Source organism: Nostoc sp. (assembly GCF_036917935.1).
GTDB lineage: Bacteria > Cyanobacteriota > Cyanobacteriia > Cyanobacteriales > Nostocaceae > Nostoc.
Genome location: NZ_JBALEL010000068.1, coordinates 57672 through 288357, shown reverse-complemented (window position 1 = coordinate 288357; position 230686 = coordinate 57672). Strand labels below are relative to the sequence as shown.

Annotated in this window: 207 protein-coding genes, 3 tRNA genes and 3 pseudogenes (2 of these 213 only partly in view); 100 read left to right on the top strand and 113 right to left on the bottom strand. The window is 41.9% G+C overall.

What is annotated here, in order from left to right:
• The 4 genes from gpmI to V7K62_RS30900 form a co-directional block, all read right to left on the bottom strand.
• Nucleotides 1-1381, bottom strand: partial view of a 2,3-bisphosphoglycerate-independent phosphoglycerate mutase gene (gene gpmI / locus V7K62_RS30915; RefSeq protein WP_334870956.1) — the 5' portion only. Its footprint begins 218 nt before the window's first position; 1381 of the gene's 1599 nt are visible here — the first part of the coding sequence; its start codon is at nt 1379-1381; the stop codon falls past the left edge of the window.
• 222 nt (nt 1382-1603) lie between these two features.
• Entirely contained in the window at nt 1604-3289 is a 1686-nt protein-coding gene (locus V7K62_RS30910) for an ABC-F family ATP-binding cassette domain-containing protein (protein WP_334870954.1), read from the bottom strand.
• A 155-nt stretch (nt 3290-3444) separates the two neighbouring features.
• Nucleotides 3445-4257 (bottom strand): Rpn family recombination-promoting nuclease/putative transposase, encoded by an 813-nt coding sequence (locus V7K62_RS30905; RefSeq protein ID WP_334870953.1) that lies wholly within the window; start codon nt 4255-4257, stop codon nt 3445-3447.
• 34 nt (nt 4258-4291) lie between these two features.
• On the bottom strand, nt 4292-4789 hold the full coding sequence (locus V7K62_RS30900) for a hypothetical protein (RefSeq protein ID WP_334870951.1): 498 nt from the start codon (nt 4787-4789) through the stop codon (nt 4292-4294).
• A gap of 25 nt (nt 4790-4814) precedes the next feature.
• Here V7K62_RS30900 and V7K62_RS30895 point away from each other — a divergent pair, with 25 nt between their 5' ends.
• From V7K62_RS30895 to V7K62_RS30880, 4 genes are all read left to right on the top strand, one after another.
• Nucleotides 4815-5030 (top strand): hypothetical protein, encoded by a 216-nt coding sequence (locus tag V7K62_RS30895; RefSeq protein ID WP_334870950.1) that lies wholly within the window; start codon nt 4815-4817, stop codon nt 5028-5030.
• Between the two features lie 115 nt (nt 5031-5145).
• The gene (locus V7K62_RS30890) at nt 5146-6270 is read left to right on the top strand and encodes a hypothetical protein (RefSeq protein ID WP_334870948.1); all 1125 of its coding nucleotides are present in this window, start codon (nt 5146-5148) and stop codon (nt 6268-6270) included.
• Nucleotides 6271-6321: 51 nt separating this feature from the next.
• Nucleotides 6322-7170 carry a hypothetical protein gene (locus V7K62_RS30885; protein WP_334870946.1) on the top strand — a complete coding sequence of 283 codons (849 nt, stop codon included), beginning with the start codon at nt 6322-6324 and terminating at the stop codon, nt 7168-7170.
• 172 nt (nt 7171-7342) lie between these two features.
• Nucleotides 7343-8005, top strand: a complete 663-nt coding sequence (locus V7K62_RS30880) for a type I restriction enzyme HsdR N-terminal domain-containing protein (RefSeq protein ID WP_334870944.1) — start codon at nt 7343-7345, stop codon at nt 8003-8005.
• A 153-nt stretch (nt 8006-8158) separates the two neighbouring features.
• Here the strand turns inward: V7K62_RS30880 and V7K62_RS30875 are convergent, their stop codons facing one another.
• The gene (locus V7K62_RS30875; protein ID WP_292838068.1) at nt 8159-8521 is read right to left on the bottom strand and encodes a helix-turn-helix domain-containing protein; all 363 of its coding nucleotides are present in this window, start codon (nt 8519-8521) and stop codon (nt 8159-8161) included.
• 240 nt (nt 8522-8761) lie between these two features.
• Between V7K62_RS30875 and V7K62_RS30870 the strand changes: the two genes are divergently transcribed.
• Complete coding sequence (locus V7K62_RS30870) at nt 8762-9208, top strand: hypothetical protein (RefSeq protein ID WP_334870942.1); 447 nt, start codon at nt 8762-8764, stop codon at nt 9206-9208.
• A 9-nt stretch (nt 9209-9217) separates the two neighbouring features.
• On the opposite strand, the gene prfA is transcribed toward V7K62_RS30870, so the two are convergent.
• The 32 genes from prfA to rplC all read right to left on the bottom strand — a co-directional run bounded on the left by prfA (nt 9218) and on the right by rplC (nt 27820).
• Nucleotides 9218-10315, bottom strand: coding sequence for a peptide chain release factor 1 (gene prfA / locus V7K62_RS30865; RefSeq protein WP_334870941.1), 1098 nt, complete (start codon nt 10313-10315; stop codon nt 9218-9220).
• 104 nt (nt 10316-10419) lie between these two features.
• Nucleotides 10420-10662, bottom strand: coding sequence for a 50S ribosomal protein L31 (gene rpmE / locus V7K62_RS30860; protein ID WP_094349107.1), 243 nt, complete (start codon nt 10660-10662; stop codon nt 10420-10422).
• A 193-nt stretch (nt 10663-10855) separates the two neighbouring features.
• Nucleotides 10856-11272, bottom strand: coding sequence for a 30S ribosomal protein S9 (rpsI, locus tag V7K62_RS30855; RefSeq protein ID WP_012410698.1), 417 nt, complete (start codon nt 11270-11272; stop codon nt 10856-10858).
• Nucleotides 11272-11733 (bottom strand): 50S ribosomal protein L13, encoded by a 462-nt coding sequence (gene rplM, locus V7K62_RS30850; protein WP_334870938.1) that lies wholly within the window; start codon nt 11731-11733, stop codon nt 11272-11274. The genes rpsI and rplM overlap by 1 nt, the downstream gene beginning before the upstream one ends.
• Before the next feature lie 116 nt (nt 11734-11849).
• The gene (gene truA / locus V7K62_RS30845) at nt 11850-12698 is read right to left on the bottom strand and encodes a tRNA pseudouridine(38-40) synthase TruA (protein ID WP_334870936.1); all 849 of its coding nucleotides are present in this window, start codon (nt 12696-12698) and stop codon (nt 11850-11852) included.
• A 118-nt stretch (nt 12699-12816) separates the two neighbouring features.
• The gene (gene rplQ, locus V7K62_RS30840; RefSeq protein ID WP_229547639.1) at nt 12817-13167 is read right to left on the bottom strand and encodes a 50S ribosomal protein L17; all 351 of its coding nucleotides are present in this window, start codon (nt 13165-13167) and stop codon (nt 12817-12819) included.
• 32 nt (nt 13168-13199) lie between these two features.
• A complete protein-coding gene (locus V7K62_RS30835; protein WP_292759699.1) occupies nt 13200-14147 on the bottom strand; it encodes a DNA-directed RNA polymerase subunit alpha in 948 nt (315 codons plus the stop codon).
• Nucleotides 14148-14457: 310 nt separating this feature from the next.
• The gene (rpsK, locus tag V7K62_RS30830) at nt 14458-14853 is read right to left on the bottom strand and encodes a 30S ribosomal protein S11 (protein WP_012410703.1); all 396 of its coding nucleotides are present in this window, start codon (nt 14851-14853) and stop codon (nt 14458-14460) included.
• A 54-nt stretch (nt 14854-14907) separates the two neighbouring features.
• Nucleotides 14908-15288, bottom strand: coding sequence for a 30S ribosomal protein S13 (gene rpsM, locus V7K62_RS30825; protein WP_069070762.1), 381 nt, complete (start codon nt 15286-15288; stop codon nt 14908-14910).
• Between the two features lie 115 nt (nt 15289-15403).
• The gene (rpmJ, locus tag V7K62_RS30820) at nt 15404-15517 is read right to left on the bottom strand and encodes a 50S ribosomal protein L36 (RefSeq protein WP_015129703.1); all 114 of its coding nucleotides are present in this window, start codon (nt 15515-15517) and stop codon (nt 15404-15406) included.
• Nucleotides 15518-15634: 117 nt separating this feature from the next.
• A complete protein-coding gene (gene infA / locus V7K62_RS30815) occupies nt 15635-15937 on the bottom strand; it encodes a translation initiation factor IF-1 (protein ID WP_442937355.1) in 303 nt (100 codons plus the stop codon).
• Nucleotides 15938-16162 (bottom strand): translation initiation factor IF-1, encoded by a 225-nt coding sequence (gene infA, locus V7K62_RS30810; protein ID WP_006276978.1) that lies wholly within the window; start codon nt 16160-16162, stop codon nt 15938-15940.
• A 215-nt stretch (nt 16163-16377) separates the two neighbouring features.
• A complete protein-coding gene (locus tag V7K62_RS30805) occupies nt 16378-16932 on the bottom strand; it encodes an adenylate kinase (protein WP_334870933.1) in 555 nt (184 codons plus the stop codon).
• Between the two features lie 2 nt (nt 16933-16934).
• Nucleotides 16935-18245: a preprotein translocase subunit SecY gene (gene secY / locus V7K62_RS30800; protein WP_334870931.1), complete on the bottom strand. Its 1311-nt coding sequence runs from the start codon at nt 18243-18245 to the stop codon at nt 16935-16937.
• A 74-nt stretch (nt 18246-18319) separates the two neighbouring features.
• Nucleotides 18320-18763 carry a 50S ribosomal protein L15 gene (rplO, locus tag V7K62_RS30795; RefSeq protein WP_334870929.1) on the bottom strand — a complete coding sequence of 148 codons (444 nt, stop codon included), beginning with the start codon at nt 18761-18763 and terminating at the stop codon, nt 18320-18322.
• A 151-nt stretch (nt 18764-18914) separates the two neighbouring features.
• Nucleotides 18915-19442, bottom strand: coding sequence for a 30S ribosomal protein S5 (gene rpsE, locus V7K62_RS30790; RefSeq protein ID WP_229547634.1), 528 nt, complete (start codon nt 19440-19442; stop codon nt 18915-18917).
• Between the two features lie 106 nt (nt 19443-19548).
• Nucleotides 19549-19911 carry a 50S ribosomal protein L18 gene (rplR, locus tag V7K62_RS30785; protein WP_094349098.1) on the bottom strand — a complete coding sequence of 121 codons (363 nt, stop codon included), beginning with the start codon at nt 19909-19911 and terminating at the stop codon, nt 19549-19551.
• 2 nt (nt 19912-19913) lie between these two features.
• A complete protein-coding gene (rplF, locus tag V7K62_RS30780) occupies nt 19914-20462 on the bottom strand; it encodes a 50S ribosomal protein L6 (RefSeq protein WP_334870928.1) in 549 nt (182 codons plus the stop codon).
• 100 nt (nt 20463-20562) lie between these two features.
• Nucleotides 20563-20964: a 30S ribosomal protein S8 gene (rpsH, locus tag V7K62_RS30775; protein ID WP_012410712.1), complete on the bottom strand. Its 402-nt coding sequence runs from the start codon at nt 20962-20964 to the stop codon at nt 20563-20565.
• 20 nt (nt 20965-20984) lie between these two features.
• A complete protein-coding gene (gene rplE, locus V7K62_RS30770) occupies nt 20985-21533 on the bottom strand; it encodes a 50S ribosomal protein L5 (RefSeq protein WP_334803093.1) in 549 nt (182 codons plus the stop codon).
• 105 nt (nt 21534-21638) lie between these two features.
• Nucleotides 21639-21992, bottom strand: a complete 354-nt coding sequence (rplX, locus tag V7K62_RS30765) for a 50S ribosomal protein L24 (RefSeq protein ID WP_069070771.1) — start codon at nt 21990-21992, stop codon at nt 21639-21641.
• On the bottom strand, nt 21992-22360 hold the full coding sequence (gene rplN / locus V7K62_RS30760) for a 50S ribosomal protein L14 (RefSeq protein WP_069070772.1): 369 nt from the start codon (nt 22358-22360) through the stop codon (nt 21992-21994). Before rplN ends, rplX begins: the two co-directional genes overlap by 1 nt.
• A gap of 46 nt (nt 22361-22406) precedes the next feature.
• Nucleotides 22407-22655: a 30S ribosomal protein S17 gene (gene rpsQ / locus V7K62_RS30755; protein ID WP_100901244.1), complete on the bottom strand. Its 249-nt coding sequence runs from the start codon at nt 22653-22655 to the stop codon at nt 22407-22409.
• Nucleotides 22656-22661: 6 nt separating this feature from the next.
• Nucleotides 22662-22889 carry a 50S ribosomal protein L29 gene (rpmC, locus tag V7K62_RS30750; protein WP_179068334.1) on the bottom strand — a complete coding sequence of 76 codons (228 nt, stop codon included), beginning with the start codon at nt 22887-22889 and terminating at the stop codon, nt 22662-22664.
• 3 nt (nt 22890-22892) lie between these two features.
• Complete coding sequence (gene rplP / locus V7K62_RS30745) at nt 22893-23318, bottom strand: 50S ribosomal protein L16 (RefSeq protein WP_334870925.1); 426 nt, start codon at nt 23316-23318, stop codon at nt 22893-22895.
• Nucleotides 23319-23434: 116 nt separating this feature from the next.
• Nucleotides 23435-24214 (bottom strand): 30S ribosomal protein S3, encoded by a 780-nt coding sequence (gene rpsC / locus V7K62_RS30740; protein WP_334870923.1) that lies wholly within the window; start codon nt 24212-24214, stop codon nt 23435-23437.
• Nucleotides 24215-24268: 54 nt separating this feature from the next.
• On the bottom strand, nt 24269-24625 hold the full coding sequence (gene rplV / locus V7K62_RS30735; RefSeq protein WP_292725310.1) for a 50S ribosomal protein L22: 357 nt from the start codon (nt 24623-24625) through the stop codon (nt 24269-24271).
• 81 nt (nt 24626-24706) lie between these two features.
• On the bottom strand, nt 24707-24985 hold the full coding sequence (rpsS, locus tag V7K62_RS30730) for a 30S ribosomal protein S19 (RefSeq protein ID WP_012410721.1): 279 nt from the start codon (nt 24983-24985) through the stop codon (nt 24707-24709).
• 143 nt (nt 24986-25128) lie between these two features.
• Nucleotides 25129-25992: a 50S ribosomal protein L2 gene (gene rplB / locus V7K62_RS30725; protein WP_069070778.1), complete on the bottom strand. Its 864-nt coding sequence runs from the start codon at nt 25990-25992 to the stop codon at nt 25129-25131.
• Nucleotides 25993-26146: 154 nt separating this feature from the next.
• Nucleotides 26147-26461 carry a 50S ribosomal protein L23 gene (locus V7K62_RS30720; RefSeq protein ID WP_094349089.1) on the bottom strand — a complete coding sequence of 105 codons (315 nt, stop codon included), beginning with the start codon at nt 26459-26461 and terminating at the stop codon, nt 26147-26149.
• Complete coding sequence (gene rplD, locus V7K62_RS30715) at nt 26454-27092, bottom strand: 50S ribosomal protein L4 (RefSeq protein ID WP_334870920.1); 639 nt, start codon at nt 27090-27092, stop codon at nt 26454-26456. The genes V7K62_RS30720 and rplD overlap by 8 nt, the downstream gene beginning before the upstream one ends.
• Before the next feature lie 89 nt (nt 27093-27181).
• The gene (gene rplC / locus V7K62_RS30710; protein ID WP_334870918.1) at nt 27182-27820 is read right to left on the bottom strand and encodes a 50S ribosomal protein L3; all 639 of its coding nucleotides are present in this window, start codon (nt 27818-27820) and stop codon (nt 27182-27184) included.
• A 920-nt stretch (nt 27821-28740) separates the two neighbouring features.
• Here rplC and V7K62_RS30705 point away from each other — a divergent pair.
• Nucleotides 28741-29217, top strand: a complete 477-nt coding sequence (locus tag V7K62_RS30705) for an NAD(P)H-quinone oxidoreductase subunit N (RefSeq protein WP_334870916.1) — start codon at nt 28741-28743, stop codon at nt 29215-29217.
• A 101-nt stretch (nt 29218-29318) separates the two neighbouring features.
• On the opposite strand, the gene V7K62_RS30700 is transcribed toward V7K62_RS30705, so the two are convergent.
• Both V7K62_RS30700 and V7K62_RS30695 read right to left on the bottom strand, forming a co-directional pair.
• Nucleotides 29319-32591 carry an efflux RND transporter permease subunit gene (locus V7K62_RS30700; protein ID WP_334870913.1) on the bottom strand — a complete coding sequence of 1091 codons (3273 nt, stop codon included), beginning with the start codon at nt 32589-32591 and terminating at the stop codon, nt 29319-29321.
• Nucleotides 32592-32666: 75 nt separating this feature from the next.
• Nucleotides 32667-34115 carry an efflux RND transporter periplasmic adaptor subunit gene (locus V7K62_RS30695; RefSeq protein ID WP_334870911.1) on the bottom strand — a complete coding sequence of 483 codons (1449 nt, stop codon included), beginning with the start codon at nt 34113-34115 and terminating at the stop codon, nt 32667-32669.
• Nucleotides 34116-34641: 526 nt separating this feature from the next.
• Between V7K62_RS30695 and V7K62_RS30690 the strand changes: the two genes are divergently transcribed.
• From V7K62_RS30690 to V7K62_RS30680, 3 genes are all read left to right on the top strand, one after another.
• Complete coding sequence (locus V7K62_RS30690; protein ID WP_334870910.1) at nt 34642-35181, top strand: phycobiliprotein lyase; 540 nt, start codon at nt 34642-34644, stop codon at nt 35179-35181.
• Nucleotides 35182-35445: 264 nt separating this feature from the next.
• A complete protein-coding gene (locus V7K62_RS30685; protein ID WP_179068324.1) occupies nt 35446-35763 on the top strand; it encodes an RNA recognition motif domain-containing protein in 318 nt (105 codons plus the stop codon).
• Between the two features lie 662 nt (nt 35764-36425).
• The gene (locus V7K62_RS30680; RefSeq protein ID WP_334870908.1) at nt 36426-37118 is read left to right on the top strand and encodes a PEP-CTERM sorting domain-containing protein; all 693 of its coding nucleotides are present in this window, start codon (nt 36426-36428) and stop codon (nt 37116-37118) included.
• 330 nt (nt 37119-37448) lie between these two features.
• Here the strand turns inward: V7K62_RS30680 and V7K62_RS30675 are convergent, their stop codons facing one another.
• The 6 genes from V7K62_RS30675 to V7K62_RS30650 all read right to left on the bottom strand — a co-directional run bounded on the left by V7K62_RS30675 (nt 37449) and on the right by V7K62_RS30650 (nt 42853).
• Complete coding sequence (locus V7K62_RS30675; RefSeq protein ID WP_334870906.1) at nt 37449-37628, bottom strand: hypothetical protein; 180 nt, start codon at nt 37626-37628, stop codon at nt 37449-37451.
• A gap of 328 nt (nt 37629-37956) precedes the next feature.
• Nucleotides 37957-38715, bottom strand: a complete 759-nt coding sequence (locus tag V7K62_RS30670; protein WP_334870904.1) for a YebC/PmpR family DNA-binding transcriptional regulator — start codon at nt 38713-38715, stop codon at nt 37957-37959.
• A gap of 426 nt (nt 38716-39141) precedes the next feature.
• On the bottom strand, nt 39142-40713 hold the full coding sequence (locus V7K62_RS30665; protein WP_334870902.1) for a metallophosphoesterase: 1572 nt from the start codon (nt 40711-40713) through the stop codon (nt 39142-39144).
• Between the two features lie 135 nt (nt 40714-40848).
• Complete coding sequence (locus V7K62_RS30660) at nt 40849-41274, bottom strand: type II toxin-antitoxin system VapC family toxin (protein ID WP_334870900.1); 426 nt, start codon at nt 41272-41274, stop codon at nt 40849-40851.
• A gap of 7 nt (nt 41275-41281) precedes the next feature.
• On the bottom strand, nt 41282-41497 hold the full coding sequence (locus V7K62_RS30655) for a hypothetical protein (protein ID WP_334870898.1): 216 nt from the start codon (nt 41495-41497) through the stop codon (nt 41282-41284).
• 126 nt (nt 41498-41623) lie between these two features.
• The gene (locus V7K62_RS30650) at nt 41624-42853 is read right to left on the bottom strand and encodes a damage-control phosphatase ARMT1 family protein (protein ID WP_442937358.1); all 1230 of its coding nucleotides are present in this window, start codon (nt 42851-42853) and stop codon (nt 41624-41626) included.
• A gap of 411 nt (nt 42854-43264) precedes the next feature.
• On the opposite strand from V7K62_RS30650, the gene V7K62_RS30645 reads away from it, so the two are divergent.
• On the top strand, nt 43265-43843 hold the full coding sequence (locus tag V7K62_RS30645; protein WP_334870894.1) for a DUF4360 domain-containing protein: 579 nt from the start codon (nt 43265-43267) through the stop codon (nt 43841-43843).
• A 256-nt stretch (nt 43844-44099) separates the two neighbouring features.
• Entirely contained in the window at nt 44100-44384 is a 285-nt protein-coding gene (locus V7K62_RS30640) for a DUF427 domain-containing protein (RefSeq protein ID WP_334870892.1), read from the top strand.
• Between the two features lie 133 nt (nt 44385-44517).
• On the opposite strand, the gene V7K62_RS30635 is transcribed toward V7K62_RS30640, so the two are convergent.
• The 11 genes from V7K62_RS30635 to alr form a co-directional block, all read right to left on the bottom strand.
• On the bottom strand, nt 44518-45447 hold the full coding sequence (locus tag V7K62_RS30635; RefSeq protein WP_334870890.1) for a PEP-CTERM sorting domain-containing protein: 930 nt from the start codon (nt 45445-45447) through the stop codon (nt 44518-44520).
• Nucleotides 45448-45671: 224 nt separating this feature from the next.
• Nucleotides 45672-46241, bottom strand: coding sequence for a Uma2 family endonuclease (locus V7K62_RS30630; RefSeq protein WP_334870888.1), 570 nt, complete (start codon nt 46239-46241; stop codon nt 45672-45674).
• Nucleotides 46242-46963: 722 nt separating this feature from the next.
• A complete protein-coding gene (locus V7K62_RS30625; RefSeq protein ID WP_334870886.1) occupies nt 46964-49762 on the bottom strand; it encodes an NACHT domain-containing protein in 2799 nt (932 codons plus the stop codon).
• A gap of 105 nt (nt 49763-49867) precedes the next feature.
• Entirely contained in the window at nt 49868-50314 is a 447-nt protein-coding gene (locus V7K62_RS30620; protein ID WP_334870884.1) for a hypothetical protein, read from the bottom strand.
• Nucleotides 50315-51038: 724 nt separating this feature from the next.
• Nucleotides 51039-54083 (bottom strand): hybrid sensor histidine kinase/response regulator, encoded by a 3045-nt coding sequence (locus V7K62_RS30615; RefSeq protein ID WP_334870882.1) that lies wholly within the window; start codon nt 54081-54083, stop codon nt 51039-51041.
• Between the two features lie 127 nt (nt 54084-54210).
• On the bottom strand, nt 54211-57039 hold the full coding sequence (locus V7K62_RS30610) for a methyl-accepting chemotaxis protein (protein ID WP_334870880.1): 2829 nt from the start codon (nt 57037-57039) through the stop codon (nt 54211-54213).
• Nucleotides 57040-57100: 61 nt separating this feature from the next.
• The gene (locus V7K62_RS30605) at nt 57101-57598 is read right to left on the bottom strand and encodes a chemotaxis protein CheW (protein ID WP_334870878.1); all 498 of its coding nucleotides are present in this window, start codon (nt 57596-57598) and stop codon (nt 57101-57103) included.
• A gap of 4 nt (nt 57599-57602) precedes the next feature.
• Nucleotides 57603-57980: a response regulator transcription factor gene (locus V7K62_RS30600; protein ID WP_012411883.1), complete on the bottom strand. Its 378-nt coding sequence runs from the start codon at nt 57978-57980 to the stop codon at nt 57603-57605.
• Between the two features lie 62 nt (nt 57981-58042).
• Nucleotides 58043-59110: a response regulator gene (locus V7K62_RS30595; protein WP_334870876.1), complete on the bottom strand. Its 1068-nt coding sequence runs from the start codon at nt 59108-59110 to the stop codon at nt 58043-58045.
• 838 nt (nt 59111-59948) lie between these two features.
• A tRNA-Leu gene (locus V7K62_RS30590) sits at nt 59949-60030 on the bottom strand.
• Nucleotides 60031-60143: 113 nt separating this feature from the next.
• Nucleotides 60144-61331: an alanine racemase gene (alr, locus tag V7K62_RS30585; RefSeq protein WP_334870874.1), complete on the bottom strand. Its 1188-nt coding sequence runs from the start codon at nt 61329-61331 to the stop codon at nt 60144-60146.
• 405 nt (nt 61332-61736) lie between these two features.
• On the opposite strand from alr, the gene V7K62_RS30580 reads away from it, so the two are divergent.
• The 15 genes and pseudogenes from V7K62_RS30580 to V7K62_RS30510 all read left to right on the top strand — a co-directional run bounded on the left by V7K62_RS30580 (nt 61737) and on the right by V7K62_RS30510 (nt 73661).
• A complete protein-coding gene (locus V7K62_RS30580; protein WP_094349059.1) occupies nt 61737-62234 on the top strand; it encodes an HNH endonuclease in 498 nt (165 codons plus the stop codon).
• Between the two features lie 660 nt (nt 62235-62894).
• Nucleotides 62895-64178 carry a DHH family phosphoesterase gene (locus tag V7K62_RS30575; protein WP_334870872.1) on the top strand — a complete coding sequence of 428 codons (1284 nt, stop codon included), beginning with the start codon at nt 62895-62897 and terminating at the stop codon, nt 64176-64178.
• Between the two features lie 175 nt (nt 64179-64353).
• Nucleotides 64354-64845, top strand: a pseudogene (locus tag V7K62_RS30570) (DUF29 domain-containing protein).
• A gap of 105 nt (nt 64846-64950) precedes the next feature.
• Entirely contained in the window at nt 64951-65361 is a 411-nt protein-coding gene (locus tag V7K62_RS30565; protein WP_334870870.1) for a RusA family crossover junction endodeoxyribonuclease, read from the top strand.
• Nucleotides 65358-66413: a hypothetical protein gene (locus V7K62_RS30560; protein ID WP_334870868.1), complete on the top strand. Its 1056-nt coding sequence runs from the start codon at nt 65358-65360 to the stop codon at nt 66411-66413. Before V7K62_RS30565 ends, V7K62_RS30560 begins: the two co-directional genes overlap by 4 nt.
• Nucleotides 66410-66670: a ParE family toxin-like protein gene (locus tag V7K62_RS30555; protein ID WP_334870866.1), complete on the top strand. Its 261-nt coding sequence runs from the start codon at nt 66410-66412 to the stop codon at nt 66668-66670. Before V7K62_RS30560 ends, V7K62_RS30555 begins: the two co-directional genes overlap by 4 nt.
• Nucleotides 66671-66707: 37 nt before the next feature.
• Nucleotides 66708-66974, top strand: a complete 267-nt coding sequence (locus V7K62_RS30550) for a hypothetical protein (protein ID WP_334870864.1) — start codon at nt 66708-66710, stop codon at nt 66972-66974.
• Nucleotides 66975-67074: 100 nt separating this feature from the next.
• Nucleotides 67075-67356: a type II toxin-antitoxin system VapC family toxin gene (locus V7K62_RS30545; RefSeq protein WP_334871147.1), complete on the top strand. Its 282-nt coding sequence runs from the start codon at nt 67075-67077 to the stop codon at nt 67354-67356.
• 145 nt (nt 67357-67501) lie between these two features.
• Entirely contained in the window at nt 67502-67996 is a 495-nt protein-coding gene (gene sixA, locus V7K62_RS30540; protein ID WP_334870862.1) for a phosphohistidine phosphatase SixA, read from the top strand.
• Between the two features lie 108 nt (nt 67997-68104).
• A complete protein-coding gene (locus V7K62_RS30535; RefSeq protein WP_334870860.1) occupies nt 68105-69241 on the top strand; it encodes a citrate synthase in 1137 nt (378 codons plus the stop codon).
• Nucleotides 69242-69706: 465 nt separating this feature from the next.
• A complete protein-coding gene (nuoH, locus tag V7K62_RS30530) occupies nt 69707-70825 on the top strand; it encodes an NADH-quinone oxidoreductase subunit NuoH (RefSeq protein ID WP_334870858.1) in 1119 nt (372 codons plus the stop codon).
• Nucleotides 70826-70974: 149 nt separating this feature from the next.
• Nucleotides 70975-71559, top strand: a complete 585-nt coding sequence (gene ndhI / locus V7K62_RS30525; protein WP_292794924.1) for an NAD(P)H-quinone oxidoreductase subunit I — start codon at nt 70975-70977, stop codon at nt 71557-71559.
• 195 nt (nt 71560-71754) lie between these two features.
• The gene (locus V7K62_RS30520; protein WP_334870856.1) at nt 71755-72369 is read left to right on the top strand and encodes an NADH-quinone oxidoreductase subunit J; all 615 of its coding nucleotides are present in this window, start codon (nt 71755-71757) and stop codon (nt 72367-72369) included.
• A gap of 59 nt (nt 72370-72428) precedes the next feature.
• On the top strand, nt 72429-72734 hold the full coding sequence (gene nuoK / locus V7K62_RS30515; protein WP_006199065.1) for an NADH-quinone oxidoreductase subunit NuoK: 306 nt from the start codon (nt 72429-72431) through the stop codon (nt 72732-72734).
• A gap of 6 nt (nt 72735-72740) precedes the next feature.
• Nucleotides 72741-73661, top strand: a complete 921-nt coding sequence (locus V7K62_RS30510; RefSeq protein ID WP_334870854.1) for an NAD(+) kinase — start codon at nt 72741-72743, stop codon at nt 73659-73661.
• 292 nt (nt 73662-73953) lie between these two features.
• On the opposite strand, the gene V7K62_RS30505 is transcribed toward V7K62_RS30510, so the two are convergent.
• Entirely contained in the window at nt 73954-75723 is a 1770-nt protein-coding gene (locus V7K62_RS30505) for a pentapeptide repeat-containing protein (protein WP_334870852.1), read from the bottom strand.
• A 512-nt stretch (nt 75724-76235) separates the two neighbouring features.
• Here V7K62_RS30505 and V7K62_RS30500 point away from each other — a divergent pair.
• On the top strand, nt 76236-79265 hold the full coding sequence (locus V7K62_RS30500) for a zinc-dependent metalloprotease (protein ID WP_334870850.1): 3030 nt from the start codon (nt 76236-76238) through the stop codon (nt 79263-79265).
• 123 nt (nt 79266-79388) lie between these two features.
• Here V7K62_RS30500 and V7K62_RS30495 read toward each other — a convergent pair whose 3' ends face one another.
• Entirely contained in the window at nt 79389-80123 is a 735-nt protein-coding gene (locus V7K62_RS30495; RefSeq protein WP_334870848.1) for a DUF1995 family protein, read from the bottom strand.
• 391 nt (nt 80124-80514) lie between these two features.
• Between V7K62_RS30495 and V7K62_RS30490 the strand changes: the two genes are divergently transcribed.
• Complete coding sequence (locus V7K62_RS30490; RefSeq protein ID WP_334870846.1) at nt 80515-81357, top strand: DUF2382 domain-containing protein; 843 nt, start codon at nt 80515-80517, stop codon at nt 81355-81357.
• 398 nt (nt 81358-81755) lie between these two features.
• Complete coding sequence (locus V7K62_RS30485; protein ID WP_334870844.1) at nt 81756-82670, top strand: DUF2382 domain-containing protein; 915 nt, start codon at nt 81756-81758, stop codon at nt 82668-82670.
• A gap of 24 nt (nt 82671-82694) precedes the next feature.
• Here the strand turns inward: V7K62_RS30485 and V7K62_RS30480 are convergent, their stop codons facing one another.
• Nucleotides 82695-82841 carry a hypothetical protein gene (locus tag V7K62_RS30480; protein ID WP_334870842.1) on the bottom strand — a complete coding sequence of 49 codons (147 nt, stop codon included), beginning with the start codon at nt 82839-82841 and terminating at the stop codon, nt 82695-82697.
• Nucleotides 82842-82912: 71 nt separating this feature from the next.
• On the opposite strand from V7K62_RS30480, the gene V7K62_RS30475 reads away from it, so the two are divergent.
• Together V7K62_RS30475 and V7K62_RS30470 are read left to right on the top strand one after the other, a co-directional pair.
• Nucleotides 82913-83809 (top strand): YsnF/AvaK domain-containing protein, encoded by an 897-nt coding sequence (locus V7K62_RS30475; protein ID WP_334870840.1) that lies wholly within the window; start codon nt 82913-82915, stop codon nt 83807-83809.
• 323 nt (nt 83810-84132) lie between these two features.
• On the top strand, nt 84133-85050 hold the full coding sequence (locus V7K62_RS30470; protein WP_334870838.1) for an ion channel: 918 nt from the start codon (nt 84133-84135) through the stop codon (nt 85048-85050).
• Between the two features lie 20 nt (nt 85051-85070).
• Here the strand turns inward: V7K62_RS30470 and V7K62_RS30465 are convergent, their stop codons facing one another.
• The gene (locus tag V7K62_RS30465; RefSeq protein ID WP_334870836.1) at nt 85071-85265 is read right to left on the bottom strand and encodes a hypothetical protein; all 195 of its coding nucleotides are present in this window, start codon (nt 85263-85265) and stop codon (nt 85071-85073) included.
• 241 nt (nt 85266-85506) lie between these two features.
• Between V7K62_RS30465 and V7K62_RS30460 the strand changes: the two genes are divergently transcribed.
• A complete protein-coding gene (locus V7K62_RS30460; RefSeq protein ID WP_334870834.1) occupies nt 85507-87204 on the top strand; it encodes an alpha/beta hydrolase in 1698 nt (565 codons plus the stop codon).
• Between the two features lie 1177 nt (nt 87205-88381).
• Nucleotides 88382-89203: an SDR family NAD(P)-dependent oxidoreductase gene (locus V7K62_RS30455; RefSeq protein ID WP_334870832.1), complete on the top strand. Its 822-nt coding sequence runs from the start codon at nt 88382-88384 to the stop codon at nt 89201-89203.
• Between the two features lie 38 nt (nt 89204-89241).
• Here V7K62_RS30455 and V7K62_RS30450 read toward each other — a convergent pair whose 3' ends face one another.
• Nucleotides 89242-90480: a ScyD/ScyE family protein gene (locus V7K62_RS30450; protein ID WP_334870830.1), complete on the bottom strand. Its 1239-nt coding sequence runs from the start codon at nt 90478-90480 to the stop codon at nt 89242-89244.
• A 637-nt stretch (nt 90481-91117) separates the two neighbouring features.
• On the opposite strand from V7K62_RS30450, the gene V7K62_RS30445 reads away from it, so the two are divergent.
• Nucleotides 91118-92605 (top strand): glycosyl hydrolase family 57, encoded by a 1488-nt coding sequence (locus tag V7K62_RS30445; protein ID WP_334870828.1) that lies wholly within the window; start codon nt 91118-91120, stop codon nt 92603-92605.
• A 66-nt stretch (nt 92606-92671) separates the two neighbouring features.
• On the opposite strand, the gene V7K62_RS30440 is transcribed toward V7K62_RS30445, so the two are convergent.
• Nucleotides 92672-93748 carry a pentapeptide repeat-containing protein gene (locus tag V7K62_RS30440; protein ID WP_334870826.1) on the bottom strand — a complete coding sequence of 359 codons (1077 nt, stop codon included), beginning with the start codon at nt 93746-93748 and terminating at the stop codon, nt 92672-92674.
• Nucleotides 93749-94138: 390 nt separating this feature from the next.
• Nucleotides 94139-95497, bottom strand: a complete 1359-nt coding sequence (locus V7K62_RS30435; protein ID WP_334870824.1) for a sensor histidine kinase — start codon at nt 95495-95497, stop codon at nt 94139-94141.
• 240 nt (nt 95498-95737) lie between these two features.
• Here V7K62_RS30435 and V7K62_RS30430 point away from each other — a divergent pair, with 240 nt between their 5' ends.
• Together V7K62_RS30430 and V7K62_RS30425 are read left to right on the top strand one after the other, a co-directional pair.
• On the top strand, nt 95738-95929 hold the full coding sequence (locus V7K62_RS30430; protein ID WP_334870822.1) for a hypothetical protein: 192 nt from the start codon (nt 95738-95740) through the stop codon (nt 95927-95929).
• A 108-nt stretch (nt 95930-96037) separates the two neighbouring features.
• Entirely contained in the window at nt 96038-97189 is a 1152-nt protein-coding gene (locus V7K62_RS30425) for an S-layer homology domain-containing protein (protein ID WP_334870820.1), read from the top strand.
• Nucleotides 97190-97407: 218 nt separating this feature from the next.
• Here V7K62_RS30425 and V7K62_RS30420 read toward each other — a convergent pair whose 3' ends face one another.
• On the bottom strand, nt 97408-97845 hold the full coding sequence (locus V7K62_RS30420) for a CAAD domain-containing protein (RefSeq protein ID WP_334870818.1): 438 nt from the start codon (nt 97843-97845) through the stop codon (nt 97408-97410).
• Nucleotides 97846-99146: 1301 nt separating this feature from the next.
• On the opposite strand from V7K62_RS30420, the gene V7K62_RS30415 reads away from it, so the two are divergent.
• On the top strand, nt 99147-100820 hold the full coding sequence (locus tag V7K62_RS30415) for a sensor histidine kinase (protein ID WP_334870816.1): 1674 nt from the start codon (nt 99147-99149) through the stop codon (nt 100818-100820).
• 88 nt (nt 100821-100908) lie between these two features.
• On the opposite strand, the gene V7K62_RS30410 is transcribed toward V7K62_RS30415, so the two are convergent.
• From V7K62_RS30410 to V7K62_RS30400, 3 genes are read right to left on the bottom strand one after another with little or no spacing between them, the layout of a single operon-like run.
• Nucleotides 100909-101610, bottom strand: coding sequence for a carbonic anhydrase (locus V7K62_RS30410; protein WP_334871145.1), 702 nt, complete (start codon nt 101608-101610; stop codon nt 100909-100911).
• 28 nt (nt 101611-101638) lie between these two features.
• Nucleotides 101639-101950, bottom strand: coding sequence for a P-II family nitrogen regulator (locus tag V7K62_RS30405; protein ID WP_334870814.1), 312 nt, complete (start codon nt 101948-101950; stop codon nt 101639-101641).
• Between the two features lie 4 nt (nt 101951-101954).
• Complete coding sequence (locus tag V7K62_RS30400) at nt 101955-102923, bottom strand: sodium-dependent bicarbonate transport family permease (protein ID WP_334786312.1); 969 nt, start codon at nt 102921-102923, stop codon at nt 101955-101957.
• A gap of 702 nt (nt 102924-103625) precedes the next feature.
• Here V7K62_RS30400 and pcrA point away from each other — a divergent pair.
• The gene (pcrA, locus tag V7K62_RS30395; protein ID WP_334871143.1) at nt 103626-105950 is read left to right on the top strand and encodes a DNA helicase PcrA; all 2325 of its coding nucleotides are present in this window, start codon (nt 103626-103628) and stop codon (nt 105948-105950) included.
• 59 nt (nt 105951-106009) lie between these two features.
• Nucleotides 106010-106270 carry a hypothetical protein gene (locus V7K62_RS30390; protein ID WP_334870812.1) on the top strand — a complete coding sequence of 87 codons (261 nt, stop codon included), beginning with the start codon at nt 106010-106012 and terminating at the stop codon, nt 106268-106270.
• Between the two features lie 104 nt (nt 106271-106374).
• On the opposite strand, the gene V7K62_RS30385 is transcribed toward V7K62_RS30390, so the two are convergent.
• The 4 genes from V7K62_RS30385 to V7K62_RS30370 all read right to left on the bottom strand — a co-directional run bounded on the left by V7K62_RS30385 (nt 106375) and on the right by V7K62_RS30370 (nt 109586).
• Nucleotides 106375-106668 carry an antibiotic biosynthesis monooxygenase family protein gene (locus tag V7K62_RS30385; RefSeq protein WP_334870810.1) on the bottom strand — a complete coding sequence of 98 codons (294 nt, stop codon included), beginning with the start codon at nt 106666-106668 and terminating at the stop codon, nt 106375-106377.
• Nucleotides 106669-106759: 91 nt separating this feature from the next.
• A complete protein-coding gene (locus V7K62_RS30380) occupies nt 106760-107410 on the bottom strand; it encodes a retron system putative HNH endonuclease (RefSeq protein WP_334870808.1) in 651 nt (216 codons plus the stop codon).
• Nucleotides 107407-108663 carry an AAA family ATPase gene (locus V7K62_RS30375; protein ID WP_334870806.1) on the bottom strand — a complete coding sequence of 419 codons (1257 nt, stop codon included), beginning with the start codon at nt 108661-108663 and terminating at the stop codon, nt 107407-107409. The genes V7K62_RS30380 and V7K62_RS30375 overlap by 4 nt, the downstream gene beginning before the upstream one ends.
• Before the next feature lie 5 nt (nt 108664-108668).
• Nucleotides 108669-109586, bottom strand: a complete 918-nt coding sequence (locus tag V7K62_RS30370) for a metallophosphoesterase family protein (protein WP_334870804.1) — start codon at nt 109584-109586, stop codon at nt 108669-108671.
• Nucleotides 109587-109721: 135 nt separating this feature from the next.
• Between V7K62_RS30370 and V7K62_RS30365 the strand changes: the two genes are divergently transcribed.
• The gene (locus V7K62_RS30365) at nt 109722-110588 is read left to right on the top strand and encodes a hypothetical protein (RefSeq protein WP_334870802.1); all 867 of its coding nucleotides are present in this window, start codon (nt 109722-109724) and stop codon (nt 110586-110588) included.
• Between the two features lie 219 nt (nt 110589-110807).
• The gene (locus tag V7K62_RS30360; RefSeq protein WP_334870800.1) at nt 110808-111638 is read left to right on the top strand and encodes an ATP-grasp domain-containing protein; all 831 of its coding nucleotides are present in this window, start codon (nt 110808-110810) and stop codon (nt 111636-111638) included.
• A 613-nt stretch (nt 111639-112251) separates the two neighbouring features.
• Here the strand turns inward: V7K62_RS30360 and V7K62_RS30355 are convergent.
• On the bottom strand, nt 112252-114267 hold the full coding sequence (locus tag V7K62_RS30355) for a GAF domain-containing sensor histidine kinase (protein WP_334870798.1): 2016 nt from the start codon (nt 114265-114267) through the stop codon (nt 112252-112254).
• Between the two features lie 94 nt (nt 114268-114361).
• Here V7K62_RS30355 and cobN point away from each other — a divergent pair, with 94 nt between their 5' ends.
• Both cobN and V7K62_RS30345 read left to right on the top strand, forming a co-directional pair.
• Nucleotides 114362-118294, top strand: coding sequence for a cobaltochelatase subunit CobN (gene cobN, locus V7K62_RS30350; protein ID WP_334870796.1), 3933 nt, complete (start codon nt 114362-114364; stop codon nt 118292-118294).
• A 9-nt stretch (nt 118295-118303) separates the two neighbouring features.
• A complete protein-coding gene (locus tag V7K62_RS30345) occupies nt 118304-119443 on the top strand; it encodes a peptidoglycan-binding domain-containing protein (RefSeq protein WP_334870794.1) in 1140 nt (379 codons plus the stop codon).
• Nucleotides 119444-119575: 132 nt separating this feature from the next.
• Here V7K62_RS30345 and V7K62_RS30340 read toward each other — a convergent pair whose 3' ends face one another.
• The 4 genes from V7K62_RS30340 to lipA all read right to left on the bottom strand — a co-directional run bounded on the left by V7K62_RS30340 (nt 119576) and on the right by lipA (nt 124291).
• Nucleotides 119576-120031 carry a Fur family transcriptional regulator gene (locus V7K62_RS30340; protein WP_012407750.1) on the bottom strand — a complete coding sequence of 152 codons (456 nt, stop codon included), beginning with the start codon at nt 120029-120031 and terminating at the stop codon, nt 119576-119578.
• 419 nt (nt 120032-120450) lie between these two features.
• Nucleotides 120451-121701 carry an RNA polymerase sigma factor SigC gene (sigC, locus tag V7K62_RS30335; protein ID WP_334870792.1) on the bottom strand — a complete coding sequence of 417 codons (1251 nt, stop codon included), beginning with the start codon at nt 121699-121701 and terminating at the stop codon, nt 120451-120453.
• Between the two features lie 716 nt (nt 121702-122417).
• Nucleotides 122418-123347: an NAD(P)H-dependent glycerol-3-phosphate dehydrogenase gene (locus tag V7K62_RS30330; protein WP_334870790.1), complete on the bottom strand. Its 930-nt coding sequence runs from the start codon at nt 123345-123347 to the stop codon at nt 122418-122420.
• A gap of 65 nt (nt 123348-123412) precedes the next feature.
• Nucleotides 123413-124291 carry a lipoyl synthase gene (gene lipA, locus V7K62_RS30325; protein WP_334870788.1) on the bottom strand — a complete coding sequence of 293 codons (879 nt, stop codon included), beginning with the start codon at nt 124289-124291 and terminating at the stop codon, nt 123413-123415.
• A 137-nt stretch (nt 124292-124428) separates the two neighbouring features.
• Here lipA and V7K62_RS30320 point away from each other — a divergent pair.
• From V7K62_RS30320 to V7K62_RS30305, 4 genes are all read left to right on the top strand, one after another.
• Nucleotides 124429-124502 (top strand) — tRNA-Pro (locus tag V7K62_RS30320).
• 178 nt (nt 124503-124680) lie between these two features.
• Nucleotides 124681-126099, top strand: coding sequence for an ATP-binding protein (locus V7K62_RS30315; protein WP_334870786.1), 1419 nt, complete (start codon nt 124681-124683; stop codon nt 126097-126099).
• A gap of 10 nt (nt 126100-126109) precedes the next feature.
• The gene (locus V7K62_RS30310; protein WP_334870784.1) at nt 126110-126328 is read left to right on the top strand and encodes a hypothetical protein; all 219 of its coding nucleotides are present in this window, start codon (nt 126110-126112) and stop codon (nt 126326-126328) included.
• Nucleotides 126329-126504: 176 nt separating this feature from the next.
• Nucleotides 126505-126819, top strand: a complete 315-nt coding sequence (locus V7K62_RS30305) for a YkvA family protein (RefSeq protein ID WP_334870782.1) — start codon at nt 126505-126507, stop codon at nt 126817-126819.
• 97 nt (nt 126820-126916) lie between these two features.
• Here V7K62_RS30305 and V7K62_RS30300 read toward each other — a convergent pair whose 3' ends face one another.
• Nucleotides 126917-127294 carry a GxxExxY protein gene (locus tag V7K62_RS30300; RefSeq protein WP_334870780.1) on the bottom strand — a complete coding sequence of 126 codons (378 nt, stop codon included), beginning with the start codon at nt 127292-127294 and terminating at the stop codon, nt 126917-126919.
• 41 nt (nt 127295-127335) lie between these two features.
• Nucleotides 127336-130542, bottom strand: coding sequence for a glycoside hydrolase family 15 protein (locus tag V7K62_RS30295; protein ID WP_334870778.1), 3207 nt, complete (start codon nt 130540-130542; stop codon nt 127336-127338).
• 652 nt (nt 130543-131194) lie between these two features.
• Here V7K62_RS30295 and V7K62_RS30290 point away from each other — a divergent pair.
• The 6 genes from V7K62_RS30290 to V7K62_RS30265 all read left to right on the top strand — a co-directional run bounded on the left by V7K62_RS30290 (nt 131195) and on the right by V7K62_RS30265 (nt 145077).
• Nucleotides 131195-132880 carry a hypothetical protein gene (locus V7K62_RS30290; RefSeq protein WP_334870776.1) on the top strand — a complete coding sequence of 562 codons (1686 nt, stop codon included), beginning with the start codon at nt 131195-131197 and terminating at the stop codon, nt 132878-132880.
• 26 nt (nt 132881-132906) lie between these two features.
• Complete coding sequence (locus V7K62_RS30285) at nt 132907-134220, top strand: hypothetical protein (protein ID WP_334870775.1); 1314 nt, start codon at nt 132907-132909, stop codon at nt 134218-134220.
• Entirely contained in the window at nt 134213-139867 is a 5655-nt protein-coding gene (locus V7K62_RS30280) for a DEAD/DEAH box helicase (protein WP_334870773.1), read from the top strand. Before V7K62_RS30285 ends, V7K62_RS30280 begins: the two co-directional genes overlap by 8 nt.
• A gap of 1100 nt (nt 139868-140967) precedes the next feature.
• Nucleotides 140968-142089, top strand: coding sequence for a glycosyltransferase (locus V7K62_RS30275; RefSeq protein WP_334870771.1), 1122 nt, complete (start codon nt 140968-140970; stop codon nt 142087-142089).
• Between the two features lie 436 nt (nt 142090-142525).
• The gene (gene mgtE / locus V7K62_RS30270) at nt 142526-143878 is read left to right on the top strand and encodes a magnesium transporter (protein ID WP_334870769.1); all 1353 of its coding nucleotides are present in this window, start codon (nt 142526-142528) and stop codon (nt 143876-143878) included.
• Nucleotides 143879-144036: 158 nt separating this feature from the next.
• Complete coding sequence (locus tag V7K62_RS30265; RefSeq protein ID WP_334870767.1) at nt 144037-145077, top strand: aspartate carbamoyltransferase catalytic subunit; 1041 nt, start codon at nt 144037-144039, stop codon at nt 145075-145077.
• 139 nt (nt 145078-145216) lie between these two features.
• Here the strand turns inward: V7K62_RS30265 and V7K62_RS30260 are convergent, their stop codons facing one another.
• Both V7K62_RS30260 and V7K62_RS31700 read right to left on the bottom strand, forming a co-directional pair.
• Nucleotides 145217-145921: a mobilization protein gene (locus tag V7K62_RS30260; protein ID WP_334870765.1), complete on the bottom strand. Its 705-nt coding sequence runs from the start codon at nt 145919-145921 to the stop codon at nt 145217-145219.
• 107 nt (nt 145922-146028) lie between these two features.
• Nucleotides 146029-146252: pseudogene (locus V7K62_RS31700) on the bottom strand (type II toxin-antitoxin system VapC family toxin); the annotation flags it as partial.
• Nucleotides 146253-146678: 426 nt separating this feature from the next.
• Between V7K62_RS31700 and V7K62_RS30255 the strand changes: the two are divergent.
• Nucleotides 146679-147119, top strand: a complete 441-nt coding sequence (locus V7K62_RS30255; RefSeq protein WP_334870763.1) for a pentapeptide repeat-containing protein — start codon at nt 146679-146681, stop codon at nt 147117-147119.
• Between the two features lie 146 nt (nt 147120-147265).
• Here V7K62_RS30255 and V7K62_RS30250 read toward each other — a convergent pair whose 3' ends face one another.
• The 8 genes from V7K62_RS30250 to V7K62_RS30215 all read right to left on the bottom strand — a co-directional run bounded on the left by V7K62_RS30250 (nt 147266) and on the right by V7K62_RS30215 (nt 155728).
• Complete coding sequence (locus tag V7K62_RS30250; RefSeq protein ID WP_334870761.1) at nt 147266-148606, bottom strand: TldD/PmbA family protein; 1341 nt, start codon at nt 148604-148606, stop codon at nt 147266-147268.
• Between the two features lie 79 nt (nt 148607-148685).
• Nucleotides 148686-149045: a four helix bundle protein gene (locus V7K62_RS30245; RefSeq protein ID WP_334870759.1), complete on the bottom strand. Its 360-nt coding sequence runs from the start codon at nt 149043-149045 to the stop codon at nt 148686-148688.
• A gap of 33 nt (nt 149046-149078) precedes the next feature.
• On the bottom strand, nt 149079-150551 hold the full coding sequence (locus V7K62_RS30240) for a TldD/PmbA family protein (protein ID WP_334870757.1): 1473 nt from the start codon (nt 150549-150551) through the stop codon (nt 149079-149081).
• Between the two features lie 305 nt (nt 150552-150856).
• Nucleotides 150857-151681 (bottom strand): glycosyltransferase family 2 protein, encoded by an 825-nt coding sequence (locus V7K62_RS30235; RefSeq protein WP_334870755.1) that lies wholly within the window; start codon nt 151679-151681, stop codon nt 150857-150859.
• A 45-nt stretch (nt 151682-151726) separates the two neighbouring features.
• Nucleotides 151727-153031: an NAD(P)/FAD-dependent oxidoreductase gene (locus V7K62_RS30230; protein ID WP_334870753.1), complete on the bottom strand. Its 1305-nt coding sequence runs from the start codon at nt 153029-153031 to the stop codon at nt 151727-151729.
• A 90-nt stretch (nt 153032-153121) separates the two neighbouring features.
• Nucleotides 153122-153478, bottom strand: coding sequence for an EamA family transporter (locus V7K62_RS30225; RefSeq protein ID WP_334870751.1), 357 nt, complete (start codon nt 153476-153478; stop codon nt 153122-153124).
• A gap of 32 nt (nt 153479-153510) precedes the next feature.
• On the bottom strand, nt 153511-153900 hold the full coding sequence (locus V7K62_RS30220) for a DMT family transporter (protein ID WP_334870749.1): 390 nt from the start codon (nt 153898-153900) through the stop codon (nt 153511-153513).
• A 1609-nt stretch (nt 153901-155509) separates the two neighbouring features.
• Nucleotides 155510-155728: a hypothetical protein gene (locus tag V7K62_RS30215; RefSeq protein WP_104907227.1), complete on the bottom strand. Its 219-nt coding sequence runs from the start codon at nt 155726-155728 to the stop codon at nt 155510-155512.
• Nucleotides 155729-156249: 521 nt separating this feature from the next.
• On the opposite strand from V7K62_RS30215, the gene V7K62_RS30210 reads away from it, so the two are divergent.
• The 4 genes from V7K62_RS30210 to V7K62_RS30195 all read left to right on the top strand — a co-directional run bounded on the left by V7K62_RS30210 (nt 156250) and on the right by V7K62_RS30195 (nt 159830).
• Complete coding sequence (locus V7K62_RS30210; RefSeq protein ID WP_334870746.1) at nt 156250-158409, top strand: Tex family protein; 2160 nt, start codon at nt 156250-156252, stop codon at nt 158407-158409.
• A 13-nt stretch (nt 158410-158422) separates the two neighbouring features.
• Complete coding sequence (locus tag V7K62_RS30205) at nt 158423-158764, top strand: 2Fe-2S iron-sulfur cluster-binding protein (protein WP_334870744.1); 342 nt, start codon at nt 158423-158425, stop codon at nt 158762-158764.
• A gap of 347 nt (nt 158765-159111) precedes the next feature.
• On the top strand, nt 159112-159513 hold the full coding sequence (locus tag V7K62_RS30200) for a phage holin family protein (protein ID WP_334870742.1): 402 nt from the start codon (nt 159112-159114) through the stop codon (nt 159511-159513).
• Nucleotides 159514-159638: 125 nt separating this feature from the next.
• Nucleotides 159639-159830, top strand: coding sequence for a YqaE/Pmp3 family membrane protein (locus tag V7K62_RS30195; RefSeq protein WP_334870740.1), 192 nt, complete (start codon nt 159639-159641; stop codon nt 159828-159830).
• 331 nt (nt 159831-160161) lie between these two features.
• Here V7K62_RS30195 and V7K62_RS30190 read toward each other — a convergent pair whose 3' ends face one another.
• Nucleotides 160162-160983: a histidine kinase gene (locus tag V7K62_RS30190; RefSeq protein WP_334870738.1), complete on the bottom strand. Its 822-nt coding sequence runs from the start codon at nt 160981-160983 to the stop codon at nt 160162-160164.
• A gap of 191 nt (nt 160984-161174) precedes the next feature.
• Between V7K62_RS30190 and V7K62_RS30185 the strand changes: the two genes are divergently transcribed.
• The 3 genes from V7K62_RS30185 to V7K62_RS30175 all read left to right on the top strand — a co-directional run bounded on the left by V7K62_RS30185 (nt 161175) and on the right by V7K62_RS30175 (nt 162950).
• A complete protein-coding gene (locus V7K62_RS30185) occupies nt 161175-161399 on the top strand; it encodes a hypothetical protein (protein WP_334870737.1) in 225 nt (74 codons plus the stop codon).
• Nucleotides 161400-161454: 55 nt separating this feature from the next.
• A complete protein-coding gene (gene petJ, locus V7K62_RS30180) occupies nt 161455-161790 on the top strand; it encodes a cytochrome c6 PetJ (protein WP_334870735.1) in 336 nt (111 codons plus the stop codon).
• Between the two features lie 140 nt (nt 161791-161930).
• Nucleotides 161931-162950 carry an aldo/keto reductase gene (locus tag V7K62_RS30175; protein WP_334870733.1) on the top strand — a complete coding sequence of 340 codons (1020 nt, stop codon included), beginning with the start codon at nt 161931-161933 and terminating at the stop codon, nt 162948-162950.
• A gap of 274 nt (nt 162951-163224) precedes the next feature.
• Here the strand turns inward: V7K62_RS30175 and V7K62_RS30170 are convergent, their stop codons facing one another.
• Nucleotides 163225-163698, bottom strand: a complete 474-nt coding sequence (locus V7K62_RS30170; protein WP_334870729.1) for a DUF4385 domain-containing protein — start codon at nt 163696-163698, stop codon at nt 163225-163227.
• Between the two features lie 76 nt (nt 163699-163774).
• On the opposite strand from V7K62_RS30170, the gene V7K62_RS30165 reads away from it, so the two are divergent.
• Both V7K62_RS30165 and V7K62_RS30160 read left to right on the top strand, forming a co-directional pair.
• Nucleotides 163775-164242, top strand: a complete 468-nt coding sequence (locus tag V7K62_RS30165) for a VOC family protein (protein WP_334870727.1) — start codon at nt 163775-163777, stop codon at nt 164240-164242.
• Between the two features lie 28 nt (nt 164243-164270).
• Complete coding sequence (locus V7K62_RS30160; protein WP_442937354.1) at nt 164271-164567, top strand: hypothetical protein; 297 nt, start codon at nt 164271-164273, stop codon at nt 164565-164567.
• Between the two features lie 65 nt (nt 164568-164632).
• Here V7K62_RS30160 and V7K62_RS30155 read toward each other — a convergent pair whose 3' ends face one another.
• Together V7K62_RS30155 and V7K62_RS30150 are read right to left on the bottom strand one after the other, a co-directional pair.
• Nucleotides 164633-165322: a Uma2 family endonuclease gene (locus V7K62_RS30155; protein WP_334870725.1), complete on the bottom strand. Its 690-nt coding sequence runs from the start codon at nt 165320-165322 to the stop codon at nt 164633-164635.
• A 244-nt stretch (nt 165323-165566) separates the two neighbouring features.
• Nucleotides 165567-166349 (bottom strand): class I SAM-dependent methyltransferase, encoded by a 783-nt coding sequence (locus V7K62_RS30150; protein ID WP_334870723.1) that lies wholly within the window; start codon nt 166347-166349, stop codon nt 165567-165569.
• A gap of 6 nt (nt 166350-166355) precedes the next feature.
• Between V7K62_RS30150 and V7K62_RS30145 the strand changes: the two genes are divergently transcribed.
• Together V7K62_RS30145 and V7K62_RS30140 are read left to right on the top strand one after the other, a co-directional pair.
• On the top strand, nt 166356-167174 hold the full coding sequence (locus V7K62_RS30145; protein ID WP_334870721.1) for a class I SAM-dependent methyltransferase: 819 nt from the start codon (nt 166356-166358) through the stop codon (nt 167172-167174).
• A gap of 205 nt (nt 167175-167379) precedes the next feature.
• Nucleotides 167380-169644: a cation:proton antiporter domain-containing protein gene (locus tag V7K62_RS30140; protein ID WP_334870719.1), complete on the top strand. Its 2265-nt coding sequence runs from the start codon at nt 167380-167382 to the stop codon at nt 169642-169644.
• 134 nt (nt 169645-169778) lie between these two features.
• On the opposite strand, the gene V7K62_RS30135 is transcribed toward V7K62_RS30140, so the two are convergent.
• From V7K62_RS30135 to V7K62_RS30110, 6 genes are all read right to left on the bottom strand, one after another.
• A complete protein-coding gene (locus V7K62_RS30135) occupies nt 169779-171191 on the bottom strand; it encodes a TolC family protein (RefSeq protein WP_334870717.1) in 1413 nt (470 codons plus the stop codon).
• A 117-nt stretch (nt 171192-171308) separates the two neighbouring features.
• Entirely contained in the window at nt 171309-171980 is a 672-nt protein-coding gene (locus tag V7K62_RS30130) for an ABC transporter ATP-binding protein (protein ID WP_334870712.1), read from the bottom strand.
• Between the two features lie 30 nt (nt 171981-172010).
• Nucleotides 172011-173282 (bottom strand): ABC transporter permease, encoded by a 1272-nt coding sequence (locus tag V7K62_RS30125; protein WP_334871139.1) that lies wholly within the window; start codon nt 173280-173282, stop codon nt 172011-172013.
• A gap of 175 nt (nt 173283-173457) precedes the next feature.
• Nucleotides 173458-175044 (bottom strand): efflux RND transporter periplasmic adaptor subunit, encoded by a 1587-nt coding sequence (locus V7K62_RS30120; RefSeq protein ID WP_334870710.1) that lies wholly within the window; start codon nt 175042-175044, stop codon nt 173458-173460.
• 101 nt (nt 175045-175145) lie between these two features.
• Complete coding sequence (locus V7K62_RS30115; protein WP_334870708.1) at nt 175146-175757, bottom strand: hypothetical protein; 612 nt, start codon at nt 175755-175757, stop codon at nt 175146-175148.
• Between the two features lie 320 nt (nt 175758-176077).
• Nucleotides 176078-176737 carry a TetR/AcrR family transcriptional regulator gene (locus tag V7K62_RS30110; RefSeq protein WP_334870706.1) on the bottom strand — a complete coding sequence of 220 codons (660 nt, stop codon included), beginning with the start codon at nt 176735-176737 and terminating at the stop codon, nt 176078-176080.
• Between the two features lie 145 nt (nt 176738-176882).
• Between V7K62_RS30110 and V7K62_RS30105 the strand changes: the two genes are divergently transcribed.
• Entirely contained in the window at nt 176883-177770 is an 888-nt protein-coding gene (locus tag V7K62_RS30105; RefSeq protein ID WP_334870704.1) for a tetratricopeptide repeat protein, read from the top strand.
• 247 nt (nt 177771-178017) lie between these two features.
• Here the strand turns inward: V7K62_RS30105 and V7K62_RS30100 are convergent, their stop codons facing one another.
• Nucleotides 178018-178422, bottom strand: a complete 405-nt coding sequence (locus V7K62_RS30100) for a response regulator (RefSeq protein ID WP_118165237.1) — start codon at nt 178420-178422, stop codon at nt 178018-178020.
• 284 nt (nt 178423-178706) lie between these two features.
• Between V7K62_RS30100 and gyrA the strand changes: the two genes are divergently transcribed.
• Both gyrA and V7K62_RS30090 read left to right on the top strand, forming a co-directional pair.
• Nucleotides 178707-181220, top strand: coding sequence for a DNA gyrase subunit A (gene gyrA / locus V7K62_RS30095; protein ID WP_334870700.1), 2514 nt, complete (start codon nt 178707-178709; stop codon nt 181218-181220).
• Nucleotides 181221-181766: 546 nt separating this feature from the next.
• Nucleotides 181767-181952, top strand: coding sequence for a chlorophyll a/b-binding protein (locus tag V7K62_RS30090; protein WP_094332805.1), 186 nt, complete (start codon nt 181767-181769; stop codon nt 181950-181952).
• 134 nt (nt 181953-182086) lie between these two features.
• Here the strand turns inward: V7K62_RS30090 and rpoD are convergent, their stop codons facing one another.
• From rpoD to gyrB, 3 genes are all read right to left on the bottom strand, one after another.
• Nucleotides 182087-183256: an RNA polymerase sigma factor RpoD gene (gene rpoD, locus V7K62_RS30085; protein ID WP_323200882.1), complete on the bottom strand. Its 1170-nt coding sequence runs from the start codon at nt 183254-183256 to the stop codon at nt 182087-182089.
• A 1549-nt stretch (nt 183257-184805) separates the two neighbouring features.
• Entirely contained in the window at nt 184806-185042 is a 237-nt protein-coding gene (locus V7K62_RS30080; RefSeq protein ID WP_334870695.1) for a hypothetical protein, read from the bottom strand.
• Nucleotides 185043-185338: 296 nt separating this feature from the next.
• Nucleotides 185339-187276 carry a DNA topoisomerase (ATP-hydrolyzing) subunit B gene (gene gyrB / locus V7K62_RS30075; RefSeq protein ID WP_334870693.1) on the bottom strand — a complete coding sequence of 646 codons (1938 nt, stop codon included), beginning with the start codon at nt 187274-187276 and terminating at the stop codon, nt 185339-185341.
• A 261-nt stretch (nt 187277-187537) separates the two neighbouring features.
• On the opposite strand from gyrB, the gene miaA reads away from it, so the two are divergent.
• A complete protein-coding gene (gene miaA / locus V7K62_RS30070) occupies nt 187538-188443 on the top strand; it encodes a tRNA (adenosine(37)-N6)-dimethylallyltransferase MiaA (protein ID WP_334870691.1) in 906 nt (301 codons plus the stop codon).
• Nucleotides 188444-188499: 56 nt separating this feature from the next.
• Here miaA and V7K62_RS30065 read toward each other — a convergent pair whose 3' ends face one another.
• The 3 genes from V7K62_RS30065 to V7K62_RS30055 all read right to left on the bottom strand — a co-directional run bounded on the left by V7K62_RS30065 (nt 188500) and on the right by V7K62_RS30055 (nt 190539).
• Entirely contained in the window at nt 188500-189225 is a 726-nt protein-coding gene (locus V7K62_RS30065; RefSeq protein ID WP_334870689.1) for a Uma2 family endonuclease, read from the bottom strand.
• A 180-nt stretch (nt 189226-189405) separates the two neighbouring features.
• A complete protein-coding gene (locus V7K62_RS30060; protein WP_334870687.1) occupies nt 189406-189612 on the bottom strand; it encodes a hypothetical protein in 207 nt (68 codons plus the stop codon).
• 447 nt (nt 189613-190059) lie between these two features.
• Nucleotides 190060-190539 carry a competence protein CoiA family protein gene (locus V7K62_RS30055; RefSeq protein ID WP_334870685.1) on the bottom strand — a complete coding sequence of 160 codons (480 nt, stop codon included), beginning with the start codon at nt 190537-190539 and terminating at the stop codon, nt 190060-190062.
• A gap of 146 nt (nt 190540-190685) precedes the next feature.
• On the opposite strand from V7K62_RS30055, the gene glcD reads away from it, so the two are divergent.
• The 14 genes from glcD (at nt 190686) to V7K62_RS29985 (ending at nt 204488) form a co-directional block, all read left to right on the top strand.
• Nucleotides 190686-192158 (top strand): glycolate oxidase subunit GlcD, encoded by a 1473-nt coding sequence (gene glcD / locus V7K62_RS30050; protein WP_334870683.1) that lies wholly within the window; start codon nt 190686-190688, stop codon nt 192156-192158.
• A 249-nt stretch (nt 192159-192407) separates the two neighbouring features.
• Nucleotides 192408-193646, top strand: coding sequence for a glycoside hydrolase family 10 protein (locus V7K62_RS30045; RefSeq protein WP_334870681.1), 1239 nt, complete (start codon nt 192408-192410; stop codon nt 193644-193646).
• Nucleotides 193646-194209 (top strand): hypothetical protein, encoded by a 564-nt coding sequence (locus V7K62_RS30040; protein ID WP_334870679.1) that lies wholly within the window; start codon nt 193646-193648, stop codon nt 194207-194209. Before V7K62_RS30045 ends, V7K62_RS30040 begins: the two co-directional genes overlap by 1 nt.
• A 326-nt stretch (nt 194210-194535) precedes the next feature.
• Nucleotides 194536-196785: a sensor histidine kinase gene (locus V7K62_RS30035; RefSeq protein ID WP_334870677.1), complete on the top strand. Its 2250-nt coding sequence runs from the start codon at nt 194536-194538 to the stop codon at nt 196783-196785.
• A gap of 62 nt (nt 196786-196847) precedes the next feature.
• A tRNA-Lys gene (locus V7K62_RS30030) sits at nt 196848-196919 on the top strand.
• Nucleotides 196920-197081: 162 nt separating this feature from the next.
• Complete coding sequence (locus V7K62_RS30025) at nt 197082-197246, top strand: hypothetical protein (protein WP_334870675.1); 165 nt, start codon at nt 197082-197084, stop codon at nt 197244-197246.
• A 2-nt stretch (nt 197247-197248) separates the two neighbouring features.
• Nucleotides 197249-197887 carry a Uma2 family endonuclease gene (locus tag V7K62_RS30020; RefSeq protein ID WP_334870673.1) on the top strand — a complete coding sequence of 213 codons (639 nt, stop codon included), beginning with the start codon at nt 197249-197251 and terminating at the stop codon, nt 197885-197887.
• Between the two features lie 443 nt (nt 197888-198330).
• Nucleotides 198331-198837 carry a hypothetical protein gene (locus V7K62_RS30015; protein WP_334870671.1) on the top strand — a complete coding sequence of 169 codons (507 nt, stop codon included), beginning with the start codon at nt 198331-198333 and terminating at the stop codon, nt 198835-198837.
• Between the two features lie 228 nt (nt 198838-199065).
• Nucleotides 199066-199389, top strand: coding sequence for a DUF6464 family protein (locus tag V7K62_RS30010; protein WP_334870669.1), 324 nt, complete (start codon nt 199066-199068; stop codon nt 199387-199389).
• A gap of 322 nt (nt 199390-199711) precedes the next feature.
• Nucleotides 199712-200986 (top strand): ABC transporter substrate-binding protein, encoded by a 1275-nt coding sequence (locus tag V7K62_RS30005; RefSeq protein WP_334870667.1) that lies wholly within the window; start codon nt 199712-199714, stop codon nt 200984-200986.
• Nucleotides 200987-200993: 7 nt separating this feature from the next.
• Entirely contained in the window at nt 200994-201944 is a 951-nt protein-coding gene (locus V7K62_RS30000) for a branched-chain amino acid ABC transporter permease (protein ID WP_334870665.1), read from the top strand.
• 14 nt (nt 201945-201958) lie between these two features.
• A complete protein-coding gene (locus V7K62_RS29995; protein WP_334870662.1) occupies nt 201959-202561 on the top strand; it encodes a Uma2 family endonuclease in 603 nt (200 codons plus the stop codon).
• 53 nt (nt 202562-202614) lie between these two features.
• On the top strand, nt 202615-203538 hold the full coding sequence (locus V7K62_RS29990) for a branched-chain amino acid ABC transporter permease (RefSeq protein ID WP_334870660.1): 924 nt from the start codon (nt 202615-202617) through the stop codon (nt 203536-203538).
• Nucleotides 203539-203675: 137 nt separating this feature from the next.
• Nucleotides 203676-204488, top strand: a complete 813-nt coding sequence (locus V7K62_RS29985) for an ABC transporter ATP-binding protein (protein ID WP_334870658.1) — start codon at nt 203676-203678, stop codon at nt 204486-204488.
• A 2-nt stretch (nt 204489-204490) separates the two neighbouring features.
• Here V7K62_RS29985 and V7K62_RS29980 read toward each other — a convergent pair whose 3' ends face one another.
• Complete coding sequence (locus tag V7K62_RS29980) at nt 204491-205330, bottom strand: Rpn family recombination-promoting nuclease/putative transposase (RefSeq protein WP_334870657.1); 840 nt, start codon at nt 205328-205330, stop codon at nt 204491-204493.
• A 175-nt stretch (nt 205331-205505) separates the two neighbouring features.
• Here V7K62_RS29980 and V7K62_RS29975 point away from each other — a divergent pair, with 175 nt between their 5' ends.
• From V7K62_RS29975 to V7K62_RS29940, 8 genes and pseudogenes are all read left to right on the top strand, one after another.
• Complete coding sequence (locus V7K62_RS29975; protein ID WP_334870655.1) at nt 205506-206237, top strand: ABC transporter ATP-binding protein; 732 nt, start codon at nt 205506-205508, stop codon at nt 206235-206237.
• 33 nt (nt 206238-206270) lie between these two features.
• Complete coding sequence (locus V7K62_RS29970) at nt 206271-206834, top strand: Uma2 family endonuclease (RefSeq protein ID WP_334870653.1); 564 nt, start codon at nt 206271-206273, stop codon at nt 206832-206834.
• 170 nt (nt 206835-207004) lie between these two features.
• Complete coding sequence (locus tag V7K62_RS29965; RefSeq protein WP_334870651.1) at nt 207005-208144, top strand: endonuclease NucS domain-containing protein; 1140 nt, start codon at nt 207005-207007, stop codon at nt 208142-208144.
• A 244-nt stretch (nt 208145-208388) separates the two neighbouring features.
• Entirely contained in the window at nt 208389-209036 is a 648-nt protein-coding gene (locus tag V7K62_RS29960) for a histidine phosphatase family protein (protein ID WP_334870649.1), read from the top strand.
• An 84-nt stretch (nt 209037-209120) separates the two neighbouring features.
• Complete coding sequence (locus tag V7K62_RS29955; protein ID WP_334870647.1) at nt 209121-210146, top strand: glucokinase; 1026 nt, start codon at nt 209121-209123, stop codon at nt 210144-210146.
• A gap of 45 nt (nt 210147-210191) precedes the next feature.
• Nucleotides 210192-210794 (top strand): hypothetical protein, encoded by a 603-nt coding sequence (locus V7K62_RS29950; protein ID WP_334870645.1) that lies wholly within the window; start codon nt 210192-210194, stop codon nt 210792-210794.
• 889 nt (nt 210795-211683) lie between these two features.
• A pseudogene (locus V7K62_RS29945) lies at nt 211684-212063 on the top strand (fasciclin domain-containing protein).
• Nucleotides 212064-213116: 1053 nt separating this feature from the next.
• Complete coding sequence (locus V7K62_RS29940) at nt 213117-213365, top strand: DUF1816 domain-containing protein (protein ID WP_334870643.1); 249 nt, start codon at nt 213117-213119, stop codon at nt 213363-213365.
• Here V7K62_RS29940 and V7K62_RS29935 read toward each other — a convergent pair.
• Entirely contained in the window at nt 213329-213691 is a 363-nt protein-coding gene (locus V7K62_RS29935; protein ID WP_334870641.1) for a DUF3775 domain-containing protein, read from the bottom strand. The genes V7K62_RS29940 and V7K62_RS29935 overlap by 37 nt on opposite strands.
• Before the next feature lie 419 nt (nt 213692-214110).
• Between V7K62_RS29935 and V7K62_RS29930 the strand changes: the two genes are divergently transcribed.
• From V7K62_RS29930 to V7K62_RS29910, 5 genes are all read left to right on the top strand, one after another.
• Nucleotides 214111-216423, top strand: coding sequence for an NACHT domain-containing protein (locus V7K62_RS29930; RefSeq protein ID WP_334871137.1), 2313 nt, complete (start codon nt 214111-214113; stop codon nt 216421-216423).
• Nucleotides 216424-216673: 250 nt separating this feature from the next.
• Nucleotides 216674-217129, top strand: coding sequence for a response regulator (locus V7K62_RS29925; RefSeq protein ID WP_334870639.1), 456 nt, complete (start codon nt 216674-216676; stop codon nt 217127-217129).
• Nucleotides 217130-217965: 836 nt separating this feature from the next.
• Nucleotides 217966-219438: an efflux RND transporter periplasmic adaptor subunit gene (locus V7K62_RS29920; RefSeq protein ID WP_334870637.1), complete on the top strand. Its 1473-nt coding sequence runs from the start codon at nt 217966-217968 to the stop codon at nt 219436-219438.
• A 17-nt stretch (nt 219439-219455) separates the two neighbouring features.
• Complete coding sequence (locus V7K62_RS29915; protein WP_334870636.1) at nt 219456-220673, top strand: ABC transporter permease; 1218 nt, start codon at nt 219456-219458, stop codon at nt 220671-220673.
• An 895-nt stretch (nt 220674-221568) separates the two neighbouring features.
• Nucleotides 221569-222333: an ABC transporter ATP-binding protein gene (locus tag V7K62_RS29910; RefSeq protein ID WP_334870634.1), complete on the top strand. Its 765-nt coding sequence runs from the start codon at nt 221569-221571 to the stop codon at nt 222331-222333.
• Between the two features lie 64 nt (nt 222334-222397).
• Here V7K62_RS29910 and V7K62_RS29905 read toward each other — a convergent pair whose 3' ends face one another.
• Entirely contained in the window at nt 222398-222928 is a 531-nt protein-coding gene (locus V7K62_RS29905) for an orange carotenoid protein N-terminal domain-containing protein (protein WP_334870632.1), read from the bottom strand.
• Nucleotides 222929-223151: 223 nt separating this feature from the next.
• Between V7K62_RS29905 and V7K62_RS29900 the strand changes: the two genes are divergently transcribed.
• Nucleotides 223152-223526: a hypothetical protein gene (locus tag V7K62_RS29900; protein ID WP_334870630.1), complete on the top strand. Its 375-nt coding sequence runs from the start codon at nt 223152-223154 to the stop codon at nt 223524-223526.
• Nucleotides 223527-223644: 118 nt separating this feature from the next.
• Here the strand turns inward: V7K62_RS29900 and V7K62_RS29895 are convergent, their stop codons facing one another.
• Nucleotides 223645-224280 (bottom strand): HAD-IA family hydrolase, encoded by a 636-nt coding sequence (locus V7K62_RS29895; RefSeq protein WP_334870628.1) that lies wholly within the window; start codon nt 224278-224280, stop codon nt 223645-223647.
• Entirely contained in the window at nt 224255-225229 is a 975-nt protein-coding gene (gene queG / locus V7K62_RS29890) for a tRNA epoxyqueuosine(34) reductase QueG (protein ID WP_334870626.1), read from the bottom strand. Before queG ends, V7K62_RS29895 begins: the two co-directional genes overlap by 26 nt.
• Before the next feature lie 486 nt (nt 225230-225715).
• Between queG and V7K62_RS29885 the strand changes: the two genes are divergently transcribed.
• Nucleotides 225716-226147 carry a ketosteroid isomerase family protein gene (locus V7K62_RS29885; RefSeq protein ID WP_334870624.1) on the top strand — a complete coding sequence of 144 codons (432 nt, stop codon included), beginning with the start codon at nt 225716-225718 and terminating at the stop codon, nt 226145-226147.
• 44 nt (nt 226148-226191) lie between these two features.
• On the opposite strand, the gene V7K62_RS29880 is transcribed toward V7K62_RS29885, so the two are convergent.
• The 3 genes from V7K62_RS29880 to V7K62_RS29870 all read right to left on the bottom strand — a co-directional run bounded on the left by V7K62_RS29880 (nt 226192) and on the right by V7K62_RS29870 (nt 229178).
• Nucleotides 226192-226617 (bottom strand): ATP-binding protein, encoded by a 426-nt coding sequence (locus V7K62_RS29880; RefSeq protein ID WP_334870622.1) that lies wholly within the window; start codon nt 226615-226617, stop codon nt 226192-226194.
• A gap of 3 nt (nt 226618-226620) precedes the next feature.
• Entirely contained in the window at nt 226621-228294 is a 1674-nt protein-coding gene (locus V7K62_RS29875) for a SpoIIE family protein phosphatase (RefSeq protein ID WP_334870620.1), read from the bottom strand.
• A 164-nt stretch (nt 228295-228458) separates the two neighbouring features.
• Complete coding sequence (locus V7K62_RS29870; protein WP_334870618.1) at nt 228459-229178, bottom strand: response regulator transcription factor; 720 nt, start codon at nt 229176-229178, stop codon at nt 228459-228461.
• Between the two features lie 456 nt (nt 229179-229634).
• Here V7K62_RS29870 and V7K62_RS29865 point away from each other — a divergent pair, with 456 nt between their 5' ends.
• Nucleotides 229635-230390 carry a WecB/TagA/CpsF family glycosyltransferase gene (locus V7K62_RS29865; RefSeq protein WP_334870616.1) on the top strand — a complete coding sequence of 252 codons (756 nt, stop codon included), beginning with the start codon at nt 229635-229637 and terminating at the stop codon, nt 230388-230390.
• 174 nt (nt 230391-230564) lie between these two features.
• Nucleotides 230565-230686, top strand: the 5' portion of a protein-coding gene (gene ftsE / locus V7K62_RS29860) for a cell division ATP-binding protein FtsE (RefSeq protein WP_334870614.1). 625 nt of this gene lie beyond the right edge of the window; 122 of the gene's 747 nt are visible here — the first part of the coding sequence; the start codon lies at nt 230565-230567; the stop codon falls past the right edge of the window.

Here is a 230686-nt window from a genome sequence, read left to right as displayed (position 1 = left end):
GATTAGTGGTGTGGGCTGTCCAGGGATTACCCCCTTCATCTAGCATATACTCAGCGTTGCCGTGATCCGCAGTAATAATTGTTGTACCGCCGGCTTTGATCGCGCTGTCTAATAAGCGTCCCAAACAGCGATCAACTGTTTCAACTGCTGTAATGGTAGCGTCGATTTGACCAGTATGCCCTACCATGTCTGGGTTAGCATAGTTAATCACAACTAAGGAATACGTACCCTTTTGAATCGCTGCGATCGCAACATCTGTAACTGCTGCTGCTGACATCGCTGGGGCGTGATCGTAAGTCGCTACCATCGGGCTGCTTACTAATTCCCGATCTTCTCCAGCAAAAGGTTCCTCCAGTCCCCCATTAAAGAAATAGGTGACGTGGGCGTATTTTTCTGTTTCGGCGGTGCGGAACTGATTCAGGCTATGATTAGCTATGACTTCTCCCAGAATATTACTGAGATTCTGAGGCTCAAAGGCTACAGCCACGGGTAAGTCTGAATCATACTGCGTAAAGGTGACAAAAGACAGTGGTGTGATTTGCTGTCTTTCAAAACCGTTAAATTTAGGACTTACCAAAGCTTGAGTCAGTTGTCTGGAGCGATCGGGACGGAAGTTGAAAAATATCACCCCATCCCCTGGTTCTATTGCACCTGGAGCAATTCGGATGGGGTTGACAAATTCATCTTTTACCCCTTCGGCGTAAGATGCTTGCAAGATTTCCACAGCCCTGCGATTATCAACCAGACCATCTTGGGTCATCACGTCGTAGGCGCGTTTTACTCGATCCCAACGGTGATCGCGATCCATTGCGTAGTAGCGACCGCTGAGGGTGACTATGCGCCCAATTCCTACGCGGTCTATATAATTTTCCAGCAATGTGATTGCTCTTACACCGTCAGTTGGGGCGGTGTCACGACCATCGGTGATGGCGTGAATACAAACTTCTGGAATTCGCTGGTCTTTGGCTAAGTCAAGTAGTCCGAATAGATGGGTGATATGCGAATGCACCCCTCCCTCAGAACAAAGGCCTACTAGATGCAGCTTGCTATTCCGAGAGCGAACTTCCTGGCAAATTTTGACGAGTGCTAGGTTGGAGGCAATAGAACCGTCTTCGACCGCATCAGAGATGCGTACCAGTTCTTGCGGTACAACTCGCCCAGCACCAATGTTCAAATGACCAACTTCCGAGTTGCCCATTTGACCCTCTGGCAACCCTACGGCTTTTCCTGATGTGTGGATGAGGGTATGCGGATAAGCTGCCCATAAACTGTCCACGATGGGAGTTTTAGCAGCAGTAATGGCGTTTCCTCGCGTTTGGTCGCAGTAGCCCCATCCGTCTAAAATGACTAGCACCACAGGAGCAACAGGTGCTTTGGTCATAGTAAAATTGCCCTTTACTTTTTGTAATACCCGAATGATACCACTGCTAATCCACGCCGCAAGTGAATTTTTGCTTATGAACTTCTTTTATTAAGGACTTGCAGTTTTTTGAAAGATTTTTTAAATTTTAGTAATTTTTCTGTGATGTTTTGGAACGCTAAATAACGAGTGATTACTTAGTAGTAGCGTTTTAGCACTACTACTAAGGCGTTATTCAATCCTTTATTTCCTTTTCGTGGAAGCTTTTGCAGCTTTTTTAGCCGCTTTTTGGGCTTCTATTGCAGCTAACTTTGCTTGTTCTTTTTCTTCGGCAATTTTCTGGAGATAGTAATGATAATCTCCTAAGTAAACGCGGAATTCACCATCACGAATTTCGACGATTTTGTTAGCTACTTCAGAAATAAAATAGCGATCGTGGGAAACTACAATTGCCGTACCATCATAATTTTTGAGCGCTTCTTCCAGCATTTCTTTCGCTGGAATATCTAGGTGGTTTGTCGGCTCGTCTAAAATTAGTAAGTTCGCAGGACGTAAGAGCATTTTTGCCAACGCCAGACGAGCTTTTTCTCCTCCACTTAATGCCCCAACTGCCTTAAATACTGTGTCACCAGTAAATAAGAAACGTCCTAGAAGTGTGCGAACTTCTTGATTATCCCAATCTGGAACTTCATCATGGATTGTTTCCATGACAGTTTTCTTCAAATCCAAAGCTTCAGCTTGATTTTGCTCAAAGTAACCGGGAATAACGTTGTGATCGCCTAATTGAACGCTACCTTCTGTGGGTGGTTCCATACCCATAATTACGCGCAGAAGGGTAGATTTTCCAGCACCATTGGGGCCAAGAAATGCGATGCGATCGCCCCTTTCAATTAGGAGATTTGCTGCTAAAAACAGGATTTTTTCACCATAAAGATGAGTTAAATCTTTAATTTCTACTACCTCGCGTCCACTGCGGGGTGCAGGGGGAAAACGGAAGTGTAGAGTTCTCATACCACCAACGGGTGCTTCAATGCGCTCGATTTTGTCGAGTTGCTTTTCCCGGCTTTTCGCCTGGGTACTGCGGGTAGCACTGGCGCGAAATCTATCAACAAATGTTTGCTGTTTCTCTAATTCTTTCTGCTGGCGTTCGTAAGCACTCAGCTGTGCTGATTGACTTTCAGCTTTCTGTTCCAAATATGCCGAGTAGTTACCAAGGTAGCTAGCGGAAACGCCGCGTTCAGTTTCCACAATTTGAGTGCAGAGGCGGTCAAGGAACTCCCGGTCATGAGAGACTATTACCATCGGCGTAACCAGCCCTCTGAGATAATTTTCCAACCATTCAATGGTTTCTAAATCTAGGTGGTTAGTCGGTTCATCCAGCAGTAACAAGTCGGGTTTTTGCAGAAGGATTTTACCTAAACTCATCCGCATTTGCCAACCACCACTGAAGGCGCTGACGAGGCGATCGCCATCTTCTAGCCCAAACCCCATTTCTGGTAAGATTTTCCCGATGCGTGCATCTAAATTGTAGCCATCCAAGGCTTCAAATTTGCGCTGGAAGCGATCCAATTTGTCGATCAGTCGATCCAGTTCCTCTGGGGTAGCCGCTTCCATCTCTTGTGGTATGTGCGCTAGAGATAACTGTACTTCGTTGGCTTCTTTGAAGACAGTCCAAAATTCTTCTCTAACGGTGCGGGTGGGGTCTACTTCAAACTCTTGGTTAAGGTAAGCTATATGTAAGCTATTAGGACGAATGATTTCGCCGGCGGTGGGTTCAATTTCCCCAGAGATGATTTTGAGTTGGGTGGATTTTCCAGCACCATTGACACCGACTAAGCCAATGCGATCGCCTGGTTTAACTTCCCAGTTGATATCTTTGAGAACTTCGCCTGTGGGATAAATTTTACTTATATGTTCTAGTCGCAGCATTAAGTTTCTCTCACGTAGGGACTGGGTGGTTGAGGACGAAGTACTAACACCGCTTCTAATATTAACAAAAATTAACTATAAATTCGTCGTGAGAAAGTTTGGAAGCCGCAAACCAAATTTGGCTGGAGCCACGGATAAAATTTACCACATCTATCTCAAGGATGACTTTGTGCTACTTGTCTGACTTCTTCGACACTCAAATCTAACGCTTTCGCTACTTGTTCTACAGTCAAACCTGCTGCCAACATTGCTGGTACTGCTTTTAGTTTACCTTTAAGTTCACCTTGTTCAACACCTTCCTGAAAGGCTTCCTGATAAAATCTGGTTTGCTTTAACTCGCTTAAGCCAAACATTTCCTCCATCTCCTCCCTACTCATTGCAGGAAACTTGTAAGCCAAAATAGTCTCTATAAATTGTAATAATTGCTGCTGTTTTGATGGTGAGTTTATCTCTGACTTGGTTCTATCTATCAACACCCTAGCTTGTGCGTAGTTTACCGCCGTAGGCATCGCTATGTCGTCGGTTGCAATTACTAATTTAGCAGTTGCAATGCCAATTGGAAGCGATGCACCTTCACCTAATTCATCCAAATAAATGCGCCTGACGCGCCCACTTGTGAAAAACTCACAGTAATGTTTGATATTGCCTGTATCTACATTCCTGTTTGGGTATAAAATCACAGCACCCCAGTCATTTTGTGGTTTATTCTGACGGAGGTATAAACATATTTCTGCAATTAACCGTGAATAAATTTCCCCATCGGCTTGAAATTGCACTTCAACAAAATAAATTTGGCTATCACTTCCTTGTGTAGGCAGGAATACACCATCGATTCTGAAGGCTGTTTGTTTGATTTCAACTGATGAAAATTGATAAAGGCTAGCTTCTTCTGGAGGATTACCAATAAGTTCAAAGAAAATATCAGGTAATTCTTGAAACAGGCGATAAAAGATGATGTCTGTTTTCACATTTTTATATCACTTGAAGATTTTGATTTGTTGTTCATGTGTTACTTTGTTCTTCAGAACCATCTCGCACTTTCAGCAATTGCTCTTTTGCCATCCCTAATATACGTGAAAGTGGCGCTAATAAACTATCATCAAATGCTTCTCCAGCATAAATATTATTCAGTTCAGTGGGAGATAATTTAAAGGTATCGCAGAATTTAGCAAACTCCTGGTTACTTAAGTCAAGCTCTTTTTGCCTATCATGAAGTAAAACTGCGATCGCTCTAGTTCCATACTTCGGACGTTCACTATTTATTATATATTTACCCATTAAATAATTGACTTTATTCGTATCGCCGCCCATTTTTTTAATTAAATCAGTACAAGCCATTTTTAGTGCTTTCTTTAAAACTTCTTGCTCATTTAAAAACTTAATAATTTCACTGGCATATTCTGGTTTAAAAAAACCTACCAAATCACCTTGATGATAAACTGGTATATAAGGATTATTTGTTTCAACTTGCCAATCTAAAGGCTCATTACGTAGCGACATAGCTGCACTCCTAAATATTTTCAGATTGCACCATTTTAAAACCATTTATTCGTTAACTGCCAGTAAAATTACCCTAGCTTTGGCGATTAGAAATCTCAGCTATACAGACAAAACCAACCTCCGTGGGTTTCAACTTCCTGGAGTACGCGCAAACGGACTTAGTTTGTGTAGCTGTTATGTATTTCTACCAGAACCTCGAACTCAACCAAAATTAGCGATCGCCTTGTTCATCACCAAGTGACTAAAGGGTTCCCAGAGGGGCGTTTGGTGGTGTTATGAGGCTTTTGTTAGATATTCAACCATAATGGGCATACTGTAAATATCAAGTAAGTAAGCATCGAAACAGGGTAAACAGTATGTTGACGACAACGTGGCAAGAAGAGATTGCATCCTTGAAACAAAACTTGAGTAAGGAAATAAATAAAATTTCAGGTCATTCTGAGATTAATATACGTAATCATGTTTCTAATCATATTTGCATCAATAACCTGAAATCCAAGCTAGAACGATTAGATGAAATAGAAAAAATTCTTAGTATAGATAAATATAAAATTGCTTTTATAGGTACTATTGGGCAAGGAAAGACCACAGCTATTTGTCATATTTTTAACTTAATAAGCGACTTCAATGTTTCTAAAACTATTGCTAATAAGTCTCGAAATGTAACCGAAACCAAAGAGTTACTATCAACAGGAGCAGGTAAAACTACTATATGTGAAGTAATTATCAAAGCTGCGGAAAAAACTTCTATAGAGATAGAACCTTATGCAGTTGACGAGATGGAGAATCTGATTTTTGAATTTTGCGAATCTATTGCCAATAAAGATAATCCTAATCTAGCTCAGAATACAATTATTTCTAAAGAAATTGAAAGGGCTATTAGAAATATTACAGAAATGAAGTTACGCTTTAAAACAATTTCTGATGGTGATAAAAAGAAAACTGAAATAATTGATCAAGGTAAAGAAGAATTTGATAAATTAGGATTAGATGAATTTAAGAAACTTGCTTTGAATAATGCAAAGCTTGAATCTAGGACTACGAATAAGATTGAATTTGATAATCAAAAAAATGAGCAAGAATGGATAAAAAATACCTTTGCAGCCATAAATAATGTCGAATTAAAGGAGTTTGCTATTCCGAGAAAAATACATCTTTATGTGAGCTATGATGTTTTATCTGGCTCAAACTTGTCTCAGTTCGATTCAGTTGTGGATACTAAAGGACTTGATGAAAATCCAATTCGTAAAGACTTGCATAAATATATTGAAAATCAGGATACTATCTGCCTCTTTGTAACTCCCTTTAAAGATGCTCCTGAAGCTAATATTAGGAAATTAATAGGTTATCATCTTACATCTAAATCCAAAGATTTTCATCATAGATTTGTAACTTTGGTATTGCCTCACAAAAATGAGCCTGAAAGAGTACATGAATGTGATGGAGATCGGGATACAGGAATTCAAATCAGAAAAGAATAGATTCAAGCTACATTCAGGAGTTTAAATTTAGATTTTTTTCTAGATAACATTTTGTTCTACGATGCTTTGAGGTACTACCGTGATGATATAGTCAAATTAAATGAAATATATGATGAAGAAGATATACAGGCAGATAAAAATGAATTTATCGAAGCTATAGCAGGTGTAGTAGAACGTAGACAAAATATTTTATTAGAAGAAATCAAGGATATCAAAGAAAGCTTTAGAAAAATAAAAAATGGTGATGCTTTGACAGTATCAGAAATCAAGGCAATTGAAAATGCCATTCATAAGATAAAGGATTTAAAATATTTGAATAGAAGAGTACCTAGTTTAGTTTATAAAGATTTTATTGATAAATATATTGAATATTATCGTACTGTTTATCGGGCATGGAACACTAAACACGCTATTCATAGAAACTTCGGTTACTATGAGCCAAGGAATATAGATATATATTATGATATGAGGGTTATTGCTGAGGGAATAAATGAAGATGAAATGTTGAAAAAGTTTACCAAACAAGCAAAACAGGAATTAGAAAATATCCTTAATGAGCTTACCTCTGCAAATGAATCTTTAAAAACACTAATCCCAGAGTTAGTGATACAATTTAACTCATTTTATGACAATTTTATAAGTGAAGTAGGTGTAGAAATTCAATATGAAGCTATAAAAAAACTATCACCTCAAAGTGAAGATTCTGAATTCTGGACGGCTCTAATTAATGAAAAGGGTAGGGAAAGACCTCAAGGTGAAAAATATGTAGATAATGTATATCAGACCTTAAAGCACGAACTTGAAACTGAGCAAAGCTTAAATATATTTTTAGAGATTAAAGCAGGACAGTATTGGGCAGAATTAGTTACTAAAATATTAAGCTTTTTTGGAGAAAAATAGACAGAAAGCAATTTTAGATTGCATGATAAATCCAAAGGAACGCAATAAAATTGCGTTCCTAAAACTAGTCCAATTTTTAACTAAATTAATCCTAATTATGACTATCTTAAGTGAATAAATATCCAGAAAACTAAATATATACAAGAGAAACTATGCAGAATATACAAAGTGTTTGATTAGAAGCAGGGAAATTGTTATTGATGGACGACCAGAAGAAAAAATTAGGCAATTTTTTCTCTACTTTTTGCTAAATCAAAGTGGATTATTTCCAAATGAAATTGATATAAAAGTTGAATCTGATAGTCATGATATAGAATTATATAAAACTGTTGAAAATGAATATTTTAAACCATATTCTCCTCCTCTAATGATTGTGGAAGTGAAGCGAGAAGAAGAAAACTTGCGTAATCATGAGAAGCAGATTGAAAGATACCTAAAAAAATCTTGTTCAGAAATTGGTATTTTATATAATTATCATCAAATTATTGCTTATATAAAAAAAGACGCAGTATTTACGAGTAATAATCTCAATAGTCTTGAAGATATACCACCTTTAATCTTGCAAAGTTCTAATAAATTAGATAAAAATCTACTAGAATTTGAAAAAGCTGTAAATGGAAGTTTTGATAGCTTTATTTATCTTGTTAATAAGTATGGAAAATATAAACTTAATAGAATAGTTTTCAGACTTAAAGGTGAGCAGTTACCCATAGTAGGATCTTTCTTCCAATTTCAAGACAACAAGCTCTACTACCATATATATGTTCAAGATGCTAAAAAACAGCAAAACTGTGATTTACAAGATTTTGAAAAGCTAGTTTCTATTACTTATTGACAGAAATTATCCTTCCCAGTCTTGACGAGTATCGCACAGAAAATTGTCTGCGTAGGCGCAGCCCGCCGCAGGCATCGCATCGCATCATCAAATAAATAGGAGCAATGCTCTGGAAAAATTCGTAATAGTAAGTTAGTTTTTCGTAGCCCCAAATCAACTGGCCTTCGCCTCATCCCCAGATGCTTCAGCCACAGCCGCCAATCTATCTGCCGCAGCTTGCACAATTTGAGCCACTTGTCCCAGAGGCATGTGCTGGATTTGTCTCAGAATCAAACTCAAATCTGAGGTTTCTGGAATTGGCTTGCCATCTATGCAGCTGATTAACTCTTCCATTGTGTAGCCTGCTTTCGATGCGATTTGAGCCAAATTTTCTGTATCTGGCACCTTCACACCTTTTTCCCACATCTGAACAGCAGTAGCAGATACTCCCAAAAGCTTACCAAACGCTCGCTGACTCATTGAACCGCGAGCTAGTTTAATGATTTCAATCAGTTTTTGTTTGCTTTCGATCTTCACTGCTTATATAGCTAGCCAACTTTATTTACAAGTTTACTTTCAATAATACAAGTTTACTTTTATATTGACAGCCTTGTGTTTTAGTACTAAACTATATCTCTGGTTGCAGATCGGCAACTCCAGGCATCAAGCTAGTAGACTAACCCATCTATCTTTAACCAACCCAAAAAACTTAGTTTGTTACGGCGCTTGTGCTAGTAACCAGACTTTGCTGCGAAGAAATAATATCGAAGGTGCATCATGTTTCGCAAGCCACGCAAAATTAATCAATATCGCCGCAAAGGTAAAAACCTTATAGCCACTAATAAAATTAAACCAGAACAGTGGAACATATCTGAGGCAGAAACCAAAGAAGCTTTAAAAGTTAAAGGCTACGATGTTAAGCAAATCAAAAAAATCCACCTTCTGAAGCATCAAGTGTGTATTTCCTACTGGGATGCAAAAGGCAATATATGTAGCAGCTTTTTTAGCTACCGAATTTTTGCGCGTTGGCAAAAGGAAGTAGAGAAGTTAATTTATACCTGCCAAACTCTGAAGGAATGGGCGAAGCTAAATTACGTTATGAAGTACGAATTTGCCTATTACCATTATCCCAGTGAAATAGAAGATGCACTCGACACGATATTAGAAAACCACCTGTGTGTGTTAAAAGCAACAGGACAACAAGTGGTTTTACAGAATATTTAACCGCAAAAATTAGTTAGCGGCAGCAGTCGCTAACTCCGCGAGACGTTCCTGTTGGTCTAGAGATATACAAGATTGGATCAGCGTCTCTAAATCACCTTCCAAAACAGGGTTAAGAGAATAATTTTGACCTAAGCGATGATCGGTAGCGCGGTTATCTTTATAATTGTAAGTGCGAATTTTTTCCGATCGCGATCCTGTGCCAACCTGCGATCGCCGCATGGAAGTTACAACCTCTTGTTGTTCGCGTAACTTCATCTCATACAACTTCGCCCGCAGAATTTGCATCGCCCGTTCTTTATTTTGCAACTGGCTGCGTTCTTCTGTACAGAAAATGCGTATTCCCGTCGGTTTGTGCATCAAGTCGGCGGCTGTTTCCACCTTGTTGACGTTTTGCCCACCAGCACCGCCAGAACGGGCTGTAGTCATTTCAATATCTTTCGGGTCAATGTGAATTTCCACATCATCCACCTCTGGCATAATCGCCACCGTAGCTGTGGAAGTATGAACCCGTCCCCCAGATTCAGTTGCCGGCACGCGCTGCACACGATGCACTCCAGCTTCAAACTTTAACTGGCTGTAAACGTCATTACCTTTAATTTCGAGAATGACCTCTTTCCAGCCACCCATTTCTCCTCGAGATTCGCTCACTAGAGAAACTTTCCAACCTTGAGTCTGGGCATAGCGGGTGTACATCTGCATCAAATCGCCAGCCCAAATACTTGCTTCATCGCCACCTGTACCAGCGCGAATTTCCAACATGATATTCTTTTCATCATTGGGGTCGCGTGGTAGCAGTAAGACTTTCAAGCGAGTCTCTAAATATTCTATTTTTTGCTCAAGTTCCTTGACTTCCAGTGCTGCCATTTCTTGCAACTCTGGGTCACTCGCAGATTCCTTATAAACCTGACGCGCTCCGGTCAAGTCTTCTTGGGCTGTTTTCCAAATTTCGTATGTATCAACTACCTCTTCCAAAGAAGAACGAGACTTAGCAATTTCTTGATACTCATCAGGGTTGCTAGCGGTATCGGGGTCGCCAAGACGACGTGTTAATTCATTAAAGGTTTGTTCAACGGATTTGAGTTTATCCAGTAAGTATGATTCAGCCATGACGAGTGCGATCGCTCCTTAAAAAAATAACAAATTGGCTCGAGCATATAAATGAAAATCGACCCAGCTGATGCAGGGCCGTCGTTAACAGCAGAGCCAACTCGCTACTTTTTGTTTTGATCGTCGTCAGATGTTTGAGTGCTGCTCATACCGTACTTGCGGAGGAAGCGCTCTACTCGACCCTCAGTGTCAATAATCTTCTGAGTGCCAGTGTAAAAGGGGTGATTTCCAGACCAAACATCTACGTGCAATTCTGGCTTGGTAGAGCCAATGGTCATAACAACTTGACCGTTGCAGTAAACTTTAGCGTCTGGATACCACTTGGGGTGAATATCAGCTTTAGCCATTGTTCTTTTTGTGATGAATCTATATAAATTATAACTTTCAGGTTTCAATTGGGGCTAGGGATTAGGGACTGGGGACTAGGGATTGGGGACTGGGGATTGGGGACTGGGAAAGATGTAAATAAACAACGGACTTTTCCCAATACTCAATTCTCAATACCTAATCTCCAATACCCAGTACGCAGTACCCAATCGCTTAACGCTTAGAGTACTGAGGTGCTTTCCGAGCTTTATGTAAACCATATTTCTTCCGCTCTTTTGCTCTCGGATCGCGAGTCAAATAACCTTCGGTTTTCAAAGGTGGGCGGTTGTCTGGGTCGAGTTGGCACAAAGCACGAGCAACTCCCAAACGGACAGAATCAGCCTGTCCGGTCAAGCCGCCGCCTTCTGCTTTCACCAAAATGTCATATTCGTTTTCTAGTCCCAGAGTTTCCAGGGGTGCTTTGATCACTCCTAGGTAGTTGGGGTTAAATTGGAAATACAAGTTTCCATCTTTACCGTTCACAGTCAGTTGACCGGTGCCTGGAACCAAGCGTACTCTTGCTACTGCGTTCTTACGACGGCCAGTACCCCAGTATACGGCGCGACCGCTATTAGCATCTGCTACTACCATTAATTTTCTTCTCCAGGAATTGTACTAACTTGTAGTTCTTTGGGTTTTTGAGCATCATGAGGATGCGTAGGCCCAGCGTAAACTTTCAGCTTGGTGAACAACTGCTTACCGAGGCTATTTTTCGGTAGCATACCTTTAACAGCTTGTTCTAAAATTCGCTCTGGTATGCGGTCTTGCAGTTTAGCGAAAGTTTCGGTTTTCATCCCACCAGGGCGACCAGAATGGCGGCGGTAAAGCTTTTGAGTGCGCTTTTTGCCTGTGACTGCTACTTTCTCGGCATTGATAATGATTACGAAGTCACCTGTATCTAGGTGGGGTGTATATTCGGGTTTCTTTTTGCCTCTCAATACCTGGGCGACTTCGCTGGCGAGGCGACCGAGGCGTTTATCGGTGGCATCTACTATGTACCACTCACGCTCAAGGGTTGCTTGAGAAGGAAGGTATGTTTTACTCGTTGTCATTTGTCTATTTGTCCTTTGTCATTTTTAATTTGTCATTAGTCATTTGTCCTTTATCATTTGTTATTTGTCCTTTGTCAGTTGTCCTTTGTCATTCACTAATGACTAATGACCAATGACTAAGAACCAATGACTAATGACTCTTGACTAGTGACGAACTTTGGCAAGGTGTCGTACCAAATCTCTTTTGGAAAGGGAAAATCGGGATAGCCGACTCGCAACAAGCACAAGCCTTGAGGCGGTGCGGCGTATTTCACTTCTTCCCGGCGTTCTTCTTTCCAGAGTTCGGTGAAGCTAGAAAGTGTTCGTTGTCCAGAACCTACTTGTACCAGCATCCCTACCAACAGCCGTACCATGCCATACAAAAATCCATCTGCCTGTATTTCAATATGGATAAATGGCCCACTGCGACGACACTCTGCTGCTTGCACCTCTACCCAGGAATGCGATCGCTCTGAGCCTGCACGGTGAAAAGCAGCTAAGTGATGCTTTCCCAACAGAGGTTTCAAGGCAGCTTGGATTAAAGATTCATCCAGGGGTGCATAATAATAATGCCAACTGAAGGGTCTTACAAACAAGTTAAGCCGATCTTCAGTATATATTGTGTAGCGATACCGTCGATAGGCTGCACTAAAGCGAGCGTGCCAACGGTTATCGACACTAGCTGAAGCCCTGATTAATATATCTGGCGGCAGATAGCTGTTGAGGATTGTTGCCCACTTGTGAGGCGGAATTAAACCTGTAGCTTCAAAATGGGCTACTTGAGCAGCAGCGTGAACTCCTGAATCGGTTCGCCCAGCCCCATGTAATGTTACATGATGACCAAGAATAGTCGCGATCGCAATTTCGATCTCTTCTTGGACAGTCCGTTGGTTTTTTTGCCGTTGCCAGCCATGAAAATGAGTGCCCAGGTATTGGATTACCAAGGCTACTCGATGAGTTTGTGTAGGCTGGTGGCTTTCTAACATACAGATTTTGTCCTACCCTACGGGAAGCCGCCAAAGGGCGTCTATGTCATTTGTCTTTTGTCAGTTGCCCTTTGTTATTCACTAATGACCAATGACTAATGACCAATGACTAAATGACTTAAACCAATTCAATTATTGCCATTTTGGCATTATCACCCCGACGCGGTACGGTACGCATAATGCGGGTATAACCGCCCTGGCGATCGCCATATCGAGTCGGAGCTTGCTCAAATAGAGCGTGAACCAGTTGTTTGTCGAAGATATAGCCAAGGGCTTCCCGACGTGCTGACAAGGAGCCATTTTTGGCTAAGGTAATCATTTTTTCCACTTCACTTCGTAGAACTTTCGCTCTAATTAAAGTGGTGGTGATCTTACCATGACGGATCAGCTCGGTGGCGAGCGATCGCAGTAAAGCACGGCGTTGATCGGCTGGTTTACTGAGTTTTTTGACGCGACAACGGTGACGCATAATTATGCACTATGAATTATGAACGGTTTTTCTTAAGGGTGTTTAGAGCCTCTTTCCATTGGCAGGGTGATGCCCAAGCGTCGCTGCAAAGCTTCCACGACTTCTTCTGCTGACTTCTGCCCAAAGTTCTTAATTTCTAAGAGGTCTTCTTGGGTATAATCCAACAAATCTGCCACAGAGTTAACTTGTGCCCGTTTGAGACAGTTATATGCCCGCACAGAAAGTTGTAACTCTTCGATGGGTATCTGGGCAGTTGGGTCGTCTGGAATATCCGAACCTGTGTCTGTTGGTTCTAGGGAGATATCTTTCAACGGGTTGAATAAATCTACCAAGATCGCAGCGGCCGAAGATAGTGCTTCTTGCGGGGAAATACTGCCATTTGTCCAAACTTCCAACAATAGTCGGTCTTTTGGAATCAAGCCTTCCCCACGAGATTCTTCAACACTGTAGTTGACTTTTCGCACCGGCATAAATATCGAGTCGATTTGAAGAAAATCCAACGATGTGGCTTCCTCACGTCCTCGCTCTACAGTGCGATAGCCTTTGCCTTTCTCGATCCGAAATTCCATTTCCAGCTTTCCACCCTCAGCGATGGTGGCTACATACTGGGTCGGATCGATGACTTCTACTTCACTGGGCAAATCAAAATGCGCCGCAGTGATTGTTGCTGGGCCGCTAACGAGTAATCTCCCAATCTGGGGCTGCGAAGAATAGTTTTTCAGGATAACTTCCTTCATTTTCATGAGGATTTCCAGCACATCTTCCCGCACGCCCGGAACTGTGGCGAACTCATGTGAAACGCCTGCAATCCGCACTGCTGTAACTGCTGTACCTTCTAGGTTAGATAGTAAAACCCGCCGCAGTGCATTGCCAACAGTTGTTCCTTGACCGCGTTCTAGAGGTTCCAATACAAATTTACTGTAATGGTTCCGACTTTCCTCGGTATTCGACTCTACACATTCAATTTGAAACTGCGCCACGGATGAGCCTCCCTTTTTCTAAGGTGCTGCTAGCAGACAAATCAATTGCCTCCCGAATTGAATTTATGTCCTGTAGATTATAGGTATATCAAACTACTAGTATAAAATTACGGTATAGTTTGACACTCCCATTGAGCTTGCAGGCGCTAATAATATTTTGGGTAGCCCGAAGCTTAACAGCTTTCCCAAGGGGAAAATCTGACGCGCTTCTGGTTGCCCAAGCTTTGACTCAATGACAGTTTGCACGTTAGACGCTCAAGTGGTCATTGGTGGTTGTAACTTTTCGCCCTCGCTGCCCAAGTCTTAGTGTTTAAACTCGACGGCGCTTGGGTGGACGACAACCATTGTGAGGAATCGGGGTAATATCCCGAATCAGTGTAATTTCCAGTCCTGCTCCTTGAAGTGCCCGGATAGCGGTTTCTCTACCTGCTCCTGGCCCACTGACCATTACCTCAATTTGGCGCATTCCTTGATCAATAGCTCGACGGGCTGCACTTTCAGCAGCGGTTTGCGCTGCAAAGGGAGTTCCCTTTTTTGCTCCCTTAAAACCGCTAGAACCAGCACTGGCCCAGGAGATGACATCTCCATTTTGATCGGTAATGGTGACAATGCTATTGTTGAAAGTAGACTGGATGTAGGCCATCCCACTAGGCACATTCCGTTTCTGCTTCTTGCTCCCGGATTTTTTAGTTGGTTGTCTCGCCATACTTGTTTAGTTGATTTAAGGTAAAACTTGCTCGGATTAGCAAGCGTTGCAAAATTATTTCCCTGGAGCCTTCTTCTTCCCAGCCACTGTCTGCCTTCTGCCTCGACGGGTTCTGGCATTGGTGCGAGTTCTTTGGCCTCTGACTGGTAAGCCCATCCGATGACGACGGCCTCTGTAGGTACCAATGTCAACTAAGCGCTTGATGTTCAAAGACTCCAAGCGCCGCAAGTCGCCTTCAACTTGATAGTTGCTTTCTATTTCCCCTCGTAGGGCTGTTACATCGGCATCACTTAAGTCCTTAACGCGGGTGTCTGGGTTCACACCAGTTGCCGCTATAATTTCTTGAGAGCGTGATAACCCAATTCCGTAGATGTAAGTCAGACCGATCTCGACGCGCTTATCGCGTGGAAGGTCTACTCCGGCAATACGTGCCACAATGAACTCTCCCTATTGTTCTCGCAATTACTGTTGGTTGGAAAAACGTGATTAATCGCGTCTTTTCGTTTTAATGATCATCTGCGTGTTACAACTGGCTCTGTTGGTAAGAGCGTTAGCCTTGACGTTGTTTGTGCTTGGGGTTTACGCAGATCACCATGACGCGACCACGACGTTTGATCACGTTGCACTTTTCACAAATTTTCTTGACTGAGGCTCTAACTTTCATGCCTTTTATTCTTTGACTCCAAATATAAAATTATAGCATTTCTAGAGAAATTAATCAACTTAATTGACTATGAAACAGTCAAAAAAATGGTTTTATGGTAAGATTCTCTACATATAGTTACTTCTTAGGCAAGCGATAGGTAATTCTGCCTTTTGTCAAGTCGTAAGGAGTTAACTCCAGCTTGACGCGATCGCCAGGCAAAATCTTGGTATATTGACGGTTCACGGCAAGATATGCCAAGACGGAATCCCCATTGTCTAATTGAACTCGGAACTTCTGAGCATTTTTTAAGATTGAGCCATCATCCCGTTTAACTAGAAAGCTGTCACGAGGTAATAACTCTGTAACGCTGCCTTCCATTTGAATCGCTTCTGGCTTAATCAATAATTTACTTACCTCCGATGAAGATTTTAGTTGCATTTACTTCTTACGCAAGCGATAGGTGATTCTGCCTTTAGTCAAGTCGTAAGGAGTTAACTCCACCTTGACGCGATCGCCGGGCAAAATCTTGATATAATTTCGGCGAATCTTACCGGAAATGTGTGCCAGCACATTAAAGCCATTGTCCAAGTCAACGCGAAACATCGCATTGGGCAAGGACTCTGTAACCGTGCCTTCCATTTCAATCAAATCTTGTTTAGACAATTTGTTTTTTCCTCAACTCAACAATTTCGTGTTCAGTTGCAGCACTTTATCTGCAAAGAAACACATTTTAAGAAATATATCAACAGTTTATTAATATATCTTAGCTAAAATCGCTCTGCTTCTTGGTAGGGGGGAGTGGTGAGTGATAAGTGTTGAATTCCCGACTCCCATTCGGCTACGCTCACGGCAAGCCTACTACCTACTCCCCCTACTTTTCAGGAAACGATTACCTTTTGCAGTTCGCCAGTGACATCTTCTTGGGACTGATTGCCATTTACTGTTAAAAGTTTTTGGCGATCGCCATAATAATCAATTAAAGGTGCAGTTTCAGCGCGGTATACTTCTAAACGACGACGAATTACCTCTTCGGCATCATCTTTTCGTCCTCTAGCTAGCAAACGTGCGATTACAATTTCATCTGGTGCATCTAAATTGATTACCCTTTCGCCACTCTGATGTATTGCTTCCAGTAACTTCTCCAGAAAAGCTGCTTGGGTCACTTTCCGGGGAAATCCATCAAGAATCCAACCATTTTTGGCATCTGATTGACTGAGGCGCTCCTGTACCAAGTCCTGCACTAGCTGGTCGGGTACTAACTCGCCGCTATCAACATAACTTTGAGCCTTGATTCCTAAAGGAGTTTGCTCTTTCATGGCTTGTCTTAATATTTCACCAGTAGAAATATGGGGAATATTCAAGTGTTCAGCCAAGGTTTGAGCTTGTGTTCCTTTACCCGCTCCAGGTGGCCCCAAGAAGATTAGTCGCGTCACTATTATTTCACCATTCCTTCATAGCGCTGAGAGATGACATAAGTTTGGACCTGTTTGGCTGTCTCAATTGCCACACCAACTAAAATTAACAACGAGGTCGCACCTATCCCCCGGAAAGTTTTCACATTCAAAGCGCTTTCCACGGCGGTGGGAATAATAGCAACGAAGCCCAAAAATATCGCACCCAAAAAAGTGAGTCGGTTGGATACGCGTTCGATATACTCGCTAGTTGCCTTACCGGGACGAATTCCAGGAATACTAGAACCCATTTTCTTCAAGTTTTGCGCTACATCTACTGGGTTGAGAATCAACGAAGAATAGAAGTAGCTGAAGAAAATGATGGAAATCATGTAGACCAAGGCATAGACCCAGGAGCTAGAACCGCTTGGACTCAAATAAGTGTTAACTATATTCGCCAACTCGGTATTTTTAGTAAAATTGGCGATCAGCAGTGGCAAACTAAGGATGGCAGCAGCAAAAATAATTGGCATCACGCCGCCTTGATTTAGCCGCAGGGGCAGATAGCTACGCTGCTCTGCCAAAACTCGCCGACCGACTTGGCGACGAGCTGAAATAATTGGGATGCGGCGCATTCCTTCCTGCACAATCACAATACCAACAATTGTCGCTAGGAAAACTAAGATCAGCACGATTACCCGACCCACCGCTTCCCGACCGCCGACTTGTACCAAGTCGATGGTATCGCCTAAAGCTTTTGGTAATGACGCGACAATGTTGACAAAAATCAACAATGATGCTCCGTTACCAATACCACGTTCGGTAATCAGTTCTGATGTCCACATGACAAACATGGAACCAGCTGTCAGAGCGATCGCAGTTTCAGCTACAAATATGGGCCCTGGCTTTAAGGCAAATTGCTGGAGAAATAATGCCGAAAAAGCTGTACTTTGCAGAATCGCCCAACATACAGTGACATAGCGGGTAATTTGCGATATTTTCCGCCGCCCCGCTTCGCCTTCATTTTTCTGTAAATTTTCTAAAGATGGAATCGCCGCGGTGAGTAATTGGATGATAATAGACGCATTAATGAAGGGCAAAATCCCTAAAGCAAAGACTCCCAAAGTCGAAAGTCCTCGCCCGGAAAATATATCCAATAAGCCGAATATGGAATTACTGCCTGATATGGCTTCGGCAAATCTCGGTCTATCAATCCCTGGCACGGGTAAGAAGATACCCAGGCGAACCAAAATTAAAATACCGACGGTGACAAGCAGCCTACCTCTGAGGCCAGCTGCCTGTGCCATCTGCATAAAAGTTTCTTGAGCCGTTGGGGCTTTATCTCGACTGATCATAGAGTGCTACCTTTATAGTGAACCAAGCACTGGCAGCGAGTTGACTTGCATTTAAGTGCGCTGTTCCGGCTCACTCATAAGACTTCACAACTACCACCAGCTGCCTCAATTTTGCTACGAGCTGAACCTGTGAAAGCTGCCGCTTGTACCTTGAGCGGAGTGCTCAATTCCCCGTTACCTAAAATTTTCAATGGCCCTTTGACAGCAGTCAGAATACCTGCGGCTTTCAATGAGGCCAAAGTTACTTCCGTATTAGCGGGAAGGGAGGCTAGCTTCTCTACATTAATCGTAGTGTAAATCTTCTGATTAACAATCGGAAAGCCCTTCAGCTTAGGTAAGCGGCGGTACAATGGCTGTTGACCACCTTCAAAACCTGGTCGGGTACCACTACCAGAACGAGATTTTTGACCCCGCATACCTAGACCAGCACTGGCACCTTGACCGGCAGAAATACCTCTAGCTACACGCTTCTTGCGTTTCTTTGAGCCTTTTTGCGGCTTAACATCATGGAGTCTCATAAGTTATCAAGTTCTCATTTGTCGTTTGTCATTTGTCGTCTCTTACAAAGTTCCAATCGGAGGAAACCTCCGCTCGGACTTTGCGCTTTGTCATTTTTCATTTGTCCTTTGTTATTCACTAATGACTAATGAGCAATGACTAATGACTAAATTAGATGTAGAGATTTTGAATAGGAATACCGCGATCTTCAGCGACCTCAGCAAGGGTACGCAGTGTAGATAAGGCGTTAACTGCGGCTCTAGCATTATTGAGCGGATTGTTGGAGCCTAGTTGCTTGGCTAAGACGTTACGAACTCCTGCCAATTCCAACACAGTTCGCACGGCACCACCAGCAATTACCCCAGTACCAGGTGAGGCTGGACGCATAATCACTTTTGCACCGCCACCGACACCATCAATAGGATGGGGGATGGAGTTGGATTTGGTGATTGGGACATCAATGAGGTGTTTTTTGCCGTCGGCTACGCCTTTTTTGACGGCGCCAATTACATCTGAGGCTTTGCCTACTCCGACACCAACTTGACCGCGTTCGTTACCAACGACAACGATCGCTCGGAAACTGAGTTTTTTACCACCTTTGACCACTTTACTTACGCGTCGGATTTGGATAACTCGCTCTTGCCAAGTGGTTTCTTCTTTTTTGGCACGCTTTGTTCTACTTTTACGCTCTGTTGCCATAATTTATGCTCTTTTAACGTCATTTGTCAGTTGTCATTTGTCAGTTGTCATTTGTCTTTTGTCATTTGTCCAATAACTAATGACCAATGACTAATGACTAATGACTTTAGAAATCTAAACCAGCTTCGCGTGCTGCATCAGCTAGTGCTTTGACACGACCATGATATAAGTTACCACCGCGATCAAAGACTACTTTGGTGATGCCTTTTTCTAGCGATCGCACTGCGATCAACTTCCCAACTTGCACCGATGCGTCGCGGTTTGCACATGACGCTAAACTAGATTTCAACTCTGGTTCTACAGTCGATGCTGCCACGATGGTTTGATGCTGAGTATCATCAATTAACTGGGCATAAATATGCTCATTAGAACGAAATACCGCTAAACGCGGACGTTCTGGGGAGCCAATAACTTTGCCACGAACACGCCGATGACGACGGTTTTTTGATTCTCTACGAGTAAGTTTCATTTCTACTTCTTACCACCCTTACCAGTCTTACCAGCTTTCCGTCTGACCACTTCACCGGCATAGCGAATGCCTTTACCTTTATAAGGTTCTGGTGGACGAACTGCACGAATTTTTGCGGCTGTGTTACCGACGATTTCTTTGTCATAGCCGCTGACAATGACGTTAGTGGTACCTTCTACAGCAAACTGAATTCCATCTGGCGGAACAATTTGCACCGGATGGCTATAACCCATATTTAAAAGTAGGTTACGCCCTTGAAGTTGTGCCCTGTAACCAACACCTTGAATTTCCAAACGGCGCTGAAAACCTTGGGAAACTCCCTCGACCATGTTGGCAACTAAAGTCCGGCTCAAGCCGTGTAGCTGCTTTGAGGTACGAGTTTCATCCCGACGATTTACCTGTAATATTTCTCCCTCTTGAGAGACTGATACATTAGCTGTGAGAGTGCGAGAAAGTTCTCCTTTCGGGCCTTTCACCACAATCTTCGTACCATCGATCGCCACTTGAACTTTGGCGGGAATAGTAATTGGACGTTTACCAATACGAGACATGACTTTTTGTCCTTTGTTATTTGTCCTTTGCCTTTTGTCCTTTGTCTTTTGTCCTTTGTCTTTTTCTAATGACTAATGACAAATGACTAATGACCAATGACTACCAAACGTAACAAAGCACTTCGCCACCCAAGTTCTGACGCCGCGCTTCGCGGTCAGTCATAATACCACTGGATGTAGAAATAATGGCAATGCCAATGCCGCCTAGTACCCTTGGTAATTCTTTTCGATTGGAGTAAACACGCAAGCCAGGCTTACTCACTCGCTTTAAGGCGGTGATCAGAGGCTGACGGTTTTTACCCTTGTATTTCAGGGAAATCACTAGGTTGTGTTTTACCCCTTCTTCTGCTTCTTCTATTTCAGCAATAAAGCCTTCCTCCCGTAGTACTTTGGCAATACTCCGGGTCATTTTTGTAGCTGGCACTTGTGTAGTTTGATGCCGCGCCAGGTTGGCATTGCGGATGCGCGTCAGCATATCTGCAATTGTGTCGTTAGCCGCCATCGTTCCCTCTATAGATGAACTTATTGATCGCGAAAGGGCATTCCTAATTCTTTAAGTAAGGCGCGTCCCTCTTCGTCGTTTTTTGCTGTGGTGATGATGGAAATATCCATCCCACGTACTTGATCAACACTGTCGTATTCGACTTCTGGAAAAATTAGCTGTTCTCTTACACCCAGAGTGTAGTTACCGCGTCCGTCAAAGCTTTTAGGGCTAACGCCGCGAAAATCTCTAATTCTGGGTAATGACAGGCTAACTAGTCGGTCGAAAAAGGCATACATCCGTTCGGCTCTGAGAGTAACCATGATCCCCACAGGCATCCCTTGACGAATCTTAAAGCCAGCGATCGCCTTTTTCGCCCGTGTCACCACTGGTTTTTGACCTGTTACCAAGGCAATTTCGTTGATCGATGCCTCTAGTGACTTCGCATTTTGAGCTGCTTCACCCAAACCTCGGTTAATCGTAACCTTTACCAACTTCGGTACTTGATGAACGTTGGTATATTGAAACTGATTGATCAGTTTGGGGACGATTGTCTCTTGATATAAGGTTTTGAGTCTTGTTGTCGGCATAGTTTTTTTTGTCCTGATATCCCTGGGCTTGGTCAGGGAAGCTTTAATTTTTGATTTTAGATTTTGGATTAAATTTAAAATCTAAAATCTCAAGTTGGCTGATTCTTATTTATCCAGAATCTCGCCAGTTTTCTTGAGTTTTCTCACCTTTTTGCCTTCTGACGTAAAGGTGTAACCAACACGACTGGCAACGTTTTGCTTGGTGGAATAAAGCATGACGTTGGAGCTATGAATTGGGAATTCTTGGGTAATAATTCGCCCTGATTCCCCTTCTTGCTGGGGTTTGACATGTTTGGTTTTAATGTTGACACCTTTGACGATAACTTTACTCAGTTGGGGAAGTGCCTGAGTGATTTCGCCAACTTTTCCTTTATCTTTGCCAGCAATCACTTGTACGGTGTCGCCAGTTTTGACGTGCATTTTGTGGAATACTTTGGGCGTACCCTGTTTGGTTGCCATTAAAGCACCTCCGGAGCCAGAGAAACAATTTTGGTAAAGTTTTTATCGCGCAGTTCCCGAGCAACTGGGCCAAAAACCCGTGTGCCTCTGGGATTACCGTCTTTGTTGATGATCACAGCGGCGTTATCATCAAAGCGAATACTCATACCGCTGTCACGACTTACAGCTTTACGAGTCCTGACAATTACTGCTTCCACAACATCAGACTTTTTTACAGCCATATTGGGTGTAGCATCTTTGACAACTGCGATAATTTTATCGCCGATAAAACCATAACGACGGTTGCCTCCGCCTAAGATGCGGATGCACATTAGTTTGCGGGCGCCGCTATTATCTGCGACATTCAGGTAAGTTTGGGGTTGAATCACAATTATTCTCCCTTGTAATGTTGTTAGTTTCTAACAACGATGAGGTTTAAGTAGGCTTGACGTTCAGGACTTCTGTGATTTTCCAGCGCTTGGTTTTACTCAGGGGTCTAGTTTCCTGAATGCGAACGCGATCGCCTACTTTACACTTATTTTCTTCGTCGTGAACTTTATATCGTTGGGTGTTAACCACAATCTTGCCGTACTTGGGGTGAGGAGCGCGGTTTTCTATGGCCACTACCACAGTTTTTTGCATTTTATCGCTCACTACCAAGCCAACTCGTTCTTTAACTGCCATAATCTCCTACTTTTTTTCTTTAGCCGATTGACTTGCTGCCCGTTTGCGTTCTGTTTCTAGCGTCAGCAATTGGGCTAGGCGATGGCGCAATTGTCGGAACTGATGGGGCTTTTCTAGTTGTCTGGTGGCTTTTTGCAAGCGCAACTGAAATAGTTGTCTTTTGATCGCGACAATTTCATCAGAGAGTTTTTCGTCACTTAATTCTCTAGCTTCTGAAATCTTGGGAAGAGGCATAAGTTACTCCTGCTCCTGTGGTTGAGAGCGCACAATAAACTTAGTTTTGATGGGCAGTTTAAATGAAGCCAAGCGCATCGCTTCACGGGCGATTTCTTCAGTAACTCCGCCGATTTCAAACAAAATTCGCCCTGGTTTGACTACCGCTACCCAATACTCTGGATTACCTTTACCGGAACCCATCCGGGTTTCAGCAGGACGCATGGTTACAGGTTTATCAGGGAAAATCCGAATCCAGATTTGTCCACCCCGACGAATATAACGGGTCATTGCCCGACGAGAAGCCTCGATTTGACGCGAGGTAATCCAAGCAGGTTCTTGCGCTTGGAGTGCAAAATCACCGAAGTTGAGGGTACTACCACGGGTGGCTAGTCCTTCCATCCGTCCGCGCTGTTGCTTGCGGAATTTAGTTCTTCTAGGGCTTAACATGGTTTGTTACTTGTCATTTGTCATTTGTCCTACCCTACGGGAAGCCGCCAAAGGGCCTCTATGTCATTTGTCATCTGCCATTTACTAATAACTAATGACTAATGACTAATGACGATTTATCCTTCATTTGAGCGGTCTTCAAATTGCTGGCGACGACGTTGTTGTTGACGGCGACGGGGTTCACGATCGCGATCGCCACGATCGCGGGGATCGCGAGTTGCTGGTGGTAACGGAGTTTCTTCCTGTCCAGGAATAATTTCTCCTTTAAATACCCATACTTTGATACCCAAAATGCCGTAAACAGTTTTTGCCGTGCAATAAGAGTAGTCAATGTCCGCCCGTAAGGTATGTAAAGGTACTCTACCTTCACGAGTCCACTCTGTCCGGGCAATTTCTGCACCGTTGAGCCGACCGCTGACTTGGATTTTAATACCTTGAACACCAGCGCGTTGGGCACGCTGAATCGATTGCCGCACTACCCGCCGAAAGGAAACCCGACGTTCTAATTGTTGAGCAATGTATTCGGCAATGAGGTAAGCATCAGCATCAACTCGTTGCACTTCAACTACGTTGATGCGAATTTGACGATTACTGCCCAACAGCCCTTGGAGTCCGGTACGTAAGGATTCGATACCTTGTCCACCACGACCCACTACCACGCCAGGTCTAGCTGTACGTACTTCTAAGTCGATTTGGTCGGCTTTGCGCTCAATCCGTACTTCAGAAATTCCGGCGTTGTTTTGAGCCTGTCTACCTAGTTTTTGTTCTATGTATTGACGGAGTTTGTAGTCTTCTTGTAGAAGTTCTGGATAGCGGTCAGGAACAGCAAACCAACGGGATTGATGTTCATGTGTAATACCCAGGCGAAAACCAACTGGATGAATCTTCTGTCCCACGAATGCTTCCTCTAAAATTTCTTACTTTACGCAATTTCTTCGTGTAAAAAAAGCTTATTTTTCTGGGGCGGCGGCAACGGCCACAGTAATATGACACGTCGGCTTGCGAATTTGGTAAGCTCGACCTTGCGCCCTTGGTTGGAACCGCTTCAACGGCGGCCCTTGATCGGCATAAGCCTGAGTAATCACTAGTTGAGTCCGATCTAACCCAGCGTTGTGTTCGGCATTGGCAGCAGCGCTTCTGAGAACCTTCAAGATCGGATCAGTGGCGCGATAGGGCATGAATTCCAGGATGATTAACGCTTCTCGGTACGATCGCCCCCGAATTTGATCGAGTACGCGACGCACTTTGTAAGCCGAGATGCGGATAAAACGAGCGATCGCTTTTACTTCAGTAGTATCATTAGCCATAATTTTCTCCAATTTTGTCATTTGTCACTGGTCATTTGTCACTTGTCTTTAGCTAATGACTAATGACGTAATGACTAATAACTACCTACCTGCTTTTTTGTCACTTTTTCCATGACCCCTGTAGGTGCGTGTCGGGGCAAATTCACCCAACTTGTGTCCTACCATCTGTTCATTTACAAAAACTGGAACGTGTTGGCGTCCATTGTGAACAGCTATAGTGTGACCTACCATTAGGGGCAAAATTGTCGAAGCTCGTGACCAAGTTTTAATAACTTCTTTTCTGTTGTTGTCGTTGAGCTTTTCAATTTTCTTTAGGAGATGATCCGCAACGAAGGGACCTTTTTTTAGAGAACGACCCATAGTTCAATTTTGGAATTAGGATTTAGGAATTAGGATTTAGAATTTCGGATTTTGGATAATTAGGTGTCTGAATCAAGTTTCACAAATTTTCAATGTTTACAAGTAGACCCCAATCTAAAATCCAAAATCTAAAATCTAAAATTCTATGATTCACGACCACCGCGACCGCGTTTAGAAGACTTACGACGACGACGCACAATCAACTTGCTGCTAAGTTTCTTGCGATTGCGTGTCTTCGCACCCAATGTGGGTTTACCCCAAGGTGTAACAGGCCCCGATCTACCGATAGGCGCTCTACCTTCACCACCACCATGTGGGTGATCCACTGGGTTCATGACGCTACCTCTAACCTTAGGACGGCGACCTTTCCACCGATTTCGTCCGGCTTTACCTGCACTCAGGTTTCTCGCATCGGTGTTGCCGACTTGCCCAATGGTGGCGTAGCACTCACGTCGAATCAAGCGGACTTCTCCTGAAGGCAACTTCAGGGTTACGTAATTACCTTCTTTTGCCACAACTTGGGCGCTAGCACCAGCAGCACGTACAATTTGACCACCTTTACCAGGAGTGAATTCTACGTTGTGAACACTAGTACCCAAGGGAATCTTTGAGAGCGGTAAGGCATTACCATCTTCAAAGGGAGCTTCAGGGCCAGAAATAATTATTGTTCCAACTTTCAACCCGTTGGGGTGAAGGATGTACCGTTTTTCGCCATCTTGGTAATACAAAAGGGCAATTCGGGCATTGCGGTTAGGATCATATTCAATCGCTGCGACTTTAGCAGGAATATTATGTTTATCCCTTTTAAAATCGATGATCCGGTAAAGCTGTTTGTGCCCGCCACCCCGGCGACGACTAGTAATCCGCCCGTGATTATTCCGACCTTTGGCGCGATGCTTCGAGGTTGTTAAGGATTTCTCTGGCTCGGTTTTGGTAATTTCCGCAAAGTCAGAGATTGTAACTTGGCGAGTGCTGGGGGTATAAGGGCGATAAGAACGAGTACCCATATTTTTAAGTGCTGAGTGCTGTTAGCGATAGCGGGGTGTTTAGCCCGTGCTGATGAGCCAGTGCGTTGCGGAGGTTCCCTCCGTTGTAGCAACTGGCGTTGCTGAGTTTTAAGTTTTGAGTTCAGTAACTCTTAACTCCTAACTCACAACTTTTTTAGACTTCTGGGAAGAGAACTTGTCTAATCTTGTCTTCATCCCCAGGTGCGACGGTGACAATGGCTCGCTTATATTGGGGCTTATAACCAATAAATTTACCAACACGCCGCTTTTTACGCGGTGGTAGGATGGTGTTGACTTTTACAACCTTGACCTGAAATAAGTCTTCGATCGCAGCCTTGATTTCTGGCTTAGATGCCTTTGGAATTACTTCAAAGGTGTACTTATTCTGCTCCATCAAGATGGTCGCTTTCTCGGTGACAATTGGGCGACGCACTAAGTCGGCAAGATCGCGGGGGTCAAAGCTAGGCACTGTAGACCTCCTGAATTTTTTCTAGAGCTGATGCCGTAACTACAATCTTGTCAGCGTGCAGTAAATCAAAAACATTTAGCTGGTCGGCTGCAATTAGTTTTAAATTTTCAATGTTGCGGGCTGACAAATAAATGTTATCTGTATCCGCAATCTCAGACAAAATTAACAGTGACTTGCTTTCTGGCACTACTCCCCAACGGGCAAGCGCTGCCACTAATTCTTTGGTCTTCGGGCGAGATAGCTCGGTGCTAAATTCTTCTACTACGATCAAATCCTCAATGCGACCTACAAATGCTGTCCGCAGTGCTAAACGTCGCTCTTTGCGGTTCAATTTGAGGTTGAAGTCTCTGGGCTTTGGCCCAAAGATCACACCACCACCACGCCATAGTGGTGAACGAATAGACCCGGCACGAGCGCGACCAGTACCTTTTTGTCTCCAAGGTTTACGACCGCCACCTCTGACTTCAGCACGAGTTTTTGTACTGGCATTTCCTTGACGAGCATTGGTCAATTGCCGTACTAAGGCACGATGCACAATATGAGACGCTGTTTCATCCTTGGCAACGCGCAACTCGAAGGTCGTCTCACCGACCTGTTCTCCTTGCCAATTTTTAACTACGCTTTCAACCATCTTTGTTATCTGTCCTTTGTCCTTGGTCATTTGTCATTGGTCTTTTGCCATTTGTCCTTAGCCAATGACTACTGACTAATGACTTTTAACTAATGACTACCCACTATTGTTGCAGGCACAACACTTACTAATGCACCCGGTTTACCAGGAATGGCTCCCTTAATTAGCAATAAGTTGCGTTCTGGGTCAACTCGCACTATGGTCAGCTTGCGGATTGTGATGCGTTTGCCACCTAAACGCCCTGCCATCCGCTTACCTGGATAGACACGACCTGGTGTTGTACCAGCACCAATGGAACCGGGCGCTTTGTGGTTTTTAGAACCGTGTGACATGGGACCACGAGCAAAGTTGTTGCGCTTTTGGTTTCCCGCAAAGCCGCGACCGATGCTTGTGCCGACGACATCGACAATTTGACCTGCGCTAAAAATATCTGCTTTAATCTGTTGACCTAAAGCATAATCACTAGAGCTATCGGTGTGATATTCATTTAAGTGACGCAATGCTGGGGCAGATGATTTAGCCAAATGACCTAGCAGTGGTCTGTTTAGTGCCTTTGGTTTGACTTCGCCATAACCAACTTGAATGGCAAAGTAACCGTCGGTTTGTTTCGTTTTAACTTGTGTAACAGTGCATGGCCCTGCTTGAATGACAGTCACAGGAATAGCTACTCCTGCTTCGTCAAATATTTGGGTCATGCCCAGCTTGGTGCCGAGAATACCTACAGACACAGTAACTGGTTCTCCTTTCTACTTGCTGACCTTGGAATTGGACTCTAGAGGACACGCTTTGTACGCATCAGTTTAGGCTGGATTAGCCTGCGAAATTTGGAATGGCTTATTAAAATAAACCGCTCCAAATGCTTTCGGACACAACAAACCGTGTCCGTACTGCTTGGTGAATCTGTTTAGCTTCACTCACTAGATCACCAGAACAGCCACAAGTCCCTTCCCATTGGGAAGGAGTAACTTCTGGAATCAATGCAAGGCGCTACAGCTTAAAGCTGTGTGCAGCAATGCTTTCGTCCAAGCAATTGCTCTGGCACTTTCTGGAGGCAGCGCTGTCGGCGGGTTTTCCGATTTGTACACGCCCATTCAGACGGGTTCCCGGAGATTGGCTACTGCCCTGTTGCAGTTGGACTTAAGCGGTTTTTACCGCCCAGTATCCGTTAACTGAGACTGACGTAATGCCATGAAACCAACATTGCTGCTCAGTTTTTACTTCCTTAAACACCTTAAACTATTGTTTAAGATTTTGCCTGCTTTTTCAGAGGCATAGGAGTAAACTTACCCTGGAGCCTACATAAGCTCCAATGTTGACCTGAAAGCTTTCTTAGTTTACCAGTCTATGATCAATCTGAGTTAGATTATCCAATTTGGATTAAGTCATCAGCTTTTGATGCTAACACTACCTCAGAATGACAGTAAAAAGTCAACCTAATTTGCGTGTTTGGTCACAATCTAATAATATAAATTATTTATTTATGTTTGTCCAGTAGTTTATAGAGGTATTTTTGGGGAATGGGGACTGGGGAAAGCAGGGCGAGAAGAATTATAGCCAATGCCCAATGCCCAATGCCCAAAAAAATGCTTTTAATCTATCGGTTCAGGGTAAATAATAGAGATATCTAAGTGGGATAAGACGAAAATCTATGGCACTAATTACCACTGGCAACGGTTTAATCCGCGATCTGGAAAAATTTGGCGCTCTTGGAGTGTATGTACCTCTGGAAGGAGGTTATGAAGGTCGATATCAGCGCCGACTACGGGCAGCTGGCTATACCACCCTCCACATTACCGCTAAAGGACTGGGTGACGTAGCTGCATATCTCACAAGAATTCATGGAGTCAGACCTCCTCATCTTGGTAAAAAAAGCACTGGTAGCGGTGCAGCAGTAGGTCATGTGTACTATCTACCCCCAATTCTCAATTCTCATCTAGAACAGCTACCACCAAAGTCAAAGGGGCTGGTCTTGTGGATTATTGAAGGGCATATTCTTTCCAATGAGGAAGTTGAGTATTTAACGAATTTGCCTCAGTTAGAACCACGAGTGAAAGTAGTTATTGAGAGGGGTGGCGATCGCTCTTTCCGTTGGACTTCTCTAGAAAAAACTCTGTTAGCTAGCTAACAGTGATAAAAGTGAGGAGTTAAAAGTTTCAAACTCCTCACTCCTTACTCTCCATATATTGGCAATCAACGGTATTGCGCTATGTGCAACTTAAATGCTCATTAGCTGATAAGTTTTTTCGTAAATCCACGCAACCGGATTAACACTGGCTTTGCCCAATTTCCACCTAGCAAATCGTGCAGCAGAATATAAAAACAGGGGATGATAAATAGTGTCAGCATTGTTGCGATCGCCATCCCAAAGAAAACTACAATCCCTAATGGCTGCAAAAACTCAGAACCTTCGCCAATGCCCAATGCCAAAGGAAACAGTCCCAAGATAGTAGTGACTGTGGTCATGATAATTGGGCGCAAGCGTTGAGGAGCAGCTTTCATGATCGCAATTTGGCGACTACAACCAACTTCTTCCCGAATTTGGTTTGCCAGTTCTACCATGAGAATTCCCGCGTTCACCACAATTCCCACCAGCAGCACGACACCAACAATTACAGTTGCGCCAATTGCCGTTTGGGTAATGTAAAGTCCAAAAATTCCCCCAGCTAACGCCAGTGGTACGGTGAACATAATTACCAATGGGTCAATTAGCGAATTGTATTGCACCGCCATGACTACAAAGATTAAGAACGATGCCAATGCCCCCAAAGTTTTTAAAGCATCCTGAAGTTGCTGATTAGTTTCTTGAGCAGAACTAGGCACAATTGAAACGCCATCACGTAAGTCTACATCCTTGAGTACCTCGTTTACTTCTGCGATCGCTTCACCAAGACTAGCTCCCTCGCTAAGATTACCTGCGACAATAAAAGCTTGGCGCTGATTAATCCGTTGCACTTCACCAGGCGCTTGACCTTCTTGAATGTTCGCCACATCTGAAAGGCGGATTAGTTGATTGTTTTCTGTAAATAGCGGTAATTGCTCTAACTGGGAAGGACGCTGAATCGCTTCTTTATTTAGCTGCACCCGCACATCAACTAAACGATTACCGCGTTGAATTTGCGTGGGAACTGAACCTTCAATTGCTGTTTGAACTGTTGCACCAATTTGCCCGGCGGTCAACCCTAAAGCTGAAACCCGTTCCCAGTCGGGGCGAATTTGGATTTCCGGTTGCCGGGGGTCGGCATCTGGTCGAAATGTCGCTAATTTTGCCCTTTCTTGTAATGCTTGCAGCACTTGTGCCCCTGCTTGCGTTAAGTTTTCTTCATTCTCACCTTGCAGAATCACGTCAACTTCTGACCCTTGTACTGGAGAATTACTCAAGATTAAACCCCGCACCTGACCAGGATTGAGGCGCAGCAGAATTCCTGCTAAGTTGAGTTTATTAAATTCCTGAGTTACTTTTTTGACGAAAGCTTCGACATCTGTGCCTGGTTTGAGATTGATGGTGCTGCTGGCACGTAAAGGATTTTCTGTAGTATTGCTGCCAAATAAAGAACCACCCACAGTTGTGAAAGCAGACTCCGTTTCTGGTTGTTTGAGCAAAATGTCATCGACAATTTGCATAACTTTTTCAGAAGTTGCTAAAGGTGTACCGGGCGGAAACTGCGCTCTCAAGTTAGCTTGACCAGTACTGATCCGGGGTAAAATTTCTTGGGGAATTTGACCAAACATAAAGAAGCTACTGCCGCCTAAAATTAGCAAAGCAGCAGTTACTACAAAAAGCCGATAGCGTAAAACCTTAGTTAAGAAGTTACCGTATCCCCGCGTCGCGTCTTCAAATCGGTGATTAAACTGTCTAAGCAGCCAAAATTCACTGATCCGACTAGACCAGCGAATTCCCAAAAGTCGAGAAGACAGCATCGGTACTACTGTGATGGCGACGACAAGGGATGCTGCAACTGCGAAGCTAATTGTCAAAATCAGTTCATTAAATAGCAGTGCAATAAAGCCGCCAATTAAAAGGAATGGCACTACAGAAACTAAGTTGGCACCTGTAGCAGCAATTAAAGCAGATTCTACTTCTTGGGAAGCTGCGATCGCACTGTCAATAAAGAATTTGGAATTTCTCCCCGAATCCCCTTCTTGCATCTCTCTCTGATTGGGAGTCATCCCCGCTTTTTCAGAAATATTTTCTAAAATCACAACCGATGTATCAATTGCTTGACCGACTCCTAATGTCAACCCTGCTAAACTGAATACATTCAAAGTCAAGCCAAATATTTTCATTAGAGCGATCGCTGCCAGAGTACACAGCGGAATCGTCAAACTGATAATAAATGTTTGCCTGAATGATCCCAAAAATAACAACACTGCTGCTGCTGCTAACAATGCCCCAGAAATCCCCGAAAAGATGACATCATTTAAAGAATTGCGGATGAAGACAGATTCATCTGTAGTGGGACTCAAAGTCATGTCTGCTGGAATTAAACCCGATTGCCGTAATTGTTCAATTCGCCGCTTCACAGCATCTACAACTGTGATTGTGTTGGCCTCAGGCTGCTTTTGGACTGAAAATTTCACAGCAGGCTGACGGTTGAGGTAAACAAATACTCGTTGGTCTTCTGTATCGTCAATTACCTCTGCAAAGTCTCGCAAGTAGACGCGGCGAGAAGGTGCAGGGGTCGTAGTGATAGTAGTAGCAGTGGTAGTGGGAGAAGAAGAGGAAACTTCCAAAGAAAGGTTTTCAATTTCCTTGGCATTTTGGAAACGTCCGACAGTCCGAGTCAATGGCTCGGAATTTTGCCCCAGAATCCGACCTCCAGAAGTATCTTGGTTACGGGCTGTTAATTCATTTAAGACATCATTTAACCCGACACCCAAAGCTTGCAATCGGTTTAAGTCAACAAGCACCCGTACTTCTTCCTCAGCACCACCAGATACATCAACTGAGGCGACTCCTGGCACGACACTGAGTTCACGGTTTAACTCTTCATCAGCAAATACGCGTAAATCTTTACCTGGCAACGAAGCAGAGGTCAGCGCCAATTCATAAACTGGCAATTGAGAGGGATCGACTTTAAATAAGCGCGGCTCCTCTATCGTATCCGGCAGTTGTCCTCGACCTCGGTTAAAAGCAGCAGTAGCATCGTTTAGGGCTTGGTCAATATCGCCCCCTGGTTGGAAGTATAAATCGAGGCTTACCTGTCCCTCACGAGTGCGGGAAAAAACTTGTACTACATTCTCGGTTGCCGATAAAGCTTCTTCTAAGGGTCTAGTGATTTCATCTACTGCTACTTCTGGTGAAATACCAGGGGCTTCTAGCCGAACCCCAATTCGGGGATAGGTAATAGAAGGTAGGAGATCGACTTGGATCGTTGTGAGAAAAAATACCCCGATGACAATTACTGCCACGGTGAGCATGAGTGTGCCAATGTGTTGACGAATAGCGATCGCACTAAGGCTAAATCCGCCATTGCCATTGTTATTGTTTGCCTGTTGCATGATACTAAGTGATAAGTGCTAAGTGCTGACTACTGAGTACTTTTTTCATTCGTATGGTGGTTATTGCTCACCCTACTATTGCTTTTCTGAAAGAATTGAAAGACCTACAGTGTCACCTTCTTTTAACGGCTTACCACTACGAACAACATAGCGCTCTCCCGCTTGTAAACCGGATAAAATTTCCACTCTCCCATCAGCCCTTTTTCCTAAGGTGACAGCACGTGTCGCTACTTTCGTCTTACCATCTGTGTCTTTCACCACAAATAGCGTCCCCGATGGGTTTTCTTGCTCTTTTCCTCTTCCCTTTGCTGCCCCTGCTTGTTTTTGAATAGCTGTTTGCGGCACTACTACCCGCTGTTGAGTCTGATTTTCAAAGTTGACTCGCGCCAGTAGTCCGCTGCCAATCTTGCCTTGATTGTTGGGAATCACTACTTCTACAGGTATCAAGCGAGCTGTGGCATCGGCAGCTGGGGAAATGCGCCTAACTCTACCAATTAATGCTTCTTTAGGGAAGGCATCTAAGCGGACTTGTACAGACTGTCCAACCTGAATTTGTGACAGTTCTAATTCGGAAATTGCAAGGGCGACTTTGACACGGTTAAAGTCGCCAATTTTCAAGACTTCGCTACCTGCTTGCAAAAGGTTGCCTGGTTCTGTCACCTTTTCTGTGACTACGCCAGTGATGGGGGATGTGAGTCGAGCGTAAGACCTGCGCTCTTTGGTTTGAGCAACCAAAGCCTGTTGAGCAAGTACTCTACCTTGAGCAGCTGCGACGGCTTGCTGTTCTGTACGAACCTGTTCTTGGGCTGCCCGCAGTGACTGAGCAGCTGTTTTTGCCTGGGTACGTGCTTGCTGGGCAGTTTGTTCAGCGATCGCTCCGGCTTTGAATAGATTTTGTTGCCGTTGTGAGTCTGCTTGAGCTTGTACTACTTCTAGCCGCGCCCGTTCTACGTCTGCACGGGCATTGCTTACCTGATTTGTTGCCCTAGCTACTTCTGATTTGAGGGCTGCTAGCTCTGCTTCTGTTTGCTTTAATTCGGTCGAAAGTATGGCATCATCTAACCGCCCGACGTTTTGCCCAAGCTTCACCGTATCGCCCACATCTAAGTTCAAAGCCAACAACCGCGCTTCTATCTGTGATCGCACTGATACAATCCGAAAGGGTGTTGTATTACCTATATATTCTGGTTGTTTTTGTAGCAAGTCAGTTCGAGCGATCGCTACATCTACAGCCGTTGCATTAACACGTTGCCCACTACCATGACTCTGAGATTGTGCATCAGCCGGTTCTTCCTTGGGTAGCCCTCCACAATTCGCTGTCAGCAGTCCTATGCCCAGCAAACAGGGAATCAATAATATGGATGCAAAAGGGGAAGAGACTTTTGTGTCAACGCTACTTTTTGTGTCTGCAACAGCCACATCAGTCTTCACAACTGAATCTAACTGGGTATTAATTACCTGGTTAGCGGCTGCGAAAGGTGAGATTTTCGCCTGCTTGTGCGGCTTATTTCTGTCCAAAATCATTTATTTTTCTCCTATTTGGGGAGCTTTTGGGGTTAAACAGCCGTGCATTACCAAGTAATTTTGAGACGTTGTGACTAGTGAAATGCGGCGAGAGTCAATTAGCTATACTTCTTGCAGAATTTTGTATCAAAAATTACTTTTTATTCCGAAAAATTCCCACCACTTTAACTGATTACATTGAGTCGGCAGCTTTTTAGCTGACGATGCAATTCTTAACTCAGTATAAATATTTTTAAATTTCTTGCAATCTGCCCTTAGTAGAAGACTTGCGTTTACTGAAAATACGGGAATTTTACGCCTCTACTTCTAAAATGGGCAGTATTAAATCACTATATTTAGGCTGACATAGCCAGATTTACGATAGCAAAATGCCTAGTAATTTTTACGCTTGATCCAATATATTAAGAATAGTAAACATAAATTGCTTTTTTTGACGCTGTAACATCTCGACTAAGCACTTGCATAGACAGCAAAGAAAAGGGCGATATATATTACAGCCACCAATATTAGGTCAGGAAAGTTACAAGTGACATCATTGCTAAAAATTGCACAAACCGCTGACGAATCCGAGATTTCCGAATTTTTCCAGGAATCAGCGGGTAAGTGGCGATCGCAACGACGCTACTATACTCTCCCAGAGGGAGAAACTAAGGAGATGGAGAGTATGGTTACGATCAATTTTCTAGAGCAGGATTGTGATGAATTGCAAAAGCTAGCTCAGATGCACAATTTGTCTGATACAGGTAGTTTGATCTGTGGTGCAGCAGTTACATGGGAAAGTACCGATGTGCTGAAGGCAAGGAAAGAGTCGCAAGGTTCAACATTATTTGGGGCTGTGGGAAACATTTTGTATCGCGATCGCGGTTTTGCCATATCCAAACCAGTCACCGCCCACTATTACTTCTCCAACCCTAAAACACTGTGTTTGCGAACTGAGTACAACGGTTCAATGTTTGAAGAAGAGTTAAAACTAATTGGCAGCAAATACCGCACCAGACAAACAATTATCTCCCGTGCTGGTGAGCAGTTGATGATTGGTCAATATTTAGAAAAGAGAGTGGATTAGTTTATCGGGTGGGTGCGGTTCACTATCGCCTCACCCATTTTGGGATTAGCTAGCACCTAGCTACCATCTGCAAATATAACTTTTTATAACAGTTTTTCAAACTTTTACCCAGAAAGTTAGTTGCTATGTCATCATGGAAAGTGAAATGAGAATTAATTCGGCGACAGTGTTTGTTTTTAGTATTGACAGGCTTTTCCCTTTTGGTATTACAGACTTCTCTCCGAAATCTAAATCTCTACAAACTTATGATTTTGGAGACATTTAATGTCAATTTACGTAGGTAACCTCTCCTATGATGTTACACAAGATGCGCTGAGTGCTGTATTTGCAGAATATGGTACTGTAAAGCGTGTTCAACTACCCACTGACCGTGAAACAGGTCGTTTACGCGGATTTGCTTTCGTGGAAATGAATTCAGAAGATGAAGAAACAAAAGCCATTGAAGCCCTTGATGGTGCTGAATGGCTTGGTCGTGACCTTAAAGTGAATAAGGCCAAGCCCAGAGAAGACAGAGGTGGTGGTTCTTTCGGTGGTGGTAATCGTGGTGGTGGCGGCGGCTATAACCGTAACAACCGCTACTAAGCTAAATAGACGAAAGCAACCTAATTTAATCTAGAAAAGGCTCAGGCAGCAATGCTTGAGCCTTTTCTATGCAAAACTTTGATTCTAAATAATTTCGGGCAGTTACTTATCATACCGCACATATCATTCTCTAACCAGAGTGCCCTGATGAAAGATCATTTTCCATCGATCATTGTTCAATTTCCAGATGCAACTTAGCAGCAAATGAACAGGCTGTTCGCCAGATATATGCCTGACTATACGATAATTTACTAAAACTAACGATCGCTCTCAACTACTTCTATTTTGCGATCGCCTCATAGACGATCCTTCGGCAACTTAATGCTGAATATTTGTCTTCTAAATCTGAAGACATCTCTGGGTAATGGATAGGAGCAAGTTGAGAGGGACAAACATTGAAAAAACCTCGCTGCTGACTTTGAGGAAAGGTTACGAAAGTTCAACAGACTTTATTATGCCGGATATATAAGGATCTGAGTCGCATTGCCAGCAAGCATTCAAAAATCTAATCAGTATTATTACGCAGAAAAACTTCGCTTTATAACGTAAAAAAAAGTACTAATTTTATACATTTTGACTGCTATTTTACGGTGTCTTTACCCAAACATTGAGAACTAAAACTTATATTTGAGAGGTCTAGAAACACTCATACATCGGTGAACATGAAAAATATTAGCAAACTAGCTGTTGTAACTATTGGATCTGTAGCTCTATCTTTGGGTATTGTGGGAAATGCACAAGAAGCTCATGCTACAGGCTTAATTAATGGTGGTTTTGAACAGCTTGTTGTCTCTAGTGACCGATCATGGGACTCGATCGACGAATCTCTTATTGCTGGGTGGGAGACTACAGCTACAGATAATAAAATTGAAATTCAAACTCCTAGACTGTTCCATACTGGAGCATTAGGCACAGATCAATATGCTGAACTCAATGCTAATCAAGTATCTAGCTTATATCAAGATGTAGAGACTACAGCTGGTTCAACTATGTTTTGGCGATTTTTCCATGAAGGTCGTGAAGGTATAGATACAATGCGCTTGTCTATTATTGACCTTGCGACTAATTCCACTCTCTTCAGCCAACTATATAGTACTGGCAACACAGCTTGGGTAGAGTATCAGGGCGCAACTGTTGCGACTGGTGGTACAACACGCTGGCAGTTTGACTCAGTATCTGCTGCTGGTGGTAATCCCTCAATAGGAAACTTTTTGGATGAAGTTTACTTTGCAGAAAAACCGCCAGAAGGTTTCCAAACAGTTCCTGAACCTGCTTCTGTACTTGGTCTTTTAGCAATAGGTGCATTCGGTATTGTTTCCACCCGGAAGCGTAAACAGTTAAATCTTGGGAATTAACGACTGTTTGTAACAAGGTTTTTGAGTTCTACTGACTTTCTTTATGCTCATTAATCCAAGTGAAAGGTCTACAAAAAGTTCCTTTCGTGGCACTTGAACACTACTTGGCATAAGAGGTATGGTAGAACCATTTTTTTTAGTATTATATTTTGATTTAATATCAAATCTTAACTTTGATTTTTATACGATCGCACCCTTGAGCAAGTTAATTAAAAAAACCCGCTGATTGGTAAGGATTCCAGCGGGGTTAAATAATACAATTATTTTTTCAGAGAAACCAACACTAAACTTTATTACAGAGCTACTAGAAACTTTTGCTAGTAATAGTAACTATTTATAAGCTTTATGAGTTAGGTTTTTAGCATGATGTCTGTGATGTCTACTGTGATGAACTTTACCAGCTTTTACGCCAGCATGATGGATAGTATTAGCTTGAGCTTGAGATGCAAAAACGGTTACAGGGGCAGCAAAGACTAGAGCCAAAAGTAAAGCTTTAGCGAACTTATTCACTTGAGAATCCTCATCAGGTAATCAACAATCTAACTATCCAATAGGCGTATGTCATAAGTTTGTAATTGATATGAATCTTTCATGTCTATTTTTACATCCGTAAACTATATAGCAATCCTGAATCAAACGCGCAGAAACAAGATCCCCAACTTCTTTAAAAAGTCGGGGATCTGCGGTTTGCAATTCCCACAAATCAAATAGGATTGCTATAGGACTTACAGGGAATACTTGGCTAAAAAATATTTCCTGGCATTTCCAGAGTAAATGTACCATTTTTTACATTATCTCAATAATTGCTATTTGGCTATGATGTCTGTATTAATTTTGATTAAGAAATGCTGAGAGTCATCAATTCTTCTGCTATGTCAAAGTTCGCTGTGACATTTTGCACATCATCCAAGCCTTCTAGAGTATCAATTAACTTGAAAAGCGATCGCGCCTGATCCAGATCGGTAACTTCTACACTATTACTCGGAATCCAGCGCAATTCGGCATCAATTACCTTAATGCCTTGCTCTTTGAGTGTTTGGCTAAGGGTTTCTAAATTTGCAATATCAGTAAATACCTCAGCCATCTCATCTTCAGTCATTTCATAAGACTGGGCACCGCCAGCGAGGGATGCTTCTAAAAGCTGTTCTTCGTCAAGCACACCCTGCACGACACAAACGCCTTTTTGGTGAAACATCCAGCTAACGCAACCTGTTTCACCAAGATTGCCACCATTTTTACTAAAAGCTACACGCAAGTCAGCAGCAGTGCGATTGCGATTATCTGTGAGGGCTTCGATTAAAATCGCTACACCACCAGGGCCGTAACCTTCGTAGCGAATCGCTTCAAAGGTAGCATTATCCCCGCCAAAAGTGCCTGCACCTTTAGCGATCGCTCGTTCAATATTATCATTGGGGATACTCGCGGCCTTTGCCTTGTCAATTGCCGTGCGAAGTTGAAAATTCAGCGCCGGATCTGGGACGCCACTTCTAGCCGCAACGATAATCGCCCGCGATAACTGAGTAAAAGTTTTTCCCTTTTTTGCATCTACTATTGCCTTCTGGCGCTTAATATTTGCCCATTTACTATGTCCTGCCATAATTTGAAATTATCAAAACTCTATTCAAGATTAGGATATACCTAGTTTTTGCTCCGATGCAAAGGTGCATTTGGTAAAAGGGAGTGGGGAGTGGGGGAGATCAGGGAGAAGAACCAATGCCCCATACCCAATGCCCAATTTAATGAATATTATGCATGATTTTTTTCCCCTCTTCGCCATGCAAAGCGAAAAATCAAGAAAGTGTCAGACTACTTTAGGAGCTTGCTGCTTGTACTATTGGTGGGCATACTAGCTTTAGTTGGATGTCAAAGTATCTTACCTGGTATTAAGGAAGATAAAGTAATTCATTTAACTCTTTGGCAAGGTGTAAATCCGCCGCCAAATCGGGATGTGCTGTGGTGTAAGTTCAATTACTTGAAAAGCGCTGTCAGGTGCGAAGTTCACCGCCGTAGCATCGCATCCCGTTTAAATCACAAAAGGTTCAAGTTCACTGTTATACCACTCTTCTTTAACCCGTTCAGTAATCAGCGGTCTGATGATAAACTTGGGCGGGCGACCATCCAGAACATCAATCCGCACGCATGAGTAAGGCAATCGGTTCTGGAAATTGTAGTCATGACGACCCACAAAAAGCATTGAATCTGCAACTTTCCGAATGGGTTTACCTGCAATCTCAGCAAAAGTCTCCATCAATTCAGTTCCCTCTCGCCGTTGATAACGGGGACGATGACCGCTACCACCAGAGATAATACAGTTAATGTGCGAGTCTGCAAATCCGGTATCAGTTGTGCAAAGATGCTCCAAACAGTGAGCGTGACCATTTAAAATCAAATCGACTATGGGACGTTCTTTAATTAGAGAACCAAGAGTTTCTGCCACTTGTTCAAACACCCAGCGCAAGCGATGGCGAACCGCCAAGGTTTGTGCCTGATTCCACTTGGTAGCTTCTGTGACGTAGGGGGGATGGTGGAAAAAGATTACACGTCCCCGCACTTCAGAGGTGTTCCAAGATTCGATTAGTCTGCTTCGCAACCATTCAAGTTGTTCAAAGTCGATCGCAGGCATTTTCTCAGATGCTAGTTGTTTTTCAATGTCAATTTTGATCTCGTTGATTTGATCTAGTTTGGCATTAAGGTCATCGAGTTGTTCCGCTTCGGTGGGTTTATCTGGGTTAAGTCCATCGCATATTTTTAAAATCTGCAATTCTTCTCGATCTATCTCATCGCGACGCTTTTGCAATTCCCGACGGTAAATTTCTCCCTCTTGAGTTGCAGGTAAGGGTGATGGTGTATTAAACGTGTTAGAATCCAGTGCGAAAAAGTCAATCCCGCCGTAACGAAAGGTGTAATAGCGATTGGGTAAGCGGGTAAAGTGTCCAGGTTCATAACGCAAACAGCGCCCTGTATCGGTCTTAGCAGTGTAGTGCCGATCTAAATGACGTTCTAACTCTTGTGGGGAAGCGATCGCCTGAGTGTAGTCCATAAATGCCCGTGCATAAGCATTACCTTGATATGATCCATGCCAGCCAATCTCAATATCTTTGTAGCGGAACAGGCGGCGTAGTGACGATGTTGTGCCAGTAACTAAACGGTACATCAATGGCACATCGTAATAATCATGATTACCAAGTACTGGCAAGAACGGCAAATTAAACACCATACGGTCATAGGGAATGTCTTTCGGGTTGTCGCCACCGACAAGAAATTCCCGGTAAGGTTCAATAAAGTTTGTTGAATAATATTCTTGGGAACCAACCACATAGATTACATCACCGGTGTGCAAGACAAAACTGCAATCATCCCGGTGAGGAAGCATCAATTCGGCAACTTTTCGTTGAGGGTGGGTTCGATAATGGGATTGGGTACCGGAATCACCGATAACCATAAACGAAAATTCTGGATTATCTTTCCTGCCATCATCTATAACCATGCAGGTTTGGTCAATTCTCCGTTGCACAAAACTTGGATGCATCCACCGCACCCGTTCCTTCATCTTGTGAATTTTTACAGGAATCGGTGGATCGGAAATCAATTTCATGGCTGATAACTCTTGAATGCCTAACGCACATACCGATTGTAACGAAATAATAAGGATTGGGGAGTGAAGAAGGGAATAGGGTAAAGGTTACAGATTATTCCCTGTCACCTCTCCCCTAATCCCAATCCCCAATCCTTAAGGCAAATTTTCTCGCAATAATGCTCGAAAACCTGCTTGTTGAAAATGCTCATCAGCAGTCAGTGCTTCGGTGATTCCGCTATATTCCATCACAATAAAAGATACGCAATCGATAAATCCCCATTCTTTCTCTGTTCGTTCCCGATATAGCTCGAAAGCACGTTCGTAGAGTTCCTGGGAAAGGGGGACAATTTCTACTTTGGAGTCTGCTGCTAGAGAATTTAATAATATAATTGCCGCCTGACGATAAGGTTGTTGGGATAAGGCATTGCCAATTTCCAACATCACCGCCTGTGTTGTCACCAAACGAGTTTCTGCTGCTTGTAACATTTTAGCCAGATATAAGGCTCGGTCATGCAAGCGATCGCTCGGTGCAGATAAGGCTATAACAAATGATGTATCAAGAAAGACTTCAGAATGCATGTAAAGTTTACTTACTGTACAAATATTTATCTATATTGGTAGACCAGTCAGGCGGCCCTTCCAGATTGAGCGATCGCGCCGTTTGCAGAAATGATACCGTTTCATGTTCACTTGGCGGTAAAATTTCAATACTGATTCGCACGCGGGTATTGATTGGCAATGCGATCGCTTCAGATGGATAGAACACTTTGCCATTAAACACAGCTGTGATTTTTTCTACCATTTTCCTCAAAAATTGCTTCTAGTCTATCCTAAGCTGGTTGTGGTGATACGGGTAGGGTAGACAACGCTATAAGTAGTGAAGATACGTATACTTGTCTTACAAATTATCTCGATTTTTCAAAATTGTCTAAACCACCAACTGAATTACACCCCACTGTCCATTTGTCAACCAAGAAGAATCAGATTTTGCGACTTCCTCAATAACTTCTGGTTTTAAACCGACTGCTACTTCTGACTTCAGGGTGCGTAGAGCTACCATTGGCACGGGTAAGTAGCAGACTATATCTGCAATGTTGGTGGTAAGTTCCCAGTGGCCATCGCCTAATAATCGGCGATAATTTGCATCTCCTTTGACTACAACCAAACTGGCATTAGCTAACTCATTTTTAAGGGAATTGGGTATTTCCCAAAAGGCTAAAGGCGATGTCCAAAAGTAATCTTCAGATAGTACCAAACACCCTGATGCAATATTTTCTTGCAATCTTTTAGCAAAGGATGTAACTTGTTGATTTCCAGTAGCGGCTAAAAACTTTGTTGTGTAATGTACATCCTTAATCATGGCATCAGATACAAAAGTTGGATGTGGTTTTAAGTGTAGATAAACCTGATTAACCAGTCGGCTAGTTAATAGAAAATCTACTAAACATAAATCACAAACAAGTTCAAAACCAGCATTATCTAAAATAAAATCAATTCGTCCTCCCTGAGAACTGGTTAACAATTCTGTAACTTGGGAGGAATCATTTACTAAGATGTGAGCTAATTGGGTTTGAATATCAAAACGACTCCGGTCACTATCGAATGCTGACCATAAACTCAAGTCTACTCGATTTCCCCATAAAGCAAAATATAACAATGCTATTAAAGCCGTTTGGTCTGATTCTTCCCCTAGTTGGGAATTATCTAACCAATTGTTAGCCTGACTACACAGCAGAATAATCGAATCCAGAGATGCTTCCAAACCTTGAGACTTTTGTAACTCAAATGGATCGACATCTTGCCATATACCAGGGCGAAAATAATTGGTAATTTCCAGAATTAACCGAAAAAAATAAGTTTCGGCAAAAAACCAGGGAACATCTACCCAACGTTGATCTTTGTAGAATTCTAAATATGTATTCCAGGCGGAAAAATCTACACCAGTATCATTTAAAAGAGGTCGCACATATCCTGTTGGTAATTCTGTAGCCAACGTCTCTAAGCTGGTATTAATCTCAGATGAGAAATTATTTTCTGTGATAACTCGGCGAGCGATCGCAGGCATTCGTTGAGTAACTGTAAACTCAGTAAAAGAACCGACTTCTGACCCCAAAAGAGACGGTGGTATGGGTAATTTGGGGATGTGGGATATATTCACCACAAACTTTTTTTCTCCTCATATTTTTAGTTATTCTAACGCCGTGTGCGACTTTGTTTCAAACCTAATCAACTCAAAAGCGGGATAAATTGACCAATAGCTGCAAACAAGGTATTTCCGAAAATCAGAAAATCTCTTTAGGAAGCTGGAATTAGATTTGTCTATTTTCAAATACTTATCAGACTGGGCTTTCACCTCAACTTGACATGAATGATCCCCGCGACGCAGTGGCTTTTAAAGGGAGAAGATTGGGTTGACTCACCAGTTACACTCCAATTTTTGTAACGATTTGAATACTTTCAGTACAACTTATAAAAATGACCGATACTCAGCCATGATTCCTAGTAGAATTTCAGAGTAAATAACTAGGTAAATACTAGTTAATTAATTCGTGAGGAAAAAATAAAAAATATGAAGTTTATAAAAGCATTTTTTGCTGCGGTTGCATTAATTACCGCTTCAGTTGGGCCTGCCTTTGCTGATACTACCAGTGTTCAAATTACAGGTGCAATCTATGGTGGTAACGGTTGCCCTGATAACTCAGCCTCGGTTTTTGTTAGCCCTGATGGTCAAGAGCTAACCATTCTATTTGACAAGTTTATAGCCCTAGCTAACAGCCAAGCAGAAAGCCGTAAAAGCTGTAATTTGAGCATTGGTATCCAATTACCTCAAGGCTTTCAAGTTTCCCTTTACGATGCTGATTATCGGGGCTATGTTGCTGCCGCAACCACTGGGACGTTACGAGCAGAGTACTTTTTCGCTGGGAGTCGCGGCCCGGTTTTTACTCGGAGTTTGATGGGCGGAACTGACTATTTCGTTCGAGATAGCTTGGCGACCGTAGCTAATGTTTGGTCAGCCTGTGGCGATAGTGTAAATATGCGGGTGAATGCTTCGATGCGTGCCACTGGTGCCGGGATGGCCACCGTTGACTCCTTTGATCTTGCTAACCGTGGCTTAATTTATCACCTCAGATATCGCCGCTGCGTTTAACTAATTACTAATTCGCGATTTTCAGATGTTTTACTACACCAATTAGTAGAATGCTAAATAAACAACGCTGTAGAAGCACATCAACACTGTACTTCTACAGCGTGATTTAAATAGATTCGGCTTTTATTTAATACCCATTATCAAAAAGACAATCTTTACGATAGAAGTTTATGCTTTTAATTTTCAAGATAAATTTACTACAAATAAGCTAATAGTGTCAAAATGTTATGTGTATAGTTTATTTACAAAGTCATTTATGCCAAAAGCAATTTGGAATGGAGCAGTTTTAGCCGAGAGTGATAATACTGTACTTGTGGAAGGCAACCATTATTTCCCTATTGACACCATTCACAAACAGTACTTTACTGAAAGTAACACCCACACTACTTGTCCTTGGAAAGGTGTCGCCAGTTACTACAGTATCGACGTTGATGGGCAAATCAATAAAGATGCCGCTTGGTACTATCCCAGCGCTAAGGAGAAAGCTAAGAACATTGAAGGCTATGTCGCCTTCTGGAAGGGTGTAAAAGTCGAGGCTTAATAAAGGTTCCTAGAAGTATTTTAGTTTCAGGTAATTGATATTACGTTCGACTAATTGCTCATTAAATAATTAGCCCGCCTGCGCGGGCTAATTATTTAAACTATTTTATTTACGAATTTATTTGAATAAGTAATTATACCTTTGCCTTGCGAAATGCTACTTGCTTTCTCTTCGCCAGCCAAGCCAGACTACCAGCAAGTATAGTACCAGCGATCGCACTTGGTTCGGGTACTGTTGTCAGTAAAAGGGTACCAGATGTAATAGTAATGTTGCCTCCTGCTCCTGAATCATTGCTACCAGCGTTAATTTGTCCAGAATTGCCCTTGACGACGCTGATAGGAGTCGTTACCTGACTACCACTTATTAGGACAATGCTATCGGCTGTAACAGTTATACTGCCTGCTGCTTCTGAATTATTCATACCATCGTTAATATCCAGCCTACCAGTAGAGATAGTTAAAGTGCCGCTAGAGCTAGTTAAATTGCCGCCAATGGTGGTACTACTGAGAGCCGTTACATTACTATCATTGATTCCCGTTAGTTCACCATTGATCGCCAAACGCTCGCTGCTGATAGTGCTATTGATAAGTGTTAGGTTACTATCTATATTCACATTGTCGCCGCTGATGGTGCTATTGATAAACGTTACGTTACTAGAATTGTAAGCATTGATATTACCAGCGATCGCTAGCCCAGAAAATGTAACATTCGCACCGCTAATATCAAACACAGGGAATTGATTATTGCCACTGATGGTAAGTAAGTTAGCACCTGGCCCATTGATAGTAAGATTTTTAGCGTAGGCGTAGCCCGCCGCAGGCATCGCAAGTGCCCCACTGGTCAAGGTAATTGTACTAGGATTATTTCCCAATAAGAACTCTACCACGTCATTGTTACTTGCAATGTTGATAGTATCTCGCAATGAGCCAACGCCACTATCATTGAGATTGTTAACCGTCAACGTCGCAGCTTGGGCTGATTCCACTTGCATTATCACCCAACCCAAAGCGACGGCTATGGAAATAGCTTCAGCAACAGCCTTTTTTCTATTGTTTTTTGCCACCTAAAACTCCTCGGATTAATTTGTCAAAATTAAAAAGTTCTGAGATATTAGTCTTATATTATGTCGGATTGATTACTTATTAAACCCGCAGAACCCCAAAGACCCAAAACTCTCCTTTGTCTCCCCTCCTCGCTTGCTCTTAGGGGTTGGGGGTGGGGTTCTTTATTATGGGTAATTTGGCAAACACGATCTGACATTTTCTAACTGAATATTAATTATCTTTATCAACTAACTTTTGTTGGTTTTAGCCATGTAAAAACCTGCGTAACTGTTAAATTAAGTTGCAAAAATTCAGGTACAGGCAATACTTCATCTCCAGTCATCTCTATAGGTTGCTGTCCTGGCAAAAATACTAATACTAAGCGTTCATCTGGATCGATCAACCACCCTAATCGAGTACCATGTTTTAGACAGTGAAGAATATTTATAATTACCTTGGTTGTATTCTGTTCTGGTGAAAGAATTTCAATTGTCCAATCAGGATAAATTCCAAAGGTATTTTCAATTTCCCCATTAGCATCAAAAGGAATCCGTTCCCAAGCAAATACACTCACGTCTGGGAGAATCGAACGTCCGCCAAAAGTACAGCGTAATTCTGGAAAAGCCAAGGCAATTTCTTGTTCTTCAGCAACTTGGCTAATTGCGTTACAAAGTTTTAGTTGTAGGCGGGAATGTTTGCCTTGTGGCATTGGTTTCTGGTAGATACGACCATCGATAAATTCACTAGCAGGTTCTGTTTCTGGCAGTTTGAGGAACTCTGCTAAGGAGATTGATTTGTGCAGCGTACTTGTCATAGCTGTGCAAATGCCATATTTGATTGGAATCTTAGCATTTTCTGCCCTGGGATTTTAGGGAGTGAGCCTAAACTCCAGTGATGTTGCTTACCTGAAAATAGCTGTAAGCTGTGGTTAAGACTTGTATTGATAAATTTTGCTTAAGTTGTAGTAACGATCGCATAAGCTTTGCCAGAGATAAGCATTTTGAACCAAACAAGTTGTGTTGTTAACGAACGGACAAGTTTTCCTTACCAACGGATAAGCTGCATGGCGAATTGAAGAAATTGAAGTTCCTCTAAGCTACAAATGAGTATTCATTTATAAGTAATGCTTAATTTATTAGCTTAAATTTTAAGTATTTATTATGAATGCGACAGCATTTGTTATAAATGAGTAGACAATTGCTGTAAATGAGTAGACATTTATAAGTAATGCTTAATTTATTAGCTTAAATTTTAAGCATTTGTTATGAATTAGTAGACAATTGCTACAAATGAGTAGACATTTATAAGTAATGCTTAATTTATTAGCTTAAATTTTAAGCATTTGTTATGAATGAGACAGCGATCGCTACAAATGAGTAGCCGATCGCAGCAAATGAGTATCCATTTATAATAAATGCTTAAGCTGTTGTTGCTAACAGACAAACATTGGTAACGTCCGCGTCTGTCTTTGTAACAAATGGGCAAGCTGCCGTTACCATGAGAACTTCATTTGTAACCTCGCTGGTGCAAAAGTAGTTAAATTATTCTTGTGAAGAGGATTTTCTTTAAGTTTCGCATTACACGAGTAGCAAGATTACGCTGATGCCAAGCTTGATAGAAATCGGGATAAGGCATATTCTGGGCGCATTTCCAGACTAAATCGTAGTACTGATAATTCAATTGCCAATAACCACTTAAAGTTTTGACTACTGCAAAGCGATGGTTATTGTCTTGTATGATTTTCTCTAAACTTGATGCTGCCTGCCTACGGGTATTGTCATCCACAGTTGTTGATTGCAACAGTTGCACTAAGGCAGCGATCGCAATTTCATTGCCAGTGCCGATTTCACCTAAGCTTGATGCTGCCTGCCTACGGGTATTGTCATCCACAGTTGTTGATTGCAGCAGTTGCACCAAGGCGGCGATCGCAATTTCATTGCCTGGGTAGATTTTCCCTAAGCTATCTGCTGCCTGCCTACGGGTGAAGTCATCCACAGTCGCAGTTTCATTGCCAATGCCGATTTGCCTTAAGCTTGATGCTGCCTGCCAACGGGTGAAGTCATCCACAGTTGTTGATTGCAACAGTTCCACCAAGGCAGCGATCGCAGTTTCATTACCAGTGCCGATTTGCCCTAAGCTATCTGCTGCCTGCCTACGGGTATTGTCATCCACAGTTGTTGATTGCAACAGTTCCACCAAGGCAGCGATCACAGTTTCATTGCCAGTGCCGATTTGCCCTAAGCTAGATGCTGCCTGCCAACGGGTGAAGTCATCTACAGATGTTGATTGCAGCGGTTGTACTAAGGTAGCGATTGCAATTTTATTGCCTGGGTCGATTTTCCCTAAGCTAGATGCTGCCTGCATACGGGTGAAGTCATCCACATTAGTTGATTGCACCAGTTGCACCAAGGTTGTGATCGCAATTTCATTGCCTGGGTTGATTTTCCCTAAGCTTTCTGCCGCCTCCCTATAGGTGTTGTCATACGCATCTTTTGATTGCAGTAGTTGCACCAAGGTAGCGATCGCAATTTCATTGTCTGGGTCGATTTTCTCTAAGCTAGATGCTGCCTGCCTATGGGTGTCGTCATACACACCTTTTGATTGCAGCAGTTGCACCAAGGTAGCGATCGCAATTTCATTGCCTGTGCCAATTTCCCCTAAGCTAGATGCTGCCTGTGAACGGGTGTAGTTATCCACATTAGTTGATTGCAGCAGTTGCACCAAGGCCGCGATCGCTTTTTTACGGTCTGTCTGTTGCAGTATTGACTTAACTTCGTCTGTAAATCTATAGGAGAGTTGTTGTATCCACTCTTGTTGTATGGTATCAAAATAACCAAAGCCCCACTTAACAATTTGCTTAACTATTTCATCTGCTTTAGAACAATCATTAAACTCAGCAATTCCCACAGATGCTAAAGAATAAGCGTGATATTCATAAAATCCTTTATCTGAAGCGTGATATTCATAAAATCCTACATCTTTCCTATTCCACTGACTACATCCATCTTTAAAATTAACTAAAGCATCAATAAACTCTTGCTTTTGCTGTTTGAGGTTTTCTTCTTCTCGCCCTAACCAAAGTAATATTGTTTGCTTCCATTGCGGTTCAAAGATGCGATAAGTTCCTTGACTGGGATTGTTGGGAAAATGGTTGAGAAAGAAATGCCAGTCATCAATTGCTTTAGCCGCAAAGTACTCTTGAAACGAGGCATGAAAGAAAGCGTAAACAGGTTTTCTATTTGCATCTATCCCTACACAGTTTAGCCAGCCGCGATTTAGTGCCAATTTCAAAAGCGAATTGTCATCATCAACATCACCCAAAAACTGACTAACAAAATCCTGCCGTAAGCGAAAACGGGTTGCTTCTGTGTCTATTGCTGCTTTAGCCAATTCCCCCAATTTGATATTGAGTTGCTGACGCTGGTGAGAGTTTGTAGCAAATTCCTCTTTTTTCCACTTGTAGAAGTCATCAACAAATTGCTGATAGAGTCCGGCTTGAGTATCCGGTAATTTGCCATCTCCTGATTGCCAATTCAAGCACAGCAGCGTCAACCGCAGAGGATTTTTCACTAAATCCTGAATCCGTTCTTTACCTGATTCTTTCAACGCAGTACATAACTGCTTCCCAGTTTCGGGAATAGCAGTGAACCATTTGTCAATAAATCTCTCTACCTGTTGTGGATAAGAAAAATCTAAACTGCGATAAGTATCAAAATCATCAAGTGCATTAATGCTACCATCCCACAGATTAACCCGACAGGTCAGCACAATTCGCGCTTGAGAAATAAACCCTGCTTCACGGAATTGTCGGGCAATTTCTGTTAGAGGATTAGATGCGGACATTTCATCTAACCCATCTAGCAGCAACCACACATTATTTTGATTAAATAAAGCAACAAAATCATCCTTAAGTTGCTTAGTGGCTTCAGCTTTACCTGTTTTCTCAGCCACCTGAGTTAACCAACTCTCTAACAGATAAGATTTTAGTTCCTTCTCTCGCAAATCTGCTAAAGATACCCAAATCACAATGGACTGGTGAATCTCACGAGATACCCAATCAGCAATCTGCTGTAACAGTGTTGTCTTTCCTGCTCCTGGTTCGCCAATAATTGCGATTCGCTTACCTTGACTTTTAGGCGTGTTCTTCTGTTTGAGAAGTTGTTCAAGAAAAGCATCATGCTCAAATGTTTTGGTGATTTCTGTCTCCTTGTACAGTTCTGAACCCTGTTCTGGAGAAATATCACCTTGAGGCTTGGATGGTTTTTTGCGCTCAACTAATCCCAGTGGTACGTAAACATCATCAACTTGCAGGGTGACTCCCTCAGTTGATGTCAAAGGATTTGTAGTCAGCGATCGCCGTTCTATCAATATTTCACGACAGACTTCACGCCAGCGATCGGGAGTTAACTTTGTCCCATCCTCCCCTTGAGACGGCTGTAGTCAGTTAAACGTGACTGGGCCGCTAAATTGATTGCCTTGGAAGAGATTCTTAATCTCATCTGCTAACTTTGCATTGTTGACAACTGACGGGTGCGAGTTGATTTGTTCTAATAATTTTACTAATTTTTGAATTTCCTTAGCATTCTCAGACTGGTCATTGTTGACTGCTGCTTCCACTTCCACAACAGCTTGAGCAATTTCTGGGTCTGCGTCTGCTGCTGCTTTCAGTTCCAGCACAGCTTGACCATAATCTAATCGCTGCGGTTCATTTCCCTCAACAGCACTGGTGAGTAATGGTGATTTATTCTTCTGGCGGAGTAATCCGATTAACTTACCACCTAGTGTCCATGTAGCATCACCAATGTTTTCGCCGATTTTCTCCTGTGCTTTAGTCCAAAGTGTAGTTGCGATCGCAGTAGCAACAGCCGTCAGCGTTACAGTTACCATAAATTCACTATAGATAAGTGTAAGTAAGTAGGTGAGAATAAATCAAAGTAAATTAAGTAATGTAAAAAATCTTGAGATGAGTTCGTAGTGTACCCCTTTGGGGAAGCAAGCTACGCGTAGCGTCTCGTAGAGAGGGCTACCCTGCGGGAACGCTTCGCGAACAGCCCTCAAATTAGGACTAAAGTCCTTACTACAAACCTTGAATTATTCACGCTGCTCTACTTATGTCAGTAATTACTTCAAGCGTGACAAATACCATTTCGCAAAAGCTTGGTGATTATTGCCAAGATAACTCAGTATATCACGCAATTAATTAGCAATTATCCAGCTTGCTTCTTAGAGGATGTTTTAAAAGTTCTCTGGTGGGTAGCAAAACGTTTTAGATCCCCCTAAATCCCCCGATAAATTGGGGGACTTTGATTCCGGTTCCCCACTTTTTAAGGGGGGTTAGGGGGGATCTAGAAGTGCCTAAAATTACAGCCGAACACTTTTAAAACATCCTCTTAGTTGTAAGGAAGTAGCAAATAGCAAAAATTGTTAATCCACCCGATTGTGGAGAGTGCGATCGCTGAATTCATACTACTCCTCTGTGCGCGGACTAACGAAAAAGTCAAATTTTTAACCCACGGAGGTGGGTTTTGTTTGTGTAGCCGCGACTTCTAGTCGCCAAGGCACTAACGCACCCTACGAAAATATCTGAAACCCGATTATGAGTTATCAATTTTTAATTAGACGCTACCTTTTCGGCTACAGGATGAATTATTTCCTCCAGGGTTTGGAGTAACTCTTGCTCGTTATAAGGTTTAGAAAAGTAAGCTCGCGCCCCCAATTGCATAGCCAATTGTCGATGTTTAATGCTGCTGCGAGAAGTCAGCATCGCAACTGGAATATTTTTTGTATCAACATCTGAATTTACCTTACCTAAAAAGCCATAACCATCAAGGCGAGGCATTTCAATATCACAAATTACTGCCTCAACCCTCAATCCACTATGGAGTTTTTCTAAGGCATCTTGACCATCTTTAGCTTGCTCTACTTGATACCCTCCTTTTTCAAGAGTCAGGGCTAAGAAGCGGCGAACATTAATCGAGTCATCTACGATTAAAATTGTGCCTTTTTGTTTAATAGATGCGGCTGATATTTTCTCTTCATCAAATATAAGGAACGGTGTTTTTAACCTTGCCGATGGTAATTGAGTACCTCTCGGTGTCTTCCGATTAGTAGCAATCCAATACAGTAACTCATTAACATTAACTAGTGGCACTACTCGACCGTCACCGAGAATTGTACAGTTGCTGAAGCCTTCAGGTAAAGGTATATTTCCCTCGACTTGACGGATAGCAACTTCTTGTTCACCCCAACAACGGTCTATTTGGATTGCTACCGGCTGATTATTACCTTTGACTACTAATACACTGTTAGTATTAATAGCTGCCGGAATTTCCAACTCTGGGCTATCGTAGCGTAGGCAATTAAACTCTAAATAACGAGTTAAGCGAATCAGTGGCAGCATAGTTCCTTGCCAATTTAAAACTTCGCTACCAGCCATTTGGAAAACTCGCTCGTCTTGGAGTAAAGATATTTCTGAAATCACATCTGTGGGAAATGCTAATAGAATCTTGTTGATTTCTACTAGCAGAACTCGCGCAACAGAAAGTGTAAACGGTACTGAGAGGGTGAAGGTAGTACCAACTCCTGGTTCCGTATCAACTTTGACATCTCCTCGAATTAGTTTGAGGTTGTTGCGAACCACATCCATACCGACACCGCGACCAGATAATGCTGTCACTTGCTCGGAGGTGGTAAAACCTGGTTCAAAAATTAGTGATAACAGTTCTTCATCACTAGCATTAGCAAGTAGAGAAGCATCCAATCCCATAGCTAGGGCGCGGGTGCGAATTTTTTCCAGAGAAATGCCCCAACCATCATCACGGATAGTAATGAGTGTGCGATTACTGCGGTGAGTAGCTGTAATTTCAATTAATCCTTGTTCTGGTTTACCCAGAAGGCGGCGAGTGGTAGAGTCTTCGATACCGTGATCGAAGGCATTCCTTAACAGGTGCATTAAAGGTTCGTTTAAAGCTTCTAAAATGCTGCGTTCAATTAAAGTGTTGCCACCTTCAATTTTTAACTGGACATTTTTTCCATACTCCACATTTAAATCGCGTAAAGCTCTGGGAAAACGTTCGATTAAATCGGACAGCGGCCGCATTCGGATGTGATTTAGCTTTGTCTGTAACTGTTTCGATGTTTTGTTTAGTTTCCGAGCAATATGGTCTGTATCATCTACACTAAGTTGCACATCAGTTGTGACTTCCTGTACCTGAACAATGGTTTCCATCACTTCCTGCGATCGCAGGTTTAATTCGTTATAGCGATCCATTTCTAAGGCATCAAATTCCCTGTCTGTACCTTGTATTTGGTGGCCATTTTCAGCTTGTAGCCGCCCCCCATTAGACATGGTAGCTTGAGTGGAAATTTTGTCGTAGACTATACGTAATTCCTGGTTTTCTCGGTCGAGAACTTGGACTCGTTGGTTGAGGTTACGAACGAGTTTGCGTAATCTTTCTAGTTGGGAGTTTAACCCATTACGTTGAACAATCAGTTCGCCAAATAAATCATTAATTTGCTCTAGTTGTTTGCTAGGAACTCGGACGCTATTTTCATGAATTTCCCGATCTTTAGCAACTGCAACCGGCTCTCCTTTGCTTTCGCCAAATCTAGCATCTGGAGGATTATCTTCTCTATTAAATATAGTATTTTGCTCTGTGACATTGACAGCATTTACATCATCGGCAAATTCTGCATCCACAAATGTAAATTTGGCTGCAATACCTGCGGTGGGCTGTGCCAACGCTTCATCTTTAGTCCAAGTTTCTGGAGTTATCTCTGCTTGCCAAACAGCTGTTGAGACTATTGCTGTGTCGAGGGTATCTGTGGGCAGAAGCTGTGGTATTACTTCTGCTGGTAATAGTGGCTGGGATTGCGTATAACTACCCAAGTCAATTTCTGTAGGCAAGTTATCTAGCTGATTTGTCAGCACCAAAGCTTGCGATCGCCGCCATGCTTGCAATGCTAACTGGGCAATTTCGGGAATGCGTTCGCTGCTAACAGTTTCCAAGTGCTGCGTTACTGACTCACAAAGCTTGGTAAAAGCTGGCAACTGGAGCATTTCCCCCAAACCGCCCAATTCAGCAGCCATGATCACAACTTCTTCATGCAATCCGGGCTGTTCGCTATTTGCCAATATAGATTCTAGACGCTGCAAACACTCTTCTACTTCTGTTGCAAATAGCAAGGGAATAACGTCTTGTCCATCCTCTGGGGATAGCATGGTTGAGGCATCTTCTGGGGTGGGGTCGCCCAAGCGATCGTGCAACTCATCAAAAATTGGGTAACAAAAGGTTGCTAACCACTGATCTTCGACAACATTTCCTTCTGCCAGCAATTCTACAATCTGACGCAGCCAGTCAACTCCAGATAGCAATAAACTTTGCAACTGAGTATCAATTTCTAGAGAATTTTTTTTAGTTTTTAAAACTTTAAAAGAATCTTCCAAACGGTGAGATAAATCACTTAGCGATCTAAATCCCATCATCCCCGCGCCACCTTTAATAGAATGAGTGGCCCGGAGTGCAGCATTGATTTTATCCAAATCGATGCGGTTAGTAGTATCGATTTCTAACAATACCCCTTCTAAGGTATTTAAGTAATCTGTTGCTTCTTCCAGAAACTGCATCTGGATTTCTAGTTCTTTATCTTGTAGCATGGTTTTTGTTAATAGTCATTTGTCATTTGTCATTTGTGAGCCAACTGCGGTCTTGGGGTTTCCCCAAGTGAAGCACGTGGCGTCATTTGTCAGTAGTAAGTGGTAAAAAACAACTGACAGATGACCACTAACTAACTTTGAAAGTCTCCACAGTCTCTTGCAACTGCTGAGAAATCTCTACAGTTTGTTGCAGAGATTCAGAAACTTGGCGAGAAGAATCGCTGGTGCGTTGTGATACAGCAGCAATATCTTTCATCAATTGGCTAACACTTTGCGATGTTTCTACCTGAGATGCAGTTGCAGTGGAAATTGACTGCACTAAGAAGTCAATTTGACGCGATACATCCAAAATTTCGCTTAGACTTTGTTTAGCCTCCTCGACAATGCGGGTACCTTCCACCACTTGGGTAGTGCCTATTTCCATTGCTTGCACTACTTCACTGGTTTCTCGTTGGATATTTTCAACAATTTGTTCAATTTCTTGGGTTGCTGCGGCACTCCGAACTGCTAGTTCACCGACTTCTTCAGCCACGACGGCAAAACCTTGTCCTTCTTCACCTGCACGCGCTGCTTCAATGCCGGCGTTAATGGCAAGCAAGTTGGTTTGGATGGCGATTTGATTAATCAAGGACACCACGCGAGAAATTTGTTGCGAAGACTCTCCCAAACGTTTCACTTTTTTAGCAGTTTCACCAACGGTTTCCCGCAAAGACAGGATATTTTGTACAGTCAAATCCATCGCGTGTCCACTCTTAGTGGCGGTGTGAGCAGCATGGTTGGCAACGAAGGCAGCTTTTTCAGCACTTTCGGCTACGGCTTGCATAGATTGAGTCATTTGGTCAACAGCATCGAGGGTGCGGTTGATTTCAGCAGCTTGTGTGAGTGCTTCCTCAGCTAGGTGGCGGATGGCTCCTTCGTTAGAGCCGATGGCAGTATTCACCTGGGTAGCAGTTTGTTTAACTTGGGTAACAATATCCCGGAGGCTTTCCACAATGGAGTTGAAAAAGTCGGCAACAGTGCCTATTTCCCCAGCAGTCACGTCTGCACGCACTGTTAAGTCGCCTCTGGCTGCACCTTCTATATCGTTGAGCAGTTCTAAAAGTTGCTGTTGCAGTGTTTCTTTTTCTTGCCGTTCTTCATCTGACCCGGTTACAACAACATTTCTGGCTTGTTCTACCTGTTCTAATAACTTGGCTTGTTCTAAGGCATAGCCGACTTGAGTTGCTATCTGTTGAAACAAGTCAATTTCCGGCTGTTGCCAAACACGAGGAGTTTCGCAATGATGAGCAATTAAGAAGCCTAAAAGTTGTTCTTGGGCAAGAATCGGTACAAGCAAGTTACCTTTGACAGCAAATTTTTCCAAAAGTTGGATGTAACTGTCGGCATTTTTCAGGCTTTGGTCTTGATGAATATTGGCGACTGCTTGCACCTCTCCATCGTGATAAGTTTCTAGATAACGTTCCCGAAAATAGGGGTCGTCAATTTGCACTCCTAGCATTTCCGGCCAATTACCAGTTACCGATTCAGCAACGACAACGCCATCCAAAGTATCTGGATTCAGACTATAAATGATTACCCGGTCTGTTTTTAGCGCTCGGTGAACTTCCTTCACTGCTGCGTGATAAATATCTTCAGTTTTAAGAATTCTCCGAATCCGTAGGGTAATATCTGCTAGTAATTTTGCCCCTTGAACGTCGAGTTCTTGTTCTTTAACTAAGACCTGCAATTGTTCAGCCATAAGGTTGATATTTGCACTCAATAACCCTAATTCGTCTTCTCTTTCAATTTCCAGACGGGTATTGAATTTACCTTGACCTAGCTTCGCTAATGCCGCAGTCGCATTAAGAATTGGCTGTGTAGTCAGTTTAGCTAACCGAGATGCGATCGCACCGACAATAAATGCTGTCAGTGCTGTACCGATGGCTATAGTCCACAACAATTGTCTTTGCGGTTCAAATACAGTTGCTGTGTCTGTAGATAAAAGTACCTGCCAGTTTAAATCAGGTAAGCCATCTAGCGTACTAGCTGGTACGTAGCTGACTAGTTCTTGTTTTTTGTGAGTTTTGGGAACTTCTATAAAACTATTTACCTTATTGGCTGTAAGCAGTTTCGGTAAATTAGAATACTCTGCCTTGGCCTCTTTCCCCAATAATTCCTTGTGTGGACTCAAGAAAACTGTTCCCGAAGCATCGAGCAAATGGTATTCTTGTCCATTCGCTACGTAGTTTTTGATCACTTCCTCTAAAGATTTTACGGGCATACGTGCTTCTACCACGCCAATAGTTTGCCCCGTCCTTGTCTCTTTCACAGGTGCAGCTAGATAAATACTCACTACACCAGTATTTTTTGCTGCTTCCGGTTTGCTGATTACAGGGGTATCTTTTTGCAAAGCGTCTTGAAAATAGGTACGGTCTTTTTGATTTTCCAGGGGTTCGCCTGTGGACTGCACAATCAAGTTACCTTGGCGATCAAAAACGGCAATACTGTCATAAGCTTTGTAGGCTTCGACAACACGATCTAGAACTGCTTGCTTTTCTTGAGTACTGATATTGACACCAGCTTGGGAACTTGTCAAAAATAGCAAGCTTGATATTACCTGAATATCTCCGTAGCGTCCCAGCATAAAACGGTTAACTTTATCACTTAAGCCAGCGGCTTCGGCTTGTTGAGATTGGGTAATTTGCTTAGTAATAGATTTGTTGGCAAAACCAAAAGCGATCGCGCCTATTCCCAATACTGGTATTGTACCGATTGCGATCGCTAAAATAGTCGCTTTCTTAACCAATCCCAGCCTTGTAAAATAGGCAATACCCTGATTCCAAGAAGAATTATTAGCAGTTTCAGTAGTCCGTTTACTTGGTAGCTTTACTACAGTCCCAATAGCTTTTTGGGACGAAATCAATGATGCTCGATTTTGAGCGCCATTACCTTGATTCGTGTTGGTTTTATTAAACATAAAATTACTTCTCCTAAGTATGTGAATAAGAACACTAAAAATCTTTTTTTAGTAGTACACCCTAATCACTGCGGAGAATAGAAGACTGCACAATCGCCTGTGCATCTAATACTAGTAATATTTCTTCTAGTTGCACAACGCACCCACATAAATAAGGAACTAAACTGGATGCCACTTGTCCTATAGGAGAATGAATATCATCAACTATAAACTTAGTTGTACCTTTTATTTCTTGCACAACTAAGCCCAACACCAATGATTCCACTCGGATAACGATTACATTGTACTGTCGCAGTCGATAATCTAGAGATTCTAAATTGAGCATTCTTGGCAAATCAACTACCCAAATTATCCGACTCCGCCAATTCATCAATCCTAATATGCAGGACGGCATATTGGGCATTGACGTAATAGATTCAACAGGCACAATAATTGCTTCTTGTGTATGTCTCATTGATAAAACAGCAGTAGTTTGTTGATTTAGATGAAACTTCAGATAACCATCTACTAAGTTATTTGGGGTTGGTTTTGGAGAAAGAGTAATGTTTGTACTAGTCATTGATTCAAATTACCACTGATTTAATAGTACGTAGGAGATGTTCGCGGGTGTAAGGTTTAGTTATGTAAGCATCTGCACCTTGTCGCATCGCCCACAAACGGTCAATTTCTTGATTTTTAGAACTACAAATTACAATCGGCACTTTTGCAGTAATCGGATTTCTTCTCAGAGAACGACACAATTCAAATCCACTCATTTCTGGCATGACTACATCAGTAACGATCGCATCTGGTTTTTCTAACACAGCTTTTTCTAAACCCTCTTTTGCACCACTTGCTTTAATTACGTTATAACCACTTTCTTTGAGATAATGGCTCATTAATTCCAATTCACTGGGAGAATCTTCTACAATCAAAATTGTGCCAAGTAAAGTCAGGCTCACTATTAAATCTCCTAATAAAATAAATTAAACATATTTTCTTATTTTTATTTACCTTGTTGAAATCAACCAAGATGCTTAAAAACCATTTTTAGCAATTCTGATTGTGTAAAAGGCTTGGTCAAATATCCTGATGATCTGACCATTTTAGCCTTTGCCCTGTCGATAAATCCTGTTCTACCAGTCACCATAATGATTGGTGTATTTTTAAAAGTTGAATGTTTACGTAATAACGAACATAGCTCGTAGCCATCTAAGCTTGGCATTTCAACATCTAGCAAAATCAGATCGGGCTTACTCCGCAGAATTTGCATTAAAGCTTTTACCGGATCATTGATCATCACAACTGAAAATGTGTTTTCATCCAAAAAGTGTTTAATGGAATTCAAAACCGTTTGGCTATCATCAATGCAGGCAATTGTATATAGTTTTTTGCCAACGGGTGGCTGACTAATTTTATTATTCTCAGGAATATCAAAATTGATTGGTATCGGCAATTTTTGCCCAAGTTTTATTTGCAGTTGTGCCTGAACTTGAGACGGTTGTGTTGTAGACAAAACTTGGGAACCCCCACCAGCCGGAATTGATGACTGGATATTTTGCCGATTTCGTAACTGCTTTTGACAGTGTTCAACAAGTAACCGTAAATCCAGACGACAGAACTTTGGTAGTTCATCCAAAGAGCTTTCTGGACTGAATTCATAACTACCTTCTTTTAAACACAGAAATGATTCCATTACTTCTTTTGCCAATTCGTCTATCAGGCTTCCTGCTTGCACAGAGGTAATATAGTCCTGATTTACTAACCAACAAATAGCTTGGTAATCCGCATTTGGTATTGATTGATGTTCATTCTTCGTCTCAAACATCAGCCGCATCTGCACACGAGTGGCGCTGTTGAGAGCAGGAATTTGCTGACTCAAACGCCGCAGGTGACTGTCAAGGCGCTCAAATAGTTTATCTGAATAGGAGGCATAAGTAAGTTTACCGTCCTCTAGATAGATTGACCAAGAAACTATCCCGGTAAATACGCTTAAGCAACCTGTAGCACGCCGACTAGTTAATTGTGCCAACAGAGATAGCGGATGTAGTTTCTGGAACAACCTGTAGCTACCTATAGGAGTTGTGCTCATTTTCCTTTTACTTCAGCTAAATTCGATACGTGTAAGCTAAATTCGTGCAGAGTTATTCCACGATTAAAATCAAGTAAAAAGCATCAAACTTTTGTATTTTAAAATACATTAGTTTACATCTAGCTTTGTGGTGAAACTCAACGAGAGTAGCGTTATTTTCAGATGAGCAAATCTTAGTAAATTCGCAAATTGTGATTAATTTACTTAGTGTTACTGAGATTTTTAAACATCTTTCGAGAAATAAGACATAAAAATGTCAAGACTAGATGAAGCCACTTTCCATTGAGTAACCCCAATCTGACCACAGGAATAATACTGATTTTGTTGACGGTAATATCTTTTAACTTATGTATTTACACTTAAGCAAAGTCTAGTTTTTAAACAAGTAAGAACTCTCTAAAGCCACTTTGTATCGAGTAACTTCAACTTGACCACAGCAATAATACTGATTTATTAACAATAATAAATTTATTTTTTAATATTCACACTTAAAAACGTAGATTAAACACAATGGAAAACTTATCTTTTGTAGCGCCCCGAAAGCACTCGAATGGTGCTTTCGGGATTTAACAACCTACGATTTTCGTAGGTTGTTAAATCCACTAGGACTTATGCACTTGACACATTGAGCATCGGAGAACAGACTTTTTAAGCTAAAAGTCTTGCCCTGCCTCATTCCCCGGCTCTGCCCATCACAAACAACTTTTCAAATATCCTCTTATATTTGAAGCTATGCTGACTAAACATATTTTTAGGCAATATTTAAATAGGCTGGTAACTATCCTTGAAGTTTTAACTCAAGTACCAGCCTAGATAAGGCAGTTTAATTGATTAAAAGTGCGGATAAAAGGACTTGAACCTTCACTCCTTTCGGAACTAGAACCTAAATCTAGCGCGTCTGCCAATTTCGCCATATCCGCATCAGTTTATAATCATACCATAAGAAATTATTTTTGGGAATAGGGAATAGGGGAACCAGGGCAGGAGAAGAATAACGATGCCCAATGCCCCATTCCCCATTCCCCATGCCCTATTACATGACTGCAACACGAGGCAGACGATGCTTGAATCCACAGAGAATTTCCCAGGAAATAGTGTTTAATTGTTCTGCCCAATCGTCGGCTGAAATTTGTTCTTTTCCCTGTTCCCCTAGTAAGGTGACTACTTCTCCTTCTTGGATATTGGGTATGGCACTCACATCCAGCATCAACTGATCCATTGTAATTGTCCCGATTTGCGACACCCTCTGACCGCGAATTAACGCTTGCATTTTGTTGGAAAGACTGCGAGGAACACCGTCAGCATAGCCAATTCCCACGACGGCGAGGCGAAGTTCACGTGGGGCAATAAATTGATGGCCGTAACTAACAGCTGTTCCTGCGGCAATTGTTTTGACTTGGGTAACTCGTGCCTTAAGTTGCAAAACGGGCTTGAGATCGATCGCATTTTGTAAATGCGGTGCTGGATACAGTCCGTAAACAGCTAAACCTACACGCACCATATCGTAGTGCAATGTCGGATTTGTGAGTGCAGCAGCTGAGTTTGCCAAGTGCAAACAGGGTACTTGAATTCCCATTGCTTTGATTTGAGCGATCGCTGACTCAAATCGTTTATGCTGTTCTTCCATTGCCGTTGTATCAGGACTATCTGCTGTTGCCAGATGAGAATAAATACTAGCAATGTCAAGATGTGGTAAGCGCTGTACTAATTGCACAAATTCACCAGCTTGCTGCCAATTAGTTCCCAATCTGGACATCCCCGTATCTAATTTGATGTGTACGGGCACTGGAGAACCATGATTCATCGATTCTAGGGTGTCAGAAAATACTAAAGCTTGTTTAGGACTACAGAGTGTGGGCTGAAGTTTCCAATGTGCGATCGCATGAATCTGCTCTAGTGTATGAGTTGCCCCTAAAATCAAAATGGGCGCTTGAATCCCGCCTTCTCGCAATTGAATAGCTTCTGGAACTGTAGCCACTCCCAGCCAACTAGCTCCCGATTGGATGGCAATTTGAGCGACTGTTACTGCTCCATGTCCATAGGCATCAGCTTTTACTACTGCCATCAACTGGGTACGCGGCGATAAAAACTGCACCAATTGCTGTACGTTGTACGACAACGCCCCTAAATCAATTTCTACCCAAGCTCGTTGCGAAAACCACGCGTAGGTGTCGCACTGCTGATTAGGAACTACACCGGGGATTTGTTTGCGACTTAACATTTGTACTGACTCCTATCCCGCCACGGTTAAACTTTCAAGTTATCTATCTATACACGCTCCTAAAAGCGAGATCAGATTAAATAGGAAGTTTAACCTTCAGATTGGAATTGATACAAGATGTTGCGGCGCTAAAGTAAAAGTTAAGAGTTATGAATTAGAAGTAAATCTTACGGCTCAACTTTTCATTCCGTTCTTCTCTACGAGACGCTGCGTGATTGCGTTAGCCTACGTAAGCTTCTTTGCCTCATGTCGCAACTTTTACTTACTCACTTCTAATTCCTCACTCCTAACTCTTTACTCATAACTTAATTTCCAAATTATCCCGAAAGTATAATTTCTTCTCATCTCCCTTGCAGGGTGTATTTGTGTTAATATATTGTAAAACTCATACCCTGAGCGCAAATAATGGGGAAGGTTTTAGTCTTAAACGCCTCTTACGAACCTCTCAATATAACGAGTTGGCGTCGTGCTGTAGTTCTTTTAATCAAGGGCAAAGCAGAACGCGTGGAACACAACGGTAAATTTCTGTACACGGATTTCCCGTTGCCGACCGTGATCCGGTTGCGTCATTATGTACGCGTTCCTTATAAAGAAATTCCTCTGACTCGCCGAAATATATTGCACCGTGATGGTCATGCCTGTCAATACTGTGGTTACACAGGGGATGAGTTGACACTAGACCATGTAATACCGCGATCGCGCGGCGGAGGCGATACTTGGGAGAATATTGTTACCGCTTGTGTCCGTTGCAATGTCAAAAAAGGCAGTCGGACTCCCCACGAAGCTCACATGCCTTTGCGTCATCCCCCCCGCCAACCTTATAGCAGTCTCTATTTCGAGGTCAGCAAACATCTTAAGAGTGGACTCCACACAGAGTGGCAAAAGTATGTTATAGGTCTTTGAGCAAAAAATCAGAGGAGCAAAGGAGAAAGAAGAAATACCCTCTTTCTTTGGGACATAGCCAATAACTTTAGTTATGGAGTATTGAAAAATTGGCGGTTATATGGCTTGCAACGAAAGCGCAATGCGTCAACGCTCAAGCCTTTAAATTTCTTGTATGTATATAGAGTTTCCCCTTTGCTCTTTATTCCCCCTGTTTTTGCCCTTTTCCATTGGACTTTACGCTAAATTTTCCGAATTTTCAAAGGGGATACGAAACACGCGTTGTTCATCAAAAATAATTGTTAATTGCTCAATAGTCACAATAATGAGAATATTAAGCATAAGAATATTTCAAATATCAAGGACTATTCCTAAAGTATAAGATAGAAAGTATACCCTAAGTCAGATAAAAAATCCCCCTGATTAAATTTACGAAACAAAAAAACTCCTAAAACATATTTATGCTGCCAGATACAGCCCGATATAAATTTCCTTGCTGTATGCCCTTTAGTGGAAGTTAGTTGATTGTTAAGCGCTGTTACTGACAAGAAATATACTTAGATGTATAGTGCAATCTCTGGAAATTTTTGCGAAGATCAGAATAATGTGGCTAAATTCAGTGAATTGCTGATCGTAGTATTTCTGAATTAAAGGAGCCTCACACTTTAAAAAAAGTTCCCTATGTACTTGAATTCGCCCGTTACTCAGTTTGAGAGTTTGTCATTGACCACAGAGCCAAACCCAGAGGAACCTGAAATCGAGAAAGCGCCAGTGGAAGTTGCATTTAAAAGCCCGTCATTACCGCCATCGGTAGGTGATGGGGCTATATATCTCAGTCACCGTGGTAATTCTCTGGCGCAACAAAAGTCAGAAGAACTGCAAAAAACCCTTCTGGCACACAGACACGATCGCCAACTGGTAATTCTGCAAGATTTTCCTGACCCTGATGCCCTTTCCTGCGCCTGGGCTTACCAGTTAATTGCCCAGCAATATGATATCAAATGTGAAATCATTTATGCTGGCGCATTGAGCCATCAAGAAAATATTGCCTTGGTAAGGCTGACTAATTTACCTATCCAACGCTGGACAACGCAAACCTTGAAAACTAAAGATTTGTCATCTTATCAAGGTTTTGTATTAATTGATAACCAGGGAACCACTTCACAACTACTGTCAGGGGTGCAGCACGCTGGAATTCCCCTAGTGGTACTCATCGACCATCACAGTATACAAGGTGATCTCCACTCAGAGTTTGAGGATATCCGTCCTTATGTAAGAGCGACGGCAACAATTTTTACTCAATACCTCCAAACGGGATTATTGGCATTAGATAGCAGCATAAATCAACACGTCAAATGTGCTACTGCCTTGATGCACGGCTTGCGATCGGATACAAATCGGCTCATGCAAGCGCAAGAAGAAGATTTTATGGCAGCGGCGTATTTAAGCCGATTTTATGACGCCCAACTGCTGAATGCTATTTTACAGGCGAACCGTTCCAAGCGGGTAATGGATGTGATCGAGCGATCGCTAAAAAATCGCATCGTCCAAAATAACTTTTCCATTGCCGGTGTTGGTTACTTACGCTACGAAGACCGCGATGCCATCCCCCAAGCGGCTGATTTTCTCGTCACCGAAGAAAACGTTCACACCGCCGTAGTTTACGGCATTGTTCACGATGAAGACGAAGAACTGGAAATAGTCATTGGTTCCCTGAGAACTAGCAAACTGACCCTTGACCCCGATGAATTTATCAAAGAAGCCTTTGGACAAGATAGTGCAGGGCGCTTTTTCGGCGGTGGAAGGACAAGCGCAGGTGGCTTTGAAATCCCGATGGGCTTCTTATCTGGCAGTAACGAAAATTCCGCTTATGCGAAAATGAAATGGGAAGTATTCGACGCTCAAATTAAGCAAAAACTGCTGAGGTTGGTTAATCCTAGAGATAATCCGATTCAGTCGGAGTAGAGGGAACTTAAGGAGATGCGGAGAACTCCTAACTAATGCAGCAGTCAAAGTGTTTGTTCAGATAGCATCCCTTCCCGATTTTTGATAAAAGTCGGGAATTTGGGTTTTATGACGAATGCTGAACTAAATCAAAGTTAACTTGCGCCTACCTATTTATTTGTGAAGAAGGAGCGCCATGAAGTCTATAAAACTCCAAATCTTACAAACTCTGTATGAGCAAGATTATTGTGCTTGGGTAGAGCAGATAGCAGAGCTTTTGCGATGTCTACGACGGGCTACGCCTACGCACCACTGGGACACGCTGGATTTAGAACACTTAATTGAGGAAGTGGTGGACTTGGGTAAGAGTCAATAACGGGCGTTGCAAAGTGCGTTGCGGTTAGTCTTATCGCATTTGTGGAAGTGGGAGTATCAACCAGAACATCGTAGTCACAGTTGGCAAGTGACCATTACCAGTGAGCGACTGAATATAGATGAATTGCTGCAAGAAAGTCCTAGCTTGCGGCGTTTTTTAAATGATGCCGAGTGGATAAATACTACCTATCAGCGATCGCGGCGAGAGGCAATGGTGGAAACAAGTTTATCAGAGGATGACTTTGCGATCGCTTGTCCGTTTTCTGTAGATGAGATTTTAGACTTAGACTTTTATCCTAACGTTGAGGAATAGCTATGCATAAATTTTGTATAAGTGTAGATATGCCCAATATGATGAGGAGCCATCTGTGAAAATTGCTGTAAGTTTGTTAACTAATTATCAAGATATGCACTTGGAATGCGAATAATACTTTTTGAATTTATCATTCCCAGACGCCCTGTTTCGTTACAGACAAAGAAAAGAGAAAATCTTCAGGCATGGAAGAATTTTGTGCGCGTTGAAGCCCAAAAGGTTTGGAAAGATAGCAGTCCCATTACAAAAGGCGATCTACAGTTAACGCTAGTTTATCTTTGTGATGAGTATCCGGCTGACATCGATAACATTATCAAGCCAATTCAGGATGCACTTGTAGACTTAGTTTTTGAAGATGATAGTTTAGTATCAGATGTAGATAGTCATCGTCGGTTTCTGTCTGATCCAATTGAAATTAAAAGTCTACCTTCCTTATTACAGCGTGCTGTTATTATAGGTAAAGAGTGTGTTTATGTAAAAGTGAGTGAATCTCAACCACTGGAAAAATACTTATGATTAATAATACTAAAACTCTATATAATCAAAAGGTAAAATCTCTGTCAGAGAAGTACGAAAGTCAAGGATTTCGTGTTTTAACTGAACCCAAAACAGATGAATTACCATTCGATTTGGGTAACTACCAGCCAGATATGATTGCTATTAAAGATGGCTCAGGTTTGGTAATTGAAATAAAAACCAGCCTCAGCCGAGTGTCAGTTGATCGTTTACAGGCTTTAGCAGAGGAAGTGAGTAAACATCCAGGCTGGCGTTTTTTATTGATCACGCTCGAAGACATAAAAGCTCAGTCATTACCTGGAACACCCGAACAGCTCCCTTCATGGCAAGAGCTAACGGATCGCTTTCTCCAAGCGCATAAGCTTATTGAAAATGATGAAATTGAGCCTGCTTTTCTTTTTATGTGGAGTATTTTTGAGGGGGCTTTAAGAAAGAGAGCAATCGATGTGTCAATTCCTATTGAACGTTTCCCAGCCATAGGATTACTAAGACATCTGTACTCCTTGGGAGAGTTATCAATCTCTCAATTTGACCTTGCTCAAGCTTGTTTTGAAGTTTGGAATCGTCTTACTCACGGATATATTGAAAACCTAAATTTGCCAGTTGTACATAATTTTGACAATTTGGTTCGTGAATTATTAGCAAAATGGACACTCGAACTCGCTATTAGTCAACTTTCATCAGAGGATATAGCTGCTTTTCGTGCCTGGTTTGGGGAATTCGATGCAGCATCCTTGGATAAACAACAAGAATTAATGACAGATTTAAATAATAAGAAAAGCCTTCTTTTCGCACTAGAATTAAATGGATATTTAAGAAATGAGAAACTAAAGAAGGAATTAAACGTAAACGACGAACAGGTTATAAACGTCGAATCCGCTGTTAGTCTACTTTCACCAGAGGATCTCGCCGCATTTCGTACCTGGTTTGCAGAATTCGATGCAGCAGCTTGGGATAAACAGATTGAAAAAGATGTGGCTCAAGGTCGGTTAGATGGATTGGCACAGAAAGCACTCAAACATCTGCGAGAAGGGCGTTGTACTGATCTGTGAAACATCGAGCAACCCCAGATTTTTGGTATTACTATCGCCAGTTGCCAATTGATATCCAAGAGCTTGCTAATCGATGTTACGAGTTTCTTCGGGAAGATCCCAAATATCCATCATTGCATTTCAAAAAAGTCGGTCAGTTTTGGTCAGTGCGTATTGGTATATATTATCGGGCGCTTGCTGTAAAAGAAGATGATAATTTTGTATGGTTTTGGATTGGATCACATCCAGAGTATGACAGATTGCTAAGTGGTAAATAGCGTTATAACAGTAGTTCTGCTTTAAAAGAGGCATAAAATGACACAGAAAGAATTGTTAAATGAGTTTTTATCCCTTCCTGCTGAAGCACAGCATCAAGTAATCGACTTTATTGCTTTTTTGCGACAAAGATATCCAGTAATTGAACCTGCCTTCCAGTCACCAGATTTTGACTTGATAAATGATAGCTTTATTGGGATGTGGAGCGTAGGCGTAGCCCGTCGTAGACATCGCCAAGATTTAGCTGATAGCACTGCTTGGGTGCGTGGTGTTCGAGAAAATGAGTGGTCAAAGTCACATGACTAACTCAACCATCGTTGATACTGATATTCTAATTGATACAGGTCGCGGTGTTCTTGAAGCGGTAAAGTGTTTGCAAAATCTGAAAGCGAGTTCTGGCTAGGCAATTAGCATAATCACACAAATGGAACTAATGGTTGGTTGTGCTAACAAAACAGAGCTACAAACACTAGAAAATTTCCTCAAGCATTTTTACATCATTAAGATTGACCCGGCTGTGTCTGACACAGCAGTTGATTTATTGCGGTCTTATCGCCTCAGTCATGGCTTACTCATTGCCGATAGTCTCATTGCAGCTACAGCAATAGTGGAGAATTACCCGTTTATCACAAAAAACCAACGGGATTACAGATTTATTCAAGGTTTAAACCTATTGCCATATCCATAACACTTACTTAGAATGTCTAACGCCGCACTGTACCGGACAGATGGCAGATCAACGAATACGTAATAATGATTAAGATTAGGATAGGTTAAGTCACACCACACGTAACTCCTAAGTCAGCACAGGCTACGCTAATAAAATTAAAAATATGGAACTATATTTAATTCGTCATGGCATCGCCGAAGAACAGGGATTAGGCATCAAGGATGAGGAACGCAGCCTAACCAAAGAAGGAAGGCAAAAAACTGAGAAAGTTGCCCAAAAACTTGTTAAATTAGGTTTAAACTTTGATTTGATTCTCACCAGCCCCTTAGTGCGTGCCCGCCAAACGGCTGAAATCCTGATAGCAGAAAAACTAAGCTCCCAATTAGAAGAATCTAGTTACCTCGCGCCCGATGGTGAAATTTCTAGTTGGCTCAAAGACTGGTTAGAACCAAGAAATTATTCCCAAAATACCCAACTGGCGCTGGTTGGACATGAACCTGGTTTGAGCAATTGGGCAGAAGTTCTCTTATGGGGAGAAGTCAAAGCAAGCTTAGTCTTGAAAAAAGCAGGTATGATTGGGATAAAACTACCAGAAACAGGTTCTCCTTTGGGTCGTAGTCAGATGTTTTGGTTGACACCACCCAAGTACCTGCTATAACAGTTTTTCAACATTTTCGATTGTTGTTAGAACGGCTACTGTTATGGCGACAATAAATTTCTGGTAAGTTAGCTTGATCAGATATTTCACAAAGCGAATGGTGGTGCCATGATGGTGTGCGAATACAAGCCTGGTTTAGAAGGCATTCCCGCCGCCCAATCAAGTATCAGCTATGTTGATGGGCAAAAGGGAATATTAGAATATCGTGGCATTCGGATTGAGGAATTAGCAGAAAAAAGTACATTCTTGGAAACTGCTTATCTCTTAATCTGGGGTAAACTGCCAAGCAAGGAAGAACTGGAAACATTTGAGCATGAAGTTCGTTACCACCGGCGGATAAAATACCGGATTCGGGACATGATGAAATGCTTTCCAGAAAGCGGCCACCCAATGGATGCCTTGCAAGCTTCTGCTGCTGCTTTAGGCTTGTTTTATTCGCTCCGCGATTTACATAATCCTGTCTACATTCGAGATTCGGTGGTGCGCCTGATAGCAACCATTCCCACAATGGTGGCGGCGTTCCAACTGATGCGAAAAGGCAATGATCCGGTGCGTCCCCGTGATGACTTAGACTATTCCGCCAACTTTCTATACATGCTCGATGAGCGAGAACCCGATCCTCTGATGGCGCGGATTTTTGATATCTGCTTGATACTTCAGGTCGAGCATACAATGAATGCTTCTACTTTCAGTGCCAGGGTGACAGCTTCCACCTTAACCGATCCTTATGCTGTGGTTGCTAGTGCCGTGGGAACTTTGGGTGGGCCTCTGCATGGTGGAGCCAATGAAGAAGTAATTCAGATGTTGGAAAAAATTGGCTCTGTAGAAAACGTCCGTCCCTACATAGAGGACTGTCTGCAAAGTAAATCTAAGATTATGGGCTTTGGACATCGTGTGTATAAAGTTAAAGACCCACGAGCCACAATTTTACAAGGACTAGCAGAGCAACTGTTTGAGAAGTTTGGCCATGACAAGTTCTATGATATTGCTCAAGAAATGGAACGAGTGGTAGAGGAAAAACTCGGTAGCAAAGGGATTTATCCCAATATTGACTTTTATTCCGGTTTGGTGTATAGAAAGATGGGCATTCCTACAGACTTGTTTACGCCAATATTTGCGATCGCTCGCGTTGCCGGTTGGTTAGCCCACTGGAAAGAACAACTAGCAGAAAACCGGATTTTCCGTCCTACCCAGGTTTACAACGGTCTGCACGAAGTTACTTATACCCCCATTGACCAACGGTAAATGGGCATTGGGCAATTCAATTTTGGATTTTGGTGAAGCAGCGCAGTCTTGGGGAGCCAGTGCGTTGGGCGGCTCCGGCGACTTGTACCCCTGCGGGGAAGCAAGCTACGCGCAGCGTCTCCCCTTCTCCCAAAGGGAGAGGCTAGCGCCAAGGGAGAAGGGATTGACAATTTTGGATTAAATTTCAATTCTTTAATCCAAAATCTAAAATCTAAAATCTAAAATTCTTACTCACCCTAGTCCCTGCGTCTCCTCAATAGCCAATCTCAATGCCAACCATAAGTAGAAGTTCTCATCTCGCTTCAGGGTGCTCAAACCATCCAACGATATACTAGGCATGGGAATTAGCGACAAATCTTCAATCAAGCGTCATCTGGGCAAAAATTAAAAATGGGTGAGTTTACAGGTATTAATTCAACTAATAGTTGTAACTCACCATGACTCGATGTCTTAAAGAGCGGAAACATGAATTCAGGAATTGACCTCCAAGGAACTTTTATTGAATCCCTCCGGGATTTAGGTATACCAGCAGGAACAGCCAAAGCGATTTGGATGCCGCTGCCAATGATACTGATGCTGATTGGGGCAACAGTGGGGGTATTAGTTGCTACTTGGCTAGAACGGAAAATTTCCGCCTCCGCACAGCAGCGAATTGGGCCAGAATACCAGGGGCCTTTTGGGTTGCTGGTGCCTGTAGCGGATGGTCTGAAGCTGGTATTTAAAGAAGATATAGTACCAGCCAAGTCTGACCCTTGGCTGTTTACTCTGGGGCCGATTATTGTGGTAATTCCGGTGTTTCTGTCGTTCCTGATTGTGCCTTTTGGACAGAATATCGTAATTAGCAATGTGGGCATGGGCGTATTCTTGTGGATTGCCTTGTCAAGCATTCAACCCATTGGTTTATTGATGGCTGGCTATGCATCTAATAACAAATACTCCCTCTTAGGGGGCCTGCGGGCAGCAGCGCAATCTATTAGCTATGAAATTCCTTTGGCGCTGGCGGTGTTAGCGATCGCTATGATGTCTAACAGCCTCAGCACCGTTGATATTGTCAATCAACAGTCTGGCTACGGCATTTTGGGCTGGAACATTTGGCGACAACCAATCGGTTTCCTGATCTTTTGGATCGCCGCCCTAGCTGAATGCGAACGATTACCCTTTGACTTACCCGAAGCGGAAGAAGAAATCGTCGCAGGCTATCAGACTGAATACTCAGGGATGAAATTCGGTCTGTTCTACCTGGGTTCCTACGTTAACTTGATCCTTTCTTCCTTACTAGTAGCAATTCTCTACCTGGGCGGTTGGGACTTTCCTATTCCCCTCAACCTCATCGCTGGTTGGGTGGGAGTCAGTGAATTAAATCCCGTGTTCCAGATAGTAACTGCGGCTTTGGGTATCATTATGACCGTGTTCAAAGCCTATTTACTAGTGTTTGTCGCCATCCTGTTGCGCTGGACAGTGCCACGGGTACGGATTGACCAACTGTTAGATTTAGGATGGAAGTTTTTGTTGCCAGTTGGTTTGGTTAATCTGCTATTAACCGCCGCCCTGAAACTAGCCTTTCCCTTCGCCTTCGGCGGGTAAAGCAATTTTAGATTTTAGATTTTAGATTTTGGTGAGGCAGCGCGGTCTTGGGGGTTTCCCCCATGAGTGACTGCCGAACCCGGAGGGATTAAGTCTGAAATCTAAAATCCAAAATTGAAAATTGAAAATTGAAAAGAGAGAGACACAAAATGCTAAAGTTCCTAAAACAAGTTGGTGATTACGCCAAAGAAACGGTACAAGCTGCGCGTTACATTGGTCAGGGGCTTTCTGTAACCTTCGATCACATGCGGCGGCGTCCAATTACCGTACAGTACCCTTACGAGAAACTGATTCTTGGCGAACGGTTTCGCGGTAGAATTCACTTTGAATTTGATAAGTGCATCGCCTGCGAAGTTTGTGTTCGCGTTTGTCCGATTAACCTGCCTGTAGTAGATTGGGAATACGACAAAGCCAGCAAAAAGAAAAAACTCAACCACTACAGTATTGACTTTGGAGTTTGTATCTTTTGCGGTAACTGTGTGGAATTTTGCCCAACTAACTGTCTATCCATGACAGAAGAATATGAGCTTGCCACTTACGATCGCCATGAATTGAACTATGACAGTGTGGCGCTGGGTCGTCTGCCCTATAAGGTAACAGATGATCCAATGGTTACACCACTGCGCGAATTAGTTTACCTACCCAAGGGCGTCCTCGAACCACATGGACTGCCCGCAGATGCGCCACGTGCAGGTGCGCGTCCAGAAGACCTGGTAGAACAAACAGAAAAATAAATGTCAACCAATTTTAAATTTTGGATTTTGGATTTTGGATTGAAAGAAAAATCCAAAATTGGCAATCTAAAATCCAAAATTGATCGACCAATGACCAACGACCATGCAAATTTGTGATTTGTGATTTTGGATTAAAACAAAAATCTAAAATCTAAAATCTAAAATCCAAAATTGATTGACTAAGGACAAAAAACAGTGAATCTAGCAGAAGGAGTACAGTTAGTATCACTTGGCATACTGAGCGTGATGATGATTGGGGCAGCCATTGGTGTGGTGCTGTTCTCTAACATCGTCTATTCTGCCTTTATGTTGGGGGGCGTGTTCATCAGCATAGCGGGAATCTACCTGTTGCTAAATGCTGATTTTGTTGCAGCTGCACAAATACTAATTTACGTTGGGGCGGTTAACGTGTTGATTTTGTTTGCCATTATGTTGGTGAACAAACGAGAGGATTTTGTCTCATTACCCAACTCTTGGGTGCGGAAAGTACTAACAGGTATAGTTAGTGTAGGATTGTTTGGTCTTTTAAGTACAATGGTACTGGCTACTCCTTGGGCCTACTCAACTGCTCCTGTGGTGGGTGGTGAAAGTTCTATAGTTTTGATTGGAGAGCATTTCTTCACTGACTTTTTACTACCTTTTGAACTGGCTTCCATTTTGCTGCTAATAGCGATGGTAGGAGCAATTATTTTGGCACGTCGCGAGTATTTGCCAGACCCACTGACGCCATCCGATCTGCGGCAAACTGTTTTGACTTTGCAAGAACGCCCCAGAGAACTAGTATCAACAACCAGCGAAACAAAAGAGTAATATTTGCGACCTGATTCGTAGATAAATAGCCAGTTTTTGCAGTAGGGATATTCAGATTCATGCAACTCCAGTACTTTTTATTACTAGCAGCAGCTTTATTTTGTATCGGCATCTACGGTTTAATTACCAGCCGCAACGCTGTGCGGGTGCTGATGTCAATTGAGTTATTGCTCAATGCTGTTAATCTGAATTTAATGGCATTTTCCAACTTCCTCGACTCAACATTAATTAAGGGTCAGGTTTTCACAGTATTTGTGATTACCGTGGCCGCAGCCGAGGCGGCGGTGGGTTTAGCGATCGTGCTGGCCATTTATCGCAACCGCGATACCGTCGATATGGAGCAGTTTAATCTCCTGAAGTGGTAATTGTGCGTGCAACTCAAGCAGGTAATCATTGCTTATAAAGCGCGGGATGCCCGGAGTAAAGAATGGGCAGAAATCTGTGCGAAACAACTAGAAAGTCGCCAGTGCCAAGTGTTGATGGGGCCTAGCGGGCCGAAAGACAACCCCTATCCAGTCTTTTTGGCTTCGGCGGGTCAACCAATCGATCTCGCTTTGGTACTCGGTGGCGATGGTACTGTTTTAACTGGTGCCAGACATTTAGCCCCAGCTGGTATCCCAATTCTGGGAGTGAATGTAGGAGGCCATCTGGGGTTTTTAACTGAGTCAGTGGAAGAGTTTCAGGATACAGAGAAAGTTTGGGATCGGCTGTTTGAGGATCGTTATGCTATCCAACGACGGATGATGTTGCAAGCTGCGGTGTATGAAGGTCATGGATCTAATTTGGAACCAGTGAGCGAACATTACCTGGCTTTGAATGAATTCTGTGTCAAACCCGCCTCCGCTGACCGAATGATCACCTCAATTCTAGAAATGGAAATTGACGGTGAAGTAGTCGATCAATACGTTGGGGATGGGTTGATTATTTCTACTCCCACAGGTTCTACTGGTTACACTGTTTCTGCTAATGGGCCAATTATGCATGATGGTATGGAGGCGCTTACCATCACTCCCATTTGTGCAATGAGCCTTTCTAGTCGCCCCCTCGTTTTACCCCCTGGTTCTGTGGTGAGTATTTGGCCTTTGGGGGATTACGATTTGAGTACCAAGCTGTGGACAGATGGGGTTTTGGGAACTTCAATTTGGCCCGGACACCGCGTTGATGTGCGGATGGCAGAGTGTCGGGCTAAATTTATTATTTTGCGCGAGAACAATTCCTACTATCAGACGCTACGGGAGAAGTTGCTGTGGGCAGGTACAAGGGTTCACTACAGCAATAATCACCGTAATTAATTAAGTATTTTAGAGTGCATTTACCGCAGATTGCGATGTCTACGACGGGCTGTTCGCCTACGCAACGAAAACACCGCAGGCATCGCAACTAAAATTATCCCAGCCCCTAGATTCATCTGGGGGCTTTTTAGTAGGGGGGAGAATATACATAATGTATTGGCTAGAGTTTAGTTATTAAAATTTGGGGTTGATGGGTGTGGGAAGAATGACGTAGACGCGCAGAGGATATGAAGGAAGAGGAAAGGCGATCGCATCAAGCTTGGGTTTTACCTTTCCCCTTGTCCCCTTTATCTCAATTCAGTCCCAGTTCTTCCTTCAACGCCTCCGGTATATTAACTGCTGTCTCTAATCCCCGCACACCTTCCCACTGCTGCTTTTTACCCCAGATCATCTCTTCTAGATTGGCGTCGCTAAGGTCTGCACCACCCAGAATGGCGTAACTTAGGTTGCTATGGCTGAGATCCGCACCGTTGAGGATAGCACCACTGAGATTACTGCCACTGAGGTTAGCACTGTTAAGGTTGGCATAGCTAAAGTCTGTGCCAAACAGGATCGCGTCAGTCAGGTCAGCACCACTGAGGTCAGCGTCGTTGAGAATCACGCCGCTGAGGTCGGCTTCGTTGAGAATCACCCGACTCAGGTCTACGCCACTGAGGTCGGCACCTAAGAACATTGCACCGTTAAGTCTGGCATTGTTAAGTTTGGCACCGTTAAGTTTGGCATAGCTGAGGTCTGCGGCAACAAGGATAGCATCGCTGAGGTTGGTACTGAAAAGAATTGTGTCACTGAGGTTAGTACCGTTGAGGATGGCGTGACTCAAATCAGCACCACTGAGGTCGGCGCGGCAAAGGTCGGCATGGCTAAGGCTGACCCGACTGAGGTTGGCTTCACTCAGATTCGCACCGAAAAGGATGGCATTACTTAAGTCAGCATGGCTGAGGTTGGTGCTGCTAAGGTCGGCGCGGTTGAGGTCAGCGCGGCTGAGGTCGGCGCGGCTAAGGTTGGTATTGCTAAGATCGGCGCGGTTGAGGTCGGCGTGGCTAAGGTTGGCACAGCTAAGGTTAGCACCGCTGAGGTTGGTGCTACTGAGGTCGGCACCGCTGAGGTTAACACCTGTGAGGTTGGCACCGCTGAGGTTGGCATCGCCGAGGTTGGCACCACTAAGGTTGGCACCGCTGAAGTTTACGCCAGTTAAGTTGGCATCTCCGAGATAAGCAAGGCTGAGGTCAGCACCGCTAAAATCTGCCCCGGTAAGGTTGGCATCGCCCAGGTAAGCACCCCGAAAGTTGCCGCCTTTGAGGAATTCCCCAACTATACTGCTAAAGTTGCCAATTTCTAGGGCATCGCTATAGTTGATGATCCGCAGCAGTTGGGATGTGAAAAAATTGTCTGTGTCCGGTTGGGCAGATGGATAGAAGGTGATTTTTTGTTTGAGTTCATCTTGCTCTTGAGCGTAGCGGTGTAACTCTAATAGTAAAATCAGTACGTTCAGCCCTGTATATATGTCTACCTGTCTCAACCCAAGAGCAATATTTTGTGCCGCTAGCTTTAACCTTGTTTTTTGAGGCAGGTTATCATCTGGTGTCCCATCGATAAATTCTCCCTGACACCAGCGACGATAAAAATCTTCTAGCCGCCAGAAAAGCAATTCTGGGCGAATTTTTTTAGCAGTCACAACCAATTCCATTAGTTGGTTGACTATTTCAGGTTTCAGGGCACCATTACCCAATAAATCATAAATCTCTTCATGCATCTGGCGATCGCATACTTTAAAGCAAAACCCAGAGGGTAAAGTGCCCAATGTGCGATCGTCTATCTGACAAGTCAAACCGCTCTTTGGTATTGTCCATTTTTCTAAGCTTTTTTGCAGTCTTGGAGAGTATAAATATTCCGGCAAATTATCTTGAGCAAATTTAACGCTTTTGTCTGGTTCTTTAATACTTTTTCTTAGAGGTAAAACTGCTTCAGTTTCTAGCGATGTGGTCTTTGGCATCTCTTGCAACCTTGTACCCCTGACATAATTTCTCAGCAGCTGCCAGACTTGAGATAAATATGTTGACATTTTTGTGTCCGTTGTTACATTTAAATTACTGTTTTTGATAATCCTGAATTAAAAATTTTTCTATGGTAGTTTGCTTTTTATTCCCAACAATCAATAGTATAAATAAATACTATATTAAAAAAATCATCAGTTGGCGATGTCTACGGTGGGCTACTTCTGGTGAATTTGCCAACGGCGTTCCTGGATGGCGGCTTAAGGCTCACCTCTAGTAGCCTTAAGCTTCTTCTCATGATGTAAATAAAGTGTTAGTTTAAAAATTCTTTCAAAAATCAAGTAATTTCCATGCTTTGACTAATTTGTTATACTTTTTTTCCAAGAAATTTACTAGTCTGATGTAAAAATAATATTTACCATTTTTTGGAGACACAATTGTTAGGAAAAATCCTACACTAAAACAGCCCAACAAAGCTGAAAAATGGTAAATAAAATTTCAGTCAAAAGTTTGCGGGCAAGCTGTATAGCTTTGCAAAAGTTAAAAATTAACTAGGGATAGTTATCAGGGAATGAATGCGATGAACAGATTGACCTTTTATATGATTTTGTTACATAGTTTGTTTTTAGGAATAGCAACGGCTAGCGCTAAGTCACCGTTTGTTAACAGAGTTGATACAGAGTTGTCAGCCAACCATAAGGTTGTAGAAGGCGTAGTTACAGCTAGAAGTGGAGAGAAATCCAATAGTCAGTTAACGACAGAAACTTCTGCAACTAAAATATCAGCCTTATCGCTAAATAATATCAATATTCCTCAGAAACAGAAGCTACCATCAGGCCAAGTTTGGGTAGTTAATCAAAATAAACATGCACAGCCTCAACCGTTCATTTGGATAGTAAAAAACCTGAAAAAAGCAGGTCAGCAACCATTTTTGCAAGTTGCCAAACCCCCAGAAAAACCCAATGCAAAGCCTAGTCCGACTGCGAAACCAGCAACAAAGGATGATTTAGAGCCATTTAACGAAGTAATCAAAGACACCCAAAAGTCAGGGGGATTATTCACCCTTTATCGCAATAAAGAAAAGAATAAGATTTATCTAGAAATTAAGCCAGAGCAACTTAATAAAAATTACCTAGCTACGGCAACCCTGGAATCGGGCATTGGCGAACAGGGTATTTACAGTGGTATGCCTCTGCAAGATTTTTTGTTTTATTTCCAACGGGTGGATGATAAACTACACTTTGTCATCCGTAATGTGAATTTTCGCACTCGTGAGGGAGATCCCCAGGTGCGATCGCTGAGGCGATCGTTTAGTGACTCTGTTCTCTACAGCATTTCCATTAAAAGCATTCATCCAGAACGCAAAACTCTTCTGATTGACTTGGGAGATTTGTTACTCACAGACTTAGCTGGATTATCTGTAAGTTTAGGAGTCCCAGGAAGCACAGACCAGTCCTATTTTGGTACTGCTAAAGCCTTTCCCCAAAACTTAGAAGTCGAGTCAGTTTTGAATTTCTCTGGTAGCGTTGACCACGACAGTGAAATGGCAAGCTTTGCGTCGCTAGCTGACAACCGTGGCTTTACCCTGCGCGTCCACTACAGTTTCTCCCAACTACCCGATCAAGATTATCGACCGCGCTTTGCTGACGATCGCATCGGCTATTTCATCACCGCCTACCAAGATTTATCCAAAGATGACGATCGCGGCGATTCTTTTGTCCGCTACATAAATCGCTGGCATTTAGAAAAACAAGACCCGAAAGCAGTCATTTCTCGTCCTAAAAAACCGATTGTCTTCTGGATTGATAACGCTGTGCCATTAGAGTACCGCGATGCGATGAAAGAAGGTGCCCTAATGTGGAACAAAGCCTTTCTCAAAGCCGGATTCAAGGATGCAATTGAAGTTCGCCAAATGCCAGATGATGCCACCTGGGACCCGGCAGATATTCGTTACAACACGATTCGCTGGATTAACACAGTAGATGGATACTTTGCAATGGGGCCATCCCGTGTTAACCCATTGACAGGGGAAATTTTGGATGCAGACATTCTCGTAGATGCTAGCTTTGTGCGGGCACTCAAGAATGATTATCGCAAAATCGTCCAACCCAGCCAAACCGAAAACCGGACTACTTTATCAGCTTTGATGCAAAATCGTCTACTTTGCGCCAATGGTTTAGATGCGAAAAACAATGGTGTGCCCCAGAAGATGCAAGGGCAACAGGGGTTGTTGAGTCGTTTATCAAAAATGGCAGGCGAGTACGATTTATGCTATGGGATGGAAGCTGCTAACCAGTTTGCCTTTGGTTCACTGGCGATGTCACTGTTGCCTGATAGTATGGCCACTCCAGACCAGGTAAAAGAATATATCAATCAATATTTACGTTTAATCATCGCTCACGAAGTTGGACATACTCTTGGTTTACGTCATAACTTCCGTGGTAGTACACTGCTAGCACCAGAGGAGATGAATAATACAGAAATTACCAAAACTAAAGGTCTGACAACTTCTGTAATGGACTATATTCCCCCAAATATTGCCCCTCAAGGTACAAAACAAGGAGATTATTTTCCTAGTATGGTGGGGCCTTATGATGAATGGGCAATTAAGTACGGCTACACAACAATTAAGACATCAACTCCTCTAGCAGAAAAGCCAATTTTGGAAGAAATTGCTGCACAATCCTACAAGCCAGAATTGAGTTATTCTACAGATGAAGATGTGTATGACCTTGACCCAACTGCTGATGCTTGGGATAACAGCGGCAATGTGCTGCTTTATTCTCAGTGGCAATTGAATAATTCGCGAGTGATGTGGGAACGTCTCGATAAGCGTTACCCAATAGCTGGCGATAGTTACAGCGATGTGAGCGAACGTTTTAGCACAGTATTGGGTAACTTTTTCCAGCAAATATATTACACCACAAAATATATTGGGGGACAGTCTTTTTATCGCATTCACCCTAGCGAACTCCCTTCCGAGAACCCTTCTGGAGTCCGCCAACACCGTTTACCATTTGAACCAGTACCAGTTGAAGAACAACGCCAAGCTTTAGAAACGCTGCAAAAATATGTATTTGCAGAAGATGCCCTAAGTTTTTCACCAGAATTACTGAATAAATTAGCACCTTCCCGTTGGCGACATTGGGGTAGTTCTCCGCAAGTTGGTCGTTTGGATTTTCCAATTCATGACTTGGTGCTACTCATGCAGAGTTCTGTGTTGCGAGATTTACTCTCAGGCGATCGCCTCTCTCGCCTCAAGGATATTGAACTCAAAACTCCTGAAGGAAAATCACTGACTCTTCCTGAACTATTTGACACTTTGCAATCAGGTATTTGGACGGAAGTCATCAAACCAAAAGCTAAACCGATGAAGATTGGCAGTTTGCGGCGAGGCTTGCAGCGGGAATACCTGGACATTTTGACCAGTATGGTATTGCGGAAAGAACATGTTCCAGAAGATGCTCGGACTCTAGCTTGGTATAAACTCAAACAGCTTGATGAGAAACTTAAGGGTGTTAATTCCGAGGATGAATACACCAAAGCGCACTTATTAGAAACGCGCGATCGCATCGAGAAAGTCTTAAACGCCCCATTGCAAACGAATTAAAAAGTTCTTGTCCCACGGCTTGGCAATGTTGCACAATGTACAAGGTTTTCTGGATTAAAATGTATAAAAAACTTAAAATGAGGCAGCAGATGAGAATTTTCCTGCTGCTACCTCTGCTTTCTCCTAACTACTCAACGCCTTTAAGAAGCGTTGCAAACTCTTAAACACACTGGGCTTTCTCGCAGGTGTCGCGTCTGTTGTTGTTTGCGGTTGTCCTTTTAAAACAATCAGATCCAACTCATCACCCGCTGGTTTTGTGGGTAATTCGGCAATTCTTTGATATTCGCCGCTGGTTTCCAGCCAAACTTCCCACTGTCCTGGGTAGCAGCGACGAATGGCACTTTGATCGTCTATTGGGCGCAGGTAATAGGCAGATTCAATAGTATTGGTGAAACGCTCACGAGTTTTTCTTGCTGCATAACCAATGCCCACAACCCCAGAATCTTCTAAACGGGGATTTAACAAAACTAAAGGGCGATCGCCTATTACTTCACACAGCTTTTCCAACTGCGGCACTTCTACCGATGTAGGGGCAATGAATAAGAAAATTTCATCCTCTGGCTGAATTTTTGTCTGCAAGGAAGCAGCCCTACCCGTACCAATATCCAAAATTTGAAATGGTGCATCTGCCCAATTACGACGGGCTAGGGCCGCAGCCCCAGCGTCAGCAAAGAAAATCTTCAAACGGGAATCATAATCTGTAAACACGGGCAAAAATTGTTCTGCCACCGGCATAAACTTTAGTTCTGGGAACAGGAACTCAACTTGCAAGCGAGTACAGCCATCTGCAAGGGCATTTTGGACGGCTACACGAGATTGGGCGATCGCATCTTCTAGACTATTTGGAAGTTCACTCATAATCTGCATGGTTTTGTAGTGTCTACTCCCATTGTTTCAGTATTGGCTCTTAATTAGGACTTACGCAGACGAGATCGCTCAATCCCCTTAAAACTAGGGCTGTTTCATTCGATCTCTGAGGAATTTTGTCAACAACATGGGTAAGAAATTTGCTATATCGCCATTATGCGATCGCCTCGACCAGTTGAAAAAAATATTTTATCCCAGTATGGTGTCTTGTTTTTTATAACTTTAGTTATATCTCTATTGATTATTAATCGTGTTCAGCTTGAGTATTCTCCTATATAAATCCTCAAATATCTCTATTGAACTCAGTCGCCAGCAGGAGGATAGTTAACGCAATATTTTTTACAGTAGTAAATAAACATTGTAAGCAACTTAGGAACAGCGTATGCCTATTCACAAACTTGAACATTTTGACCAAAATTATCGAGAAACCTTTGGCGGAGACGACGTTAAAGCGCTGGATGTTTATACTGAGGGAGGAGATAGAGTTGGCTCAGTTGCTGATGTTTTAGTTGATGACGATGGTCATTTTCGTTATTTAATTATTGATATAAGTTTAGATTTTGTTAGCAAGAAAATATTACTACCAATTGGTCTTTCCCGGATTAATTATCCAGAAAGACGCATCTATGTTGATGGTTTAAGCAGACAGCAATTAGAAAATTTACCCGATCACACAGAAGATGCGATCGTTGATCGTGATTACGAAGAAAATGTACGTAGTGTATTTCGTTCTCCAACCAGCGATCTGACTTATGATCGCGATACATACAATTACCAAAAAGATCCAGATTTATATGGGTTGAATGAGCAATCTCATCAAACTTTTAAACTCTATGAAGAACGATTAATTGCCAACAAACACCGCATCAAAACCGGAGAAGTAACGGTTGGTAAGCATATTGAAACAGAAACTGTACACGTTACAGTACCTATTCAAAAAGAACGAGTTCTGATTGAGCGAGTTACACCAACAGAAGCAGGAAAGGTTGTAGATCCCAATGAACTTAAGTTTCAAGAAGGGGAAGTAGTACGCATAGAAGTGTACGAAGAAACGCCTGAGATACATAAAGAAGCATTTGTGCGTGAAGAAGTTCGGGTCAAGAAAGTAGTAGAACGGGACACTGTGGAAGCACAAGACACCATTCGGCGAGAAGAATTAGATGTTGATACTACGGGTAATTTACATCTGCAAGAAGATGGTATCACCACAGATGAAGCTATTTAATTAGCTGGCTGATAAATTTGTTTAGTAGATTATCTGAAATAATCATCCAGGCAAAGTTAATTTTTATCTCTGCCTGTGTTTTTTTATTCAACAACCAGATTCCCGACTTATTAGACAAGTCCGGAATCTGGTTGTTGAATAAATTTACATCTTGACAAACCATGTAAAGATACAAAATTTGGCGAATCCCATACACCAAGGCTAGACATATTTTTACAAAATCAAGTCAGATGCTGCCAATTTAGCCTCTCTAGTTAGCCATATTGCTCAAAAATATCTATAACTTTCGATTATTTCACTCTGGAAATAATTCCTTCGGCAGAAGGATGTACAAAAATAAATAAATGTCTAGTTTAGTTATTAAGAGATGACAAAAAAATATTTGAGGTTAATAGATAATGGTTCTTTACAAATTAGAAGATTTTGAGCCTAACTATCAAGAGAGTTTTGATGGCCATGACATTAAGGGGTTGGGTGTCTATACACAGGGAACTGATGAAAAAATTGGTACTATCAGCGATGTTTTAGTTGATGAGGAAGGTCATTTTCGCTATCTAGTCGTTGACTTAGGCTTCTGGATTTTTGGTAAAAAAGTATTACTACCACTGGGTCGTGCCCGTATTGACTATAACATTGATCGTGTATATACAATTGGCTTGACTAGAGAGCAAGCTGAAGATTTGCCTGAGTTCAATGAACGTCAAACCCTGGATTACGACTATGAAGAACGGGTGCGTGGGGTATATCGCCAACCCACAGACTACAACCCTCCTGTAGAAGCTTCAATGCCATTAGTAGATCCTTTGGCATCATTAGACCCTTTAGGAGCACCTGTAGCACCAGCACCATTGGGTACAACTCCCACTTACGCCCGTGATAGCTACACTTACGAAAATGAGCCTTCTTTATTCGGGTTAAATGAGCAAGATCATCAAACTCTGAGATTGTATGAAGAACGGCTGATTGCCAGTAAACGACGCCAAAAAACTGGAGAAGTAACAATTGGCAAGCGTGTTGAGACTGATACTGCACGCGTTGCAGTGCCAGTAGAAAGAGAAAGAGTTGTGATTGAACGTGTAACTCCAGCAGATGCGGGTAAGGCTGTTTCTGGGCGCGAAGCAGACTTCCGTGAAGGTGAAGTTGCTCGCATAGAAATCCATGAAGAAACTGCTGATGTTCGCAAAGAAGCATTTTTGCGTGAAGAAGTAAGAGTTAGAAAAGTGGTCGAACAAGACACAGTTGAAACTCAAGAAACCGTGCGTCGTGAAGAGTTAGATGTGAATTCTAGTAATCTTCCGATTGAAGAACGCTAACTAAACATAGTTATTAGCTAGTAACTAATGACTAATAATTAATTCTACACAGTGCAGGTGAGGCTGTTGAATTAGCTTTACCTGTGCTTGTAATAGCTGATACCACTTGGGATTTTTGATTGCAAATATTGCTCTGGATATGAGTTGGATAAATGCAGCGATCGCCAACATTTTCTCAATGGTATCCAGATGATTAATACATTTAATTTAGCTAAGTAGAAAGCAGTTAGTAAATTTTGCAGATGAATAGCCAACAGATGGCAAAAAATATTGTCCAGGCAAACGGTAACTCTCGCACTAGCTCGTCTCTGGCAGATTTAAGAAAGAAGGTGAACAACTTTGCTGTGTTTGATAAGCAAGGTCAGCTAGTAGGAGTAGTTTATGATTTAATTGTGGATGCTAATCGTCGGCTAAACTTAGTTATATCTAACCAGGCAAATCAACAAACTATAGAATATGGTCAGCAGTTAGCTGATAAACATCCTTCTTTATTTAGGTTGCAGAGCCAGAGAATAAAACAAATAGACAAGCCGACTAAATCTGTTTTCATAGACTTAAACAAATCAGAAATTGAGTATATGCCTGAATATTTAGAAGCAGAAACACCAGGCGATAGCAACTCAACTGAGCAACTAGCTAATAATCAAATTACAAATAACCCAGTTGAGCCAGTAAATTTAGAACAGGTTCCTGAAGAACAGATTATTCGTCTACTAGAAGAACGACTAGTTGTTGAAAGCAGTAAGCGTAAAGTTGGTGAGGTAATTGTTCGCAAAGTAATCGAAACCCGGATGGTGCAAGTTCCTGTCCGGCGTGAAAAGCTGATTGTGGAACAAATTAGCCCAGAACACAAACAACTCGCAGAAATTGATTTAGGACAAGGGGAAATTACTGGCGTTGACTTGTCTGAAGTAGAAAGACTTGAAGTTACACATTTTGACAACGGTTTAACGGTAAGCGGCGAATTTAGCTCGCCTAAAATTGCTAATTTATTGTTGAATGCGATCGCACTAGAGCGAAATCACGGCTGTAAGCAGGTGCGTGTTACCATTGCTGTTGAAGATGAGTCACACCAGAAAAAATACCAGGAGTGGTTTGACCGCTGCTCTAAAGGTCAATCACTAAAACCAGAAAAATAAGTTTCTAGCAGATAAATAAGTAGGGTGGGCATTGCACACCCTATTTTTTTGCTTATTTACAGCAGTTTTCATTTATTTGAACCCTATCTGTGGTATAGGCACAGCATTGCACATTGGTGTCAACTTCAGCTGAAATCTTCTGACTGGATAAGTTTTTCCCTCACCCCCAGCCCCTCTGCCAATTTTGGGAGAGGGGCTGGGGGTGAGGGGATGAGGGCAATATCTTAAGTTATAGTTGACACCAATGAGCATTGCACTGCCCTTACTAGTCTATTTACTTAATTTACAATACTAAGCAGTTGCCGTTCTTTTGGCTGCTTGCAATGAAATTTCGACTGAAGAGACTTTCACCCAAGAAACGACAGCAGCGTCTGATCCCACCTATTCAGATTCATGTTCAAGATGGAAAATTTGAGATTATAGGTATGGGTGTATGGCATTCCTACTGGCGCGATCCCTATCATCTGCTGCTAACGATTCCCTGGATTGGCTTTCTGCTCCTGATTTGTACTGTCTATCTAACTATTAATGCTCTATTTGCACTAGCTTACTTGATAGGAGGAGATTGTATTGCCAACGCCCAACCTGGCTCTTTTTTAGATGTATTTTTCTTTAGCGTGCAAACCCTAGCATCTATCGGCTATGGGGCAATGTATCCTAAAACAACTTACGCCAACATTATTGTCACTATTGAAGCGATGATCGGTTTGGTGGGAATTGCTGTGATGACAGGGCTAGCGTTTGCTCGATTCTCTCGACCTACAGCCCGTGTACTGTTTAGCCGTGTTGCTGTCATTACAGCTCATAATGCGATGCCGACTCTGATATTTCGCAGCGCTAATAAGCGTCGCAATACGATTCTGGAGGCGCAGATGCGAGTCTACTTGATGCGCGACGAAGTAACCCTAGAAGGACAGTTCATCCGTCGGTTCCACGATCTCAAACTACTGAGGAACCAAACACCTAGCTTCACCTTAAGCTGGTCAGTGATGCATGTCATTGATGAGTTTAGTCCTTTATATGGGATGACACCAGAATCGTTAACCCAGACAAATACTATGCTAATTGTCTCTTTGAGTGGCATTGATGAAACGGTTGCCCAGGTCGTCCATGCGCGTCATCACTATAGTGCTAATGAGATTTTGTGGAACAATCAATTTGTTGATATCTTTCACCACACACCCGATGGACATCGCTACATTGATTACAACCGCTTCCACGATGTTTTACCTTTAGATTAAAGGGGTTAAATTCCTGAAAGTTACTCGGAAGGCTCATTGAGTGGTGGTTGCAAGGGTTTAATGACCACTCGACCATTTTCAACTACAGTGCAACTTTTAACCATACTCTTGCTGTGGTTAACTGGCACATCCTGACACTGGTTTTGGTGGGAGATATTTTGCTCTTGTTGTTGGTTGAGGACGACAACATAACAGGCGCAGGAGGCAAAGGACATATAACTTAATTTTGATCTCTATATCTATTATCGCGCTACTGATGCTGTTTGGCTGAAAAATTTGCTACCCATGTATTTTGATCATTCAAACTCCCGTCAAATTTCTGGTAAGTACTTGCTTTCTTGTGCTTGTAGCCTGTTTGAATATATCTAAACCAATTAAACAGGAAAGCGGTTGATCCCGCCCCGCTTTCCTGACTACCCAAACAAGTTTAGCCGGGCTAGATAGTGGGTTTTTCTAATGAAAAAATTTTTGAGATATCTGGGTTTAGGTTTGCTATCTACGTTCTTGACTGCTACTCCCGGATTGGGGGCTGAACGCATTAGCTTTTTTTATCCTCCCTTCGGCGAATTTTCCTTATCGGTGGACTCGCTGGAAACCTTTGCGAAAGATGGCAAAATCGATCAAGATTTTTCATTTTATGCTAGTCGTGCGACTCCTGAACAACTCGCTCAACTGCGGGATCTACTCCAGCAGCGGTTTAATGTCACTCCTACACTACTATCTCAAGTGACCTACTCACCTATAGGCGAGCAGATGGTGCAACAACTAGGAAAATTACTTCTCACTGAGTCTCGAAAGAATGGTTTTTATGCCATACGTGCCTCTTTGATTTTGGCTGCTGCCGATCGAGAGGGTTTAACGGTTGTGAATTTGCTGCGGAAATTTCCTAGCAATACTATACGGGTAAATTTCACAGAGGGGTTAAGGATAGTCGATGACTTGTCGCAATTGATCAAAAAAAAGGATGAAGTTTTTGCCTCTCTTCAAAAAGAAGCGATCGCTCAAGCAGCCACTTCAAACATTGATTTCTCCCAAAAACCAGATTTGCGATCGCCAGGAAAATTCAGCTGGCAGAAAAAAACCTTCGACCTAAATGACATTTCTCGCTCACGCCGTTTACCTGTGGATATCTATCTGCCAAAAGCAGATCCACAAAGCACTGGAGAATTACTCTCGCCTCCCTTTCCCCTGATTGTAATTTCTCATGGCATCGCCTCAGACCGCTCTACCTTTGTCTACCTGGCTGAACATCTAGCATCATACGGTTTTGCTGTTGCTGTACTAGAACACCCTGGTAGTAATGCCCAACGCTTTCAGCAATACTTTGCAGGTTTGGCAGCGCCGCCAGATGCAGCAGAATTTATCAATCGACCTTTGGATATTAAATATCTACTCGATGAACTCCAGCGTCTCGAAAAGTCTGATCCCACTCTCCAGGGAAAACTCAATTTTCAGCAAGTTGGGGCGATCGGTCAGTCTTTTGGCGGTTATACTGTTTTGACTTTAGCAGGAGCCAAGATTAACTTTGAGCAACTGCGTCAAGACTGTGATCCCAATAATTCATCCTTTAATTTGTCGCTCTTTTTGCAGTGTCAAGCAAGTGAGTTACCCCCAAAGGATTACGAACTCAAAGACGATCGCATCAAGGTGATCATTGCGATTAATCCGATTGACAGCTCAGTTTTGGGTCAGGGGGGAATCAGTCAAATTAAAATTCCCATCATGCTGGTAGCAGGTAGTCAAGATATTTTCGCCCCACCCGTGTTTGAGCAAATTCGCCCCTTTACCTGGCTTTCTGACTCCAATAAGTACCTGGCTTTGATCGAAAACGCCACCCACTTTTCAGCGATCGCCGAACCTACTCCTCAAAACGATGTCTTACCTGTGCCACCTGCCTTGCTGGGCCCCGATCGCGCTCCTGTTTATTCCTATCTCAACGCCCTCAGCGTCGCTTTTTTAGAAACCCATCTCCTCAACCGCCCTGAATACCGTTCTTATTTGCAGCCTTCCTATGCCACATTTATCAGCAAAGAGCCACTTAATCTCAGTCTTTTACAGTCGTTGTCGGTAGCTCAGTTCAATCAAGTTTGGAGTGGGTCAACTCCCCAGTCAAGCAAACCATCAAATCCTCAACCTATCCCTACCCCCCGTTAGTTTGAGAAAATAGAATAAATAATTTCCACCAATATCCATCCCAATACTGCGTAGGTTTTGCCTAAAAAATAGAAATCTGTAGGTTGGGTTGCGTTCCTCAACCCAACATTTTGCTCTGTTGTTGGGTTGAGCAATAGCAAAACCCAACCTAATTGATAAGCTAAACCACATCTAGTTTGCATATCTAAAATTTATATAACTCTTGTGGGGTGGGCATCTTGCCCGCTCTAATTATGCAAGTTAAATGTGGAACAGCTTATCCATCCTTGCTCGGAGTAAGTCAATTTAAGCGTGGAGTTACTACTTACGTAAATACACTGAGTGCAGCTTTCGGCAGAATCATCAATTAGAAATCATATTGATTTATAGTTCAGATCCCCGACTTCTTAGAGAAGTCGGGGATCTTATTGTTCGCGAACGATTGAAGTTTGCTATAGACAAAGCAAGTCTCAAGCATTACTTTGATGAACTCAAAGCTAAACCTAAATAAACTCCTATTTGTCCTAAAGTTTTGGCAGATAATTCCAGACAACGATCTAATCCTCTTTGATTATTTTCAATAAATAAAAGCCATCAACCTTTATTTTCAAAAAACAGTAAATGTACTGTTGCAATTTTGTGAGTTGTTAGAAATTCTAAGTATTGCAACCATAAGCCAAAACGCTATATGTCTTTTTTGTTTCTAAGCTATGAATTAGATATCACAATTTCCTAAAACAGGGCTATTTGTCAGGAAAGTGAGATATTTATACTGAGGGATTCATAAAAACTTATTTAATAAAATATTTTGTATATATATACTTGTCATTAACAAGTATTAAGAAATACTTATTAAAGAATATTGCAATACCTTGATTTAATTGCTAACGTGTGTATGACAACGATGCTGATGAACGCTCGGATCTAGGAGAAATAAAATCTATGAGCTATACCCATTCAGCCAAGTGTGTTAGGCTTTGACGGGTTAAAAACGAGAAATTTCTGCCTCATATAGACAACTATGAGGGATTGCAGATTAACCAAGAAATATCTCGTTGCTAAAGGCTTAGTTTCAGTTTGATTTCAATTGCGATTGATTATTTGTCTTACCTTGTGCAGACAAGCGAGTAGCTCTTAATTGTATGTATCGGCAATAACGAAGAGTTTAGTAAGACTTAAATTTTGGAGGATAAAACCAATGGAGATTCAAGGTAAAGTAGCCCTAATTACAGGGGCTTCGCGTGGGATTGGACGAGCGATCGCCCTCGAATTAGCGCAACAAGGCATCAAGCGGATGATATTGGTAGCACGCGATCGCCGCAAGTTAGTGGAGGTAGCCAAGGAAATCGAAGCTATGGGTACAGAAGCTGTGATCGTGGCTTTAGATTTGACTCAAACAATTGAAGTAAATATCGCTGTTGCCCAACTATGGCGCAATTACGGACAGATTCATCTGCTGGTTAATTGTGCGGGAGTTGCATACCAAAGTTCATTTTTGCAATCTAAAATGCCCCAAGTTCAAGAAGAACTCTCTGTGAACTTGTTAGGAATGTACAACCTCACTAGTCTGATCGCTCGACGTATGGCCAGCCAAAGACAAGGGACAATTGTCAATGTATCGAGCCTGATGGGGAAAGTTGCAGCACCAACGATGGCGACATACTCAGCAACCAAGTTTGCCATCTTAGGATTTACCCAAGCCTTACGCCAAGAATTAGCTGAACACAATATTCGCGTCATTGCATTATTGCCTTCCCTGACAGACACAGACATGGTGCGCGACTTAAAATTATTTCGCTGGGTGATCCCCATGACTCCCCAGCAAGTGGCTAAAGCACTCGTCACCGGAATGCAGAATGATTCATCAGAAATTTTAGTCGGATGGCAAAGTCATTTAGCCGTGTTGTGTCAACGCCTCGCCCCTTGGTTGTTAGAGCTAATTTTACGAATAGCAACACCGCCAGCACCAAGCAGACAACGGCTGATTGAAAAACTTATCCCTTCGCGTAGCGTCTCGTAGAGAAGGGGGGACGCCGAGAGCGATCGGTGACTCAACACTCAGCATTCCTGAACAAACTTGTCCGAAATCTTCAGTCGTTTGGCTTTACCCTTGTGCAACAAAGTAACGCTCACAGTGCCAAGAAATGCTAATAAGCTGAAAGTAGAAGTAGACTCAGGAACAGACTTGGAATTCTCAATTTTGATAACTTGTCCAAGTCCAGGGCGATCGCCTCGGTTTGTCACGTAGATAGCACCATCAGCACCAATAGTCAAAGCAGTAGGAGACTCTAATCCATTGCCACTAAGAATAGTTGTGCGAGTCCCATCCCTCGCTATTTTAATTACAGAACCATCTAAATTACCTTTCCAGAGTGACTGATTAGCGTACTGCAAAGCATATAAATTACCCTCAGTATCAAAAGCCAAGTCAGTAAGTTGGGTAAAGCCATCGGTATAAACTGTTGGTTGACCATCAGCACCAACTCGATAGATTTTTGCTTCACCTTCTGGAAAGGGAAAACCAGTTAATTGGCTAATATAATAAGCGCCATCTGGGCCTTTGGCGATATTTGTGGGTACTGCTTGGATTTCAAATGGCGATGACGATGCACCAGAGGGAAAAACTGGATTAGTTAATGTCTGCCGAGGAATTGTAGCGATCGCCTTTAAATTACTTCCATCAGTACCTACGCTGAGTAACTCATTAGCACCAGTATCAACTGCAACAATATTATTTCCATCTAAAAGAAGAGAGAAAGGATTGCTAATTAGATCGCCTCGATCGGGATTATTTGCAAGTTCATAATTAGCTAAATCAGCAACACTAGTCCAGGAATTTGTATTGAAATTAGCAGTGATGATTTTTCCTAAGTCAGTGTTACCTAATGTGGCGCGAAATGTGGGATCAGAAGCATACCCAATTGCAATATAAGGTTTGCCACTGGCATCAAATTTTATATCATGAGGCCCAGCAGTATCAGTACCATCTGGTAATGCTAAAGAAGGAAGTCCTGTAAGTACACGTTCTTGCGTACCATTTCTAATTTTTGTCACTGCACCAGTTGTGCCATAACATAAAGATTGACCTTCGGCACTCGGTGAAGGAACACAAGCTCCATCTCCGCCTGTTCCTGCTTCTGTGACGTAGAGACTTCCATCAGGAGCAAAAGTTAGACCCCGTGGACTATTAAGACCATCGGCAATTACCGAAAATGATGCCGCCTCTGCTGCTTTCATTCCCGAAAAAGCAGCAATACAAACACTCAAAAATGTAATTCCAAATTGCTTTAGTTTCATTAGACCTGTCCTAAAATTAAATTTGCGTAAAGCATAGAAAAGAAAATTTTATCTTGATAAATACTAATATTTACTGTGTATAGTTTCTGTGGATTTTACAGGATGTCTGAAAAGTTTTTTTGTATACATCTAAGCCTTGGAGATCCCCCTAAATCCCCCTTCAAAAGGGGGACTTTAAGACTCTTATTCCCCCCTTTTTTAAGGGGAGCCAGCGCGGTCTTGGGGTCTCCCCAAGTGGAGCGACTGGCGTGGGTTAGGGGGGATCAAGAAATATTTGATACTTCTCAGACATCCTCTTACAGCTTATTTAAAAGAGGGAAACAGATTCAAACCCAGAAACCTAGATGAAATGTAAATTTATTAATTTCGAGTTGTATCATACCATTTCCAAAAATCTTTGCAACATAATAAATTGGCTGTAGGGGCGTACAGATGTACGGCTATAGCAACAAAATTAAATAGGATTGCTGTATATTTTCCAACATTTTTTATATAAGTGTGATATCCCAACTGTTGAACTACAGAGATATTGCGGGAGTACAAGGCGATCGCAGTTTGCATCAATACATAAAGTTGCAGATCATAAATTGCTGTGCGATCGCATAATTAGACATACCTTGTTTCGGAGCAACCAGAAATGCTTTCCTTCCCCACAACTCTGACTCCTTTGCCCGAAATCATTGATGGCTTGCCGAATATTTCTGGTTGGGAAACAGAGGTTCTCTCTGTAGTTAACCACGATCAACCAGTATTTTTACCAACAACGAATCTGCGCTTAGAAGACGTAAATGCTGTGTTTGCGATCGCCTTACACATGCACCAGCCAACTATACCTGCTGGAAATGGCGGCACACTGATCAGCAATCTGCAATATATGTTTGAACATCCCCATGAAGGGGATAACCACAATGCAGATCCTTTTGCCCATTGTTACAGCCGTATGGGTGACTTGATCCCCGAATTGGTAAATCAAGGTTGCAATCCGCGTGTGATGTTGGATTACTCTGGTAATCTTCTGTGGGGACTGCGGCAAATGGGACGCGGTGATGTTCTGGATAATCTCAAACGGATCACTTGCGATCGCACCTACCAACCTTATGTAGAATGGCTGGGTACAATGTGGGGTCATGCAGTTATTCCTTCCACACCCATAGCAGATATTAAATTACATATCGTTGCATGGCAACATCACTTTGCGGCAATTTTTGGCTGGGAAGCACTAGCGCGAGTTAAAGGATTTTCGCCCCCAGAAATGCACCTACCAAATCACCCTGATGCTCTCTTTGAATTTGTGAAAGCGCTGAAAGAATGTGGATATCGCTGGCTACTTGTTCAAGAACATTCTGTAGAAACTCTTACGGGTCAATCTCTCACTCATAAACATTTACCACATCGTCTAATTGCCCGTAATTCTCAAGGCGAAACCATTAGCATTACAGCTTTAATTAAAACCCAAGGTTCGGATACTAAATTAGTTGCTCAAATGCAGCCTTATTACGAAGCTAAAACATTATCCAAACAACAAATTGGGAGTGTATTTGTACCACCAATAGTTAGCCAAATTGGTGATGGTGAAAATGGCGGCGTGATGATGAATGAATTTCCTAGCGCTTTTAAACAAGCTTGGTGGGATATGGTCAATAATGGCGGAGGAAAATCAGGTGTTGTTGGGGTGTGTGGTACAGAATATTTAGAATTAATCGAAGCTGCTGGATGCAAATCTGAAGATTATCCAACTTGTCAACCAGTGGGACAACATCAAATTTGGGAGCGAGTTTCACCAGAAAATAATCAACCGGAAGCTGTAGAGAATGCTATTCAAGAATTAAAGCAAATAAACTCTAATTTTCATCTGGATGGAGCCTCATGGACAAATCATATCAGTTGGGTAAAAGGATATGAAAATGTATTGTCTCCGATGTATCAATTAAGTAGTTTATTCCATCAGAAGTTTGATCCATTGCTGCAAACTGACTCAGCAGAAGCGATCACGAAACAGTCTCAATACCGTAACATTCTTCTACATAACCTTTTGCTGCAAACCAGTTGTTTTCGTTATTGGGGACAAGGTGCTTGGACTGATCACGCACGGGAAATTTACCAACGTGGCGAAAACTTAGTGTAAGCAAATTCTTTACCGTAGACTATTTTCACAATATGACGATGCCATTTTGGCTTGGAATTAATTATCCTACCAAGCCTTAATCATTTCTATTAGTATGTTAAAAAAAGGATTATTTATAATTTGTTTAATCATCTCTATACTACCTGCTTGTAGGGTATTCATAAGCTTTTCCCTCATTCCCGGCGGGACAGAACTTATCAAAAAATTATGTTGTTCTTCTTCTGTAGCCCCAGGATTTTTCTGCTTTAAATCTCTAAGTAATTGCTGAATTTTTCCTACTGCTATTTTTATTTGCAAAAGCTGAGTAAACTCTTCTGATTTAAAATCCCTATTACTGGGTATGCGACTTTGATTGTTACTCCTCAAGTAAACATATTGACAATCAATATTATCTACTATTGTGCCGCTATTAATATTCCAGTTTTCTAAACAAGCACCTGTAAACACAGCTTCAGCGAAGTTTGTTCTTAGTGCTTGAGTTGCACTAAGATTAGCCTTATTCAGATTTGCTTTATAGAATATAGCTTGGTTGAGTTTTGCACCATAGAATATAGCTTGACTGAGGTTTGCATAACTTAATGTAGCTTCACTAAGGTTTGTAAAACTTAACTCAGATTCACTAAGGTTTGCATTACAGAGTATGCTTTCCTGGAGATTTGCACTCCAGAAGTTAGCATAAGTTAGTGTAGCTCTAGTAAGGTCAGCTTCTTGGAGATTAGCAAACCTGAAGCTAGCATTCCACAAATCAGCTTCTTGGAGATTAGCCCTCGTAAGGTTAGCATTATCCAGGCGGGCCATCCTTAAGTTAGCTTGCGTGAGATTAGCTCTACTAAGGTTAGCTGAGTTTATGAAACTAGGAAAAATAAAGTTTGTTTGCGTGAAAAAACTAGCAAAACAAAGTATAGCCTGAGTAAGGTCAGCTCTTTCGAGATTAGCTCTTGAGAGTCTTACTCCTGTGAGATTAGCTCCTCTAAGATTTGATCCACTGAGATCAAATCTCCTAAGATCCTCTGGAATCCCTGGCGGAACCCTCGTAATACAAGCCCCTTCGAGATCAGGTAATTCATGTGGGTTTTGTTGTCTCCACTGATTCCACCTGTTCGCACCTTCCCATAGCCTTCTCAAGTGTTCGGGATTCGTCATTTAAATTCCTTTTATACCTTTTATCTGTATAGAATATTCACTCCAAATAATGCTTAAAACAGTGCGATATGAAACAAATTTATGTTTTTTAATATGTACATATCAAACTAGTACATCAAAAGATGTTTATGAAAGTATTCAACATTATCCGATTCCACCTAACCCTCCTTAAATAAGAGTAAGCAGTTCTTATTATGAAGATAATTTTAGGAAAACATTGAACCGATCGCTGTATCAATAAAAGTTTTTCAGATATTCTCTAAATGCTACGATTATGTCTTGATTAACCAGAAGTGATCACACCGTGATTTTTTGTTATGGATATTTGTACACGTAAATAAATTATCTGCGTTCATCTGCAATTGCTGCGGCTTGATTTAAGAAATATTGCTACACCAGAGGTAACAATATTTCAAATTTTGTACCTATATCAATCTGTGAATGAAAATTCAGTTTCCCGCCATGTCTCACAGTAATAATTCGATAACTTACTGCTAAACCAGTATTTTTACCATTCTTTGTTTCCAGAGAAAAAGACTCCATAATTTGCTGTTTTAATTCTTCAGACATTCCAGAGCCATTGTCAGCAATGCGAATTAAAACCCAGCGAGAATCTGGTGCATCTGGGTTGCTTGCTTCTTGTGATATAACTTCTGTGGTAATCTCAATTCGGGGTTTTTGAACAGTCTTTGTCTCTTCTAAATGTAACTGCTGTCGCACTGCTTCATTGAGTAAAGTATCCACAACTTCACTTAAGATATTCATCAAAACCTGGTTTAGCTGCCCCATAAAGCAATATACTGGGGGCAATTGACCGTAGTATTTGACGATTTCAATTTCTCCCTGAAGACGGCTATTAATTAATAAAATAATACTATCTATACAGGCGTGTAAATCTACTGGTTTTGGATAAAGTTCATCGATATGACAGAAGTTTTGCAAGCTAGTAACGAGTTTTTTTAATCTTTCTGCTCCCGTGCGAATACTCGCAAGCGATCGCGACAAATCTTGTTCTAGAAAATCAAATTCAATATCTTCTTTAATTTGATTAATTGCCTGAGAAACTGATGGTAACTCTTGATTGTAAGCCGCTATTAATTTGAGTAAATCTTGACTGTAGTTTGAAACATAAATTATGTTACCCCAAATAAAACCCACTGGGTCTAAAATTTCGTGGGCTACGCCGTCTACTAAACGCCCCAAATTTGCCATTTTATCATTTTGAATCATTTGGGCTTGACTGCGTTCATAGCGGATCAGATTGTCGATTCCCCGAATTTGCCAAGAAATAATATTCAATTCTTGGACATCTAACAATCTATAAGCACCAGATTCGGTTTGTACTACAATTGGTTCTGCTAATAATTCTGGCGATCGCTTTAAGCTAAGTTGCATTGTTGTTAAAATCGATGTTGTATCAGCAACCAGCAACATCGGTGTCCGCGCATAGCTGTAGAGAACAGCTAATGGTTGCTGAACAAATAACTCTTGTCCGAATGGGCGAATCAAAAATTCCAGCAGTCGCCGCCGCGAAATCATCCCAATAAACTGTCCCTGTTCTACTAAAATTACTCCTGGTAGCAGCGGATATTTTTCCAAAAAACTAGCCACTTCCATACCGGTGTGGTTGATTTCCACCGAGAAGTTATACATTGGTAGTTCTTGGAGAGTTGAATCTAAACTAAGATCGCGATCGCTACCAAGAGACAAAAATGGCGGTGAGATTTGGCAACTGAATTCTTCTGGCACTAGACACCCTGATTTTTTCAAAGACAGGTAAAGAATAAGTTAATATTTTACATTCTGCCACCCTCAAAATCCGGTTTTAGTTTAGGTATCTAATAAAATTAGTGGTCTGTCAAGCTGAAAATCTTTCTCAGGCGACTGGAAGTAATTGGCGGGCAATTTATAATCTGGGTGGAGAATATTCAGAAAGCGATCGCAAGCTACACTAAAAACAACCTTTACAAAGAGTGCAAAGGTAGCGTTATGACCTCTGTAACCAATCCACCCAACGCCCTCACTTCTTTCCCCGATCATACTCAGCTTCCTGACTCTGATGGCACGTTTGTGTTCGCGGAGCGTGCCGAACAGGAATCCCAAAGAGCAGAGCAGGAATCCCAAAGAGCCGATCGCCTAGCTGCCCAATTGCGATCGCTCGGTATTGAACCAGAAACCTAATATTTTCTCTAAATTACGAATTATTAATTAAACAAGGGCTGGTGTAAAAGAGTCATCTGTGGCTTAATTTGTTTAGACACAAATTTTACTGCTATCAGGGTAATCACGATGACAAATAGACCTCCTTCCGAACCGGAGTCATCCCAAAGAACTGCCCTTGGCTTTGATGAATTTATAGCCATTCTGGTTGCCTTCACCACTATCGGAGCGATTCTTTTTTGGTCATTGTCCCGCAGGGATTCTAGCTGGAATTTAAACGGGCTGCTGTCGCCTTCCTCCACTCCATCTTCTAGTATTCAACCAAATCAAGTATTGCCCTCTCCTGCTGCCAAGCTAGAACCTTATGCAGTCCCCAACAACGTTTTACCTGATTCTTCACCTGAGGCTGTTGTTGAACCCACGACACGTTCATTTCCCACTAATAGCGCAACTCCTTACCGCGCAATGTTGCCATCGGTTCTGGTAATCCCTACTCAATCTCCACAAGCACAAACACCTGTATCCTCTCCAACAGAAGTTGAATCATCAATTAAATCATCAGCGTTGCCTTTAGTAACTCCGGCAAGACCAAAATCAATCATTCCGCCGCCCATTGCATTTAACGATGTGCCAGATAACTTTTGGGGTCGGCGTTTTATAGATGTTCTTTCTGCCCGTGGGATTCTCAAAGGGTTTCCTGATTATTCTTTTAGACCAAATCAGCCTGTAAACCGCGCCGAATTTGCTGCCATAGTACAACAAGCCTTTGACCAAGAACCGTCTAAGACTGCGATCGCATTTCAAGATGTACCAACAAAATTCTGGGCAACTCCAGCAATTGACCAAGCCATCACTGCCGGATTTCTCAAAGGCTACCCGAAAAAAACCTTCAAACCACAACAAAATATTTCACGAGTGCAAGTTTTAGTAGCCCTTGTCAGTGGCTTGAATTTGAAAGCACCCACTTCCCCCAATCAGATTATCAGTGTCTATAAAGATGCTAAGGACATTCCACCTTATGCTATTGGCAAAATCGCCGCTGCTACAACCAATGGTCTAGTAGTTAACTATCCAAATCCCCAAGTCCTTGATCCCAACAAAGTAGCTAGTCGGGCGGAAGTGGCGGCGATGATTCATCAAGCTTTAGTAAAACGGGGCAAATTGGAGGCAATTACATCTCCTAATATAGTGCGAACGCCCAAAATATCTCCAGGAGTTTCGCAGACTCCAAAAGCGAACCCAAAGGGTAAATTGCCCACCGGCAGTTCGCCTCAACAATAATTCGTAATTCCTAATTAAACCAAGGGTCAGAAGGAGCGAGTTCTATACGAAGTGTTAGTGAACTTCGTAGGGAATTTTGAGAGAAGTCTGAACGCCGTAATTTGACGTTCAGATTTAGGTGATTTGGAATTAGAGCGTACTTCTACACAGGAGCAAGCTACGCGTACCGTCTGTCTGCGACACGCTGTTCGCGTTCGTAGAGAAGCGATAATTAGATATTAAGCTTCTGGAATTTGTTTACCGACAACTTGTGATTTAAGAGTGGTGATTTCACTAGTTAACTCTTTCCTGGTTGAGGCTTTGAGTAAATAGCGGTAAACAAACCAGGCAGAGTAACCAATACCGATCAACTCAAAAGTAGGTGCTACTAAGGGGATATCATTCAAAGCATCTAATATTGCCAAGAGTACTTTAACCCCAACAATTGATCCTACAATTAAACCAACTGTTACCAGGGGTTGCTTATATTGATTAAAGAAGCTTCCCAGATAATCTGGTAATGTTGCTAAAAAGGTAGAAATTTGCTCCCCGTATTTTAGCCATTCGTCTTGAGACTGCGCCGGAGGCTGAAGTTTGGTGATGGTTCCCGTTTGAGTGTTGATCTCTGCCACTGTAGTATCTTTGGATGCGGTTTCGGTAAATTCTTGTTCTGGCATTTTCACTCCTATTAATTTGACAGTTGAGTTTTTCTAATCTGGATAATTACAACCAAAAGGTTGTTGATTAGGTAATCCACTTGTGCATCAGTTCAATTGGATGAAGGGCACAAAAGGGTTTTAGTGTCCTATAACCATAATTGACCCGTACTATCTACTGCATCAACTACAAGGTAGACAGTCAGTAGGAGGATAGAACTCAGAAGGCAGCAGGATGTATTATAATCAACTTCCTGAGTTCTATTTTTTGGAATCAACTGGAATCCTCAGGTTGTGATTATCCCATTCCGTGTCATTTGCTTATAATCGTACTAAATCTAAGTACAAATCAGGCAAAAATCAGTCTACCTCTCATTTATATAAGCCTAGAAGCCGATTTTATCCGATATTAAAGCTATCTTAAGCCGCGTTCGTCAATTAACCCATTCGTAGTGATATTAATACGTAATAAAAGTTTTTGTGTCTTCACATAGACTAGACTTTTAACCTATTTTATGATATATGTGCCTGGGATGACGGAGATGAGGGGACAAGGGGAGAATAACCCATAGCCAATCCCCAATCCCCAATCCCCATTACCCAATCCCCATTACCCAATCCCCATTACCCAATCCCCATTACCCCTTATCCCCAGAGGGGCCCCACCTGACCCATTGGTGTCAACTTAAGCTGAAACTCCTTTAAAACCTCGTTTCTAGCCTCTGGCTAGAAATGCTGCTCCTGGCGGCTCTGCCGCCAGTAAGAGAGGCGGAGCCTCAAGGACGAGCATTCCCAGTCGGAGACTGGGAACGAGGGAATCCCCATTACCCCTTATCCCCAGAGGGGCCCCACCTGACCCAATCCCTAACAAGTGTCAAACCTTTTGTTTTTTTCCTGATTGTATTAATTTTATAAGGAAGCAGTAAGGTAGAGTAGTGGCGTAGGTGATTGCAAGAACTCATTGCTTGCTATCAACCGGATATTGAGGAAAGTAGTGTGGTTAAGGAGAAGACGCTCTCAGGCGGGTCTTTGGTGCAGGAAAGTATATCGTTGCTGCTGAAAAAAGTAAATTCTGTTTACCTTAGTAATTATACTTAGTAATGTTACTATAAAAATTACTCGTCAGTATAAGGTTATGCTAATTATCTAGTAAGCAATGATTTGCTCTTGCGATAAAAGAAGATAATGTAGATGTTAATGAATAATTAAAGTATTTTCACAAGCTAGACTAATTTGATTATTTTTGCGGGAAGGTAAGGAGGTTTGAGAAATGCCTTCCTCAAAAGCCAACCCCTATCTACAGCAGTTCAGAAAGCAAAAAAGTGTCAGCCGAAGAGTCATCGACAGACGAACTCCCAACTATAGAATTTCCTTCACGAGGGAAACTCAAAGCTAGTTCTTGGCGTATCCATCAAAAAATTGGCTATGGGTACTTTGTAGCTATCGGAATTGGCTTTTTTGGCTCACTAACTGGGTTAGTGATCGCTAATTACTACCGGGGAAGGGAAGTTAGACAATTCAATCAAGCTTATGAACAAGGGCAACTACTGAGTAATTATAAAGATGCTGTAGTCGGGGCGCAATTACATAGTTCTAACCTAGTTGCTGTATTAGAAAATTCACAACAACTGCAAAGTAAAAAAGCTGATTTTCTGAAGAATGTTGAAAAAGCCAAGCAACTAGAGTCAAAAATTGGCGGATTTCTCGACAGTAAACCTAAAAGACTAGCAGCAACAAGTTCGACTTTACAGACGTTATTGCTGGATTACAAAATTAATTTAAAAGCTTACGTTGACCAAATCGAGGTCGTCTTACAGAAAATTGACTCCAAAAAAGTGCAGCCTCAGCAGATTTCCTCTGCCCGATCGCAGTTATTAATAATTATGCGTGGTGAAACAGCCATGCGGCTAGACCAGCTTTCTCAAAGCTTGACTAACATCCTGCAAACTGCCCAAGAGCAAGAACAAGAAAGGCAAAAAGCCGTTGAGGAAGCAAAAATAGTTGAGCGATTGATTGTGATCGCGAGTATGCTGGTTTCGGTAGCGATCGCAGCTATTGTAGCTTGGCGTACCAGTCGAGCGATCGCTGAACCAGTGATCACTGTAACCCAAGTAGCTGAACAAGTTGCAAGAAAATCTAATTTCGATTTGCGAGCGCCCGTCACCACTGAAGATGAAATTGGCCTACTCGCTAAATCTCTAAATCGTCTGATTGAGCGAGTATCTGAGCGAACAAAAGAACTACAACAAGCTAAAGAATTAGCCGAAGCTGCTAGCAAGGCAAAAAGCGTATTTTTGGCCAATGTCAGCCACGAATTACGCACACCATTAAATGCTGTCATTGGTTTAAGCCAACTACTAGAAGACGACGCTACCGATCTTGGTTTATCGGCAGACTTTATCACAGACTTAGAAACAATTAACTCTGCTGGTAAGCATCTGCTGCACTTGATTAACGAAATCCTCGACTTGTCAAAAATTGAAGCAGGGAAAATGACCCTCTATCCAGAGACATTCGAGATTGCGACGCTGATTCATAACGTTGTTCTCACAGTCAAACCAGCTATCGAAAAAAATGCCAATGTTTTAGAAGTGGATTTTGATGAGCAACTTGGCACTATGTACGCCGATCAGACTAGGATGCGGCAGGTGTTGTTAAACTTACTCAGTAACGCCAGTAAATTCACTACAAACGGCAAGGTGACGCTGACAGTCAACAGAGAAAAGGATGAATTTCGACCGGAGACTCCTTTAGGCAGCATTACTTTTACCGTTACCGACACAGGTATAGGTATGTCTCACCGTCAACAGCAGCAGTTGTTTCAACCTTTTACACAAGGTGATACCTCGACTACGAAAAAGTATGGAGGTACAGGACTGGGGTTGGCAATTAGCCGCCACTTTTGCCAGATGATGGGTGGTGAAATTATTGTCAAAAGTCAGCCAGGAGTTGGCTCTACTTTCACTATTCGTCTGCCAATGACTGTGCAGGATTGAATGGGGCATTGGGCATTGGGCATTGGTTATTCCCCTCATCTCCCTCATCTTCCCCTGCCCCCCTGCTTCCCCTGCTCCCCCTAGCGAATTAAGTAATAATAGTCACCCTACCTGTATCTAAATCGTAACGACCCCCGACAATTTTCAATTTGCCGGACTCCACCTGCTTAGTTAAAAGCTTTGATCGCTTCAACCGTTCAATTTGATATTGCACATTTGCCACCACAGCATTTTCAACTGCATCACCCGGCTGATCCTTGACCTTTTTCAGGGCTGGCTTAATTGCCTTAACAAAAGTACTAATATCACCAGGTAATGATTCCTTTTGGACAGCTGCGGTTACTGCGCCACAACGCTCATGACCCATCACCATCAGCAGCGGAGAACCTAATAAGACAACCGCATATTCAATACTGCCGATCGCTTCATGGGTGGCAATATTTCCGGCAATCCGAACATCAAAGATGTCCCCAATGCCCTGATCAAAAACAATTTCTGCGGGGACTCGTGAATCCGCACAACTCAGAATAGTTGCAAATGGATGTTGAGCTTGAGCAACTTCCTGCAACCGCAGCGCTGTTTGATCGGGGTATTGGGGACGATGATCAATAAACCGCTGATTCCCCTCCATCAGCTTTTGTAAGGCTGCATCGGGATTGAGGGATTCAGGGGAGGTTGAGGGTATTTCGGCAGCTTGAGCCTGTTCAACCTGCCAGAGTAGATCGCTGGCAGTTAGCATCATTCCAAATGCCCCCATCATTCCTAACTTCAAAAAGTCACGACGTTCCATGAAATGCTTCATTGAATTTATAACTCTCTTAAATCGACGCGACACATCTTACAGAGCGAATCTCCATCACATCGGAAACGTAGCAAGTACCTCCGAACTTATTAAGCAGTGGTCTGATATTTTCGACAACACGCTTGAGTTGGTCTGGCATACAAAACGCGAGGATGTAAACATTATCAAGCATGGTCATGTCTAAATCTTCTGTCGTTCCTCGTAATCCTTTACCAACAACATTTCTAATGACGGCATGGCTATGTACACCCGACTTGTCTAAACTATCTAAAATTTTGGCAAGCTCAAAGGAGTTGGCGATAATTTCTATCTTTTTAACTACGTGCATATTATTACCTCCAAAATAGGTTAATTCCGTAGAGATATAGCGGAATTCCCACAATAATATTGAACGGAAATGTGACTGCTAGAGCGGTAGAAACATACAGGCTGGGATTTGCTTCGGGAACAGTCATCCGCATCGCCGCCGGGACAGCAATGTAAGAAGCACTGGCACACAAGACAGCGAATAACAGCGAATTTCCTTGAGGCATACCGATGAATTTGGCAATCACCAACCCAATGCCTGCATTGAGTATTGGAATTAGTATGGCAAATAAAACCAGGAAAACTCCGGTTTTTTGCAAGTCTTTAATTCTTCTAGCAGCGACTAGTCCCATATCCAGTAAAAAGAAGGTGAGAATGCCATAAAACAACCCTTGAGCAAAGGGTTCTAATACGTGCCAACCACGTTGTCCTGTCAAGACGCCGATCAAGAGGCTACCGACTAGTAGAAAAACTGAACTATTAAGAAATGCTTCTTGCAAAACTTCCGACCAAGCAAACTCTCGCTTCTCATTAATTGTGAATATATTCACCAAGATCAAACCTACAATGATCGCTGGAGATTCCATCAGGGCAAGAGCTGCTACCATGTAGCCATCATACTGAATACCAAGCTCACTGAGAAAAGCGCCAGCAGTGATGAAAGTGACGGCACTGATAGAACCGTAGGTTGCTGCGATCGCCGCAGCATCGTAAGTATCCAATTTCAACTTTAGGATAAAAAAGGTGTAAATTGGAACAAAACAAGCCATCAACATTGCTGCCAGGAGCGTTAGAATTACTTCCTGATTCAGTCCGCTTTTGATTAGTTCTACCCCTCCTTTAAAACCAATAGCAAACAGCAGATACAACGAAAGGAGTTTCGGCACTGGTGGGGGAATTTCTAGATCAGACTTGACAAAAACAGCAGTCATGCCTAAAAAGAAAAACAGGATTGGCGGATTCAAAATGTTGGATACAATTAAGCTAAAATCCATATCCACTCCTCTTTATACTGGCGAAACCTGCAATTAAAGAAATTTTTCATCTTTAAAAATTTAACGGTTCAATGATGATGTATCGTCTATTGCTACCCAATGTCAATTGCGTACTCAAGGAGTGAATAGTCTTATTGGTGACTATACTCTCAGTTAGGTATTACAGCGTTTTTCAAGCAAATAAACCACGGGCTAGGAAACATTGCTGTATCCCTACGAAAATTTGTAGTTCAATTAACTGAAAATAGCTGTAAGCTCTGTTGACAACAGAACAAGTTAGAGCTTGCCCAGTATTTTTATGATGTTTGATTCCCCGTCGCTGATTTTACGACACAACGCGCAGGAATAACTCATGGCTAACTTATCTACATAGAAAAATTAACGTATTGTAGTGGGAATCCATGAATTCCCCCTACATAACTTCTATGTTTTTTCTGGTACAATATTTGTGGTAAGCTTTACCCACATTGGTGTCTGATAAGCCTGTAAAATTTGTAGGGTACAAGGTAAGAAATTCATAGTCTGCGGTAGGGCATTCCGTGGACTCAAAACAAAGCTCAACGCCTCCTAAGCAATAGCTGGATTGGTTGAGAAGCCCATAATCTATGCTTGCATACAGTATGGGAGTATGTCACGATGTTGTAACCTGGGCAATAGCGGCTCTCTATTGATGTGACGCCAGGCGTTCGCTTTTTCACATCCATGACTACAACCCTCGACTTTCTCAGTCATCTTAACCCTAGTCAACGTCAAGCTGTCGAACACTACTGCGGCCCGTTGCTAGTTGTTGCTGGCGCAGGTTCCGGTAAAACACGAGCGCTGACTTATCGTATTGCGAATCTAATTCTGAAACACCGCGTTCATCCAGAAAATATTCTGGCGGTTACTTTTACCAACAAAGCCGCACGGGAGATGAAAGACCGGATTCAACGGCTGTTTGCGGAACAACTAGCAATGAAACAACACGGTCAGCGTTTTGATTTGTTGACAGAATACCAACAAACGCAATTGCGATCGCAAGTTTACAAAGATACTATCAAAGACTTATGGTGTGGCACTTTCCATAGTCTATTTTCTCGCATCCTCCGCTTTGATATTGAAAAATATGTAGACGAAAAAGGACGCAAGTGGAATCGTAATTTCTCTATCTTTGATGAATCAGATGTAATAAGTCTGATCAAAGAAATCGTTAATAAAGAGCTAAATTTAGACGATAAGAAGTTTGACGCCCGCTCTGTCCGCTACGCTATTAGTAATGCTAAAAACCAAGGCTTATCACCGCAAGAATTTGAGCAAGAACAACCCAATTATCGCGGACGGGTGATTGCCCAAGTTTACAATTTATATCAAGATAAGTTAGCACAAAACAACGCTCTCGACTTTGACGATCTAATTCTTGTGCCTACTAGATTATTTCAACAAAATGAGCAGGTATTGGGTTACTGGCATCGCAAATTTCACCATATCCTCGTAGATGAATATCAAGATACTAACCGCACTCAGTATCAACTCATCCACTTATTGGTTACTAATGGCGAAACTAGAAAGAGCGAATGGGAATGGCAAAATCGCTCAGTTTTCGTTGTCGGTGATGCAGATCAATCGATTTATAGCTTTCGGATGGCAGATTTCACCATCTTGCTAGGATTTCAGGAAGACTTTGGCGATGGTTTGGTAGATGATGATACCCAGACGATGGTTAAGCTGGAAGAAAACTATCGTTCTTGTGAAAACATTCTGCAAGCGGCTAATGAACTAATTGAAAATAACACCCAACGGATTGATAAAGTCCTGAAAGCGACGCGGGGGCCGGGTGAGCAGATTACTTGTCACAAAGCCGATGAAGAACTTGCAGAAGCGGCATTTGTAATTAATCAAATTAGCACTTTAGAAAACCAAAATCCAGAGTTAAACTGGGGTAGTTTTGCCATACTTTATCGGACAAACGCCCAATCTCGTCCTTTTGAACAATTGTTAGTAGAAAAACAAATTCCTTACATAGTTGTGGGGGGAATGAGATTTTACGATCGCAAAGAAATTAAAGATGTGATCGCATATTTAAGAGCGATCGCTAACCCATCTGATACAGTCAGTTTATTACGAGTTATCAATACTCCTCGGCGAGGAGTTGGTAAAACTACTATTGATGCTTTGGTGAATGCCTCCCAACAATTAGGGACAACCCTGTGGGAAATACTCAGCGACGAAACATCAGTTAATACATTAGCTGGACGGGCGACAAAAGCTGTAAATAGTTTTGCCGCAATGATTAGCCGTTGGCAAGGGCAAATCGGTACGCTTCCCGTGACTGAGGTTTTGCAAGGAATACTAGAAGATTCTGGTTACGTTCAAGACTTGATGAATCAAGGCACAGATGAAGCCACAGATCGGGTACAAAACGTTCAGGAACTTTACAACGCCGCGCTGCAATTTCAAGAAGAAAACGAAGAAGTTTCTCTGCGAGATTTTTTGAGTAGTGCCGCCCTCAGTTCCGATTTGGATAATTTAAAAGAAGGACAGACAGCCGTTTCTTTAATGACTTTGCACGCTTCTAAAGGTTTGGAATTTCCCGTAGTGTTTTTGGTGGGATTAGAACAAGGGCTATTTCCAGGCTACCGATCGCTGAGTGATCCCGCATCTTTGGAAGAAGAACGCCGCTTGTGTTATGTGGGAATTACTCGCGCCCAAGAGCGGTTATTTTTATCACACGCCCGTGAACGCCGTTTGTATGGTTCGCGGGAAGCTGCGATGCGATCGCAATTTCTCGACGAATTACCAGAAGAATTATTATCTACCAAACGCGCGAGTCGTCAAAGTTATACCAAAACTGCTTCTACTTCTAGTGCGAAACCAGATACAACGCAGAGTTGGCAAGTAGGCGAGAGAGTATTACATAAAACTTTTGGGCTTGGTGAAATCACCCATGTTTTCGGAACGGGTAGTAAAATGTCTGTGGCAATTAAATTTGCCAGTTTGGGACAAAAAATTGTTGACCCAAGAGTAGCGCAGTTGCAACGAGTAGAGTGATACCAATACGGTTCGGTTAAGAATATTTGTAGCGGACATCCCTTTGTTTGTGGAGATTTATGAAAGCGATGCCTACGGCGGGCTACGCCTACGCACCTTTGTACTTAGATCCCGGTGCGACAAAGTTTGAAGTACCTCAACACGACTTCGGAGTACCTCAAAACGATTTTGGAGTACTTCAACACGACTTCGGAGTACCTCAAAACGATTTTGGAGTACCTCAACACGACTTCGGAGTACCTCAAAACGATTTTCAAGTACTTCAACACGACTTCGGAGTACCTCAAAACGACTTCGGAGTACCTCAAAACGATTTTTAAGTACTTCAACACGATTTTGGAGTACCTCAACATGACTTCGAGGTATCTGTTGCTTATACAGTCACAAATCCCCGATTGTTCAAATAAGTCGGGGATTTTGTTTTTCATATTTCAATTTCTTCAAAGTGTTCAACAGTGGGAAATGGATCATAAAAATGATGCAGAAGTTTTTTCCACTCTTGATACTCAACAGAACTTCTAAATCCGACAGTATGAGATTCTAAAGTTTCCCATTTTACAAGTAATAAGTATTTACCTTTGACTTCTATACATTTATGTAATTCATGGGATAAATATCCGTCCATTGAGGAAATAATTTTAGAAGCTTTTTTAAAAGCAGTTTCAAAATTGGATTCCAGACCAGGTTTAACATAAAGTATTACTGCCTCAAGAATCATAAAGTTTTGCGGTGAGAATTAAATTGATGTTATTTAGTATAAGGTGAATGCGATCTTTACGACGGGCTACGCCTACACACACTTTATTGAATCAAAAATAATTCTTGAAAAAATAGCTAATAGCAGCACAAAACGGAATATGTTGACCGTTAGCATCCAGTTTTCCATAACTTTGAGCAAGTAGCTGTATTTCTGCTTCACTTAAACCATCAGTAGCAATTAATGCAGCGTCAATTGCTAGCCTACGCATATTTTGCAGCTTGCTGATATTGAGTGCAAGCTTCTCAATCGTTGTTTCAGCAGCAGCTTTTTTAGCTGGCTCATCTATTGATTGAATTTCGCCAGAAGGAAGATATTTAAAAAAATCAGTGCAGGTTATTTCTAGAGGTGAAACCATCAGATGCTCATCGTACCAATACTTTTTCTTATGTCCGCAATGTACAGGAATAGGAGGAGGTTCTTCACTTTCTCCTTGGCACGAAGTGATGAGATTTGTATAATCCAGCGATAGATTTGGATAACTACTACGAGGTTTGAGGTGTTCTATGTGGCTAGTTTCTCTGCTGATACGCATTCCACAATAGCAACAGATGTAGCCCTGTTCATTTAACAGAGAATCATGTACAACAGGTTTTTCTGGTGTTTGGAAATTATCATCCCAATTAGGTTTCCAATCATCATTTTCTAGAGCCTTCCACTTGGTAAAGTTTTCTGGCTCCTCACCCTTTTCAATGTACTTCATCGATTGATAATTTCCTTGCGCCGGATGAGTACATCTGCCTTTACAAACTCCGGCTCATCTGCTCCAATTTCATTGGCTAACTGTTGTCGTAATTGCCTAGCACCTTCCAGGTTTCCTGCATCAATTAATCGAAAAAGTTCTAAAAGACTTTCCTTAATTTCCTGTGGACGGGCTGGAACATCCATTAAGTCTTCTAGTATTCGATTGCTATCTCTCCCAAAGGAACTTTCTGGCCTTTTAGCAACAACACCTTCGTCTGTTTTTTCTAGAATATAAATTCCTTCTGGCTTGACTTGGCTAATTACTTGAGGCGAATGAGTGGTGACAATAAATTGACAATTAGGGAATGTTCTTGTCAAAGCAGGAATAATTTCTCGTTGCCATTTTGGGTGTAGATGCAGTTCAATTTCATCAATTAAAACAACACCATCACCTTGGAGTGGATCTGGTAAACCTGGGTTAGCGATCGCTAATCGTCTTGCTAAATCTCCTACCATTGCCAACAAGCATTTTTCGCCATCAGATAGCTGATTGATGATTAGTTCCTGACCTTGTTTTTTTACGGTCATTCTCAAAGGAGAACGACGAACCCGTAAGTTAGAAAACTCCGGAAGTAGTAAATAAATTGCTTTTCTTACCGTTTCAAGCAGCTTGTCTCGATCATTAGGATTGTCTCTTAACGATTCATTCTCCAAGTCTTCTTGGTTTCTAAACCATTCAAAGAAAAACCTAAAGTCTATTTTTCCACCTGTGAGCGCTTGATCATAAGCATGTATCTGCTCAGATGAATATTTCTTACGACGAATTCTCAAGGGAATATCTAATACAGCACGATTGACATCATAATAAATAATAACTGTAAGATTAAGTTTAGGATTACTTCTCAATTCCTGCTGTACTTTCTCAAGCAGTTTTCGTAAATCCATTAAGCTACTACCGGCATATTTGCCACTTCTTTGTTTCCACTTAGTCAATGACCATATTACTTCTTGAGAATCTACTGAAATTGTAATCTCGTTGCGTGTTATCAATCTTCTATTAGTAACATCCTCTTTAGTAAAAATTCTTCCAGAAGCCGTAGAAGATTGAATAGGACTTGTAAAACGTGACAAGAGAATAGTTATACAGTCAAGAACACTTGATTTTCCTACGCCATTAATACCAATAAGTATAGTTGGCTCAGTCTGGTGGAAATCAAGCGTCAAATTACCGATTCCACGGAAAAATTGCATTTGCAAGCGCTTGACTTTCATAATAATTACGCTGATTTCAATTGAATAATACCTTTATCAAAAACGCGATTATCAATAGCGATCGCACTTATTTCTATTCTATCTTTATACACTTCATAATAAGCAAAACTTAAGTCACTGGTAGAATATTCTGTCCATTCGGAACGCCCTACAGGACGATTGCCAGCACCTGCACCACAAATTAAATAAGTTGTACCATCAATAGCACGAGTACGTTCATAATTATGTTCGTGACCATTGATGTAAAGTTGAACGCCGTATTTTTTAAATAGGGGAGTAAAAGTTTTAATAAAATCGGGATTATTACCATACTGACCCGATGAATAAATCGGATGATGACCAAACACTACTTTCCAAGGAGCATTACTAAGACTTAATTCTTTTTCTAACCAAGGTAGCTGGTTTTTCCAATCAGCATTACTGTTAGTATCTAAAGCAAAAAATTGCACAGTTCCACGGCTAAATGTATAGTAACGTCCCTTCATATTAAAGCCAGCATACTTGACTTGTAGCACGCCATTGGCAGTACGAATATCGTGATTACCTAAACAAGCCTGAAATTTCACATTTTGCTTGAGCAAAGCTTGATAGGGACGCTCAAAAACTGCACTAATTTTTTCAATTTCGCCGTTATTGTAAATGTTGTCTCCAGCTAAAACGACTAAATCATAAGGATTTTTCTTATGATATGCATTCATCGCTCCAGCCACAGCATACTGTCCTTTAGCCCCAGTCCCCGTATCTGCTACAGACACAAAACGTAATAACAAGTCTTTTTTGGCTGGGTTGGCGGCTATAGCTGTTGTTGAATCACTAATATCAGCACTTTGATGATTTTTATCGGCTAACATCCAGCTTAAAAAGCCTGTACTAATGGCGCTGACGCTACTTAAAAATAAAAATTGACGGCGTTTGAGTTTCATAAGTCACCAAATTTAATAAATAGTCAGTTTAGCGGAAACAATGAGCAATGAAGTGATACATTAAGGCAAAAGAAGGCAGCACCAGTAATAATGTACGTTGTTTGTCTTTGATTCGCTGCTTTTGGTGAAAGTTCCATGTCACAAGACAATCAGTCAAAACCGACGAATGAGCAGATAACTCAACCTCCCCAAAAACCTTACCAGAGAGTTCAGCCATTTTGGAAGGCTAAAATTATCCAACTTCTCCAAGGGACGATTGGGGTTTTAGAAGTAACGGTGGAGAAACTGGAGACAGCACCGCCACCAGGTACTGAGGAAAAACCTGGCTTTTTCCAGCAGCTTCAGTTGTGGTGGGGTGGACTGTTAAGAACAATCCGCTTGTTTTTACCATCAAATTTGTCAACAAAGTTATCAGATATAGCTTTGACGGGAATTGTTAGTGGAGTTGCTGTAATTCTCGTTTGGACGACTGCGACTGTCTTTAGTGGTAAACCTACTGAAATAGCAACTGTTCCCCCGGTTGAAGAGGTTCCTGCACCGATACCAACGATAACGACTCCACCGGAGTCAGTTGCACCAGAACCACAGCCGCCACAGCCACCAGAGGAAATTACGCCACCAACGCCTGAATCAGAACCAGAAGTAACTCCCACGCCAACACCAACGCCGACACCGACACCAATCATACAATTGACACCTGAACAAACTTTGATTGCGGCTATTGAAAATCAGGTAGCTGAAATTAGCGATCGCATTGCCTCTGGTCTGATAAAGTCAATTCAAGCCAACTTTCGCACGAGTAACTTGACTGTCAAAATTAGTAATGATTGGTACACTCTCAATGAATCTCAGCAAGACAAACTAGCTGCGGAGATATTACAGCGCTCTCAAGAACTTGATTTTACCCATTTAGAAATTCTCGACTCCCAAAATAGGCTAATAGCTCGTAACCCAGTTGTTGGTACTGAGATCGTAATTTTTAAACGGCAAACAGCAAGTTAAAATAATTCGTAATTCGTAATACTTCTCTACGAGAGGCTGCGCCAACGACTAAGCTCAGGACAAGCTCATAGCCGTTCTCGGTTGAGTGAGGTACAAGAACCCCACCCCCAACCCCCTCCCCGCTCTTCGAGAGGTGGCTATGATGTACCTCATGTGATTAGGAAACGCTATCAGTACAAGTTCGTAATTCGTAATTTAGACGTTTAACTTTAAGTATTTATGTTAGACAACATTTCGCTATTGCTGAAAGCTTGTGAGAACTTAAACATCAGCTATGAAATTCTTCATCCATCTGAAAACTTAGTCAAAATAAAACTGAATAGTCAACAGCATTATTTTTGTAACTATAGCACTCCGTTACTTAATCAAGCAGTAGCACACCTTATAAAAGACAAAGAATACACTTATCATGTTTTAAATAAAAAAGTTAAACTTCCTCGGACAGTAGGTTTTCTTTCCCCTTTTTGTGACACCAAATATAAGATTTACTTAAAATTTCCAACTATTCAAGATATCGTATTAGAAATAAAAGAAAATTTTGAAGCACCAGTAATTATTAAAAGAAATTCTGGCGCGAGCGGACATAATGTCTTTTTATGTGAGAAGATAAATGAAATTGAAACTGCTTTAAAAGAAATTTTTAATATCAATAATAAGTATGATTACGTCGCTCTTGCTCAAGAATTTATTCACATCAAATCTGAATATAGAGCGGTTTTCTTAAATAAAGAGTTAGTTTTGCTCTATGAAAAAGATATAACTGATGCGAAATTTGTCGGTAATCTCAGTCCTTTACACTGGGATGGTGCGAAAGCCAAGTATATTAACGATCCACAAATACTGTCAGAGATTGCTAATTTTGCTCAACCAGTTTTTGAAGAGTTAGACCTTGATTATGGTGGTTTTGATATCGTATTAGATCAAGATAATCAATATTGGTTAATTGAAATCAATTCTCACCCCAATTTTAGCATTTTTATTAGAGACAATGGAGAGGAGTATGTATTGAAAATTTTTGAAAAAATGCTCGATAGCCTAGCCTCAAAATAAAAAATTCACTACTTTGATTAGGTAATATAGGACTAGTATTTGATTTTTGAAATGCACGTAGTGGACTGTCTAGGCAAAATAGTCCATTAGACGTAGGTTGGGTGGAGCGGAGCGCAACCCAACTGATTATCAGGATGTTGGGTTACGCAAAGCCTCCACCCAACAAAGCAATTTTTTTGCAACATTAAAGCCATGACAGTCCACTACAAGACTACCGAGATTTTTTCAGAAATCAAATATGATTCCTATATATCGGTTTGCAGTTGAGTCCAATACAGACATGATTCCCAATCCTAACCCTTGTAACGTTGAAGAATAAAACTCCTAACTCCTAACTCCTAAGAGGATGTTTTAAAAGTTATTAGGTCGGTAACAAAACGTTTTAGATCCCCCTAAATCCCCCGATAAATTGGGGGACTTTGATTCCGGTTCTCCCCTTTTTAAGGGGAGCCAGCGCGGTCTTCTCCCAAGGGGAGACGCTAAAAGCGATAGCGCAGCGTTAGCGAGTCCGCGAGCGTCTGGGGGTTTCCCCCATGAGCGACTGGCGTGGGTTAGGGGGGATCTAGAAGTGCCTAAAATTACATCTAACCACTTTTAAAACATCCTCTAACTCCTAACTCATAATTCTCATTGCCTGAGTTGGTATCCAGACAGTAAAAATTGAACCAATACTTACAGTTGATTCTACTTCAATTCGACCTCGATGGAGTTCTACGAGTTGTTTAGTTAAAGCCAATCCCAGTCCGGTGCCTTCGTAGCGACGGCGATAGGGTGTATCTAGTTGCTGAAATTTCTCAAAAATTAATGGTAATTGTTCTTCAGGAATGCCAATCCCGGTATCTTCCACTTGAAAAATAGCAGTATTATCTTCCACCCAAAGACGTAAAGTAACGCTGCCACTTTCAGGGGTGAATTTAATCGCATTAGTTAACAGATTCCAAAGAATTTGTTCTACTCGTTTGGCATCGCCGATAAAGCGATCGCGCCTGGAATCGATTTGCAAATCAAGTATAAGATTAATTTGTTCGCTTGTGGCTTTTGTTCGCAGTGACTTCACAGCATTCTCGGCAACATTCACCAAAGAAAATTCCGAAATATTTAAAGCTGTCTTACCAGCCTCAATTTGCGATAAATCGAGGATGTCATTAATCATTTCTAATAAATGTTCTCCACTGTCGTGGATTGTTTGCAGATAACCCCGTTGTCGTTGACTCAATTCACCCAAAGGCCACCGTAATAAAGTCGAAGACATCCCAATAACATAAGTTAAAGGCGTAAGCAGTTCATGACTGATAGTAGCAAGAAACTCACTTCTGATCCGGCTAGCAGCTTCAGCGGCGAGGAGAGCATCACGCAAAGCCATTGTGCGCTCAATAACTCGTTGTTCGAGAGTTTGTTTTTCTTGGGTGAGGGTTTGCATTAACTCAGCTTGGTGAATAGCGATCGCTAATTGTTCTGCGATCGCAATCAGCAAGTTTTTTTCACTATCATTCCACTGGTGTGGGCGATCGCACTGATGAGCAATCAGCAACCCCCACAGTTTGTTCTCAAATATAATCGGTGCAGCGAACTTAGCCCGAACCTGACTTTCCCTTAAAAAATTCAACAAACACTCTTCCAGAGTATAAGTTTTTTCAACATCATCCACAGCTAAGGTAAAGCCTTGGCGATACTTCTCCCAACACTGAGAGGTGCGGATAAAGCAATTTTCTTCCGTGTAATTCAACACCGATGTTATAGCATCTGTAGCACGGGCTTCATAGACAATATAACCTCCATACTTTTGGTAGTCTCCTAGTAGAGGTTGATTATTGACTGACACAAAAGGCGAGTGTTTCTCGTTATTCTCCTGGATAGAAAAATCGATTTCGGCAGGTTCCCTAACTGATAGTTCCATGCCTGTTACCAGTGCCGTTCCATTGAGGGGAATACTGTCAGACTGGTATCGTTGAGCCTTAACTTGGGAATCTTCAAATTTATAAATTACTAGTCTGTCTAATTCCAAAAATTCACGCACCTGTGTAATTGCCGTTGCCATAATCACCGGCAAATCCAGGCTTTTGCGGATCTGTGTTGTTACCTGATTTAACAACCGCTCTTGGGAAATCTGTTTTTTTAAAGCATCTTCCACTGGCTGACAGATATAAACTGCCGGCGCAATTTGGCTTGGAGGTGCTATTATTTCTTGGTTTGGCTGAGTTAGGAGATATTCTAATAACAACAGCGTGAATTGACTTTGGAGCGTGGCATCATTAGGTCTAATAATTTGCTGATAGCGTTCAAGATTTTGGTGAGTATCAGAATCGCACTCAAACAAATCTCTCAATTCGTAGACAAAAGAAGCGATCGCATCTAAATTAAAAGTCAACTGAGCATTGATTCCTGAGTAACTTCCCTGCTCCTCGTCAAAGTTTCCTACCAAGAGCGTACTAAACTGCTCAGAAACCACTAGTGTAAACCTTTGCCTTTGCCACTCCCCAGGTATACAAATTCGTACTAACACAGCTTCTGTCAGTACTAAAGCGGCACTTCCCACCGTTTGAGCCATCTGTTCTAACAACTCCCCAAGCTGATTAAATACAACAATAGGCAAGGTTCGAGAAAAGCTCAAATCAGGAGAACTAAGCATTTTCAATCATTTTGGTAAGAGGGGGCTGAATGCAGGGAAAAAAGTTTGTTTTGATTATCTACTAACCAACAGTTTAAAACGGTAAGACAGGATTATGCATCGTATAAGTAGTACATCGGGTGGATGGAATCAGTCAGAGGGTTTAATTTTTTTAGAACAAACTCCAGCGCCTTTCGTGTTGATTACGGCTGCTGATACCGACATTCAAACCTTAGCAGCTGCGGTGACAAAATTACCTGCAAGCTTTCCGGCATTAAGAGTCGCCAACCTGTTGCAGTTGCAGCAACAATTAAGCATAGATACTTATGGAGAGCAAGTTTTGGAACTTGCCCAAGTAATTATTTTGCGCTTATTAGGAGGACGTTCTTACTGGGGTTATGGCTTAGAAGTAGTGCAAGAAATTGTGCAACGTAATGGTATAACCCTGATTGTAATGCCAGGGGATGACGCTTTTGATCCCGATTTAATTTCTCAGTCTACCGTGCCCTTGGGTGTTGTTAACCAGGTATGGCAGTATTTTAGCGAAGGCGGCGTGGAAAATTTCGTTAATGCTTTGCAATTTATCTCTGACAGTTGCTTGTTAACTGCATATAATCCCCCGCCACCTCAGCCAATTCCGCGTGTGGGATTGTATGAATGGGGGACAAGGGGACACTCTGAACTGGATGAATCCACCTCAGAACTCCGTTCATCCACCTCAGAAGCTCAAGGGTTCCAATACCCCATGCCCCATGCCCCATGCCCCATGCCCAAAATTGGCATCCTTTTCTACCGCGCTCATTATTTAGCGGGAAATACTAAAGTAATTGATGCTTTATGCGAAGCTTTGGTACAGAAAAATTTACAACCAGTGCCAGTATTTGTTTCTTCATTGCGTGACCCAGATGTGCAAGTTGAGTTGAGTGAATTTTTTCAACCCAAAGAAGCCGAATCAATCGCTGTGCTGCTAAATACTACCAGTTTTTCTCTAGCACGCTTGGAAAGCGAAACACCCCAAACCGACCTGTGGCAAAAATTAGATGTGCCTGTGTTGCAGGTGATCCTCAGTGGCGGGTCAATTGAGCAGTGGGAGTCACAGTTTCAAGGGCTTTCTCCCCGCGATATTGGAATGAATGTAGCGCTACCAGAAGTAGACGGGCGAATTATTACTCGTGCTGTGTCTTTTAAAGCATTGCAAACTCGTAATCCCCATTTAGAGACAGATGTAGTAATTTATGAACCAGTGAGCGATCGCATCGAGTTCGTTGCTAAACTAGCAGCAAATTGGGCGCGTCTACGTTCCAAACCACCCCAAGAACGGCGAATTGCCCTTATTCTGGCAAACTACCCCAACCGAAATGGCCGCCTCGCCAATGGTGTGGGACTCGACACCCCAGCTAGTTGTGTAGAAATCCTCCAAGCTTTACATCTGGCTGGATATGAAGTAGAAAATCCACCTGCCCAAGGAGACGAGTTGATTCAACGGCTAACAGCTGGCGTAACCAATGATCCAGAAGGTCGAGAATGGCTTCCGGTACACCAAAGTGTTTCTTGGGAAGAGTATCAAGAATATTTCGCTTCTTTGCCGCCAGCAGTGCAGCAAGGTATTAGTGAACGTTGGGAAATGGGGCAGGGAGCAGGGTGCAAGGGAGAAGAGTTTTCACCTCCGCCCCCTGCTCCCTGCACCTCTGCCTCTATCCCCGTTCCCGGAATTCAAATCGGCAACATTTTCGTGGGAATTCAGCCAGCAAGGGGTTATGATAATGACCCAAGTTTGAATTATCATGCGCCGGATTTAGAACCAACTCATGCTTATTTAGCTTTCTACTATTGGGTTAGAGAATGTTTTGGTGCTGATGCTGTAGTTCATGTGGGAAAACACGGAAATCTAGAATGGCTACCCGGTAAAAGTGTGGCTTTATCGAGTAATTGTTATCCAGAAGTAGCTTTTGGCGCACTTCCCCATCTGTACCCGTTTATTGTGAATGACCCTGGTGAAGGTTCCCAAGCCAAACGTCGCGCTCAAGCGGTGATTATAGATCATCTCACGCCGCCAATGACTCGTGCGGAACTCTACGGTTCTTTGCAACAGTTAGAAAATTTAATTGATGAGTATTATGAAGCGGACAGTTTAGATCCTTCGCGTTTGCCCATGATTCGCGATCGCATCCACGAACTGGTAATCAAAGAAAATCTCCATCTAGATTTAGGAATCCAAAATGAAACAGAAATTTTTAATTCTGTTAGCGGAGCGTCATCTTTAATTTTGAATTCTATCGGTGGCTATCTTTGTGAATTGAAAGAAGCCCAAATCCGTGATGGGTTGCACATTTTTGGGCAATGTCCCCAAGGACGGCAGCTACGAGACTTAATAGTAGCGATCGCTCGCATCCCCAATCGCCATTCTTCAGGTATTACCCGTGCCATAGCTCAAGATTGGGGTTTAGACTTCGACCCCCTCACAGCAGATTTGTCAATGACTAGTGGTGAATACTCAATAGTCAATGGCACAGAATGCCGTACCCTCGGTGATATCGTCGAAGTCCTAGAAGAACACGCCGCCCTTTTAGTAGAACAACTCATAACTCCCTGTACGGGTTTAGCAATCCTAAACCCCTCCCCACTCAGCACTACGCTTAACTGGATACGCGATCGCTTACTTCCAGCTTTACAACAAACCCACGAAGAAATCACCCATTTATTACACGGACTCGATGGCGGATATGTCCCCAGCGCTCCATCTGGCGCACCCACACGCGGCCGCCCAGAAGTTCTACCAACAGGGAAAAACTTTTATTCTGTCGATATTCGCGCCATTCCTACAGAGACAGCTTGGGATATCGGGAGAAAAGCTGCTGAAACTCTCGTTGAATATTACACTCAAGAGCATGGTGAGTATCCCAAAACACTAGGTTTATCAATGTGGGGAACAGCCACCATGAGAACTGGGGGTGATGATATCGCCGAAGCCTTGGCTTTACTTGGAGTTCAACCTGTATGGGATGGTGCAGCGCGGCGAGTAGTAGATTTTGAAATTTTGCCCCTAGCGATTTTGGGGCGTCCCCGTGTCGATGTCACCTTGCGAATTTCTGGATTCTTCCGGGATGCTTTTCCTAACTTGATTGACTTATTCGATCAAGCAGTGTCAGCAGTAGCAGACTTAGATGAACCGCCAGAACAAAATCCCCTCGCCGATGCAGTTCGCCAAGAGACTGATTTGTGGACAAAACAGGGTTTAACTTTAGAAGAAGCAATGGTGCGATCGCGCTATCGCATCTTTGGTTCTCGCCCAGGTGCTTACGGTGCCGGACTCCAAGGTTTAATCGAATCGCAAAACTGGACAGATGACGAAGATTTAGCCCGCGCCTACATTAACTGGAGTTCTTACGCCTATTCTTCGGGAAACTTAGCAGAGGGGCAGGGGAGCAAAGGGGCAGAAATTATTCCTAATTCCCAGTCCCCAATCCCCAATACCGAAGCCTTCAAACAACGCTTGTCTCAAATGCAAGTTGTCCTGCACAATCAAGACAACCGTGAACATGACCTACTCGATTCTGATGATTATTACCAATTTCAGGGTGGCTTAACTGCTGCGGTGCGTTCTCTACAGGGAAAAAATCCTCAAACTTATTTTGGAGATAATTCTATACCCGCCCAACCACGAGTCCGTCAACTGAAAGAAGAAATTGCACGAGTGTATCGTTCTCGCGTAGTTAATCCCAAGTGGATTGCAGGAGTAATGCGCCACGGATACAAAGGTGCTTTTGAAATGGCGGCGACAGTAGATTATCTATTCGCCTACGATGCTACAGCTAAATGTGTCGAAGATTACATGTATCAAGGCATAGTAGAAGCTTATTTACTCGATCCAGTTGTCTTAGAATTTATTCAGGAAAAGAACCCTTATGCATTGCGTGATATTGCTGAAAAATTATTAGAAGCACACAAGCGCAATTTGTGGGAGGATGTAAATATAGGAACATTAGAAGCTTTGAGGAACCTAGTACATCAAGCTGAAGCAGTTATCGAAGAAAAATCAATGGTGTAGGAAACAAATATGGAAAATCTTGCGTATTTGCACCTAGCTTTCACCTACGAAGACAGCACACCCAGTGAATTGGTCTCCCTCAGTTCTTTGTTTAACAAAGCAGCTGCGCCAGACTGGAAAAGGCTTTCAGGTAGGGCTTGGAAGTATATGTTGCCCCTTGCTCTGTCTTTATCTATTCTTGGCGCTGTCAGTAGCGTCATGGCACTGGAAAAAGGCGATCAAGGCCCTTCCGTCAGAAATCTACAACAAAAGTTGAAAACAGCAGGTTTTTTCCAAGCTTCCGTTACCCAGGTATATGACGTATCCACACAAGCAGCTGTGCGGCGCTTCCAAAAAGCCGCTGGTTTACCAGTGGACGGCATTGTTGGAGCAAGCACCCTGCAAAAATTAGAAAGTTGGCAAGCTAAAAAGCCTACAACTACGGCTACAGAAGCTAAAAAAACCACTGCTGTAAGTACACAAGCCAAAAAGCCTAGCACAACAACTTCAGCTAGTTCAGCCACCAGCAAACGCCGCAATCCCAACTACCTTGCTAAGGGGGATGAAGGTGAAGATGTCAGAGCTTTGCAAGAACGGTTAAGAGTCGCAGGCTTTTATTACGGAAACGCCACAGGAATATTTGGCCCAATTACCGAAGAATCTGTCAAGCGGTTCCAAGATTCTTACAAATTAAGCGTTGATGGAATTGCTGGCCCAGCAACATTAGGTAAATTGCCGGGAGTTGGCATCGGTGATGGAGAAGAGGCTCCTAAAAAGGTAGTCAATCGAGACAAACTTCGTGTAGGCGATCGCGGTGAGCCAGTTAGAGTTGTTCAAGAACAATTGATCCAGGCAGGATATTTAGAGGGAGAGCCAAATGGCTATTATGGCCCCTTTACTGCCGATGCTGTAAAGAGATTTCAGGCAGCGAACTACTTGAGTGCAAGTGGTGTTGCTGGCCCAACTACACGAGCTAAGTTATATAGCTCAGTTAATACTACTAGCAAAAGCGAATTTAATACCCTAGAAATTCAAACGCGACTACGAGAGCGCGGTTTTTATAAAGGCAAGCTGAATGGTGTGATGGCAGATGACACCAAAAAAGCGATTAAACAAGCCCAGGAATTCTATGGCATTAGCCTTAAGGATCTTAAGAGCGGACGCTTTTAACATCCGCTTTGGTGTCGTTAGTATCAGTCCCCAACTGGTTGCTTGCCTCCAGTAACAGCAAATTACAAACTGCTCAAAATTCCAATTATTTGGTTAATTTGAGTAGTTTCGTCTTATTTATCCACCCAACTGCTAAAGCGGCATCAGCGCCCGTTGGCACTTGGGACACACTGCATGGATGGTCATTTGACAGTCTAAGAGGTGGAAACCTTCTTTTTGAGCGGTTTTCGACCCAATTTTTAAAATGGAGTCGTTTTTAAACTCAATAGTTGAGTTGCATCTAACACAAATTAAGTGATGGTGATGATGGGGATAGGGCTGGTTGATCTCATAATGCTTATGTCCCTCGCCCAGTTCTAGTTCCCGTAAAATTCCCATTCTAGCCATCAACTTCAAAGTCCGATAAATAGTTGACAGACTGATCCCTTCACCATCAGTTTCTAGCCGATGATAAAGATCCTCCGCGCTCAGATGTTCACCTTGCGGAAGTTCTTGAAAAATGTGTAAAATTGTTTCGCGCTGGGGAGTTAATCGCCAGCCTCGTTCGTTCAGTTCTGCCTTGAGTGAAGTAGTTGTGTAGACAGTCATACTAATATTTCTCAACAAAGCTCGTTAATTGAGAATATAACAAATCTTGGGAGCAATTTGCAACAATCATTGCCTATTGAGAATTTATGCTAAATATTTAAGAACAATTCATCAAATCTTGATCAAAATTCAACTAATAAGCTGTAGTGCATTTAATTTGCATACAGCTAATAGTTAGGATACTTGTAACGATTGCATCCCTTGACTTTGAATTTTGCATAAGTTAATTTTGAATTGCTTAGTTGCTCCCTACCTTCAAGATATGTGAGCAAAGGTCTGGGGAAACTCTTATACAATTTAATGCAAATTATTTGCTACAAGCCTCTAAGAGGCTTTTAACCTGGGGATCAAATCAGCCTTTTGTCCCTAGTCATTTGTCAAGTGTAGTTTTCTAATGACAAATGACTAATGACAAATGACTAACTTAGAGACTCCAAATAGTCGCGGATGAGGTTGCGGCGCTTGGGTTGACGTAGCTTTTGCAAAGCCTTGGATTCAATTTGTCGCACTCGTTCGCGCGATAAGTCAAGAGCGCGGCCAATTTCTGCTAAAGAATAAGGATGACCATCTGCCAAACCAAACCGCATCAGAATTACATCGCGCTCCCGGCTAGTCAAATCTGATAGAAGATGATGCAAATCTCTTTGTAAAGATTCTCGCATTAACATCTCTTCTGGAGTTACACAGTCAGTTTCGAGTAATTCGCCTAACTCAGTATCTTTATCCTTGCCTACCTTGGTTTCCAAAGAAACGGAGCGAGGCACCCGCAACAAAACTTCTCGTACTTGGGTCGGTGTCATCTCTAACTCAGTTGCTAAATCTTCTAGAGTTGGAGTGCGACCTTTTTCTTGAGCAATTTTGCGTTGGGCCTTTTTAATTTTGTTTAACTTTTCGGTAATATGAACCGGTAGGCGGATCGTGCGACTAGAAGTAGCGATCGCCCGTGTAATTCCCTGACGAATCCACCAGTAAGCATAAGTACTGAAGCGATAACCCTTAGTTGGGTCAAATTTTTCTACAGCCCGCTCCAAACCTAATGTACCTTCTTGGACTAAATCCAACAATTCTAAACCGCGATTTTGATACTTCTTGGCAACAGATACAACTAGGCGAAGATTCGCCTTAATCATGTGTTCTTTTGCTTGCAGTCCTTGGGACTGAACTTGCTCCAACTCTTCTACCGTCAACTTGGCGATTTCAGCCCAGCGACGTTTGCCATCTGCCAAAGTCGGTCTGAGATCAGATAAAACTATGTCAGCAGTGGCAGCCCATCTTTCCAAAGACGGGCGATGTCCTAGTTCGGAAGTAAGACGTTCTTGAACTTCAACTAAGCGAAGATAGGGCGTAATTACTTCATCTCCAAGCTTTGCGGCGTTAGCAAGTACTATCCGCATTCGCAAGTAGCGCTGGACTTTTTGAGCTTCTGAAACCTCTTCATCCCGCCCTAACAAGCGAACTCGACCAATTTCTTGAAGATATAGACGTACTAGGTCTGTACTCCGACGGTTATTGTTAGCAGCAAAGTTAGCATGATCAACAGAAGCCATCTCTAGCTCATGTAGGTCATCTACCGATAACTCACTGTCATCAACCGTGAGATCCGAGTCCAAAGCCTGGCGGGACTTTCTGGTATTGTGGGGGGCATCTGCATAAAAAGATGTTGCTGGCATAAAGATCGTCTCAATGGCTCCAGGTAACAATAGATTACGGTCAGCTTAGATTACGGTCAGCTATTCAACTGTTGCTATTATTCCCGTGATTTACGATGAACTAACACGGTTGAAGGTTCCATTACAATTTTTTTAGAAATTAACTGTAAGGGTTTTATTGGATACAGGATTACTGAACTTAATCGGCTGCTAAATTTTTGATTTAACCAATAGCTATTCAAATCGGCAGCTAGGTTTTCAATATTTCAACTACTTAGTTAACATTTCAACCTTGATGGTTTTTGATAGTAGCTTTTGTAACACAGTATAAACATCCTTCAGTGAATGTCATCTTTATAATTGGCATAGTCACATTTACATGGCTACAAAAGTCATATCCTGACGATTTACTAATTTTTTCTAAGGATTATTCAGGTATAAGTAGAACTAATAGATATTAGGGAAGTGATTAGTCTTAACGGCAAAAATTCTCTCGACACGGAGATAGAAGACGGGATAAATTATCAAATACTCTCTCGGTGTTCCCGTGTCCTCTGACATGTCAGCCTTAACGTGCCAATTTCAACTTGACAGACTACTAACTAGTAGCCCATCAAAGCATATTGCTGAGTGCTGTTAGCGGATAGCTAGGGTTTAGCCGGTGCTGAGTATAAACCCAGTTATTTCAAGGCTTTGAGCAATCAACACTGTCCTAACCTATCTGACTACAGCTATAACTAGTAGTTGTACTCTGGCTTGATATCTCGCAGCATCAGTTCATCAAGTGCTTGTCTGGGTGTGATTTCGCCTTGAAGCAACCGATAAACTTGCTCGGTAATTGGGACTGCTATATTTTGTTGCTTGGCTCGTTGCATCAAAACCCGGCAAGTGTTCACTCCTTCAGCAGTTCCTTGCAAATTTGCGAGAGTTTCTGTAAGTGACTTACCACCAGCTAGCTGATAGCCGACTTGGTAATTGCGACTTAAGGGACTATTGCACGTTGCTAACAAATCTCCTAGACCCGATAAACCATAAAATGTTTCCGTCTTTGCACCCCAGTTGTTGCCGATGCGAACCATTTCGGTAAGTCCACGGGTGACTAAAGCAGCTTTGGCATTGGTTCCCAGTTGTAAACCATCGCACACACCAGCTGCGATCGCAATCACATTTTTCAGTGTTCCCCCTAATTCCACCCCCAAGGGATCGGGATTGGTATATACCCGGAAACGATGAGAAGAAAATACTAACTGCACTACTTCCGCAGCCGTGGGAATATTACTGGCTACCACCGTGGCTGCTGGTAATTCCATTTGAATTTCTTTTGATAAATTAGGCCCAGACAAAACAACCACTGGATGGTTAGGGAATATTGTTTGCCAAATTTGTGACGGTGTGCAGGTGGTTTGGGGGTCTAAACCTTTCGTCGCTGTAACAAAAATTGTTTCTGGAGAAAGGGGGAAAGACTGGACTTGGGAAGCAACATCTCTCACACCAATCATCGAGATAGCGGACACGACTATTTGGACATCTTTTAAAACTGTTTGGAGAGTTTGGGAACCTTGACGCGACCACACGCGCACCTGATGACCATTCCCTGCGGCGAGATTTGCTAGAGATGCACCCCAAGCACCCGCACCAAGAATTACTACAGATTTTGGATTAGTCATTAATCAAAAGTCTCCCCATCACCCCATCCTCTTTGCTCACCAATCTAAAATCTAAAACCTAAAATCTAAAATTGGCTGCGTGGGTAACGTTCGATTAATTCTCTGACTTGTTCTGCATGATATGAACTTCTTGTCAATGGTGAAGAAACAACTTGTAAAAATCCGATTTCTTCGCCGAATGCCTTCCAAGCCGCAAATTGTTCTGGATTGATAAACTCATTTACTTGCAAGTGCTTTTGACTGGGTTGGAGGTATTGCCCAATGGTTAAAATGTCGCAATCTACAGTTCGTAAGTCTTGCATGACTTGGCGGATTTCGGCATCAGTTTCACCGAGTCCAACCATGATCCCGGATTTAGTGTATGTGCGAGGGGAAACTTGGCGAGTGCGTTGCAATAATTCTAATGTGCGATCGTAGTTTCCTTGGGGACGCACTCGGCGATACAGGCGTGGGACAGTTTCGGTATTGTGGTTTAAGACTTCTGGCGCAGCTTGTAGAATCAACTCTAGAGCATTCCAATTACCGCATAAGTCAGGAATTAGCACCTCAATTGTGGTGTTGGGTGAAACAGAGTGAACCGCATTAATACACGCCACAAACTGAGATGCACCACCATCAAGCAAGTCATCTCGGTTTACAGAAGTGATTACCACATGATTGAGTTTCAGGCGGCGAACAGCTTCGGCTAGTCGTGAAGGTTCCGTGGGATCTAGTGGTTTGGGTTTTTTCTCAAAATCTATATCGCAGTAGGGACAAGCGCGTGTACAAGCTGGGCCCATAATCAAAAACGTGGCAGTCCCAGCGTTGAAGCATTCACCAATATTCGGACAGGACGCTTCCTCGCAAACTGTATTGAGGGCTAAATCCCGCAAAATTTCTTTAACGTTACCGATGCGCTCACGCCCAGGTGCTTTTACCCGCAACCAGTCTGGTTTTACAGTCACAATCCGCTTTTACCATTAGAGTTATACAAATTTAATCGTAGCAAGCAAAGCCTTTGATGAAGTGATCATATATAGATGTAATTCTGATATTTGGCACAGGTTGTGATATTCTTATATTTACAATGCCATTTTTATGGCGGGATGTGGCGCAGCTTGGTAGCGCACTTCGTTCGGGACGAAGGGGCCGCTGGTTCGAATCCAGTCATCCCGATTTGTTGCACATTCGCTAATTAATGTCGCGACTTTGATGAGGTGGAATTAATTCCACTACACTTCATATACTGAAAAAGTTCAGAATAATCCCGAACCAAGCGTGCCTTTCAACCCTCCGATTGAAAAATCTATCTGTAAGTATCAACAACAAAAGCAGCTAAGGAGGCGATCATCGCATGATTACTCTTGAAACCCTTGAAAAGTGGCTGCTTGTACCGACAGAGACAGAACGGCTTGAATTCAAAGAAGCCAAACAACAGTTTGATTCGACTAAGCTGCTGAAATATTGTGTATCGCTGGCGAATGAAGGAGGTGGTTATATCGTTTTGGGCGTTACCGATAAGCCACCTCGCCAAGTAGTAGGTTCGCTAGCTTGGGGAACAGCAGAAGCTCTGAACAGTATTAAGGCGAAAATAGTTAATGAACTCAGATTTCGGGTAGAAGTTACAGAATTACAACATCCAAATGGTCGAGTGCTAGTTTTTGAAGTGCCTTCCCGTCCTCTAGGTCGTGCATTGGATTATCAGGGAGCCTATCTGATGAGAGCCGGCGAAGAACTGCAACCAATGACTCCTGATATGCTGAAGCGGATTTTTGCAGAAGACCAACAAGATTGGTTTTCCCAACCCGCCCGATCTGACGCTAGCCCTGACGATGTAATCGCCCTCCTCGATAATCAGAGCTACTTTGAACTATTAGGCATTCCCTACCCCACCAATCGCGATGCCGTCCTTGAAAGATTGCAGAGCCAAGATTTAATCAAACAAACAGCCCAAGGTTGGACAATCACCAACCTAGCTGCCATCCTTTTGGCAAAAAAACTTGATGCCTTTTCCCTCGCATTGGCTCGTAAAGCACCCCGTGTCGTGATCTACGAAGGTATCAGTAAGCTAAAAACCCGCGATGATAAAACGGGTAATCGAGGATATGCAGTTAGCTTTGAGAGGTTAGTGGATTTTGTCCATTCAGCAGCACCGCAAAATCGCTTTGTCGAGGAAGTTGTGCGGGAAGAAATGAAGATGTTCCCCAAACAGGCTTTACGAGAACTTATTGCTAATGCGCTAGTGCATCAAGATTTTCTAGCGACGGGAGCTTCTGTGATGATCGAGATGTACAGTGATCGCATTGATATCTCTAATCCTGGCATCCCGCCCATTAAGGTAGAGCGCTTTATTGATGAAAATCGATCCCGCAACGAACAACTCGCCTACCTAATGCGACTTTTCGGTATATGTGAAGAAAAAGGCAGTGGTATTGACAAAGTTATAAGCGCAGCAGAGGACTTTCAACTACCCGCACCAGATTTTCGAGTGGGTGACACACGTACCACAGCAGTACTGTTTGCCCATCAAGATTTTGCCAACATGAGCAAATCAGACCGAATTCGAGCCTGCTATCAGCATTGCTGTCTGCTGTATGTCAGCAATCAACAAATGTCTAACCAAACCCTACGGGAGCGGTTTCGTCTAAGTGAATCAAGGACAGCAACCGTTTCTCTGATTATAGGAGCTACCAAAGAAGCTGGCTTGATCAAAGCAGACGAATCCGAATCAACCTCTACCCGCTATGCTCGCTATCTCCCTTTTTGGGCATAAAAGTGCTTTAATGCAAACCGAGATTAGTAACCATCAAAGCCTGAAACCCTTACATAATCAGCAAAAAAGTGCTTTAACGCAAACCGAGATTAGTAACCATCAAAGCCTGAAGCCCTTACATAATCAGCAAAAAAGTGCTTTAACGCAAACCGAGATTAGTAACTATCAAAGCCTGAAACCCTTACATAATCAGGAAAAAAGTGCTTTAATGCAAACCGGGACAAGCTAAAAAATACGCCGAAAAATTGCAGACGTGGTTCGCCTACTCCACAAACTGCGATCGCATCTTTTTATCCTTGTTGACAGATTACGAGTAGCGTCTTCCATACTAACTAGGGCGGTTATTCGCACCGGGAGTTTCTAGCATAATTTGTCAAAATTAAAGATAACTAGGAGGTTCAAAATATGAAATTTTCAATCCAATCACTTTACACCTGGTATCGCAATGTGCTTCGTAACCCCAAGTACCGTTGGTGGGTGATTTTAGGAACGTTGGTCTATTTGGTCAGCCCTTTTGATGTTCTCCCAGATTTTATACCCGTTGTGGGACAGATTGATGATGTTTTCCTTTTGACTCTGCTAGTTAGTGAGGTGTCTGGGCTAGTAATTGAAGGCTGGAAAGCTCGTAAGGGTGATGTGGGTACTGAAGTACCTAATACTACTGAGGGTTCTACGTCTACTGCAAGCACGATTGATGTTGATGCTGTTTCGGTTAAGTAGATTTAATAAAACCCCTGCTTTTGGAATCTGAGGTGGGGGACATTTTTTTTAACGCAGAGGAACGCAAAGGGAAGCGCAGAGGTTCGCAGAGGAGGAGTTAGAGGTTGTTGGCTACGCGTTTTATACCTTCTTTGAGGTGGAGGACGTTAAAGTTGAGGAGAAGACCTAGTTTGCAGTTTGCGAGTTTGAGATAGGTTAGGAGTTGAACGGAGTGAATCGGGTGGAAGGATTCTACAGATTTAATCTCTACAATTACTTTGTTTTCGACTATCAAATCTAATCTATAAACGCATTCCAATTGCACATCTTGGTAAACCAAAGGCAATGGAATTTGTTTACCAACATTTAATCCGGCTTTCTTCAACTCATAATCCAAACACTCTTCATAAGCCGACTCCAATAAACCAGGCCCCAAAGCAGTATGCACCCTCATCGCACACCCAATAATCACCCCACTCAACTCATTCTCTCTCATCCTCTGCGTTCCTCTGCGTTTCCCTCTGCGCCCCTTTGCGTTTAAAAATCCTTCACAAATTCCGTCAAGAACCTCAATGCCTTCAAAATATAACTAGCGCAATCTCTAGGAGAAGTGTTATAAAACGATCGCCACGCACTCGCCTTATCTTCATCATAGCGATCGCTGCGTTGACTATGATTCTCTAACCACGCCAATCGCACTGCATGGCCAATTAACACATCCAACACGATATATTCTTCAATTTGCAGATTAGGATTATTGGCAGCGATCGCAGCTAATTCGATTAATGCTTCAATATTAACTTGGCGATATTCTGGAGCTTCGATTTTATTCAGCAAATGCTCAACCAAGAGAGCAAAATTTATTTCCCCGGCCGTCATTTCCGACAGCATTATCTCACTATCTAAACGATTGCGGCGCTCTAGTTTATCGCCAATTACTAGACCCTTGCAATGTTGCATTAATAGCCAAACTTGCTTAAAAAATTCTTTTGGTACGCGCCCCGTCGCACCCTCGGCTTGGCGAAACCGCCGCCAACCTCCAGGCGGGACTTCTATTCCTTCACCGATTCCTGGTAACACCACCCAAGCAATATCACTTTCTTTTTGTTTGACGTGCAGTGATTCTTGCTGGCGCAACAGGTTACTCATGCCAGTATATCCAGTTAATACCTGACGCAAGCGCATTTTCACTTCAAAGGGTGAAAGTTGCATTAAGTAATCATAAGCTTCATCTTGAGTTACGTGTAATTCCCGTGCTAGTTCGCTGGTGATCAATAAGATGAGATAGCCGACTCTCAAGGTTAGTAGTCCTTGGAATAATTCGGGTTCGGAGCGAATTAAGATACCAAGATAGATTAAAATTTCTTGGGTGAGGACGCGATCGCGTATATCCTCACGACAAAAATGATTAATTTTATCGGCAATTTCATCGTGGGACATGGGTACGGTAATCAAGGACGCTTCACTGTAAGCTTTACCCACAGCAATTTGCTTACTCCTGACCAAAATACTCGTCACTGCATCTGATAGGCTGATATCAACCATTTGCCGTAACCCCGCAGCCCGACGCACTACCGCCCAAATGCCTAAATCTCCGGCTTTTGTGTAAACCTCATCTAGTAAATCGCCGACAGTGACGGGATATCCTGGGCCGCCGTACCCCGTATCAAATTTCATTCCCTGCAAGCGAGTTAAAGTTTGCAATAACTCAATTTGCTCGTAGATATTCTCTGATGAGCGCAAATAAGAAAGTAATAACCCAAAGTTGGTTTCACACTCCATTTGAAATTCTTGGGTATTTCCTAAGCGCCAGTTTTTCTGAGGATGATCAGCTAGGTAATAGCAACGTAGTCTAGCATTTTTCACTGGCGATCGCGAGAATTCTGCATTTGGAAGAAAATCAATTCTTTGGATTCCAGCTGTTAGCATTAGCTGATTTAGCCGCCCTAATTTCACTCGCACACCGTTACAAACACCATCTTTCAGTTCTTGCATCAGTTCTAGTAATGCTTCCGAACCGATTTCTAACATGGTGTGCGTCAACATTAAAGTCAAGGTAGGACGCCCTAAATCACTCCAATATTTTTGAATGTAAGCTAGTTCGCTTCTAATTTGATCTAGCAGAAAATGGTAATCAAGAGTTAAGTAAAACTGTTGAGAGTCAGAAAATGAAGGCAAAAACACAATTGTTTCACCGCGAATCCGAAAGATTCTAGATGTTGTTAAACTCCGCAACCGCCGCACTGGCCGTCCAGTTAAACCAAGTTTATCGTTGCGTCCAATTTGGGTATAAATAGCTGAAAATTCTCCAGCTTTTCTCACCTGAATCGGTTCTACTTGGGTAGGCGTTTGTGCTTCAATGCCGTGAACTTCTAGTTTTGTCTGTAAATCTTCATCTTCTGCTAATAAAGCAATTTGTACCAACGCCTCTCGCTGTTTTCCCACACACAAATGCCTTCCCAAAGGGTCGATATCACCAACCGCTAGTAACCCCTCACTCAACATTTGACTGAGGAAATATAAACTCTGCGCCCACACCAAAGGAATATTCTCATTGGGTAAACGTGGTTGCGTTTGGGGTGCTAACTTTTCTGCTTCTATGCTTTCTGATGGGACATAATAAAGTTCTGGCAATAAACGCAAACCATCTTGTTCTATGAGTAATGATTCTAAAAGCTGTTGGTATTTTTTAACTTGTTCTTGTTCGCCGCGAAATAATCCATCTAGAACTAAATAAGTGAAAAATAACGGCCATTCGCATTCAATATGCTCAAATTGCTTGAGTTCCCACGGTTCGTAGTGCAAGCGTTGATTATCTTCTAAAACCGTTTGGTGTCCATCACGCAGAAACCGTTTGCAGCCGTATTTTCCTGCGAGTTTATTGATAATATCGTTTAAAGTGCGATCGCGTAACTCCAAATCTTCTACTGCAAAGGCAGGATAACTAATAATACTTAACAGCGCCGCATCAATTTCTTTGGAACCAGATTCTCTCGGTAATAAGGATTCTAAAGTAATCCGGGCGCGGGCAATTTCATCTGGTAGCACATGAATCACTGATGCTTGACTACCACGCACACCAAACAAATCCAGTCCGTTGATAGCTTCTAAAGCAGCTTTTGCCATGCCTACAGAACTGGCATTTAACTCAGCACTACCCCGATTAATTTTATTCCCACGTTCCCAAATGCCATAATCTGGTGTGCGGTAAGCTCGTCCAATGTAGTAAACCAAATTTTGGACGAAATTTACTTCATCAATGGTATAAATTATTTGCAATCCTGCTGCCGTCATTTGCCCCAATATCAGCAAAAATATAGATGTGGCATCAAGTTGCAAATGTCCCCATTCATCATCACCAACAACAATATCACCAGTCGCGGTATTATATTTGGCGTGTAGTCCATCTAGTAGCGACTGAGTATGTTTAAATGTCTCTACTTTATGAGCTTGTCGCATCATTGCAAAGAGTAACCCGCGCATCAGTTTGATGACACTGTGTTCTAGTTCATAGGTGCGTCCTTTGTCGTCGTCAATCTTGCGGTATGCAAGTCCTAAACCCCAAACGGCCAAAATGCTGTAAACGTTGTCTCGTACCCAGGCATCTGTATAATCGCCGTGGGCTGTAATCGCTGTACTCGCAGGTAGTAAACCAGTAATCGGATTTTGCCGAGTCAGGATGATCGTTTTAATTTGCTGGTAGTAATAGTCTAGGCGAACTAGCAATTGGGTGGATGTTTTCATGATTTGGTTCAGAACTACTTGCAGAATTCCACCCTATGACTGTGAAGTGAATTACCTAAACCAAGCCAGAACAAATCGGCGATGGGATAACAGCCAAGGGTAGTGTGAGTTTATTATTATCTCGTGTTAATCGGTTTCTGGGTACTTAATTTTAGCGATCGCAAACTAAAATATGATATTTGTTCAAATATTTAAAACCGCCTGTAATATTTTATACTTTATCTCCCAGCTTTTGAAGGCATAACGAATTCTTTTTGTTGATAATTTACGTTATATAAATGAGTACTAAGTTCCGTTTAATTACGTATGCATTAGCAACTATTAATGAGTAATAAGTCGCGTTTAATTACGTATGCGTTAGTAGCTATTGTTGCTTTATGATCAGTTCTAAGTTGAAAATAAAATATTTGAGTGGTGAACCAAATAGCAAGCCCTCATTGGTGATTATCTGTGTTATTAAACATTATCTCCAATTAAATTTTTAACTGCCTATTTACCTTATAAAAAATATCACCAATTACGGTGATTTAACAAGCGATGTCTACGACAGGCTGTGGCGCTCGTTCGCCTTCGCGTCTCCCTTTGGGACTCGCTCTAAGCGAAGCCATGCCGAAGGCTTTACGCTGCGCTATCGGTGACGCACTAAACTATAATGGCGAATTATACAGATTGGAATCAGGCTTTAATTGATTATTTTATCAAGGGTACACCACACGGTACAAAAATTTATTTGAGCGTTGATGAAGATGTAATAGAACGTATTGGCTATCATTTTGGGCAATCATCTACAAATGTTATTTGGGTTAATGACTTCTGCATAGCAGTGAGAATAAAAGTCATCTTTGAGGGACAGGTTAATTTGCAGCATTTAAAAGGGCGTGATTCGCAAGGATTACCCAAAGGAGTTGCTTTTTTATGTGCCACCATTTTAGCCGCTTCACAAATGGCTCAAGAAGAAAAAACATCAGAAACTAATTATTTCAAACGTTTACGAGAGATTTTAGCCTTGGATGGTTTTGCTCGTCCATTGGGGATGAAATTTGGTAATGAAGCCGAAGAACCCCTTTGGCGAGAGTGGAATCGTTGGCTAATGGAAGATAGATTTTTACCTTCAGCACAACGAGGTGGTGGTGCAGCTACCTATATTAATTATCCGATTTCTCAATCCTTATTGCGCCGCACTGATAAAGACAGATTGCGAAAACTATTCCAAGAAAAGCAATGGCAAGCCGAATGGGATGCTCAAACTTTATTTGCTCACGTTCGACGAGAAGCAGGGGCATTTGGCATCCATTTAAAAGATTTACTGACGGAAAACAAGCAACGCCATGAGGCGATTGTGGAAGCTTTGCATCAAGTTTATGAACAGTGGAAAGCTCAAGGATGTCCTACGGCAGATAAGAATAATTATTGCACTTGGAGTCGTCATCTTTTCTGCGGTTTATATCGCACTGAAGAGCCATTTTTAGGACAGGTAGATTATTATCTTTACCCCAAGCAGCAACGAGGACGCAGCCTAGAATCAGTAGAAGTGAAACAGGGAGATAATCTTCACCTATTAAGAGAAGAACGTCCTGGCTGGTATTTTCCTTTAGAGTATTCAGTCAGTCAGAAGGAGTTAGATAACGGTGCTAAATACCAAATTAGTTCACCAAATGATCTAGATTACCTAATTTTACCTGCTCGTGACTTTTGGATACTAATCCCCGATGCCGAAAATCCTGATTCTGGGGCTTATGCTTCTTGGCAAGCCCCATCATTAGGTACTGAGTTTATTCTCCTATGTAAACAAGAATTGGTTAGTGATATTGAACGCCTGCGAGATGAGCATTTACTAAAGTCGAGTTGTACACCTCAGCCGATATTTAATAATTCTGGATGGGTAGAACTTCAACAGTGCATGGTTGTTTCTCAAGCTTGGGATGGAGTCTTCATCAAAAATCAAGCTCTTAAGGATGCTTTGCAACCAAGTGTTAAATTATTAATCAGTTTCTCTGGCGGCTTGCGCGTACCAAAAATTGGCGCTTGGCTTGTGAATCATGGCCCACAAATTACTATTTTTGGTTTCTATTCAACCGCAGAATTAAAAGTAACTCGATTATCAGATAATCAGATAATTCTGGAGAGTTCACAAAGTACAAATACTTCTATAAGGCTTGATTTTTCCGATCCTGGCCATTACCTAATTGAGGCGACTTTTGCAGGTGAATCGAGTCAACGTTTAGTCAAAATTGTAGATTGGGATGAGCTTGCCATAGAAAAATATGTGCATCCTGAAGTGATGGCAATTAATTCTGAGTATCATATTTTTGGCAGTGTAATTGGGCAAATTTTTTAACCTGTTTAGAGTCATTAGGGTGTATCATGCCACAAGTCCAAAGATGGTATAAAGGATTTTCTTATCGGGGAAATCCACAAGACCTGATAAACAAAATTTCCGAACAAGTAAAACGTCAAAATATTAGTAAACTCATACCACTTTTGCGAGTAGAAAAGGGAGCTAAATCTCGGAAAGAGTTTTGTTTCTTTCTCGCAATTGAAAGTTGCCAATTAGGTGAATTACCTATAGAATTAGAAACAAGTCTGCTGAAATTATCATTTTTTCAGCGCCCAATCACAGGGAATCGCGGCTTCACTTATGAAGAGATAAAATCTATGGTTGGTGTAGGTCATGATGTTCATGATTATACTAGTCTTATTCCTTACCAACCTAGAGAAAATATCAGTGCTGATAACCCGTTTGAATTGACAGAATTACAATCTATTAATCATTTTGATGCTGATTGGGTGAAAGCTTCCCAAAATAGCGATCGCTTCCTATACTGGTTATCAACCCTCGGCAATGGTAGCTGGGAATCCTTTAAAAAAAGCTGCAATGCACTCCAGCTTCAGGAACCTAAACGCATCTTACGACGGTTGCGCTTATTAGGACATATTGAGTCTTCACTAGACGGTTCCAAATGGTCAGCGGCTCCTTCAACTATTGTTAAAACTAACTCGCCTAATTCAGAGTTTATACTGTGTGGTAAACGCAGTATCAGCTTACTCAGACAATTAGAAGAACATGGAGTTGTAGCATATATTACTCATCAACCCAGAGGGGAAGCACCACCTTGTATTCAACTGGTGGTCAATAACCCTGATGTTATTACAAATAATTTTCCAATCATCAACGTGGGTGAAGTATCTGCACGACTTGCCCAAATTCTACCTGATATCGCTACTTGGCAGCAAAGTCTCAGGAATATGCCGGGAATTGTACCGAGTCAGTGGGAATGGCAGCACTTTGACGGTGAGGATTTTGAAATCTGCGGTATTCCTCACGAAACAGGGATGTATCAGATGTCTGATGAGAAGCGAAACCTTCGCTACACCCTTTTTTACAACCAAAACACTAACACTTGGCATCAAGGCGATTGGTATGGTTTGCGCTTTTTAGCTTTGCATCATCATGGTGCATCTTGCCAAGCTGATTACAATGTTGCTACAAAGTGTTTGGCAATACCAGTCAAGCAGCGCTGGCCTGAAATATATGAACGTGCTTTAGTGCTGGCATCTGGACAATTACCAACATATCAGGGTAACTGGTTACTGTATCAAAACGTCGGTGGGGAAGTTGCCTATCAGTTGAGTCAAAAGCTGAATGTTAAATACGAAGAGGCATTAATCTGTGCATGACGTAGTTGGAGCGTATCAACGACTTAACCATATCTATCAGCTGTATATTAAAAGTGCCTTTCCATTACGTTATCGCTCTTTAGCAGCAGAACGCGATCGCCTTTTGCAACAACTAGGTATTTTAAGTCAGCCGCCTTTAATTGAACCAGTTCCCATTTATCCCTCATCGGGGAGAGACTTGCAAACTGCTGTCAAACAACTGCCTAAAAAATACCATGACTTGGCACAACTGGGAAAAATGCTGTTTGAAAACGGCATAGAACTTTATCAACACCAGTGGGAAAGTTTAGAGGAAGTCTTAATCAACCAAAAAGATTTAGTTGTTACCACTGGTACAGGTTCCGGTAAAACTGAGTGCTTTTTATTGCCACTACTCGCCCATTTAGCATGGGAATCCAGTACTTGGGAAGCAAGTCCGCCTGCACCGAGTCATCATTGCTGGTGGAATGCAAAAGGCGATCGCGTCTCTCAATGGAAACACGTAACTCGCCCCAAAGCCATGCGAGGTTTGATACTTTATCCCCTCAACGCTTTGGTAGAAGACCAATTGAGACGACTGAGAAAAGCCCTAGAAGCGCCAGAAGTACACGATTGGCTAGATAGAGAACGCGGCACAAACCGCATCACCTTTGGACGTTACACTGGACAAACTCCGATTCCGGGTCAACCAACACCTGATAAAATCAAACGACTGCGAAACGAATTAGATGAGTGTGCCAAGCAGCAACAAAATTTACTTCAGGCTAATTTATCTTTAAATCCCGATTTACCTTACTACTTTCCCCGACTTGATGGTGGGGAAATGTGGTCACGTTGGGATATGCAAGATACTCCACCAGATATTCTAATTACTAACTACTCAATGCTCAACATTATGATGATGCGGAGCATTGAAAACGATATTTTTGATATAACTCGTGACTGGCTGGCTGAACCAAATCATCCAGAACGGCAATTTTTCCTGATTATTGACGAATTACACGCCTATCGTGGCACTCCGGGAACGGAAGTTGCCTATATTTTACGCTTGCTTTTTTCGCGGTTGGGTTTAACGCCAGATTCGCCAAAGCTGCGGATAATCACGACTACAGCCAGTTTGGATGATAACCCAGAAGGTAGAAAATTCCTGCGCGAATTTTTTGGACGTGATGACAAACAGTTTGCTTTTATTACTGGACAGCAACAACAGCCAAAAGTAAATGCTAGAAAATCTTTGGTGAATTACCAAGATGCTTTTGCTGATTTTGCTCAATCTGTACAATCAGATCCGTTGCAATCAATGGCACAACCTGATATAAATAATCAGAATGTAGAGAACGCTAGATTAACTTTAGCTAACCAGTTGGGTTATTCAGCATCATCAGGAACAAGTGCAGAAAAACTTGGTGAGGCTTTAGCGACTGTAGATGCTGGTGAAGCTTTGCGGGATGCTTGTCAAGCGGTTAATGGGAGTGTTCGCGCTACAAATATCAAAGATTTAGAACAGCAGCTTTTCCCAAATTTGCAGAGTGCGACAAATTTTGTTTCTGACTCCATGCGGGGACTTCTGTTAGCGCTGGGGATGTCGAAATTGGCTAACGGGCGATCGCCCCAACCTGTGCGCGGACATCTATTTTTCCACAACTTGCAAAGCCTATGGGCTTGCTGTAACCCAAGTTGTACCCAAGTTGAAGTTGATCAAATTCAGCGACAAACCGATCCACCGACGATTGGTGCTATCCATGCTAACCATCGCCTCAGCTGCGGTTGTGGTTCCCGCGTTCTCGATTTAATTGTCTGCGAAGTCTGTGGCGATGTCTTTTTGGGAGGATACAAAAGTACTCGCAAGCTAAGTAACATTACAGTAGATATCCTCACGCCAGATCAGCCGAACTTAGAAGGTATACCCGATTTGGTTGTGATGAATCAACGTTACAGCAACTATCGGGTATTTTGGCCATTACCGGGAGAAACACCAGCGTGGACTACACAACCTCAAGTTCTAGAATGGACTGCTGACAAAATAAAACGCCAGTGGGTGAAAGCAAAGTTAGACAAACAAACAGGCGTACTGTTCCAGAATGCAACACCACCGAAACCTGATGAGATTCCAGGGTGGCTTTATCAGGTAAAGGGAGATGATTTAGATCAGCCAGCACTACCAACAAAGTGTCCTCGTTGTGATGCAGACTACGGTAGAAGAGAGAAATTCCCGACTCCTTTACGTATCCACCGCACCGGCTTTCAAAAGGCTTGTCAAGTTATTGCGAGTGGACTGTTACGAGAAATGCCAGCACCTTCTCAAAAAGGGTTAGGTAGTTCTCGCAAGTTGGTAATATTTTCTGATAGTCGCCAAGATGCAGCTAAACTGGCTGCGGGAATGGAACTCGACCATTACCGCGATATGGTGCGTCTACTGCTGATCCAGTCATTTTATCAATATTGGGATGATCTTATAGCCTTTTTGCATATTACTGCTGCAAATAACCCAGCTAGTCTCGCTAAATTGCAGACTTTAAACGCTAATCTTTATAATGCTGTTGTCCAAGCAGCAGATGATATTACTCGGCGCGATCGCTTTGCTAATGCTAATCCTACCTTAGTTACAGAGGCGCTTTTCTGGGTGATGGGTTTACCCACCAGTAATCAACAGGCGAGTAGTGCATGGCTTGGTTTACTGGAACGCTACCCCGAACGCATTCCTTTATTGGAATTACGGCAAAAAGTTAGAGATGCTTTATTAGAATGTGGGATTTGTCCCGGCGGTTCGAGTTTTCGCGCTTTGAATTACTGGGTTGGACAAAATCAAGGTCAGCAAAAACATCCTTGGTTTGAATGCTACAACTGGTCTGGTAATTCGGTGACAAAAATTTTTCCAGCTACACAAACCCAGGCTGATCATGCTACTAAACTGGAAGATATGCTGACTGCTGAACTGATGAATCCATTGTTCGATCACATGGTACGCACAATGGAGGGTTTTGGGCAAGGGTGGGTCAGCTATCAACCGCCAAAAAATACACCACTTAAGATCCTTGAAGCAACTGATGCAGTCATCAGACAATTGGGCATCCGTCGCCGACACCAATATTCTAAGTTTTTTTATCCTGGAACAGATAAAAACTTACCCGGCTTTGCCCAAAAATACATTGAGTCTACAGGTTTAAAAACTCAAGATATACAACAGCAATTACTCAACTCACAAGCTGGAATTTCTGCTAGTGGGAGTTTGGCACTAGATCCAAATAAACTTTATTTAATGTTACCGTCGAATCATTTGGGGTATCGATGCGATCGCTGCAATGCTTTTTATCTGCATCCTGCTGCTGGCTTATGTCCTGAATGTAATAGCCGTACTAGCACCAATAAAAATCCTCAGCAACTCACCGCCGGAACACCCACGGGAGACTTCGATTATTATACTTATCTCTCTTCAGAAAAATCAGGTCAGCCTTTCCGCATGAACGCCGCCGAGTTAACCGGACAAACTGATCGAGATGAACGTACTAAGCGCCAACGCTGGTTTCAAGACATTTTTATCAATGATGAAATTGCCCGCGTCCAAGGTATTGATCTTTTAAGCGTCACAACTACAATGGAAGCGGGTGTTGATATCGGTGCGCTGTTGGCAGTGATGATGGCAAATATGCCACCCCGTCGCTTCAACTATCAACAGCGAGTTGGTCGCGCTGGTAGACGTTCGGCTGGAGTCGCCTTAGCTGTCACCTTCTGTCGTGGTAGAAGCCACGATGATTTTTACTTCCAACGCCCGGAAAGCATCACAGGCGACCCGCCACCGCCGCCTTATGTCGATATGACAAGCGTTCCCATTTTTGAGCGTGTTCTCATTAAGGAAGTCTTGCGGCAAGCCTTTGCAGAGACAAATTTTAGTGGAGGTAGCGATAATGTACACGGTGAGTTTGGGAATGTAGCTGACTGGAATAATTACCAACCGGATATTCAAGATTGGCTGCGCGATCGCCAGAATGAGCCAGCTATAATCACAGTATTAGATAGCTTGCGAGTGCAGACAGCCTTAGCGAATGCCAGCAATGCTCAAATGTTGAGCTTTCTTCGCTATGATTTAATTCCAGAAATTCAAACAGTTGTAGAAGACAAGACCTACACCCAGGATCAGTTAAGTGAACGTTTGGCAAATGCCGGATTATTGCCGATGTTTGGCTTTCCGACGCGTGTGCGATCGCTTTACACCCGTTTTCCTGCACGCGCTAACCAATGGCCGCCAACGGAGGGAGTAGTTGATCGGAATCTAGATATTGCCCTCAGCCAATTTGCGCCTCGTTCTCAAACAGTCAAAGATAAAGCTGTGCATACAGCTTGTGGTGTAGTCGAATTATATCCCCAAGGTAAGAATATAGAATCGAAACCAGGACTTGTGCCAGCACTCACCCAAGAGAACAAATCTTTAGGACTTTGTGGGAACTGTCAAGCGGTGATCTATCCATATAAATTGTTAAATAAACCACATCCAGGATATCAGGAACCGCCAAAAGATATCTGTCCAGTCTGCGGGGTGGATGCTTTGCGTTGTCTAGATGCTAGAGAACCCAAGGGATTTTTTACCAACTTGCAACCCGAAGACTTTGATGGACAATTTGAGTGGCAACCAAACGCAACCAGACCATCTTTAAGTGTAAATGCCCAGGTAGGCAATGTCCAGCGTACCCTTAACGCCACCGTATCTGCATTTAATGACCACATTATTTCTGTGAATGACAACGGCGGTAATGGTGGATTTGACTTTCAAAATGCCTTAATTTATGGTAAGCCCAAACCCGGAGCTTATGCAGTTTCTTCAGATAAGAATGGCCCAGTAACTACTTCTGGTACTGCCTATCGGGTGGCGTTGTTATCTCGGCGAAAAACGGATATTTTGTTGGTCAATATTGAACAATGGCCTACTGGTATTTTTGCAGATCCAACCACAGTTATCGGGCGTGCTGCTTGGTATTCCTTTGCTTTTTGGTTGCGGGTAGCAGCCGCAACCCAATTAGATGTGGATGCAATGGAGTTGCAAGCAGGATTCCGATCGCTAGAGCAAAATGAATCTGTGATCGGACAGGCTTTTTTATGCGATCATCTAGAAAATGGGGCAGGATATTGTCGGTTTCTAGAAAAGCCAAAAGAATTTAAAAAATTGATGGATTTGGCGAATCCCAATATTCTTAGTAGCATTGCCAGCAAGTGGATAAATCAGCCACATGGAAACGTTTGTGATACATCATGCAACTTATGTTTGCGAGATTATCAAAACCTTGCTTATCACGGGTTATTAGATTGGCGATTGGCTTTAGATATGGCGCAGTTGGTATTATCAGCCTCATCTACAATTGACCTTAATTCCCCCAACGGCAGTATTCCAAATCCTTGGATTGAACTATATCAAGGTATAAATGCACCAATTACCGCTACCCTTCAACGGCTTGGTTACGGCTTACCAACTCAGTTTGGGACTCTCACTGGCTATGTACACCAAAATCAGAAGCGTCAGACAATCTTGATTTTACGCCATCCTCTGTGGCAAGATAACCATCCTGAGTGGATTGCATCTGAAGCGATGGCCAAAGCTCAAACACCTTACCACGGCTTTGAAGTCAAACCTGCCAACCCATTTATGATTCTTCGTCGTCCCGGTGACTACGCATGAAGTTGCTTGATACCAAATACTACTTGTATACATGTAGTAAGACTCCAGGCGAACTAGCAATTGGGTGGATGTTTTCATGATTTGATTCAGAACTACTTGCAGAATTCAACTCCTTAAAGGAGTGGGTTTCTTACACTTGGGCGATGGGGAATGGGGCATTGAGATGGATTGCGTACCGTAGGGCATACGGGAACGTTAATCGCCTCTGGAAATATCGATCTCTGCGTGGGTGGAAAAATCCCTCCAAGTAAGTCGAGTCATAGAAAGAGGAACTCTCAAGAGTGATCTTGAAAATCCATCACTGATTCAGTACACCGAATCAGTAGTGGGATGATATCAAAAAATCAAGAGTGCCTAACTCCGAAGTATGAGCTTATGCTAGTCTAAACTAAATCATTACTCCGAGGTTATGCTTATGCTGGTATAAACTAAATCATTATTTTACAAAATAATATTAAATAAATATAATTTTAATGTAGATATGTTTTAAAATTAGTGTGTTTATGTTAAATATTCAGCAAATAATTGCAGTCAAGAAAGGGAGGCTATCCTCAACGCAATAAGGTTTGATAAAAAATAAGACTTATGCACTGTACAAAAAAATCATCTTGTGCATTAACATAAATACCTCGATTCAGCCTTTAACAAACTATATTTTGTTAATTGCGTAAGCTAGCAAAAATCGTAGGCATCGCAAAAAGGTAGTTAAAAAATCTAGCTATAAGCCTTAAAAAGTATAATAGCTATTTTGGCTTCTCTGTCAATGCGTAAGTCATAAAAAATTAATCGGTTTATTTACATCATAATCCTAGTTTGCTCTATTACACGCTCAGGTATTTACTAAATAATGATTTCAGTAAATATTCTTAGTTGACTTAGTAACATAAATAATTAAAGCCTTGATTTAGAGTAGTATGGGCTTTAAAAAACTAAAAATTGGTATTGTTAGTGCTGTTTTTAATAAATCAGGTAATTACCATTTTATGCACAGCGCCAGATTGAATCAAGGGCGTAAATGTATAACTACCTTAAAAGTTTTTACCCAATATCTTGTTCATTTTTTAAAAAGAGAAATATTAATCTAAAATAGGAGTAACACCATGAAAACAGTTGGGATGTATCGTCGAGCTTATCCGAGAGTATCAGAAACTTTTATTGGAGAACAAGCTCATAATTTACAAAGATATAAACCTTTATTTATTACTTGTAAAATATTAGAAGAAATCCCTTTTGAAAATATTGCTATTAGTAATAATGACTTATTGAAAATTAAGCAGTTTTTTCATATAATTACTGCTTCCCCAAATATGTTTGGAAAAGGGACTGAGCTAAAAAATCTAAAATTAATTCACGGGCATTTTGGCCCAGATGGTATTTACGCAATGCGATTGGCAGAAAAATTAAATATTCCTTTCATCGTTACATTTTACGGTTTTGATATCACAGTTTCACGTCGATCTATGTGGCTGTCAGGTAATCCAGCATTTTATCAATTTCTTTTGCATGAAGAAGAATTAAAACAAAAAGCATCTAGATTTATTGCTTTTTCTAGTTTCTTGTATAAAAAGATGATTGAATATGGTTATCCAGAAGATAAAATTATTAAACTAAATAGTGGTATAGATTTAGAAAAATTTGCTCCGGCAAGTGAATCAAAAGCTGAAAGATATATTTTATGTGTAGGCAGACATACTGAAAAAAAAGGAATTGATACCCTATTAAAAGCCTTTGCCCGGATTGCCAGTAAGCATCCAGATGTGTCACTTATCCAAATTGGAAGTGGCATAATGACTGAAAAATTAAAAACTCTAGCAGAGGAGCTTGGTATTAGTAATAAAGTAAATTTTATGGGGGCAAAACCTTATGAAATAATTCAAAAAACAATGCGAGGTGCAGAAATATTTTCTCTACCCAGTCAAACGGCAAAGAACGGTGATAGTGAAGGTTTACCGCTTTCAATATTGGAAGCTGCCGCTTCTGGTTTACCAATAGTTTCTACCTGGCATAGCGCTATACCTGACGCTGTTTTAGATGGAGAAACTGGCTTTTTAGTTGATGAAAAAGACGATCAAGCTCTCGCCCAAAAATTAGATATTCTCTTGTCTGACCGTGCTTTAGCTAAAAGTATGGGTATGAAAGGACGAGAGTTTATTTGCGAAAATTTTGATATTCGCAAGCAAACTGCCAAGCTAGAAGCTATTTATGATTTAGTAATTAGTTAACGAGAGTCAAGTAAGGGTATGTGAATTTAGATTACTGAACCTCTAGCATTTGCTAATAAGCAGAATCCTAACCCATTTTTTGGAGACGACTCTGCTTTTTTTAGCCATCTGCATGGTTATTTATTAGCGATCGCCAGTCATCACAGATAAGATAAGTAGCAAAACTTACTATGATTACGGAATAGTTTTCCCAAAATCAGGGTATTAAGCTCATTAAAGATATGTATAAAGCTACTGAAAATATAAAAAATTATCAGTATCTACCGGAGAGCGCTATTCCGGGTTAGGATGATGACTAGGAATGCTTTGATTTAGTATATCGATATTGAATTGTTGAAATTTTATGGACCATAGTCCACAAGATGGCAGTATCAACCTCCTCTGAGCTGTGGCGAGGAAGTCTCCCAGCGCGGGGGAGACTTAGGAGATATATATCATGCTCACAGAAGATATTCGTGATTTGCTGACTGATACTACCGATTTAAACAAGTTGAAATGGGATTTAAATCGCTTGCAACCTGTGGATGTGGGAGAATACATTACACAATTGCCTGAACAACAACGGGCGATCGCATTCCGTTTACTCAACAAAGCTCAGGCAATTGATGTATTTGAATATCTGCCGACAGAGGTGCAGGAAGAACTAATTAATTCTCTCCATGATGTCCAGGTAGTGCAACTTGTAGAAGAGATGAGTCCCGACGAACGGGCAGAATTATTTGATGAACTACCTGCTGGGGTAATCAAACGGCTATTGCAGGAACTGAGTCCAGAACAAAGGCAAGCAACAGCAACGATTCTCGGCTATCCAGAAGGCACTGCTGGGCGGGTGATGACAACCGAATATGTCCGGTTGCGGCAAGGATTGACTGTAGGCGAAGCCTTGAGCAAAATCCGCCGTCAGGACGAAGACAAGGAATCGATTTACTACGCCTACGTCACAGATGATAACCGGACGCTGGTGAGAGTAGTTTCACTACGGCAATTGCTGTTTACCTTTCCCGATGTTTTCATCAAGGATATTGCTAGCGATCGCGTCATTAAGGTAACAACAGAAACCCCTCAAGAAGAAGTGGCGCGAATTATGCAGCGCTACGACTTAATCGCTATCCCCGTTGTCGATCGGGAAGACCGATTGGTGGGCATCGTCACCATTGATGATGTCATGGATATTTTGGAAGAGGAAGCCACAGAAGATATTCAAAAACTGGGGGGTGTCAGTGGTGATGAAGCAGCTTTATCCTCTCCCCTATTAACCATCCGCAACCGCTTGCCTTGGCTGTTGGGGATCATGGGCCTGTATATTGGTGCAGCCAGTGCGATCGCGCCTTTTCAATCTGTAATTGCCGCAGTGCCAGTTCTAGCAGTCATCATGCCGATTTTTTCTAACACTGGTGGTACTGTCGGTATTCAATCATTAACGGTAACAATTCGCGGCTTGGGAGTAGGAGAGGTAACACCCAAAGATACCTTAAAAATTCTTCGCAAGGAACTTCTAGCTGGTTTAGGTACAGCTCTGGCTTTAGCCACAACGATGATCCTGCTTTCCTTAATTTGGGCGCGACCCCAAGAACGATGGGTGGCTTTAATTGCTGGCATGGTAATGGCAACTAATACAATCGTGGCTGTTACACTCGGCACTTTACTGCCAATGGGTTTGAAACGACTGAAGCTTGACCCCGCCTTGGTTAGTGGCCCATTAGTGACTACAATGCTAGATACAATTGGGTTTTTAACATTCCTCAGCCTAATTTCTTTAGCTTTAAACGTTTTCCATTTACCAGCATGAAGGGATTGGGCATTGGGCATTGGGCATTGAAAAGAGGCAGAGGGGCGGGGTGCGGGGGGCGGAGGGGAAAACTCTTCTCCCATGCTCCCTGCTCCCTGCTCCCTTGCTTCTTCCCGGCTCCCTCTTCTCCCCCAATCCCTAATCCCCAGTCCCCAAATATGCCTACTACCACCTGGAATCGTCATCACATTCTCTCCCTAGCTGACTTCACTACCACTGAATACGATACAGTTTTGCAAACTGCGGCCAGTTTTCAAGAAGTTCTATCACGGCGGACGAAGAAAGTACCAAGCTTGCAGGGACAGGTGGTGGCGAATTTATTTTTTGAACCCTCTACGCGGACTCGTAGCAGTTTTGAACTTGCTGCCAAACGCTTAAGTGCAGATACACTGAATTTTGCCGCAGCATCTTCTTCTATGACTAAAGGAGAAACAATTCTCGACACGGCGAAAACCTATTTGGCTATGGGAACTGATATTATGGTAGTCCGCCATCGAGAGGCAGGAGTACCAAATGCGATCGCGGCTGAAATGGATCGTCTAGGTGTACGAGTTAGCGTCCTCAATGCTGGTGATGGTCAACATGAGCATCCTTCTCAAGCACTGCTAGATTTATTTACCATCACTACTCTAATTGACCCAGATCGCCCGCGACTGGAACTTTTAAAGGGGAAAAAGATTGCCATTGTTGGGGATATTCTCCATTCTCGTGTGGCGCGATCGAATATTTGGAGTTTAATTGCCAGTGGTGCCGAAGTGCATCTGGCAGCACCACCAACCCTCTTACCTAAATTATTCGCCAAGTATATCTCGGAAGAGGCAGAAGGCAGGAGTCAGGAGATGATAAACTCCTCAACTTCCTCACATTCCACTCCCCAACTTTTTCTACATTGGCAGCTAGAACCAGCTTTGCAGAATGCCGATTTTGTCATGACTTTGCGCCTGCAAAAGGAACGGATGACGGCTCATTTACTACCAAGTTTGCGAGAATATCATCAGCTATTTGGTATTACAACCACAAAACTGCAACTTTGTAAACCTAACGTCAAAGTTTTGCATCCAGGCCCAGTCAACCGTGGTGTGGAAATTAGTTCTGAATTGATGGATGACCCAGAGTTTAGTCTCATTCAATCACAAGTTACCAGCGGTGTCGCTGTTCGGATGGCGTTGTTGTATCTATTAGGTAGCGGCAAGGCTTAATACAATCTCAGTTTGAATTACTTCTAGGGACTTCCAATAAATAAATAATGTAAATATTGGCTCCTTTGACCGAGGTGTTAGAAACCAAGTTCCAATAGATTTATCATTCATTGGAATGATTAAGCTCTCTAGGGCAAAGCTATTCAACTTTTTCATACCAGATCCCTACTCTCTCAAAAGCACCATAAGCAAGCTTCAGAAAATTCATTACTCTCTGTCTCCCAATTATCCCAAATTCTTTATACTCTCTCGCCTCCGCAAACGTCAGGCGATTTTGGTCAATTATGTTTCTTTCTCTATATGCTAACTTCGGAAAATCTATAATTTTGATCTTGTATTTATTTAGTATTTTCTGAAAGTTTGAGTCTGACTCTATATGTTCCCAATCATCACACAGCCCTAAATTCCTTACCAGAATATGAGGGATTCTCTCGCCGTAGGTATTCACTGACTGAGCAAACAGGTTGATGCTGTCGTATCCTCCTGTCGATACAAACCATTTGCAAAACATCACTCCCTGCGAACTCCCAAGTTCAATTAATTGATTAGAATCAATCCACCCTTGTACTGCTCTATGCGATTGTGCCGCTAAATTCACAATTACTGGCTTCTCTATCGCCCACTCAAATATTCTATCTGCCTTATCTGCCTGTCGTTCATTCTCACTAAACACAGCATACTTACATATCTCCTTATACACCTCTGCTACATCTGGATTCGACCTATCTGTGTCCACTGCTACAAACGGGATTTTCTTATCCAGACAATACTGAATCATTGTCCTGGTAAAGAGAGATTTTCCTACCCCGCCTTTTTCACCATCTACCAAATGAATCGTCGGCATTACAGCCACCTCTAATACTTATTCAAGTCTGATACATCTTTCCCCGGCTTAGAACTTTTTGGCGGTTGCCGCCTAAGCGACTTGCCCTGTATAAAAGCTACATAGGGTTATAGCCAAAATTCAACAGACAATGCCCTTACTTGCTGAATACGCTGAAAGTCACTGTCGGCTGACACAATGGTAAGACCGTGAGAGCTACAGCAGCAATCCAAAGATCATTTTCATCAAAGCCTAGATCAGTGATTTTCGTTTTTCTCCGCTTGCTTTTCTCTTTCGGTGCAAATTGATTAAACAAAGCGGCTTTCAGTTACCCGTAGATAGTAGCAGTAAATCGATCAACGTTATGGATGTATATACTCGTTGCCCATGTCCGCTTGATTACTTACTAAAACCCAAGAACCCCAAAAAAAAGAGTCAAAGCTACACTTTGTCTGCCCTCCCCACAAGCCGATGGTGTACACACAAGTCCTAAAAACCTAAGCTTTATCAGGCTTACCTCGTTCTCATACTCTGCATGGGAATGCATTCATCTGGGCTGCGGACTCAATGTTTCATTGGAGGCAGAGCCTCATATACCTAAAATTATTACTAATAATCTTTTAATTTTACTCCTATCGGACTAGCTTATGGAAGAATACCTAGTCTCATCGAACTTATATATTCCTCCGATCGCATGAGGACAGAATACTGGAATCTTGGCACACTGGTATCGTAGAAGTTAAGAATTTAATGACTTCTAGAAGTGTCGGAGGTAAATATGAAGCGAATTTTTTTGACGGCAGCAGCCTTACTCAGCACGCTATCTTTAGCTGCTCCCATTGCCGTCAAAGCCGAAAACCCCGCCCCTGTCCGCCGCTTATTAGAAACTAGAGAATGTTCCGGATGTAATTTAACAGGTGCAAACCTCAAAGGCGCTCACCTGATAGGTGTTGACCTAAGAAACGCAAATTTAAAAGGGGCTAATCTCGAAGGGGCTAACTTAGAAGGTGCCGATTTAACTGGTGCTAATTTGAAGTCTGCTAATCTCACACAAGCATTCGTCAGCGATACCATCTTAAATAATGCCAACCTCACCAACGTTAATTTGAGTAATTCCCGTTTATATAATAGTGACGTAGATGGCGCAGTTTTGGCTAATATTGATTTAAGCGGTGCTGATGTATTTAATACTGCCATTAGCATCGGTGGTGAATATTAATGGTGAGTTAAGAATTATAGCGTTTGCTAACCATATAAGGTATATCATAGCCCCCTCTCGAAGAGCGGGGAGGGGGTTGGGGGTGGGGTTCTTAGGGTTTAATAAGTAATCAAGCGGACATGATATAACTCTGCACTTGCTAAGTTTTATTCACCGGTAATCGATAGTTCATTAACCCAGATTTTTGGGCAAACTCCCCCTGGCGTTAACTCTGGCTCTTTTTCTACATAAATAATTGACTTCAAGAGTTCTAAGAAATCGCCAGCAACAGTTGCTGACTCAATACTCGTTCTCACACCCTTATTAACTAGCCAACCATCAAACGGCAAAGAAAAGGAACCTTGCAAAGATTTAACTCCAGCATGGAGAGCTTGTAAATCATCGATAAAAATCACATTTTCAGCAGTTTCTAAGCTAAACTCCTGCTCAGGAGTTGCTGTTGAAAACACATGATAAAAATTGGGACTGACGCTGACTTTTGCACCAATACTAGCATTACCCGTTGGCTGGGCATTTAACCTTTTAGCAGTCCCTGCACTATGAAGAAATCCTGTTAAAACGCCACTTTCAATCAGCGAAATTTGACGAGTGGGAGTTCCTTCGCCATCAAAACTTTCTGCACCAACGTTAGCTGGGTGCAGTGCATCATCATAAACTGAAAGTAGAGGCGAAGCAATTTGCTTACCTAAATCATCAGGAGTAGATAGGCTTTGATTGTCTAAAATACTTTGGGCATTGAACAAGTTAGAAAAACCACCCAACAGACTTAAGAAAGCTTCAGCTGAGAAAACAACTCGATATTTACCAGTTTTGATTTTTTCATAATTCAAGTGGCTGATAGTTTTCTCGGCAGTTTCTTTGATGCAACCATTAATATCTAGATTATCTAAACTTTGGTTGATTCTAAAAGCACCTGCACTGCGTGGTTTTTTCCCATCTTCTTCAGTTTTGCTATAAAGATAAACTGATGCCAAAGAGTGAGATTCAGTTCTCACTGCGCCGTCGCTATTGAGATAAAACCTGTCAATATCTCTTTGCGATAAACCGTTATAAGGTACACCTTTAATTGCTGGATGAGCTGCCAGTAATTCTTTTTCGGCTGCTAACAATTTTTCTATGAGTTCAGCAACAGGTGCTTGGGGTGTCTTGTCCTGATGTTGATTTGGAATAACAGTAGTAGCCTCTGGACTAAAATCAGGAACATTTTCCTTAACACCAAAGAAACTGGCTTCGTAGGCAGTTTTCAAAGCTAATTCCAATCCTTTGGGGTCTACATCTGTGGTGCTGGTGACACCCATTGTATTATCTTCATTCCAGACGCGAACAGTAACACCAGAGCGATTTGAAGCTTTGACTTGTTTTGGCTCTCCTTGGTCTACTTGCACGCTAGTATCATCTATCGTCGAGCCATAAATGTCGAATTTCTTAATACCAAGCTTATCAGCATTGTCCTTGGCAGAATTTGCAATCTCATTGATATTCGGCATAGTCAATTTTAGATTTTGGATTTTAGATTTTGGATTGGAAGCGATTCCATTTTGGATATTAGATTTTGGATTTTGGATGTTATGACTTATATTTTTCTCGTAGTGTTTTTATTGAGGCAACAGTCATAGCTAGAATTTCGGTAGCTTCTTGCATTAGGCTTTTTAGTTTTTCTGCTGTCATTAATCCAGATTCAATAACAAGCTCCAACCAGTAAAGCGTTTCATCAGCTTCTTCTTCCACGATACCGAGTTTGGCAATTAAATCAGCTGTTGATTTAGCTCGACAGGCTGCTCGATAATTAGCACCAACTGAAGTTGCTGAACGTAACAACTGTTTGCCAATGACATCAGCAATTCTAGTTTGTGGCAGTTGCTCAACTAGACGAATAACTCGTAATGCCAGCTGCTTTGTTCTAGCCTTAAACTCCTGCTCATTCACAATCCAAAATCCAAAATTTAAAATCTAAAATTCTTATCGTCCACCGACGGTAATAGAATCAACCTTGATGTGGGGTTGTCCTACCGTGGTGTAAATACTGCCACTGACGGAGCCACAAAAACCTGGTGCAAGTTCCAAATCTTGGGAACATAAGGAAATTTTGTTCATAATTTCCTTGGCTTCACCAATTAGAATTGCTCCTTTTAAAGGTTTGGTGATTTTGCCATTTTCAATTAAATAAGCTTCATCAACACTAAAGTTAAATTGACCTGTAGCACCAACGCTACCACCACCCATCTTTTTACAGTAAATACCTTTATCAACAGAGGCAAATACTTCATCAGTGGTGTATTCACCAGAATCAATATAAGTATTACGCATCCGGCTAGCAGCAGCAAAGGTATAATTTTGGCGGCGTCCACTTCCAGTTCTGGGGTGTCCGGTGCGTGCAGAACCTGTTCTATCTGCTAAGAAATTTTTGAGAACGCCTTTTTCAATTAATAGGGTTCTTTGAGCGGGCATACCTTCGTCATCCATGTCAATTGTCCCGAAGGCATTTTCAGAGCGCCCTTCATCCCAGGCTGTCAAACTTTCGTGGGCAATTTTTTCGCCTTTTTTGTCAGCAAAGGGAGTGGTATTGCGTTCTATTTGAGTGGTTTCTAGCAAGTGTCCGCAAGCTTCGTGGAAGATTACGCCGCCAAAGTGATTGGCCATAATGATGGGATAAGTACCCGATTCCACGTAATCTGCGTAGAGCATTTTTCCAGCCGATTCTGCTATTTTCTCAGAGGCTTGTTGAGAATCCCAAGTTCTCAAGAAGTTGGCATCGCTAGTATTACCCGCGCGATCGCCAATTGAGGTACGATTAGCACCATCAGCACACAACAGGTTAAATCCTACTGATTGGGTAAGGCGAATATCACGCGCAAAAGTCCCGTCACTGGCGGCGATTAAAACTTCTTGCCAATCCCGGAAATAGGTAGCACGGCGCGATTGAATATGGCTAGCTTTTTGCTTCAGGTGGGCAGTACCATCAAGGAGGATTTCTCCCATTTCTCGGATGGAGCTACACACTGGTAGCCATGCATCTTTACCTCTTTTGGTGGCGTAATCTCTGAGTAATTCTAGGTTGATTTCTGGGATAAAAGCTTTAGGAGTAGGTAGTTGTAATCCCAAGATAGAAAGACCTTTTTCTAAGGCTGCTTTCAAACCGGAAAACGAAAGGTCATTGGTGCTAACGTAGCAGTCAGCTTTGCCGCGAAATACTCTGACTCCCGCGCCTGTAGACAGACTGGGTGAAATACTAGTGATGGCGTCATCTTCTGCAAGACAACTGATATAGTTGCGACGCTCTAAAAATAATTCGATGAAGTCAGCACCGGCGGCGCGTCCTAGTCCCAGAAGGGTAGCCAGGGGGGCTTCCCAGGTTTCATCGAAACGCTCTGGTGTGGAGAAATATTGGAGAGTGGGAAGTTGATTCGAGAGAAGTAGCGTACTTGTAAGCATGGGTAGCCTCGTCTGCTGGCGTAGTTCAGAGATTTGACTGAAAAATCCTGGTGTGTTCACTCTAGCAAATTTACTCGGTTGACATCTTGAGCAATGCTTTGAAAAGCGTGTGGATTTCCCTCCTCGTCAGCAATGCCTTGGCAAATTAGCCTACAGGCTAGAAGTTTGGGAGTATTTGAAGAAGAATTTAGAAGTCAGAATTCAAAAGCGGAGCCGGAAAAGCTCCGCTGAGGATGTAAGTGTAAAATGAAATACATTCTTGTTTGCTGATTAACTTAATTTAATCCAGACTTTTCTTCTCAGGTTTATTTACGATTTGCAATTTTCAGTGGAATTATTGCTGTTTCTTGCTCATTGAAAATCCTATCTAAATTGGAAGTTGGCTCTGTTGATGCTAGATTCTTAAACAAGAGCTTTAGTATTCGAGTAATAGTTTTAAGAACTTTCATTTTACTGGCGCTAGGCTTTTGATCGTATCTCAAAACCATTGGAATTTCTATGATTTTTGGTTTGAGTACTTTGGCCTTCAGCAGTAAATCTATCATGCAAGCAAATCCACTTTCAGTGAATAGATTGTCCCCATAATACATATCCAGTTTACTGACGAAATTACGGTTATAGAGCCTGTAACCACAAGTGTAGTCTCTTACACCTGGTATACGGGCTGCAATTCGGAAAAGCCAGCTGGCTCCGTAACTCATCAGTTCTCTAAACTTTGATAATCCTATGACTTTAGAACCTTTTCGATATCTAGATGCGATCGCAATATCATAGCTCCCAGCTATCATGGTGTCATACATCTTTATTAAGAGTTCTGGTGGTTGAGTATTGTCGCAATCCATCGCCGCTAAAAAATCACCTTCTTGGGAAATTTCTAAGAAAGTCGTGAAACCTGTTTTAATTGCTTGACCTAAACCAGCATTTTTAGGATGTTGGACTAATTTCAGTAATATACCCAGTGATTGAGATTCTTCTAAAGCAGTCTGAGCAGTTGTATCACTACTGCCATCATCAACAAGAATCAGTTCTATCTCCATATTAAAGATTTGCTGCAATGTCTGAAACCTTTTGAACAAGGGTCGAATTGATTCTTGCTCGTTATATGCGGGTAAAAGAACAAAAAGACTCATAAAGACCTCGTGTGATTTTTAAAATAAATTATCATTACTCACATTTCAAGAATTCAGTAATGTTGATTTTTTGAGAAATTCATCGACCTGTCGCACAACTGCATTGTTATTAACGCTATCATTGACCAACTGTGAGGTATTGACGACGAAAAAATCATCGTTTTCTGTACTCACTTTTGGAACAAAACTTGAATAATTTAAAACTTGTAGTGGCTGTACTTTAATAGCTCGATTAATGTGTGCTGCCACAATGTCATCTGCTTTGAGTTCTGGGAACATTAAACGTATACCCTGGAAAAATATTTGGCGTAATTCGTCATCTGGCTCTTTTAACAATGGGTCAGTGGAAAGTATATATTTTGGTAGGAATGTGATGTGATATCCTGCTGTCTCTTGCAAAGAAACTAAGTTGCTCATACCGATGACTCCGGTAAAAGGAATATTTCTATCGGCAATATTTACTACGTAATAAGGAACTAAAGCCTTACGAGTAATAAGTACCATGCAGATTACACCCAAGTATTCTACTGTTTCACCAGTGTCTGAAACTTTCACCAGTTCATTAGCAGCAACCTGTTGCAGAATATTCACTGGCCCAGTAAATATTACTTTATCAAAATGCTCCTTTTTACCCTGATATTCTACCCACATTCCACCCCCTGGATGAGGTGCGATATATTCCACTGCAACACCTGTGTGGATATGACCTCCAGCCGCGTAAATTAATTTTTCTATATGGTCAAAAACAGTTTTGTAACCGCCTGAAACATAACCAAGTTGTTCTTTGTTTAATGAAGAATCCCGCGCTGAAAATAGTCGTTTGATATAAGCCCAGATAAAAACTGCTGATATTCGCTTATAGTTTTCTCCTAATTTGGATAAAAGTAAAGGTTTCCAGAGCTTTTCGTATGTGTTTTTACCGCTGAGTTTCAATAGCCAATCTTCAACTAAAATCTTCTCTAAGCGCCGCCAGTTATTAAGGCGTGAACCATACAAGAGAGTAAAAGCTAATCTGATTTTACCTATAAGTCCAAATAAAGGAAAGCGCAGAAACTCTATAGTGTTACTAATAGAATAAAACTTTTTATTCTCATAAAATCCTGTTAAACTTCGATGCCAACGCAGTTTATCTCCAAGACCAATATCTCTGAGAAAATTTATTAAGTGAGTATCAGAAGGTAGGATAACGTGATAAAAGCGATCCCAGGTAAATAACCCGTAATCATGATAGGTGGTAAGTCCTCCAAGCTGCTTGTTGCTCTCGAAGACAGTGACTGTATGTCCTTGATGGGAAAGACGTTGAGCTAATACCAGCCCAGTTATGCCTCCGCCAATGATGCCTATATTCATAAATTAAATTTAGATTTGATGAAGATGTTTTTGAGGATTATATTCAGAAATTATTAATATTAATAACCTGATTATTTCCCTATTAAGCTATTAATTTACAACTAGAATTACGCCACTTATAATAATGGAAATTCCTAACCACTGGCTAAACACAACCTCCTCTTTTAAAATATAGTGAGAAGCAATTGGTACAAGTGCATACATTAATCCTAAAACTGGAAACGCTTGACTTAAAGGAATTGTCCGCAATACATAAAGCCACAATATAGTCATAAATGCATAGCAGATAAACCAAATCAAAAAATAACGAGATAATAAGAGATTTTTGAGAGATCCGCTTTCTCCCTTAGTAGGGCTAGAAATGTGAAGTCCATACTTGAGTGAGAGTTGCGCTGTTGTTCCAAACAAAACGACAAGTATTAAATTTAGCCAAGTAAAGATACTCATTTTGCAATTTTGTGGTATAAATAACTATAAAATCATCTAAATTTTAACTTTTTGATCGGATTAACTACTAAAAGAATACCTATAAAAATAGTGATAACTCCTTCTATTCGAGTTCGTGTAATCACTTCATGAAAAAAGTAGTATGAACCGAAAAATATTCCCACATAATTTAAACTAGTCAGTGGATAAGCAATGCTCAACTTTACAGAGCGTAGAGCTAATATCCAATTTACTATTCCTAAGCAATAGACAGTAATAGCTAATGCTAATTGTTGAATAAATCCCCAAGTAAATACTCCCTCATTTGTACTACTCATGGTATGTTTCATCAGCAATTGCCCACAAATACTAAATACAATACTGACAAAGAGGATGATATAAGGAATTATTTTAAAGTCTGAAATTTGCGACATAGATTTCATAGTACTTTGCCTTAATCGAGATAGTGGGTATGAACCAGACAGTAAAAAGCCCGTTGTTTTGAACGTTTCATATCTCGGCAACACCTTCTCTGCAATTCGACCTCCACTTCAGTAAATAGACAACAAAATTAGGAAGGCTATGTTGAAGGGACTGATATCAAAATGACCGTTAAAGATCATGTCCTAGAGTTAGAAACTAAATACTATACAATTTCCAGGATGGTTGCTCTATCATCGCAGCGTTCGATATGATTCTGAGTAAAGCACGTTCAATTGTTTGACTGGGTTATACTCCCAAGCAAACCAGTTTTATTGCTTGGCAATTGGCACAATCAATTTAGAGTTTACCCAACTGTAAATTACAGATATTTTTCGTGCTAGCCAGTTTTGCTGCAATACTACTTTTAGTGAAACGATCGCAATATCTAGGTCATAGTGGATGCAGACATAGCGAAGTATGAGGGCAAAGCCCTCAAATTCTCTCTACACAAAGTTTAGCAGTGCGCTTAGGCGTAGCCCGTCGTAGACATCGCTGATGCTGAACTCCGATTCCACCCACATATTTAATAGATGCACCTAAACGAATAAAAATGGATTGCCAGAATTTTTGATTAATCCATTTATTAACTTTCATCAGTTGTATCCTGCTGTATAAATCTTGTTGAAGATACTATTGATCTTCTCAAGCTATAAAACCTAGCTGGATTGATAAATGTTCTCTATTTTCTCCATGAAAGTTGATTAATTTACTGATATATCATAAAATTTCTCCCGGCTCACAGATATATCTGTAATCTCGGCTGGCAATTAAGCCGATTCATAAAAATCTTTACTCAAATGGACTGTGTATACGTGTTATTTTTGGACATGAGAACACAATAAGTAATACAAGTCTGGTTGGCTGCATAAATCATAGAGAGATAGATGAATCAATCTACAGTAATGCGCTTTACAGGTTTATAGAAAATTTTACTGAATGTCCAAATGGAAACTTTTACACAAAATAACTAATGCAAATTAGCTTTGGCTAATTAACTTCGAGCTGAAGTTGCTTGGATTGAATTTGAGATATTTCTAAACTATTTAGTATTAGGTTTGCTTGATCCTTCCTCGTAATTTTAACTAGGGTTTTTTTCTCCAAATTTATTGTTACATGTAATTACTTACTAGAATACCACGATAAAGGCATGTTGCAAATTTATCGCTATACTTTATCAAAAATTTATCTACTGAAAATACACTTAAACAAAAACTTCATAAAATAAAAATTCTCCTCTATATGAATTTTTGTTTTGAAAATTTGTACATTTGATGAAGCAGTTTCTAGGTATTAAACTTCTAAAAGTAGGGACTTAGTATTAGACTCGATAAATGCAACGCTAAGAGTTTGCGAAAGCAAAATTGAAACTTGAATAGCAGTGCTTATACTGAACAATACAGCGCCAAAACTACATTAAATTACAGCAAGAATTTATAAATGACAATGGCGAGTCTGAATTTGTTTTCTATCTATCGACAAAAATCTCCATCCAAATTCAGATAGATTCAGACAGAACTAGTAGTTCGCCAAGTTTTCTCAGCGGGGTAGAGGTTTCTCTAGGTTGTTTTCCTATTGTTTGGACTCATTATCCTGCAAAAGTCTGTTGGTAATGACGAAGACAATGATTAACAATCCAAACTGAATCTGCCAAGGTGCTAATACTAGACTTAAAATCAAGCTAATAGCTGCAAATACACCTGCAAGATATGCAATTTCATCAGTACTCTTTTTGAAGAAGTAGCCAGTAGCTAAAGCAGTACATAGTGGTATCAAGAAAAACAAAGGCATTTTTATAACCTCTGAACTAAAGGTTGTAGTGTTTTTAGAACAAATTTTTTGGAAGTGTTGTTAATTCTACATCCAATAAGGTTTTAGCTACAACAGTCGCTCGAAATAAATATTATAGAAAGTCCAGATTACGCAACGTTCTATATTACGCCAATTGGAATAATTATTGTGACAGATGAAGCGCCTAAAAGCTTGACAGATCTTTTTTGTGTGGTCGATGGTATGCGTAGCAAGTTTTAAAAGTAGGTACGAGAAGTTACACCAAATCGCGTAGTGTTTAGGAACAGACAATTCCTTCCGGTGACGCTACTTTTGCCGTTTTCCCGACTCAGCTATACAAACTATTGTTCATCTACACAGATTGAAAAGGTTTAAAACTTGCGTAGGTGGGTTTTGTCTATTTCGCTAATTGCACTCTTGTGAGCAATCATAAGGTAAATTAGCTTAAAACTTTGGCCTTGCGCCAGGATAAGGATCTAGCATATTACCTTTAGAAGTAGCATTTTCATTTTAGACACCTAATGCTGAACATTCCTCAACTACTGGCAACTGAAATAAACCTCAAATCCCATCAGGTGCAAAACGCGCTGGAACTTTTGGCGGAGGGTGCAACAATTCCCTTTATTGCACGTTACCGCAAAGAGCGCACCGATGAGATGAATGAAGTGCAACTACGTGAACTGGCTGATCGATATACTTATTTAACAGAACTGGAAGAACGAAAATCGGTGATTTTAAGTGCGATCGCTCAACAAGGTAAACTTACAGATGAACTCAAAGCCAAAATCTCATCCTGCTTACAAAAAACCGAACTTGAGGATTTATACTTACCCTATCGACCAAAACGACGCACCCGCGCCACTATCGCCAGAGAGAAAGGACTCGAACCACTAGCAGAGTTCATCAAGTCGCTAAATCTCAAAAATGCTGCAACGGCTTCTCTGGAGGAAGCAGCAGCTAAGTATATTTCGGAAACCAAGGGAGTAAAAACAGCAGAAGAAGCACTCAAAGGTGCTGCTGATATTTTGGCGGAAGAAGTAGCTGAAAAAGCTGAGTTACGCGCATATATCCGCGACTATCTTTTAGCAGAAGGGGTATTTGTCTCCCGCATCAAAGATGATTATCCTGAAGGTACAACCAAATTTGAGATGTACCGTAACTATCAAATTCGGGTAAAAAATATTGCACCTCACAATATGCTGGCGTTGTGTCGGGGTGAAACTGAAAAAATATTAAGCTTTGAAATTGCTTTCGATGAGGATACGGTACTTTACTATCTGGAGTCGAAAGAAATTAAAACCAAAGTTCGGACAATTCGGGATTTTTATCAGGCGATGTTGAAGGATGCATTCAACCGCTTGATGAAAATCTCTCTCATGGGAGAGGTAATTTCTGAGAATAAAGTTTATGCAGACATAGAATCAATCAAAACATTTGAAACTAATCTGCGGGAGTTGCTGCTGTCTGCACCAGCAGGGATGAAACCCACGCTGGCGATAGACCCTGGATTTAGAACTGGATGTAAAGTTGCAGTCCTCGACCAAACTGGAAAATTTTTGGAATACCAAGCGGTATTTCCCCACCAAGCGGCTGAACAACGACTCAAAGCGGCACAAACTGTCAAAAATCTGATTGAAAAGTACAAAATTGAGTTAATCGCCATCGGTAACGGTACAGCGTCCCGCGAGACAGAGGAATTTGTCACGCAAATTTTAGAAACCATAGAACGCAAACCAGTTAAGGTAATGGTGAATGAGTCTGGCGCATCTATATATTCTGCGAGTACTGTAGCACTGGAAGAGTTTCCCGATTTAGATATTACTGTGCGTGGTGCGATTAGCATCGGTCGCCGTTTACAAGACCCTTTGGCAGAACTGGTGAAAATCGATCCCAAATCCATTGGTGTGGGACAATATCAGCACGATGTCGATCAGAAGTTGTTGAAAAAGAAATTGGATGACACTGTAGAAAGCTGCGTGAACTACGTCGGCGTAGACTTAAACACCGCTTCCAAAGAACTTCTGACATCCGTCTCTGGGATTACGGCAACAGTAGCTAATAATATTGTCAGCCATCGCAACCAGCATGGAGCCTTTAAAAATCGCCGACAACTGTTGAAAGTTGCCAAATTGGGGCCGAAAGCCTTTGAACAAGCAGCGGGTTTTCTGCGGATTCGCGGCGGTGACAACCCATTAGATAATACAGCAGTGCATCCAGAGAGTTATTCTGTAGTAGAAGCGATCGCATCTGATCTAAATGTGCCATTAAATCAGGTGACACAAATTGCCGAAAAACTCAAAAAGACCAACCTGAAGAAATACGTTACCGATAGCGTCGGCGAACCCACACTGCGAGACATTCTCAGCGAACTAGAAAAACCAGGTAGAGATCCTCGTGCTGAGTTTAAGTATGCCACCTTCAGAGAAGGAATTAAGGAAATCAGAGACTTAAAGGTGGGAATGGAACTAGAGGGAATTGTGACGAACGTCGCCAACTTCGGTGCCTTTGTCGATATCGGCGTACATCAAGATGGCTTGGTGCATATATCCCAACTTGCTGATAGATTTATAGACGATCCCAACAAAGTGGTCAAAGTTGGACAAGTAGTCAAAGTGCAGGTGTTAGAAATCAACGAGAAACTCAAACGGATTAGTTTGTCGATGAAAACAATTAAGCAATAATTAGAAACAACAGATGGCAGTTTATCAAGTTCGATTTATCAATCCTACACTTGGATTAGATCGCACCATTCCAGTACCAGATGATCAATATATTCTCGATATGGCGGAAGAAGCTGGTATCCGCCTCCCATCTGGGTGTAAACAAGGCGAATGTTCTGCGTGTATTGCGAAACTTATTAGTGGTAATGTTGATCAAAGTGAGCAAAAGTTTCTCCGTCCAAGCGAAATCCAGGCTGGTTATGTTGTTACTTGTGTAACTTACCCTTTGTCTGATTGCACTTTACAAACCCATCAAGAACAAGTCTTATATAAATCAGCCCTTTACTATAAGCCTGAGTCGGGAAAATCTGAGTGATTTTTGCGGTGTGACATTAAATTAATCTTAAATTTTAAGGGTGCGTTAAATTTGTTTAATGCACCCTTAAAAATATTGCAATACGTTAGACATCTCCACAAAGTAATATGCGTTATCCAGAACCCTTGTAGAGACGTAGCACTGCTACGTCTCTACTCCTATGTCTAAATGTATGGGTGTAGAGATGTGCGCCCATACGATGTATTGAGAACCCATGTAGTTTTCTCAATGATAGACCTAATGGTAGAAGGAAATTCTATCTTGCAAGAGAGGTGAAACCCTAGCAGATAGTTAAAGATGATATAAGAAGTTGTAAACAAAACATCTCTAGTTATTAGGTAAAAACAATGTTGACTCCATTTTTAACCGCCCTAGCCACAGCTTTGAGCCTGTTGATTGTTGATTTAGTTGTTCCAGGCGTTAATATTGCTAATTTCCCCGCAGCTTTAATTGCCGCTTTAGTAATTGGTCTAATTAACGGTTCAGTTAAACCAGTTCTGTCTGCTCTTTCTCTGCCACTTAACTTTCTCTCATTTGGAGCATTTTCGCTCATCGTCAACGGTTTGTGTTTCTGGTTAGCAGCAGTGCTAGTTCCTGGGTTCGCAGTTCGCGGAATTATTGGTTTCATTCTCGGTCCAGTAATTCTAACTTTTGCTAACACCTTCATTAACAACTACTTTGTTGAAAGAAACCTTTTAACTAGTGGTGGTGATGTAAAGAATCAAGCTGAATTACCTTCTTCTAGATAAGTTAGAAGGAGTATAAGTGCCAGTTAGATCACGTTTCTAGCCTACATAAAATCTCCGAAGGTGGATTTCCTAATTCGCCATCCGCAAATGAATGTAATTAAACAAAATCACAAAGTTGTAACATCATGAAATTAGTTCGTTTTCTTCTAGGTTTGTTAGTTCCCCCGTTAGGCGTTTTCTTGACAGTTGGAGTTGGCCCGACTCTGTTTATCAACATTTTGCTAACAGTTCTAGGCTGGCTTCCCGGTAGTATTCATGCAATTTGGGTTATCGCCAAGCATGAAGAACAAGTTAATCAAGAAGGACGTATTTACTAATACGCAAGATTAATTTTAGGGACTTCTAATTAAGTAGGGTGCGTTAGGTGTTACACCGTAACGCACCACTTTTTATGTATGCAATCTGCCGTTAAAACCTCGTTTCCAGTCTCTGGCTGGAAATGTACCTCATTGCGGTTCTGCCGCAAGTCAAGAGGCGGAGCCTCTCATTATGCATTCCCAGTCAGAGACTGAGAACGAGATATTTTTCCTAATTACAGTAGAGGCGTACAGATGTGCGCCCCGACTGTAATTAAATTTTATCAACAAACTAAAATAGGGTGGAAATTGCCCACCCTAGTTTTCTAAGTCAATTAAACGCCAAAGCAGTCTATTTATGAATAGTCTCCCGTTCTTTATCAGCAGGTTCTTTATCTTTGAACAAGTCAGCTGCGGTTAAGAGTAAGTCTCTTAACGTTTGTTTGATTTGGCGCTCTTTTCTTGCTAGAGAGGTACCAGCTTCACCCAGTTTATCTTCTAGTTGCGATCGCTTTTCTTCTACCTGCACAGCCATAGATTCTGCTTGAGGACGAGCTTTATCATACCAGTGTTTAGCCTCGTCTAGATAATCTTGAACTTCCATAGAACGTCCGCCATAGCGTGCAGCTAAGTTAGCTCGAACAATGGCTAGCTGCGCTTGCAGTTGCGCGTAACGTTTCTTTAACAATCCTACTTCATCACTATCTTTAATAGCATTGACAGCAGAATCAATTGCAGTTTTGGTACTCGCAGGTCTTTCCTTACCCGTCTCTTCAATCTCTGCCAAGATTACATCAACCTCTTGCTGGAGTTGTTCTTCTTCACCATCCAGTTGAGCCTGTAGCCGCTTTATATCTATCTGAGTTTTAGCAATGTTTTCGTGTCTTTGACTATTAATTCCTTCCAGCGCTCCTTCAATCGAAGCTGTCACTTCATCTTTGAGTTCGGTACCTTTTTCTTTGAGTTCGCTACCTTTTTCTTGGAAGTTTTCAATTACAGCAGAAACTGCATCTCTCACAATGCTACGAACTTCACTAGAACCTTGTTTAAACTCAGACGCCACTTGAGAAACTGCGGATTTTACAATTTCTCGAATCCGGTCAGTTCTTAATTGTCCGGTTTCTTTAGCTTGTTGCAGGTCTGCTTGAATTTGTTGTTTGATATTGTTAGGCATTTTCAACTCTTGGGATTTAACTAATTTGGATAAAATTATCTAGAGATGTTCCTACACACACATTATGGCGTAGCCTGATTGAGCTAGGCACTTCCTTTAGATAGAAAATTCCAGTCCCAAAGAGGTGATGTGTAGCATGTTGCCGATTTGTGAGATGATGAATATTTAGTGGTAGTAATTGAGAGTGATATATGTGGCGAGTAAATATTACTTGTTCGGGTGATGCCTGGAAGCTTTATGGTACTGATTTTAAAGCGATCGCAGCGAAATATCAAGGTGAATTGATTGGTTCCAAAAAAATGCCAGATGGTACACGCATCATGTCCTATAAAATTGAGGATGTTAGCGATGCAGAGGCTTTTCAAGAAGATTGTGCAAATTTTGCGGGATTTACAACTGACTTTGAATCCCTCTAGTATTGGTTATGATACTTATGCCTGCAACCAGTATGTCAACATCTGGAGAAGTTAATTGAAAAAACTACTCACATTAGTATTAGTAACGTTTTGGTTATTCATCAGTACTTTTACTTTACCTGCAAGTGCAGCAGACACAGTTAATGGTGAACAAATATTTAGTATTCATTGTGCTGGTTGTCATATCAACGGTAACAACATAATCAGGCGAGGTAAAAATCTTAAAAAGCAAGCCCTGAAAAAGTATGGTATGGATTCAATAGAGGCAGTTACATCTATAGTTACCAATGGTAAAAATAATATGTCAGCCTACAAAAAGCGTCTTACTGAACAGCAAATTCAAGACGTTGCTGCTTACGTTCTCGAACAAGCTGAAAAAGGCTGGCGTTAGAAAGTTAGGAATTGGGAGTTAAGACTTTAGTAGTTATTAACTCTTACAGTCCGAAATCATTCATAATAAAATGAAGAAGGCTGTAAAAACCCGCTTGTCAACTCACTAATCATTAACTCTTCTCACTCCTAAACTTGAAAATGAACTTACCCGTAGCTAGCCGTCTCCAATTCACTCCTGATTTAAACATCTGCCGCATCTTAAATGGTATGTGGCAAGTCTCTGGCGCACACGGAAGGATTAGTCCCCAAGCTGCCATTGAGACTATGTTTCAATATTTAGATGCAGGTTTTACTACTTGGGATTTAGCAGATCATTATGGCCCGGCAGAAGATTTTATTGGTGAGTTTCGCTGTCAACTAATTGATACTCGTGGGAAAGATGCTTTATCTCAGGTGCAGGCTTTTACAAAATGGGTGCCTCGTCCAGGCAAAATGACGAAAAAACTTGTCGAGGAAAATATTGATATTTCCCTGAGAAGGATGAATGTGCAATCGTTAGATTTGATGCAATTTCATTGGTGGGAATATCAGGATAAAAATTACCTGGATGCCCTCAAATATATGGCAGAACTTCAGACTGAGGGTAAAATTAAGCATCTAGGTTTAACTAATTTTGACACGGAAAACTTGAAGATTATTACCGAAGCAGGTATCAAAATAGTTTCTAACCAAGTACAATTTTCCCTTGTTGATCGCCGTCCCGAAGTTAATATGGTGCAGTTTTGTCAAAAGCATGACATAAAGCTTTTTACTTACGGTACACTGTGCGGCGCTTTGTTATCAGAAAACTATTTGGGTAAACCGGAACCGCGAGGAATTGATCTAGCTACTGCTAGTTTGAAAAAATATAAAAATATGATCGATGCTTGGGGTGGTTGGCAATTATTTCAAGAGTTGCTGGCTATCCTGAAGGAAATTGGTAATAAGCATGGGGTAAGCATTTCCAACGTAGCGGTGCGTTACATTTTAGATCAGCCAACTGTGGGAGGTGTGATAGTTGGTGCTAGACTTGGCGTATCTGAACATATAGAAGATAACGCTAAAGTATTTAGTTTTAGTTTAGATGCTGACGATCGCGATCGCATCAATGCAGTATCTCGCCAATCACGCGATTTATATCAGCTAATCGGCGATTGTGGCGACGAATATCGGCGATAATACGGTGAAGGTTACTGTGGAAACCTCACTTCTATTTCTCTCTCCTTTTAGGGGATAGACTTTGAATTTTACCCCTTACCGCGTCGGAAAGGAGGTTAGGGGGTTAGGTTTTCGGTGGACTTTTCCACATAACGTGAAAAGTCAGAAATGCGATCGCGTTAATCTAAAATTAGTTGGTGACAATACCACGTTCACGAGGATCAAAGACTCATTCACAAGTCTTCAAGAGCAACACGAAGATGATCGCAAAAATAAGTTTCAACTTGACAGACAGCTAATCTACTTTATACATCTGCTTATGCTTGGCTAAAAGCTCTTGATATTTATCATTTGTCTTTGCTTGTATCCACTTGGCTTTAAATATTGCTGCTGATTCCGCTTTCACTGGGTCTACTTCATAAGGAAGAATTTCTTTTTTGGAACCGGAACCTTCCGAATTTTGTTTATACTTTCTGCCGCTTTTATGATTAGCATAACGGCGAGAGCGAGTATAACCCATTTGGATAAATTTCCGTGCCATATCTGCGCCGACAAAATCATTTTTATCTAAATAATCAAGAAAAATCTCGTAGATTTTTTCACTCGACTCTCTAGCAATCTCAGGAGTTTTGAACCGCCAGTAAGGAAGGATTTCTGATTTGTATGGTTCTACCAAAAGCACACCCTGCTCACCCTTGCCAACACGATAGAGTTCCGGGTGTTGGCGAAAATCGATATTTTTAAAGTCTAAAGAATAATCAAAAGCCATGATAGATTTTTATTAGGAATAGTAAACTTTAAAAAAAAGTTCAACTTCTATCGTAGTATTGAGATTTTATTTGATTATGCTATCTAGCACCCAATCAGTGAACAGTGTCCTTGCGCCAGGAAATCTGCGTAAAGTGCATCACATTGCCCTCAACGTCCAGGATATGCAAGCGTCCCGCTACTTTTATGGCACTATCTTGGGTTTGCACGAACTCACAGGGGACGAAGTACCCGCAACTCTGGTGGAACTTGTCGCATCTGGGAAAGTAGCCAACTTCATCACCCCGGATGGTACAATTCTAGATTTATTTGGGGAACCACAATTATCACCACCAAATCCAGACCCAGAAAAGACCTTCACCAGAGCGTACCATCTAGCCTTTGACATCGATCCGCAGTTATTCGATCGCGCGGTGACAGTGATCGGAGAAAATAAAATAGCGATCGCATACGGCCCAGTCACTCGTCCTACTGGTAGAGGAGTGTATTTTTACGATCCAGATGGCTTTATGATTGAAATTCGTTGCGATCCAGAAGCTAGTTAACTTAAGGGTAATAACAAAAGTATCTACTATGACCGCGAAACTCATACAAAGATTTCAATTAATTGAAGACACAATCACAAAACCGCCAATTCCACACGAACCATACAAGCAATCATTGAAAGCCTGGGCGATGTATTGTTTGCGAGACAAAGGTTTTATAGTCGTTTATGCTCAAAATGCCGACTTTGCCATTGAAACTAAAGGCGCAGAAAAGCTATATTTTAAAGTTTCAAATAGCCCCGATGATTTAGATAATTCTATTAGCTGGATTGTTTGGGATAGTGCAACAAAAAGCGCCAGCCTCATTCCCCAAAAAATAGACTGATGTCAAAATCTTCATCAAATCTTTTCCTGAGTCTTTAACTATTCTGACTCCTGAATTCTGATTAACTATCTTCCTTCCCCAGACAACTGCTGCACAAATATTTGATGTTCTGGCGAATTTAATCCCAACTGCAATACAGTCAATACTTGCTGCATATTGCCAGCAAGTAAATCTGACATTGATAACCACAAACCAGGAAATACTTGACTTTTGATAATTCCATCCGCATCCACTTCTAAAGACATATATTCTCCTTGTTCCAGGCGAAACCAATCTAATCTATTTTCAAATATTTGCCAAATAATGTATTCTTTTACCCCATTACGGCCATAGACTTTTTTCTTGTCATGTAAATCAATAGCAACACTGCTAGCTGCTATCTCTATTACGAGTTCTGGCGCACCTTCGATGTAATCATCATGACTCAAACGAGATTGTCCTTGAGATGTTGGCGTTATTAATAGCACTCCATCGGGTTGCGGTTCATTGTCTCGATCTAAGCGGACTGTTGGCTCAATTCCCAATCTCACACCAGGGGTTGATGCTTCATAAACTCCTAACCAAGTGATTGTATGACCATGTGGTTCAGCATGACTTTCAAAGCGTAATGGGGATGCCAAGTATACAACTCCTTCAATTAATTCTGCCTTTTGATGACGGGACATTGCTTGATAGCGTCGTTCAAATTCGTAGCGAGTCAGGCGATCGCCATTTTCTAAAGGGGGAATTCGCTGCTTGAGTGATAGGTTGACCATGATTTTCTGCTCTGGCAAGGAGTCTTACTTTATTATGACTTAGAGGATGAATGAACAAGTCCTGTTGTTGGTAGCAAAAAGTTTTAGATCCCCCTAAATCCCCCGATAAATTGGGGGACTTTAAGAAGTTTTCCCCCCTTTTTAAGGGGGGCTAGGGGGGATCAAGATGTGCTGAAAATCACAGCTAACCACTTTTAAAACAACCTCTTAGTGCATATTTTTCTACAGACCTACCGCCCAAGCCTCATTTTGTCACTAAATCGCTATAATCAGGTTTCTCAAAGACCATTAAATGCTGTTCAGGTAACAAATTTTTAGTTTCCCGCCAAACTAAACCAACAGCTTGCATTTCTTTACGGACTTGCTTTTGAGTCATTTTGTGGAGTTTTTTAATCATAATAAAGGGATTTTCACGCCGGTACTCAACCAAAACCACCCGACCACCTGGTTTAAGTCCTTTCACAATTCCTTGCATCACTTCTTGGGGATACTCAAGTTCATGATAAGCATCCACCATCAGAGCTAAATTGACACTTTCAGGTGGTAAGTTCGGGTCGGTAAGGGTTGCCAAAACAGGCTCAACATTGGTGATATTTTTCTCTTTTTTGAACAAATCAATGATTTCTAACATTTCTGGCTGAACATCTACAGCCAACACCTTACCTGCTGTTAATAACGGCGCGATGCGAAAGCTTAAGTAACCTGTACCAGCACCAATATCCGCCACCACATCATTAGGTTTCAGATTGAGGACATTGACTACCTTGCTTGGCTGTTCTTCTCCCTCTCGGCTTGGACGTTCTAGCCAGCTGGCGCCCGTATATCCCATAACTTTGGCAATTTCTCGCCCCATATAATATTTGCCGATCCCATCTGGACTATGGATTATCCGTTGTTCGTAAACAGCGTAGGCGTATCCCGTCGTAGACATCGCACCAGTCGCGGCTTGTGCTGTCAGGGTTGGGTTCAGCAGTGAGCAACTCAATATCACAACAAGAGTTACTATAAAGTGGAGAAAATTTGACATTTGGTTATGACTGATTTAGATAGTTATAAGCAGCAACTAAAAGAATTTTATGGTAGTAGAACGACTTATGACCATGAAGAAGGTACTCGCCATCCTCTAGAAGCCAAGATTCTACTTGAATTTGTGACGCTACATTCGGGACAGAAAATCCTTGATGTGGCGACTGGAACAGGTTTAGTTGCAATTCCTGCATCTGAAAAAGTTGGTTCAGAGGGCTATGTGATTGGAATTGACATGACCCCTGGAATGTTGCATCAAGCAAGACAAAAAATTGCAACAGCAAGATTACAAAACATCGAGTTGATTGAGGCAGATGCAGAAGATTTCAACTTTAGTGATAGTAGTTTTGATGTTGTCTTTTGCTGCGAGGCAATTGTACTTTTTCCTGATATCCTTGCTACTTTGCAAAAGTGGTATCGCTTCTTGAAAACAGGAGGGTTTGTGGCATTTACCTGTCCTCCCGAAACTGCTTTTATGGCATTTCTTCAGCAGAGGATCTACGCTAGAGTTTTAGGCGTATCGCTACCACATATCCTTGAACCACTTGGGACTCCCGAAAAATGTCGAAATTTGCTCAATCAAGCAGGTTTTAGAGATATCGAAATTAAGATTGAGCCATCAGGACGTTATCGCCCTCTTAGGGATAACAGATTATCTATGACAGCAATTAATATAAATTTTAAAGGTAATCCACTGCTGTCAAAATTATCACCAGAGCAATTAAATCAGTTGCATGTTGAGTACAAAGCAGAAATTGAGAAACTAGCAACCGAACAAGGTATTTGGGAAGACACTACAAAATTCTTTGTTCGCGCTCGAAAATAAGTCTCAATGAATACTAGCCCTAGCGATTGGAAATCGCCCAATTACTTTTCAAACAACCTCTTCGGGCGATCGCGCATGATAATCTTGCCGTTAATTAAGAATGACAATGACAGTTTAAGCTCCTAGACCGATGTAAAAGTAAACATTTTCAGGATTTACTTGAACAACCGCTTAAAAATTTGTAATCCAACCTTTGGACGCTTATATGCAAAACCTGTCCCTAATGTTAGTGCCTGTACTCGCTGCACAGAAAGTAGCAGGTGACGGTGTAATTAAACCTCTCGGTCATCATGAACTGCTATTGGTGCTGGTGCAACTGTCACTATTGCTTCTGGTAGCGCGGGGATTAGGTGAGTTGATGCGCCGGATTAACCTACCGCCTGTTGTTGGGGAATTACTGGCGGGTGTGGTGCTTGGCCCTTCTCTATTTGGTTTGCTGCTTCCAGACTTACAAGCGCTGATCTTTCCCAAAAGTCAAGAACAGTCTAATTTACTTTCGGTGATTTCTTGGTTAGGCGTGTTATTTTTGCTGATTGTGACTGGGTTGGAGACGGATCTCAAGCTGATTCTTCGTAAGGGTAAAACGGCTCTGCTGATTTCACTAGGCGGAATTATTGTCCCGTTTATCACCGGATTTGGACTGGGCTGGCTATTACCAGATAGTTTTTTAGCCGACCCAGATAAGCGACTGGTATTTAGTCTATTTATCGCCACAGCAATGAGTATTTCGGCAGTACCAGTGATTGCTAAGGTGCTGATGGACTTAAACCTGATTCGCCGTGACATTGGTCAAGTTACCTTAGCTGCTGGGATGACTGACGACACCATCGGCTGGATTTTACTTTCTGTGGTTTCAGGTTTAGCTAGTAGCGGCAAATTTGACCTTGGGACAATTTTCCATTCTGTGAGTGCAGCGGTATTGTTTCTAGCGATCGCTTTCACAATCGGGCGTACCATTGTAGATCAGATTTTGCGGTGGGTTGATGACTACGTTGGCGGAATTGCCGCTAGTATATCGGTTGTGCTGATTCTTTCCCTCTCGGCAGCAGCACTTACCCACGCATTAGGTCTAGAAGCAGCATTAGGTGCTTTCGTGCTGGGGATTCTGGCAGGTCAATCCCGCCGCTTTAGCAATGAAGCGGGACATCTGTTAGAAGTCTTCACAGCAGCCTTTCTCGCGCCAATTTTCTTTGCCTCAGCTGGCTTGAAAGTTAATTTACTAACTCTGTTAGTCCCTCAAACGTTGATATTTGGCTTGATTGTTCTGGCTGTTGCCTGTGTTGGCAAATTTACAGGTGCTTACCTTGGTTCTCGCGTCGGTGGCTTGAGTCACTGGGAAGGTTTGGCGATGGGTTCGGGGATGAATGCTCGCGGGGCGATGGAAATTGTCGTTGCCACCATTGGTTTATCTTTGGGAGTGCTGAATCCCCAGATGTACTCGATTATTGTCATGGTAGCGATCGTTACTTCCCTAATGGCTCCACCCCTGCTGCGCTGGACTTTATCAAAAGTGGTTATGGGTGAAGAGGAAGCTCGACGTTTGGAACAAGAAGAACAGGATAGCCGCAGCTTTATCAAGCAGATTCAGCGTGTCTTAATACCTACTAGTGGTGGCCCCAATATCCAACTCGCGGCGCAACTAGTCGGTTACATGGCTCACCAAAACTCGATAGAAGTTACATCTCTATATGCCCTGAGTGATAAGCAGCCTCAAAACAAAGCCCGCCGAATGGAGGCAACCCAAGTTAAAGATACCACCGCCGAGCAAGCTCTAGCTTCTGTCACTGAGGAAATGCAGTTACCTGCTGATACCGCCCTGCAAACAAAAACTGAGTCTGGGCGTAATAAAGTGGAGGTAATTCTGAATGAAGCGAACAAAAACTATGACTTGATTGTACTGGGAGCTTCTGAACAGATAAGGCCCCAAAAAGCATTGTTCAATTTGCTTGTTGACCGGGTTGTTCAAGAAGCGCCTTGTGCAACAATGGTGGTGAAGTCGCACCTACCCCAACCCAAAGGCGAGATATGCAACATCGCTCAACAACAGCTGAAAAAGATTCTGGTGCCAACGGTGGGGACAGAATACAGCAAAAATGCCGTAGAGATGGCAAGTACGATCGCAGCTCAAACCGGGGCATTAGTGATGATCGTTAATGTGATTAATTTGCCACAGGTTGAGTATATTCTTTACGAACAGCGATCGCTAGCTCCAGTGAAAGAAATTGCCCATGATATGCTCGAACAGCAAGCAGCAATTGGCCGCAATCTGGGTGCTGATGTCAAAACTTATATTCTTCAAGGAACCAGCCCAGAAAGGGAAATCCTCAAGTTTGCCAAAACCCAGGAAGTTAACCTAATTATTCTGGGGAGTAATATCCGAATGGTTACGGGTCGCGTTTTCTTCGGTCATAGAGTCGATGCAATTCTGAGTAAAGCCCATTGCCCAGTAGCAGTAATTACTGTGCCATAGTTGTTCTCAGCTTAGATACATTTATTTAATAGACATTGCAGTAAAAAAGAATGTAGAGACGTAGCAATGCTATGTCTCTACAATGCTTCTGGATAATGCATATTTAATTTCACCAGATGTCTAATGATTTGGCCTTAGCGCGAAGCCCTGGATGTTACCGATCTTTGTAAATTAGCTAGAGCGCGATTGTAATCCAAAATAGCTGCGACTCGATTACCTTCTGCTCTTGTCAGGTCATTTTCAGCATCAATCACCTCTGTTTGAGTGCCCACACCAGCTTGAAACCTCAGCCTTGCTAAATTCAGAGCTTCCCTGGCTTGATTTAAAGCCACACTAGAAGTCTGCACATTATTTAAATTCGATTGCAATTGAGAGTAGTACTGTTCTACATCAAAGCGAATTTGGTCGCGCTGGCTAGCAAATTGAGTCTCTGCGATCGCAATATTAGCTCTCGACTGAGCCGCCTTTGCTCTTGCTGCTCCCCCATCAAACAAAGTTAGATTTCCTTGAATTCCGGCTGAATAGCCATCAGTAATGCTGACGCCATCGTTAAACCGATCTAGCAGGTTGTAGTTGCCGACCAAACTAATTTGCGGCCCTAGCTGTGAAAGTGCCTGTCGTCGCTGTTGCTCGGAAATATTACGTTGTCCCAAAAACTGTTGCAACTCTGGACGATTTTGAAACGCTTGGATAATACTTTGTTCTACCGTCTGCGACCAAAGACCCGCCAATTGTACAGGATCTGAGGCACTGATATCAACTGACTGCGACAAACTTAACAACGTGGCAAGCTGACGACGGGCAATTTGCTGTTGTGAGATAGCATTAGTCAGTTGTTGTTGGGCGTTTGCTAAATTCACCTGAGCTTGCAGCACATCGAACCGCGTACCTACTCCAGCCTGTTCTCTGGCTTGAGTGTCCCGCAAACTAGCCTGGGCATTTGCCACAGCAGACTGATTAATTCTTACTTGTTGATCTGCTTGTTGCAAATCGTAGTATTGAGTCGTGGCATTCAACCCAATTGTCAAAGACTGACTTTCAACATTTAATTCATCTACCCGTAGCTGTTCCTCTGCGGCTCGGATAGTCGCTTGTCGGTTCCCAGAAGTATAGAGATTATAATTCAGTTGTGCTGAACCATTAAAAGAGGTGCTGGATTGAGATGAATTGCGTGTAAAACCATTCCCATTGTTAGTCACACTACTGTTGAGTCCCAGAGTAGGAAACAAGGCAGCTTGAGACTCACGTAGCGACGAGCGACTGCGTTCTAGCTGTAATATGGCTACCTGTAAGTCTCGATTGTTGCGTTTTGCTAGTTCTAAAGCCTGTGCCAAACTGATTGGCACAGTTGCCTGAATTTTTACTTCCTCCGGTTTGGTAGGAAATTGCAGAGGATTGGGATTGGGGTTGAGGCGATCGGGAACTTGTACAGAGCTTGAGGAATTCTGTGCTTTTGGGGGAGTTGCTGCACCTGCTAAAGTTGGAAAAAGAATCGCCAACGCTACAGTAATCCAGGTATAATGCACGAAAAATAAGCTGAAATTCATAATCTAGATGTAGTCATTAATTAGGTTTCTTTGAGGATACAATCAAAAACTTTCATCCTGATTGACCTACAGAGGTTTAAATTTTAAAATCCCCCTCAAATGGTTGATATTAACAAATTAGCCGACAATCAAACCATCCTGAACTCGGATAATCCTTTGGGTTTGAGCAGCGATATCTGGTTCATGAGTGACAATCACAATTGTGATCCCTTGGTCATTAAGTTCAGTCAGCAAACTCATCACCTCATGGGAAGTTTCAGTATCTAAAGCTCCTGTTGGCTCATCTGCCAAAACTAATGCAGGTCGGTTGACCAAAGCACGAGCGATCGCTACCCGTTGTTGTTGTCCGCCAGAGAGTTGACTGGGACGGTTAGCTATGCGTTCCCCTAGTCCTACCTTTTCTAAGGCTTCTAATGCCCTTTCCCGGCGTTTTGGCTTGGGCAAGTTAGCGTAAACCATTGGCAGCATAACGTTTTCCAACGCTGTTGCCCGCGCCAATAGATTAAATTGTTGGAACACAAAACCAATCCTTTGGTTGCGGATATAAGCTAATTCATCATCATCAAAAGTCGTCAGGTTTCTGCCTTCAAAAATATAGTCTCCAGTTGTGGGACGATCCAGACATCCCAAAATATTCATCAGCGTGGATTTACCCGAACCTGATGCACCCATAATCGAGACATATTCCCCTTCCTCAATAGAGAGTTCAATTCCCTTGAGTATGGGAACACTAACTTCTCCCAAGTGATAGGTTTTAGTAATGGATTCCATCCAAATCATTGTTGGCATAAGAATTAGGAGTTAGGAATTAGGAATTATTTAGTCGCTTCTTAAAGCGTTGATTGGATCTAATTTAGATGCATTCCGTGCTGGAATAACCCCAGCTATTAAGCCAACGCTTAACGAGAGTACAAAACCAGCAATGATCGATAAGAAAGAAATTACAAACGGGAATTTGAAAATGCTTGCAGCTACAAAAGCTAATAAAATCCCAGTCGCCATCCCAATACATCCGCCGACAATGGAAATCACGATCGCTTCAGCTAAAAATTGATTGAGAATGGCCGAATTGGTTGCTCCTACGGCTTTGCGAATCCCAATTTCTCGCGTCCGCTCAACCACAGAAACTAGCATAATATTAGCAATACCAATGCCACCAACCACCAGGGAAATTCCAGCGATCGCTACCACCATGACTGTAAATAAACCCACAATACTAGTAAAGGTACTAACAATATCAGCTTGATTAGTCAGCCGAAAGTCATCAGCTTGTGGCGGATAAATGTTATGACGCAGCCGTAATAGATTGGTAACTTGAAACTGAGCGGCTTCTAACTGCTCCTGATTCGCGCCTTTGACTAAAATTCCATTTACAGAAACGCCTACCAGAGCATTGTTCCCAACTAGTCTCTTCGACATAGTAGTTAGAGGGATAAAAATCTGGTCATCTCGATCCATCGGCCCCTGAGAACCTTTAGCTTCCATCACCCCAATGACTTCATAAGCCTCGCCCTGAATCCGAATTTTCTCGCCGATCGGATTTACACCCTGTTCAAAGAGTGTTTTTTGGACTGTGGGGCCAAGAATGGCAAACTGTGCGGCAGTATCTAATTCTTCTTGAGTAAAATATCTCCCTTGTTGGGGGTGGGTATTTCTGACTTCTGGGTAGTTCAAATCTGTGCCATAAATGGTTGTTGAGGTATTCTGTCCTGCATATACAACTTGGGCAGACCGTTGGAGATAAGCAGAAACCATCTGTGCTGATGGCGCTTGTGTAGCGATCGCCTTAGCATCTTCCCAAGTCAAGGTACTGCTAGAACCTACTCCTTGACGGACATTCCCACTTCTTGCCGCACCCGCCAAGATTTGGATCACATCTGTACCCAATGCTTGTATCTGTTGCTCAACCCCCTTTTGTACTCCTTGACCGACAGAAGTAATCGCAATAACTGAAGAAATCCCAATAATCACGCCCAACATAGTTAGACCTGTGCGTAATTTGTTACTCCACAGAGTCTCTGCCGCCATTGTCAAAATTTCCAGCAACGGTACTGTGCGGGTATTCTTAACTTTATAAAAGCCCTTAAACATCTTAAACATAAGGTTTTATTTAAAACTCAATACTATTGAGTTAAGCATTTCTTCGTTCTCTTCCTTTGCGGCAAGCCGCAACTCTTGGAGAGGCTTCGCCAATGCGTCTACGTTAAAAAAATTGATTTTGACAAGAGTTAAGCCTTAACTCAAGCGTATTAATTTAAAACTAACTTTAAGGTGAACCACCAGCAGAACCACCGCCTGAACGACCTCCTCTTCCTCCTCCTCCACCGCCACCTGCTCCTCCACCTCCACCTAGACCAGGGAAAACTCCTCCTCTTGGTGTTGATTGCGGACGCGATCCTGGTGGGAAACTAAGCAATACCCTTTCGTCTCCTGTCAATCCAGACTTAACTTCGGTAAAGTTATTCGCGGTGACACCAGTCTCAATGGGAGTAAACACAGGTCTGTTATTCTTTCCTGCCACAAACACGCCTGTGGCATTTTCTTGGCGTACCACTGAGGCTGTTGGCACTACGAGAACATTTTCAACTTGACCGACTTGAAAATCTACTTCCGCGTTCATCCCAGACCGCAGTAGTCTTTGAGGGTCTAAAAGTGATACTCTCACTTCAAAACTGGTGACGTTTTGCTCTACTATTGCTTGGGCAGCAATTTGGCTCACTTTACCTTCAAAGGTTTTTCCTGGGTAGGCATCTGCTTTAATCGAGACTTTTTGACCAAGGCTGATTTTGGAAATATTTGTTTCCGCTAAATTTGCAACAACTTCATTTGTTGAAGCTAAAGACAAGATTGAAGAAGAAGAAGAAGAAGCTACTTCACTACTAGCAGTTGTGGGTGTCACGAAGGCACCTGGATCGGCAAACTTCTTTGTCACCACGCCATCAAAAGGTGCGCGAATGATCGTGTCATTGATTTCGGCTTGGATGTTTTGCAGCGAACCACGAGCCGATGTTACCTGAGCGCGGGTAGCGTTAATATCTTCTTGGCGCGTTCCGGCTTTCACAAGTGCCAAAGCTTGCTGTCTCTGCTTGACTACAGCTTGTGCTTGCTGAATGTCTTCTGGACGCGACCCGGCTTTTTGCAACCCCAATGCTTGCTGTGCTTCATTTACATTAGCTTGGGCGCTGTCGCGATTGGAACGGTTTTGGTTAAGAGTCTGAAGGGAAATACCGCCTGCATTGTAAAGTTGCTGATTACGAACAAAATCATCTTCTGCTTGGCGGAGGGCGGCTTGAGCGCTTTGCAAGCGTGCCTGTGCTTGGCCAATATCTTGAGAGCGATTCCCTGTTTGTACCTTTTGCAGATTCGCGTTGGCTTCGTCTAATGCTCCCTGTGATTGGGCAATATCTTGAGGACGATTACCTGCCTTCGCCTTTTGCAGATTCGCCTCGGCTTGTGCCAATTGTCCTTGAGCAGAGGTGAGTTGCCCCCGGAGGTTGGAATCATCCATGTAAGCAACAATCTGTCCTTGTTTGACGATATCTCCTTCTTTCGCCAGCAGACTTTTCAGGATGCCGGAATTTTTTGGGCTGAGGTTGATTGACCTCTCAGGTTTCACCGTTCCGTTCGCTGAAACTGTGATTGTTAAACTCTGCCTTTCTACAGGCTTTGTCAGCACCCTACGTCTGGCTTCTTGACGGGGAACAACTGTTACTTGGTAATAAACGGCATAGCCAATTCCACCTAAAAGGCAAAGAGCAATTAGCCAAGCGAACCAATTACGTTTGTCTTTTTTTTTCTTTACCTCTGGAACTACAACTGAGGAATCTACGGTAGTTTGTGTATCAATTTTCATATCCATTTTGTCTATAAAGAACGGCTACCAAGCTAGTTATTCACGGCTAAAACTATAACCTGGTAGCCCTATACTGACAATGATTTTGAGTTTTTAGTGTTTTAAAGGTTTATTTGCAGTACCAATCCATCAGGAAGTCTGAAGTAATCATCACGCACTCTCACTAATCTCCCAGCAGGAACAATTTCCTGATTGGGAAGAAGAATATCCCCGTTGGGAAGTCTGAAGTAACCTTGATTACGCAGTCTGACTATGGATCTACCAGGAATAATTTGCCCGTTGGGATATCTGATGTCACCATTACCAAGTCTGACTACTCTGCTATTAAATTGGTTGTCACGGTTCCAATTATCCCTGCCGCTAGAGTTTCTGACTTCTACAGGATTGGGTCTGCCGTCGCGGTTCCAATTATCCCTGTCTCTAGAGTTTCTGACTTCTACAGGATTGGGTCTGCCGTCGCGGTTCCAATTATCCCTGTCTCTAGAGTTTCTGACTTCTCTAGGATTGGGTCTGCCGTCGCGGTTCCAATTATCCCTGCCGCTAGAGTTTCTGACTTCTACAGGATTGGGTCTGCCGTCGCGGTTCCAATTTTGATCGCGTTCACCAACAACGTAGACTTTCGTCTGGGCATTTGCAGGTGCAGTCAAGAGAGTGGGAACAATGATCAGGGCAGCAGCAGCTAAAACTATCGATAGACGGTTTGGTTTCAACATGAAATTAACTCCTTATTTGGATTAAAGTTATATTTTGCTTAGGTTCCGATTCAGTAATTTAAACAGTTGCTTTTGTTTTGGCATCAAGATATCTAATATTTACCTCGTCGTATAAATTCATACATACCAATTATTGCTCAAAAAGTCAGAACCGATGTATGACCAAAGTCACTAGTAATTCCAGACTGATGTATGACGAAAGTCATCAATTTTTTTTATGGGGAGTAGGGAAGAGGTAGGGAAGCAGAAGGAGAAATTAATTCAAAATTCCAAATTAAAGAACTTCTGCCTCCTCTTTCTCAATGCCCAATGTCCACTCCCTAATCCCTAATCCCTTTCATTTGATCCTGGCTTGGTGCAATTCCTGGCCAGACAATATCCACAAGACTCTGAACAAATGCTGATATTTCTGTAGCACGATCTCCAGAATTTAAGTAAGTTCCTATTGGTAATTCGGCTGTTGGTATACTGACTTGAGACGATATCTGCTCTAAAAAAACGCAGTTCATCAGCGATCCTAGTAAGATATGAGCCACTATCTGAGGATCGCAAGGGCGAAGCCGATCTTGGTTAATCTCACACTCTAGGAAAGCAGTCAGTACTTTGACATCTCGCATCGGTCTTGGTTCTTTACTTCCAAGTTCTGCGATCGCATTGCCTCGCGATCGCAGCATCATGATCAGAGGCAGTACCTCACGATAGAATTCCATAATCTGGAGACAAATATTGATTAGGTTTTCTTTGAGATTGCCTTTGCCACAAAGAGATTCCAACTCGTTCACCCACAAGGGTTTTTCTGGAATTCCCATCGCCGCAAAAAATAATTCTTCTTTGGTTGAGAATCGCTTGAAAATTGAAGCTTCAGAAATACCAGCTTGTTGAGCAATTTCTAAAGTGGAAGCACCAAATCCTTGTTGCAAGAAAACTTGACGAGCCGCTTCTAAGATTTGCTGATTGGTGATTCTGGGTGTACGAGCCATAAATAAGTAAGTGCTTACTTATTAATATATGGCTTTTGTTATGGGGATGTCAAGAGCTAATCACGTAAGATTTTGCTACCGTCAATAGCGGAGATCGTTTAAGCTAGCTGAAAGATTCTTTGATTAGTGGCTTAAAGGCGGTAGTGTGCCTAAATATGTTCGTTTGATTTCTCTTCTAATGGTCTGTAGTTTGTGGAGTATGCCAAAAGCCGCTAACGCGCAGGCATTAATACCCCATACACTCCAACTAGATCCAGCAAAGTTAGAAAAGCAGGGGTTGAGTCTGGCACAAGAGGCGGCTCAACTAGCTCAGTTTCAACAGGTTGAATTAGCTTTGCCACGAGCGCGGCTGGCTAGTCAGCTGGCTCCTGGGAATGATAAAGTGTGGTTGCTATTAGGTGGATTGCAACTGCAAACTAAAGAGTTTGACGGGGCGATCGCTAGTCTGAAAAAAGCGCAATCTCTCAACCCGAAAAATGGTGATATTCTGTTTGCCTTGGGTTCAGCTAATTTTCAGCAGAAAAATTACCAGGCTGCTGTTGTCAATTACCAAGATGGTTTGAAGTTAAAACCCAATGATCCAGAGGGGTTATTTGATTTGGGTAATGCTTACTATTTGCTGGGTCGATTGCCTGATGCGATCGCACAGTACGATAAAGCCGTCTCTCAAGATAAAAAATTCTGGCCGGCGCTCAACAATATTGGCTTAATCAACTACGAACAGGGTAATACCCCCGAAGCGATTAAGCGATGGCAATCTGCTGTAACCCTTGATAAACAAGCAGCAGAACCTTTATTGGCCTTGGCAGTGGCACTGTATACTAAAGGCGATCGCCAAAAAGGACTAACCTTGGGAGAAGCTGCACTCCGTATCGATTCGCGCTATGCTAATTTGAATTTCCTCAAAGAGAATCTCTGGGGCGATCGCCTACTGTCTGATACGAAAAAATTCCTAGAATTACCCCGTATTCAAGCAGCTTTACAGCAACGAGAGAACTCATCATCAACCCCTAAACAAGAGCCTACTCAATAAGAGTGCTGAGTGCTGAGTTAAAAATTTGGAGTTAGAAGTTTGGAGTTAACAGTTAAATATTTGAACTGGTAAACTCATAGACTGATAACTCCTCACTCAGTACGGGCTAAACCCTAGCTATCCCAGCACTCCTCCTTACCACTTGCCTAACAGTACCTTTTCGTAGTACATATATACTAACAAGTCCAGGAAGTAGTCGCCCAAAAATATTGGCGGGTGACTACTTCCGGAAATAAGTCGTTAATTGTCAGCGATCGTCTGTGGGTAGAAGTGCGATGATTTGGTCAACAAACTGCTGATGGTCAACAACTGGCTTAGAAATGTAGCCATCAGCACCGCTTTGCTTGAGAAAGTTCTCGCGATCGCCTTCCATAGCATGAGCCGTCACCAGAATAACAGGTAAGTTTGCTGTTTTTGGATCAGATTTTAACATTTGTGTAATCTTGATTCCATCAACAGACTTGCCTTGGTAAACACTTCTGGACAGAGAAACATCCATTAAAATCAGGTCGGCTTCTCCTGATTGGGCAATTTTTATGACTTCTTCGACATTTTCAGTGTGTTTCACACCCAAGCCGCCACGCTTGGACAAAATTTTGGAAAAAACACGAGCATTAATCAGATCGTCTTCGACAATTAAAACAGTTTTCATGAGAATTTTAGTTATAGAGGTGAGGAAATTCAAGAATTCCAGAATTCAAAATTAAGAAATGCAATCATGGTAAGTATCATCTCTACTAAGTTTATGTAGATTATACTCGTGTGCATCCTTTTTAATAGTCAATGTGCATCCTCGTCATCAAGGATGATACTACTGCTTTTTCTTCTGTGACTATCAAAATTTTGTGATGAATATCATTTCATCCGTTATGCTGTGGTTGCCGCAGTGTTGAGTTCCATCGGCTTTTGTGTAGTTAAATTTCAGGGAAAAAACTCATGGCAAAACAGTTAAACCTTCTCTCAACGGGACAGGTAATTACAACAGCCCTGCACACCGAGATGCAACGGTCTTATCTAGAATATGCCATGAGCGTGATTGTCGGGCGAGCGCTACCAGACGTGCGTGATGGCTTAAAACCAGTGCATCGGCGCATTTTGTATGCAATGCACGAACTCGGTTTAGTACCAGATAGACCCTATCGAAAATGTGCCCGTGTTGTGGGTGATGTGTTGGGTAAATACCATCCCCACGGCGACCAATCAGTTTACGATGCTTTAGTCAGGCTGGTGCAGGATTTTTCTAGCCGCTATCCTTTACTAGCAGGACACGGTAACTTTGGCAGCGTCGATAATGACCCGCCAGCAGCGATGCGCTACACAGAAACGCGCCTGTCACCGATCAGCCATGAGGGAATGCTGACAGAAATTGGCGAAGAAACTGTGGAATTTGTCGGGAACTTCGATAATTCCCAGCAAGAACCAACGGTGCTACCTGCTCAGTTGCCGTTTCTGTTGCTCAATGGTTGTTCTGGTATTGCCGTGGGAATGGCGACGAATGTACCACCGCACAACTTGGGGGAAGTTGTCGATGGTTTAATTGCCTTAATCGACAATCCAGATTTGTCAGATGAAAAATTATTCGAGTTAATTCCAGGGCCAGATTTTCCCACTGGTGGAGAAATAATTGGTGAGACAGGAATTCGGGAAGCGTACACTACAGGTAAAGGTGGGATTCTGCTGCGGGGAGTCGCAACTCTGGAAGAAATTCCAGCCAGTAGGGGAAGCAAGCGACGGACGGCAATTATCATTACAGAATTGCCTTATCAAGTGAATAAGGCTGCCTGGATTGAGAAGGTAGCGGACTTAGTAAATCAAGGACGCTTGCAAGGAATTTCTGATCTTCGGGATGAGAGCGATCGCGAAGGGATGCGGGTGGTAATTGAACTCAAACGCGATACCAATCCCCAAGAAGTTCTCCAGCATTTATATCACCAAACGGCTTTACAAATGACTTTTGGGGCAATTCTTCTGGCAATAGTCGATGGACAACCCCGCCAATTAAGTTTGCGTCAACTGTTGCAGGAGTTTTTGAGATTCCGAGAAGAGACGCTAAACCGTCGCTACAATTACGAGTTGGGTAAAGCCCAAAGTCGTGTGCATTTGCTAGAAGGTTTGCTGAAAGCGCTGTCTAACTTGGATGAGGTAATTAGAATTTTACGCCAAGCTCCCGATGGTAGTACGGCAAAAATTAATCTTTGTAGCCAACTGGATTTGAGTGAGGTACAAGGAGATGCAATTCTGGCGATGCCATTGCGCCGCCTCACCAGTTTAGAACAGCAAAATTTGCAGCAGGAATTTGAGCAGATAAGTCAACAAATTAACTTGTTGGAGCAATTACTCAACGATCGCCGCGAATTATTGAAGGCGCTGAAAAAAGATTTGCGATCGCTCAAGCGCAAGTACAACGATCCCCGGCGGACAAAAATCGGAGAGGAGCAAAAATCTAAAGCAGAAGATCACAAGAACAGAGGATCAGAGGATGATGAAGACAATCCAAAATCCAAAATCCAAAATCCAAAATTAGAACAGCCAGCAGAGTCAGCGGTTTTAGAATTTACCCAACGGGGTTATGTGCGCCGCACCCAGCCATCTGGGAGAAAGTCAAAAGGTGAAAATGGTCTGCACGATAATGACTTCATTATCCAAACTGTGTTAACTGACACCGAGAAAGACTTGCTAATACTAACCGGTGGCGGCAAAGTCTATCCGGTGAATGTGGGAGAAATTCCCCCAACTACTGGACGTTCTCCACGGGGAAAACCCTTGATTACTATGCTCAGTAGTACTGCTCAAGGCGCTCAAGAAGCTGTAGTCAGCCGCTTTGTGCTGCCGGAAAATCTCGAAACTAGGCAGATGATTCTCCTAACAAAACAGGGAAGAATTAAGCGTCTGTCTTTGGGAGAATTTGCTAACCTGACTCGGCGCGGAATTACGATTTTGAAGCTGAAAGACGATGATGAGTTGTCATTTACCGAGTTTACCGCTCCAGGGGAGCATCTGATTTTAGCTAGTTCCGGTGGGCGAGTGTTGCGCTTTGCAGTCAATGATGAACAATTACCGATTATGGGTCGCGCAGCGATGGGTTTACAAGCATTTCGATTATTGAAAAATCAGCAAATGGTTGGCTGTGTCACTGTCGGTAAAGATGACCAACTGCTGCTAGTTACTCAAGAAGGATATGCCAAGCGGATGGCTGCGAGTCAGTTGAGAGCGGCTAATCGCGGTGATTTAGGCACGCAAGCGCTGAAATTTGCTAGCAAAACTGACAACTTAGCTGGTATGGTGATCGCGATCGCATCTGGCGAGGTAGCTTTAGTGACGAATAAAGACCGGGTAGTGCGAATACCTGTGGAAACAGTGCCGATTTTAGGTAAAGATGTCAAAGGTGAAAGCATCCTCCAACTCAACCGCGATGAAAAAATTATCACTGTGGCTGAAGTGCGATCGTAAATCAAGGTGAGTTTCTCTTTTTCTAGGGCTTCCCTCGTTCCCAGTCTCCGACTGGGAATGCCTTTTTATCGGGCTACCGCCTCCCTTAAGCTGGATTTAGATCCCGGACTTCTTGAAGAACTCCGGGATCTATCTGAGCAGCAACTTTTGCTTAAGTAAGTATCACTCCATCCTAGTAAACAGAAGTGTTGCATTTTGTTTAATCCACATTCGTAAGTGTTTTTGACTTCAAATATCTCCACTAATTATCAATAATTTTTAATCGTAAAATAATAAACTCTATATAAAATCAACTAATTTCGTAAAATACTTGATAATAATTTCAATAAAGATACTATTGTCTATAGCGATACAAATCTACATAACATTTCTTCTACCTCAGTAAATCTCACTGAAGGCTGATGTTTTAATCTGTATAAATAGCTATTTCTATTTATGTCAAGGTCTAGAAACAAAAGTATAAAAAATGTTGCTTTTGCGAAAGAATTTGTTATATTAGTTTACATAAGGCAATAAACCTTAAAAATTAAGCTTGGAGTCTGAACCATGACAAATGTAAGCACAACAAAAGTAACTACTCCCGTAATTGAAGATCGCAACGCTTGGCGTTGGGGCTTTACCCCACAAGCAGAAGTTTGGAACGGTCGCTTGGCAATGATTGGCTTTTCAGCAGCCATTTTAGTTGAGGTTTTTTCTGGTCAAGGCTTCCTACATTTTTGGGGCATCCTGTAAGTTTTAATATCCAAGATGACCTATAAATAAAAAACCTGGAGTGCTAATTCACTACCAGGTTTTTATTTTTTGGCTGTCATTTGTCAGTTGTGCTTTGTTTATTCACTAATGACCAATGACTATTGACTAATTGACTACCGAATATATTCCTTGAGAACACTGTTGCGATTAGGATGGCGCAACTTGCGGAGTGCTTTCGCCTCAATTTGACGAATCCGTTCGCGGGTGACGTTGAAAATTTGTCCGATTTCCTCAAGGGTTTTCATCCGACCATCATCCAAGCCGTAACGTAGTCTAAGAACATCGCGTTCACGAGGGCTGAGACTGTCAAGGACTTTTTCGAGGTCTTCGCGCAGAAGATTTTTGGAAACTTGGTCTTCTGGTGTCTCACCATCGGATTCAATAAAATCGCCCAATCGAGAATCTTCTTCTTTACCAATAGGCGTTTCTAGTGAAATGGGCAACTGGGCGGATTTAGCAATGAACCGCAACTTCTCAATGGTCATTTCCATCCGAGTGGCGATTTCTTCTTCAGTGGGTTTGCGACCCATCTCTTGAGATAGCAGCTTGGTAGTTTTCTTAATCCGAGAGATGGTTTCGTAAAGGTGAACTGGAAGACGAATGGTGCGGGATTGATCTGCGATCGCGCGGGTAATTGCTTGACGAATCCACCATGTAGCATAAGTAGAGAACTTGTAACCTTTTTCGTGGTCAAACTTTTCAGCGGCACGAATCAAACCGAGACTGCCTTCCTGAATTAAGTCTTGGAACGACAAACCACGATTCATGTACTTCTTAGCAATTGAAACTACAAGACGGAGGTTAGATTGCACCATCTTGTCTTTCGCCCTGCGACCAACATGGAGGCGATAACGAAAGGCTGGTAGTGGCAGTTGTACTGCTTCTGCCCATTCACTATCTCGAGGATCGCGATCTAATTGTTCACAGAGTCTTTCGCGTACCCTCTCTAATTCCAGCAAATCCGCTATTTTCCGCGCCAATTCAATTTCTTCGTCTGCCCGCAACAGCCGAATTCTACCAATTTCTTGCAAGTAAAGCCGAATTGAATCTTCGGTATAGTGCTTTTTCTTGCTTTGTGTCCGACGACGCGATTTAGCGGCTTTTCCAGACTTTGCGTCGTCCTCATCAGTCTGAGGCTCTAAAAATTCCTCGTCACCTTCATCGATGATCAGCAAGTCCTCTTCATCGTCTATTAAGAGTTCTTCTAACTCGAGCTCAGGCTGATTCATTATTTCTAGGTCAGGCTGATATATGCTTTCGAGTACGTTGTTAGCCTGGTTCATGCCGCGTTCCTCATGCTCCTTGCAGAATCAATTACTCAAGATGTGTTTACTGCTCTTTTAAACGAGCCAATTACCAACCGAAAATAAGCTTTTTGGCAGATTTGCCAGAGATATTTTCGGACGTTTTACACCTCCGGTAGGAGGGTTTTACTTTAGTTTAAGCAACTACTAAAGATGACTTGCTCACTTTAGTAAATGTTATATGTGTTGCTATCACATATTGCTTTCAACTAACTGGTCAAAAAAAATACTCGCCTTTATCAAAAAATTTGCCACTCTATACAAATGAGTTCAGACTGTTGGCAGATTTTCGTAGAAAGACTCTTCCGATTGTAGCCTGTTTCACAGAAATTGCACTCTTTTTGTGTATTAATCATGAATTCATTAAGCAACTGTTAGCTACTTTCACCAAAAAGACATTGAAAACGGGAGTTATACCCGGAAATTTTTTCTCCACTTTTCGGAATTGCAGTGACGCTCTTATTACATTACGAAGTAAGTACGCTTGCTTTTGCCGAATTTCATGTATTTTACACAACATTAATTACTGAGAAAGAGTGCCTTTTATGTTAACTCAGACTATTCGTCTTAACCTACCCATTTTTACATTTCCTTCATAAATTACGCATCCCTTACACTCAAGCGGGTTTTGAGCTTGGGTAAATACAACAACAGTGGTGGTGCTTGCCTTAAAGAGTTAACCTTCTGCGTACTAACTACCTTAACTGAGGAGTTGAGGCTCTGGCAGAATCGACCTGATCGGAGATCAATTTAGGTTTAACTAATTCGGTCTTATTCACACGTTAGCGCACTGTGGCGATTTCAGCCCTATGAAACTTGACAAACTCTTCTTATTGTATACAAGGATATTTTAATCAATTCAAAAACAATTTGTCCTGCGAACTCGCCAATCTTGTCTTATCTTAGGCAAAAGTACATTAGATACATACGATACAATAGCGATCGCTACACCACCACATGAAGATATTAACAAGTTTTCAGCCTTATGGTGTGTACTTCCAACAGCTATCACCTCGAACACAGAGAAAGGAAGAAAATTGCCTGATGATTTGGTTACAAAGTTTTTTGCGTAACTCAATTGTAAATTTAAATACTTTTATTTCGGTGAGTTTCTGTCATCTTATGATGATAAATCCTCAAAATACTTATTAATTGCTGTTTGATAGATGATATTCAGTTCTTTTCTTAGAGCATAACAAATGTGTTCCTAGCTGGTGGGCTAAATTAATCAGCGAGTCAGAGCAAAGAGTATTATCTGGACTAAATTTCCAATAAAGTTGGTACTTTTGCTAACACTCGCACATTGATTGTTTGGAAAATATTGACAATAAGCAAATTATATGGTCACTTTCTGGCTGAGAAATTTAGAATTTTTGTCGTGCTGACTTACCACTTGTGTGACAAGTCAACCTAAATTTTTAATTGATTGTTAGCGTCTAATTCAAAGTCAGGGTGGCTTTCAAAGCTACCTCTAACGCAAACTGGAGACTATGAACTTTGCTGAACTAGCGTGGTGTTGGGGTGGTGTTTAGACTCCTTGACTAGCTGCTGACTTTGCCAATTCTGCTAAATTTTGGGTGGCAATGATGGCAGTAGGAGTTGGCGTGACGGGCAAGACAGTTGTTATGGGGGTTTGGTCAACTGGAGGGACAGTTGCTGTAGGAGCTTCTGCGGCAGGTTGAGCGCAGGTAGATAGAGCAACTAAGCTACCTATGCCAATAATATTGAACAATGCTTTTTCTACGATGCCTTTGCTGGTTTTCATAGCTTTGTGTAGAATCCAGTTAAATAGGGAATTATTAACAATAGTTAATGAATTTATGGATATAGTCACTCATTTAATCACATAATTTGTAGTGGCAAAAATATCAGTACAATAAATTTATAAATTACGTAGTTTGTCATCAGCTAAAAGAGGTGTTTTTTATAGAAATGTTGGATATAAAGTCTTTACCAAAATCTGTTGCAGGAATGTCAAGCAATACTTCAAAGCCAAAGATCCCCGATTTTTTTGAGAAATCGGGGATCTTATTTTTTACGAATGATTTAGGACTGCTGATATTAGATATCTAAATCGGTGAAGTTGAGTTTAGAGCCATAGGTTTCGATGAATTCTCGTCTAGGTGCGACCCGATCGCCCATTAAAATTGTGAAGATGCGATCGGCTTCGGCGGCATCCTCAATTTCGACTTGCTTCATTTTACGAGTTTCTGGGTTCATAGTGGTGTCCCAGAGTTGTTGTGGCATCATTTCACCCAAACCTTTGAAGCGTTGAATGGTATAGTTGGCGTTAGCAGGAAATTTGGCGATCGCTTGATTTTTTTCGCGATCGCTATAGCAATACTCATGATTACGTCCCCGTTCTACTTTAAACAGTGGCGGACAAGCAATATAAATAAAGCCTTGTTCGATGAGCGCTCGCTGATATCGATAGAAGAAAGTTAACAACAAAGTCCGAATGTGCGCTCCATCTACGTCAGCGTCCGTCATGATGACTATCCGATGATAGCGCAGCTGAGTGGAATCGAATTCATCACCTTTAACACCTAAACCAAGTGCTGTAATTAACGATTGAACTTCGTTGTTTTTATAGATTTTAGCGTCATCGGTTTTTTCAATGTTGAGAATTTTACCACGTAGAGGCAAGATTGCTTGAGTGCGGCGATCGCGTCCTTGTTTTGCACTCCCACCTGCTGAGTCCCCTTCCACGATGAAAATTTCCGATTCGCTGGGGTCACGAGAACTACAATCTGCCAATTTACCAGGTAATGGGGAAGATTCTAGCACCGATTTGCGCCGAACTAATTCCCGCGCATGACGGGCTGCTTCTGCGGCTTTGAAAGCTTGGATAGCTTTATCTAAAATTGAGTCTGCTATGGCAGGATGAAATTCTAGATACTCAGTCAGTACTTCTCCTACCAGAGAATCGACAATTCCCCGAACTTCGGTATTACCGAGTTTAGTCTTGGTTTGGCCTTCAAATTCTGGATCTGGGACTTTAACGGAAATTACCGCAGTCAAACCTTCGCGGACGTGTTCGCCACTGAGGTTAGTTTCATTCTCTTTAATTTTATTGCGCTTGCGGGCGATCGCATTTAATGTCCGAGTCAGAACCGCCTTTAACCCTTCTAAGTGCGTACCACCATCGACGGTGCGAATATTGTTGGCAAAACCTAGCACATTATCCGTGTAAGCATCAGTACACCATTGCAAGGAAACTTCCACTTGTACGTTGTTGCGTTCCCCCTGTACATAGATAATTTCTTCATGCAGCGGTTGCTTCTCACGGTTCATGTAGGCGATATATTCTTTAATGCCACCCCTGTATTCGTAGGATTCTACCTTGGGTGTATCGCTTTTCAGTAATTCCAGACGGTGGTCAGTAAAGGTAATTTTGACACCAGCATTCAGATACGCCAATTCCCGTAGGCGACCTGATAAAGTGATGTAATCAAACTCAATGCTAACAGTGAATATTTGGGTATCTGGTTTAAAAGTAACAGAAGTTCCGGTTCTCGCTTCTTTATAAGGCTTGACTTGTAGATCGGTAACTGGCACACCCCGTTCATAGCGCTGGATATGAACTTTTTTATCGCGCCAAACTGTAACTTCTACAACTTCAGAGAGGGCATTAACAACAGAAATACCAACCCCGTGCAATCCTCCAGAAACTTTGTAGCCACCGCCGCCAAACTTACCACCGGCGTGCAGTACCGTCATCACCGTTTCCAAAGCCGATTTCCCGGTTCGCGAGTGAGTATCGATGGGAATACCGCGACCATCATCTGTTACAGTAACGGAACCATCAGCGTTGATATCCACCTCTATATGAGTGCAATAACCCGCCAAAGCCTCATCAACTGAATTATCCACCACCTCATAAACTAAATGGTGGAGTCCTCGCGGCCCAGTAGTACCGATGTACATTCCTGGTCTTTTGCGGACGGCTTCCAGACCTTCCAGAACTTGAATCTGATCGGCACTGTAACTGCTCGTCATGTAAACTCTCCTGATCCGTGGGGTTGAACTCGCCAAAAGGCAAACAAAAGTAAAAACACTCCAAAATTGTAACACAAAAGGCTTGCTGGCGTCTGTAGGGCATTTTCAAGAGAAGTTTATACTGGGGTTGCAGTCCCGTTGGAGAGGGCCAAAGGGGCAGAAGGAGCAGGGGAGGCAGGGGGAGATGAGGGGGACAAGGGAGAATTATTGAATAAGTTTCTTCCTTATGCCGAATGCCCCATAACAAATGACTAATGACTAATGACTAAATTAATTGTGATTTGTGGTGCGACAGCAACAGGTAAATCAGGTTTGGCTTTGGCTTTGGCGATGCGGTTGGGTTCTGTAATTCTGAGTGCTGATTCTCGTCAAGTTTATCGTGAGTTTGATCTTGGGACGGCAAAACCAACTGTGGCTGAACAAAAATTGGTGCCGCACTATTTAATAGATATCTGCGATCCAACAGACGTGATGACAGTAGCAGACTACCAGGAACAAACACAAGCACTAATTGCTTCTCTTGGTGTTACGCCACTGTTGCTAGTTGGTGGTACTGGTTTATACATTCGTTCCATTGTCCAAGGGATGAAAATTCCGAGAGTCGCACCGCATAAAGAATTGCGATCGCAGCTTGAATCTCTTGGTCAATTTCAACTATACGCGATGTTACAACAAGTTGATCCTGTTGGTGTACAAAAGATTCATGCTAATGACTCAGTGCGGACTCTAAGAGCATTAGAGGTATATTATGTCACTGGTCATCCAATTTCGGAACAGCAAGGGGAGAATCCACCAAATTATCCAATTTTGCAAATTGGCTTAGATTGCCATGTTGAAAAGTTAGACGCTCGGATTAAACAGCGTACTGAGCAAATGATAGCAAATGGTTTGGTTGCTGAGGTGGAGTCTCTTTGTCAAAAGTATGGCGTTGATTTGTCTTTATTGAATACTTTGGGCTATCAAGAAATAAAGCAATATTTGGCTGGGAATATTTCCTTAGATGAAGCGAAAGAGTTAACAATTTTGCATACCCGACAATTTGCCAAGCGACAACGCACTTGGTTTCGAGGACATCCACAAATTGAATGGTTTGATGCAGATGATTCTGATTTATTAGAGAAGGTTTGGCATCGGATAAATGAGTTCATAAGTTGCACAAATAGGTGAGAATTTTTTGCTCATGTAAAGACGTAAAAAAACTTTGCGTCTTTACAGCGAGTCTTCTAGAGAGTGTCGGGATCTACACCCATAGCCCGTAGCCTTTCTGCTAGTAATTGGGTGCGTTGTTCTGCTTGTTCAGCACGTTGTCGTTCCTGTTCGGCGCGTTGTCGTTCTTGTTCGGCGCGTTCATCTCCAGTCAGCAAAACATTACCATCTTGGTAGCACCAGCGTAACCAAGTATCCTGTCTATCTTCAAATTTGCCTTCCCACAAAGTTACACCTAAACCAACTTGTTCCAACGAATTTTCTGAAGTTTCAAAGTAGCGTGTTCCCCTAAGTTCATAAACGCGTAGGACTTTTTCTCCTAATTGCTGATTTGGGTCATATACAATGTAGTAACTTGCCCGCATTTGTTCATAAATTTTCAGCTTTTTGCCAAGTTCATCACCTTCTTTATTAGAGACAATTTCGAGTACAACTTCTGGAGGTTTGCCAAAACGCCAAACCATATAACAACGATTTTGTTTTTCCCACCATTTTTCAGGCACTTGCACATCGAAGCTGAGAAAAATGTCGGGTACAATTGCGGGTTGTCCGTCTGTATGGTAAATTCCGACATTCGCTGCTGCGAAAAAAGTCTGGCTTTGTAAAGAACTGTAAAGAGAGCCAATTAAAAGGCGTTTCTGTTTGCAAGTAGCAAAATTATCTAAAGTATCATCTTCAGTGACTAGCTGGTTGGCATCTGGCACATAGTAATCATCATCATTGATTAGAACTTGCTGAACCATGACTTTATCCAGTATTTGAAAGTGTTATTTCTAGGTTAGTTTATTAAGAGGATGCAAAATACCTTGATATCTTGTAACTTAAAGTTTGCTTTACTCAGATTTAAGTTTAAATTATATTAATTTTCATTTTATTATGTAGGATTTATAATAAGCAATAAAAAATTAAAATAAAGTTTGTATTCATAGTAAAGATAATTGCTTAGGCTTACATGGATTTTCAAAACGACGAATCAATTCTTTTTTTTTACTTTCAAATAAAAAACCTTCAACAAATGAAGCATTTTCCTGAACACGAATTCCATATTCAGGATTGGTAAAAGTTGAAATATTATCTTTATATATGTTGCAAACTGCAAAAAATATGTTATCTCCTAAGTCTAAAATCATTGGTTTTTTGCATTGTTGCATTGAACGACTGTTCTGCCACCAAAATCGACAAGCTAATCCTTCTATTGACTCTGGAAATCATACAGGGATTGGAGGATTATGAGACAGAGCATGAATTTTTTGATACCAAATTCCTCTTTTCCATGTAGGTTGTTTATATTCATAAAAAACTTCTTTAGCTATATGTTTATTTGAATGTCTAAAATCTGTAAATTGTCTTATGTCAATATTTACTTTCCATCCGTAATCTTTCATTTTCTCGGAAAAATTATCTGCTTCTCCATAAGAGGATGTTTGAAAAGTATTTGGCTGTGATTTTAGGCACTTTGATCCCCCCTAACCCCCCTTAAAAAGGGTGGAACCGGAATCAAAGTCCCCCAATTTATCGGGGGATTTAGGGGGATCTAAAATGTTTTGATACCGACAAGAGGACTTTTCAAACAACCTCTAAGAGTCGAATTTCGTTGAGCCTTCATCATATCGCCTATGGTCACGAAGTTTATACCATTTAACCTCATAACAATTATTTGACAGATATTTATCAAAGGTAATTAGCTTTTGCTGACCTTTTAGATGCCAAATCCATAATAAATTGTCATAAGCTTGCTCTCTATCTTTAATTTCTTCACCTTTGAGATAAGAATTTTGAAATTCCCAAACACGGCCTGTAGAATCAATAGCATCCGCACGATTTTGATTTATATAAACTTCTATTTGACTAGGGTAAAATAGGGCTTTCCATTCTCTATGCCATTCTGACTCGCCAGAGTACCAGGCACAATCATATTTAGCCTTATGTGCCCAATGCCATATTTGAACTGATCCACATTTTGCGATTACTTCATTTCCACATTTAGGACATTTCCCTAATTGTCCTTTTCTTTTGACTTTTGAGCGAATATGGTTTTCAGTAATCGCAATCAACATAATTCATTCAGTAGACAATCTCTTTCTATTACTCTAGTATAACTAGTGTGATCGCCTTTTATTACCCTGAAGCTGCTATTCTTGCAACAATAGAGTAATTTCAATTTTAAGCAACGTGTAAACATCTACCTTGAACTTGAAAAACTATGCTTACCCAAGATAAAAAACAACTTAACTGGAAACCCATTATCAAAGCATTCGAGGCTGTCCTTGGTAAAAATGGTGTGGTGCAACGCCGCGAAGAACTCATTACCTATGAATGCGATGGTTTAACTGGCTATCGCCAACGTCCGGCTGTAGTGGTGTTACCCAGAACTACAGAACAAGTTGCCCAAGTGGTGAAGATATGCAACCAATATTCTATACCCTTCATCGCACGCGGCTCTGGCACTGGTCTATCTGGCGGCGCTTTACCAGTGATAGACTCTGTTTTAATTGTCACTTCCTTAATGCGGCAAATCCTCAGCATTGATTTAGAAAATCAACGGACAGTTGTACAACCAGGGGTGATTAATAGTTGGGTGACACAAGCTGTTAGTGGTGCTGGATTTTACTACGCTCCTGACCCTTCCAGTCAAATCATCTGCTCTATTGGGGGCAACATTGCGGAAAATTCTGGTGGCGTACATTGTCTCAAATATGGTGTTACTACTAACCACGTTTTGGGATTAAAAATTGTCACACCATCAGGAGAAATTATTGATTTAGGCGGACAAATTCCAGAAATGCCTGGTTATGATTTAACAGGTGTTTTTGTTGGTTCCGAAGGAACTTTAGGAATTGCCACAGAAATTACTTTGCGAATTCTCAAAAGTGCAGAATCAATTTGTGTGCTGTTGGCAGATTTTACTAGCATTGAAGCTGCGGGGGCAACTGTTTCTGACATCATCAGCGCCGGCATTATTCCTGGTGGTATGGAAATGATGGACAACTTCAGCATCAATGCAGTTGAAGATGTTGTCGCAACTAATTGTTATCCCCGCGATGCTACTGCTATTTTGCTAATAGAAATTGATGGTTTAGAGGTGGAAGTTGCAGGGAATAAGCAGCGAGTTACCGAAATTTGTAAAAAGAATGGTGCGCGGAATGTCACTTCTGCTACTGACCCAGAAACGCGATTGAAATTATGGAAAGGCCGCAAAGCGGCTTTTGCTGCTGCTGGACATTTAAGCCCAGATTATTATGTACAAGATGGTGTAATTCCCCGGACTCAGTTGCCTTATGTTTTACATGAAATTGAGGCATTAAGTAAACAATACGGTTATCGTGTTGCTAATGTGTTTCACGCTGGCGATGGTAATCTTCATCCGCTAATTCTTTATGATAATTCTGTCTCTGGAGCATTAGAGCAAGTAGAAGAAATGGGTGGAAAAATTCTCAAACTTTGTGTCCAAGTCGGTGGTAGTATTTCTGGCGAACATGGCATCGGTGCAGAGAAAAAGTGCTATATGCCAGAGATGTTTAGCCAAGTTGATTTAGAAACTATGCAATGGGTGCGGCAAGTTTTTAATCCTAAAGGGTTAGCAAATCCTGAAAAGATATTTCCCACACCACGAACTTGTGGTGAAGCAGCAAATGCATCTGCTATCAAGCAATTTGAAGGTGTGGAAAGATTTTAAGAACAACGAATTCAGGAGTCAGGAGTTAAGAATTAGGACTTAGGAGTAAGAGTTAAAAGTTTGGAGTCATAATTTATTAAGTTTTGGTATCGTTAAGTATATTCATGACCAAAACTGGCTCTGTATTATTTCAACTATTCTGACTTCTGACTTCTGACTTCTGAATCACCATTTCTTTACATCATCCGGAGGATTACAACTTTATTTTGTAGTTATATATATTCCGATCGCACTAGGTCACGCTTACAAATGAATCGGGTTGCTCGCCGTTGTGTTTCTTACTTGCTGTGTTTGGGATTAGTAGTCACTTTAACAGTTTTTTCACCCATTTCACTACCAGTTTATTCCCAAAAAACAAGCCCTTTAACTACAGAAATTCGCGGCGTTTGGCTTACTAATGTTGCTAGTGGTGTACTATTTGTCCCTTGGGGTATTAACCGTGCTATAAATCAATTATCGGCTCTCAACTTTAATACAATTTACCCTGTAGTTTGGAACCGAGGACATACTTTTTATAAGAGTGCTGTAGCGAAAATGACTACAGGTTCAGATACTCAACCTTTGCTCAACTTTTTGCACGGTGGACAGGATGTTTTAGCAAAGATAGTGACACTTGCCAAAAATAAAGATTTGAGAGTTATTCCCTGGTTTGAATACGGGTTCATGACGCCGCATTATTCACAATTAGCAAGGCGTTATCCTGACTGGTTAACAATTGGGCAAGAAGGTATAAATTCTATTCAAGATGCCCCGCCGGAAGAAATCGACAATGTTTTAATAACTAAACAGGCTTGGTTGAATCCCTTACATCCACAAGTGCAAGAGTTTATCCAAGGGTTAATTTTAGAAGTAGTCAGAGATTACGATGTGGATGGTATTCAGCTTGACGATCATTTTGGGATGCCTGTACAGTTCGGCTACGATCGCTTCACTATAGAACTCTACCAGCAAGAGCATCAAGGTAAAAGTCCCCCTAATGACCCTTTTAACCCAGAATGGATGCGGTGGCGGGCAGATAAAATTACTGATTTCATGGCAGAAATCTATCAAGCTGTCAAAGCGGTTAAGCCCAAAGTTAAAATATCTTTGTCTCCTAACTATCAAGCTTTTGCCTACAAATACTATTTGCAAGATTGGGAAAATTGGGTAAAAAAAGGTTTAGTTAGTGAGTTAATTTTGCAGGTATATCGAAATGACAAAAAGTCTTTTATCGCTCAACTAGAACTTCCATCTATAAAATTGGCTCAAAGTCTAATTCCTGTAGGTATTGGTATATCAACGGGAACGGTAGGTAATCCGGTGAAAATGGCACAAGTTAGAGAACAGGTTCAGGTAGTGCGCGATCGCAATTTTGATGGTATCTCCTTTTTCTACTGGGAGAGTTTGTGGGGTTACATTGTACCTGAATCACCCCAACAGCGACGCAAAGGTTTTTTTGAGATGTTTAATGCAAAAACTGTCAGACTATTACAAACAAAGAAACTTTAATGCCATTCGCGCCTAAAAATACTAGATTTGGCTTTACATTGCTATGGACTTTAGCTACTGTTGGCGGTTTTTTATTCAGTTTACTCTTAATTGAAGTCGGCGAAAAGCCAGATATTGGGGTAGTAGAAGCAGCTATCGGCGGATTTGCGATCGCACTTCCTCAAGGTTGTCTTCTCAAAGAACCTGTATTTTGTATCCGGTGGATTTTGTCAAGTCTTTTGGGTTGGAGTATCATTACTGCGATCGGTATTGGTGGCGTGGGTTGGATTGTACCTAGCACTCAGATTCTTCCCTTAAGAATTATGTCAGGGACAGTTTATGGTGCCCTTGGCGGCTTGGGGATTGGATTAGCACAATGGTTAGCAATTCCCCAGCCTGTAGCGTGGCGATGGATATTTGTCTCTGCGGCAAGTTGGGCTGTTGCTGTCCCCGTGGGTTCTGCTGTGGGAACGATCTTGCACGGCTTAACGCATTTATTTTTAGGTGAAGTTATCGGATTAGGCATCACTTGGCTGCTGGTTGGTATCCTCACAGGAATTAATGCTCACAAATTGCGATTGTAACTTCCCTTATTAAGAATAATAAACTTAATTGATATATACTTAGGTTTTTACTTAGATATATGCAAAAATCTTAAAAAACTGTTAAAAATAAATTGCCGTAAATTTGCCCTCACCTGCAAATGTATTTTCACCTTCAAAAAGCAGGATTTTGTTAAGCTGACTCCTATTAGCTTTCCTAGATTTCTGACAAGAAGTAGAGAAAGATCAAAATTTCGATGAGCAACGGCTGACAATACTTTGCTATAGGCGCTAATAGTGCATCTACTACAAGCTTAACGACAAGAGAGCGCCTAGAAGAGTCAGTAATACTAGACAGGGACTCTCGTATGAATATAAATCCAGTGGAATCAACTATGGAGTTGACAAAATTATCACCACCTCAAATTCTTTTCGGCACAGAAATAGATGAAAAAAGCAGTAGTGAGCAGTTTCTACTAAGCATGTACGATTCTGTACAGGCATCAATATTTGTAGTTGATGTTCTGGAGGATGGAGATTTTCGGTATGTGGCCCTTAATCCAACTCATGAGCGGTGGATAGGGATTCGCTCAGATGAACTCCGGGGCAAAAAACCAGAGGATATTCTCTCCCCCATTGATGCTGCCAAGGTGCGTCAACATTATGCTGACTGTGTAAGTTTCGGCACAACTATTTCTTACGAACAATGTTTGCAATTCCAGGAAGTTCCCACTTGGTGGAGTACGACTCTCACTCCACTAAAGGATGCTAACTCTAGGGTTTATCGACTGATTGGTACTAGTAGCAATATTACCCCTGTTAAGCAAGCAGAACAAGCAGTTAGACTCCAGGTTGAACGAGAGCAACTGCTAGAAGCGATCGCTGGACGGATTCACCAATCTGTAGAATTAGAGACAATTCTGCATCAGACAACAATTGAACTGCGACAGTTTTTGAATTGCGATCGCGTTTTAATTTATCGTTTCGAGGCTGATGGCAGTGGAGTAATCATTGCCGAATCAACTGTAGCTGCCAGCGATCCACTGTTGGGAAAAAACATCACCGATCCCTGCTTCAGTGGCAAACATCCAGAACACTACGGACGAGGTTGCATTCAAGTTGTCGAAGATATTTATGCAGCCGGCTTGCATCCTTGCCATAGAGATTTTCTGGCATCTTTGCAGATAAGAGCCAATCTCGTCGTGCCGATTTTCCAAGAGCAAGATATGTGGGGGCTATTGATTGCCCAGCATTGCCGTGAATCGCGTCAATGGCAGCAAACAGAAACTGACTTGCTCAAGCAGTTGGCAACTCAAATCGGCATTGCTGTCCAACAGGCAGAACTTCATCAGCAGCTCAAGGATCTCAAAGCCAAGATGGAGTTACAGAAGCAAAAGCAGATCAATCAGTTGCAGCAGGTGCGAAACTTTGAAGCCTTGGTGCGACGCATGACAGAACAAATCCGCGACAGTCTGGATCAAACTCAGGTGTTGCAGACACTCACGCAGGAATTAGCACAGTTACTTAACCTTGACCGTTGCCAAATCGAACTCTACAGTACCTGCCAAACTCTAGTTACGATTATTTACGAATACAGCATTAACTTACCCAAGTGTCAAGGATTAACCAAACAGATTGCAGAGCATCTGGAAGTTTATCAGCCGCTGTTGCAAAAACAACCATTGCAATTTTTGGAAATTGTACCGGGATGGCAACCAAAGTTGCTAGTTATGTCCCAGATGGCTTGTCCAATTTTCGATACTCAAGGGATTTTGGGAAATATTTGGTTGACAAGACCATCACAAGAGGCATTTGATGAATTTGAAATTGAGCTAATGCAGCAAGTAGCAAATGAATGTGCGATCGCGATTCGTCAAGCCCAGCTTTATAAACAAAACCAGGCACAGGTAAAAGAACTAGAAAAACGCGATCGGCTAAAAAACCAATTTCTCAGAACTCTGTCTCAAGAACTGCGGACACCAATCACAAGCATTAGCCTTGCAGTCCAAACTCTCGAAAGTGTCCTCACACCAGCAGAAATATTAGAGATAGAAATAGTTCCGCAACTCTTGCAGATTCTGCATAACGAGTGTGGGCGAGAAAGCAAGTTAATTAACGACTTACTCACACTCACATATCTCGAAGCCGAACCCGATCCCCCAACCTTGATTGCCATTGACTTTCAAAGCTGGCTTCACCCGATTATCGAGTCTTTTCGACACCTCACCAACTGCCAGCGACAGCAGTTAAACCTGACTGTCGATCGTGCGCTGCCGCCTTTGGAGACAGATATCACTGATTTAGAGCGGATTGTCAGCGAACTGCTCAACCATGCCTGCAAGTACACCCCAGCAGGGGAATCGATCACAGTCTCTGCTCACCTGATAGGGGATGCAGTCGAGCTTAATATTACCAATTCGGGAATAGAGCTTACCAGCAATGAACTCTCACGGATTTTTGAGCCTTTCTATCACCTTTCCAAACACGATCCTTGGAAACATAGCGGCACGGGGCTGGAATTGGCATTAGTGCAGAAAATGGTCAGACATTTAGGCGGCTCAATTTATGTAGAGAGTGCAGCAGGTCAAACCACCTTCACCGTCAAATTCCCCTTTTGATTCGTTTTTTGGGCACGGCACTAGCTAAATTGTCAGAGTTGTGCTATGATTGTTATTCGTGTGGGTGACTAGCTCAACGGTAGAGCAGTAGACTCTTAATCTATTGGTTGCGGGTTCAAATCCCTCGTCACCCACTTTTTAAGTATTTTTGTACATTAACTAATTATTTGTCACTGTTAGCAGATAAATGTCACATATAACAAAGTGATGTCACAGTTAACAGATTAATTATCGCTGGCGAGATTGGGCAGCTAATGAAAATTTTACGAGCGATCGCCTGAAAAGTTTCATCAACGATGATGAGGCATTACTGGGCGATTTATAATATTGACCGAAAAAGCCCAAATAATCAGCAGGATTTTGAGCATTTACCGCCTGAGCAGTTAGTGGCTGATATCTTAGAGAAAGATAGGCACGTAGCTGAAATCATGGCAGAGATTAAAGCAATTTTGGAGCAGTGATAATGTTAGGATTACTAGAAAAGTTTAGCCGCTTAGAAGAATTAATGAGTCAGTCAGAATTAAAAAATGTTGATTCTGACCAAATTTTACTGATGAATGGGGTTAGCTGGGATATATATGAGACACTATTACAAGGGTTTCCAAATAATTCTCATTATCGCTTGAAATATTTAGAAGGTACTTTAGAAATAATGTCCCCTAGCCGTCGTCATGAGTTTAATAAAAAGATTATTGCTTTATTGCTAGAAGCCTATTTTTTAGAAGTAGGTATTGATTTTTATCCTTTAGGCTCAACTACTTTTAGAAAACAAACAGCCGCTAGAGGAATAGAGCCAGATGAATGTTATTGTTTTGATTCGGAAAAACCTTTTCCCGATCTTGCTATTGAGGTGGTTGTGACAAGTGGGGGAATTGATGATTTAGTTATTTATCAAGGTTTAGAAGTACCGGAAGTTTGGTTTTGGCAGAATAATCAGTTTTCCTTATATTATCTGCGTGGTAATAAATATGAGTCAATATCCAAAAGTGAATTACTACCAAATTTAGATTTAAATATCTTGGCAAGTTTTGTGATATCTGATGAGAAACCAAGAGAAATAATATTAAAGTTTCTTCAACATATTCGTAGGGGCAATTCATGAATTGCTCCTACGAATATGTTGAAGCGATCGCTAACAGACCCTACCATATATCTCTCCTTCTCAGTCTCCAATTGGAAATGCCTTTTGAGGTGGCTGCTGCCTCTTGAATACTTCAAATTTAGTGAAATTTATTGTATATATACTTTATATGCAGGTAGATTAACTAGAACTCAGCAACATCATTGCGCGTTCGTGGTTGAGTTTTAGCTGAGAATCGAACCATCACTGCCTTGAAGCGTTAACGAAGTCCTTCTTTGAAAGAAAGAGGTAACAAATGACAGATGATCTTGGATGAATCAAAAGCCCTCACCCTAAATCCCTCTCCCAAGATTGGGAGAAGGACTTTGAAAATCGCTGATCTTCAAGGTAAATATATTTTTAGTACAAGAGTACTATTTACTGCTAAAATGCCTTACAAGTCAGCTAGCCTTGCTTGAGGTAGTATGAAAAAAATCCAAGACACGGACAAAAAGCCCATTTTGCGGAAAGTTTCGCTGTTGCAGCCTAAATCTGTAACTACTGCGATAGTGCCACTGCGACCCCAAGAGGAAAAAATCATCAGTGAACGTGAGCGTTTGATTGCACAAGTCGAACGTATCAATCAGATGGCAGAAGAGTTAGAAGTAGCGATATTCGAGTTGAAAGCGATCGCTAACACCCTGAATACTCAAAAAAGTTACCCGGTTCTAAATCAGGAGCCAGACAAAAATATTTGTCAGTATTTCACGGTTAGCGTCCCTTTGGTGAAACGAAAGCCTGACGACTCATTTATTCTGACGACGCGAAGAGTTGATTTATTTCGAGCCGAAAGGGAAGCCATACTGCTAGCACAGCAACTTCGTCAGCAAACCAAAAAAAGATTAGGATCGCAGCCACACAGAAAAAACAAGAGTGACGCTGAGGTTGACACAAAACGCTTGTTCAAAAAGGTATTAGTCAACAAATCTTAAAATTATCAACATTCAACGGCATCTCACCCTTGAGGTTGTAGCAGTTATGCTGATTGAAGTGGCAGAAGGAACTTATTCCTCAAAATTGCTAGATACCACACTGCCATTGCCTCTTTGCAACTATAGTTAGTGGCAAAGAAACAAAGTTACCCTAATATTTGCACTTCCGTAAAACCAGAGTGTAACATCAGGGACAATCAATCAGCGCAGAGAAGAGGTAAAAAGAAGGTGTTAAAGACACTTTTAGTGATTGCCGTTGGTTTTTTACCGTCCCTGTTTTCCCTGTGGATGATCCGCAAAACCCAGCGTTCGCGCTTACGGCTTAGACAAGCAGCCATGAATTTTCCAGTGGTGCAGCGACGGCAAAACGTTAGACCTGTTGAAGGCGATCGCTATTATTTAGAAGGCGTGGGTTATCTGATTGGCGATATCAGCTGCAAATTTAATGCTCGGTCTGGCTACATGCGCTGTGCTGTCAATCCCGAAGGCCCATGTAACGGTTGCCGTCACTACGAACCTAAAGAATTAACTGGTGATCAAAAAAGGTCTTAATAACAATCCATACCTTCAATACCTTCGCCAAAAAAAGAGGTAGTCTAGTTTTTGCCGAGATAGCCTAAGAGGTTGTTTGAAAAGTCCTCTTGTCGGTATCAAAATATTTTAGATCCCCCTAAATCCCCCTTATAAAGGGGGACTTTGACTCCGGTCATTGCTAATTATAATAATTTGTATTTAGAAAGACTTTGAATATTTGTCTTTGCATGGTGAAATAAGAATGATTTAATAGAATTCGTGCAAAAGTATGAATCTGCGTAATTTTGTTTGCAGATTCATACTTTTGCCGAATATCTCATAACTAGATGATTATCCAACGATGAACAACGCGATCGCTCGGACAACAGCATTATTATCAACTTGCGCTTTGCTACTAACAGGCTGTGGTGGTGGCACTAGCACGGTGACAAATTCTCCAACTAATAGTCCAAATAGTAGTCCAAATAGTACCCCAAATAACACTGTAACCGATACCACAGGAACAACGGGTACATTGTCGGGTGCTATTCCTATCGGTATTGCTGTTGCTCAAACTAGCAATGTGGCATTACTAGGTCAAGAGCAAGTCGCTGGAGCAAAACTGGCCGAGAAGTATTTCAATAGTAAAGGTGGTGTTAATGGCACACCAATTAAATTGGTATTTCAAGATACTAGCGGTGATGAAGCAGGAGCCATTAACGCTTTTCAAACTCTAATTAACAAAGATAAAGTTATTGGAATTGTCGGGCCAACTTTGTCCCAGCAAGCCTTTAGTGCTGATCCCATTGGAGAACGTGCAAAAGTACCAATTATTGGGCCATCGAATACTGCTAAAAACATTCCCGAAATTGGTAATTACATTGCTCGTGTTTCGGCACCAGTTTCCATCGTTGCGCCTAATTCGGTGAAAGCTGCACTTAAGCAAAACCCCCAACTTAAAAAAGTTGCAGTTTTCTATGCTCAAAATGATGCATTTAGTAAGTCAGAAACGGAAATTTTTCAGCAAACAGTTAAGGATCAAGGGCTGGAATTAGTAACAGTACAAAAGTTCCAAACCAGTGATACAGATTTTCAAAGCCAAGCTACCAATGGGATTAATCTCAAACCCGATTTGGTGATTATTTCTGGCTTGGCTGCTGATGGTGGTAATTTAATTCGACAATTGCGGGAACTTGGTTATAAAGGCTTAATTGTCGGTGGAAATGGTCTAAATACATCGAACTTATTGCCAGTTTGCAAAGCACTTTGTGATGGCGTGTTGATTGCTCAAGCTTACAGTCCAGAACATTCAGGTGAAATTAACGCGGCGTTTCGTAAAGCCTATACTGACGAATACAAAAAAGAACCACCCCAATTTAGCGCTCAAGCTTTTGCAGCAGTCCAGGTTTATGTCGAAGCACTCCAAACTTTAGATAAAAAGAGCAAATTCAACAAATTACAGCTACCAGAATTGCGGACGGAATTAAACAAACAAATACTTCTCGGAAGATACAATACACCGCTAGGTGAAATTGGTTTTACTCCCATAGGTGAAGTTGTCCAAAAAGATTTCTATGTTGCTCAAATCAAAATGGAAAAAGACGGGAGTCAAGGTAAATTCACATTTCTAAAATAATTGCTAGATGAATATTAATCTGTTTTTGCAGCAATTATTAAATGGGTTATCCATCGGCAGCGTCTATGCAATTTTTGCATTAGGATATACCTTGGTTTATTCTATTTTGGGCATCATTAATTTAGCTCATGGTGCAATTTTTACCTTGGGCGCATATTTCACTTATGCACTTATGGGTGGGAACTTTGGATTTAATGGCTTGTTAGCTAATGTAGCCTTGCCGATAAAATTACCATTTGCTATAGCCTTGATTTTAGGAAGTACCTTAGCGGGATTGGTAGGGATAGTGATGGAACGTGTTGCTTTTCAACCTCTGCGCCGTCAAGGATCTGATCCCTTGCTAACTGTTGTTTCCAGCTTAGGGGTAGCAGTGGTAATTGTGAATTTAATCCAGTATTTAGTAGGCGCAGAAAGTTACACATACCCCGCAAATACTTACGGTAATTTGCCACCTGCGATTAACTTTGGTAGTCCAGAAAACCCAATTCCGATTCGCAGTGTTCAGGTGGTAATTTTTACGGTATCAGTGGTGATTGTGGCAATTCTTACCTATTTTATCAATCGAACTAAATATGGTAAGGCAATGCAGGCGATCGCAGAAGATCCAACTACAGCTAGTTTGTTAGGAATTAATAGCGATCGCTTTATCATCCTAACATTCTTCATCAGCAGTTTTTTAGCAGGATTAGCAGGAACTTTAGTCGCCTCTAGTGTTAGTATTGCAGGGCCATATTTTGGCATTGCTTTTGGATTGCGGGGTTTAGCGGTAATTGTCTTAGGTGGTTTAGGTAGTATTCCTGGTGCAGTGTTGGGAGGTTTGCTAATTGGATTAGTCGAGGCGTTTGTTCCTGCTGATTATTCTGGATATAAAGACGCAGTAGCATTTGCAATTTTGTTTATTATGCTATTAGTTAGACCCCAAGGTTTGCTAGGGCGGCGGTTTATTCAGAAAGTTTAAAGAGACGTAGCGCTATGAAAACATACACTAAACAAAAATTAACTTTTGATCAATTTTTAGAACATTGTCCAGAGGAAGGTTTATATGAACTTGTGAATGGAGAAATTGTAGAAGTGCGTGCAACCAGAAATCATGATGATGTCGCTGACTTTACGGCTGACTCTTTCAAAGATGAAATTAAACGTCTAAATCTTAATTATGTAGTAAAAAACACAGCAGTCTTTAAAACTATAACAGCTAATGACATAGAGGAAGGCCGCAAGCCTGATGTAAGTGTCATAGATAAAGATAAATGGCGATCAAATCGTTCTGCTTATGCTGCACTTGAAGAACCTATCCAATTAGCTGTAGAGGTGACATCAACTAATTGGGAAGATGACTATATTGATAAATTAGATGAATATCAACGTTTAGGTATTACAGAATATTGGATTGTAGATTATTTGGCAATTGGGCTAAGAGAGTATTTGGGAAATCCGAAAGTTCCGGCTGTGTTTGTTTTTCTATTAGATGCTGAGGGAAAATACCAATGCACACAGTTTAGAGGTTCAGAACTAATTGGATCGAGAACTTTCCCTGAACTGACGCTGACAGCAGAGCAAATATTAACAGCTTAATAGTTGATAAAAGCGATAGTTTGATTAAGTTTAATCAAAATATATTAAATAAAATGGCTGATTTCTTCGCTACTTACGCTTCTTTAATTGTCTCTATGGTATTGGGGGCGCTATTAGGGTTATCACTTTACTTACCTCTAATGACAGGACAATTGTCTTTAGCTAGTCCAGGATTTTATGCTTTAGGTGGGTATATTGCAGCAATTTTATCCACAAAAGTTTTAACATCTAGCAGTAGTTTATTTCCGATTCCATTGTTGTTATTGGAAATGTTAATTGCTGGTGTAATTTCTGGCTTATTGGGTGTAATGGTGGGAATTCCAGCATTGAGATTGCGAGGAATTTATTTAGCGATCGCAACTATCGCTTTTGTGGAAGTTCTGCGTGTCATCTCCCTCAATCTGGATATTACAGGCGGTGCTGTTGGAATTTTTGGTATTCCTCAACCTTTCCAAACACAACTTGAATATTTATGGATTGCTTTGCCTTTACTATTAATTAGTATGGTGTTGCTTTACCGTTTAGAACGCATCCGCGTCGGCAGGGCTTTTATCGCTATCCGTGAAGATGAATTAGCTGCGGGTGCAATGGGAATCGATCCCACTTATTACAAAGTTTTGGCGTTTACATTAGGGGCTATACTTGCAGGGGTTGTAGGTGCAATTAGCGCTCACTTCCTCAATACCTGGAATGCTCGTCAAGGTACTTTTGATGCCAGTATTATATATTTAACTTTCGTTTTAATTGGTGGTTCGAGAACTTTTTTAGGGCCGGTAGTCGGAGGTATGGTATTTACAGCCTTACCAGAGATTCTGCGAAGCCTAGCTGATACTGGTGGTTTACCTAATTGGTTAGCACAGTTTTTGCGAGATGGTAGATTAATTATTTTTGGCTTACTAATAGTAATAGGTACAATCTTTTTCCCCCAAGGGCTAATTACTCCAGATATTTTTCAAAGACGGAAAAACCAAAAGTGAACTATATAATAATATGCAGAAATTTTACATGATGTCCGAGCAATTAAACATAATACCCGGAACCCCACCCCGCCAAAGCTGCGCTTTAGCTCCCCTCCCCGCCTGCGGGGAGGGGTTGGGGGTGGGGTTCTTTTATTATGGGTAATTTGGCGGACATGATATCATCCGGGACTCCAGGAACTAACAGCAATATTGTCTTAGAAGCAAAAGCATTGACTCGCCGCTTTGGTGGTTTAGTGGCGGTAAATAATGTATCTTTTAGTGTAAATAAACATGAGATTTTTGGACTGATTGGCCCTAATGGTGCTGGCAAAACAACACTCTTTAATTTGATTACTGCCTTCATTCCTCCTTCTAGCGGCCAATTAATTTATCAAGGTGGAACAATTTACCAACTGCGTCCCCATCAAATTGCTGCTTTAGGAATAGCTCGTACCTTCCAAAATATTCGTTTATTTGGGGAATTATCGGCGTTAGAAAATGTGATAATTGCCCGACATTTACACACTAAAAGTAATATGATTACAGGGGTTTTGGGATTACCACCAGCACCTAGTGAAGAATTGAAAACTAAGCAAAAAGCTTTAGATTTATTAGATTTGGTGGGATTAAGCGATCGCGCTGACGAAAAAGCCAAAAACTTTGCCTACGGCGATCAGCGTCGGTTAGAAATTGCCCGCGCTTTAGCATTACAACCACAAATTTTACTTCTCGATGAACCGGCGGCGGGGATGAACCCCAACGAAAAGCAGCAATTGAGTGAATTTATTCGCAGCCTTCGCAATGACTTCAATTTGACGATCGTTCTTATAGAACACCATGTACCATTGGTTATGGGTTTGTGCGATCGCATTGCTGTGTTAGATTTTGGTCAATTAATTGCTTTGGGTAAACCCGCAGTTGTCAGAAATGATCCGGCTGTAATTGAAGCTTACTTGGGAAATGAATGAATTTACGTAGACAAAACTACCAAAAACTCGTCTAAAGAACTCACAGCGATCGCGCTATCCATTAAAGTTTCTAATTGCTCCACATTCTTGCCCTCAAGCCTTATTTCTGCCTCATGGGGAATTTCACCAAAGCGTTGTTCCAATACCCGGATTAGCTGCCGTAGCGCACCCTGCTGAATACCTCTTTGCTCAATTTCCTGATACCAAGGCGATTCTCGCAATACTGCCATATCCCACCTCATGATTTGTTGCACTAAAGGCGTGTCTAACACAAAGCTAGCAAAAAATGCCAGCAATGATTCTAACTCGTTCAACTGTGCATCTGCTCGTAGCGCCTGTAGTGCGCGTTGCACAACTGATACCTCTCCCCCTCCTCGCAGGATTGGCACAAAGGGTAACAACGATGGTAGTGGTTGCCCAAAGACTATTTCAGCATCGATTTCCCACAAATTAATCGTGCGATAATCTTGGCTGGCACGTAATCCCAAAAATTCTTGCTCGTAACTACTGACAATAGTTAAGGTGGATGGGGGCGGTAAAATATTGATCAGTACTGGGTAAGTTGGCAATCGGTAGCGTTCTTGTGCCAAGGCAGCATAAGCTCTCATCCGTAAAGGCATCTGTGCCGTGTAACGCAGTTGTAATTCATTTACTACTAGAAAATCCCCGTGAGTGGCACTGTATGCTTTCACCAACACATCTGTTTCGCGGCTAATCCACTGAAATTCAGAGCCGAGAATTTCTTTCGCCACGACTTCAGGACACTGTGTTACCCACTTTACCCATGCATCGGGAGCTAAATTAATTAGTCGCTTGCTACCAATATCTGCTACTTTTGCCACAGGACACTTTATATCTTTATCAGTAATTAATAGTACATCATAAAGATTGCGGTATTATGGCGTTGGTTTGAAGTTTCAGCAATGTCTACGATGGGTACGCCTACGCACTGTTTTAAGAAATGTATGATTGATGTATGTTAGGTTTTGAATCAACATTTCTGGATGTAAACCGCCAATGAATGCCGATAGTAGACCAAACTATACAATTTTAGAAGTTCAAGAACTTGATGTTAATTATGGCGGCATCCAAGCTTTAAAAAAGATTAATTTAATTATTCAAAAAGGCGAGGTAGTTACTCTAATTGGTGCTAATGGTGCTGGAAAAACGACTACACTCCGCGCCATATCTAAAGTAGTTAATCCTAAGAGTGGCGTAATTATCTATAATGGACATAATATTACCCGCCGCCAAACTCATGAGGTTGTACAACTTGGTATCGCCCATTGTCCTGAAGGACGGAGAGTATTAGCGCGGCAAACAGTACTTGATAATTTACTTTTAGGTGCTTATATTCGCTCCAATCAAGCTGAGATAAAGGCAGATATTCAGCGCCAATTTGAGCTATTTCCCCGCTTGTCACAAAGACGCAATCAACTAGCAGGAACCCTCAGCGGTGGTGAACAACAAATGTTAGCGATCGCACGTGCTGTAATGAGTAAACCACAACTCTTACTTTTAGACGAGCCTAGCTTAGGTTTAGCACCTGCGATCGTCCGAGAAATCTTCTCTATTATTGAAAATCTCCGGGCTACAGGCGTGACTATTTTGTTAGTTGAACAAAACGCTAATCTGGCATTACAAATTGCCGATCGCGGTTATGTTTTAGAAGCTGGTTCTATTACCTTAACCGGTGCAGCATCAGAATTAATCAGTGATGAGCGAGTTAAAAAAGCTTATTTAGGGTAATTAATTAAATGACAACTTGGGAGGTACAAGCAGATGGTAAAATCACCAACTAAACCCCTAACTTTAGAGGATTTTTTAAAACTACCAGAAACAAAGCCTAGCTCAGAATACATCAATGGTCAAATTATTCAAAAGCCAATGCCCCAAGGAAAACATAGCATATTACGAGGTGAGCTACTTATTGCTATCAATGAAGTAGTTGAAAGTCGAAAAATTGCCCTTGCTTTCCCAGAATTGCGGTGTACTTTTGGCGGACGTTCAATTGTGCCAGATGTAGCTGTGTTTGCTTGGAAACGGATTCCCATAGATGAACGTGGGGATGTGGCGAATGTCTTCAAGACACATCCAGACTGGACAATTGAGATTCTTTCGCCAGATCAAAGCCAGACTAAAGTAACCGGAAATATTCTACATTGTTTAAAACATGGTAGTCGTTTAGGTTGGTTAATTGATCCAGGCGATCGTTCTGTTTTAGTCTATCCACCAAAGCAGCAACCAGAACTTTTACAAGCAGAACAAGAAATATTACCAGTTCCCGATTTAGTTAGCGGCTTTCAATTAACTGTAGGGCAACTATTTGGATGGTTAAAGTTATAGCTTTTCCTAACATCATAGCCCCCTCCTCGCTTGCGGGGAGGGGGTTGGGGGTGGGGTTCAGTACCTACTCAACTAATAATTGCTATATAAGCAATAGTATAAACTCCTCTCTAGCTTTGGGAATACTAAAAGTAGTAATTTACTGAAGTCAGAGCGAGATAATGGATTTCGTGAATTTAATAAAAACTGGTAATAGTTGGAAATTTGCGACTGAAGCTGATTTAGAAGATTTTGTCTGGGCGAATTTAAAGGAACTTTTCGGGTTAATTCCACTAAAGCGACAATATTATGTTAATGGTCAAATTTGCGATATTTTAGCATTGAGAGAAAATAAACAGTTAGTGGTGTTGGAATTGAAAAATGCTGAAGATAGATATATTGTTCAGCAGCTAACTCGATATTATGACGCTTTACAGGAAGTAAAACCTTTACAAGATGAAATAGACTATCAACAACCTATTAGCTTGATAGCAATTAAGCCTAATTTTCATAGAGATAATTTTATAGACAAAAAATATCATCATTTATCTATCGATTTTTTTGAATTTACTATTTTAGCAGACGAGCTTAACTATTATTTCCAAATAAAAAATTTGGATTTAGATAATGATAAAGTTTCAAAAATAGAAATTCCTCATCAGAACAGAGAGAGAAATGAAGATATACCTCCGCCTTCTAGAGGACTGATGAACCGTCTAGGTAAATGCTCTTCTGAACAACAAGAAGGAATATTAAAAATTCGTCAAAAGATTCTTAGTTTTGATAAACGGATGGAAGAAATGTCTTCTGCTGTTAGTTTGCGATATGGAAATGGTAATAGTAAAACAAGTAAATTCTGCGCTGAGTTTTACTTTGATAGTAAAGGAATACCAATTATATTTTTATGGTTAGGTTTAAAAAATAATAGTAGTGATCGCATAAGTAGAGCAAGGATTTGGACAGATTGGCAAGGCAATGCTTTGTTAGAGGGATATGTACCAAGTGGAATTGGTGCAAAGATGAATTTATCCAAAAAGACACTTTCAAATAGAGTAAAAATAATGAATGAAATAGTAGCAAATAAAGGTTCTAAGGATCATAAAGGATATAAAAGCATGAACCTACATCATAAAGATAGAAACAGAATAGCTAGGAAACTTAATAATTCGGAGCCTTTAACATACGAGGAAAGACAATTACTAGAAATTGATGTAAATGAATTTGTTCATGTTATCGGGGGCGGAAGACTTAATACATATAAATTTGAGAACTATGATTCTCTAAATGGATTAGTTGATGTAGCTTTAGAAAAATGGCGACAAAGGCTATAAGCAAAATATGACTATCGCAATCCTAAACATTTCAGCAGATTACTATAGTTGATATTGCTTTAGAGACTTGGCTAAAAAGGCTTTAAGAAAAACTACACTGACACCACTGATAACTTTTCCTAATCATTAGCATTATTAAAAATTATTACAATTTTGTCATAATATATTAATATTTATAGCCCTCCTTGCAGATATCTATATATTTGTTTAGCGGCGAATTCTATTCACCGGAATGATTAAACTTATGAGTCAAATAATCTGGATAGCAAGACACGCTAACCGCCTCGACTTCGTAAACCCTGATTGGTTTCTCACCGCCGAACGACGCTACGATCCACCCTTGTCTGATGATGGTATGGTACAGGCACAGCAGTTAGCAAGGCGCTTGAAAAAAGAAAAGATTGGTCATATTTTCGCTTCTCCTTTCCTGCGAACCGTACAAACGGCAAACGCAGTTGCAGAAATGCTCAACTTACCGATCAAACTCGAAACAGGCTTGAGTGAATGGCTAAATCCAGTTTGGATGACGGAAGAACCCGAAAGACTCTCAACTCCAGCATTAGCAAAATTATTCCCCAGAATTGACACCAGCTATACCTCGCGCATCGCCGCCAAATTTCCTGAAACTCACGAAAAAGTGCGAGAACGTTCTGGGCAAACCGCTAGATGTTTAGCTACTGAGTTCTTCCCAGAGGATATCCTGCTAGTGGCACATGGCGCATCTGTGTTGGGCGGAGCAATGGGGCTAGTGGGGGAAATTGCCAAAACAGAAGTTAAAGCTTCTTTGTGTTCTCTGGTAAAAGTGGTACGCCAAGACCCAGAATGGTTATTAGAACTAACGGGAGATACTTCCCATTTAACCCACATAGAAGAAGTTATTCGATTTGCTTAAACCTTTGATAGAGATTTGCGTTCATGGCTTCTGGTACGTTGGGTATGTCCTACAAAAAAAGTAATTAATTCGCGAATAAATTCTATGACTTTATTACTAGCAGGAGACATCGGCGGGACGAAAACCATTCTGCAATTGGTGGAAACATCAGATTCACAAGCTTTACATACTATTTATCAGGAAAGTTACCACAGTGCTGATTTTCCCGATTTAGTACCCATAGTGCAGCAGTTTTTGCTCAAAGCTAATACACCAATACCAGAAAAGGCTTGTTTTGCGATCGCCGGGCCCATTGTCAAAAATACTGCCAAGCTAACCAATTTAGTCTGGTTCCTGGATACCGAACGTTTACAAGAAGAATTGGGTATTCCGCACATTTCTTTGATTAACGACTTTGAGGCGATTGGCTACGGCATTTTAGGTTTACAAAAACAAGACTTGCACACGTTGCAAGTTGGCAATTCTCAACCCGAAGCCCCGATTGCAATTATTGGTGCTGGTACTGGCTTAGGGCAAGGATTTTTAATTAAACAAGGAAACGAATATAAAGTCTTTCCCACAGAAGGCGGACACGCTGACTTTGCCCCTCGGAACGAGATCGAGTTTCAACTGTTGAAATACCTGCTGGGTAAACATGATATCCAGCGCCTTTCTGTGGAACGTGTGGTTTCTGGAATGGGAATTGTGGCAATTTACCAATTTTTGCGCGATCGCAAATTTGCCACCGAATCACCAGATATTGCCCAAGTCGTCAGAACTTGGGAACAAGAAGCGGGACAGGAAGAGAAAAGTGTTGATCCTGGTGCTGTCATTGGTACGGCTGCACTAGAAAAACGCGATCGCCTCTGTGAACAAACTTTGCAATTATTTATAGACGCTTACGGTGCAGAAGCCGGCAATCTCGCCCTGAAACTCTTACCTTACGGTGGCTTATACATCGCTGGTGGAATTGCGCCCAAAATCCTGTCCTTAATCCAAAATAGCGCTTTCTTATTAAATTTCACTCAAAAAGGTAGGATGCGCCGCCTCCTCGAAGAGATCCCGGTGTATATTATCCTCAACTCGCAAGTCGGCCTAATTGGTGCTGCTTTATGTGCTGCTAGGTTATAACAGCTGGCATCATCAGTGAGATTAGCATCTCAAAAGGCAAAATTTATGACAGTTAAAAGTCTGTTGCCACTAATCGCCGCCACCATTGTCTGTGGTGGCTCTGTTCTCGTGGAAGCGCGTCAACCCAAACCTCCAAAGGCTGTTGTCAAACCAACCGTTTCTCAACCCGTGCAGCCACAATGGAAATTGTATACCGCTCCAGATGGACGCTTTACTATTTTGATGCCGGGAAGCCCCAACAAAAATACCCAATCCCAAAAAACCTACATGGGGGAAATTAACTTAGAAATATTTGTTGCTCAACCACCAAAACAGCAAGTAGCATACATAGTTGCTTACAATGATTTTCCTTATAGTTACGGTCAAATGGCTGATCCCCAAGCTGTACTTAATAATGCACGGGATATGGCTTTAAAGACTACGAAAAGTAATTTAATTAGTCAGCGAAATATTCGTAGTTCCAATAATCATCCCGGCAAAGAAATTGAGTACATCAATTCTGGAGGGAAAATTACTATAAGTAGAATGTATGTTGCCGAAGGAAGATTATATCAAGTAATGGCAATAACTACAAAAAAACAGCAGAAGACATTAGCTAAAACCATTACTGGGTATTTAAATTCCTTCCATGTAGTTTTGAAAAAGTGAAATAACTAAAACCTCTACTATATTAGTTTTGTAAATAATTGAATTGCAGGACTAATTTAGCGCTGATCTTTTACGTGATAGTCGTAGGGGCGGTGTGTTATGGCTTTAGCCTAACACACCCTAACTTTTGATTTACTTTATAAATCAACTCTAAATAATTGAAGATAGTAGATATCTTACAAAAGTAGCAAAAAAATTGCTTTGTTGGGTGGAGGCTTTGCGTAACCCAACATCCTGATAATCAGCAAAAAAATTGCTTTGTTGGGTGGAGGCTTTGCGTAACCCAACATCCTGATAATCAGTTGGGTTACGCAAAGCCTCCACCCAACCTACGTCTAATGCACTATTTTGCGTAGACAGTCCACTACGTGCATTTCAAAAATCAAATACTAGTCCTATAGTAAGTATCTAGGCATAAATAAATTTAAAGTTTGTAGTCAGGACTTTAGTCCTGATAATCCTTGCTCTGAGCTATAAATCGCTCACTACAAACTAGGAGTTTATTTTATATTTAATTATGTCTACCTACTTAGATATCTTACAAAAGTCCCTCTAACTCCCCTCCCCGCTCTTCGGGAGGGGAGACAAAGCGTAGTTTTGTCGGGGTGGGGTTCTATTTATTTATGCAAGAGGTATAGTGTAGAGTATGTTATGGCTTCTACAATCCACCACAAACCTAATAAAAAATTTTGGATTGTCGCTAACAATATTTTTCCATTGACTCCAAACTCCTAACTCTTAAATTCCACTGTATTTTAATTATTTAATTTTTTTTATCTCAAATCATACAATTTATACACTACTCAACCGCTTACTCAAACACTATTTCTAACACTAGGATGTCATGCTAGAAACTAATTAGCAAATTACACACAACCAAGTGAAATAAATCGCTGATATTATGGATACTGCCGTTACCGCTGGTTCTTTTAGCAACCTGATTGATGCAATCAAGGCTGCCAATTTGATCGATACTCTCAAAGGTGTTGACTCGTTTATCGCCTCTGCATCCACAGATCAAGCTTTTGCAAAGCTTCCACCCGATACTGTAGAGAAGTTGCTTAACAATATCAATAAGCTCCAGGAAGTGCTGACGTATCACATCGTTTCCGGCAAGGTGATGCCCATAAAGCCCATTGAAGCTTTAAGTTTGAAAATTGAACCTTTCAATAATGTTGAGGTAGATCGTGCCTCACAGTCTCAAAACCCGATGCTGCTAATGATAACGGTGTCATCCACATCATTGTTGATTCCTCGGTAAATAAATAAAATATATAGATAGTGAATAATATCTATTGGGTAGAAACTATTTATAGTAACTAGCTCATAACTATCTAGGTATATTTTAAGTAATTCAACCAAGCTAAATATTAGACCTCTCTTCTTAGTGGATGTTTGAAAAGTCCTATTGTCGGTATCAAATAGTTTTAGATCCCCCTAAATCCACGCCACTTGCTTCACTTGGGGAGACCCCATCGCGCAGCGTCTCGTAGAGAAGACCGCAGTGGCTCCCCTTAAAAAGGGGGACTTTGATTCCTGTTCCCCCCAATTTATCGGGGGGTTAGGGGGGATCTAAAAGTGCCTAAAGTCACAGCGAAACACTTTTCAAACAACCTCTTAGGAGAGATAGGCTTTGACTCCCTCCTTAGATTAGACCTCTTGCATAAATCACAAAATTTGAACCCCACTCCGCCAAAGCTGTGCTTTTTCTTCCTTCCCCTTGGTAAGAGGAGGGGATTAAGTTGAGCCAGTGCGGTCTTGGTGGAGCATCTGGCGTGTGGGGTGTTAGGGACTTTTACAAGATATCTATTTAGGTAATGGGGCTGGGGATTTAGGTCTGTTTTAATGTTTTTTTAGTAAATACTTTAGACGACAAGATCATTTATTTTCCAAGTTGCCTGAACAATCAAAACAACATTAGCTAAATAAATTTAACAATTTAGGCTTTGAAAATGAAACCTCTATTAATCAGTCCCAATAATTTGATTACTGGTTGCAGTCAAGATCATATATCTACAGAAATCACTCGATTTCTCAGGGGTAAATATAGTTGCCTTTGCTGTTCAAATACTTTACTCCGTCATCTGAGTTCGGAAGGAGCTTACTGGCGTTGTCGCTACTGCCATCAGGAAATGCCAGTTTAGCAAACAACATACTGAATTATAAACTTATCCGATAATGCTATCTACGGTAGTTATACTAGATCCAATTGCTGGCGATCGCCTCCGTGTCTTAACTCATCTAACACCCAACAAAAAAGCTAGATTAATCTAGCAACAAAGACTATCTTTAATCAAGTTTAATTAACCATTGGTATCCCTCATGAATTTATTTGAATCTAATCAGCCAGAGTTTGCCTGGTGGGTAGAAATTAACACCGCCGTTCCCCGCTGTACTTATTATTTTGGCCCTTTTGATACTGAAAGAGAGGCACAACTTTCTAGAACTGGCTACGTCGAAGACTTATATGAGGAAGAAGCCAGAGACATCATTGCACTAGTCAAACAATGTCAGCCTGATGTCCTGACGGTTTTTCAGGAGAAAGCAGAAGTGCAAATATCTAGTTTTTGAAGCCCGGTTCGCAGATATTTTGCTAAAAGGGGTTTTTCGATAATATAACTGGTTGCATAATTTTGAGGTATAAGCTCTACTACTTGTTTAACCAAATTGGGAAAGTCTTGTGCTTGTTCACTTGATGCAGTTCGACCAAGCCACATCAAAGCTATTACCTCTGCTTTTTCTTCCTGAGATAATTCATGAATATATTTTTGTAGTCCATTGACTGAAAATGTTTCTGTGATGTTTAAATCCTCTAAATAATAAGATAATTTATCTATAAATGTTATTGGTTGGTTGATTTTCCCAGAAATCATCCCTCCATAAATTAATTCAGCCATCTCAATAATTTTATATACTTTCTTAATTGACAATAAACTCATATTTTTATTTAAGTTGGAGTCAAAAATCTAATAATATAAATAAGTTCACTATTTTGAATCCTAAAATTCTCTGGAGAGATAAATATGTTGAGATAATATTTATGTACCTAAAATCAATAAAGTAATTACTAAATAACCCTTTAATCTATCTTAAGTATTACAGAGAAGTGTTTGAATTCCGGTCTTGCCGAAAGTTAAAAATGTATAATATGACTGTGTAACGTTTGATTTCAATACAAAAGGTTGAAAAATTTAGAGTAGACCTGGTATTGTGTATAATTTTTAATGAGTAGATCGGTGATATAACATAAAAATCTCTAAACTTGCAGATGCTAATAAAATTTTAATTCATAATTTGAGGAGCAGGGTTTTTGTCTATGGTCAAGCGATCGCTCCAAGCATCACTCACCGGGATTCAAGAGGCTAAAAAAGCATTTGCCCGCAAGGGGTGGACACAAGACAATCTAGCCGCAGAAGTCAACCTCAAGACTAGACAACCGATTTGGCGGTTTTTCAGTGGTCGTCCAGTTGAGCGTCATACCTTTATTGAAATTTGTTCGGTGTTGTCACTGAATTGGCGAGAGATTGCTACTAATCCGCCGGCAGAATTCTTGGAACTGGAAGAATACAGCTGGCCCCCTGTGCTGGATATTGATAAATTAGTGCAACAAGTGCGATCGCAACGCTTCGAAAAAATTCAAGACCAGTGTGGTATTTTGCAATTATTGGATATTGGCCGTCCAGTTGCGATCGATGACATATATATAGATGTAAATATTTTGGAGGAGATTGCCAGCCTTCAGTGGTTAGAAATCACTGATCTGCAAAACCTTGCTCCCAAAGAATTTGACCGTTTCGGCTTAGGTGAGGCTGACCAGAACCAGGTATCTGGTACTGAGGCAGTTGAAACATACTCCAAGCTTAGGGTGTTAGGCAAACCAGGAGTAGGTAAAACCACCTTTTTACAACATCTCGCCATTCAATGTAACCGAGGTGAATTTGCGGCGAATCAAGTGCCAATCTTCATCACCCTGAAACATTTTACTGAAGAATCTAAAGCCACCAACGAGTTCAGTCTATTAAAATACATCCGCCAGGAGTTCCTCACATATGAAATTTTAGATCCCTTAGTCATCGAAACCTTGCTGAATGCGGGCAGAGTATTATTGTTGCTTGATGGTATGGATGAAATTCTTAACCAACAAAGCAATACTGTCTTAAGCGAAATTCGTAGATTTTCAGAAAAGTATCACAAAAATAAATTCGTGGCCACCTGTCGAACAGCATCTCAAAAACTCAGACTCCGAGGCTTTACCGATGTTGAGATTGCTCCATTTACCTCAGAACAAATCCAAAACTTCGCTCAAAAATGGTTTGTGACCTTTAGCAAGACCAACATTCAAGATGGTGAGGCACAATCGCTTCAGTTTATTGAAAAGTTGGATTTAGATGAAAACTGGCAATTTCGCCAGCTTGTAGTCACACCCCTATTTCTGCATCTTGCCTGTTGGGTGTTTCATGGGCACGAAAAATTTCCGACTAAGCGGACTGACTTTTATAAGCAAGGTTTAGACCTTCTATTGGGCAAATGGGATGAAGCCAGAGGCATTGAACGGGATGAGGTTTACCGAGGGTTTTTATTACCACAAAAGCTCAAGTTATTGAGTCAGATTGCCGCAGCAACATTTGAGCAAGGGCAGTACTTTTTTGAGCAACGCATCGTTGAACAATACATTGGTGACTATATTCAGAATCTGACCAACGTGCCAATGGATGCAGAGGAACTACAAATAGAAAGCGAAGCAGCCCTGAAAGCAATCGAGGCTCAACATGGGCTACTGGCAGAACGGGCGCGGGGAATTTTCTCCTTCTCCTATCTGGCCTTTCAAGAATACTTCACAGCAAGAAAAATCGTTGCCAGCTATAACCTAGAGGCATTTGGGCAAGCTCTGGAAGGATTAGTTAGTCACATTACTGACCCGCACTGGCACGAAATCTTCTTGTTAACAGCTACTATGCTCCGAAGTGCAGACTCTCTGGTACAGTTGATGAAGCAACAGATTGATGCATTGGTTAGCCAAGACCCTTATTTACAAGAGTTTTTGACCTGGGCTAGCCAAAAATCTCGCACTATTCCAAGCCAACCAAAAGAGGCAACAATTCGAGCCTTTTACCTTGCCTTGAGTCGCACTCCTCACATCGCTTCTCACTTTGTTCTAGCCAGCAGCCTCGACCAGGGAATATTTCTGGATACGGCTTTAGATGACCTGCTGCTGGAATGTGCAATTGATGGAAGCCAAGACTTTGCCCACATCCACGCCTGTGGAGATGCTCTCTCGAACATTCTCGGCATTGTTCTGGATGTTGGACTGTATAAATCTCTGCAACAACTCTCTGACCAATTGCCAAATTCTCGCCAAAGTAAAGAACGGTTTGAGCTATGGTCGCAGACGAACTATTCAGCTTGGGCTGAACAGTTAAAGATGACAATCATTAATTATCGCAATATTAATCACCAGTGGCAGTTTAGCCATGAACAACAGCAAGTGCTGCAACGGTACTACGATGCCAATCAGTTACTACTTGATTGCCTCCATACCAATTGTGAAGTAACATCTGCCATCAGACAGGAAATTGAAGCGACCTTATTGTTGCCTCAGAAGGAACTTGAGGACAGGGAATGGCAATAGTTTTGTTCGTTAAAACTTTACAGCCATTTTAGTTAATTAAAAAGTTTTCCTACGTTTTGTGTCGTAGTTAATCAACTCATTTAGGAAATCAAACAACACCCGTTCATAGTATAAAAACAGAGCCTAGTAGTTTTAACCATTAAATGGTTCTCTACTACTTTTTATTTGACCTATCTGCTTCTCTCGCCTCCTTAAGAGTACGGATTTTTCAGCCAACTTTGCCCTTAAAGTCCTAATCGCAGGTCTTATTATGAATTTAATCAATGACTTTTGCTTGACAGTAGGGATACTCAAAGGTATACAAGTACTCGTTGTAGACAACGATCGCGATAGTAGAGATTTATACGCGTTTTTACTCGAAGACCTGGGCGCAAATGTGATTACTGCTGGTTCGGTAAAGGAAGCTGTAGAAATCCTGCGTTGGTTCACTCCCAACATCCTGGTCTCTGAAATTAGGTTTTCAGGTGAAAGTATTTATACATTGCTGAATACACTGAATGCTATAGAAGGAGACAATGGTAATTATATCCCGATTATTGTGACTTCAACCTCTACCACAGGTACTTGTGATCAAATTCCAGATGTAGAGTTTGAAGAATATTTAATTAAACCATTAGACATTGACAAATTTGTTTCCATAGTTGAGAATCAAGCACAGAAAAATATAGCGGAAAATTTTCGCCACGAGGTACTAGTTTTACACTAGTCAATAAGTTTAAGCATCTGCGTTGTTTGTTCGCCCGGAAATAAATTTCTAGACTGGATAGCTAAAGATACTTATTCATCCACCTCGGAACTGGTTTCATCCACCTTAGAGGATGTTTTAAAAGTGTTCGGCTGTAATTTTAGGCACTTCTCGATCCCCCCTAACCCACGCCAGTCGCTCCACTTGGGGAGACCCCATCGCGCAGCGTCTCGTAGAGAAGACCGCGCTGGCTCCCCTTAAAAAGGGGGGAACCGGAATCAAAGTCCCCCAATTTATCGGGGGATTTAGGGGGATCTAAAACGTTTTGCTACCGACCAGAGAACTTTTAAAACATCCTCTTAAAGACTGGTTTCATTAAGGTAGACCATCGGTGCGTTAGTAGCAAGCTGTAGGTTGGGTGGAGCGGAGCGCAACCCAACACATATCAGGATGTTGGTCAGGATGTTGGGTTACGCAAAGCCTCCAACCAACAAAGCAATTTTATTTTTTTGCAACATTTTAGCCTTGCCACGCCACTACGAAAATTAATCCTATTTGATTTGTGAAAATTGCAAGCTGTAGATCCCTGACTTTGAAAAGTCGGGGATCTTGTTTCTTAGGAATGGTTCAGAATTGCACTAATATGCTGTGGCTAAAGTCACCCTTTCAGGTGAAGACATACAGAAATACTAATGCCTAGTATGAAGGAAGATTAAGCAACTATGTAGAGAATTATCTGTCTGGTTGTTAATTGAGTGATAAAAATTTAATCTCAAAGTTTTAACAATTCCGTATTATCCACTTGTCCTCTAACTAAAAAATATTCTTATACAGCAAGATTTACAGGCTTCTATAATATGGCTACGTACATAGAAATTCCAGTTATTGGCAAAGTTAAGTATCCATTACGCTGGCTGATTGGGCTGATAGCAGGAAGTGCCTTGGTTGTGGGTACTGTAACAACTTACACTTTGGTAAATCAAGGGGCAAATAAAGAAGATATTGCTCAATTAACTGTGCCAGTTGCAGCACAAAACGTCACGTTGCGGATTACAGCTAGTGGCAAAGTCGTGCCAGTTAAGAGCGTAAATATTAGTCCGAAGAATCCCGGAGTGCTGTCGCAATTATACGTCGAACAAGGCGATCGCATTCAACAAGGGCAAATTCTCGCCCGGATGGATAGCGCAGGTATTGAAGCCCAAAGGAGCCAGTATCGTGCTAACTTAGCCCAAAGTCAAGCACAGCTAGCCGAAGCCCTTGCTGGTAGTCGTCCTCAAGAAATCGCTCAAGCAAAGGCGCGATTAGCACAATCTCAAGCCCAACTAGCTGCGGCTAAGGCTGGTAATCGTCCCCAAGAAATTGCTCAATCTCAATCCCAAGTGGATGCGGCTCAAGCAAAGGTGAATTACACCAATGAACAGGTAAAGCGTTACCAATATCTATATAAAGAGGGAGCAGAGAAAAAACAATTACTCGATCAAGCCGTCAGCGAAGACAAAAGTGCTAGAGCCAATTTAGAAGAAGTTAAAAAACGATTGTCGTTAGTCCAAAGTGGCACTCGGAGTGAAGAAATCGACCAACGCCAAGCCGCTGTTAATGAAGCACGGGCAGCATTGGTACTGTTAGAAGATGGCACCCGTTCTGAAGAAATTGTCCAGCGTCAAGCCGCTGTCGCATCTGCTGAGGCTCAGTTAAAGGGTGTACAAGTGCAGTTGGAAGATACTATTATTCGCGCTCCTCTGTCGGGAATTGTTACCCAAAAGTATGCCGAACCAGGCGCTTTTGTCACACCCACAACCTCTGCTTCTACTAGTGCCTCAGCAACTTCTAGTTCAATTGTCGCAGTAGCAAGGGGTTTAGAAATATTAGCTCAAGTTCCCGAAGCCGATCTTGGCAGAATGAAACAGGGACAGCAGGTGGAAATTGTCGCCGATGCTTATCCCGATCAAGTTTTTAAAGGTCATGTGCGCCTGATTGCTCCCGAAGCAGTGGTGGAACAAGGTGTGACATCCTTCCAGGTGCGGGTTGCTCTCGATACTGGTACAGATAAACTGCGTTCTGGCTTAAATGTGGATCTGACTTTTTTAGGCGATCGCGTTAATAATGCTTTAGTGTTACCAACGGTGTCAATTGTCACCGAAAAGGGTAAAACTGGTGTACTTATACCAGATGCAAACAATAAGCCCCAGTTCCGCGAAATTACAGTTGGGGCGCAAATCCAAGACCAAACTCAGATTTTAGAGGGAGTTAAAGAGGGCGATCGCATATTTGTTAACCCTCCTAAAGACTACAAAATCGAGAAGGCAAAAGAGAAACAGAATAATTCCTAATTTATAATTATTAAGACATGAATTTTTTAGAAAGTGTCCAAATGGCGGGGAAAACCCTGCTGTCAAATAAGCTGCGTAGCGCTCTCACCATGCTGGGTATAGTTATTGGTAACGCCTCAGTAATTGCCATGATTGGCATTGGCGAAGGTGGGCAAAAGTACGTGAATAAACAACTGGAGTCATTAGGGCCAAATGTGCTGTTTGTGATTCCAGGTAATCGAGAAACTCAGCGGATATCCTTTGAAGTCCCAAAAACTCTGGTGTTGCAAGATGCGGATGCGATCGCCTCTCAAGTACCAACTGTAGTAGGAGTTGCACCAGAGTTAAACAGAAGACAGGTAATTACATACCGCAACAAAAACACTGATGTCAACATCATTGGCACAACTCCCAACTTCCTATCGGTGCGAGATTTTGAAACTGCTAAAGGCAGATTTTTCTCTGAGGTAGACATCAAGCGAAGTAACCAAGTCGTTGTGCTGGGTGCAAGCTTGGCAGAAAAACTATTCGGTAATAGTAACGCCACAGGTCAGCAATTGCGAATCGGAAATACCAGCTTTCAGGTAATTGGGACGTTAATAGCCAAGGGTTCCAGCGTGGGAGCAGATTATGATGAGGCTGCCTTAATACCGATTACGACTTCAGCAAACCGACTTGTGGGCAAGAATTCTCCTTATGGTATCGCCTTAGATTATCTCGTTGCTGCCGCTCGTGATTCAGAGAGTGTGGATGCAGCAGAATTTCAAATTACTAATTTGTTGCGTCTACGGCACAAAATTAATGGTGAAGATGACTTTACTCTTCGCACCCAAAAAGATGCATTGCAAACTGTCGGTCAAATTACAGGTGCATTAACAATTATGCTAGCTGCGATCGCTGGCATATCGTTGTTTGTTGGCGGCATTGGCATTATGAATATTATGCTAGTCTCCGTCACCGAACGCACCCAAGAAATCGGATTGCGAAAAGCGATCGGGGCAACTGAGCAAGATATTTTGCTACAATTCATCATTGAGGCAATAATAGTTTCCGCAGCTGGCGGTTTAGTTGGGACTGCGGTTGGTGTTAGTGGCATCCTATTAGTGGGAGCCTTGACTCCTTTAGAAGCGAGTCTTTCTCCTGTAGCGATTACTATGGCAGTTGGTGTATCTGGAGGTATTGGTTTATTCTTTGGCGTTGTTCCTGCACGTCGCGCTGCTAAACTCGATCCCATTGTGGCTTTGAGAAGTGCTTAGTAATGGGATGGCAAAACTTAATCTTCCTGATTGGATTGAGGTAAAGAAATATTCGCTAAGTAATTCACTATAGCGGTTCTCGGCCCAAGTGATGTACAAGAACCCCCTCCCCGCTCTTCGATAGGGGGCTAAGATGTACCTTCTATGATTAGGAAACACTATAAATCATTTTGACTTTTACTAATGAAGCGATACTTACGACGGGCTACGCCTACGCAATTTTATTTTGTCGTCACCAACATTACAACGTTTCTCACCAACATTACAACATTAAGAAGAGACATTAAAACGTTTCTCACTAACATTACAACATTAAGAAGAAACATTACAACGTTTCTCACTAACATTACAACATTAAGAAGAAACATTACAACGTTTCTCACCAACATTACAACATTAATAAGAGACATTACAACGTTTCTCACCAACATTACAACATTAATAAGAGACATTACAACGTTTCTCTCTAAGAGGATGTTTAAAAGTCCTCTGGTTGGTAGCAAAAGCTTTTAGATCCCCCTAAATCCCCCTTTTTAAGGGGGACTTTGATTCCGGTTCCCCCCTTTTTAAGGGGGACTTTGATTCCGGTTCCCCCCTTTTTTAAGGGGGACTTTGATTCCGGTTCCCCCCTTTTTTAAGGGGGGTTAGGGGGGATCTAAAAGTGCCTAAAATTACAGCAAATCACTTTTAAAACATCCTCTAACATTACAACATTAAGAAGAAACATTGCCCTGATCGCCAACAAGTCATAGTTACATGATACTTGCACCTGACTATGAACGAACAGCGCCTACAGTTCGCCTTGGGTAGCAAAGCCATACAAACGAGCGTAGAAGCGGCTTGTTGTAAGACATCGCTATAATTGCCTCTCTACCAACTAAATAACTAAATCCTTATGGCAAACACTATTTCAATTACCGATTCTCTAGTTCCCAATCCCGTCCCGAAATCAACAATTATTCGTTTGGAGAATATCTTTAAAATATATGGCAGTGGCGAAACTGAAGTCAAAGCACTCAACGATGTGAATTTGACTATCCACGAAGGCGAATATTGTTCAATTATGGGGCCTTCTGGTTCAGGTAAATCCACAGCCATGAATATTATCGGCTGTCTAGACCGTCCCACAGGCGGACATTATTACTTAGATAATATTGATGTGGCGCAAATGGATGATAAATCTTTAGCACACATCCGTAACAAAAAGCTGGGGTTTGTCTTCCAACAATTCCATTTATTACCCCAACTAACAGCATTAGAAAATGTCATGCTGCCAATGGTGTATGCTAGTGTAAATCCCAAAGAAAGAAGCGATCGCGCAACAGTTGCATTGACGCGAGTGGGTTTAGCAAATCGTCTCAACAACAAACCAACTCAACTATCTGGTGGACAACAACAAAGAGTAGCGATCGCCCGTGCGATCGTCAATCGTCCCGTAGTACTACTCGCCGATGAACCCACAGGCGCACTTGATTCGCGCACAACCCAAGAAGTTTTAGATATTTTTGGCGAACTTAATAGCAGTGGAATTACCGTTGTCATGGTAACTCATGAACCAGAAGTTGCCCGTCAAACCCATCGCATCGTTTGGTTCCGTGATGGTCAAGTAGTACACTCCAACCTGACTCCCACCGACTTGAGTCAGTTGGCTGTCTTGTAGGTTTTTAAAGTCCGCCTACGCGGACTTTGTTTGTGTAGCCGCGACTTCTAGTCGCCAAGGCTGATTACAAACTCGGTGTTTTTCCAGTTTCTGCTTGCGTTGCGATCGGCTTAACATCGGTGTAACCCACTTCACCAGCTATTGTCCGAAACACTGAAATTTGCTCTTCAAAATCTAATCCTTCAATTTGGGAAAGCAGATCATTAATTGCCTTACTTGGCTGGTAACTAGCTGGTAAGTCAACCACCGTATCTCCCATAGCTACCGCCCAAGCATACCAAACTAACAACTGGTTGTTTTCTTTTATCGCCCCATAAGCACGAGAATATTCTGTGTCTTTGCGGTTAACGATATCCCGCATAATATCTAGTTGCTGCTCATCGGATAATTCAAAATAATCTCCTAGCAGAATTGGTGCTAACTCTGGTTCAGCCGCAGCAGGAACCGCTGGTGTGATCGAATCACCCATTTTTTCATAAACAAAATAGAACCAAGCTAATTTGGCATCGGTATCTAAGGCATTAAACCCATCCACAAATTTTTGAGTTTCATTGCTCTGAGCTTGAGAAATACTTTTGTCGTAACTTGCAGTCATTATTATTTGTTTCCAAAATAATTTAATAGGCCAAACTAATTGTTACCAGAGTTGGAGAATCAGATTCTACTATCGATAGAAAGAGTTATATTAATCGCAAATTGTAGCTTTAATCTACCTTTTAATAGAGGTAAAAGTCTCTCTCAAGGAAGTAAGAAAGCAGCGAATTGCTTTGCTATGCTTACTCAAGCAAACAATAAAAATTTAATCTAAGGTTTTAATTATGCCTGATGAAGTAAAGCCCAATGTTAATGAAGCTCCCACCCATGAGGCCCAATTAGCTGCTGAAAGCATAGCTAGTGGTGAAGAAAAAGCACCAACGGTAGATTTTGATGCTGACTATGAAGCTGCACAAAAATTCAGCGTGAGTGAAGTCGATCGCACAGGTAAAGGTGAAGCAGCAGCCGAATCAGCTACTGCGCCTAAATATCAAACCTCTAAACCACAAGAGACAAAAACTCAAACACAGTCAACTGGCAATCCTGATGATTTTCTAGAGTTAGCAAAGGAGGTTGGAAATTCTAATACTGAGGGTGTAACTAATGTCAGTGATGATCTAGTACAACAAGCTTTAGAAAAGGGTGAACGGAAAAATTAATTTTTCCTCATATCTTGCTATTTTGTAGGGTGGTTATTGACATACATAACCCACCCTATTGTTTTGGTCATTTGTCAATTGTTAATATTCTCACTATCGACTTTTGACTATTTATTAATTAACGACTATTCATCACTTCTAGTAGTTCGCTAGGTTGCTGAATTAAATAATCTGGATTTTGCTTGGCTAGTACTTCCGGTGAGTTAAAGCCCCAAGTGACTGCAATCACTTGGATATTTGCTTTTTTTGACGCTTCTATATCTCTAGTTTCATCTCCAACATAAATAACTTCTTGAGGTTTGAGTTGCTTTTGCCTCAAGACATTATTTATAATAGTTGTTTTGCCAAAAATTGTAATTCCTGAGTAGATAAAATCAAATAGGTGATTTAAATTATTGATTGTGAGAAATTGCGTAACATTTTCTTTAGAATTAGAAGTGATAATACCCAGTTTATATCCTTGATTTTGAAGTTCTGTTAATGCTTCTTTAATTCCCGGAATTGGCTTTAATTCTGGGATTTTGTTTTTTAATTCTCCTTTAACTTTTTTAACTAGAAAAGGTATCTTAAATAAAGAAACTCCTGAGTACTTAATAATTTCCCTAGATGTTAAGTTCTTGAGGAGGGCTAATTGCTCTGGACTTATGTGTCTAAAACCAAAGTCTACAGCTAGACGATTAGCAATACTTACAAGGGCATCTACTGTATCAGCAATTGTGCCATCAAAATCAAAAATAATTACTTTCTGGGTCATTCTTCTGCCTGGATGCGTCAAGATTAGCTAGGGCGTTGCGTCGTAACATTTCTGGCTTAATCCGCCGCAAGGCAGATGCTGGAAATCGTTTATCCCACTCCTGATCTGAGATTTGGGCTAATTCTAGCAGGTGGGGAGCAATATTCCCAGGATAAGGCTGAAACTCGGCAATATCAGTTGTTTGAGCAAAACGTTGATTCCAAGGGCAAACATCTTGGCAAATATCGCAACCAGCAACCCAGCCTTGCAAATGAGGTGCAATTGTCTCTGGCAATTCCTTGTCCCGATTTTCAATGGTATGATAAGCAATGCAGCGATTAGCATCCACGACAAAAGGCTGAGTAATTGCACCTGTGGGACAAGCTTGAAGACAACGAGTACAGCTACCGCAGTGTTCTGTATGCGGGCGATCGCTCTCTAACTCTAAATTGGTCAACACTTCTCCCAAAAATACCCAAGAGCCATATTCCCGTGTAATCACATTACCATTCTTAGCAATCCAACCAATTCCGGCAAGTTGAGCCAACACTTTATCTTGCACCGGGCCAGTGTCTGCATAATAACGAGCTAATACACCTGCATCAAGTGATTCTAGCCATATAGATAGCTGCTTGAGTTTTCTATGCATCACCTTGTGGTAATCCCTTCCCCAACCATAACGGGAAATTTTGGCGTATTCCTCACTTTCAGGACGTTGATGTGGTGTGTAGTAATTCAGCGCTACACACACAAGCGATCGCACCTCTGGCATCACTAAGCGGATATCCTGACGCTTTGGGTTAGCCATCCATTTCATATCAGCGTGATAACCTAGTTCAATCCATGCTTGCAACCTCTGCGCTTCTGTGGCATTTACTTGATCTACAGCAGTAATTCCAACTTTGTGAAAGCCCAACTCGCTGGCTTTTTCTTTCACCAGACTGCTGCTCGTTACGGAATACTGATTCATTTTTTTATCTGGATTTTGCCTAAATAAAGGCGTTTTAATTATACATTATGTGGTTAATACCTTTAATTAAGATTTGTTACTTAGCCGACATATAGCGTTTCCTAATCATACAAGGTACGTCATAGCCCCCTCTCGAAGAGCGGGGAGGGGGTTGGGGGTGGGGTTCTTGTATCTCACTCAACTGAGAACCGCTATATAGCCTGTTTTAAAAGTATTGGGCGAATATAATTCGCGACTACACAAGTAAAGTCTACCTCCGTGGACTAATGCAAAATCAAGGGTTTTCTAACCCAGGGAGGTGGGTTTTGTCGTAGCCGCGAATTATATTCGCTCGGCGAGTAATAAATTAGACTTTATAAACATCCTCTAAGACTTCCATCCTAAGGAAGATTTATTAATATGTAGCAATCTATCTCAATAGCAGCTTTTTTTTTACCTATTTTTGTATTGAAATTAATATTCAGATAGTATAATACAGATAATTTTATGACCTCTGCTGAATTTATCTCGCCAGCGCAGTTTAAAGAAGAATTCCAGATTGAGGGAATTACAGAAACAAGTGTACTGCGTTATTTTCAAACCTTAAATGCAGGAGAATTTGAGGCAACTGCTGCCTTATTTGCGGTAGATGGTGTGATGCGTCCGCCATTTGAATCTGATATTGTGGGGATAGCTGCGATCGCAGCTTACTTAAAACAAGAAGGTCAAAACATTCAAGCTTACCCCAACGCAGGAATAGCCGAGACTTTAGAAAATGGTGATATCCAAGTCCAGGTAACAGGCAAAGCACAAACTTCGTGGTGTAGTGTGAATGTCTTGTGGTTATTTATCCTCAACCAACAACGGCAAATTTTCTATACTAGAATCAAACTTTTAGCTTCTCCCCAAGAGTTACTTTCTTTACGTCGTGAAAAATAGCAAATAAGTATAAATCACATTACCTGCAAAAGAGTAGCTTTTTTTTATTGGATTAATTCGGGTAAAGTTGCTTGTAACTTCAGACAGTTAGCACCATTAATTTGCAACTGGTAATCTACCTTATCCATGAGACGATTCATAATCAGCCAACCATAACCACCTTCTTGTTTTTCCATCGGGTTTGGAGCGTAGTAGTTAGACATATCAAAGCCTTCGCCGTAATCCCAAATTTCTAGGGCAAAATCCCGGTCTTTCACTTCCAAACGCAGTAAAATCGGTAAATTTGGTTTGTCCTTGTGGGCATGACGGACTGCATTAGAGTAGGCTTCCACTAAAGCCAGTCTCAGACGACTTGATTGTCGCGACCAATCCACAGATTCTCCTAGCTGGATTTTCAAACATCCCAACAACCAGTTTTCGACAATATTAAGAAAATTCAAGTCACTTGGTACATGAAGCTCACTTTTCATGACTTACAAAATCTCCAGTGAAAGTATAGTTTGATCATCTTCTTGAACGTGATTATCTGCCTGGATGCGAGCTAATAAATGGTTAAGAGAAAGTGGTTGTTGCTCTTGTTGTAAGAGTTGCCAAAGACCATCTTGATTCAGCATCGAACGGTTCATTGGCTCAACTCCAGCCTCCGTTTTTACTGTTGAATCAGGATTATTTGATACCATCGCTTCTGTAATTCCATCACTAGCTAGTAACAATGTGTCTCCAGCCGCGAGAACCAAGCGACCAGATAGTGCCTGCCACTTAGGTAAGATCCCTAAAGGAACACTGCGAACTTTCAGGTAATTGGGATTTTCGGCTAAAGCCGAGCAACGTGACCATAATAGTGGATATATATGACCGGCATTAGTGTAGACGAGTTCCTTAGTGCTAGGGGTATAACAGGCCAACACAAGAGTGATAAAATAATTGTTGCTAATTAAATCTTCACTGAGAGCGTGGTTGAGGTTTTGCATGACCACATTCGGCTCTGCTGGTGTCTCTTGAGATAATTCTCGGCGCAAAACTGAAATAATACTAGCCATAAATAAAGCTGCTGGGACGCCCTTGCCAGAAACGTCACCCACTGCCAACCACAAGTCACCTTTAGGATGGACAAAAACTTCAAAAAAATCGCCTCCTACTTCTCGCGCGGGATAGCAGCAGGCTTGTACCTTCACACCTTTGATGTCAGGTAAACTTTGGCGTAGCAGGTTGTATTGAATTTGACGAGCCACTTCCAACTCATTGTGAATCTGCTCTTGCTTTTCTTGGAGGCGCTGGTAGAGTTTTGCTTGGGAAAGGGCTAAGGCTGCTTGTTCGGCAACACCTGCAATCAGTTGGATATCTTCGTCTTCCCAAGGGCGATCGCGTCCCCATTGGTGGAGGGCCAGCACAGCCAACAGATGCTGATGGTAGCAAAGTGGCACAACCACGTGGTGACAAGGATTACCGTTATATACATCTTGAGCAAGTTGATAATGACGGGTTTCCAGCACCTTTTCGATTAAAACACTGGCGTCGAAGAAGCAATCTGATACATCGGATTTCGGATCGCGGTAGAAGAACTCATCTTGTGTAAGGCGATCGGCCTCTACTGGTTTGAGCAAACAACTGGTAGCTTCAAATGTTTGTCCAATAGTTGCTACAATCTTTTGCAACATACTATCGTAGTCTAAAGATTCCCGAATTGCTGTTGTTACCGCATTAAACAAAGATTCTCGCCGCAGGGCCCGACGCAACTCTTGGGTGCGCTTTTTAACTAAGCGATATGTATCAGTGGCTTGCTCAACTAACCCTCTCAGCCGATCCGGATTCCAGGGTTTGGTAATGTACTTGAAGACTTGACCAGAGTTAATCGCATCCACCAAATCTTCGACATCAGTAAAACCAGTTAACAAAATCCGAATCGTGTCTGGAAAGCGTTCTACGGTGCGACTAAAAAATTCAGTGCCATTCATTTCTGGCATTCTTTGGTCAGAAATAATCACCGCCATTTCGCCAAATTGATCCAACATTTCCAGAGCAGCAAAGGCATGATTGGCTTTATATACTTGAAAATCTCGCCTAAAAGTGCGGTAGAGTAAATCTAAGTTATCTGACTCATCATCTACCACCATCAGCTTAAGTTTGTCTGTCCCGATCTCAGCCATACTTGACTTTTTTTTTCACATATTTGAATGGCGAGATAGTGTGATGTTTATCCCACCTAATAAATAAGAGAAAATCAGAGAAGACATTCACTTTGAAAATATAACTTTCTCAAAGTTGTGAGTTTCCCTTGATCATCTGCAATTGCTCCACACCAAAATTAAATTTATCCAACTAACCCAGAACGCAAGGCGCGGACTGCTGCCTGGGTACGGTCATCGGCACATAGCTTATTCAAAATATTGCGAACGTGAGTTTTAACAGTGCCAACTGTGATATAAAGTCTTTCCGCAATTAGTGCATTACTACAACCTTCGACAATCAACTGTAACACTTCCAATTCCCTTTCTGTCAGGGTGTAAGGTTGAATTCCTTCCAGATTCTCAAAAGAATTAGGGTTAGGGGCAATAGTCTTGGAATCGACCAAAGCCGATTCTAACTTTTGGGGATTTTGTTGCGCTTGTTGTAATACAATCCGAGCGATCGCTGGATCGATCCAAGCGTTGCCATTGTAAGTGACTCGCACTGCTTCCAGCAAATTATCAAATTTGATATCTTTCATACAGTAAGAGTCTGCACCAGCAGCAAAAGCTGCCAACACCGCTTCTTTGTTATCCCGCAGCGTCAAAATTAACACCTTTGTGAGTAGCTGCTGTCCATTTGTAGTAGATTTCACCTCCCGTGTTAACTCAATACCATCCTTATCTGGTAAACCAATATCTACAATCGCAATATCTGGTCGTACCATTTTTAACATTTTTAGCCCCTCAACAGCATTGGCAGCTTCACCTACAACTTCAATTTCATCCTTTTGCTGTAATGCTGTCCGAATACCTACACGAGTTAGGTCATGATCTTCAATTAGAGCGATACGAATTTTACTCATAGCCAACTTCAGCCCGTTACACTATAACCATAAAGTCGAGTTTCGTGACATACTCCCACACTAACCGCAAGCAGTATAGTGGGGGCTTCTATTCCCGGAACTAGAGTTGCGAGTTGAGCGTTTTATACTAAGTGAATATTACACTTTAACAATAAAAGTTAGACTGGTTCAGCCCAAGTACAAGCGCCCAAGATTAATTAGTTTAAATTTCGTCCATTTTGAAACAGAGGAGTAGTACGGGCATCTTGCCCGCTACACCAGCAGGGATGTCTACTACCAGCAGGGAGCAAGTTCTTCGCACTACTTTTAAAAACTATGGTTCTCAAAATAGATATGGTTTACTTTCTATTGTTGCAGGGCAATGGGGAATCTCTCCTGCCTAAGTTCTAATATAAAAAATTTGATAAACTTAACATTCATGCAAAACCTGGTGTGAGGATTACTTAAGAATAGGCTATGTCTAACGGCAATCAAGCATTTTTAGTGTTGGGAATACCAGTTCATGTGATGGCTGACTATCCAGGCTGGTTGTTAGAATGCCTGCACACAGGCAGAGGAACTCATGTCGTAACGCTCAATGCAGAAATGACTATGCAGGCAGAGCAAAATCAATTATTAGCTCAGGTGATTAAAAATGCTGAACTGGTGATTCCAGATGGAGCCGGGGTTGTTCTGTATTTACGCTGGCTATTATGGCAAAAAGTACAGCGTTTTCCAGGGATTGAATTAGCAGAAAAACTTTTGCAAGCACTTGGGCAACAAAAGACAGGGACAAAGATATTTTTCTATGGAGGAGCGCCTGGAGTAGCGGCAAATGCAGCAGATTTTTGGCAGCAGCAAATTCCAGATTTGAATGTAGTAGGCACTCACTCAGGCTACCATTCTCCAGAAGAAGAAGCACAATTGCGACAAACTCTTGCTCAATTGCAGCCAGAAGTGATTTTTGTCGGTTTGGGAGTGCCACGTCAAGAGTTATGGATTGCCGAAAACCGCCATTTGTGTCCTCAAGCAATTTGGATTGGCGTTGGTGGCAGTTTTGATATTTGGTCAGGAACTAAAACTCGCGCTCCCGCCTGGTTAGGAAATAATAATTTGGAATGGTTGTATCGCCTTTATCAAGAACCTTGGCGCTGGCGGCGGATGTTGGCTTTGCCAGCCTTTGCTGTGAAAGCGTTTGTTTATCGTTTGACAGCAAGGGGTGCAATTAGTTGAGAGTGGGGAGTACTGGGTGTTATTACTTAGTTAGTATTAAAGTCTTCAAAAAATTTTAAATTTTCTTTGTTGAAGTTTAAATTCCCAGGCGAAACCTGGGAATCCTTATTTTGAGAGGAATGTCACATCTGAGCAGGCAAACTGTTTGGTTGTGGGTATGAGGAAAATTTAACAATGCCAGTATTAACAACTCAAGTTAAGAAAGACAAATCCTTTCATGGAGAGGACAGTGAGACTCAACAGCACGGTAGCAATACGACTACAAAGGTGCAATTGCAATCTGTAACCAAGACTTA

Coding starts and splice junctions, on each gene's coding strand:
- rpsH (WP_012410712.1), bottom strand. CDS start 20,964: ATGGCGGCTAACGACACAATTGCAGATATGCTGACGCGCATCCGCAAT.
- V7K62_RS30645 (WP_334870894.1), top strand. CDS start 43,265: ATGAAGTTTATAAAAGCATTTTTTGCTGCGGTTGCATTAATTACCGCT.
- truA (WP_334870936.1), bottom strand. CDS start 12,698: ATGTTAGAAAGCCACCAGCCTACACAAACTCATCGAGTAGCCTTGGTA.
- V7K62_RS30390 (WP_334870812.1), top strand. CDS start 106,010: ATGAAAGCGATGCCTACGGCGGGCTACGCCTACGCACCTTTGTACTTA.
- gyrB (WP_334870693.1), bottom strand. CDS start 187,276: ATGACGAGCAGTTACAGTGCCGATCAGATTCAAGTTCTGGAAGGTCTG.
- rpsS (WP_012410721.1), bottom strand. CDS start 24,985: ATGGGTCGTTCTCTAAAAAAAGGTCCCTTCGTTGCGGATCATCTCCTA.
- V7K62_RS29990 (WP_334870660.1), top strand. CDS start 202,615: ATGGCTGATTTCTTCGCTACTTACGCTTCTTTAATTGTCTCTATGGTA.
- V7K62_RS30315 (WP_334870786.1), top strand. CDS start 124,681: ATGATTACTCTTGAAACCCTTGAAAAGTGGCTGCTTGTACCGACAGAG.
- V7K62_RS30260 (WP_334870765.1), bottom strand. CDS start 145,921: ATGCCGACGATTCATTTGGTAGATGGTGAAAAAGGCGGGGTAGGAAAA.
- V7K62_RS30090 (WP_094332805.1), top strand. CDS start 181,767: ATGACAAATGTAAGCACAACAAAAGTAACTACTCCCGTAATTGAAGAT.
- infA (WP_442937355.1), bottom strand. CDS start 15,937: ATGCAACTAAAATCTTCATCGGAGGTAAGTAAATTATTGATTAAGCCA.
- sixA (WP_334870862.1), top strand. CDS start 67,502: ATGGAACTATATTTAATTCGTCATGGCATCGCCGAAGAACAGGGATTA.
- V7K62_RS30040 (WP_334870679.1), top strand. CDS start 193,646: ATGCCATTCGCGCCTAAAAATACTAGATTTGGCTTTACATTGCTATGG.
- V7K62_RS30195 (WP_334870740.1), top strand. CDS start 159,639: ATGAAATTAGTTCGTTTTCTTCTAGGTTTGTTAGTTCCCCCGTTAGGC.
- nuoK (WP_006199065.1), top strand. CDS start 72,429: ATGCAACTCCAGTACTTTTTATTACTAGCAGCAGCTTTATTTTGTATC.
- V7K62_RS30080 (WP_334870695.1), bottom strand. CDS start 185,042: ATGAAAACCAGCAAAGGCATCGTAGAAAAAGCATTGTTCAATATTATT.
- V7K62_RS30055 (WP_334870685.1), bottom strand. CDS start 190,539: ATGTTGATTGCGATTACTGAAAACCATATTCGCTCAAAAGTCAAAAGA.
- V7K62_RS30190 (WP_334870738.1), bottom strand. CDS start 160,983: ATGCCTAACAATATCAAACAACAAATTCAAGCAGACCTGCAACAAGCT.
- V7K62_RS30065 (WP_334870689.1), bottom strand. CDS start 189,225: ATGGTTCAGCAAGTTCTAATCAATGATGATGATTACTATGTGCCAGAT.
- V7K62_RS30110 (WP_334870706.1), bottom strand. CDS start 176,737: ATGGCTCGTACACCCAGAATCACCAATCAGCAAATCTTAGAAGCGGCT.
- V7K62_RS30360 (WP_334870800.1), top strand. CDS start 110,808: ATGTTAGACAACATTTCGCTATTGCTGAAAGCTTGTGAGAACTTAAAC.
- V7K62_RS30165 (WP_334870727.1), top strand. CDS start 163,775: ATGCTATCTAGCACCCAATCAGTGAACAGTGTCCTTGCGCCAGGAAAT.
- V7K62_RS30015 (WP_334870671.1), top strand. CDS start 198,331: ATGAAAAAAATCCAAGACACGGACAAAAAGCCCATTTTGCGGAAAGTT.
- rpmJ (WP_015129703.1), bottom strand. CDS start 15,517: ATGAAAGTTAGAGCCTCAGTCAAGAAAATTTGTGAAAAGTGCAACGTG.
- miaA (WP_334870691.1), top strand. CDS start 187,538: ATGACTAAATTAATTGTGATTTGTGGTGCGACAGCAACAGGTAAATCA.
- V7K62_RS29970 (WP_334870653.1), top strand. CDS start 206,271: ATGGTAAAATCACCAACTAAACCCCTAACTTTAGAGGATTTTTTAAAA.
- rpsK (WP_012410703.1), bottom strand. CDS start 14,853: ATGGCGAGACAACCAACTAAAAAATCCGGGAGCAAGAAGCAGAAACGG.
- V7K62_RS30610 (WP_334870880.1), bottom strand. CDS start 57,039: ATGTTTAATAAAACCAACACGAATCAAGGTAATGGCGCTCAAAATCGA.
- V7K62_RS29910 (WP_334870634.1), top strand. CDS start 221,569: ATGGCAAACACTATTTCAATTACCGATTCTCTAGTTCCCAATCCCGTC.
- V7K62_RS30700 (WP_334870913.1), bottom strand. CDS start 32,591: ATGCAACAGGCAAACAATAACAATGGCAATGGCGGATTTAGCCTTAGT.
- ndhI (WP_292794924.1), top strand. CDS start 70,975: ATGCTAAAGTTCCTAAAACAAGTTGGTGATTACGCCAAAGAAACGGTA.
- V7K62_RS29880 (WP_334870622.1), bottom strand. CDS start 226,617: ATGAAAAGTGAGCTTCATGTACCAAGTGACTTGAATTTTCTTAATATT.
- V7K62_RS30475 (WP_334870840.1), top strand. CDS start 82,913: ATGAATAGCCAACAGATGGCAAAAAATATTGTCCAGGCAAACGGTAAC.
- V7K62_RS29975 (WP_334870655.1), top strand. CDS start 205,506: ATGAATGCCGATAGTAGACCAAACTATACAATTTTAGAAGTTCAAGAA.
- V7K62_RS30355 (WP_334870798.1), bottom strand. CDS start 114,267: ATGCTTAGTTCTCCTGATTTGAGCTTTTCTCGAACCTTGCCTATTGTT.
- V7K62_RS30655 (WP_334870898.1), bottom strand. CDS start 41,497: ATGGTAGAAAAAATCACAGCTGTGTTTAATGGCAAAGTGTTCTATCCA.
- V7K62_RS29930 (WP_334871137.1), top strand. CDS start 214,111: ATGGTCAAGCGATCGCTCCAAGCATCACTCACCGGGATTCAAGAGGCT.
- V7K62_RS29895 (WP_334870628.1), bottom strand. CDS start 224,280: ATGACCCAGAAAGTAATTATTTTTGATTTTGATGGCACAATTGCTGAT.
- V7K62_RS30900 (WP_334870951.1), bottom strand. CDS start 4,789: ATGTCGCTACGTAATGAGCCTTTAGATTGGCAAGTTGAAACAAATAAT.
- V7K62_RS30365 (WP_334870802.1), top strand. CDS start 109,722: ATGTCACAAGACAATCAGTCAAAACCGACGAATGAGCAGATAACTCAA.
- V7K62_RS30210 (WP_334870746.1), top strand. CDS start 156,250: ATGCTGAACATTCCTCAACTACTGGCAACTGAAATAAACCTCAAATCC.
- V7K62_RS30020 (WP_334870673.1), top strand. CDS start 197,249: ATGTTAGGATTACTAGAAAAGTTTAGCCGCTTAGAAGAATTAATGAGT.
- V7K62_RS30405 (WP_334870814.1), bottom strand. CDS start 101,950: ATGCACGTAGTTAAAAAGATAGAAATTATCGCCAACTCCTTTGAGCTT.
- V7K62_RS30460 (WP_334870834.1), top strand. CDS start 85,507: ATGAAAAAATTTTTGAGATATCTGGGTTTAGGTTTGCTATCTACGTTC.
- V7K62_RS30220 (WP_334870749.1), bottom strand. CDS start 153,900: ATGAAATCTATGTCGCAAATTTCAGACTTTAAAATAATTCCTTATATC.
- V7K62_RS30440 (WP_334870826.1), bottom strand. CDS start 93,748: ATGACGAATCCCGAACACTTGAGAAGGCTATGGGAAGGTGCGAACAGG.
- rpmE (WP_094349107.1), bottom strand. CDS start 10,662: ATGGCTAAAGCTGATATTCACCCCAAGTGGTATCCAGACGCTAAAGTT.
- V7K62_RS29865 (WP_334870616.1), top strand. CDS start 229,635: ATGTCTAACGGCAATCAAGCATTTTTAGTGTTGGGAATACCAGTTCAT.
- V7K62_RS30470 (WP_334870838.1), top strand. CDS start 84,133: ATGAAATTTCGACTGAAGAGACTTTCACCCAAGAAACGACAGCAGCGT.
- V7K62_RS30225 (WP_334870751.1), bottom strand. CDS start 153,478: ATGAGTATCTTTACTTGGCTAAATTTAATACTTGTCGTTTTGTTTGGA.
- V7K62_RS29900 (WP_334870630.1), top strand. CDS start 223,152: ATGCCTGATGAAGTAAAGCCCAATGTTAATGAAGCTCCCACCCATGAG.
- V7K62_RS30595 (WP_334870876.1), bottom strand. CDS start 59,110: ATGAGCACAACTCCTATAGGTAGCTACAGGTTGTTCCAGAAACTACAT.
- sigC (WP_334870792.1), bottom strand. CDS start 121,701: ATGCCAGCAACATCTTTTTATGCAGATGCCCCCCACAATACCAGAAAG.
- V7K62_RS30695 (WP_334870911.1), bottom strand. CDS start 34,115: ATGATTTTGGACAGAAATAAGCCGCACAAGCAGGCGAAAATCTCACCT.
- rplM (WP_334870938.1), bottom strand. CDS start 11,733: ATGACAACGAGTAAAACATACCTTCCTTCTCAAGCAACCCTTGAGCGT.
- V7K62_RS30910 (WP_334870954.1), bottom strand. CDS start 3,289: ATGCTGCGACTAGAACATATAAGTAAAATTTATCCCACAGGCGAAGTT.
- gyrA (WP_334870700.1), top strand. CDS start 178,707: ATGGCAAAACAGTTAAACCTTCTCTCAACGGGACAGGTAATTACAACA.
- V7K62_RS29925 (WP_334870639.1), top strand. CDS start 216,674: ATGAATTTAATCAATGACTTTTGCTTGACAGTAGGGATACTCAAAGGT.
- V7K62_RS29885 (WP_334870624.1), top strand. CDS start 225,716: ATGACCTCTGCTGAATTTATCTCGCCAGCGCAGTTTAAAGAAGAATTC.
- V7K62_RS30430 (WP_334870822.1), top strand. CDS start 95,738: ATGACCTCTGTAACCAATCCACCCAACGCCCTCACTTCTTTCCCCGAT.
- V7K62_RS29955 (WP_334870647.1), top strand. CDS start 209,121: ATGACTTTATTACTAGCAGGAGACATCGGCGGGACGAAAACCATTCTG.
- V7K62_RS30145 (WP_334870721.1), top strand. CDS start 166,356: ATGACTGATTTAGATAGTTATAAGCAGCAACTAAAAGAATTTTATGGT.
- rpsE (WP_229547634.1), bottom strand. CDS start 19,442: ATGGCAACAGAGCGTAAAAGTAGAACAAAGCGTGCCAAAAAAGAAGAA.
- V7K62_RS30340 (WP_012407750.1), bottom strand. CDS start 120,031: ATGACTGTCTACACAACTACTTCACTCAAGGCAGAACTGAACGAACGA.
- V7K62_RS30160 (WP_442937354.1), top strand. CDS start 164,271: ATGACCGCGAAACTCATACAAAGATTTCAATTAATTGAAGACACAATC.
- V7K62_RS30255 (WP_334870763.1), top strand. CDS start 146,679: ATGAAGCGAATTTTTTTGACGGCAGCAGCCTTACTCAGCACGCTATCT.
- rplP (WP_334870925.1), bottom strand. CDS start 23,318: ATGTTAAGCCCTAGAAGAACTAAATTCCGCAAGCAACAGCGCGGACGG.
- V7K62_RS30490 (WP_334870846.1), top strand. CDS start 80,515: ATGCCTATTCACAAACTTGAACATTTTGACCAAAATTATCGAGAAACC.
- V7K62_RS30285 (WP_334870775.1), top strand. CDS start 132,907: ATGCCACAAGTCCAAAGATGGTATAAAGGATTTTCTTATCGGGGAAAT.
- rplF (WP_334870928.1), bottom strand. CDS start 20,462: ATGTCTCGTATTGGTAAACGTCCAATTACTATTCCCGCCAAAGTTCAA.
- V7K62_RS30580 (WP_094349059.1), top strand. CDS start 61,737: ATGGGGAAGGTTTTAGTCTTAAACGCCTCTTACGAACCTCTCAATATA.
- V7K62_RS30240 (WP_334870757.1), bottom strand. CDS start 150,551: ATGCTTACAAGTACGCTACTTCTCTCGAATCAACTTCCCACTCTCCAA.
- prfA (WP_334870941.1), bottom strand. CDS start 10,315: ATGGCTGAATCATACTTACTGGATAAACTCAAATCCGTTGAACAAACC.
- V7K62_RS30665 (WP_334870902.1), bottom strand. CDS start 40,713: ATGAAATTGATTTCCGATCCACCGATTCCTGTAAAAATTCACAAGATG.
- nuoH (WP_334870858.1), top strand. CDS start 69,707: ATGAATTCAGGAATTGACCTCCAAGGAACTTTTATTGAATCCCTCCGG.
- V7K62_RS29905 (WP_334870632.1), bottom strand. CDS start 222,928: ATGACTGCAAGTTACGACAAAAGTATTTCTCAAGCTCAGAGCAATGAA.
- V7K62_RS30100 (WP_118165237.1), bottom strand. CDS start 178,422: ATGAAAACTGTTTTAATTGTCGAAGACGATCTGATTAATGCTCGTGTT.
- glcD (WP_334870683.1), top strand. CDS start 190,686: ATGCTTACCCAAGATAAAAAACAACTTAACTGGAAACCCATTATCAAA.
- V7K62_RS30045 (WP_334870681.1), top strand. CDS start 192,408: ATGAATCGGGTTGCTCGCCGTTGTGTTTCTTACTTGCTGTGTTTGGGA.
- rpsQ (WP_100901244.1), bottom strand. CDS start 22,655: ATGGCAGTTAAAGAACGAGTTGGCTTGGTAGTGAGCGATAAAATGCAA.
- V7K62_RS30120 (WP_334870710.1), bottom strand. CDS start 175,044: ATGAAAATTGATACACAAACTACCGTAGATTCCTCAGTTGTAGTTCCA.
- V7K62_RS30480 (WP_334870842.1), bottom strand. CDS start 82,841: ATGTTGGCGATCGCTGCATTTATCCAACTCATATCCAGAGCAATATTT.
- rplO (WP_334870929.1), bottom strand. CDS start 18,763: ATGAGACTCCATGATGTTAAGCCGCAAAAAGGCTCAAAGAAACGCAAG.
- rplD (WP_334870920.1), bottom strand. CDS start 27,092: ATGGTTGAAAGCGTAGTTAAAAATTGGCAAGGAGAACAGGTCGGTGAG.
- V7K62_RS30140 (WP_334870719.1), top strand. CDS start 167,380: ATGCAAAACCTGTCCCTAATGTTAGTGCCTGTACTCGCTGCACAGAAA.
- V7K62_RS29995 (WP_334870662.1), top strand. CDS start 201,959: ATGAAAACATACACTAAACAAAAATTAACTTTTGATCAATTTTTAGAA.
- V7K62_RS30305 (WP_334870782.1), top strand. CDS start 126,505: ATGAAATTTTCAATCCAATCACTTTACACCTGGTATCGCAATGTGCTT.
- V7K62_RS30185 (WP_334870737.1), top strand. CDS start 161,175: ATGTGGCGAGTAAATATTACTTGTTCGGGTGATGCCTGGAAGCTTTAT.
- V7K62_RS30640 (WP_334870892.1), top strand. CDS start 44,100: ATGCCAAAAGCAATTTGGAATGGAGCAGTTTTAGCCGAGAGTGATAAT.
- V7K62_RS29875 (WP_334870620.1), bottom strand. CDS start 228,294: ATGGCTGAGATCGGGACAGACAAACTTAAGCTGATGGTGGTAGATGAT.
- V7K62_RS30615 (WP_334870882.1), bottom strand. CDS start 54,083: ATGCTACAAGATAAAGAACTAGAAATCCAGATGCAGTTTCTGGAAGAA.
- V7K62_RS30330 (WP_334870790.1), bottom strand. CDS start 123,347: ATGACTAATCCAAAATCTGTAGTAATTCTTGGTGCGGGTGCTTGGGGT.
- V7K62_RS29940 (WP_334870643.1), top strand. CDS start 213,117: ATGAATTTATTTGAATCTAATCAGCCAGAGTTTGCCTGGTGGGTAGAA.
- V7K62_RS30485 (WP_334870844.1), top strand. CDS start 81,756: ATGGTTCTTTACAAATTAGAAGATTTTGAGCCTAACTATCAAGAGAGT.
- V7K62_RS30410 (WP_334871145.1), bottom strand. CDS start 101,610: ATGGAACGTCGTGACTTTTTGAAGTTAGGAATGATGGGGGCATTTGGA.
- V7K62_RS30250 (WP_334870761.1), bottom strand. CDS start 148,606: ATGCCGAATATCAATGAGATTGCAAATTCTGCCAAGGACAATGCTGAT.
- V7K62_RS30685 (WP_179068324.1), top strand. CDS start 35,446: ATGTCAATTTACGTAGGTAACCTCTCCTATGATGTTACACAAGATGCG.
- rplE (WP_334803093.1), bottom strand. CDS start 21,533: ATGCCGACAACAAGACTCAAAACCTTATATCAAGAGACAATCGTCCCC.
- V7K62_RS30345 (WP_334870794.1), top strand. CDS start 118,304: ATGGAAAATCTTGCGTATTTGCACCTAGCTTTCACCTACGAAGACAGC.
- cobN (WP_334870796.1), top strand. CDS start 114,362: ATGCATCGTATAAGTAGTACATCGGGTGGATGGAATCAGTCAGAGGGT.
- V7K62_RS30500 (WP_334870850.1), top strand. CDS start 76,236: ATGAACAGATTGACCTTTTATATGATTTTGTTACATAGTTTGTTTTTA.
- V7K62_RS30265 (WP_334870767.1), top strand. CDS start 144,037: ATGCCTACTACCACCTGGAATCGTCATCACATTCTCTCCCTAGCTGAC.
- V7K62_RS30380 (WP_334870808.1), bottom strand. CDS start 107,410: ATGAAGTACATTGAAAAGGGTGAGGAGCCAGAAAACTTTACCAAGTGG.
- V7K62_RS30370 (WP_334870804.1), bottom strand. CDS start 109,586: ATGAAACTCAAACGCCGTCAATTTTTATTTTTAAGTAGCGTCAGCGCC.
- V7K62_RS30125 (WP_334871139.1), bottom strand. CDS start 173,282: ATGTTTAAGGGCTTTTATAAAGTTAAGAATACCCGCACAGTACCGTTG.
- V7K62_RS30035 (WP_334870677.1), top strand. CDS start 194,536: ATGAATATAAATCCAGTGGAATCAACTATGGAGTTGACAAAATTATCA.
- V7K62_RS30495 (WP_334870848.1), bottom strand. CDS start 80,123: ATGAGTGAACTTCCAAATAGTCTAGAAGATGCGATCGCCCAATCTCGT.
- V7K62_RS30605 (WP_334870878.1), bottom strand. CDS start 57,598: ATGACTAGTACAAACATTACTCTTTCTCCAAAACCAACCCCAAATAAC.
- pcrA (WP_334871143.1), top strand. CDS start 103,626: ATGACTACAACCCTCGACTTTCTCAGTCATCTTAACCCTAGTCAACGT.
- V7K62_RS30705 (WP_334870916.1), top strand. CDS start 28,741: ATGGCACTAATTACCACTGGCAACGGTTTAATCCGCGATCTGGAAAAA.
- V7K62_RS30275 (WP_334870771.1), top strand. CDS start 140,968: ATGAAAACAGTTGGGATGTATCGTCGAGCTTATCCGAGAGTATCAGAA.
- V7K62_RS30620 (WP_334870884.1), bottom strand. CDS start 50,314: ATGGTAACTGTAACGCTGACGGCTGTTGCTACTGCGATCGCAACTACA.
- V7K62_RS30215 (WP_104907227.1), bottom strand. CDS start 155,728: ATGCCTTTGTTTTTCTTGATACCACTATGTACTGCTTTAGCTACTGGC.
- V7K62_RS30445 (WP_334870828.1), top strand. CDS start 91,118: ATGCTTTCCTTCCCCACAACTCTGACTCCTTTGCCCGAAATCATTGAT.
- V7K62_RS30205 (WP_334870744.1), top strand. CDS start 158,423: ATGGCAGTTTATCAAGTTCGATTTATCAATCCTACACTTGGATTAGAT.
- V7K62_RS30025 (WP_334870675.1), top strand. CDS start 197,082: ATGATGAGGCATTACTGGGCGATTTATAATATTGACCGAAAAAGCCCA.
- V7K62_RS30385 (WP_334870810.1), bottom strand. CDS start 106,668: ATGATTCTTGAGGCAGTAATACTTTATGTTAAACCTGGTCTGGAATCC.
- V7K62_RS29920 (WP_334870637.1), top strand. CDS start 217,966: ATGGCTACGTACATAGAAATTCCAGTTATTGGCAAAGTTAAGTATCCA.
- V7K62_RS30425 (WP_334870820.1), top strand. CDS start 96,038: ATGACAAATAGACCTCCTTCCGAACCGGAGTCATCCCAAAGAACTGCC.
- V7K62_RS30550 (WP_334870864.1), top strand. CDS start 66,708: ATGACACAGAAAGAATTGTTAAATGAGTTTTTATCCCTTCCTGCTGAA.
- V7K62_RS30060 (WP_334870687.1), bottom strand. CDS start 189,612: ATGATTTTAGACTTAGGAGATAACATATTTTTTGCAGTTTGCAACATA.
- V7K62_RS30135 (WP_334870717.1), bottom strand. CDS start 171,191: ATGAATTTCAGCTTATTTTTCGTGCATTATACCTGGATTACTGTAGCG.
- V7K62_RS30465 (WP_334870836.1), bottom strand. CDS start 85,265: ATGTCCTTTGCCTCCTGCGCCTGTTATGTTGTCGTCCTCAACCAACAA.
- V7K62_RS30400 (WP_334786312.1), bottom strand. CDS start 102,923: ATGGATTTTAGCTTAATTGTATCCAACATTTTGAATCCGCCAATCCTG.
- rpsI (WP_012410698.1), bottom strand. CDS start 11,272: ATGGTAGTAGCAGATGCTAATAGCGGTCGCGCCGTATACTGGGGTACT.
- V7K62_RS30505 (WP_334870852.1), bottom strand. CDS start 75,723: ATGTCAACATATTTATCTCAAGTCTGGCAGCTGCTGAGAAATTATGTC.
- V7K62_RS30150 (WP_334870723.1), bottom strand. CDS start 166,349: ATGTCAAATTTTCTCCACTTTATAGTAACTCTTGTTGTGATATTGAGT.
- V7K62_RS30310 (WP_334870784.1), top strand. CDS start 126,110: ATGCAAACCGAGATTAGTAACCATCAAAGCCTGAAACCCTTACATAAT.
- V7K62_RS29935 (WP_334870641.1), bottom strand. CDS start 213,691: ATGGCTGAATTAATTTATGGAGGGATGATTTCTGGGAAAATCAACCAA.
- V7K62_RS30005 (WP_334870667.1), top strand. CDS start 199,712: ATGAACAACGCGATCGCTCGGACAACAGCATTATTATCAACTTGCGCT.
- alr (WP_334870874.1), bottom strand. CDS start 61,331: ATGTTAAGTCGCAAACAAATCCCCGGTGTAGTTCCTAATCAGCAGTGC.
- V7K62_RS30375 (WP_334870806.1), bottom strand. CDS start 108,663: ATGAAAGTCAAGCGCTTGCAAATGCAATTTTTCCGTGGAATCGGTAAT.
- V7K62_RS29870 (WP_334870618.1), bottom strand. CDS start 229,178: ATGAGTAAAATTCGTATCGCTCTAATTGAAGATCATGACCTAACTCGT.
- V7K62_RS30575 (WP_334870872.1), top strand. CDS start 62,895: ATGTACTTGAATTCGCCCGTTACTCAGTTTGAGAGTTTGTCATTGACC.
- V7K62_RS30630 (WP_334870888.1), bottom strand. CDS start 46,241: ATGACAAGTACGCTGCACAAATCAATCTCCTTAGCAGAGTTCCTCAAA.
- V7K62_RS30560 (WP_334870868.1), top strand. CDS start 65,358: ATGATTAATAATACTAAAACTCTATATAATCAAAAGGTAAAATCTCTG.
- V7K62_RS30295 (WP_334870778.1), bottom strand. CDS start 130,542: ATGAAAACATCCACCCAATTGCTAGTTCGCCTAGACTATTACTACCAG.
- rplV (WP_292725310.1), bottom strand. CDS start 24,625: ATGGCTAATGATACTACTGAAGTAAAAGCGATCGCTCGTTTTATCCGC.
- V7K62_RS30420 (WP_334870818.1), bottom strand. CDS start 97,845: ATGCCAGAACAAGAATTTACCGAAACCGCATCCAAAGATACTACAGTG.
- V7K62_RS30535 (WP_334870860.1), top strand. CDS start 68,105: ATGATGGTGTGCGAATACAAGCCTGGTTTAGAAGGCATTCCCGCCGCC.
- V7K62_RS30670 (WP_334870904.1), bottom strand. CDS start 38,715: ATGGCAGGACATAGTAAATGGGCAAATATTAAGCGCCAGAAGGCAATA.
- V7K62_RS30290 (WP_334870776.1), top strand. CDS start 131,195: ATGGCGAATTATACAGATTGGAATCAGGCTTTAATTGATTATTTTATC.
- queG (WP_334870626.1), bottom strand. CDS start 225,229: ATGAATCAGTATTCCGTAACGAGCAGCAGTCTGGTGAAAGAAAAAGCC.
- rpoD (WP_323200882.1), bottom strand. CDS start 183,256: ATGAACCAGGCTAACAACGTACTCGAAAGCATATATCAGCCTGACCTA.
- V7K62_RS29985 (WP_334870658.1), top strand. CDS start 203,676: ATGGGTAATTTGGCGGACATGATATCATCCGGGACTCCAGGAACTAAC.
- V7K62_RS30660 (WP_334870900.1), bottom strand. CDS start 41,274: ATGCATTCTGAAGTCTTTCTTGATACATCATTTGTTATAGCCTTATCT.
- V7K62_RS30450 (WP_334870830.1), bottom strand. CDS start 90,480: ATGAAACTAAAGCAATTTGGAATTACATTTTTGAGTGTTTGTATTGCT.
- V7K62_RS30200 (WP_334870742.1), top strand. CDS start 159,112: ATGTTGACTCCATTTTTAACCGCCCTAGCCACAGCTTTGAGCCTGTTG.
- V7K62_RS30455 (WP_334870832.1), top strand. CDS start 88,382: ATGGAGATTCAAGGTAAAGTAGCCCTAATTACAGGGGCTTCGCGTGGG.
- V7K62_RS30300 (WP_334870780.1), bottom strand. CDS start 127,294: ATGAGAGAGAATGAGTTGAGTGGGGTGATTATTGGGTGTGCGATGAGG.
- V7K62_RS29915 (WP_334870636.1), top strand. CDS start 219,456: ATGAATTTTTTAGAAAGTGTCCAAATGGCGGGGAAAACCCTGCTGTCA.
- rplB (WP_069070778.1), bottom strand. CDS start 25,992: ATGGGTACTCGTTCTTATCGCCCTTATACCCCCAGCACTCGCCAAGTT.
- rplQ (WP_229547639.1), bottom strand. CDS start 13,167: ATGCGTCACCGTTGTCGCGTCAAAAAACTCAGTAAACCAGCCGATCAA.
- rpmC (WP_179068334.1), bottom strand. CDS start 22,889: ATGCCTCTTCCCAAGATTTCAGAAGCTAGAGAATTAAGTGACGAAAAA.
- V7K62_RS30170 (WP_334870729.1), bottom strand. CDS start 163,698: ATGGCTTTTGATTATTCTTTAGACTTTAAAAATATCGATTTTCGCCAA.
- secY (WP_334870931.1), bottom strand. CDS start 18,245: ATGATCAGTCGAGATAAAGCCCCAACGGCTCAAGAAACTTTTATGCAG.
- mgtE (WP_334870769.1), top strand. CDS start 142,526: ATGCTCACAGAAGATATTCGTGATTTGCTGACTGATACTACCGATTTA.
- V7K62_RS29960 (WP_334870649.1), top strand. CDS start 208,389: ATGAGTCAAATAATCTGGATAGCAAGACACGCTAACCGCCTCGACTTC.
- V7K62_RS30680 (WP_334870908.1), top strand. CDS start 36,426: ATGAAAAATATTAGCAAACTAGCTGTTGTAACTATTGGATCTGTAGCT.
- V7K62_RS30235 (WP_334870755.1), bottom strand. CDS start 151,681: ATGAGTCTTTTTGTTCTTTTACCCGCATATAACGAGCAAGAATCAATT.
- V7K62_RS30870 (WP_334870942.1), top strand. CDS start 8,762: ATGTTTCGCAAGCCACGCAAAATTAATCAATATCGCCGCAAAGGTAAA.
- V7K62_RS30130 (WP_334870712.1), bottom strand. CDS start 171,980: ATGCCAACAATGATTTGGATGGAATCCATTACTAAAACCTATCACTTG.
- rplX (WP_069070771.1), bottom strand. CDS start 21,992: ATGGCAACCAAACAGGGTACGCCCAAAGTATTCCACAAAATGCACGTC.
- V7K62_RS29950 (WP_334870645.1), top strand. CDS start 210,192: ATGACAGTTAAAAGTCTGTTGCCACTAATCGCCGCCACCATTGTCTGT.
- V7K62_RS30000 (WP_334870665.1), top strand. CDS start 200,994: ATGAATATTAATCTGTTTTTGCAGCAATTATTAAATGGGTTATCCATC.
- V7K62_RS30890 (WP_334870948.1), top strand. CDS start 5,146: ATGTTGACGACAACGTGGCAAGAAGAGATTGCATCCTTGAAACAAAAC.
- V7K62_RS30565 (WP_334870870.1), top strand. CDS start 64,951: ATGCGAATAATACTTTTTGAATTTATCATTCCCAGACGCCCTGTTTCG.
- rplR (WP_094349098.1), bottom strand. CDS start 19,911: ATGAAACTTACTCGTAGAGAATCAAAAAACCGTCGTCATCGGCGTGTT.
- V7K62_RS30115 (WP_334870708.1), bottom strand. CDS start 175,757: ATGTTGAAACCAAACCGTCTATCGATAGTTTTAGCTGCTGCTGCCCTG.
- V7K62_RS30175 (WP_334870733.1), top strand. CDS start 161,931: ATGAACTTACCCGTAGCTAGCCGTCTCCAATTCACTCCTGATTTAAAC.
- V7K62_RS30155 (WP_334870725.1), bottom strand. CDS start 165,322: ATGGTCAACCTATCACTCAAGCAGCGAATTCCCCCTTTAGAAAATGGC.
- V7K62_RS30230 (WP_334870753.1), bottom strand. CDS start 153,031: ATGAATATAGGCATCATTGGCGGAGGCATAACTGGGCTGGTATTAGCT.